213 protein-coding genes, 4 pseudogenes and 1 riboswitch (2 of these 218 cut by a window edge) are annotated in these 226931 nt (G+C 63.9%); of the genes and pseudogenes, 127 read left to right on the plus strand and 90 right to left on the minus strand.

What is annotated here, in order from left to right; genetic code table 11:
* The 5 genes from AC3ANQ_RS00510 to AC3ANQ_RS00530 all read left to right on the plus strand — a co-directional run.
* A protein-coding gene (locus AC3ANQ_RS00510; protein ID WP_488303305.1) for a hypothetical protein crosses the window boundary here: on the plus strand, positions 1-52 show its 3' portion. It extends 152 nt beyond the left edge of the window; the window shows 52 of its 204 coding nt (coding positions 153-204); its start codon lies off the left edge, out of view; the stop codon is at positions 50-52.
* Positions 53-299: 247 nt separating this feature from the next.
* The gene (locus tag AC3ANQ_RS00515) at positions 300-1490 is read left to right on the plus strand and encodes a Re/Si-specific NAD(P)(+) transhydrogenase subunit alpha (protein WP_488303306.1); all 1191 of its coding nucleotides are present in this window, start codon (positions 300-302) and stop codon (positions 1488-1490) included.
* Complete coding sequence (locus tag AC3ANQ_RS00520; RefSeq protein ID WP_268019925.1) at positions 1490-1831, plus strand: NAD(P) transhydrogenase subunit alpha part 2; 342 nt, start codon at positions 1490-1492, stop codon at positions 1829-1831. Before AC3ANQ_RS00515 ends, AC3ANQ_RS00520 begins: the two co-directional genes overlap by 1 nt.
* A complete protein-coding gene (locus tag AC3ANQ_RS00525; RefSeq protein ID WP_268019926.1) occupies positions 1828-3201 on the plus strand; it encodes an NAD(P)(+) transhydrogenase (Re/Si-specific) subunit beta in 1374 nt (457 codons plus the stop codon). The genes AC3ANQ_RS00520 and AC3ANQ_RS00525 overlap by 4 nt, the downstream gene beginning before the upstream one ends.
* A 156-nt stretch (positions 3202-3357) precedes the next feature.
* Positions 3358-6876: a fibronectin type III domain-containing protein gene (locus AC3ANQ_RS00530; protein WP_488303307.1), complete on the plus strand. Its 3519-nt coding sequence runs from the start codon at positions 3358-3360 to the stop codon at positions 6874-6876.
* A gap of 140 nt (positions 6877-7016) precedes the next feature.
* On the opposite strand, the gene AC3ANQ_RS00535 is transcribed toward AC3ANQ_RS00530, so the two are convergent.
* Positions 7017-7670, minus strand: a complete 654-nt coding sequence (locus tag AC3ANQ_RS00535) for a hypothetical protein (protein ID WP_488303308.1) — start codon at positions 7668-7670, stop codon at positions 7017-7019.
* A 555-nt stretch (positions 7671-8225) separates the two neighbouring features.
* Between AC3ANQ_RS00535 and AC3ANQ_RS00540 the strand changes: the two genes are divergently transcribed.
* Positions 8226-9284, plus strand: coding sequence for an iron ABC transporter substrate-binding protein (locus AC3ANQ_RS00540; protein WP_488303309.1), 1059 nt, complete (start codon positions 8226-8228; stop codon positions 9282-9284).
* A gap of 80 nt (positions 9285-9364) precedes the next feature.
* Here the strand turns inward: AC3ANQ_RS00540 and AC3ANQ_RS00545 are convergent, their stop codons facing one another.
* The 3 genes from AC3ANQ_RS00545 to AC3ANQ_RS00555 all read right to left on the minus strand — a co-directional run bounded on the left by AC3ANQ_RS00545 (position 9365) and on the right by AC3ANQ_RS00555 (position 12433).
* Positions 9365-10138 carry an SDR family NAD(P)-dependent oxidoreductase gene (locus AC3ANQ_RS00545; protein ID WP_488303310.1) on the minus strand — a complete coding sequence of 258 codons (774 nt, stop codon included), beginning with the start codon at positions 10136-10138 and terminating at the stop codon, positions 9365-9367.
* A 28-nt stretch (positions 10139-10166) separates the two neighbouring features.
* Complete coding sequence (locus AC3ANQ_RS00550) at positions 10167-11519, minus strand: MFS transporter (RefSeq protein WP_488303311.1); 1353 nt, start codon at positions 11517-11519, stop codon at positions 10167-10169.
* 206 nt (positions 11520-11725) lie between these two features.
* Entirely contained in the window at positions 11726-12433 is a 708-nt protein-coding gene (locus AC3ANQ_RS00555; RefSeq protein ID WP_488303312.1) for a FadR/GntR family transcriptional regulator, read from the minus strand.
* A gap of 229 nt (positions 12434-12662) precedes the next feature.
* Between AC3ANQ_RS00555 and AC3ANQ_RS00560 the strand changes: the two genes are divergently transcribed.
* Positions 12663-12866 carry a cold-shock protein gene (locus AC3ANQ_RS00560; RefSeq protein WP_035743560.1) on the plus strand — a complete coding sequence of 68 codons (204 nt, stop codon included), beginning with the start codon at positions 12663-12665 and terminating at the stop codon, positions 12864-12866.
* Positions 12867-12878: 12 nt separating this feature from the next.
* On the opposite strand, the gene AC3ANQ_RS00565 is transcribed toward AC3ANQ_RS00560, so the two are convergent.
* From AC3ANQ_RS00565 to mscL, 4 genes are all read right to left on the minus strand, one after another.
* Entirely contained in the window at positions 12879-13235 is a 357-nt protein-coding gene (locus AC3ANQ_RS00565; protein ID WP_488303313.1) for an aspartate racemase/maleate isomerase family protein, read from the minus strand.
* A 212-nt stretch (positions 13236-13447) separates the two neighbouring features.
* Positions 13448-14395: a proline dehydrogenase family protein gene (locus tag AC3ANQ_RS00570; protein WP_488303314.1), complete on the minus strand. Its 948-nt coding sequence runs from the start codon at positions 14393-14395 to the stop codon at positions 13448-13450.
* Positions 14396-14445: 50 nt separating this feature from the next.
* Positions 14446-15321, minus strand: a complete 876-nt coding sequence (locus AC3ANQ_RS00575; RefSeq protein ID WP_488303315.1) for an ACT domain-containing protein — start codon at positions 15319-15321, stop codon at positions 14446-14448.
* A gap of 117 nt (positions 15322-15438) precedes the next feature.
* Positions 15439-15864 (minus strand): large conductance mechanosensitive channel protein MscL, encoded by a 426-nt coding sequence (gene mscL / locus AC3ANQ_RS00580; RefSeq protein WP_488303316.1) that lies wholly within the window; start codon positions 15862-15864, stop codon positions 15439-15441.
* A gap of 417 nt (positions 15865-16281) precedes the next feature.
* Here mscL and AC3ANQ_RS00585 point away from each other — a divergent pair, with 417 nt between their 5' ends.
* The 3 genes from AC3ANQ_RS00585 (at position 16282) to AC3ANQ_RS00595 (ending at position 18862) form a co-directional block, all read left to right on the plus strand.
* The gene (locus AC3ANQ_RS00585) at positions 16282-16755 is read left to right on the plus strand and encodes a hypothetical protein (RefSeq protein ID WP_488303317.1); all 474 of its coding nucleotides are present in this window, start codon (positions 16282-16284) and stop codon (positions 16753-16755) included.
* Between the two features lie 52 nt (positions 16756-16807).
* Positions 16808-17560 carry an IclR family transcriptional regulator gene (locus tag AC3ANQ_RS00590; protein ID WP_488303318.1) on the plus strand — a complete coding sequence of 251 codons (753 nt, stop codon included), beginning with the start codon at positions 16808-16810 and terminating at the stop codon, positions 17558-17560.
* A gap of 114 nt (positions 17561-17674) precedes the next feature.
* Positions 17675-18862 carry a 4-hydroxybenzoate 3-monooxygenase gene (locus AC3ANQ_RS00595; RefSeq protein ID WP_488303319.1) on the plus strand — a complete coding sequence of 396 codons (1188 nt, stop codon included), beginning with the start codon at positions 17675-17677 and terminating at the stop codon, positions 18860-18862.
* Positions 18863-19005: 143 nt separating this feature from the next.
* Here the strand turns inward: AC3ANQ_RS00595 and AC3ANQ_RS00600 are convergent, their stop codons facing one another.
* From AC3ANQ_RS00600 to AC3ANQ_RS00610, 3 genes and pseudogenes are all read right to left on the minus strand, one after another.
* Positions 19006-19854, minus strand: coding sequence for a recombinase family protein (locus tag AC3ANQ_RS00600; RefSeq protein ID WP_488303320.1), 849 nt, complete (start codon positions 19852-19854; stop codon positions 19006-19008).
* A pseudogene (locus AC3ANQ_RS00605) lies at positions 19835-19963 on the minus strand (zinc finger domain-containing protein); the annotation flags it as partial. The pseudogene AC3ANQ_RS00605 and the gene AC3ANQ_RS00600, both read right to left, overlap by 20 nt.
* A 25-nt stretch (positions 19964-19988) precedes the next feature.
* Positions 19989-20558 carry a hypothetical protein gene (locus tag AC3ANQ_RS00610; protein ID WP_488305410.1) on the minus strand — a complete coding sequence of 190 codons (570 nt, stop codon included), beginning with the start codon at positions 20556-20558 and terminating at the stop codon, positions 19989-19991.
* Positions 20559-20971: 413 nt separating this feature from the next.
* Here AC3ANQ_RS00610 and AC3ANQ_RS00615 point away from each other — a divergent pair, with 413 nt between their 5' ends.
* From AC3ANQ_RS00615 to AC3ANQ_RS00650, 8 genes and pseudogenes are all read left to right on the plus strand, one after another.
* A complete protein-coding gene (locus AC3ANQ_RS00615) occupies positions 20972-22333 on the plus strand; it encodes an MFS transporter (protein ID WP_488303321.1) in 1362 nt (453 codons plus the stop codon).
* A 10-nt stretch (positions 22334-22343) separates the two neighbouring features.
* On the plus strand, positions 22344-22850 hold the full coding sequence (locus tag AC3ANQ_RS00620) for a universal stress protein (protein WP_488303322.1): 507 nt from the start codon (positions 22344-22346) through the stop codon (positions 22848-22850).
* A gap of 123 nt (positions 22851-22973) precedes the next feature.
* Positions 22974-23201, plus strand: coding sequence for a hypothetical protein (locus AC3ANQ_RS00625; protein WP_488303323.1), 228 nt, complete (start codon positions 22974-22976; stop codon positions 23199-23201).
* A pseudogene (locus AC3ANQ_RS00630) lies at positions 23188-23474 on the plus strand (NAD(P)H-quinone dehydrogenase); the annotation flags it as partial. The gene AC3ANQ_RS00625 and the pseudogene AC3ANQ_RS00630, both read left to right, overlap by 14 nt.
* An 83-nt stretch (positions 23475-23557) precedes the next feature.
* Positions 23558-23779, plus strand: coding sequence for a hypothetical protein (locus tag AC3ANQ_RS00635; protein WP_488303324.1), 222 nt, complete (start codon positions 23558-23560; stop codon positions 23777-23779).
* A gap of 150 nt (positions 23780-23929) precedes the next feature.
* On the plus strand, positions 23930-24070 hold the full coding sequence (locus tag AC3ANQ_RS00640; RefSeq protein ID WP_488303325.1) for a hypothetical protein: 141 nt from the start codon (positions 23930-23932) through the stop codon (positions 24068-24070).
* A 107-nt stretch (positions 24071-24177) separates the two neighbouring features.
* Positions 24178-24366: a hypothetical protein gene (locus AC3ANQ_RS00645; protein WP_488303326.1), complete on the plus strand. Its 189-nt coding sequence runs from the start codon at positions 24178-24180 to the stop codon at positions 24364-24366.
* 308 nt (positions 24367-24674) lie between these two features.
* Positions 24675-25301, plus strand: a complete 627-nt coding sequence (locus AC3ANQ_RS00650; RefSeq protein ID WP_488303327.1) for a TetR/AcrR family transcriptional regulator — start codon at positions 24675-24677, stop codon at positions 25299-25301.
* A 414-nt stretch (positions 25302-25715) separates the two neighbouring features.
* Here AC3ANQ_RS00650 and AC3ANQ_RS00655 read toward each other — a convergent pair whose 3' ends face one another.
* On the minus strand, positions 25716-26705 hold the full coding sequence (locus AC3ANQ_RS00655) for a GGDEF domain-containing protein (protein ID WP_488303328.1): 990 nt from the start codon (positions 26703-26705) through the stop codon (positions 25716-25718).
* A gap of 1373 nt (positions 26706-28078) precedes the next feature.
* On the opposite strand from AC3ANQ_RS00655, the gene glgP reads away from it, so the two are divergent.
* The 20 genes and pseudogenes from glgP (at position 28079) to AC3ANQ_RS00755 (ending at position 52345) form a co-directional block, all read left to right on the plus strand.
* Positions 28079-30685, plus strand: a complete 2607-nt coding sequence (gene glgP / locus AC3ANQ_RS00660) for an alpha-glucan family phosphorylase (RefSeq protein WP_488303329.1) — start codon at positions 28079-28081, stop codon at positions 30683-30685.
* Between the two features lie 140 nt (positions 30686-30825).
* Positions 30826-32169 (plus strand): glucose-1-phosphate adenylyltransferase, encoded by a 1344-nt coding sequence (glgC, locus tag AC3ANQ_RS00665; RefSeq protein WP_488303330.1) that lies wholly within the window; start codon positions 30826-30828, stop codon positions 32167-32169.
* 150 nt (positions 32170-32319) lie between these two features.
* On the plus strand, positions 32320-32595 hold the full coding sequence (locus AC3ANQ_RS00670; protein ID WP_488303331.1) for a hypothetical protein: 276 nt from the start codon (positions 32320-32322) through the stop codon (positions 32593-32595).
* A 179-nt stretch (positions 32596-32774) separates the two neighbouring features.
* On the plus strand, positions 32775-34688 hold the full coding sequence (locus AC3ANQ_RS00675; RefSeq protein WP_488303332.1) for an amylosucrase: 1914 nt from the start codon (positions 32775-32777) through the stop codon (positions 34686-34688).
* 274 nt (positions 34689-34962) lie between these two features.
* Positions 34963-35994: a LacI family DNA-binding transcriptional regulator gene (locus AC3ANQ_RS00680; protein ID WP_488305402.1), complete on the plus strand. Its 1032-nt coding sequence runs from the start codon at positions 34963-34965 to the stop codon at positions 35992-35994.
* 153 nt (positions 35995-36147) lie between these two features.
* A pseudogene (locus tag AC3ANQ_RS00685) lies at positions 36148-36372 on the plus strand (alpha-amylase family glycosyl hydrolase); the annotation flags it as partial.
* Positions 36372-36886 (plus strand): annotated as a pseudogene (locus AC3ANQ_RS00690) (extracellular solute-binding protein); the annotation flags it as partial. The pseudogenes AC3ANQ_RS00685 and AC3ANQ_RS00690, both read left to right, overlap by 1 nt.
* A 173-nt stretch (positions 36887-37059) precedes the next feature.
* Positions 37060-38385, plus strand: coding sequence for an ABC transporter substrate-binding protein (locus AC3ANQ_RS00695; RefSeq protein ID WP_488303333.1), 1326 nt, complete (start codon positions 37060-37062; stop codon positions 38383-38385).
* Between the two features lie 133 nt (positions 38386-38518).
* Entirely contained in the window at positions 38519-39514 is a 996-nt protein-coding gene (locus AC3ANQ_RS00700) for a carbohydrate ABC transporter permease (RefSeq protein ID WP_488303334.1), read from the plus strand.
* Positions 39511-40425, plus strand: coding sequence for a carbohydrate ABC transporter permease (locus AC3ANQ_RS00705; protein WP_488303335.1), 915 nt, complete (start codon positions 39511-39513; stop codon positions 40423-40425). The genes AC3ANQ_RS00700 and AC3ANQ_RS00705 overlap by 4 nt, the downstream gene beginning before the upstream one ends.
* A 300-nt stretch (positions 40426-40725) precedes the next feature.
* Positions 40726-41718 carry a carbohydrate kinase family protein gene (locus tag AC3ANQ_RS00710; RefSeq protein ID WP_488303336.1) on the plus strand — a complete coding sequence of 331 codons (993 nt, stop codon included), beginning with the start codon at positions 40726-40728 and terminating at the stop codon, positions 41716-41718.
* A gap of 37 nt (positions 41719-41755) precedes the next feature.
* Positions 41756-44128: a glycoside hydrolase family 65 protein gene (locus tag AC3ANQ_RS00715; RefSeq protein WP_488303337.1), complete on the plus strand. Its 2373-nt coding sequence runs from the start codon at positions 41756-41758 to the stop codon at positions 44126-44128.
* Between the two features lie 238 nt (positions 44129-44366).
* Entirely contained in the window at positions 44367-44729 is a 363-nt protein-coding gene (locus AC3ANQ_RS00720; protein ID WP_488303338.1) for a hypothetical protein, read from the plus strand.
* Between the two features lie 27 nt (positions 44730-44756).
* Complete coding sequence (locus AC3ANQ_RS00725) at positions 44757-45035, plus strand: hypothetical protein (RefSeq protein ID WP_488303339.1); 279 nt, start codon at positions 44757-44759, stop codon at positions 45033-45035.
* Positions 45032-46057, plus strand: a complete 1026-nt coding sequence (locus tag AC3ANQ_RS00730; RefSeq protein WP_488303340.1) for an aldo/keto reductase — start codon at positions 45032-45034, stop codon at positions 46055-46057. Before AC3ANQ_RS00725 ends, AC3ANQ_RS00730 begins: the two co-directional genes overlap by 4 nt.
* Positions 46058-46098: 41 nt before the next feature.
* Entirely contained in the window at positions 46099-46584 is a 486-nt protein-coding gene (locus tag AC3ANQ_RS00735) for a response regulator transcription factor (protein WP_488303341.1), read from the plus strand.
* A 203-nt stretch (positions 46585-46787) separates the two neighbouring features.
* Positions 46788-49532, plus strand: coding sequence for an aminotransferase class I/II-fold pyridoxal phosphate-dependent enzyme (locus tag AC3ANQ_RS00740; protein ID WP_488303342.1), 2745 nt, complete (start codon positions 46788-46790; stop codon positions 49530-49532).
* A gap of 470 nt (positions 49533-50002) precedes the next feature.
* A complete protein-coding gene (locus tag AC3ANQ_RS00745; RefSeq protein WP_488303343.1) occupies positions 50003-50263 on the plus strand; it encodes a hypothetical protein in 261 nt (86 codons plus the stop codon).
* Between the two features lie 64 nt (positions 50264-50327).
* Positions 50328-51743 carry an NAD(P)H-quinone dehydrogenase gene (locus AC3ANQ_RS00750; protein WP_488303344.1) on the plus strand — a complete coding sequence of 472 codons (1416 nt, stop codon included), beginning with the start codon at positions 50328-50330 and terminating at the stop codon, positions 51741-51743.
* 62 nt (positions 51744-51805) lie between these two features.
* Positions 51806-52345, plus strand: a complete 540-nt coding sequence (locus tag AC3ANQ_RS00755) for a recombinase family protein (protein WP_488303345.1) — start codon at positions 51806-51808, stop codon at positions 52343-52345.
* A gap of 182 nt (positions 52346-52527) precedes the next feature.
* Here the strand turns inward: AC3ANQ_RS00755 and AC3ANQ_RS00760 are convergent, their stop codons facing one another.
* The 5 genes from AC3ANQ_RS00760 to AC3ANQ_RS00780 form a co-directional block, all read right to left on the minus strand.
* The gene (locus tag AC3ANQ_RS00760) at positions 52528-52803 is read right to left on the minus strand and encodes a Tn3 family transposase (RefSeq protein ID WP_488305403.1); all 276 of its coding nucleotides are present in this window, start codon (positions 52801-52803) and stop codon (positions 52528-52530) included.
* On the minus strand, positions 52800-55472 hold the full coding sequence (locus tag AC3ANQ_RS00765; RefSeq protein ID WP_488303346.1) for a Tn3 family transposase: 2673 nt from the start codon (positions 55470-55472) through the stop codon (positions 52800-52802). Before AC3ANQ_RS00765 ends, AC3ANQ_RS00760 begins: the two co-directional genes overlap by 4 nt.
* Before the next feature lie 125 nt (positions 55473-55597).
* Positions 55598-56620, minus strand: coding sequence for an aldose 1-epimerase family protein (locus AC3ANQ_RS00770; RefSeq protein ID WP_488303347.1), 1023 nt, complete (start codon positions 56618-56620; stop codon positions 55598-55600).
* An 11-nt stretch (positions 56621-56631) separates the two neighbouring features.
* Positions 56632-57837, minus strand: coding sequence for an ROK family protein (locus AC3ANQ_RS00775; protein WP_488303348.1), 1206 nt, complete (start codon positions 57835-57837; stop codon positions 56632-56634).
* Positions 57838-57847: 10 nt separating this feature from the next.
* On the minus strand, positions 57848-59113 hold the full coding sequence (locus tag AC3ANQ_RS00780) for an FAD-binding protein (protein WP_488303349.1): 1266 nt from the start codon (positions 59111-59113) through the stop codon (positions 57848-57850).
* Positions 59114-59331: 218 nt separating this feature from the next.
* Between AC3ANQ_RS00780 and xylA the strand changes: the two genes are divergently transcribed.
* The 4 genes from xylA to AC3ANQ_RS00800 are packed head-to-tail and all read left to right on the plus strand — an operon-like array spanning position 59332 to position 63540.
* Positions 59332-60522: a xylose isomerase gene (gene xylA / locus AC3ANQ_RS00785; RefSeq protein ID WP_488303350.1), complete on the plus strand. Its 1191-nt coding sequence runs from the start codon at positions 59332-59334 to the stop codon at positions 60520-60522.
* A 4-nt stretch (positions 60523-60526) separates the two neighbouring features.
* Positions 60527-62029 (plus strand): xylulokinase, encoded by a 1503-nt coding sequence (gene xylB, locus AC3ANQ_RS00790; protein ID WP_488303351.1) that lies wholly within the window; start codon positions 60527-60529, stop codon positions 62027-62029.
* Positions 62004-62291: a hypothetical protein gene (locus AC3ANQ_RS00795; protein ID WP_488303352.1), complete on the plus strand. Its 288-nt coding sequence runs from the start codon at positions 62004-62006 to the stop codon at positions 62289-62291. The genes xylB and AC3ANQ_RS00795 overlap by 26 nt, the downstream gene beginning before the upstream one ends.
* A gap of 34 nt (positions 62292-62325) precedes the next feature.
* Positions 62326-63540: an ROK family transcriptional regulator gene (locus AC3ANQ_RS00800; protein WP_488303353.1), complete on the plus strand. Its 1215-nt coding sequence runs from the start codon at positions 62326-62328 to the stop codon at positions 63538-63540.
* Here AC3ANQ_RS00800 and AC3ANQ_RS00805 read toward each other — a convergent pair.
* The 6 genes from AC3ANQ_RS00805 to AC3ANQ_RS00830 all read right to left on the minus strand — a co-directional run bounded on the left by AC3ANQ_RS00805 (position 63522) and on the right by AC3ANQ_RS00830 (position 69779).
* A complete protein-coding gene (locus AC3ANQ_RS00805; RefSeq protein ID WP_488303354.1) occupies positions 63522-64643 on the minus strand; it encodes a Gfo/Idh/MocA family protein in 1122 nt (373 codons plus the stop codon). The genes AC3ANQ_RS00800 and AC3ANQ_RS00805 overlap by 19 nt on opposite strands.
* On the minus strand, positions 64628-65326 hold the full coding sequence (locus AC3ANQ_RS00810; RefSeq protein ID WP_488303355.1) for a ThuA domain-containing protein: 699 nt from the start codon (positions 65324-65326) through the stop codon (positions 64628-64630). Before AC3ANQ_RS00810 ends, AC3ANQ_RS00805 begins: the two co-directional genes overlap by 16 nt.
* Before the next feature lie 87 nt (positions 65327-65413).
* Positions 65414-66607, minus strand: a complete 1194-nt coding sequence (locus AC3ANQ_RS00815; RefSeq protein ID WP_488303356.1) for a Gfo/Idh/MocA family protein — start codon at positions 66605-66607, stop codon at positions 65414-65416.
* A 35-nt stretch (positions 66608-66642) separates the two neighbouring features.
* Positions 66643-67554, minus strand: a complete 912-nt coding sequence (locus AC3ANQ_RS00820) for a carbohydrate ABC transporter permease (RefSeq protein ID WP_488303357.1) — start codon at positions 67552-67554, stop codon at positions 66643-66645.
* A complete protein-coding gene (locus tag AC3ANQ_RS00825; RefSeq protein WP_488303358.1) occupies positions 67554-68456 on the minus strand; it encodes a carbohydrate ABC transporter permease in 903 nt (300 codons plus the stop codon). Before AC3ANQ_RS00825 ends, AC3ANQ_RS00820 begins: the two co-directional genes overlap by 1 nt.
* 3 nt (positions 68457-68459) lie before the next feature.
* Complete coding sequence (locus AC3ANQ_RS00830) at positions 68460-69779, minus strand: extracellular solute-binding protein (protein WP_488303359.1); 1320 nt, start codon at positions 69777-69779, stop codon at positions 68460-68462.
* Between the two features lie 291 nt (positions 69780-70070).
* On the opposite strand from AC3ANQ_RS00830, the gene AC3ANQ_RS00835 reads away from it, so the two are divergent.
* Positions 70071-71126 carry a LacI family DNA-binding transcriptional regulator gene (locus AC3ANQ_RS00835; protein WP_488303360.1) on the plus strand — a complete coding sequence of 352 codons (1056 nt, stop codon included), beginning with the start codon at positions 70071-70073 and terminating at the stop codon, positions 71124-71126.
* A 58-nt stretch (positions 71127-71184) separates the two neighbouring features.
* Here the strand turns inward: AC3ANQ_RS00835 and AC3ANQ_RS00840 are convergent, their stop codons facing one another.
* On the minus strand, positions 71185-73161 hold the full coding sequence (locus AC3ANQ_RS00840) for an APC family permease (RefSeq protein WP_488303361.1): 1977 nt from the start codon (positions 73159-73161) through the stop codon (positions 71185-71187).
* A 366-nt stretch (positions 73162-73527) separates the two neighbouring features.
* Between AC3ANQ_RS00840 and AC3ANQ_RS00845 the strand changes: the two genes are divergently transcribed.
* From AC3ANQ_RS00845 to AC3ANQ_RS00875, 7 genes are read left to right on the plus strand one after another with little or no spacing between them, the layout of a single operon-like run.
* Positions 73528-73626, plus strand: coding sequence for a potassium-transporting ATPase subunit F (locus AC3ANQ_RS00845; protein ID WP_078107172.1), 99 nt, complete (start codon positions 73528-73530; stop codon positions 73624-73626).
* A 6-nt stretch (positions 73627-73632) separates the two neighbouring features.
* A complete protein-coding gene (gene kdpA, locus AC3ANQ_RS00850; RefSeq protein ID WP_488303362.1) occupies positions 73633-75300 on the plus strand; it encodes a potassium-transporting ATPase subunit KdpA in 1668 nt (555 codons plus the stop codon).
* Positions 75297-77435 carry a potassium-transporting ATPase subunit KdpB gene (gene kdpB / locus AC3ANQ_RS00855; protein WP_488303363.1) on the plus strand — a complete coding sequence of 713 codons (2139 nt, stop codon included), beginning with the start codon at positions 75297-75299 and terminating at the stop codon, positions 77433-77435. Before kdpA ends, kdpB begins: the two co-directional genes overlap by 4 nt.
* 8 nt (positions 77436-77443) lie before the next feature.
* Complete coding sequence (gene kdpC / locus AC3ANQ_RS00860; protein WP_488303364.1) at positions 77444-78055, plus strand: K(+)-transporting ATPase subunit C; 612 nt, start codon at positions 77444-77446, stop codon at positions 78053-78055.
* A gap of 57 nt (positions 78056-78112) precedes the next feature.
* Positions 78113-80761 (plus strand): DUF4118 domain-containing protein, encoded by a 2649-nt coding sequence (locus tag AC3ANQ_RS00865; RefSeq protein WP_488303365.1) that lies wholly within the window; start codon positions 78113-78115, stop codon positions 80759-80761.
* Entirely contained in the window at positions 80758-81435 is a 678-nt protein-coding gene (locus AC3ANQ_RS00870; protein ID WP_488303366.1) for a response regulator, read from the plus strand. Before AC3ANQ_RS00865 ends, AC3ANQ_RS00870 begins: the two co-directional genes overlap by 4 nt.
* Before the next feature lie 26 nt (positions 81436-81461).
* Positions 81462-82157, plus strand: coding sequence for a maleylpyruvate isomerase family mycothiol-dependent enzyme (locus tag AC3ANQ_RS00875; protein ID WP_488303367.1), 696 nt, complete (start codon positions 81462-81464; stop codon positions 82155-82157).
* Between the two features lie 337 nt (positions 82158-82494).
* Here the strand turns inward: AC3ANQ_RS00875 and AC3ANQ_RS00880 are convergent, their stop codons facing one another.
* On the minus strand, positions 82495-82629 hold the full coding sequence (locus AC3ANQ_RS00880) for a hypothetical protein (protein ID WP_488303368.1): 135 nt from the start codon (positions 82627-82629) through the stop codon (positions 82495-82497).
* Between the two features lie 325 nt (positions 82630-82954).
* On the opposite strand from AC3ANQ_RS00880, the gene AC3ANQ_RS00885 reads away from it, so the two are divergent.
* Genes AC3ANQ_RS00885 through AC3ANQ_RS00895 form a run of 3 tightly spaced genes read left to right on the plus strand, consistent with a single transcriptional unit; the run spans position 82955 to position 84525 of the window.
* On the plus strand, positions 82955-83680 hold the full coding sequence (locus AC3ANQ_RS00885; RefSeq protein WP_488303369.1) for an SDR family oxidoreductase: 726 nt from the start codon (positions 82955-82957) through the stop codon (positions 83678-83680).
* A gap of 45 nt (positions 83681-83725) precedes the next feature.
* Positions 83726-84214, plus strand: coding sequence for an MmyB family transcriptional regulator (locus tag AC3ANQ_RS00890; protein ID WP_488303370.1), 489 nt, complete (start codon positions 83726-83728; stop codon positions 84212-84214).
* On the plus strand, positions 84211-84525 hold the full coding sequence (locus tag AC3ANQ_RS00895; protein WP_488303371.1) for a carboxymuconolactone decarboxylase family protein: 315 nt from the start codon (positions 84211-84213) through the stop codon (positions 84523-84525). Before AC3ANQ_RS00890 ends, AC3ANQ_RS00895 begins: the two co-directional genes overlap by 4 nt.
* Positions 84526-84580: 55 nt before the next feature.
* Here AC3ANQ_RS00895 and AC3ANQ_RS00900 read toward each other — a convergent pair whose 3' ends face one another.
* Both AC3ANQ_RS00900 and AC3ANQ_RS00905 read right to left on the minus strand, forming a co-directional pair.
* Positions 84581-85024, minus strand: coding sequence for a hypothetical protein (locus AC3ANQ_RS00900; RefSeq protein ID WP_488303372.1), 444 nt, complete (start codon positions 85022-85024; stop codon positions 84581-84583).
* 31 nt (positions 85025-85055) lie between these two features.
* On the minus strand, positions 85056-86150 hold the full coding sequence (locus AC3ANQ_RS00905; protein ID WP_488303373.1) for a hypothetical protein: 1095 nt from the start codon (positions 86148-86150) through the stop codon (positions 85056-85058).
* A 245-nt stretch (positions 86151-86395) separates the two neighbouring features.
* Here AC3ANQ_RS00905 and AC3ANQ_RS00910 point away from each other — a divergent pair, with 245 nt between their 5' ends.
* Complete coding sequence (locus AC3ANQ_RS00910; RefSeq protein ID WP_488303374.1) at positions 86396-87328, plus strand: NAD-dependent epimerase/dehydratase family protein; 933 nt, start codon at positions 86396-86398, stop codon at positions 87326-87328.
* Positions 87329-87373: 45 nt separating this feature from the next.
* Here the strand turns inward: AC3ANQ_RS00910 and AC3ANQ_RS00915 are convergent, their stop codons facing one another.
* A complete protein-coding gene (locus tag AC3ANQ_RS00915; protein WP_488303375.1) occupies positions 87374-88078 on the minus strand; it encodes an alpha/beta fold hydrolase in 705 nt (234 codons plus the stop codon).
* Positions 88079-88152: 74 nt separating this feature from the next.
* Positions 88153-90072 (minus strand): FAD-binding monooxygenase, encoded by a 1920-nt coding sequence (locus tag AC3ANQ_RS00920; protein ID WP_488303376.1) that lies wholly within the window; start codon positions 90070-90072, stop codon positions 88153-88155.
* Between the two features lie 223 nt (positions 90073-90295).
* On the opposite strand from AC3ANQ_RS00920, the gene AC3ANQ_RS00925 reads away from it, so the two are divergent.
* From AC3ANQ_RS00925 to AC3ANQ_RS00960, 8 genes are all read left to right on the plus strand, one after another.
* Positions 90296-91765: a fumarylacetoacetate hydrolase family protein gene (locus AC3ANQ_RS00925; RefSeq protein ID WP_488303377.1), complete on the plus strand. Its 1470-nt coding sequence runs from the start codon at positions 90296-90298 to the stop codon at positions 91763-91765.
* Positions 91758-92432, plus strand: coding sequence for a GntR family transcriptional regulator (locus tag AC3ANQ_RS00930; RefSeq protein WP_488303378.1), 675 nt, complete (start codon positions 91758-91760; stop codon positions 92430-92432). Before AC3ANQ_RS00925 ends, AC3ANQ_RS00930 begins: the two co-directional genes overlap by 8 nt.
* Before the next feature lie 54 nt (positions 92433-92486).
* Positions 92487-94001, plus strand: coding sequence for a 5-carboxymethyl-2-hydroxymuconate semialdehyde dehydrogenase (hpaE, locus tag AC3ANQ_RS00935; RefSeq protein WP_488303379.1), 1515 nt, complete (start codon positions 92487-92489; stop codon positions 93999-94001).
* A 146-nt stretch (positions 94002-94147) separates the two neighbouring features.
* Positions 94148-95224 carry a 3,4-dihydroxyphenylacetate 2,3-dioxygenase gene (gene hpaD / locus AC3ANQ_RS00940; protein ID WP_488303380.1) on the plus strand — a complete coding sequence of 359 codons (1077 nt, stop codon included), beginning with the start codon at positions 94148-94150 and terminating at the stop codon, positions 95222-95224.
* Positions 95225-95277: 53 nt separating this feature from the next.
* Positions 95278-96063, plus strand: a complete 786-nt coding sequence (gene hpaH, locus AC3ANQ_RS00945; protein WP_488303381.1) for a 2-oxo-hept-4-ene-1,7-dioate hydratase — start codon at positions 95278-95280, stop codon at positions 96061-96063.
* A complete protein-coding gene (locus tag AC3ANQ_RS00950) occupies positions 96048-96884 on the plus strand; it encodes an aldolase/citrate lyase family protein (RefSeq protein WP_488303382.1) in 837 nt (278 codons plus the stop codon). The genes hpaH and AC3ANQ_RS00950 overlap by 16 nt, the downstream gene beginning before the upstream one ends.
* A 1008-nt stretch (positions 96885-97892) precedes the next feature.
* Positions 97893-99101 (plus strand): aspartate transaminase, encoded by a 1209-nt coding sequence (locus tag AC3ANQ_RS00955; RefSeq protein WP_488303383.1) that lies wholly within the window; start codon positions 97893-97895, stop codon positions 99099-99101.
* Positions 99102-99146: 45 nt separating this feature from the next.
* Complete coding sequence (locus AC3ANQ_RS00960) at positions 99147-99821, plus strand: 4-carboxy-4-hydroxy-2-oxoadipate aldolase/oxaloacetate decarboxylase (protein WP_059388748.1); 675 nt, start codon at positions 99147-99149, stop codon at positions 99819-99821.
* Positions 99822-99987: 166 nt separating this feature from the next.
* On the opposite strand, the gene AC3ANQ_RS00965 is transcribed toward AC3ANQ_RS00960, so the two are convergent.
* Positions 99988-100209, minus strand: a complete 222-nt coding sequence (locus AC3ANQ_RS00965; RefSeq protein WP_488303384.1) for a hypothetical protein — start codon at positions 100207-100209, stop codon at positions 99988-99990.
* A 134-nt stretch (positions 100210-100343) separates the two neighbouring features.
* Positions 100344-101276 carry a LysR substrate-binding domain-containing protein gene (locus AC3ANQ_RS00970; RefSeq protein ID WP_488303385.1) on the minus strand — a complete coding sequence of 311 codons (933 nt, stop codon included), beginning with the start codon at positions 101274-101276 and terminating at the stop codon, positions 100344-100346.
* Positions 101277-101788: 512 nt separating this feature from the next.
* Between AC3ANQ_RS00970 and AC3ANQ_RS00975 the strand changes: the two genes are divergently transcribed.
* Genes AC3ANQ_RS00975 through AC3ANQ_RS00995 form a run of 5 tightly spaced genes read left to right on the plus strand, consistent with a single transcriptional unit; the run spans position 101789 to position 106519 of the window.
* On the plus strand, positions 101789-102577 hold the full coding sequence (locus tag AC3ANQ_RS00975) for a LamB/YcsF family protein (protein ID WP_488303386.1): 789 nt from the start codon (positions 101789-101791) through the stop codon (positions 102575-102577).
* A gap of 1 nt (position 102578) precedes the next feature.
* Positions 102579-103301, plus strand: a complete 723-nt coding sequence (locus AC3ANQ_RS00980; protein ID WP_488303387.1) for a 5-oxoprolinase subunit B family protein — start codon at positions 102579-102581, stop codon at positions 103299-103301.
* Positions 103298-104311, plus strand: a complete 1014-nt coding sequence (locus tag AC3ANQ_RS00985) for a 5-oxoprolinase subunit C family protein (RefSeq protein WP_488303388.1) — start codon at positions 103298-103300, stop codon at positions 104309-104311. The genes AC3ANQ_RS00980 and AC3ANQ_RS00985 overlap by 4 nt, the downstream gene beginning before the upstream one ends.
* A 57-nt stretch (positions 104312-104368) precedes the next feature.
* Entirely contained in the window at positions 104369-105709 is a 1341-nt protein-coding gene (locus AC3ANQ_RS00990; RefSeq protein ID WP_488303389.1) for an MFS transporter, read from the plus strand.
* A 60-nt stretch (positions 105710-105769) separates the two neighbouring features.
* Positions 105770-106519, plus strand: coding sequence for an SDR family oxidoreductase (locus AC3ANQ_RS00995; protein ID WP_488303390.1), 750 nt, complete (start codon positions 105770-105772; stop codon positions 106517-106519).
* A gap of 179 nt (positions 106520-106698) precedes the next feature.
* On the opposite strand, the gene AC3ANQ_RS01000 is transcribed toward AC3ANQ_RS00995, so the two are convergent.
* Positions 106699-107133 (minus strand): acyl-CoA thioesterase, encoded by a 435-nt coding sequence (locus tag AC3ANQ_RS01000; protein ID WP_488303391.1) that lies wholly within the window; start codon positions 107131-107133, stop codon positions 106699-106701.
* 226 nt (positions 107134-107359) lie between these two features.
* Between AC3ANQ_RS01000 and AC3ANQ_RS01005 the strand changes: the two genes are divergently transcribed.
* Positions 107360-108253 (plus strand): cytochrome c oxidase assembly protein, encoded by an 894-nt coding sequence (locus AC3ANQ_RS01005; protein ID WP_488303392.1) that lies wholly within the window; start codon positions 107360-107362, stop codon positions 108251-108253.
* Between the two features lie 12 nt (positions 108254-108265).
* Here AC3ANQ_RS01005 and AC3ANQ_RS01010 read toward each other — a convergent pair whose 3' ends face one another.
* From AC3ANQ_RS01010 to purB, 3 genes are all read right to left on the minus strand, one after another.
* Positions 108266-108769, minus strand: a complete 504-nt coding sequence (locus AC3ANQ_RS01010) for a GNAT family N-acetyltransferase (protein WP_265979508.1) — start codon at positions 108767-108769, stop codon at positions 108266-108268.
* Between the two features lie 124 nt (positions 108770-108893).
* Positions 108894-109553, minus strand: coding sequence for a histidine phosphatase family protein (locus tag AC3ANQ_RS01015; protein WP_488303393.1), 660 nt, complete (start codon positions 109551-109553; stop codon positions 108894-108896).
* A 251-nt stretch (positions 109554-109804) separates the two neighbouring features.
* Positions 109805-111247: an adenylosuccinate lyase gene (gene purB, locus AC3ANQ_RS01020; protein WP_488303394.1), complete on the minus strand. Its 1443-nt coding sequence runs from the start codon at positions 111245-111247 to the stop codon at positions 109805-109807.
* A 195-nt stretch (positions 111248-111442) separates the two neighbouring features.
* On the opposite strand from purB, the gene AC3ANQ_RS01025 reads away from it, so the two are divergent.
* A complete protein-coding gene (locus tag AC3ANQ_RS01025) occupies positions 111443-111751 on the plus strand; it encodes a hypothetical protein (RefSeq protein ID WP_488303395.1) in 309 nt (102 codons plus the stop codon).
* Positions 111751-113214 (plus strand): alpha/beta hydrolase family protein, encoded by a 1464-nt coding sequence (locus AC3ANQ_RS01030; RefSeq protein WP_488303396.1) that lies wholly within the window; start codon positions 111751-111753, stop codon positions 113212-113214. Before AC3ANQ_RS01025 ends, AC3ANQ_RS01030 begins: the two co-directional genes overlap by 1 nt.
* A 33-nt stretch (positions 113215-113247) precedes the next feature.
* On the opposite strand, the gene AC3ANQ_RS01035 is transcribed toward AC3ANQ_RS01030, so the two are convergent.
* Positions 113248-113676 (minus strand): phage holin family protein, encoded by a 429-nt coding sequence (locus AC3ANQ_RS01035; RefSeq protein WP_268020006.1) that lies wholly within the window; start codon positions 113674-113676, stop codon positions 113248-113250.
* 74 nt (positions 113677-113750) lie between these two features.
* Between AC3ANQ_RS01035 and AC3ANQ_RS01040 the strand changes: the two genes are divergently transcribed.
* From AC3ANQ_RS01040 to AC3ANQ_RS01060, 5 genes are all read left to right on the plus strand, one after another.
* Positions 113751-114869 carry a histidinol-phosphate transaminase gene (locus AC3ANQ_RS01040; RefSeq protein ID WP_488303397.1) on the plus strand — a complete coding sequence of 373 codons (1119 nt, stop codon included), beginning with the start codon at positions 113751-113753 and terminating at the stop codon, positions 114867-114869.
* Between the two features lie 147 nt (positions 114870-115016).
* The gene (gene pdhA / locus AC3ANQ_RS01045) at positions 115017-116222 is read left to right on the plus strand and encodes a pyruvate dehydrogenase (acetyl-transferring) E1 component subunit alpha (RefSeq protein WP_488303398.1); all 1206 of its coding nucleotides are present in this window, start codon (positions 115017-115019) and stop codon (positions 116220-116222) included.
* Between the two features lie 3 nt (positions 116223-116225).
* Positions 116226-117206 carry an alpha-ketoacid dehydrogenase subunit beta gene (locus tag AC3ANQ_RS01050; RefSeq protein WP_461838312.1) on the plus strand — a complete coding sequence of 327 codons (981 nt, stop codon included), beginning with the start codon at positions 116226-116228 and terminating at the stop codon, positions 117204-117206.
* 57 nt (positions 117207-117263) lie between these two features.
* Positions 117264-118844, plus strand: a complete 1581-nt coding sequence (locus AC3ANQ_RS01055; RefSeq protein ID WP_488303399.1) for a dihydrolipoamide acetyltransferase family protein — start codon at positions 117264-117266, stop codon at positions 118842-118844.
* A 52-nt stretch (positions 118845-118896) separates the two neighbouring features.
* On the plus strand, positions 118897-119493 hold the full coding sequence (locus AC3ANQ_RS01060; RefSeq protein ID WP_488305404.1) for a phosphatase PAP2 family protein: 597 nt from the start codon (positions 118897-118899) through the stop codon (positions 119491-119493).
* Here the strand turns inward: AC3ANQ_RS01060 and AC3ANQ_RS01065 are convergent.
* From AC3ANQ_RS01065 to AC3ANQ_RS01075, 3 genes are all read right to left on the minus strand, one after another.
* Entirely contained in the window at positions 119490-119828 is a 339-nt protein-coding gene (locus AC3ANQ_RS01065; RefSeq protein WP_488303400.1) for a hypothetical protein, read from the minus strand. The genes AC3ANQ_RS01060 and AC3ANQ_RS01065 overlap by 4 nt on opposite strands.
* Before the next feature lie 148 nt (positions 119829-119976).
* A complete protein-coding gene (locus AC3ANQ_RS01070; RefSeq protein WP_265979494.1) occupies positions 119977-120405 on the minus strand; it encodes a universal stress protein in 429 nt (142 codons plus the stop codon).
* A complete protein-coding gene (locus AC3ANQ_RS01075) occupies positions 120402-121709 on the minus strand; it encodes an aminotransferase-like domain-containing protein (RefSeq protein WP_488303401.1) in 1308 nt (435 codons plus the stop codon). Before AC3ANQ_RS01075 ends, AC3ANQ_RS01070 begins: the two co-directional genes overlap by 4 nt.
* A 114-nt stretch (positions 121710-121823) precedes the next feature.
* Between AC3ANQ_RS01075 and AC3ANQ_RS01080 the strand changes: the two genes are divergently transcribed.
* Complete coding sequence (locus tag AC3ANQ_RS01080) at positions 121824-122657, plus strand: isocitrate lyase/PEP mutase family protein (RefSeq protein WP_488303402.1); 834 nt, start codon at positions 121824-121826, stop codon at positions 122655-122657.
* 8 nt (positions 122658-122665) lie between these two features.
* On the opposite strand, the gene AC3ANQ_RS01085 is transcribed toward AC3ANQ_RS01080, so the two are convergent.
* The 3 genes from AC3ANQ_RS01085 to AC3ANQ_RS01095 form a co-directional block, all read right to left on the minus strand.
* Positions 122666-123052 carry a GerMN domain-containing protein gene (locus AC3ANQ_RS01085; protein ID WP_488303403.1) on the minus strand — a complete coding sequence of 129 codons (387 nt, stop codon included), beginning with the start codon at positions 123050-123052 and terminating at the stop codon, positions 122666-122668.
* A 577-nt stretch (positions 123053-123629) separates the two neighbouring features.
* A complete protein-coding gene (locus AC3ANQ_RS01090; protein ID WP_488303404.1) occupies positions 123630-124028 on the minus strand; it encodes a DUF1801 domain-containing protein in 399 nt (132 codons plus the stop codon).
* A gap of 103 nt (positions 124029-124131) precedes the next feature.
* Positions 124132-124695 carry an NAD(P)H-dependent oxidoreductase gene (locus tag AC3ANQ_RS01095; protein ID WP_488303405.1) on the minus strand — a complete coding sequence of 188 codons (564 nt, stop codon included), beginning with the start codon at positions 124693-124695 and terminating at the stop codon, positions 124132-124134.
* A gap of 125 nt (positions 124696-124820) precedes the next feature.
* Between AC3ANQ_RS01095 and AC3ANQ_RS01100 the strand changes: the two genes are divergently transcribed.
* The 5 genes from AC3ANQ_RS01100 to AC3ANQ_RS01120 all read left to right on the plus strand — a co-directional run bounded on the left by AC3ANQ_RS01100 (position 124821) and on the right by AC3ANQ_RS01120 (position 128664).
* Entirely contained in the window at positions 124821-125432 is a 612-nt protein-coding gene (locus AC3ANQ_RS01100; RefSeq protein ID WP_488303406.1) for a TetR/AcrR family transcriptional regulator, read from the plus strand.
* A gap of 42 nt (positions 125433-125474) precedes the next feature.
* Positions 125475-126521: a Gfo/Idh/MocA family protein gene (locus tag AC3ANQ_RS01105; protein WP_488303407.1), complete on the plus strand. Its 1047-nt coding sequence runs from the start codon at positions 125475-125477 to the stop codon at positions 126519-126521.
* Between the two features lie 136 nt (positions 126522-126657).
* Positions 126658-127305, plus strand: coding sequence for a hypothetical protein (locus AC3ANQ_RS01110; protein WP_488303408.1), 648 nt, complete (start codon positions 126658-126660; stop codon positions 127303-127305).
* A gap of 133 nt (positions 127306-127438) precedes the next feature.
* Positions 127439-127990, plus strand: a complete 552-nt coding sequence (locus AC3ANQ_RS01115; RefSeq protein WP_488303409.1) for an RNA polymerase sigma factor — start codon at positions 127439-127441, stop codon at positions 127988-127990.
* The gene (locus AC3ANQ_RS01120; RefSeq protein ID WP_488303410.1) at positions 127987-128664 is read left to right on the plus strand and encodes a hypothetical protein; all 678 of its coding nucleotides are present in this window, start codon (positions 127987-127989) and stop codon (positions 128662-128664) included. The genes AC3ANQ_RS01115 and AC3ANQ_RS01120 overlap by 4 nt, the downstream gene beginning before the upstream one ends.
* Before the next feature lie 273 nt (positions 128665-128937).
* On the opposite strand, the gene ald is transcribed toward AC3ANQ_RS01120, so the two are convergent.
* Positions 128938-130056 (minus strand): alanine dehydrogenase, encoded by a 1119-nt coding sequence (ald, locus tag AC3ANQ_RS01125; RefSeq protein WP_488303411.1) that lies wholly within the window; start codon positions 130054-130056, stop codon positions 128938-128940.
* A gap of 222 nt (positions 130057-130278) precedes the next feature.
* Between ald and AC3ANQ_RS01130 the strand changes: the two genes are divergently transcribed.
* Positions 130279-131493, plus strand: coding sequence for a PucR family transcriptional regulator (locus tag AC3ANQ_RS01130; protein ID WP_488303412.1), 1215 nt, complete (start codon positions 130279-130281; stop codon positions 131491-131493).
* A 142-nt stretch (positions 131494-131635) separates the two neighbouring features.
* On the opposite strand, the gene AC3ANQ_RS01135 is transcribed toward AC3ANQ_RS01130, so the two are convergent.
* Together AC3ANQ_RS01135 and AC3ANQ_RS01140 are read right to left on the minus strand one after the other, a co-directional pair.
* Entirely contained in the window at positions 131636-132790 is a 1155-nt protein-coding gene (locus tag AC3ANQ_RS01135) for a hypothetical protein (RefSeq protein ID WP_488303413.1), read from the minus strand.
* A gap of 2 nt (positions 132791-132792) precedes the next feature.
* Positions 132793-132943: riboswitch (cyclic di-AMP (ydaO/yuaA leader) on the minus strand.
* Between the two features lie 142 nt (positions 132944-133085).
* Positions 133086-134162 carry a flavin-containing monooxygenase gene (locus AC3ANQ_RS01140; RefSeq protein WP_488303414.1) on the minus strand — a complete coding sequence of 359 codons (1077 nt, stop codon included), beginning with the start codon at positions 134160-134162 and terminating at the stop codon, positions 133086-133088.
* A gap of 72 nt (positions 134163-134234) precedes the next feature.
* On the opposite strand from AC3ANQ_RS01140, the gene AC3ANQ_RS01145 reads away from it, so the two are divergent.
* Entirely contained in the window at positions 134235-134855 is a 621-nt protein-coding gene (locus AC3ANQ_RS01145) for a TetR/AcrR family transcriptional regulator (protein WP_488303415.1), read from the plus strand.
* 7 nt (positions 134856-134862) lie between these two features.
* Here AC3ANQ_RS01145 and AC3ANQ_RS01150 read toward each other — a convergent pair whose 3' ends face one another.
* Positions 134863-135255 carry a helix-turn-helix domain-containing protein gene (locus tag AC3ANQ_RS01150; RefSeq protein ID WP_488303416.1) on the minus strand — a complete coding sequence of 131 codons (393 nt, stop codon included), beginning with the start codon at positions 135253-135255 and terminating at the stop codon, positions 134863-134865.
* Between the two features lie 55 nt (positions 135256-135310).
* On the opposite strand from AC3ANQ_RS01150, the gene AC3ANQ_RS01155 reads away from it, so the two are divergent.
* Entirely contained in the window at positions 135311-136060 is a 750-nt protein-coding gene (locus AC3ANQ_RS01155) for a TetR/AcrR family transcriptional regulator (protein ID WP_488303417.1), read from the plus strand.
* 204 nt (positions 136061-136264) lie between these two features.
* Entirely contained in the window at positions 136265-137548 is a 1284-nt protein-coding gene (locus AC3ANQ_RS01160; protein WP_488303418.1) for an acyl-CoA dehydrogenase family protein, read from the plus strand.
* Positions 137549-137724: 176 nt separating this feature from the next.
* On the opposite strand, the gene AC3ANQ_RS01165 is transcribed toward AC3ANQ_RS01160, so the two are convergent.
* From AC3ANQ_RS01165 to ptsP, 3 genes are all read right to left on the minus strand, one after another.
* Entirely contained in the window at positions 137725-138540 is an 816-nt protein-coding gene (locus AC3ANQ_RS01165; protein ID WP_488303419.1) for a class I SAM-dependent methyltransferase, read from the minus strand.
* 729 nt (positions 138541-139269) lie between these two features.
* Positions 139270-139548 carry an HPr family phosphocarrier protein gene (locus AC3ANQ_RS01170; protein ID WP_488303420.1) on the minus strand — a complete coding sequence of 93 codons (279 nt, stop codon included), beginning with the start codon at positions 139546-139548 and terminating at the stop codon, positions 139270-139272.
* Positions 139549-139589: 41 nt separating this feature from the next.
* Positions 139590-141278 (minus strand): phosphoenolpyruvate--protein phosphotransferase, encoded by a 1689-nt coding sequence (gene ptsP, locus AC3ANQ_RS01175; protein WP_488303421.1) that lies wholly within the window; start codon positions 141276-141278, stop codon positions 139590-139592.
* A gap of 117 nt (positions 141279-141395) precedes the next feature.
* Here ptsP and AC3ANQ_RS01180 point away from each other — a divergent pair, with 117 nt between their 5' ends.
* The 3 genes from AC3ANQ_RS01180 (at position 141396) to AC3ANQ_RS01190 (ending at position 145278) form a co-directional block, all read left to right on the plus strand.
* Entirely contained in the window at positions 141396-142118 is a 723-nt protein-coding gene (locus tag AC3ANQ_RS01180; RefSeq protein ID WP_488303422.1) for a TetR/AcrR family transcriptional regulator, read from the plus strand.
* Between the two features lie 68 nt (positions 142119-142186).
* A complete protein-coding gene (locus tag AC3ANQ_RS01185) occupies positions 142187-144130 on the plus strand; it encodes a PTS mannitol transporter subunit IICBA (RefSeq protein WP_488303423.1) in 1944 nt (647 codons plus the stop codon).
* Positions 144130-145278: a mannitol-1-phosphate 5-dehydrogenase gene (locus AC3ANQ_RS01190; protein ID WP_488303424.1), complete on the plus strand. Its 1149-nt coding sequence runs from the start codon at positions 144130-144132 to the stop codon at positions 145276-145278. The genes AC3ANQ_RS01185 and AC3ANQ_RS01190 overlap by 1 nt, the downstream gene beginning before the upstream one ends.
* A 246-nt stretch (positions 145279-145524) precedes the next feature.
* Here AC3ANQ_RS01190 and AC3ANQ_RS01195 read toward each other — a convergent pair whose 3' ends face one another.
* Complete coding sequence (locus tag AC3ANQ_RS01195) at positions 145525-146013, minus strand: MarR family winged helix-turn-helix transcriptional regulator (RefSeq protein ID WP_488303425.1); 489 nt, start codon at positions 146011-146013, stop codon at positions 145525-145527.
* Positions 146014-146073: 60 nt separating this feature from the next.
* Between AC3ANQ_RS01195 and AC3ANQ_RS01200 the strand changes: the two genes are divergently transcribed.
* The 4 genes from AC3ANQ_RS01200 to AC3ANQ_RS01215 all read left to right on the plus strand — a co-directional run bounded on the left by AC3ANQ_RS01200 (position 146074) and on the right by AC3ANQ_RS01215 (position 149430).
* Positions 146074-146802 (plus strand): NAD(P)-dependent oxidoreductase, encoded by a 729-nt coding sequence (locus tag AC3ANQ_RS01200; RefSeq protein WP_488303426.1) that lies wholly within the window; start codon positions 146074-146076, stop codon positions 146800-146802.
* Between the two features lie 342 nt (positions 146803-147144).
* On the plus strand, positions 147145-147648 hold the full coding sequence (locus AC3ANQ_RS01205) for a GNAT family N-acetyltransferase (RefSeq protein WP_488303427.1): 504 nt from the start codon (positions 147145-147147) through the stop codon (positions 147646-147648).
* Positions 147649-147730: 82 nt separating this feature from the next.
* Entirely contained in the window at positions 147731-148177 is a 447-nt protein-coding gene (locus AC3ANQ_RS01210; RefSeq protein ID WP_488303428.1) for a MarR family winged helix-turn-helix transcriptional regulator, read from the plus strand.
* A gap of 26 nt (positions 148178-148203) precedes the next feature.
* Positions 148204-149430, plus strand: coding sequence for an MFS transporter (locus AC3ANQ_RS01215; RefSeq protein WP_488303429.1), 1227 nt, complete (start codon positions 148204-148206; stop codon positions 149428-149430).
* A gap of 167 nt (positions 149431-149597) precedes the next feature.
* Here the strand turns inward: AC3ANQ_RS01215 and AC3ANQ_RS01220 are convergent, their stop codons facing one another.
* The gene (locus AC3ANQ_RS01220) at positions 149598-151250 is read right to left on the minus strand and encodes an MDR family MFS transporter (RefSeq protein WP_488303430.1); all 1653 of its coding nucleotides are present in this window, start codon (positions 151248-151250) and stop codon (positions 149598-149600) included.
* A gap of 109 nt (positions 151251-151359) precedes the next feature.
* A complete protein-coding gene (rraA, locus tag AC3ANQ_RS01225; RefSeq protein ID WP_488303431.1) occupies positions 151360-151836 on the minus strand; it encodes a ribonuclease E activity regulator RraA in 477 nt (158 codons plus the stop codon).
* 170 nt (positions 151837-152006) lie between these two features.
* Here rraA and AC3ANQ_RS01230 point away from each other — a divergent pair, with 170 nt between their 5' ends.
* Positions 152007-153335 carry an MFS transporter gene (locus AC3ANQ_RS01230; protein WP_488303432.1) on the plus strand — a complete coding sequence of 443 codons (1329 nt, stop codon included), beginning with the start codon at positions 152007-152009 and terminating at the stop codon, positions 153333-153335.
* 120 nt (positions 153336-153455) lie between these two features.
* On the plus strand, positions 153456-154058 hold the full coding sequence (locus AC3ANQ_RS01235) for a TetR/AcrR family transcriptional regulator (protein WP_488303433.1): 603 nt from the start codon (positions 153456-153458) through the stop codon (positions 154056-154058).
* 67 nt (positions 154059-154125) lie between these two features.
* Here AC3ANQ_RS01235 and AC3ANQ_RS01240 read toward each other — a convergent pair whose 3' ends face one another.
* The 5 genes from AC3ANQ_RS01240 to AC3ANQ_RS01260 all read right to left on the minus strand — a co-directional run bounded on the left by AC3ANQ_RS01240 (position 154126) and on the right by AC3ANQ_RS01260 (position 160960).
* Positions 154126-154296 (minus strand): hypothetical protein, encoded by a 171-nt coding sequence (locus AC3ANQ_RS01240; protein ID WP_488303434.1) that lies wholly within the window; start codon positions 154294-154296, stop codon positions 154126-154128.
* 420 nt (positions 154297-154716) lie between these two features.
* Entirely contained in the window at positions 154717-156390 is a 1674-nt protein-coding gene (locus AC3ANQ_RS01245) for a (2,3-dihydroxybenzoyl)adenylate synthase (RefSeq protein ID WP_488303435.1), read from the minus strand.
* Entirely contained in the window at positions 156387-158426 is a 2040-nt protein-coding gene (locus AC3ANQ_RS01250; protein WP_488303436.1) for an acetate--CoA ligase family protein, read from the minus strand. Before AC3ANQ_RS01250 ends, AC3ANQ_RS01245 begins: the two co-directional genes overlap by 4 nt.
* A complete protein-coding gene (locus AC3ANQ_RS01255) occupies positions 158419-159993 on the minus strand; it encodes an FAD-dependent monooxygenase (RefSeq protein ID WP_488303437.1) in 1575 nt (524 codons plus the stop codon). Before AC3ANQ_RS01255 ends, AC3ANQ_RS01250 begins: the two co-directional genes overlap by 8 nt.
* Positions 159994-160126: 133 nt before the next feature.
* Entirely contained in the window at positions 160127-160960 is an 834-nt protein-coding gene (locus tag AC3ANQ_RS01260; RefSeq protein ID WP_488303438.1) for a PaaX family transcriptional regulator, read from the minus strand.
* A gap of 182 nt (positions 160961-161142) precedes the next feature.
* Here AC3ANQ_RS01260 and AC3ANQ_RS01265 point away from each other — a divergent pair, with 182 nt between their 5' ends.
* From AC3ANQ_RS01265 to AC3ANQ_RS01275, 3 genes are all read left to right on the plus strand, one after another.
* Positions 161143-162495 (plus strand): MFS transporter, encoded by a 1353-nt coding sequence (locus tag AC3ANQ_RS01265; protein ID WP_488303439.1) that lies wholly within the window; start codon positions 161143-161145, stop codon positions 162493-162495.
* Between the two features lie 97 nt (positions 162496-162592).
* Entirely contained in the window at positions 162593-163393 is an 801-nt protein-coding gene (locus AC3ANQ_RS01270) for an alpha/beta fold hydrolase (protein ID WP_488303440.1), read from the plus strand.
* Between the two features lie 352 nt (positions 163394-163745).
* Complete coding sequence (locus tag AC3ANQ_RS01275) at positions 163746-164939, plus strand: NAD(P)-dependent malic enzyme (protein WP_488303441.1); 1194 nt, start codon at positions 163746-163748, stop codon at positions 164937-164939.
* 104 nt (positions 164940-165043) lie between these two features.
* Here the strand turns inward: AC3ANQ_RS01275 and AC3ANQ_RS01280 are convergent, their stop codons facing one another.
* On the minus strand, positions 165044-165967 hold the full coding sequence (locus AC3ANQ_RS01280; RefSeq protein WP_488303442.1) for an AraC family transcriptional regulator: 924 nt from the start codon (positions 165965-165967) through the stop codon (positions 165044-165046).
* Between the two features lie 274 nt (positions 165968-166241).
* On the opposite strand from AC3ANQ_RS01280, the gene AC3ANQ_RS01285 reads away from it, so the two are divergent.
* The 8 genes from AC3ANQ_RS01285 (at position 166242) to AC3ANQ_RS01320 (ending at position 174496) form a co-directional block, all read left to right on the plus strand.
* Positions 166242-167591, plus strand: coding sequence for an ABC transporter substrate-binding protein (locus AC3ANQ_RS01285; RefSeq protein ID WP_488303443.1), 1350 nt, complete (start codon positions 166242-166244; stop codon positions 167589-167591).
* A gap of 65 nt (positions 167592-167656) precedes the next feature.
* A complete protein-coding gene (locus AC3ANQ_RS01290) occupies positions 167657-168625 on the plus strand; it encodes a carbohydrate ABC transporter permease (RefSeq protein ID WP_488303444.1) in 969 nt (322 codons plus the stop codon).
* On the plus strand, positions 168622-169539 hold the full coding sequence (locus AC3ANQ_RS01295; protein WP_488303445.1) for a carbohydrate ABC transporter permease: 918 nt from the start codon (positions 168622-168624) through the stop codon (positions 169537-169539). Before AC3ANQ_RS01290 ends, AC3ANQ_RS01295 begins: the two co-directional genes overlap by 4 nt.
* 37 nt (positions 169540-169576) lie before the next feature.
* The gene (locus AC3ANQ_RS01300) at positions 169577-170638 is read left to right on the plus strand and encodes an NAD(P)-dependent alcohol dehydrogenase (RefSeq protein ID WP_488303446.1); all 1062 of its coding nucleotides are present in this window, start codon (positions 169577-169579) and stop codon (positions 170636-170638) included.
* 5 nt (positions 170639-170643) lie between these two features.
* The gene (locus tag AC3ANQ_RS01305; protein ID WP_488303447.1) at positions 170644-171603 is read left to right on the plus strand and encodes a carbohydrate kinase family protein; all 960 of its coding nucleotides are present in this window, start codon (positions 170644-170646) and stop codon (positions 171601-171603) included.
* Positions 171604-171676: 73 nt separating this feature from the next.
* On the plus strand, positions 171677-172180 hold the full coding sequence (locus tag AC3ANQ_RS01310; RefSeq protein WP_488303448.1) for a DUF456 domain-containing protein: 504 nt from the start codon (positions 171677-171679) through the stop codon (positions 172178-172180).
* Between the two features lie 239 nt (positions 172181-172419).
* Positions 172420-173829 (plus strand): sensor histidine kinase, encoded by a 1410-nt coding sequence (locus AC3ANQ_RS01315; RefSeq protein ID WP_488303449.1) that lies wholly within the window; start codon positions 172420-172422, stop codon positions 173827-173829.
* A complete protein-coding gene (locus AC3ANQ_RS01320; protein WP_488303450.1) occupies positions 173822-174496 on the plus strand; it encodes a response regulator in 675 nt (224 codons plus the stop codon). Before AC3ANQ_RS01315 ends, AC3ANQ_RS01320 begins: the two co-directional genes overlap by 8 nt.
* A gap of 118 nt (positions 174497-174614) precedes the next feature.
* On the opposite strand, the gene AC3ANQ_RS01325 is transcribed toward AC3ANQ_RS01320, so the two are convergent.
* A complete protein-coding gene (locus AC3ANQ_RS01325) occupies positions 174615-175085 on the minus strand; it encodes a DUF4383 domain-containing protein (protein ID WP_488303451.1) in 471 nt (156 codons plus the stop codon).
* A 198-nt stretch (positions 175086-175283) separates the two neighbouring features.
* On the opposite strand from AC3ANQ_RS01325, the gene AC3ANQ_RS01330 reads away from it, so the two are divergent.
* Positions 175284-176273 (plus strand): hypothetical protein, encoded by a 990-nt coding sequence (locus tag AC3ANQ_RS01330; RefSeq protein ID WP_488303452.1) that lies wholly within the window; start codon positions 175284-175286, stop codon positions 176271-176273.
* Positions 176274-176292: 19 nt separating this feature from the next.
* Here the strand turns inward: AC3ANQ_RS01330 and AC3ANQ_RS01335 are convergent, their stop codons facing one another.
* The gene (locus AC3ANQ_RS01335; protein ID WP_488303453.1) at positions 176293-176616 is read right to left on the minus strand and encodes a hypothetical protein; all 324 of its coding nucleotides are present in this window, start codon (positions 176614-176616) and stop codon (positions 176293-176295) included.
* Positions 176617-176676: 60 nt separating this feature from the next.
* Positions 176677-177312: a LysE family translocator gene (locus AC3ANQ_RS01340; protein ID WP_488303454.1), complete on the minus strand. Its 636-nt coding sequence runs from the start codon at positions 177310-177312 to the stop codon at positions 176677-176679.
* Between the two features lie 103 nt (positions 177313-177415).
* Between AC3ANQ_RS01340 and AC3ANQ_RS01345 the strand changes: the two genes are divergently transcribed.
* Positions 177416-177871, plus strand: a complete 456-nt coding sequence (locus AC3ANQ_RS01345; protein ID WP_234751876.1) for an Lrp/AsnC family transcriptional regulator — start codon at positions 177416-177418, stop codon at positions 177869-177871.
* 39 nt (positions 177872-177910) lie between these two features.
* Complete coding sequence (locus AC3ANQ_RS01350; protein WP_488303455.1) at positions 177911-179917, plus strand: DUF222 domain-containing protein; 2007 nt, start codon at positions 177911-177913, stop codon at positions 179915-179917.
* Here the strand turns inward: AC3ANQ_RS01350 and AC3ANQ_RS01355 are convergent.
* Entirely contained in the window at positions 179804-180262 is a 459-nt protein-coding gene (locus AC3ANQ_RS01355; RefSeq protein WP_395799578.1) for an Lrp/AsnC family transcriptional regulator, read from the minus strand. The two genes, AC3ANQ_RS01350 and AC3ANQ_RS01355, sit on opposite strands and share 114 nt — an antisense overlap.
* Before the next feature lie 266 nt (positions 180263-180528).
* On the opposite strand from AC3ANQ_RS01355, the gene AC3ANQ_RS01360 reads away from it, so the two are divergent.
* The 12 genes from AC3ANQ_RS01360 (at position 180529) to AC3ANQ_RS01415 (ending at position 192248) form a co-directional block, all read left to right on the plus strand.
* A complete protein-coding gene (locus tag AC3ANQ_RS01360; RefSeq protein WP_184741514.1) occupies positions 180529-181161 on the plus strand; it encodes an RraA family protein in 633 nt (210 codons plus the stop codon).
* Positions 181162-181209: 48 nt separating this feature from the next.
* Positions 181210-182559 (plus strand): MFS transporter, encoded by a 1350-nt coding sequence (locus AC3ANQ_RS01365; protein WP_488303456.1) that lies wholly within the window; start codon positions 181210-181212, stop codon positions 182557-182559.
* A 101-nt stretch (positions 182560-182660) separates the two neighbouring features.
* A complete protein-coding gene (locus AC3ANQ_RS01370) occupies positions 182661-183464 on the plus strand; it encodes a LamB/YcsF family protein (RefSeq protein WP_284756054.1) in 804 nt (267 codons plus the stop codon).
* A gap of 46 nt (positions 183465-183510) precedes the next feature.
* Positions 183511-184350, plus strand: coding sequence for a carboxyltransferase domain-containing protein (locus AC3ANQ_RS01375; protein ID WP_488303457.1), 840 nt, complete (start codon positions 183511-183513; stop codon positions 184348-184350).
* Entirely contained in the window at positions 184337-185377 is a 1041-nt protein-coding gene (locus tag AC3ANQ_RS01380) for a 5-oxoprolinase subunit C family protein (protein ID WP_488303458.1), read from the plus strand. The genes AC3ANQ_RS01375 and AC3ANQ_RS01380 overlap by 14 nt, the downstream gene beginning before the upstream one ends.
* Before the next feature lie 111 nt (positions 185378-185488).
* Positions 185489-186286 carry an SDR family oxidoreductase gene (locus AC3ANQ_RS01385; protein ID WP_488303459.1) on the plus strand — a complete coding sequence of 266 codons (798 nt, stop codon included), beginning with the start codon at positions 185489-185491 and terminating at the stop codon, positions 186284-186286.
* 71 nt (positions 186287-186357) lie between these two features.
* Positions 186358-187527 carry a pyridoxal phosphate-dependent aminotransferase gene (locus AC3ANQ_RS01390; RefSeq protein WP_488303460.1) on the plus strand — a complete coding sequence of 390 codons (1170 nt, stop codon included), beginning with the start codon at positions 186358-186360 and terminating at the stop codon, positions 187525-187527.
* A 74-nt stretch (positions 187528-187601) separates the two neighbouring features.
* The gene (locus AC3ANQ_RS01395) at positions 187602-188192 is read left to right on the plus strand and encodes a TetR/AcrR family transcriptional regulator (protein ID WP_268020064.1); all 591 of its coding nucleotides are present in this window, start codon (positions 187602-187604) and stop codon (positions 188190-188192) included.
* 348 nt (positions 188193-188540) lie between these two features.
* The gene (gene gluQRS, locus AC3ANQ_RS01400) at positions 188541-189449 is read left to right on the plus strand and encodes a tRNA glutamyl-Q(34) synthetase GluQRS (protein WP_488303461.1); all 909 of its coding nucleotides are present in this window, start codon (positions 188541-188543) and stop codon (positions 189447-189449) included.
* Positions 189450-190496, plus strand: a complete 1047-nt coding sequence (locus tag AC3ANQ_RS01405; protein ID WP_488303462.1) for an NADP-dependent oxidoreductase — start codon at positions 189450-189452, stop codon at positions 190494-190496.
* A gap of 91 nt (positions 190497-190587) precedes the next feature.
* Positions 190588-191727 (plus strand): serine hydrolase domain-containing protein, encoded by a 1140-nt coding sequence (locus tag AC3ANQ_RS01410; protein ID WP_488303463.1) that lies wholly within the window; start codon positions 190588-190590, stop codon positions 191725-191727.
* Positions 191724-192248 (plus strand): HD domain-containing protein, encoded by a 525-nt coding sequence (locus tag AC3ANQ_RS01415; protein ID WP_488303464.1) that lies wholly within the window; start codon positions 191724-191726, stop codon positions 192246-192248. Before AC3ANQ_RS01410 ends, AC3ANQ_RS01415 begins: the two co-directional genes overlap by 4 nt.
* Positions 192249-192279: 31 nt before the next feature.
* Here AC3ANQ_RS01415 and AC3ANQ_RS01420 read toward each other — a convergent pair whose 3' ends face one another.
* The 22 genes from AC3ANQ_RS01420 to AC3ANQ_RS01525 all read right to left on the minus strand — a co-directional run bounded on the left by AC3ANQ_RS01420 (position 192280) and on the right by AC3ANQ_RS01525 (position 214480).
* Positions 192280-192825 (minus strand): DUF1003 domain-containing protein, encoded by a 546-nt coding sequence (locus tag AC3ANQ_RS01420; RefSeq protein ID WP_488303465.1) that lies wholly within the window; start codon positions 192823-192825, stop codon positions 192280-192282.
* Between the two features lie 328 nt (positions 192826-193153).
* A complete protein-coding gene (locus tag AC3ANQ_RS01425; protein WP_488303466.1) occupies positions 193154-194656 on the minus strand; it encodes an aldehyde dehydrogenase (NADP(+)) in 1503 nt (500 codons plus the stop codon).
* The gene (locus AC3ANQ_RS01430; RefSeq protein WP_488303467.1) at positions 194653-196173 is read right to left on the minus strand and encodes an FAD-dependent oxidoreductase; all 1521 of its coding nucleotides are present in this window, start codon (positions 196171-196173) and stop codon (positions 194653-194655) included. The genes AC3ANQ_RS01425 and AC3ANQ_RS01430 overlap by 4 nt, the downstream gene beginning before the upstream one ends.
* Positions 196170-196496 (minus strand): (2Fe-2S)-binding protein, encoded by a 327-nt coding sequence (locus tag AC3ANQ_RS01435; protein ID WP_488303468.1) that lies wholly within the window; start codon positions 196494-196496, stop codon positions 196170-196172. The genes AC3ANQ_RS01430 and AC3ANQ_RS01435 overlap by 4 nt, the downstream gene beginning before the upstream one ends.
* A complete protein-coding gene (locus tag AC3ANQ_RS01440) occupies positions 196493-197752 on the minus strand; it encodes an NAD(P)/FAD-dependent oxidoreductase (RefSeq protein WP_488303469.1) in 1260 nt (419 codons plus the stop codon). Before AC3ANQ_RS01440 ends, AC3ANQ_RS01435 begins: the two co-directional genes overlap by 4 nt.
* Entirely contained in the window at positions 197749-198477 is a 729-nt protein-coding gene (locus AC3ANQ_RS01445; protein WP_488303470.1) for a GntR family transcriptional regulator, read from the minus strand. Before AC3ANQ_RS01445 ends, AC3ANQ_RS01440 begins: the two co-directional genes overlap by 4 nt.
* Complete coding sequence (locus AC3ANQ_RS01450; RefSeq protein WP_488303471.1) at positions 198474-199418, minus strand: ornithine cyclodeaminase family protein; 945 nt, start codon at positions 199416-199418, stop codon at positions 198474-198476. Before AC3ANQ_RS01450 ends, AC3ANQ_RS01445 begins: the two co-directional genes overlap by 4 nt.
* A complete protein-coding gene (locus tag AC3ANQ_RS01455) occupies positions 199415-200416 on the minus strand; it encodes a proline racemase family protein (RefSeq protein WP_488303472.1) in 1002 nt (333 codons plus the stop codon). Before AC3ANQ_RS01455 ends, AC3ANQ_RS01450 begins: the two co-directional genes overlap by 4 nt.
* 88 nt (positions 200417-200504) lie before the next feature.
* A complete protein-coding gene (locus AC3ANQ_RS01460; protein ID WP_488303473.1) occupies positions 200505-201410 on the minus strand; it encodes a dihydrodipicolinate synthase family protein in 906 nt (301 codons plus the stop codon).
* A 167-nt stretch (positions 201411-201577) separates the two neighbouring features.
* On the minus strand, positions 201578-202450 hold the full coding sequence (locus tag AC3ANQ_RS01465; protein WP_488303474.1) for a substrate-binding periplasmic protein: 873 nt from the start codon (positions 202448-202450) through the stop codon (positions 201578-201580).
* 64 nt (positions 202451-202514) lie between these two features.
* Positions 202515-203168: an amino acid ABC transporter permease gene (locus tag AC3ANQ_RS01470; protein ID WP_488303475.1), complete on the minus strand. Its 654-nt coding sequence runs from the start codon at positions 203166-203168 to the stop codon at positions 202515-202517.
* Positions 203165-203809: an amino acid ABC transporter permease gene (locus AC3ANQ_RS01475; protein WP_488303476.1), complete on the minus strand. Its 645-nt coding sequence runs from the start codon at positions 203807-203809 to the stop codon at positions 203165-203167. The genes AC3ANQ_RS01470 and AC3ANQ_RS01475 overlap by 4 nt, the downstream gene beginning before the upstream one ends.
* 1 nt (position 203810) lies before the next feature.
* On the minus strand, positions 203811-204596 hold the full coding sequence (locus tag AC3ANQ_RS01480) for an amino acid ABC transporter ATP-binding protein (RefSeq protein WP_488303477.1): 786 nt from the start codon (positions 204594-204596) through the stop codon (positions 203811-203813).
* A gap of 139 nt (positions 204597-204735) precedes the next feature.
* Positions 204736-205950 (minus strand): type II toxin-antitoxin system HipA family toxin, encoded by a 1215-nt coding sequence (locus AC3ANQ_RS01485; protein ID WP_488303478.1) that lies wholly within the window; start codon positions 205948-205950, stop codon positions 204736-204738.
* Positions 205947-206180: a helix-turn-helix transcriptional regulator gene (locus tag AC3ANQ_RS01490; RefSeq protein ID WP_488303479.1), complete on the minus strand. Its 234-nt coding sequence runs from the start codon at positions 206178-206180 to the stop codon at positions 205947-205949. The genes AC3ANQ_RS01485 and AC3ANQ_RS01490 overlap by 4 nt, the downstream gene beginning before the upstream one ends.
* Positions 206181-206344: 164 nt before the next feature.
* Complete coding sequence (locus AC3ANQ_RS01495; protein WP_488303480.1) at positions 206345-207004, minus strand: transmembrane-type terpene cyclase; 660 nt, start codon at positions 207002-207004, stop codon at positions 206345-206347.
* Between the two features lie 83 nt (positions 207005-207087).
* Entirely contained in the window at positions 207088-208398 is a 1311-nt protein-coding gene (locus tag AC3ANQ_RS01500) for an ATP-binding protein (RefSeq protein WP_488303481.1), read from the minus strand.
* 85 nt (positions 208399-208483) lie between these two features.
* Positions 208484-209353, minus strand: a complete 870-nt coding sequence (locus AC3ANQ_RS01505) for a fumarylacetoacetate hydrolase family protein (protein WP_488303482.1) — start codon at positions 209351-209353, stop codon at positions 208484-208486.
* Between the two features lie 177 nt (positions 209354-209530).
* Positions 209531-211048: an amino acid permease gene (locus AC3ANQ_RS01510; RefSeq protein WP_488303483.1), complete on the minus strand. Its 1518-nt coding sequence runs from the start codon at positions 211046-211048 to the stop codon at positions 209531-209533.
* A gap of 124 nt (positions 211049-211172) precedes the next feature.
* Positions 211173-212588, minus strand: coding sequence for an aspartate ammonia-lyase (gene aspA, locus AC3ANQ_RS01515; protein ID WP_488303484.1), 1416 nt, complete (start codon positions 212586-212588; stop codon positions 211173-211175).
* 36 nt (positions 212589-212624) lie between these two features.
* On the minus strand, positions 212625-213653 hold the full coding sequence (locus AC3ANQ_RS01520; protein WP_488305236.1) for an asparaginase: 1029 nt from the start codon (positions 213651-213653) through the stop codon (positions 212625-212627).
* Between the two features lie 20 nt (positions 213654-213673).
* Positions 213674-214480 (minus strand): FadR/GntR family transcriptional regulator, encoded by an 807-nt coding sequence (locus tag AC3ANQ_RS01525; protein ID WP_488303485.1) that lies wholly within the window; start codon positions 214478-214480, stop codon positions 213674-213676.
* A 188-nt stretch (positions 214481-214668) separates the two neighbouring features.
* Between AC3ANQ_RS01525 and AC3ANQ_RS01530 the strand changes: the two genes are divergently transcribed.
* Both AC3ANQ_RS01530 and AC3ANQ_RS01535 read left to right on the plus strand, forming a co-directional pair.
* Positions 214669-215904, plus strand: a complete 1236-nt coding sequence (locus tag AC3ANQ_RS01530) for a Fic family protein (RefSeq protein WP_488303486.1) — start codon at positions 214669-214671, stop codon at positions 215902-215904.
* 61 nt (positions 215905-215965) lie between these two features.
* Positions 215966-216583: a hypothetical protein gene (locus AC3ANQ_RS01535; RefSeq protein ID WP_488303487.1), complete on the plus strand. Its 618-nt coding sequence runs from the start codon at positions 215966-215968 to the stop codon at positions 216581-216583.
* A 20-nt stretch (positions 216584-216603) separates the two neighbouring features.
* On the opposite strand, the gene AC3ANQ_RS01540 is transcribed toward AC3ANQ_RS01535, so the two are convergent.
* The 3 genes from AC3ANQ_RS01540 to AC3ANQ_RS01550 all read right to left on the minus strand — a co-directional run bounded on the left by AC3ANQ_RS01540 (position 216604) and on the right by AC3ANQ_RS01550 (position 218846).
* Complete coding sequence (locus AC3ANQ_RS01540; RefSeq protein WP_488303488.1) at positions 216604-217221, minus strand: uracil-DNA glycosylase family protein; 618 nt, start codon at positions 217219-217221, stop codon at positions 216604-216606.
* 155 nt (positions 217222-217376) lie between these two features.
* Positions 217377-217757, minus strand: a complete 381-nt coding sequence (locus AC3ANQ_RS01545) for an RNA-binding S4 domain-containing protein (protein ID WP_488303489.1) — start codon at positions 217755-217757, stop codon at positions 217377-217379.
* Between the two features lie 54 nt (positions 217758-217811).
* Complete coding sequence (locus tag AC3ANQ_RS01550) at positions 217812-218846, minus strand: aldo/keto reductase (RefSeq protein ID WP_488303490.1); 1035 nt, start codon at positions 218844-218846, stop codon at positions 217812-217814.
* Between the two features lie 244 nt (positions 218847-219090).
* Between AC3ANQ_RS01550 and AC3ANQ_RS01555 the strand changes: the two genes are divergently transcribed.
* Positions 219091-219582, plus strand: a complete 492-nt coding sequence (locus AC3ANQ_RS01555) for a flavin reductase family protein (protein ID WP_488303491.1) — start codon at positions 219091-219093, stop codon at positions 219580-219582.
* A 9-nt stretch (positions 219583-219591) separates the two neighbouring features.
* Here the strand turns inward: AC3ANQ_RS01555 and AC3ANQ_RS01560 are convergent, their stop codons facing one another.
* Positions 219592-220353, minus strand: coding sequence for a hypothetical protein (locus AC3ANQ_RS01560; RefSeq protein WP_488303492.1), 762 nt, complete (start codon positions 220351-220353; stop codon positions 219592-219594).
* 192 nt (positions 220354-220545) lie between these two features.
* Between AC3ANQ_RS01560 and AC3ANQ_RS01565 the strand changes: the two genes are divergently transcribed.
* On the plus strand, positions 220546-220950 hold the full coding sequence (locus AC3ANQ_RS01565; RefSeq protein ID WP_488303493.1) for a YchJ family protein: 405 nt from the start codon (positions 220546-220548) through the stop codon (positions 220948-220950).
* 31 nt (positions 220951-220981) lie between these two features.
* Here the strand turns inward: AC3ANQ_RS01565 and AC3ANQ_RS01570 are convergent, their stop codons facing one another.
* Positions 220982-222934: an acyl-CoA dehydrogenase family protein gene (locus AC3ANQ_RS01570; protein WP_488303494.1), complete on the minus strand. Its 1953-nt coding sequence runs from the start codon at positions 222932-222934 to the stop codon at positions 220982-220984.
* Positions 222935-222998: 64 nt separating this feature from the next.
* Positions 222999-223301: a hypothetical protein gene (locus AC3ANQ_RS01575; RefSeq protein WP_488303495.1), complete on the minus strand. Its 303-nt coding sequence runs from the start codon at positions 223299-223301 to the stop codon at positions 222999-223001.
* Positions 223302-223547: 246 nt separating this feature from the next.
* On the opposite strand from AC3ANQ_RS01575, the gene AC3ANQ_RS01580 reads away from it, so the two are divergent.
* The 3 genes in view from AC3ANQ_RS01580 to AC3ANQ_RS01590 are tightly spaced (each overlapping or abutting the next) and all read left to right on the plus strand, a layout consistent with a single transcriptional unit that may run on beyond the window.
* A complete protein-coding gene (locus AC3ANQ_RS01580; RefSeq protein ID WP_488303496.1) occupies positions 223548-225005 on the plus strand; it encodes a DUF3375 family protein in 1458 nt (485 codons plus the stop codon).
* The gene (locus AC3ANQ_RS01585) at positions 224998-225966 is read left to right on the plus strand and encodes a DUF4194 domain-containing protein (protein ID WP_488303497.1); all 969 of its coding nucleotides are present in this window, start codon (positions 224998-225000) and stop codon (positions 225964-225966) included. Before AC3ANQ_RS01580 ends, AC3ANQ_RS01585 begins: the two co-directional genes overlap by 8 nt.
* Positions 225963-226931, plus strand: the start of a protein-coding gene (locus AC3ANQ_RS01590) for an ATP-binding protein (RefSeq protein WP_488303498.1). Its footprint extends 2484 nt past the window's final position; the window shows 969 of its 3453 coding nt (coding positions 1-969); its start codon is at positions 225963-225965; the stop codon falls past the right edge of the window. The genes AC3ANQ_RS01585 and AC3ANQ_RS01590 overlap by 4 nt, the downstream gene beginning before the upstream one ends.

Consider the following 226931-nt stretch of genomic DNA (forward strand, 5'->3'; position numbering starts at 1 on the left):
ATCGGCTGGCCGCGGAGGGATACGGGCTGGCCGGTGGCATCGGCCCGTATGAGGGCGCCTGGCGCATGGCATACGTGTGCGGTCCAGAGGGAATCATCGCGGCCTTGGCTGAGCGGATCAACTGACGCGACCACCGCGTAGCGGCATAACCCGCGTCCGCCCCGTAATTCTATGGACTAGTGGGCAATTAGAGTGGCGCGTGGCGCCGCAAAAGGAGTCCCCCTCCCGCCCGGCCCTTCCGCGTCCTAGACTCAAGCCAACAACGCTCGGGGCAATGGGGTTTCGGGAAGGGAGCGCGAGTGAAACTTGGCATAGCGCGGGAACGGCTGGATGGTGAACGGCGGGTTGCAGCGACGCCCGAAACTGTGAAGGAGTTAGCGTGCCTCGGACTGGAGGTCTTCGTCGAAGGCGGAGCCGGAACGGCCGCAGGCCACAGCGATGACGACTACCGAAAGGCTGGCGCCCTCATCGTCCCCACCTTGGATCTCGCCGGACTGGACGTTTACGCGCATGTCCGCCCTCTCGATCCCGCGACGGCGGCCGCGCTGCGCAGGGGCGCGGTCACCGTGGGCCTGGCATCGCCGTCGTCGGAACTTCCCACCGTCCGCGCGCTCGCCGAAGCGGGCGTGACGTCCTTCGCGCTTGAGCTGGTGCCCCGCATTTCCCGGGCACAATCCATGGACGCTCTCACGTCCCAGGCCCTCGTGGCCGGGTACCGCTGCGTGCTCGAGGCGGCCATGCGCCTGCCACGCTTCTTCCCTCTGTACATGACAGCCGCCGGAACCATCCCCCCGGCCCGCGTGCTCGTGTTGGGCGCCGGTGTGGCGGGTCTGCAGGCCATCGGCACCGCGAAGAGGCTGGGTGCACGCGTTTCCGCCAACGACATCCGGCCGGCGTCGGCGGACGAGGTCGCCTCCATGGGCGGCACGTTCATCAAGCTCGACGTGGAGACAGCGGAGGCGTCCGGCGGTTACGCTCGCGAGCTCAGCGCCGATCGGGGTGCCCTGCAGCGCCAACTGCTCGCACCGCACGTCGCCCAGGCAGACGTGCTCATCACGACGGCGGCCGTCCCCGGACGGCGGGCCCCGCTTCTGGTGAGCCGCGAGATGGTTCAGCACATGCGCCCAGGCTCGGTCGTCGTCGACCTCGCCGCTGAATCCGGCGGAAACGTGGAAGGCTCGGTGCCCGGCTTGGACCTCCAGATCCCGACGGCGGACGGCCAAGGAACAGTCACCCTCGTGGGGATGAAGGATGTGGCCTCCGCGATGCCCGCGGACGCCTCGCGCCTCTACGCGAAGAACGTCGCCAACCTGCTGGCCCTCATGACTTGTGATGGGGCGGTTGTTCCGGACTTCGGCGATGAGGTGGTGGCGGGTGCGTGCCTGACGCACGACGGCGAGGTGCGGCACGGTCCGACGGCCGAGGCGCTCGCGGCGCTCTCCGCCGAGACCGCAGAATCAGTGGGCTCGGCGAACGAGGGGGTTTCGTGATGGACGGCATCGCCCTGCTCACCATCACCGTGTTGGCGGTGTTCGTCGGCTTCGAGGTGGTTTCCAAGGTCTCGAGCACACTGCACACGCCCTTGATGTCCGGCGCCAACGCCATTCACGGGATCATCCTGGTGGGGGCCATCATCGTTGCCGGGCAGGCCTCAGACCCGTGGGTTCTCGCGGTGGCCTTGCTCGCCGTCGTCCTCGCCACCGCGAACCTGGTGGGAGGCTTCGTGGTGACCGACCGCATGCTCGAGATGTTCCGCGGACGCAAACGTGAAGTGACCGCCGGCAAGAACCCCGAGGCTTTAAAGCCCGGGGCGAAGGAGGGCATGCGATGACCCTCATCAATCCAGTGTGGACCTCCCTCCTCTACCTCGCGGCCGCCGTGTGCTTCATCCTCGCGCTCAAGGGACTGAATTCTCCGCGCACTGCCCGGCGCGGCAATTTGGTGGGTGCCTTCGGTGCGGCGCTCGCGGTGGCCACGGTTTTCTTCTCGGTCAAGATGGACAACGTTCCCTGGATCCTGGCCGCGATGGTGGTCGGTTCGGGAGTGGCCGCGCCTGTAGCGCGACAGGTCAAGATGACCCAGATGCCGCAACTAGTGGCGCTGTTCAACGGCGTGGGCGGTGGTGCCGCGGCACTCGTGGCGCTCCTGGAACTCGCGCCCACGGAGGATCACTGGGTTCGTGTGGCCATTGTCTTCACGCTGCTGGTGGGGGCGGTGTCGTTCGCGGGCTCCGCCATTACGTTCTCCAAACTCCAGGAGCTAATGACCACCCGCCCGGTGGTGTTTCCCGGCCTGCCGACCCTCATGGGGGCGGTGCTGATCGCGGCCGTGGGTGCCGCCGTCGCCGTCGTCTTCAGTGGTTCCCTCGCGCTCGCGCTGGTGCTCTTGCTGCTGGGACTGGCCGCCGGCCTGCTGCTTGTGTTGCCCGTAGGCGGCGCGGATGTGCCGATCGTCATCTCGCTGCTGAACGCCTTCACCGGCCTGGCCGTGGCGGCCTCAGGCCTGGTGCTTGGCAATGTGCTCTTGGTGGTGGCGGGCACGCTGGTTGGCGCCTCGGGTACCATCCTCACGAGAGCAATGGCCGCGGCCATGGGCCGCAGCGTTGCGGGAATCCTCTTCGGTGCGTTCAAAGGAGGCTCGACGGCGGGATCGACGGCCGTGAGCGATCGTCCGGTGCGCTCGTCCAGCCCGGAAGACGTCGCGGTGCTTCTTGGTTATGCGCAACGGGTCATCATTGTTCCCGGCTATGGGCTCGCGGTGGCCCAAGGGCAGCACACGGCGGCGGAGCTGGCGCTTGCACTTGAGGCGCGGGGCATCGATGTGGATTTCGCGATCCACCCGGTGGCTGGGCGCATGCCCGGGCACATGAACGTCCTACTTGCCGAAGCGAACGTGCCCTATGAGTCCCTCAAGGAAATGGGCGAGATCAACTCGGAATTCCGCACGGCCGACGTCGCACTGGTGGTCGGCGCGAACGACGTCGTCAATCCGGCCGCGAAAACCACTGCGGGTTCACCGATCTACGGCATGCCCATCCTTGAAGTGGCCGACGCCCGCCAAGTGGTGTTTCTGAAGCGGTCCATGCGTCCGGGATTCGCGGGGATCGAGAACGAACTCATGTACGAGCCGCAGACCACGCTGCTGTTTGGCGATGCCAAGGAATCCCTGGCCAAGGTGTTGAGCGCTGTTAAGGCGCTGTAGCTCGTTAACCAACCCTAGAGTGCTCGCCTGTCAAGGGCGGCGCCCAACGGGTGAAGCACACTCGCGACTCGGCCGTATGTGGGGCCGTAAGGTCAGCGCAGGTCTTGTGGGGGAGCACTCCCATCCTTGACCGGTTGACCCGGCTTTGATTGGACGGTGAGTGTTGTGGGCAAATTCCCGACGCGAAAGAGGGCAACGACGCGAAGGCTCAGGACCCTTTGGGGTGCCCTCGGCGCGTGTGCGGCAATGGTCCTGGCACTACTCAGCGGTTTCGCTTTGCCGGCCCATGCCGCCGCAAGCACCGTCATCACGCTCACTTTCGATGACGGCAATGCCGACCAGATGACTGCCGCAGCCACCATGAAGAACCTCGGATTGCACGGTACCTTCTTCGTGCCGTCCGGGTGGGTCGATCAGCCGAGCTATTTCACGTCGGCGAACTTGCAGCAACTCTTTGCCGACGGCAACGAGATTGCCGGCCACACCGTCACCCACCCCGACCTGGTCACATTGACCTCGGATGAAGTGACGCGCCAAGTATGCAACGGCAGGGTTGCCCTGGCCAACATGGGTTTCAAGGTCACCAGTTTTGCTTACCCCTTTGCTTCCTTGGACCCCGCAGTGCAGACCATTGTGAAGAATTGCGGGTTCAACAGTGCGCGCGGGCTCGGAGACCTCTACAGCAAAGACGACACTGGGCTCCCGGCCGCGGAATCCATCCCGCCCGCCAATCCGTATGACACTAAGGCGCCGGAAGAGGTGGACAGCACGTGGACGCTGGCCAACCTCGAAGATTCCGTGACCAAAGCCCAGGCAGCTGGCGGTGGCTGGGTTCAGCTGACGTTCCACCACATCGCTGTCGGGACCGATCCGACCCTTACCATCAGCCCCGATTTGTTCAGCCAATTCACCTCCTGGCTCGCGCAGCAACAGGCGGCAGGCAGCGTTGCTGTGAAGACTGTCGACCAGGTAATCGGGGGCGCCGTCCAGCCGCTTGTCTCAGGCCCGGCCGTGCCCCCGCCGCCTCCCCCGGGGACCAACATGATCCAAAACCCGAGCTTGGAGACGCTTACCAGCGGGATTCCGCTGTGCTGGGCTGCGGGTGGGTTCGGCACGAACACGCCCAGCTACTCGGTGGTCTCGCCTGGCCACACGGGCAACAACGCAGAACAGCTGACAATGAGCGGTTATGTCAGCGGTGACGCGAAGCTCCTGCCTGCCCTGGACCTTGGCGGCTGCTCGCCTACGGGCACTCCAGGCCATGTCTATCAGCTCAGCGCCTGGTACAAATCCAACGTGATCACCCAATTCGAGGTCTACTACCGGACAGGAACGGGATACTGGACCTACTGGACGGCGAGCCCGTTGTTCAACGCAAGCAGCAACTGGACCCAAATAACCTGGACCACGCCGGCTCTTCCGGCCGGCGCCTCGGGTATCAGCTACGGACTGAACATCCAATCCAACGGTTCGATCACCACGGACGACTACTCGATGATCGATGTGACCCCCGGGGCGACGGCGCCTGCGGCTCCTTCGGGGGTGAGCGCGACGGCGGGGAACGCGTCCGCGGTGGTGTCGTGGACGGCGCCGGCTAACGGCGGTTCTCCGATCACCTCGTACGCCGTGACTCCGCATGCGGGCACCACTACCCTGGCCACGGTCACCGTGTCCGGGAATCCGCCGGCGACGACGGCGACCGTCACTGGCCTGACGAACGGCACGGCGTACACGTTCACGGTGACGGCCACGAACGCTGTCGGCACGTCGCCGGCGTCGGCCGCGTCGGCAGCGGTGACTCCGACAGGAACGACTGCGTCGACCATCGCGAACGGCGGCTTCGAATCCGGACTCACGTCCTGGTCCACCGGCGGAGTCAAAGCACCCGTGGCCTCCACCGTCGCCCACACCGGCACCGGCTCGGCGCTTCTGGGCCTGGCGTCCGGGGCGGAGCCGCTGGGCGACAGCTCTTTGTCCCAGACCATCACCGTGCCTGCCGCGGGGACGTCCACGCTGTCCTTCTGGTACCAGCCCCACACGAACGATGACACCTGCAGCGGCACCACGTGCCGGTACGACTGGATGGAAGCCCAGGTCCGGAACACCAGCGGCGCCACCCTGGCCAGCCTCTTCAAACTCAGCAGCAACTCCGGTGCCTGGACCCAGCTCAGCGCCGACCTCTCCGCCTACAACGGGCAGACCATCGTGCTCTGGTTCAACGTCCACCTGGACGGGTCCAGCCCGGCGGACGACACCTGGATGTACCTCGACGACGTCAACCTCAGCAACAGCCAGACGACCGCGACGGCGCCTGCCGCACCCGCCGGGGTGAGCGCGACGGCGGGCAACGCCTCGGCCACGGTGTCCTGGACCGCGCCGGCCAACGGCGGCTCTCCGATCACCTCCTACGCGGTCACCCCGCATGCCGGTGCCACGACCCTTGCGCCGGTGACGGTGTCCGGGAATCCGCCCGCGGCGACGGCGACTGTCACGGGTCTGACGAACGGCACCGCCTACACGTTCACGGTCACGGCCACCAACGCGATCGGCACCTCACCGGCGTCGGCGGCGTCGGCACCGGTCACCCCGACAGCGGCGGCGACGGCGCCTGCCGCACCCGCCGGGGTGAGCGCGACGGCGGGCAACGCCTCCGCCACGGTGTCCTGGACCGCCCCGGCCAACGGCGGCTCTCCGATCACCTCCTACGCGGTCACCCCGCACGCCGGTGCCACCACCCTGGCGCCGGTGACGGTGTCCGGTAACCCGCCGGCGACGACCGCGAGCATCACGGGCCTGAGCAACGGCACCGCCTACGCGTTCACGGTCACGGCCGCCAACGCGATCGGCACCTCCCCGGCGTCGGCGGCTTCGGCCCCGGTCACCCCGACAGCGGCGGCGACGGCGCCTGCCGCACCCGCCGGGGTGAGCGCGACGGCGGGGAACGCCTCGGCCACCGTGTCCTGGACCGCCCCGGCCAACGGCGGTTCTCCGATCACCTCCTACGCGGTCACCCCGCACGCCGGTGCCACGACCCTGGCGCCCGTGACGGTCACCGGAGCCCCGCCCGCGACGACCGCGAACATCACCGGCCTGAGCAACGGCACCGCCTACACCTTCACCGTCACCGCCACCAACGCAATCGGCACCTCACCGGCGTCGGCGGCGTCGGCCCCGGTCACCCCGACGGCAACAACCACGTCAGGCATCGCCAACGGCGGCTTCGAATCCGGGCTGACCTCCTGGACCACCGGCGGCGTCAGGGCACCCGTGGCCTCCACCACCGCCCACACCGGCACCGGCTCGGCGCTCCTGGGCGCGGCTTCGGGGGCCGAGCCTCTGGGTGACAGCAGCCTGTCCCAGACCATCACCGTCCCCGCCACCGGAACCACCACGCTGTCCTTCTGGTACCAGCCCCACAGCGCGGAAGACCCCTGCACCGGCAATGCCTGTCCGTACGACTGGATGGAAGCCCAAGTCCGCTCCACCAGCGGCACGGTCCTGGCCAGCCTGCTCAAGCTCTGCAACGACAACGGCACCTGGACCCAGTTCACCGCCGACCTGTCCGCGTACAAAGGGCAGACCATCACCCTCTGGTTCAACGTCCACCTCGACGGCTCCACCCCGGCGGACGACACCTGGATGTACCTCGACGACGTCACCCTCACCAACGGGTGAACGTCCCCCTAATCATGAGCTGGCCGCCGGCTTCGGTGATCTTCGCTGCGGTGGCGCGGGCGTGGTCGACGGCGAGATAGGTGTTCCACACGGAGGGCATCGCAGAACGCCTACCCGCCGGTAACCCACATTGAAGGAACTCAAGGCAAACTGTCAGAAACGTCGGGACGGTGGCCGGCCTGTTCGGGGTTGGGTTCAATCTCCACGTAGTAGATCGCCCCTGCACCAGGGGTGTGAAAGCGGTGTGTCGCGTGGCGGATTGGCCGGTAGTCGTGTCCGAAGGGGTCGCGCACAGTTGCCAGTTCAAGATGATCCAGCCCAGCGAGGAGGCCATCGACGTCCTTGAGCGTCGCCGGGTGCGTTTCTTCTCCCCCCACGTCCAATGCCCATGTTGAGTTGGCGGCTTGGATGGCGAGTTCAAGAGTTAAGGTTTCAAATATTCCAGCCACAAGGGCGTCCAAAGTGGTGGGGTAGAGGCGGAGCAATCGATGCGCCTGCGGGTCCCGGCGCCGGTCGGTCATCCATGCCTGGCGTAGCCAAGTGAATTCCACGCGGCCGAACGAGGAGCCCAGCCTGAGCTTTCGGTCCTTCTCCAACGTCAAGCGGAAGTCGTTGCCCGCGCGGTCGAGAATGCTTGCTGCTTCGTCAACGTACTCCATGTCTTCGAGCATCGTGGCCTCGGACGGGTAGTAGGTGAAATCACCCAGGTCATCGACCACGACGTAGTCTTGAGTGCGCCCGCCCGAAGGCTCGGCGTCGTGGGCCTTTCCTGTGTTGAGGTCAATCCGTTCCATGGTGAAGTCAGCTCCTACGGATGGTCGGCTCGAAGCCCGGATGGCGGGTGCTTCCGCTTTTCATCAGACCACCAAACGGGGCCGCCGTCATCGGTCTTAATGGTTTCCTTACGCCGACTGGCGGAGATTTAGCACGCCCTTAACCGGTGGAAACTGCGGTGGGACGATGGACGCATGGAGAATCGTGTCTACGGTTCCCGCGTTTACCGTGCAAGTACGCGGCTGGTGGTTATGGTGGTTCTGGGCGTGGCGGCCGGGCTTGCGGCAAGCCTTGCTGTCCTACCTTTTCGGAGTGGTAGTCCTCGCTACCACGATCAACCTTGTTTCCGGGCTGATCCACTGGCTGCCCACTGCGCTCCCTGATTGCGCGCTACCTGCACCTCTGTTGGGCAGCCATTCTGCCTGCCGTTTGTAACAGTCGACCTCAGTGCGTTCTGAATTACGCAACAATGGCATGTTGTTATTACAGTAAGGTTTGCCTTGCCTACTAAGGCGCTGCTCCCCAACTGCATCTCCTAACTGCCCCGGTCCCGGCCGGGACCTCGAAAGGCCCCCATGAAATTCGGCATCAAACCTGCTACGGCCCTTGCCGCCGCCACGGCCACGCTGCTGGCACTTTCGGCGTGCAGCGGTTCACCCACCGGTACCGCAACAGGTAGCTCCGCATCCGGTGCGGCGGGATCCGGCGACGGCATCGTCGTGTACAACGCGCAGCACGAAAACCTCACGGGCGCATGGGTGGACGCCTTCACCAAGGAAACGGGAATCAAGGTAACGCTCCGCAATGGCGACGATCTTGAAATGAGCAACCAGCTCTCCGAGGAGGGCAAGAACTCTCCTGCGGACGTCTTCCTCACGGAAAACTCCCCGGCCATGGTCCGCATCGCTAGTGCCGGCCTGCTCGCACCGGTAGATCAAGCAACCCTCAGCCAGGTCCCCTCGCAGTACCGGCCCTCCACTGGCGACTGGACGGGCATCGCCGCCCGCTCCACCGTGCTGGCATACAACAAGGGCAAGCTCACTGCAGACAAGCTCCCCAAGTCCTTGATGGACCTCGCCGACCCCGCTTGGAAGGGCCGAATCGGAGCGTCCACCGGCGGAGCGGATTTCCAGGCCATCGTCAGCGCGATGCTCGCGCTCAAGGGAGAAGACGCAACCCAGAAATGGCTGGAGGCTGCGAAAAGCAACTTCAAGTCCTACAAGGACGACACTCCGGTGCTCGCGGCTGTGAACGCCGGTGAGGTCGACGCGGGAGTCCTGTACCACTATTACTCTTTCGTGGACCAGGCCCAGACTGGAGAGAACAGCAAGAACGTTGATCTCCAATACTTCAAGAACCAGGACCCCGGCGCGTTCGTCAGCGTCTCCGGCGGCGCCGTCCTGGCTTCGAGCAAGAAGCAGGCCCAGGCCCAGCAGTTCCTGAAGTTCATCACGGGCAAAGCGGGCCAGCAGGTCCTCCAGAACGGTGACTCCTTTGAGTACACCGTTGGCTCCGACGTACCGGCCAACTCCAAGCTTGTGCCCCTCAAGGATCTCCAGGCACCTTCGGTAGACCCCGCCAAGCTCAACAGCGAGAAGGTCACCGAGCTGATGACCAAGGTGGGGCTTCTCTAGGCCCTGCGGACGCCAAGGCCATCAACTCCAGTTGGTGGCCTTGGCGTCCCTCATAGGCTTCTCTTGGGGTTTCTGAGCGGTCAGGAGACCTGGAGCCCGCCGTTGATGTCGTACGTTGCTGCGGTGATGTAGCCAGCGTCCTCGCCGAGGAGGAAGCTCATCAGCGCGGCTACCTCGTCGCGGGTGCCCACTCTGCCCATCATGATGCCTTGGGACATTTCGGCTTTGCGTTCCTCGGTGAGGGTGCCGCCCATGATGTCGGTGTCGATGGGGCCGGGCGCGACGCAGTTGACGGTGATGCCGTGTTCGCCGACTTCGCGGGCCAGGGCGCGGGTGAAGCCGATGACGCCTCCCTTGGATGCGCTGTAGGCGACCTTGGAGAATGTGCCGCCGCCGCGCTGGGCGGAGATGGAGGAGATGCTGACGATGCGCCCGACCTTGCGTTCGATCATGCCCTTGAGTACGGCCTGGCTTACCAGGAACGTGCCGCGCATATTGATGTCGAACACTCGGTCCCATCCTTCGACGGTCTCTTCCATGAACGGGGTGGGGTTGCTGATACCGGCGATGTTGGCCAGCCCGACGATCGGCGGCAGCTCCGCCTCCACCTGGGCGATTGCGGTGTCCACCGAGTTCTTGTCGGAGACGTCGGCGCCCAGGCCGATCGTCTGGACGCCGTGCTTTGCGGCGATCTCGTCGGCTGCTGCCTTGGCATCGACGCCGTTGATGTCCAGGATGGCCACGGCCCAGCCTTCGCTGGCCATGCGGTCTGCGGCGGCGCGGCCGATGCCACGGATCGATGCGGCTCCGGTGAGCACAACTGTGCGGGCAGTGGGGAAATTGGTGGAGGTCATTGCCTTTGTTTCCTTCGGTAGTGCGGGATCAGGGGGCGTCGGAAGGTTCGGTTGTTTGGGCAAGCGTGGCGTCGCCTTCGGGGCGTTTGCGTGCGTAAAGGTAGGTGGCTATGCCCGTGGCGGCCAGGCAGAGGGAGAGGAAGACGAGGCCGCTCTGGTTGTTGCCGGTGGCGTCCTTCAAGAGGCCCACCGCGTAGGGGGCCACGAAGCCGCCGAGGTTGCCCAGCGAGTTGATCAGGGCAAGGCCTGAGGCTGCCGCAGCGCCGGTGAGCGCAGCCGAGGGCATGGACAGGAAGGGTGCGATGGCCCCGTAGATGCCCATGGCCGAGGCAATGAGGCCCACCATTGCCAGGAATGGGTTGACCGGGAGCAGGAAGCCGGCTGCAAGCAGGCCCGCGCCGGCGAGAATCATGCTGACGGCGGTGTGCCATGCGCGCTTGCCGGTCTTGTCCGCGCGCTTGCTCCACCAGTACACGAACACCGCGGCGATGGCGTACGGAATGAAGACGATAAATCCGATTTCCGTCGTCGAGAACTTGCCAAGCGCCGAGACGATGGTGGGCATCCAGAGGCCCAGTCCGTAAATGCCACAGACGAGGCCAAAGTACAGGCCGGAGTACGCCAGGGTGCGCTTGTCTTTGAGTCCGGCCAGGAAGTTGTGGTGTCCGGACTTCGATTTGAGGGCAAGTTCCGCGTCCATGGTGTTGGCGAGCCATTCGCGCTCGTCGTTTTTGAGCCATTTGGCGTCGCGAGGCCGGTCTGTCATGAGAATCGGGGTAAGAAGGCCCAGCAGGACCGCGGGGACGCCCTCAAGGATGTATAGCCACTGCCAGCCGTGAAGGCCCATGACACCGTCCATTTGCAGCAGCAAGCCGGACACGGGAGCGCCGAGTGCGTTCGACAATGGCTGCGCGAGGATGAAGATCCCCAGCACGGTAACGCGCTGCGCAGCGGGGAACCATAGTGTCAGGTAGAACAAGATTGCGGGGAAGAATCCGGCCTCGGCCGCTCCAAGGAGGAAACGGAGGATGTTGTAGCTGGATTCGCCGTTCACCAGGGCCATGGCGGCGGCGAGCAGGCCCCAGGTGATGAGGATCCTGGCCAGCCATTTACGCGCTCCGAATCGGTACATGCCCGCATTGCTTGGAACTTCGAGCAGTGCGTATCCGAGGAAGAAGATACCGGCGCCGAGTCCGTAGGCGGCGGCGTTGAGGACGATGTCCGCGCTCATGGTCAGCTTGGCGAAACCTACATTGTTCCTGTCCAGGTACGCGACGAAGTACAGCAGCACGATGAGGGGCATGATGCGGCGGCGCACCTTGCGCAGCGTGTGTTCACCGAGTTCACCAAGGGCGGGGGAGCGCATCGTGAGGGAAGTCATCTTTGACCTTCTGTCTGTCGGATCCGCATCGGCAACTGCGCTCAGCGGGGAATCCAGGGGATGTGGGAGAGTCATTCGATCTATTTCAGTCAGATGTCAGACATCTGATATGGCGAAAATCATACGATGCCGCGAGCAGGGGGTCAATAGTCGGATCGAAATACAGTTTTCGCGTGGCGGCCCGGAATGCGGAGCTACTGCCCGCGTCAGAGCTTGGTGCCGTGCACGTAGCGTTCGTAGTCTTCGTACGTCTGGTCCATGTGCTCGTCCATGACGCGCCGTGAGAGTTCGGCGTCGCCGGTGAGGATGCTATCCAGCACGCGCTGGTGGTAGTCGATGGCGTGGAGCTGGATCTCAGGGACGGCGGAGGTTTCCCGTCGGGCCGCGTACAGAAGCTGGCCTAGCTGGGCGAAGAGTGCCCGGACAAAAGGATTGCCGGAAGCCTTGAGTACGGCGTCGTGGAATCCGATGTCGGCTGCCACGAAGCGGTCCAGGTCACCTGCGGCGTGGGAGGTTTTCATGTCGGCGATGCACTGCCGCATCCGGTCCGCGTCTTCCGAGGAATGTCGCGTCGCTGCGAGGCCCGCCGCGCCGGTCTCCACCATCCGGCGCACCTCGATGAGGCCCACCGACACCTGGTCCGCGCCGCTCCCGTGGGAGGCGGCCTTGAAAATCGCGCCGAGCCCCGTCCAGGCATCGGCCGGGTTCACGAACGTGCCGCGGCCGGCCTTCACGTACAGGATGTTTTGTGCCCGCAGCGCCTTGAGTGCCTCACGCACAGTGAGTCGGCTGACCCCATAGGCGGCGGCGATCTCCAGCTCGCTGGGGATCGCATCGTGGGGGCCGAGTTTCCCCTCAAGGATGTCATCGAGCAGCCCGTCGACAACATCGTCAACAAGTGTCTTGCGGCCCAATGAGCATCCCGCCTTCGTTCGGTCCCGAAGACCAACATTACAGACAAGGCCTTCTCAGCGCCGGGGGAAGGGTCAACCTCAAGATTCGGCGCGCCCGGGAATACCGAGACCCCCGAAGATCCTTGCGCCCCCGAACCCCGCACCGTAGGTTTGAGGAAGCGGACGTATGCGTCCGGGGGCATCGGGGTTGAAGCCGATGGTCAGTCAGATTCAGAGAAGGAACATGGCCGTGGCAACAGGTATTGTCAAATGGTTCAACGCCGAGAAGGGTTTCGGCTTCATTGCCCCCGACGACGGTTCGGCGGACGTCTTTGCCCACTACTCGGCGATCGCCTCGAGTGGGTACAGATCACTGGACGAGAATCAGCGGGTCCAGTTCGACGTCGTGCAGGGCCCGAAAGGCCCCCAGGCGGAGAACATTCAACCCCTGTGAAGCTAGGGCACTTTACCTAGGGAGTTCTGCCAGCAGCCGGCCCCACCTCGGCGCAAGCAAGGGGGCTCCTGCAAGCTTGAGGCAGTGCCGCAACGTTACCGCTACGGAATCCAGCACCGGCACTCCGGTGGTTTCCTCGACCTCCGCGGTGATGTTGGCTCCGTAAAGGTTTGTGCACAAGTAGATGAGCGCATCCGGGTTCGAGGCAGCAAGTTCCAAGGACCCGGGCAGCATCTCCGCGTCCGTGACCCGCGCGAAGGATTCGTTGTTGCTCAAGTCCAGGTGGCGGTGATCCACCGTCTTGATTCCTTCGCGCGCGTAGGACTCAATGGCGGCTTGATTGGCGTCCCCGGTGTAGGGCGTGAACATGCCGATCCGCACCGAGGCCTGACCGGGTGCAGGTGGGATACCGGAGCGTGCCAGGTGAGACGCGCTTGCCGACGCCCTGCCTGCCTGCCGACGCGCTGCCTGCCGACGACGCGCAAAGAGCTGTGGGATGCGGAGAAAGACCGGCGACGAGGGAATACCTGTGTCTCCCCGGAATTTCCGTCTCACCAGATCTTCGGGGCGTCGGGGAAGGCTTAGCTCGGGTTGAGGTCGGCGAGAGCCGTCAGGGCTCGTTCAGGATGTTCCGCGATGCGGTTGAGGACGTACAACCACCACTCGCCACCGAAGATGACGTACTCGCGCGTCCGGTAGCCGTCCCTGTGGAGCTGGTCGAGAAGGTCAGTCCCCAGCCCCAGGAGCATCTCGAATTCGATCGCGTCGGACTTCAGTGCCTCGCCGTGCCTGTCAATGAGCGTGTTGACGAGCGTGTCGTCGTGGGTTGCGAGGGACAGCGGCTGGCCGGAGAGGATGAGCTGGCTCGCCAGGTCCAGGTAGGCGGCAGTCAGTTCGACGCTGTTGCGGGGGTAGGCGACGGACTCGGGTTCAAGGAACGCGCCTTTGACCAGCCGAACGGTCCCCGGGTGGCGCAGGACCCGCTCGAGATCGCCGGGGGTTCGGTGCAGGCGCGCTTGGAGTGTGATGCCGACGCGAGGAATCTCAGCCGCGAGCTCGTCATACAGGTCGAGGACCAGATCGGTACGGTCTGATCCTTCGGCCGAGATCATCAATCCTGTTCCGAACGGTTCAGTTATTGTGGCGAGCCGGCGTACATGGTCCATGGCCAGATCACGGTGCACGAGTGCGCCCAAGTGGGAGAGGTCAAAAGAAATGGTGCTCGGCAGGCCGGAACTCCCGAGGGCGGCTCCCAAATCGAGGAACACCCCGGCTTCCGAGCGTGCGAGGTCAGCGTCGCGCACGCTCTCGCCAGCGTATTCGATGCTGGCGGCGTGTCCGCGGGCAACTGCCGCTGCGGCCACCTCGATGGCGTCGGCGGCAGTGTCCCCGGCCGAGTATCGCCGTGCCACGCGCGAAGCCATCGTCGCCAGGCCTGGAGAGGACATGACATGTTGCTTCAGGGCTTCATCCAATGCCCACGCCCGGAGGGTGTCGGCAGCGCGCTCGAGATCAATCTTGGTAGTCACCCGACTAATGTCTCATGTCCGCGACGCCCATCCCGGCACCGCCCCTCCAGTCAAGGTCCAGGCTCAGCCCGGTCTTTGGATTCGGTGCTCCGCGTGTGCGCCAGGATTTCCGCCAGCTCGGCCAAGCGATGGGCACGGGCCGATTCCGCCGGTGTGAACGGCTCACCCGGCCGGGAAAACAGGAGCGGTCCATGCCACGCGGTGGGAATCTTGAGGAGCGTCGTGGAAGGCCCGACGGCGGAGCCCGCCTCGGCTGCCGAACCTTCGGGTTCCGGGGTGACGATTTTCGCCGAGAGAAGTTCCGCGACCGCGAGGGACAATTCGTCCGGGTTATCGGCGATCCGGGCGGCGAGGCTCAGGGCCTTGGTCTGGCCGTCCGCCATGGCGAGTGCAGTGGTGGGCCACACGTGCGAATCCCGGCCGCCGCCGTCGTCGAGCGCTGTCAGCAGATCCTGCTCGCGGAGGTGACCCGGTGCGGAAAGTACGAATTCGTCCATGACGCCGTCGTCCACCGGGTGGACGTGGATGCTGAGGATGTTGATGTCTGTCCGGGCCAGGGACTGGGTAATCCGTTGGAGGGAGCCGGGCTGGTCACGGAGGACGGTCCTCGCCCGCCAAAGCGCCGGGGCGGAGTTGAGTTTCCGGCGGTGGCGGAGGGCCGGGGCATGGATCCAGCGCCGCAAGACCTTGGCTGCCGAGGGTTCGGCTACCCAGATCACCAGCACTGTGGCGGTAACGGTCAGGAGGAGCACCTTGGCCAGGTAAGGCAGGTGCGTTTCAACCACAATGGCGTGCACAAGAAGTTCGATCGGGAGCATCACGGCGATTTGGGCCACTGTCACCCGGGCCTTCGGAGCCTCGGGCATCTGGCCGCATACCTCGCAGGAGAGCTCTGCGGTAGCGGGAGTCCTCGTGTTGGGCTTCATGCCACCCATCGTGCCCGAACCCTGTTTCAGGCGGATTGCGCCTGCGTCACGATCTTATACAACGCTAATGCGGGCCAGTTCAGCGCGCTGGACGTGCTGAACTGACCGGTGAAGGACTTAGCGGGAGGTTTCCTTGGCGGATGCCGCAAGCTCGGTCAAGAGATCACGGATTTCAACCAGGAGGGCGGTGTCAGCCGGCAGCGGCTCGTCCTCAGGCTCTTCGATGGACGCCCGGCGCTTGGTCAGCTCGTTGATCCTATTCATGGGCGCAACGAAGATGAAGTAAACCACGGCGGCCGTGATCAGGAAGGTCACGAACGCGGTGATGACAGCGCCGAAGTTGACGAAGGTCTTCGCGTTGTCCGGCCAGATGGAGAAGCCCAGTCCCTGCGCGTTGACTCCGCCGGCCGCGGCGATGATTGGGTTGACGATGTTGGTTGTGAACGCTGCGACCAGGGCTGTGAACGCGGTGCCGATGACGACTGCAATGGACAGTTCGATGATGTTGCCGCGAAGAACGAAGTCCTTGAAACCTTTGAGCATGGAATATCCTCCGGTGAATCGGTACATGTGAATCGGTACATGTGAATCGGTACATGTGAATAGGTGCTTGTGAATCGGTACATGGGGATGCGGCCGGCGTGAGGCCTGCCCGGCAATGAACAACCGGAATGACACTATCAATCGAAGGTGGCCCGGAGTCACACCCCGCGCCCGCACTCACCGGTCAACGGTATCCAACCCGGCCGGCAAGTGCCGCCCGACGTGCGTGGTCCCGGCCCTGAAGCACACGACGGCGGGCTGGCCGCGGGGCTGCAGAATTCGCAAGGCTGATGCTGAGGAGGTCCCCTTCGAAAACAAGCCCGGTTTCAGTTAGGCGTTTCCGATTGAGCCGCCGTGTGGGACCTTAGGTAAGGGGACTTATCATTTCCACATGCCCATCAGCATCGGATCCGGCGAATGGGCATCACTTCCCACATCAGGGTGGGCTTTTCCCGCGCCGCGCTTGTGGAATCGCAGGCCTTGGCGGGACTCCGTAACGACCTCAACTCGATCGACGGCGGGGCCACGGAAGTGGGACTCGCCACCGGATCCGGAGTTTCACTGGAATTCATGGACCGGCCTGCCGCCCTTCCCGTTGAGCCCGCCGAGGGGTCGAAATTTGTCGAGATCACCGGCGAGTTCGCCGCCTCGATCGATGCCGGGGGATTCCAACCGCTGGACAAATACTCCGACGACGAACTTCTCGCCGCCAGCGATTTCGCTTTTGGGATGCTGGACCAGCCCACCACCTATGCAGGCCCGGAGTTGCTGGCGCACTACGACGCGATTGGCATGGAAATCTCGCGGCGGAAAACCCAGGATGCCGAGGCGGATCCCGTTGAGAAGACCCTTACGGAAAGCGCTCCCGCCACTCCGGCCGAGCCTGTGTAAAATGGAGCGTTGGACCATTCAATGGAATCCATAGGAAGGTGGGAAGCGTCCCGTGGCCAACTCCGCGTCCGGCGATTCCGTGGTGGACCGCATCGTCCGGATCATTGAAGCTTTCCCGGAAGGTTCCACGTCCCTGCAGCTTTCCGAACTCGCGGACACTGCCGGCTTGCCGCTCTCAACCGCCCATCGCTTGGTCCGGCAACTCGCCGATCACGGGCTCCTGGAGCTGGCCGCTGGCGGAAATGTCCGGCTGGGCCTGCGGTTGTGGGAACTCGTCAACCGCAATTCACCCACCCTGGCCCTTCGGCAAGCCGCCTTGCCGTTCATGGAGGACATCCAGCAGGTCCTGAACCAAAACGTGAACCTCGCCGTGCTGGACGGCTGGGAGGCGTTGTTCGTTGAGCGACTGTCCCGCCGGGGATCCGTGGCCAACCGCGCCCGTGTGGCAGGCCGCATGCCCGTTCACATCTCCTCGGCCGGGCTCGCGCTGATGGCGAACCAGCCACGCGAGCAACAGGCTGAGTACCTCGAACAGTTCAGCGACCCTGCCGGAAAGGTGACGGCCGACGTCGTCCGTCACCTTTTGGCCGAAACCGCCCAGCAGGGGTACGCGCAGCTCGCCGGCGTGGTGGATCCGGACACGTGGGGCATCGCGGTGCCGGTCATGGACGGTAAGCGGCGCACAGTGGCTGCGCTCGGCGTCGTGGTTCCGCTCGCTGAGGTGCGCCTGCAGGCGCTGGCCCCGGCGCTGCAGACCGCGGCTCGCGGCATCGGGCGGCAGCTCGGGGAGCAGCGAAAAGCCTAGTGAACTTCCGTTGAACGGAATTTGCCTAACACCGACCATGCGGTGGGGGTCACACTGATCAGCAGAACCCACCGCAGCCCTCCAGCAGCGGTTGCGCAATGAAGCGAGGAATACATGGCACGCAAGATCATCACCACCCAAGTGGCCATCATGGGCGCGGGCCCGGCGGGCCTCATGCTCTCCCACCTGCTGGCCAAGTCGGGGATCGAATCCACCGTCATCGAGGTCCGCAGCCACCAGCAGATCGCCGGAACAGTCCGTGCGGGCATCCTGGAACACGGCTCCGTGAACCTGCTCGTGGAAAGCGGTGCTTCCGACCGCGTGCTCCGCGACGGCGACAGGCACGACGGCATTGAACTGCGGTTCAACGGGGAAAGCCACCGCATCGACTTCAAGGAACTCGTGGGGGAATCGGTCTGGCTATACCCGCAGACCGACGTGTTTCTCGACCTCGCCGCACGGCGAAAGGACGACGGCGGCGACGTCCGCTACAGCGTCACGGACACCACCATCCACGACCTCGAAGGCAAGCCGAAAGTCTGGTTCACCGACTCAGCGGGTCAGGAATTCGAGATCCGGGCGGACTTCCTGGTGGGTGCCGATGGATCCCGAAGCCACTGCCGCTTCCAGATCCCGGAAGCGAACCGTAAGTGGTACTTCCACGAATATCCGTTCGCCTGGTTCGGCATCCTGGCCCGGGCACCGCGCAGTTCAGACGAACTGATCTACGCCAATTCCGAGAACGGCTTCGCCCTGATCAGCCAGCGCACGGAGAATCTGCAGCGCATGTACTTCCAGTGCGATCCCAAGGAAAACGTGGCCGATTGGGACGACGAGCGCATCTGGTCCGAATTCCGCAGGCGCGTCAACGGAAACGGCTTTGAGCTCAAGGAGGGGCCGGTCCTCGAAAAGATGGTCCTGCCGTTCCGCAGCTTCGTCCACACCCCCATGCGCCACGGGAACCTGTTCCTTGCCGGCGACGCCGCCCACACCGTCCCGCCGACTGGTGCCAAGGGGTTGAACCTGGCTCTCCACGACGTCAAGGTGCTCTTCGAAGGCCTGGAGTCCTTCTACTCGAACGGCTCCAACGCGCTTCTCGATTCATATAGCGACCGTGCCTTGGAACGCGTCTGGAAGGCCCAGCACTTCTCCTACTGGATGACTTCCATGCTGCACACTGTTCCCGGTTCGGACGATTTCGGCAGGGCGCGCCAGCTCGGCGAGCTCCACTCCGTGGTCTCGTCCCGGCACGGCCGGGCGTACTTGGCGGAGTCGTACACGGGCTGGCCGGGGGCGAAGTAGCCCCGTGGATCGACGTGCGGCTTGGCGACACCCCGAATGCTTGGCGCCGCGGGAATTCGGGGTCCCCGTAGCATCCGGGAAAAATCGGGCGGATATGAATGTGGCTGACCATGGCAACCAGGCCCACGCCCCGCACTGCCGCGTCAGGTGCTCGGCTGGAGCGTGGCGAAGTCGGCGTGGGCCTGGTCGACGGCTTCGGGGTGGGCCTGGCGTTTCTCGTGTTCGGTGAGCGCCCGGTAGATGCTGGCCAGGCTGGGGTTGCGGCCTTTGCGTTTGCCGGTGGGGATGATCAGGTCGGGCCGGATGTCGTGGAGGGACTCGCCGTTCTTGTGGCGGCGCAGCACGGTGTGCAGCATGTCGTTGGTGATGACCGGTGGGCGTCCGCCGTGGTTTCCCTTGCGGGCGGCTGCGTTGAGGCCTTCGAGGGTGGCTTCGCGGATGTTCTCGCGTTCGGTTTCGGCCATCGCGGCGAAGAACGCGAACAGCACCCGGCCGGTGCCGGTCGGGTCGTAGATCCCGGTGAGCGGCCCCGCGAGCATTTCCAGGGCGATGCCGTGTGCGGTGAGGTGGTCGGCCAGCGCGGTGAGCTCGGCGGAATCCCGGCCGAGCCGTTTCATCTCGTAGACGGTGAAGATGACACGGCAGTGCGGGGCGTGGGCCTTGATCTGCCGGGCTGCCTCAAGTGCGGCTTCGAACCGCGGACGGACCCGCATGCGGCTGGAGACCTTCTCGGAGAAGATCTTTTCGCGCGGGATGCCGTGCGCGGCGGGGGCGTCCAGCTGGGACTGGAGTTCCTGGGTCAGGTGGGAGCAGCGGGCGTACCCGACGCGGATGTCCGCGCTCGGCGTGTCTGCGGGGATTGGCGCCGGCGGCGGGGTGCCCGGCCGCCAGGGGGCCGGGTCCGCGGCCGGCCGGGGTCGGCACGCGCAGCTCTTTCGCCAGGCGGGGGACTTTGGTGAACCGGCCGGTGTGGTAGGTCGAGGCGACGGCACCGGAGCGGGACCGGCAGGGTGAGCCCGGCTGGACGTCGCAGCGGGGGCACGTGTTCCGCTCGACCTCATCGGCGTCGGATGGGGCGGTGGTTTCGGGCTCGCTCCTCATCCCGAAATCCTCTCACAAACATTTCTTACAAGTCGGCCCGGCCTTCTTTGAGTGAGAATGGGTTTTGAGAAGAAATCCGGCCTTCGCGGGTCCGCCGGCCCGCATCGTCGATTGCTTTCTCAAAATCGGGCGTTTGTGGGAAGGCGTCGGCGCTGTCCTCTTGCAGAAGTGCCCGCCCGCTTTGAATCGTTTCCTCGCCTACCTGATGAATCGGTGACGGAGCGCGCCTTTGCTTGGGTCCCCCGGTCGAAGTCCAGTCCTGGAGGTCCCCAATTGAGTTGGCACAATCATCGCCGTCGTTCCGGTACTGGCGTGCCGCTTCTTGATCAGTTAAGGAGAGGACAGTTCGAGTCTCTTTGGCCACGCCGACCTTGCTCTGTCCGGCAAGAAAGCGCTGCCCAGGATCGAGTTTGAACTCGAACGAGAACAAGCGCGGGGTTGGCTTGGTCACTAGCGTCGCCCCTCCGCGAACGCTCCACCGCTCATATATCCGACCGATCACTTTCGTGCGTACCCCCAGCCGCGTCGGTAAAACCTTGGCCTGGACGGCGGTGAACCTGAGCAGCAGGACGCGTTCCGGGTTGAGGATAGGCATGGGAAGCCCTACCTCTGCGAGGAAGCGGCCGCCCGCTTGGCCCTGTCTCACCGTAGTTGGCAGCGCGAGTGCCGACTCGCCTTGCGCTCACTGGCCAGACAGGCCTCGTGACCGCCGATCTGCCTACGGAATTGCCAACTCAAGTGAGCCGGCCGCGGGACGATCTGTCTCACTCGAGTTGGCAAAACCCCACGTCGGCGTTGCCAACTTCACTGAGACCGGACAGTTGCGGGACGAGCCGATTTGGGCAGGCGCTCTGCCGGCGACAATAAATGTGACCCTTGACACTCTCTCGAATTCTCCTTAGTGTGATTATCGACACGCGTCGACGAAGCGCGTCGATGATGCGGGCAACGTTGCCGCGCTGGTCCGGCGGATGGTCTCCGGCCCTTGACAGTAAGAAGGAAACGCCTATGAGTTCGGCGAAGCAGTCCAGCATGCAGCAAACGGCGGGCGTCCGGCAGAAGCCGTTGATGAACATGCGGCAGATCCTGCTGATGAATGTCGGGTTCTTCGGGATCCAGTACAGCTTCGGGATGCAACAGACCGCGATTAACCCGGTCTACGAGTTCCTCGGCGCCAATCCCAGTGACCTGCCCATCCTCAACCTTGCCGGGCCGATCACCGGCCTCCTCATCCAGCCCCTCATCGGGGCCCTCTCCGACCGCACCTGGAGCCCTCGGTGGGGCCGCCGCAAGCCGTTCTTCCTCATCGGCGCCATCGGCTGCGCCCTCTGCCTGTTCCTGTTCCCCTTCGTCACCGCGATCTGGATGGCGGTGATGTTGCTCTGGCTCCTGGATGCCAGCAACAACACGGCCATGGAGCCCTACCGCGCCTTCATCGCCGACAAACTGCCGCCGTCCCAGCTCGGTAAGGGCTTTCTCGCCCAGGCGTTCTTCACCGGCCTTGGCATCACGATCGCGAATATCTCGCTGTTCGTCTTCCAGAAGCTAATCTCCGGCGCCACGGACGCCGGTATCCCGTACTGGGTGCTCGGGTCCTTCATGCTCGGCGCTGTCTGCTCGATCGGTTCGGTCCTCGTCTCAGTCCTGACCACGAAGGAGATCCCGCCATCGCCGGAGGAGCTCGCCGTTCTCCGCGCGAAAAAGGGTGGCCTCGTCCCTGCGGTGAAGGAAATCGGCGGGGCGATCCGCGAGATGCCGCTCCAGCTGCGCAAGCTGAGCGTGGTCTACCTCTTCCAGTGGTACGGCATGGTCTGCTACTGGCAGTTCATCGCTTTGTCCATCGCGAGGTCCACGAACCAGAGCAACGAGGACGCCGTCGCCTGGACCGGCCTGGTCAACGGCTGGTACAACATCGTCACGTTCAGCGTCGCCTTCGCGCTGGTGGCCTACGCGCGCAAACGCGGCGCCAAGGTCGTCCACTGCGTTTGCCTGCTACTGGCCGCGGTCGGGTTGGCGATCTTCCCGTTCATCGGGAACAAGTACCTGCTCTTCATCCCGATCATCGGCCTCGGCATCGCTTGGGCCTCGATCATGGGCGTGCCCTACATCATGGCCGTCCGGATGATCCCCTCCACCCGGTACGGCGTCTACATGGGCATCATCAACATGATGATCGTCGTCCCGATGCTGATCCAGTCGGTGACCTTCGGCTGGATTTACGAGCATCTGTTGGGATCCAACCCCAACTACGCGATCGTGTTCGCCGGCGTGCTCCTCGGTCTGGCCGGGCTCACCATGCTCTGGATCAAGGAACCGCCGATCGTCCGCGACGTCGATGAAGTCAACTACATGCCGTCGGCCGGACACTGAGGAGATAGCCATGCCTATGAAGGACTACCACACCATCGTCGTCGGGACGGACGGATCCGGGCTCGCCGGACCCGTTGTCGCACGAGCCGCTTGGCTCGCAGTGCGAGACGACGCCGATCTCGTCATCGTCTGCGCATACGCCCGTGTGCCCCGTCGGGCGGAAGCCATGAACGTGCGCACTCTCGGCGGCGACGCACGCAGCGGGCAGGTTCTCGGCCGCGAGGCAGCCGCACTCGCCGTCGAGACCGCCATGGCCATTGCCAAGGATGAGGGCGCGACGGTCTCCGCCACTCTCCTCATCGACGGCGAGCCAGCCACCGCGCTCATGGCCACCGCTCACGAGCGATCCGCGGACCTCATCGTCCTCGGAGCCATCCATGACCGCTCGCTCGCAGATCGGCTGCTCGGGACGGTGGCCACCGAGGTAGTCAAGCGGGCGACCTGCGACGTGCTAGTGGTCCGCCCGACCGATGACGAAGGCGACCTCGAGGTGCCCGAGGACGCACCACAGGGCTGACGGAGCAGACAGTCATGGCAGGCAAGGTCGGTTGATCACCTACGCGGCCCGCCTCGGGGGAGACCTTCCCGGTGTCTCCTCCGAGGTCCTGAACGGGCCGCTGGCGGGCCTCTTCGGCGGCCGATGAGAACCATCGTCCAGGCCGAGACCAACCGGCTCCACCGCGCCAACGATGAGAACCTCGAGATCGCAGCGGCCCTGACCGGCGGCCGCGACCTCCAGCTGGCCCCAGCCAAGACGTCGGTCACACGGGGCCGTCACGGTGACATCACGGCCGCGCTGCGGCTACTACCCTGTCAACACCGGGCAGTAGCCGCAGCTTCGCCCCCGTCACCGCATGACGTGGGGTGACGACGCCGGCCCGTCGTCAGCGACCGCGTCTACCAGCTTGGCCGTCATCGAACGCGCCGGCCTGGGCGTATCCGCCGTACTCACGGACGTCGTCCCCTCAAAACGCTCGTCGCGACGGCAGACCTGATGACCTGCGTCGGAGAGGCCGAAGAGTTGGGGGTCAAGTTCGACGTCAAAGGGACCGATCACACCCCGACCATGCGCGCGGACCTCAAACACATCAACGACCGCCTCCTGGCACTCGCCCCTCAGCAGTCGGCCAACGTTCAAGAGACCCGAAAATAGGGAGCGGTCCGTCCCGGTCCATCTGAGACAAATGCCCGCGTGTACGCGCGAAAACCCCGAAAGACATGAATATGGAAACCCTCACCGAGCACGACCTGTCAATAACTGTCATTGTCACTGATCGTGACAGCCTTGAGAACCAACTAAACGCCGCCGTGTCTGCTGTCCGTGAAGGAGCAACGGGCGAACGGCGACGCGGGATTCTTGTTACCAGGCATGGTGCCGATGAATTCACTGTGGCGCTCAGCGACAGTGTCCCTTTCGGACTGACCCAGGAGAACCACGCTTGGTAGGTCCTTACGGCGCGCGCCCGTGCGCTGTTGCTCGTCCTAGTGCCCATCATTTGAGAAACGGGCTGGAACTTACCAAATCCGCAAGCGGCCATAACTGCGGACTGTGAACCCGGTAGAGTTCGCACCGCGTCCACGAGAATGGAAGTATTTATGACTACACATTCTGGTCCTGAGTTCACCCCCTATCACAATCCTCGGAAGGGGCCCGGGGGGTACGAAGCTGCCATGGTCGCTGCCTCCCTCGGCGTGGCGGTGACCGTGATCGACCGGACCGTCCACGACCGGCGATAATTTCCGTCGAGAGGGCAAGACGCGCCCAACCGGTATCTGCTCGTAAACCCCGGGACCATGCACAACAAAGGACCAGTCAGCGCCCAGCCCCATACATCAGTTGTCGGTTGAGACGAAGCGGTTTCAGCATCGATCGCATCCGCGCCGACCGCATTCTCCACGAGGCACTAACAGCAGGACCGGACCCACTGCACCTGTCGCTGGTCTTCAACATCTCCCACGATACGGCCTTCCGCTGCTCAAACGTCGCGCAACAGCTGCTCGGCGACGAGCTCGAACAACCAACCGAGCAATGAATCCGCAGACTCAGCCTGCACCCGGTCAGCAAACCCACCGTGAAGCCCGGGATCCTGGCCCGAATCGCCGTGAGCTGCCGTCCAGAACACTTCAGTCCGGCTGAACTCGCGGGAAACCCGGTACTCCTGTCGCCGTCCCTAGGTGACAAGTATTACCGGACGCTGCCACTCCTCTTACTACGCCGGTGCTGTCGCTGCCCCGATCGGCCCTTTGCTCATCATCCCGATTCGAAAAGTGGCCTGACGCCGTTGGACGCTGTACCGTCGAGCCGCGCCTGGCGAAACCGCTAGCAAGGAGAATGAGGGACATGCCCCTTTCCGCAGATGTCGTCGTGAGACGCCGCGTAAGCAAACAAGCTTTAGCCACGGCGCAACGGCGCGAGCAGATCTTGGACGCTGCAGTCGAGGCGTTCACTGCCAAAGGCTTCAACGGAACCTCCATGCGCGAGATAGCGGCGCGAGTCGGGATGTCGCACACCGGAGTACTGCATCACTTTCCCGACAAGGCAGCACTGCTCGAAGCCGTACTCGACCGCCGGGTCGAACGAGCCAATCATCACATCGACCTCGGCGCCGGGAACGGGCTGTCCTTCATACGCGGCCTCATCGCCCTCACCGCCCGCGACATCGCTTTCCCATCGGACCTGGCGATGTACTGCGTCGTCGCGGCTGAAGCCTTGGCACCGACACACCCCGCTCACGAGTATTTCGCGCGCTGGTACCGACTCGTCCGCGAATCGGTACGCACCGCCCTCGAGGACCTCGACGGCACCGGTCGATACCGCCCGAAAAGCCTTCCCATCGACATCGCCGCAGCCCAGATTGCGGGCCTGCGCGACGGCCTTAACCAGCAATGGTTGCTCGCCCCCGACGAGATAGATCTCATCGAAGCCGTCCGAACCCAGTTACAGTTCTACGTCACGGATGAACTTTAGACTTGGCTTAGGGTGGCCGGGCGAAAGCGGACGACGCCCGTACTGCGGACAACGAAGCCCCCAGTGAGGTGACAGAACGCCACGAAAACACCGGCACGTTAAGGTGCGATTCACCTTCCAAGGGGTCTTCAAAACCCCTTCAGAAAGCGTTCAAGAACATGCCGAATGCCGTTTTCTGACCTCAGCGACCAGGTTTCCGCTCTGACTGTGGCGCGGCCACCTTCGATTAGCAGTAATCGCCGGACCGCTGTCCTGGCGGGTGGTTCAGGCTCGCACGCGACGACCGTGAGGTATGACCTTTTCGGGCCTCTCTGACTGCGGAGGAGAGGGCCAGGAGGTTGATGGGACCAGAGAAGGCAACAGGGGCGTGCCTCAGGAAAGTACCGGCAATGACAGGTATCCCGTCGGGCGGGTTCAGGTGATGGTGGCCCCGATGACCGCGCGATTGCGGCCGAGGTTTTTCGCCGTGTACTGTGCCCTGTCTGCGCCGGCGATGAGTTCGTCCAGGTCTTCGGTATCCTTGCCGATGGGGATGATGCCGTAGCTGGCCGTGGGCATGGGGAACAGGACGGAGGCGCCGGCGGCCTCAAGCTCACTGCTGATCGATCCGACGATCGTCTGCGCCCGAGTTGGGCTGGCACCGGGCAGGAGAAGAATGAATTCCTCTCCGCCAAGTCGTCCCACGAGGTCAGTGGATCGGACCGAGGTCGAGCATGCACCTGCCAATGTCTTCAACACAGTATCTCCTGCGGCGTGTCCGTAGTCGTCATTGACGGCCTTGAAGCGGTCGAGATCAGCCAGAACCGGGGAGCCGTGGCCACCGCTCAGGCGCATCTTTCGGAGCTCGGTGGCCGCATCCCCAAGGAACCCGGTCCGGTTCAGAAGTCCGGTGAGTCCGTCCTGGGCGGCGGCCGCCCTGAGAACTTCGGCCTGGTATTCGCTGCTGAGCGCGTACATGCTAAATGACGCGACGGCCAGAAAGGCCATGCCGACCAGGGCAGATGCTCCGGCACCAAAGTATGTGTTGTACCAAGGTCCTTGAGGTCTGTCGACCGCGGACACGATGAAGCGGCAAAAGTAAAAGGCGGAGACCGACGCGGCGGCGATGGCCAGGGACATTCGGATCTTGGAGGCTTCCGGCCCGTCCAACCAGAGCTCGCGGGCCGCAAGCCCGATCATCACGCACATCAGGACAAGATATGCCGGGTCACCGGCCCGCATATTTGAGGCGGGATCGTCCAGCATGGCGGCTATCCCGGCGGACAGCGGCCCCGTCACGAGCGGCCATGCAGGGGTGCGGAGCGCCCTGAGGGAACGGGCACTGGCCCAAATGGCTGAAGCGCCGGCGACGAGCAAAGCATTGCCTGCAGGCTCCGCCCACCAGCGATAGAGGGTCCCGCCCAACAGAAGCGCGGCAGATCCAACCAGAAAAAAGGCCCGCGAAACACACCACCAGGCGCTGTAGGGCGAGCGTGTGGTCCGAAACTCTAAACGGTAGAACAGAATTGCAAGGGTAAACACCACCACTGCGAACGCCACCCGTAGGGCGCCGTGTAGAGGACCATTCTCTAGCTCCGCATGACCGTAAGAAAATGAACTATTTGAGTGGCGGCAGCGCTATGTAGTGCGAGTTTCCCCGTGGTTCCCCCAGGTTGTCCGAACGGCTCCTCGCTTGTCGCCGTCGACACCGTCGATGTCGTGTCAGGGGCACCTCGAAATCAATCCCGAGGAACACGAGGTGACACCCTGACGAATTCGAGACAGGAGAGCTACACGGCCCAGGTCGCTACATGGGATTGCACAATCCGCCGCTCGCAGCGGCCTGGAAACGTGTTCTGCGTGGTTTTGTGTGAACGTCCGGACCAAAGGGGCGATCCAATTCGGGCGCCGCTTTGCCTGAAGGGACTGTTTTGTGCCCGCATCAACGTACCGGTCCAATGCGGCGGTTGCGGAAGTGAATCTCGGAGCCCAGGTCCTGACACAGGCCGTTCAGGGGTCTCAGCCCTCACGCCGCCAACGTGGTCCAGGACAGTGAAGAATCCAGCCTTCTGGCTCCGGACTACGTGACGTTCAGTACGTACGGTCATCGCAACGCCCGAAAAACCCGGGTGTTGCAACTGTGAGAGTTGTTTGTAGCTGATCTGGGACTGGCTGGCAGGTTCATGGGAACGAATGGCACGGGTCACAACGCGTGTCAATAGAACCGGTTTTGTTTCGTCGCATGGGAACGCCTTCGATTTTCTCCTGCCGGATCCGACCCGTAACATCCGGTGTGACATTTGACACATTCTAAACCTGCGTTCTAATCTCGGGTATCGACTCGCGTCGACAATGCGCGTCGATCATCCTGTGACCAGAGCCCTACCGCCACAACCCCGGTGGATCGTCTCCGATTCGCGTGTGCAGTGGCAAAGGAGCAGGACATGTGGATTCGTTCATTTCCGTTGTGGGCTGCTCATCCAAACCGCAGCGGAGGCACAGGCCCCTTTGACTCAGGCCAAACAGAAGCGAGACGGCTTCTTTGGCCTGGGCGCCGCCCCGCGCGTGTGCCTACTTCCCATGCGTAATCGAAAAAAGCCGGCGCGTGCTGCGGGCTTTTTCACAAGTCCCCAATCGTCTGGCCGTTCCCAGTCGATTAGACACGCTCCGGCGGGCGGTAATCCATTCGCGTGTCCCCATGAATCACATCAACTTTCCAGAGGTATTAGCATGAAAAACCCAACAGCCCCTGCCCAATCCCAGCGCCAGCTCGCGACGTCACGCGAGGGTGGCCGGAAGTGAAGGCGATTCGACGGTTCACGGTCCGGACGGTTCTGCCGGAAGCCATCGCCCCGTTGTCACGGTTGGCGAAGAACCTGCGTTGGTCCTGGCATTTGCCGACGCGTGAACTGTTTTCCGCGCTGAATCCCGAGGCCTGGGAACAGGGCAGGCATGACCCCATGACGTTCCTGGGCCTGGTCAGCCGCGAGGAACTGCATGAGCTCGCAGCGGATGCTGCAGTTGTTGAGCGTGTCCAGCACGCGGCTGCGGACCTTGACCGGTATCTGAGCGAGCCGCGCTGGTACCAGGGTCTGGGTCCGGACGCTCCGGCATGCATTGCCTATTTCTCGCCCGAGTTCGGCATCACGGAGGTGCTTCCGCAGTATTCCGGGGGCCTGGGGATCCTGGCCGGGGACCACCTGAAGGCCGCGTCGGACCTGGGCGTGCCGTTGATCGGCGTCGGGCTGCTCTACCAGGCGGGCTATTTCAAGCAGTCCCTTTCGCGGGACGCCTGGCAGCAGGAAACCTACCCGGTGCTGGACCCGGACGGCCTGCCGCTGACGTTGCTGCGCGAGGAAGACGGTTCGCCGGCCCTGATCACGCTGCCGCTGCCCGGTGACCGGAAGTTGCGGGCGCACGTGTGGCGGGCCGACGTCGGGCGCGTTCCGCTTCTGCTGCTGGACTCGAACGTGCCCGCAAACGATGACGCCGCGCGCGGGATCACGGACCGCCTCTACGGCGGGGGCGGTGACCACCGGCTGCAGCAGGAGCTGCTGCTGGGCATGGGCGGGGTGAAGGCGCTGCGCGTCTACCAGCGCCTCACGGGCACCCCGGCTCCGGAGGTGTTCCACACCAACGAGGGCCATGCCGGGTTCCTGGGCGTCGAACGGATCCAGGAACTCATGTCCGCCGAGGCCCCGCTGACGTGGTCCGAGGCCCTGGCCGCGGGGCGTGCGTCCACGGTGTTCACCACCCACACCCCCGTGCCTGCCGGGATCGACCGGTTCGAGGCCGTGCAGATCAGGCACTTCTTCGACGCCGGCCTGGCCCCGGATGTTCCGGTGGACAAGGTCCTGGAACTGGGCCGGGAGAACTACGACGGCGGCAACCCCGCGGTGTTCAACATGGCCGTGATGGGCCTGCGCCTGGCGCAGCGGGCCAACGGCGTGGCCAAGCTCCACGGGGTGGTGTCCCGGGAGATGTTCTCCGGGCTCTGGCCGGGCTTTGACCACTCCGAAATCCCCATCACCTCGGTCACCAACGGCGTGCACGTGCCCACCTGGATCGACCCGAAGATGAGCAGGCTGGCTGCAAAGTACTTTGGCAGCAGTGATGTGGATGCCACCGGTTGGGACAAGATCTACGACGTGAGTGATGCGGAGCTGTGGACTCTGCGGCGTGAGTTGCGCTCCGCTTTGGTGGAGGATGTACGGACGCGCCTGAGGGCTTCGTGGAAGAAGCGCGGCGCCGCGGATGCGGAACTGGGCTGGACGGACACCGTGCTGGACCCGGATGTCCTGACGATCGGCTTCGCCCGGCGCGTGCCCACCTACAAGCGGCTCACCCTCATGCTCCGGGACCCCGCCCGCCTCAAGGCGCTGCTGCTGCACCCCAAGCACCCCATCCAGCTGGTCATCGCCGGCAAATCCCACCCGGCGGATGACGCGGGCAAGAAGATGATCCAGGACCTGGTGAAGTTCACCGACGATCCCGCCGTCCGGCACCGGATCGTGTTCCTGCCCAACTACGACATCGCCATGGCCCGCACCCTGTTCCCGGGCTGCGACGTGTGGCTGAACAACCCGCTGCGGCCCCTGGAGGCCTGCGGGACCTCGGGCATGAAGGCGGCCATCAACGGGTCCCTGAACCTGTCCGTCCTGGACGGCTGGTGGGATGAAATGTACGACGGCGAGAACGGCTGGGCGATCCCCACCGCCAACAACGACGCCTCCCCTTCCGAACGCGACGACATCGAGGCCGCCGCCCTCTACGAGCTCCTGGAAACCCAGGTGGCCCCGCGCTTCTACGGCTCCACGGTCTCCGCGGAAGCCGGCGCGGCCGGTCCCTCCCAGTCCAGCCCGGAAGCCGTCCCCACGCACTGGGTCTCCATGATCAAGCACACCCTGGCCCACCTCGGCCCCGCGGTCTCGGCCGACCGCATGCTCCACGACTACGTCAACACCCTCTACCGCCCGGCGGCTGTCGCCGGCAGGCAGGCGGGAACGGCCTCGTTCAAGGAAGCGAAGGAACTGGCGGCCTGGACCACCAAGGTCCGCAACGCCTGGCCGCAGCTGATCGTGGAACACGTCGACTCCGTGGGAGTCTCCGAGGAGCCGCAGATCGGCGACACCTTGCAGGTCAACGCCTACATCGCCCTGCACACCCTGACCCCCGAGGACGTGTCGGTCGAAGTGGCGTATGGCCGCGCCCAGGACGGAGACACGCTCGAGGACGTGGCACTGGTCGAGCTGACCGAAACGGAGGACCTCGGCAACGGGCGCCACTTGTTCACCGGCTCCATCCTGATCAACCGCTCCGGATCCTTCGGCTACACCGTCCGCGTGTTCCCGAAGCACCCCTCCCTGGCCTCGAAGGCCGAACTGGGCCTGATCGCCCACGCCTGACGATCTGTCATGCCACCCCCGCCGATGGATGCACCCGGCGGGGGTGGCTTCCCCGGCCCTCGCATGACCGGCGCCGGCCGGGGTCGATGAAGAAGAGCGTCACGGAATCAGCATGTTAACGCCAACACAAGGGAGCAATAATGGCTGAGAAGAAAGTCCAGAAAGTCCAGAAAGTCCTGGCCATTGTGCTGGCCGGCGGCGAGGGCAAGCGGCTCATGCCCCTGACGGAGGACCGCGCCAAACCAGCGGTTCCGTTCGCGGGCAGCTACCGGCTGATCGATTTTGCGTTGTCCAACCTGACGAACTCCGGCTATTTCAAGATCGTGGTGCTCACCCAGTACAAGTCCCACAGCCTGGACCGCCACATTTCCGAAACGTGGCGGATGCACTCGCAACTGGGCAACTACGTCGCGTCGGTGCCGGCCCAGCAGCGACTCAGCAAGAGCTGGTTCCTGGGCAGCGCCAACGCGATCTACCAGTCTTTGAACCTCATCCATGACGCCCAACCTGACATCGTCGTCGTCGTTGGCGCCGATCATGTCTACCGCATGGACTTCGAGCAGATGGTCCAAAGCCATATCGCCTCGGGAGCCAAAGCCACGGTGGCGGGCGTGCGCCAACCCCTGACCATGGCCAGCCAGTTCGGCGTGATCGAAGTCGAACGCCCTGAACACGCCGAGGGTGTTGCCTCCGGCACGCCCAAAAGGATCGCCGCCTTCGTCGAGAAACCGTCCTCAACCAAAGGACTCGCCGCCGACCCCTCTCAATTCCTGGCATCAATGGGCAACTATGTCTTCGATGCGGACGCCTTGGTCGAAGCACTCGAGCACGACGCTATGCAGCAAGACACCAAATACGACATGGGCGGTGACATCATTCCCTATTTCGTTTCACGCGGGGAAGCGTTCGTCTATGACTTTTCAGATAATCATGTCCCCGGGGCCACGGACCGCGACCGCAACTACTGGCGCGACGTCGGCACCATCGACTCCTACTACGAAGCCCACCTGGATCTCATCTCGCCAACACCGGTATTCAACCTCTACAACTCGGACTGGCCGATCTACACCCGCCAGAGCGTGTCACCGCCGGCCAAGCTGGTCCGCGGCGATGACGGCACGGATGGCACAGCCGTCGACTCCATTATTTCCAGCGGTGTCATCATCTCCGGAGGTCTAGTGGAGAACTCCGTGCTTTCACACGACGTGTTTGTTTCTACCGGCGCCAGGGTCACAGACTCCGTACTGATGGATAACGTCACCATCGGAAAAGGGGCGCTCGTCCGGCGGGCAATCCTGGACAAGAACATCAGCGTTCCACCGGGAGCAACCATCGGACTAGATCCTGACCACGACCGCTGGCGCGGCTACACAGTCACCGATTCCGGCCTGACAGTCCTGAGCAAGGACGACTTTGTCCCTGGCGCCGGTCGACACGACCACGAACTTGTCCGCATGGCAACAACGGCCGCTGGAATCCCTTAAGGGCAACACCTGGCCACTCGCTACAAAAACGGATGCCCGACACCGCACCCAGGCCCAACCGAAAAGAAGAAACCCGGGCACGGCCCGGGAGGACCCAAGACCCGGAGGACGACCATCACGACGGACACCGAGAACGTCCCAAGCGCCGAAGTGCAGATCCGCTTCGACTCCAGAGAAGTGCCCCTCGCGATCCTCTATGGTTGCATCTGGGCTATCGATCCAGGTGCCGCCGCTGGTCATTGGGACGACCGCGGCAAACAGCCGGAAAACTCCGATACCGTCGCCGGGAGCAGCGGCACCGCAGCTCTGGAGGGCTGGCATGTGCAAGCGCGCAACAGTGCAACATTTGAACTTCGCACCATGGATCTCTTCTTCGACCCCCGCTCAGGGGTGTGGCGGCTCATTCACGTCAACGAAGACAGGTAAACGCCGCCCTATATCGACGTCCGGAGACGTGAGGTCCTGGCGGGGTCGGGAATGACATTTTGGGTTCGGAGAGTGGTCCACCTGCTTACGGCGTGGACCGACCGGTATTACGGCGGACGTATACGTGCGCGTGGCGCGGCTCACATTGTTTGGAAGTTTAAGACTGAGGAGGAGGTCTTGTGCGAACCAGAATAGGCGACAGGCAGGGAACACGTCAGCGGGTCCTTGAAGCCCTCGAGGCTGCTCCCGAACTTCAACGCGACAGTTCGGCGCGGGAGGATTTCGGCAGACGGTTCGAGACATACTTCCCGGAACTTGAGAGGCTTTTCCGTACTCTTTACGGCGCGCGGGAAGACTGGACCGACCAACTTGCGTCCCTCGTCATCGCATGCGCCGTGTCTTGGCAGGACCGCCCCGCGGATCTGAAGGAGCTCGATGCCCGGCGCGAGGCGGATCCGGACTGGTTCCAGGCCCGGCAGATGCTCGGCGGTGTCTGCTACGTGGACCGCTACGCCGGGAATCTCGCCGGCCTCAGATCCCGGATCCCGTACTTCACGGAGCTCGGGCTCAGCTACCTCCACCTCATGCCGCTGTTTCTCGCCCCGGAGCCGAACTCCGACGGCGGGTACGCCGTCTCAAGCTACCGGCAGGTAAACCCCAAACTCGGAACGATGGAAGACCTCCGCGAGGTTTCGACCGAACTCCGGGCGAACGGGGTCAGCCTCGTCGTGGACTTCATCTTCAACCACACCTCGAATGAACACGAATGGGCCCGGCGTGCCGCGGCAGGCGATCCCGAGTTCGCCGACTACTACTGGATCTTCCCTGACCGCACGATGCCGGACGCCTACGAACGCACCGTCCGGGAGATCTTCCCCGACGACCACCCCGGCTCGTTCGTGCAGCAGCCAGACGGTCGCTGGGTCTGGGCCACGTTCCACACCTTTCAATGGGACCTTAACTACTCGAACCCGGCCGTGTTCCGCGCCATGGCCGGCGAGATGCTGTTCCTCGCGAACCAGGGCGTGGAGATCCTGCGTATGGATGCCGTGGCGTTCATCTGGAAGGAACTCGGCACCGCCTGCGAGAGCCTCCCCGAGGCCCACGCGCTGCTGCGGGCGTTCAATGCCGTGTGCCGTCTCGCCGCGCCGGCGCTGCTTTTCAAGTCCGAAGCCATCGTGCATCCGGACGAGATAGTCGGGTACATTGACCCGGCCGAATGCCAGCTCTCGTATAACCCGCTCGAGATGGCCCTTGGATGGGAGGCCCTTGCCACCCGCGATACGTCGCTGCTCTCGCAGGCCCTCGAGCGCCGCCACAATCTCCCGGCTGGCACCGCATGGGTGAACTACGTGCGCAGCCATGACGACATCGGCTGGACCTTCGCGGACGAGGACGCTGCAGAACTGGGCATCAACGGCTTCGACCACCGGCGCTTCCTCAACTCTTTCTACACGAACCGGCACCCGGGAAGCTTCGGCCGCGGCGTCGCGTTCCAAGACAACCCACGCACCGGGGACTGCCGGATCTCCGGCACAACGGCGTCCCTGTGCGGGCTCGAGGACGGTTCTCCCGAGGCGATCCGCCGTATCCTTCTGCTCCACTCGATCACTCTCAGCACGGGGGGCATTCCGCTCATCTACCTCGGCGACGAGGTCGGTCAACTCAACGACTACGACTATGGGTTGGAGCCCGGTCATGAGGCAGACAGCCGTTGGGTCCACCGGCCACGATACTCCGCCGAGCGCTACGAACACCGTCACGCCCGGACCTCGCCTGCAGGAAAAATCTTTGCCGGACTCACGAAGTTGCTCGAAGTACGTACGAAGACGCCCGAGTTCTCAGGGAACCGGCTCATCGGGTTCGACACGCAAAACCGGCACGTGCTCGGCTACCAGCGCCCCGGCGAAGATAGCGCCGTCCTCGCCCTCGCGAATTTCGCGGACACGCCGCAGCCCATCGCCCCCGCTACGCTCTCCGGATTCGCAAGCGACCCCGTCGACCTCCTCACGGGGCGGACGGTGCCCATCCTAGACGGGTTCACCATCCCTCCGCTGGAATTCGTATGGCTACGGAGACGCAGGGTCCACTGACAGTCAGCGGACGAACAGGACAACAAGTCGTCCTGCTGGTCCCAGTCACCGTTCAAGCGGAAAGCCGAGCCCTGAAGGCGAAGAACAGGTGTGAGACGACCGGAACTGTCCCCGAGCAGCCAGAATCGGGGAACCGGGGCAAACAGCGGCCCGGCTTGCACCAATCAAGACCGCACACGATATGCTGGCTCGGGGGATGATGAAATTCGCTCGGGGGCAGGACTCCGGTGGCCCCTGGCCCGACGCGGATCCGGAGGAGACACACTTGGCCACCATGGCGGACGTTGCCCGTGTTGCTGGTGTTTCCAGGAGCACGGTGTCTTACGTTTTGAGCGGCACACGCCCGATTTCGGATCAGACACGTCAACAGGTCCTGCGGGCGATGAAAGATCTTGATTACACTCCCAACGCCCTGGCGCAGGGGTTGGCCGGCAAACGCACGGGAATCATCGCCTTGATCTTTCCGATCGGTGAGGTTGGTTTCAACCTCACCGACTTCGAGTACATCCAAGCCGCCTCCGAGCAGGCCCGCAGCGAAGGCTACCACCTGCTGCTTTGGCCCTACAGTGCGAATGACGTCGAGGAGTTGCGGAAGGTCGTCAGCCAGGGAATCGTCGAGGGCGTGGTGCTGATGGAGGTGCGAACCGTCGACGAGCGGGTGTCGTTCCTCCTGGACGCGCATCTTCCCTTCACCACGATCGGTCGTACCGGGGGCCTCCAGTCACAGGCTTTCGTTGATGCGGACTTCGAAGCCACCGCCAACATGGCTCTCGAGTATGCCCTTGGACTGGGCCACACGGACTTGGCGTATCTGACGAGGTCACAGGAGGAACTGGATGCCGGTCACGGACCGATGGTGAGAATGCAGGACGCTGTCCTGGCGGCCGCCGAGGCAAGGGGGGTCCGGATGCCTGTGTTCACCGTGTCCCCGACGTTCAATGGCGGCTGGAACGCGTTCGACACGATCCGGGAAAAGGCACCCCGGATGACCGCTCTACTGACGTTCAATGAGCCGGCCGTTCCGGGCTTCGCAGCGGCAGCTGCTGAGCACGGGCTCCGCATCCCGCGGGACTTGTCGTTGGTAGGCCTGAACAGCAGCGAGGATGGATCGCGGACGAGCTATCCCAATTTGACCGGTTTTTCTCCGAACCACAGCGAGCTGGCCAGGCTGGCGGTCAGCTATCTGGTCCGGAGCCTTCGAGGTGAGGATCCGGCCACGTTCCAGAAGCTGGTAAAGCCTGAATTGACTGAACGGGGCAGCTCCGGCAGAGCGCCTGCCCAAACCGGTTCGTCCCGCGACAGCTGATCCCAGCACAATAAATGTGACCCTTGACACTCTCTCGTATTCTCCTTACGATTGGTTATTGACACGCGTCGACGAAGCGCGTCGACGCGCGGGCAACGTTCCCGTTTGGGTCCGGCGGATGATCTCCGGCCCTGACAGTGAGAAGGAAACGCCTTGTCCGCAACACAAGCTTTCGACAAGCTCGCCACGGTTGACGGTGCCGCCGACCCGAGCTGGTGGTGCCAGGCTGCTGTCTACCAGATCTACCCGCGCAGTTTCTCCGATGCGAACGGCGACGGCCTGGGCGACATCAAGGGCATCACCTCCAAAGTCCCGTACCTGGAGGCGCTGAGGATTGACGCCGTCTGGCTGAGCCCCTTCTACCCCTCGGCCCTGGCTACAAGGAGGAGGACAGGCGGACCGCCTTCCAGGACGGAAAGCTCCTGTTCCTCCGCAACTGGCCGTATGTCTACACATCGCGAGCAAGACCGACGGTTCCTCCAAGGTGGCCGACAAGTTCGGCATCTCCCCGCTTCCCGGCAAGTCCGGCCCTGGCGCCTCGTCCCTCGGCGGTCACAATCTGGCGATGAGCGTTTACTCCAAGAACAAGGCCACGTCGCTGGACTTCATGAAGTTCATGACGAGTGAGGAAACCGAGAAGTTCTACGCGACACAGGGCTCGCTGGCTCCTGTCCTGGGCGCCCTGTACACGGACCCGAGCCTGACGTCCAAGCTCGCCTACCTGCCGGTCCTCAAGACGTCGATCGAGAACGCCGTCCCGCGCCCGGTGACGCCGTTCTACCCGGCCGTAACCAAGGCGGTGGAGGACAACGCTTACGCCGCCCTCAAGGGGGAGAAGACGGTCGACCAGGCGGTGGCCGACATGCAGTCGGCCATCGAAGCCGCCAAGTAGCCAAGTTGTGAGCCGATGGTCCGGGCGTCGGAACGGACCCCCGGGCCATCGGCCCCCTGAACAGGAGAGACTCCATGTCTACGAAACTCCCGGAGCGCACCCAGGCCGGGGCGCCAGGGCCTGCAATAGTTGCAAATCGTTTTGGAGATTCCTCCAAACCTGAAAGGAAGAATATGAAACTGCAAACCAAGGTGGTTACCGCGAGCCTCGCTGTCGCCGCCATCGCGCTTGCCGGATGCTCTGCCGGATCCGGATCCGGTTCCGGCGAGGGCTCGGGCACCGGCAAGACGATCACGATTACGGGCGCTTTCACGGACGCCCAGGCCCAGGCCTTCCAGGCCGACCTGGACCAGTGGTCGAAGACCAGCGGGATCAAGGTCAAGTACGACGGCGCGACCGACTTCGCGACCGCGATCGTCACCAAGGTGGCGGCTGGTAATGCGCCGGATATTGCGATCTACCCGCAGCCGGGTGTGCTCAAGAGCCAGGTGAAGAACCTGTACCCTCTCGAGGACCTCGGTATCGACGTGAAGTCCGTTACTTCGGACGAGGCGAACGGTTTGGGCGACATCGCCAAGTTCGACGGAAAGACGTATGGGCTGCCGTATTCGGTCAACGTAAAGTCGCTCGTCTGGTTCAACCCGACGGCGTTCGCCAAGGCTGGACTCGCGGTCCCGAAGACGGACGCTGAGCTCAAGGCGCTTGAGCGGAAGATCAAGACCGACGGGTTGGGCTATCCGTGGTGCGCGGGCGCTGAATCGGGCGCCGCAACCGGATGGGCTGCCGCGGACTGGCTGCAGGAGTACGTGCTGCGCTTTGGTGGCCTCTCCGCCTACAACGACTGGATCGCAGGAAAGCTCAAGTTCGACAGCGACATCGTGAAGAAGTCTGGCCAGCGCTTGGCAGACGAGCTCATGACACAGGGGCAGGTCAACGGCGGCGGCGCAGCGATCGCGACCACGAGCTTCCAGACGGCCGGCAATCAGCTCTTCGTTGATGGCAAGGCCAACAGTCAGTGCTTCATGATGCGCCAGGGTTCGTTCATCGCGGACTTCTTCCCCGACGCGATCAAGGCGGAAATCAAAGCCGGCAACCTCGCCCACGTGGACTTCTTCCAGCTTCCCTCCCCGGAGGGAACGCCGGTGAGCATGCAGGGCGGCGGCGATCTCGTCGGTGCTTTCAGCAAGGACGATGCGACGAAGAAGGTCGTCGACTACCTCGTGGGCAAGGACTTCGGCACCAACGGCTACGCGGGCCAGGCCATCTTCCTCTCGCCGCACAACAACTTCGACCCCTCGAAGTACACAAGCCATCTGCAGGCGCGGGCAGCAAGCCTCATGAAGGACACGAAGGTGTTCGGCTTCAGCGCCGATGACCTGATGCCGGCAGAGGTCGGCTCGGGAACCATGTGGAAGTTCCTCACGCAGTGGTTCGCCGGGCAGACGTCGATGGACAACGCGTTCAAGCAGATCGACGCGTCCTGGCCGGCCAACAAGTGACGCATCGGCGCCCTTGAACCGCAGGGCCGCCCCGCGCGGCACCGGCACCATACCGGCGCCGGTGCCGCGCACCATCCCAAAATCACACACCCGCAAAGAGTCTCACACCTCACAACGACGTCAGGGGAATACCATGGCAATCCTCAGCGCGTTGCTTTCCGTTATCGGAGGGCTCGCCGTCACCCTTATCCTCTATTGGGCCCTAAACGCCCTGGTGGAGCGCACACGAGACCGGTGGAAGCAGCGCTTGCTGCCCTACGTCTTCATCGGCCCGGTGATCCTCCTCATCGGCGGATTCCAGCTTTACCCCGCCGTGCGGACCTTCATCCAAAGCTTCACCACTCCCGGAACCCACCGCGGTGAGGCCGACGCCTTCGTTGGCCTCACCAACTACATCTCGCTGTTCAGCAACTCGGACTTCCTCTCAATCCTGCTGAACAACCTCCTCTGGGTCGCCGTAGTCCCCGCCTTCACAGTCGCCGCCGGGCTCCTAGTCGCGGTACTCGCGGACCGCGTCGGCCCCCGTTTGGAGAAAGTCTTCAAGTCCACAGTCTTCCTGCCGATGGTCGTCAGCTCGGTCGCGGCGGCCACCATCTGGCGGTTCATCTATTTCTACGCTCCGTCCGGCCAGCCGCAGGTCTACCTGCTTAACCAGATCTGGACCTCGGTCACCAACCAGCCGCCCGTGCCGTGGCTCACGATCGACGCCGGCAGGCTCAACAGCTTCCTCCTCATGGTCATTGTCGTTTGGCTCAACGCGGGTTTCGCCATGGTCCTGCTCTCCGCCGCGATCAAGGGCGTCCCGGAGGAGACCATCGAGGCGGCCGTGCTGGACGGGGCCAGCCAGCGGCAGGCGTTCTTCCAGGTCATCGTCCCGCAGATCTGGGGATCGATCATCTCCGTCTTCGTGACCATCCTGATCACCGTCATGAAGCTCTTCGACATCGTCTACGCGATGACCGGGGGTCAATACAACACGAGCGTTCTCGCCGTCGACTTCTACAACGAGCTCTTCAGCTTCCAGAATCCCGGCAAGGCAGCCGCTGTCGTCGTCGTCCTGATGATCGCCATTAGCCCGGTCATCGTCTACCAAGTCCGCAGCTACCGGACGCAGGAGGCCAACAGATGAGCACTACAACCAGAACCCGCACCCATGGCGCGGCAACGACGTCGCCCACGCGCCCCGAGAGGGCGAAGCGCCACCTCGGGGTGAAGATCACCCTCGGAGTCCTCGCACTCATCTGGGTCTTCCCGATCATCGGGTTGCTCGTGACGAGTTTCCGGCCCAAGGACGACGCCCTCTCGAGCGGATGGTGGACCGTTTTCGGCAACCCGCTCGGCACCAACTGGACATTGGCGAACTTCGCCGACGCCTTCCAGAGCATGAACGTGGGCCAGTTCTTCTTCAACTCGCTCGCGGTCGCGGTGCCTGCGACCGTGCTGCCGATCCTGTTCGCAGCGATGGCGGCTTACGCCTTCACCTTCCTGAAGTTCAAGGGCAAGGAGGTGTACTTCGCGGCCCTGCTCGCCCTCATGGTGGTGCCTGCGCAGATCGCGTTCATTCCCATCCTGCAGATGTTCGTGTGGATCAAGCAGAACCTCGGGATTCAGATCATCGGGCAGTACCCCGCCGCGTGGATCGTGCACGTGACCTTCGCGCTTCCCCTGGCGATCTACATCATGCGGAATTTCATGTCCACGCTGCCGTACACGCTCATCGAGGCGGCACGCGTGGACGGCGCCAGCCACTACCAGATCTTCTGGCGGCTCGTCATACCGATGTCGGTTCCTGCCCTGGCGTCCTTCGCGATCTTCCAGTTCCTCTGGGTATGGAATGACTTCCTCGTCGCCTACATCTTCATCCAGTCCGGCGACAATGCAGTCCTCACACAGGGCCTCTACCTCCTGCTGGGCCAGTACGGCCAAGGGTGGCAGCGCGTGGCCGCCGGATCGTTCATCACCATGATCGTGCCGTTGATCGTCTTCTTCGCCCTCCAGCGCTTCTTCGTCCGGGGGCTGACCGCCGGATCCGTCAAGTAGCCGCTGGTCCTGCTGGTTATCACTGTGGCGGCGGAGCTCTCCGCCCAACCCGCACTGGGCTGGGCGCTGGGTCTGCTGGCAGTCATTCTGGCCCTGTGGGGGATGCTCAAGCTGCGTCGAAGGCTCCCGGCGAGGACATCCAGGCGAATCACCTGAGCTGCAATCCGACGCGTTACTGCGAATGCAGGGGCACGGCATCCCGCTGCAGCCGGCATTGGCTTGAATCAAAAGGCCTCCCTCAACCGCATTCCCAGTGGTGCGCACCCCCGCACCGCTGTCGTAGAGCACCAAGGAGCAATCATGTCTTCCCATCGCACTGTCGCGGTCCTCGGCCCGATACCTCACGACCGCATCACCACACACCGCGGAGAAATCCTGGACAAGTACGGCTGCGTTCTCTACACCGTTGCTGCGCTGTCGGCATTGATGGCGACCAGCGACCGCATCTGCCCCGTGGTCCATGTCCGGAGAGAGGACGAGGAACCCATCAAGAACCTGTTGAAGGGACTCCCGAACGTGGACCTGACGGGCCTCCGTTCCGTAACCGACAGCGGCGACATCGTTGAACTTGACTACGTCGACCAGAACGTCCGCATCGAACGGCAAACCGGATTCATGAGCCCCATCCTGCCCAAGGACGTAAGGTTTGTCCTGGATGCCGACGCCTTCGTGTGCGTGCCCATCACGGACTATGAGGTCAGCAACCAGACTCTGGCTTACATCAGGCAGAACAGCAACGGCGCGATCCTGCTCGACGGCCATGGCCCGACCAATGCTCTGAGCCTGCGCGGCGAACGCGTCCGGCGTCTCTGGGTGGACCGGGACGCCTGGTTGGGCAACGTCGACATGCTGAAGATGAACCTTGAAGAGGCCGGGTGCAGCTGGTTCGCGGCCGGGTTCGAGTCGAGCGAATCGGTCTTTGGTGCTCCTCTTCCGGTCGCGGAAATGCCACGCTTTGCCGAACACTGCCTCCGCAGGGGAGTCCAGGCCGTCTGCATCACACTCGACGAAAAGGGGTGCGTGCTCTACCGGCTGGACAGGGACGGCGCCCTCCAGGAAGACTTCGTGCCGCCCGTACCGGTCCGGGAAGTCATTGACACGACAGGATGCGGCGATTCCTTTGCCGCAGGGATGGCATTCGGCTACCTCGAACACCACGACTTCGTATCAGCAGCCCGCTATGGAAACGCGCTGGGCGCACAGCGTTGTTCCGAGCCCGGGCTGGCATACCGCGACCTGGCTGAGACCAACCGCCAGATTCTGGACACCTACGGCAGCTTGTCGCTGGCCTGACCGCATCCGCCGTACCCCCGATCCAGAGAGAAACAATATGCTGCACAATACTCTCAGCCCTGATGAATGGCTGATCAAGGAGTCGGGACTCCATCTGGCTCAATCCAACTACTACGAGACCATCTTTACCGTGGGGAACGGCAGGACCGGCACACGGGGTTCACTTGAGGAAGGCCACCTTGGCGAACTCGCCGGATCGTACCTCGGCGGCGTCTATGACAGCACCGATTCCCCGGTCACCAACCTTGTCAACGCCCCAGACTGGTTGTCCCTTTCGGTGAGCGTCGACGGTGAACGCCTTGACGTGCAGTCCAGCATCGTCCTCGGGCACGAGCGGGCGCTGGATCTGCGCCAAGGCATCCTGTGGCGCTCGACTGTCTTCCAGGATCGTGCCGGCCGCCAGACTCGGGTAGAAACAATCAGGATGGCGAGCATGGCACACCGGGAACTGTGCGCCATCCGAGCGGAGATCACGCCACTAAACCACCGCTCCCGCATCACGGTTGAGAGCGCACTTGACGGACGCCGGCGTAACTTGGAGCGCCTGCCCGCGTACCCGGAGGACACCGAATTCAGTCCCTGGGCGAAGTGGGAGAAATGGGCGCGCAGCAAGCATCTCACCGAACGCGCGAGGGTCAGGCTTGAGGAAGGCATCTACCTCGAGATGCAGACCATCCAAAGTGGCGTATCCCTAGGGTACGCAGCAGCACTGGAATCGTCACACCTTCCTGTCGAGCATCTGGTGACTCAACGCCATGAACACATTGCCGAAAACGTCAGCTTCGAAATATCCGCCGGCGAGACACTGCATGTGGACAAACTGGTCGCCATCTCTACCTCGCGGGACAACCTGGAGGGCATGACCATCCGCGGCCGCACGTCCCAGGCCCTCGACGCCCACCGGGCTGTGGGGTTCGACACTCGCCTCGCCGAAAGCGTCGAGGCCTGGGAGACGTTGTGGTCCGCCAGCGACTGCGAAATTGTCGGTGACCCCGACGCGGCAAAGGCCGTCCGCTTCAACATCTACCACCTGCTGATCACGGCCAACCCGGACGATCCGGAAACAAGCGTCGGAGCAAAATCACTTTCCGGTGAAGGCTACCGCGGGCACGTCTTCTGGGACACCGAGATCATGATGCTGCCATTCTTCACTTACACACAGCCTCAGGCGGCCCGCGCCCTGTTGACGTACAGACACCACACGCTGCCCGGCGCCCGCAACGTTTCCAGCGAGAACGGCACCAAGGGGGCTCGCTATCCCTGGGAATCAGCCGACACCGGCCGGGAAGAGTGCCCGCAATGGACTCCTGACGGGCTGAACCGATTCTGGACCCGGGACGAAGAAGTCCACGTATCCGCCGACGTAGCGTACGCTGTCCTGAGCTACGTCGCGGCGACCGGGGACAGGGACTTTCTTCTGGACTACGGTGCCGAGATCCTCTTCGAAACCAGCCGGTTCTGGACCGATCTGATGCAGCATGACCCGGCAAGCGACACCTACAGCATCAACCAGGTCATGGGACCGGACGAGTTCCATTCCCACGTGAACAACAACGCGTTCACGAATCGGATGGTCCGCTGGCACCTAGGCCAGTCAGCCCACCTTCACCATCAGCTGGCGTGCAGCCATCCCGAACGCCTGGCGGAGCTGGGCAACAGAATCGGACTCTCCGCCGAGGAGGCACTGCTCTGGGAAACCGTCGCGGCAAGGATCGTGGACGCCTCGGACACGGACGCCCCCGTGATCGAGCAATTCGACGGTTACTTTTCGTTGAAGGATGTCCCGGTCACCCAATGGGACAGCAACGACATGCCGCGATACCCCGAGGGGTACAACCACTTCAACTGCGAAGACACCATGCTGCTCAAACAGGCCGACGTCCTCATGCTCATGTATCTGCTGCCCGACGACTTCAGCCCGAACGCCAAGAAATCCAACTACGACTTCTACGAGGCGCGCACCCTGCACAAGTCCTCCCTGAGCCCGGCCATCCACGCCATCATGGGCCTGGAAGTCGGAGACTCGACCCGGGCGCTGCAGTACTTCAACCGCTCGGCCTTCGCGGACCTCCAGGACAACCAAGGCAACACAGAAGAAGGCATCCACATCGCCTCGGCAGGAGGAACCTGGCAAACAGTCGTCAGCGGCTTCGGCGGTTTCCGCGTCCTGGGAGGCCAGATGTCATTCAACCCCTCGCTGCCCGAACACTGGACCCGGATCAACTTCAGCATTCAATGGCATGGCAACACCGTACGCATCTCGCTCGAGCACCATCAAGCAACGTTCGTCCTGGAAGCCGGCCACGGCGACAGCGAACTGATCCTCGTCGCCGGAACACCCGTGGAGCTCCGGGCCGAGGAACCAGCAACCGTCATGATCGGCCGCACCGCCAGCGCCGTCACCTCATGAGGACCTAACCCGACCGTCCCAGTCCGAAAGCACCCCATGGAAACTTTTAGCCCCGACTGGTCCGATGCCCGGGCGCTGCTCTTTGACCTCGACGGTGTGCTCACACCAGCGGCGTCTGTCCACCGGGATGCCTGGAAACAAACCATGAGCGCGTACTTCGACCACCGAGGGGGAGGAAAGGAAGTAGCCGGCCGGGTCACGCCGCTCCCTCACCGAATCCTCAGAAAAGAACAGACCCATGATTCACAAATGCTTTGCGCTGATCATCCCCGCGCGGCTTAGCGAGGCGGTCACCGTTGAAAACCTCGACGCCCGGCACGGCAGCCTGGAAGTCCTCCTTTCGGGCGGTCTGGAATGCGTCGCCCGGGGCGACTGGCACGTGTACCTGAACGCTGACCACCACGCCGCGGAACCCCGGCCAAACGTCCGGGCCGCACAGCTGCTCCACGACACCGGGCTGGACCTGCCCGACGCCGCCGGAACCGCCGTGTTCCTCGGACGGGCAGAGCACGACTACGACACCGACGTCCCCGAGCACCTGATCCACCGCGCCGAAGCACTCTTCGACACCCGCCTCGGAGCAATCCAACCGGCGGCCTAACACCCACCCGAAGGGATCGTCACTCAGGTGGCGGAGAACATCCACCGCACGGAGCTGACCGAAGCGGACGAAGCCGACGCTTATCACCAGCTCCCCCTGACCGGCGGCGGCGCCCGGCAACTGAAGGCCGCCGGCGCGAGCTACGTCGTGAACGACCTCTCCGAACTCCTCCAGGCAACATCCCTCTCAACCGGCAGCCTGTGGGGAGCCTGCCGGAACCGCCGGGCCGAAGGCCTCAGCGGTTTCTGCACCCACTTACGCACGCTCCGCCTCATAGCTGGAAGCGCGTTGACAGGAGAATCATGAATGGTGAAAAAATCACGGGCTCAGGCCATGTCGTCTATGGGTGCATGGGTCTTGGCGGCGATTGGTCATCTGCACCGTACGGGCTGACCGAGATTGACGAGGCCGAAGCCGCCGTCGAGGCCGCCCTGGAAGCGGGAATCGGGATCTTCGACCAAGCGGAAGCCTACCGATTCGGCAAATCCGAAGCCGTCTTCGGAGAGGTCCTTTCCCGTTCGAGGGGCCTGCGGGAGCGCATCCAAATCAACACGCACTGCGGACTCAGCAACGCCAGTGGTGAAGTGCCGCACTATGACCTGGACGGCGCCGCGATCATTGAGAGTGTAGAGCGCAGCCTGACGCGACTGAAAACAGACTACATCGATACGCTCCTGCTCAACCGGGCTGACCCGCTCCTGGAAGCAGGACAGATCGCTTCGGCCTTCGAGTTTCTGCGGTCCTGCGGCAAGGTCCGGCATCTTGGCGTCTCCAACATGTCCGGCGCCCAGATCGCTTCGCTCCAGAAGCACCTGGACACACCCATCGTCATCAACCAGCTCGAAATGAGCCTGGGCAAGAGGGACTGGATCGAGACCGGTATCCTCGTCAACCACCCGGATGGAAGCAGGTACAGCTTCCCCGAGGGAACCATCGAATACTGCCTGGGCAACTCCGTCAGCCTCCAGGCCTGGGCCCCACTCGCCAGGGGTGTCTACTCGGGTCGTGCATCCACGGCCCACACACCGGAACAGGCGGCCACGGCCAAACTGGTCCTCTCCCTCGCCCACGGCAGAGACACCACGCCCGAAGCCATTGTCCTGGCATGGCTGATGAAACACCCCGCCGGGATCGAACCAGTCATCGGGACGAGGGACCCCACACGGATCCTGGCGAGCCGGGAAGCAGAGTATCAAGCCACCCTCATGACCAGTCACGAATGGTATGCCCTGTGGACGGCGGCCCGCGGAGCCGACCTGCCGGTCCCCGCGCCGGGCCGTGAACCAGCGAGGAGGCCGATTCCGCAAAACCGGGGCGTTAGTAGATAGCAGCGTCATGGACGCTGTGGATCGGCAGATCGGGAGCGGACATGTCTAGGGGAACCTGCCTCGTCATTGAAAAAGACGAAGACATCGCCGATCTCATCACCATGATCCTGACCCAGGAGGGATTCGACGTGCGCGCGGTGCGCACAGGTGCTGCCGCGCTCACACATGCCCGCGGACTGAACCCTGTACTGATCACCCTGGAGGCCAAACTTCCCGACACCGATGGTCTGAACATTGTGCGCGACTTGAGGAACGTCACTCGAGCGCCGCTGCTCATGCTCACGGGCCGTGCCGCAGCCGCCGATGAACTCAAAGGCCTGGCTGCCGGCGCCTCGATTTACCTGACCAAACCCTTCCGCGTCAACGACTTCAGGAACGCCGTCAACGAGCTCTGCCCAGGCGGGGTGGATTCGAGGAGCGTCATGGGTAGCTGGCGAAATGCGGAAGGCTGCCGGGCTCTGAGTCCGCCCTCCGGGGCTGTCGCCGCTGCTGCCAGCACCGCCGCTCATGCGCACTTGGGTACTTAGGACAAGCGCGAGGCACTTGATGAGAACGTCACCACCGGCGCGGTCTGCCTCGTCCACAAAAACTAGGCAAGGACGCCTGCAGTGAAGGGGCACGGGCCCGAAACGTCTGCAGGGGCTCGGCGCTGACCGGCATCCAAGCCCGGCTCGCCGCCACCACACCCATAGACCACCACACCAACAGAAGCGTCACAAAGGAGAGGCTCATGCTGAAGTTATCGGGGCAGGCATACAACGCATGGGGGCAGGCCAGGCTTGACACGTGGTCCAAGCTCGAGGAGGTGTGCGGCCGGCTCGCCACCTTGGTCTCCCGGGGGCAGCAGGCCGAGGAGCTCGTCGGGGCCGTGGCCGGGATCATGAAGGACCTGGCTCCGCTCGAACGGTTCTGGGCCTTCCCTGGTGCGGAAGGCTACGGTCGTGTGGAGGACCTGTTCACCTCGGGCCGTTACGAACACTTCGCGCGATCGGTGGCCCGGATCAACAGGAGCCTCGTCACGGAGACCTACCGCAGCGGAGCCGAGGACTCGTGGGCCGACGGCGTGCACGAGGAGAGCGCGATCGACGGTGTGTTCTCGGAGCCGGCGGCACCGGGCAGGCCCTACTTCGAGGTCCTCGTCGTCGAGACGCTCACCTCGGAGCAAGAGCGACTTCTCCGAGACGAGGTCCGCAGCTGGCGCCGACCTAATGACGAGTTCGTCTACGAGCTCGTCATCGTCGGAAGCGGCGAGGAGGCCGTGCTGGCCGCCCGTCTCAACGCCAACCTGCAAGCCTGCCTGATCCGCAGACGCTTCGCCCATGCTGCCGCCCGGGACCTATCCGCCCTCGAGGAATTCCGGGACCGCTTGGTGGCCGAGGATCTGGCCGACCATTCCCCCGACGAACGAGCCCAGATCCTCGCCCTGCGGATCGCCCGGATCCGACCCGAGATCGACCTCTACCTCATGACCGAGATCGCGGTCGAGGAGATAGCGGGCCAAGTGAGCCACCACTTCCGCAGAGTGTTCCACGCCCGGGAGGGCTACCTCGAGCTCCACCTGAGCGTCCTCGCCGGGGTCGACCACCGGTACCGGGCACCGTTCTTCGAGGCACTACGCCGTTACAGCCACCGTCCGACCGGCGTGTTCCACGCACTCCCCATCTCCCAGGGCAAGTCGATCGTTAACTCGCACTGGATCCGGGACATGGTCGACTTCTACGGCCTGGACATTTTCCTCGCCGAGACCTCGTCCACCGGCGGCGGTCTGGACTCGCTGCTCGAACCCACCGGGCCGCTGCGGGAGGCACAGCTGTTGGCGGCGGAGACCTTCGGCTCGCGGCACACGTACTTCGTCACCAACGGCACCTCGACCGCGAACAAGATCGTCGCGCAGGCGCTCCTGGGGCCTGGAGACATCGCGCTTGTGGATCGCAACTGCCACCAGTCGCACCATTACGGGCTCATGCTCTCCGGCGCGCACGTGACCTATCTCGAGGCCTACCCGCTGAACGAGTACGCGATGTATGGCGCGGTCCCGATCCGCGAGATCAAGGCCCAGCTGCTGGCCCTGCGGGCGGCGGGCAAGCTGGACCGGGTCAAGCTCATCATGCTGACGAACTGCACGTTCGACGGGATCGTCTACGACGTGGCTCGGGTCATGGAGGAGTGCCTGGCCATCAAGCCGGACCTGGTGTTCCTGTGGGACGAAGCGTGGTTCGCGTTCGCCAGGTTCCACCCTGTCTACCGCCCGCGCACGGCGATGCGCGCCGCGCGCACCCTCGCGGAAAAAATCCGGAACCCGAAGATGCGCGAGCGGTACGAGGCGCAAGCCGCCGAACTCGGCGACGACGACGAGGCGCTCCTTGAGGCCCGACTCGTCCCCGACCCGGACCGAACCAGGGTACGCGTCTACTCCACGCAATCGACCCACAAGACCCTTACCTCGCTGCGCCAAGGGTCGATGATCCACATCTGGGACCAGGACTTCAAGCACCGGGCGAAGGAGCCATTCCACGAGGCCTACATGGCACACACCTCGACGTCACCGAACTACCAGATCCTGGCGTCGTTGGACGTCGGCCGCAGGCAGGCGGCCCTAGAGGGGTACGAGCTGGTGCAAAAACAGCTCGAGTACGCCATGCGACTGCGTGACGCCATCGACCGCCATCCACTGCTGAGCAAATACATGCACTGCCTCTCGACAGCCGAGCTCATCCCGAGCCAGTTCCGCGCCTCGGGGATCGACCAGCCGCTGCGTTCAGGACTCAGCAACATGATCACAGCCTGGGACCAGGATGAGTTCGTCCTGGACCCCTCCCGGATCAGCCTCTACATCGGGCTCACCGGGATCGACGGCGCAACGTTCAAGCGCGAGCAGCTGATGGATAAGTTCGGGATCCAGGTCAACAAGACCTCCCGAAACACCGTGCTGTTCATGACGAACATCGGAACCACCCGCAGCTCGGTGGCCTACCTCATCGAGGTCCTCGTCACTATCGCCCGCGACCTCGAGACCCAATCCGGGGAGATGAGCCTGGCCGAGGAGGCGGTGCACTTGCGCGCCGTGGCCAAGCAGAGCAACCCCTCCGCGCCGCTGCCGGACTTCAGCGGCTTCCACCCGGCGTTCCTCACGCCATCGAGCCCACGGACCCCGGAAGGCGACGTCCGCCGGGCATTCTTCCTCTCCTACGAGGACGACGCCTGCGAATATGTGCCCGCCTCCGAAGTCCAGGAACGGCTCGACCGCGACCAGCAAGTCGTCTCGGCGACCTTCGTCACCCCCTACCCGCCCGGGTTCCCTGTCCTTGTCCCCGGCCAGCTCGTCAGCCAGGACACCCTCACCTTCCTGGAGAACCTGGACACTCCCGAGATCCACGGGTACCGGCCCGAGGCAGGCTACCGCATCTACACGACCAAAGCACTCGAGACGGCCGAACACGACGCACCACAGGCGTCTCCGACCACAGTTCGGTGATCCCATGAATCCTGATTATTCGCCCGGCCGTCGGTGGCGCCTCGGCACCTGCTCTCGCCCCGACCTCATCAGCGTCTACTTTCCTTCGGTCGTAGCAACCGTCGGCATCTCCACCACGTTCTTCCTGTTCGCGGGGGCGGGATCCTGGCGATCAGCGCGCAACCCAAGTCCCCGAGACCCACGGACGCTCCCTCGAAAAACTCGAGGAGGACATCTCACCCAGGCCCATCTATTTGGTCGCCAAGGCCTGGACCCACCGCCTCTGCGTCTCCAGCGGCGAGTCTCGTCTATTGAGACGGGGAGGCAGAGGACGGCGAACGCGGTCCCGGGACCCGATCTTGCCCTGCACTGCGCCGGTGCCATCCCGCACGGTCCATGCCGGACGCACAGCAGGGCCTGCAGAACGCCGCTCCTCCGCACGGGCTCAGAGTCACAGCGCACCGCTCCGTCCATCAAGAATCGAGGTACCCATGCGACTTCCCTCAATTGACCTGCGTGACTACCCCCACGACAAGGCCCTGCACGATCGGCCCCTGAACTGGCTTTCCGCCAACGGGCTCAACTCTTTCGGCATCTCGCCAAAGGAAGTGGTGATCGTCGGGGACCATCTGACCCTCCAGGTATCCGGCAGCATATGGCGGACCCTCCCCATGCAAGCAGCCGGACGAATACGGACTGACGCGCAGAACCTGAGCGTTCAGAACCCAGAACCCCTGGCCGTGGTCCGGTGAGTCGCTTAGACCCGCACGTCCCACACCACACTGCCAAGCAATCTTAGAAACGAGAACGATTTTCATGGCGCAGAATCCGATTTTCAGCTCACCCCGCATCGCAATCCTCGGCGGAGGCCCCGGCGGTTATGAAGCCGCCATGGTCGCCGCCTCCCTCGGCGCGGAGGTGACCGTCATCGAACGCGCCGGGCTCGGCGGATCGGCGGTGCTCACCGACGTCGTCCCGTCCAAGACACTGATCGCGACGGCGGACCTGATGACGCGCGTCGGTGAGGCCGGAGAGCTGGGGGTCAGGTTCGACGTCGACGGGGGCGACTGCACGCCGGCCATAGGCGCGGACCTCAAACACATCAACGACCGCCTCCTCAAGCTTGCCCGTCAGCAGTCCGCTGACATCCGGGAAAGCCTCGAAAACCTGGGTGTCCGCATTCTCATGGGCTCCGGCAAGATGCTGGACAACCACACAATCGAGGTCCTCGGCGCCGACGGCACCGAGATCGTGGAAGCCGACGCGATCCTCCTGGCAGTCGGCGCCCACCCGCGCGAATTGCCCACCGCCGTGCCCGACGGTGAGCGCATCCTGAACTGGGCCCAGATATACAACCTTGAGGAGTTGCCGGAGGAGCTCATTGTGGTGGGGTCCGGCGTGACCGGTGCCGAGTTCGCCTCCGCCTACAACGGACTGGGCTCCAAGGTGACCCTGATTTCCAGCGGAGACCGTGTCCTGCCCGGGTCCGATATTGACGCCGCGAAGGTGCTGGAGGGCGTCTTTGAACGCCGCGGGGTCAAAGTCCTCGCCCGGTCCCGTGCGGAGTCCGTGGAGCGCACGGGCGACGGAGTGGCCGTGATGCTGGGCGACGGCGTCAAAGTCACCGGCAGCCACTGCCTCGTGTGCGTCGGGTCCATCCCGAACACCGAAGGCATCGGGCTGGAGGAAGCCGGCGTGGAGCTCACCGCGAGCGGACACATAAAGGTGGACGGCGTATCCCGGACGACCGCACCAAACATCTACGCGGCGGGTGACTGCACCGGCGTTTTCGCATTGGCCTCCGTGGCCGCCATGCAGGGCCGCATAGCGATCGCCCACATCCTGGGAGACGGCGTCACCCCGCTGAAACTGCTCCAGGTGGCCTCGAATATCTTCACCTCTCCGGAGATCGCCACCGTGGGCGTGTCCGAGGAAGATGTCATATCGGACAAATACCAGGGCGATGTTGTCAAGCTCCCCCTGATCAGCAACGCGCGCGCGAAAATGCGCAACCACAAGGATGGCTTCGTCAAGATCATCGCCCGCAAGGGATCAGGCACAGTGATCGGCGGAGTCGTGGTGGGACCGAACGCCTCCGAGCTGATCTTTCCCATCGCCATCGCTGTCACGCAGAAACTGCACGTCGATGACCTCGCCAGCACCTTCGCCGTGTATCCCTCACTGACCGGGTCAATCGCCGAGGCCGCACGGCGCCTGCACGTGCACATGTAACCTTGTCCGCTGGTTGCTGCTGCTTGCCTGTGAACGGGTCGATCGGATTGTCGAGAGCGTCGGTGAACGAGGCTCTCAGTGGAGCCCTGCCGGCCTGGAGCCGTGGGTGGTGTCTTCCGTGGGGCAGAAGGCGGAGGCTCGACAAAGCCCTCGCCTCCGCCAACCGGGCCGGCGACCAGCTCGTCATCACCCGCCTGGACAGACTCGGCCGGTCGGTACTCCACCTCGTCACCCTCGGCGCAGCCCTCCGGGAACGTGGTGTGGGATTGCGCGGCCTTGAGCAAGGCATCGACACCGCGACCGCGGAAGGGCGGGCGATGTTCGGGATGCTCTCCGTCCTCGCCGAACTGCAACGAGAACTCATCATCGCCAACACCCGCGACGGCCTCGCCGCCGCCCGGGCCCGCGGACGAACCGGAGGAAGGCGCCCGAAGCTCACCCCGGACCAGGCCCACCACGCCCAACAGCTCTACGACCCAGGGGACCACACCGTCCAACGCATCGCCGACCTGCTTCAGGTTCCGCGCCCCACGATTTACGGCCACCTCAACAAATCAAGCATCGGACGACGGCCCACCGACGGCGCCCCCGGCCCGGCGTAACAGCAGCTCCGGCCAGAACCCCTGCTGTCTGGCCCCCACCCTGCTTAACGTGACTTTCCCGAGCATTGGTCCTCAAGCCCCAACACCACCACTGAGCCCTGCGCGGTCCACCCGTCAGAACAGTGTGTCGCGCACCCGCAACGGCCGGTACCCGGTGGGGCCGAGCTGCGCCAGCTCACCTTCTACGTCGACGTCGATCGATCCGAAAAAGTTATATTCTCGCTGTGTGTCGGGGAGATGTGGGCCAGCACCTCGTCATCGATTCGCCGCCCGGATCGACGCATCGATTCCACAGCGAGACCGTAGTACTCGGTAGTCCACGCCACCACAGAGTTCGTCACGAGTGTGAGGCACCATGCTTGTTCGGTCCGTTGTTCCAGGTGCCGGCCCCGGATGATGCCTTCGTGGGCGTAGAGCAGGTCCCTTTTGAGTGCGTGCGGCGACTCTCCCTTGTTCAGTGGCGGGAGATCCGGCGGCGGTACTCAGGGTCAGCCGGGTAGCGGGCCGCGTAGATGGTTCTGCGCAATGCCCCGTACTCCTTCAACGCCGCGGCCAGCGCGTTCTGCCTGCCTGAGGCGGACCGCTTGCCGACCAGCAACGACGCGGTGGCGTGCCCGAATTTCAGCGATCCTGCCAGCCGGAGCAAGTCATCGTAGTGTTCGGCGATCAGGTCCGTGTTCAGCTTGCGTGTCAACAGAGTTCCGGTGTTCGGGAAATCGGCTTCGACCTGCGCCCGTGACCCCATCCGGTTGAGGGTGATCTTGCCAAGGTCCCGGATGCGCGGGGAAAGTTGCAAGCCCAGCAGGTCGAACAAGGCGAAGTTGACCAGCGTCACCCCGTGGGTGTCGGTGGCATGTTCAGTGATGGGGAGATCGGTTGCGTTCCCGAGGATCTCGTCAAGGACGTAATGGGCCTCGCGTTTGGTCGCGACGATGATCTTCGTGCCGTACGTGGTGTGCTGGTCGGTCACGTGCGTGTACGTCGAAAGTCCTTCGTTCGCGAAGTACCGGCTCATCGCCCTGGCCGTGATGGACTTCCCCCGTGTCGGGAACCGCTGACCGTCCGATGAAGACAGTGTCCCTGTGCCGAATACGGAGGTCAGAGGCAATTTCTGGTGGTAGCTGATCAGGGCCAGGTTCGCTGCACGCAGTGTTTCCTCCCGGACGTACCATTCCGCAGTCCAGGCGAGCACGTCGTAGGAGATACCGCAGGCATCGGCCATCCGTGTCAGGCCAAGGTTGGTGGAGTGTGCCAGGAGCACCGCGATCAGGTTGCGTTTCAGTTCCGGGCTGCGGGATTGCTTGCCTCCGGCGTGGGTGAAGAAGTCCAGGTAACCTGTGCGTTTGTCCAGTTCGATCAACAGCGACACGATCGGCGCGAAAGGCAGCATCTCGGTCAGTTCCGTCTTGAGTGCCACGGACTCGGCCGGGACGTCTTCCGCCGTCAGTGCTGAAATGACCAGGCTCCCGTTCTCGTCCAGGCGCACCGGCCCGTCCCCGCGGGCAAGAACCTCTTCCAGCTCACCGAGAGCTTCGTTCAGTTCCTCCTGCGCTGCGGCCAGCGCACGTGTCGGGTCGGCTGATTTACCTACCAACCGGCAGAACTCCGCACGTTGCAATTTCCACTTCTCAGGGGTGAGCAGGTAAGCGGCCGGGTCCGAGTAGCGGCGTGAACCCGGCACGAACACGTCCCCTGTGCGCAGTCCGTCACGCAAGGCCAACAAAGTGCACAGCTCCCAGTAATGACGGTAGGCGACGGTGTTCCCGGACTCGGCTGCGGACTTCAGGTACCCGGACCATCGTGCCGGGACAAACCCTGACGGAGCGTTCACCGGGACCTTCCGGGTACCTGTTGCGTTCAGTTCCCGCAGGATCCCTACCGCCTCGAGGAGCTCGGTCGCGGCTGTGCCGCCGGAGAAAGTCACAGAAGCGAGGAACTGCGGGGTGAACTGCCTCAAGTACCCGTACGAACCATCCAAAGCCGCGAGATGCCCATGATCACGCGGCAGAGGAGGCAACCCGGCCGACTGCGCGGACCGGAGCCGTTCCCACCCGATCCTCCCGCCACGAATCAGGCCACCAACTTCCTCATCCGGCACACCTGGATCAGCGACAATGGCCAGGACAGCGTCCAGCAGCGCCTGCCGATCCTCCCCGGCCCTGGCCCGTTCAGCCAGATAGTCCCGCATCCTGTTCATGGCTCTGCTCTCCCGCGCCGAGAGGGCCTGATCGAACAACTGCACAACCTCGTCCAGAACCTCAGTCCCTGACTGCGCCAACACCGTCAACAGGATCGGGAAGCGACGCTCCGGCTCGCGCCGAGCCAACGATTGCGCGGTCATTCGACGGCCCATCGTTGCCAGAAATCGGCGCCGCTCCGCCGGCAATACCGACAAGTCCAGAGCGGGCGCGCCCAAGCCGCGCAGGAACTCCAGCTTCTCGATCTCGGCCTTCACTGCCGAAGGCGTGGCTTCCACCGGCCCCTTGCCCAGCCACCGCAGACGCGTCATGCCGATCTTCGGATCGGTCACCAGCAGAGCATCCAACCCGGCACGGCGCTCGTCACCGAGCTCGGGCGCCAACCGATCGAACGTCTCCTGCCGTGCGACCTCACGGGCATGGGCAACGGCCTTCACCACAGTCACCGGACCTGGCCGGATAACCCGTGCCGTGATCAGGTACTCACACGCCAGCCGGAACAGTAGCGTCGGCGAGTCATGCTCCAAGGCGCGCGCCAACAAGAACTCATCCAGCTCTTTGAACTCCAGCGTCGACGGCAACCGCCAACCCAAATACTTCGCGACCAATCGCAGATGATCAGTACGGGTCTTCGCCCGCCGACCATAGGACCGTAGCTCGCCCGGCTCAATACCGAGCTGATCAGCGAGCCGGGCGACCGCCACCTGCGGTGCGGACGACACCTCATCCGGCACGAACCCAAGCCACGGCAATGCACACAGCGCTACCGCGAGGCCAAGCCTGTCCGAGGCACCCCGTCCCCGGCCAGGGTCAACAAACGCAAGATCCGCCGCCGACAGGGTAAAAAACCGGAACAACTCATCCGTGCCGATCTCAGGGAACCCCCGGAGCCCCTCCAACTCATCTTCCGTGAATACCTGAACAACCACTCAGCAAGCCTCCGACCACCACCACAAATCTCTTGGTCAGGAGCATACCCAAGTGATATCCGCCCGATTTTTCCCGGATGCTACGGGGACCCCAATTCCTTGGCGTCGCGGAAATTCGGGTGTTGTCAGGCCTTCGCCGCGTCAGCCAGGGATTTGCGCGTCGCCTGGTACCGGATGCCCCAGCTGGCTTCCCAGACCTCGCCAGGTTCCAGCCAGCGCAGTCCTTCGCCGCTGTTGAAGGCATCGGCGGGTGCCGTCATCGGCTCGACGGCCACGGCGGTCACCATCCCGCCGTGGGTGGCGAACTCCGTAGTGGTGAAGGCCTGGACATAGCCGAAGGAGGCGTCCATGAACAGTTGCACTTGGCTGCCGTCGGGCGCCTCCAGATAGTGCAGGGAGCTTCCGCCGTCCTCGCGGCGGACATCGCCCCAGGCGTCGTCGAGGTCCACGGTGCCAACCACCTGGCCAGCACGGAAATCGTTCCGGGTTCCGGCCACGTCTGTGGTGATTCCGCTCGGATTCAGGCGTTCGTCCACCTCGATGTGGGTATCGGCGTTGATGTAGAGCGTGAGCTCCTCCGTCGGTACGCTGCCCAAGCGAAGGAATGGATGCGCGCCCAGCGCGACCGGCGCGGATCGGTGGCCCGTGTTTTCCAAGCGATGCGTGACAAGCAGCCCGTCCTCCATGAGCTGATACCGGACCGACGTCGCCAGTTCAAAGGCGTATCCCGGCTGCGGTGAGAGTCCGGCGTCGAGCGTGACGCTGTCCGCGGTGAGCGCACTAACTCGGTACGGGGTGCGCGTCAGTAACCCGTGCAAGGCATTGCCGTTTTCTGGTTCCGTGATGTCGAGTTGCTGGGCAACGCCGTCGTAGCTCCACGTGCCGCCGGCCACCCGGTTCGGCCACGGGACCAGGACCCAGCCAGCGCACCACGGCGGTTGGGCATCGGCAGGGTAGTCCTGAACAAGGGACACGCCGTCGACGTCGAGTTCCCGCAAGCTCGCGGCGACTTCCGTCACTACAACGCGCTGGCTGCGGCCGCCGATGCTCGCCGTGAGTTCAAAGTGCTCGCCCATGGGCGACGGTGCGCGGTGACGCGGCGCCTGATTGGGCGCTGCCTGATTAAGCGAGGGTTCCTGATTCAGCATGGTTGGCCTGACTAAGGAGTAGGAGTAGGGAAGACGCCCGCGGGGTCCGCGAGGAATTGCGTGAAGGCCAGTTCGGCGGCTCCGATCATCATCAGATCCGAGCCGAGGGCAGCTCGGTAGATCTTCACCTGGCCTGCCGGTCCGTCCATGGCCTGGGACCGGAGCAGGTTGTCCAGCGTCCCGGGAGACAGAGCGTGCAGGACACCAAGGAAGCCATCCAGGACGATCGCTTCCGGGTTGAAGGTGTTTACTGCGTTCCGCAGGGCCAGGCCCAAATACTCGAGCTGGCGTGCGACTTCCGTGGCCACTGCTTCACTGCTGCTCTCACGAAGCGCTTGCTCGAGTTGGCCCGCATCGCCACCACCTAGCCCAGCGATTTCGAAAAGCGGCGACTGGGAGACCTCGGTTTCAAGGCACCCCGTTCCGCCACAGTGGCAAGCCTTGCCGGACGAGCGGACAAAAGTGTGTCCGAGTTCCCCGGCGTAGCCCGATGCTCCGCGAAGCAATTCCCCGTCAACGATAATTCCGCCGCCGATGCCGCTGGCTCCTCCGTTGAGGTAGACCAGGTTCTTCTGCCCCGCCCCGGCGCCGAAGAGGAGCTCACCCTCCGCGCCCAGCGAAGCGTCGTTGGCCGCATGGCACGGGTAGCCTGTGGCCTCGCCGAGCATTGCGGCTACGGGTTCATTGCGCCAGCCCAGGTGCGGCGCGTGCCGCACCACGCCGTCGTCGCGGTTGACGAGCCCAGGCACGGCGATGCCCACGCCCATGACCCGATACGAAGTGTCGAGCTCGGACCGCATTCCGGCGATCACTGCGGCGGCGATGTTTACGGCTTCCTTGGCGGTCGGGATCCGCTCGGTGTCGAAACGGATCTTTTTCTGGACCTTCCCGCCGAGGCCGACAAGACCGATGGTGACAGCATCGATCTCCGGGTTGACCGCAAGGGCAGCGATGGATGGCCGCGGATGAACGATGGGGCTGGGCCTGCCCACCTGGGATTCACCCGAGGGCGCCGTCTCATACACCACCTCCAGGTTCACGAGTTGGCCTATCAATGTCCCTACCGTGGACCGATTTAGGCCGGTGCGTTTGGTCAGCTGGGCGCGGCTGAGCACCCCGTTGTGATGGACCAGGGATGTCAGCAGGGCCAGGTTGTTTCGCCGCGACGGATCGGGCTCGCTGGCGGTGGCGGGATTTCGGGTGGGGGAGGGCATCATCGCGACAATATCAGCTCCCAAACACCGTGCGGTCCAGGAAGCCGTTGCGGAACTTTCCGGAAGGATCCAGCCGGTCGGCCAGAGCGATGAAGTCGCCGAAGCGGGGGTACAAGGGCGCGACGGCGGCAGCACCGGCGTCGAACAGCTTGCCCCAGTGCGGCCTGGCGGCGAACGGGGCCAGTTCCGCTTCGAGCAGCGGAAGGATGGCCTCGACCGCCGGCTGGTCCTGGCGCCAGGTGAAGTGCAAACCGATGCCGTCGCGGCCGTAGTTGGGGCTCAGCCAGAGTTGGTCCGCAGCCACTGTGCGGATCTCGCCAATCAGGAGCAGCGGAGTCACCACGTCGGAAAGCCGGCGCATGGCGCGGAGCGCGTCCACGGCGTGCTCCCGGGGGATGAGGTACTCGCTCTGCAGCTCGTCGCCCTGGCTCGGAGTGAATTCCATCTTAAAATGGGCCAGCCTGTCGGACCAGGACCCGGGAATGCCAAGCTGCTGGGTGCAGTTGCTTCCGGAGACGCCAGGAAGGGGATGCCGGGCCTCGGTTGCCGGAGTACCGCCGAAGAAATCCGACGTTTCCGGCGCCGGATCGCCGCTGCGCCTTTTGAGCCACGCTTGGCCTACGGTCTCTCCGCTCCAATCAGTGAACAGGCTGACGCTATAGGCAGAGGAAGTTATTTGGTCGAAGTTCTCCAGGACGAGATCCCAGCGGAAGTTTTCGAAGACGCTCTGGGCGACGTCGAAACTCGGCTCGATGTCCAGGGTCAGCTTGGTGACGATGCCGAGTGCGCCGAGCCCCACCACCATGCCGTCAAAGTCGGCGTCGCCGCGGCGCACGGTGAGAATGCTGCCGTCCGCGGTGACAAGTTCAAGGCTCGCGACGGCAGTGGCCAGGTTGCCGTTGGCGTCTCCGGAGCCGTGCGTGGCAGTGGCGACGGCTCCGGCCACGGAAATGTGGGGGAGCGATGCCAGGTTGTGAAGGGCGAAACCTTGACGCTGGAGTTCCGCCGCGAGCGTCCCGTACCGCGTACCACCGCTCACCGTAACGGTCATGTTCGCCGCGTCCACGCAGATGCCCGGATCCAGCCGATCCAGCACAACAAGGGTGCCGGCTGTGTCCGCGATGGAGTTGAAAGAATGCCGGGACCCCAGCGCCCGGATCTGCTGGGCCTTTGCCACCAGCTCTTGGAGTTCCTCCACGCTCGCGGGGTGGGCGATCTGCGGTGCATGGTAGCTGTAGTTTCCTGCCCAGTTGCGCTCCGCCAACAGCTGATCAGTCAAAGTTGAATCCTTCGTTCAGGGGCCTCGGCCTTATTTGGGGTTCACAACAACATAACAGCGAGTTGGCTGCCGCGCCAGAACTTTTCGCGAATTTTCGACGCGGCCGCGTAAAGAGTTTATTGGCGCAAGTGGTTGACATCACACGAATTCGTAATATGTTGGATAGCGAAACAATTAGCCCTTGCGGGCAAACCCACCTCAACTACCCGGAGCACTCAATGACGATTCAGCCCACCCGTGAAGACAAGTTCTCGTTCGGCCTTTGGACCGTGGGATGGGAGGCGCAGGACCAGTTCGGCTCGGCCACCCGCCCGCCGCTGGACACCGTGGAAGCCATCAACCGGCTCAGCGATCTTGGTGCCTATGGCATCACTTTCCATGACAACGACCTGTTCCCCTTCGGCTGCTCGGCCGCCGACCGCCAGCGCGAAATCGACCGTCTGCAAGGGGCCCTCAAGGCCACAGGGATGATCGTTCCCATGGTCACCACCAACTTGTTCAGCCACCCCGTCTTCAAAGACGGCGGTTTCACGAGCAACGATCGCGGCGTCCGCCGCTTCGCGCTGCGCAAGGTGCTGGACAACATCGATCTCGCGGCTGAACTCGGTGCCGAAACCTTTGTCATGTGGGGTGGCCGTGAAGGCAGCGAATACGACGCCGCCAAGGACATCCGCGGCGCCCTGGAACGCTACCGCGAGGCCGTGAACCTGCTGGGCGACTACGTCACGGACAAGGGCTACAACATCCGCTTCGCCATCGAACCGAAGCCGAACGAACCCCGCGGCGACATCCTGCTCCCCACCCTGGGCCACGCCCTGGCATTCATCGAAACCCTGGAACGCCCGGAGCTCGTGGGCATCAACCCCGAAACCGGCCACGAGCAGATGGCGGGCCTGAACTTCACTCACGGCATCGCCCAGGCCCTGTACCAGGGAAAGCTCTTCCACATCGACCTCAACGGCCAGCGCAGCATCAAGTTCGACCAGGACCTGGTGTTCGGCCACGGTGACCTGCAGAACGCGTTCTCCTTGGTGGACCTGCTCGAAAACGGCGGTCCCGACGGCGGCCCGTCCTATCAGGGCCCGCGCCACTTCGACTACAAGCCCAGCCGTACGGAGGACATCGACGGCGTGTGGGACTCTGCAGCCGCGAACATGCAGACCTACCTGCTCCTCAAGGAGCGCGCCAAGGCATTCCGCGCCGACCCCGAGGTGCAGGAAGCCCTCCAGGCATCACGGGTGGCCGAAATCAACGAACCCACCCTGAACCCGGGCGAAGGCTACAAGCAGCTGCGGGCGGACAAGTCCGCCTATGAGGACTTCGACGCCGACGCCTACTTTGGCGGCAAGGGCTTCGGATTCGTCAAGCTCCAGCAGCTCTTCATCGAGCACCTCCTCGGAGCGCGCTGATCTCATGACGCTGGTTGCCGGGGTTGATTCCTCTACTCAGAGCTGCAAAGTGGTGGTCCTGGACGCGGAAAGCGGTGCGCTCGTGCGTTCGGGCCGGGCGAGCCACCCGGAGGGCACGGAAGTCCATCCGGACGAGTGGTGGCGTGCGCTTTCCGAAGCGTTCGACGACGCCGGCGGCCTCGCCGATGTCAGCGCACTGTCCGTGGGCGGGCAACAGCACGGCATGGTGCTGCTGGACCGCGAGGGCAATGTGGTGCGGCCGGCGCTGCTGTGGAACGACACGCGTTCGGCCGGATCCGCCGAGGACCTCACGGCCGAAGTGGGGGCGGAAGACTTCGCCCGGCGGACTGGGCTGGTGCCCGTGGCCTCCTTCACCATCACCAAGATCCGGTGGATCAGGGATCACGAACCGGAAAGCATGGCTAGGGTAGCCGCCGTCGCACTTCCCCATGACTGGCTCACATGGCGTCTTCGCGGTTACGGCCCGGCGGGCTCCAGCCCGTTGGGGCCGGACCTGGACGAGCTGACCACTGACCGCTCGGACGCCAGCGGCACCGGCTACTGGAGTCCGCTGAACGGACGCTACGATCTGGACCTGTTCAAACTGGCGTTTGGCCAAGACGCGCGGGAAGCGTCAGGCGGGACAGCGACGGCGGCGCCCGGCGGCGTCGTTTTTCCCCGAGTGCTGGGCCCGGGCGAAACCGCCGGCCGCGTGCACCCGGCGTGTTTCGGCGGCCCCAGCGCAAGCGATGCGTTGGGTGGCGGAATCCTGCTCGGTGTCGGGGCGGGAGACAACGCCGCCGCGGCACTGGGCCTTGGAGCCAAACCCGGCGACGTCGTCGTGTCCGTGGGCACCAGCGGCACCGTGTTCGCCGTCGACTCTTCGCCGGGGCATGATGCGAGCGGGACCGTTGCGGGCTTCGCCGATGCCAGTGGGGAGTACCTGCCGATCGCCGTGACGCTGAACGCCGCCCGCGTGCTCAGTTCGGTTGCGGCAGTGCTGGACGTCGACTTTGACGAGCTCTCCCGGCTCGCCTTGGAGGCCGAACCTGGTGCGGGAGGTGTGGTGCTGGTGCCGTACTTCGAAGGGGAACGAACGCCCAACCTGCCTCATGCGAAGGCCAGTTTCCACGGTCTCAGCATCGCCTCCACCACTCGGCCAAACATCGCGCGGGCGGCCATCGAAGGCATGCTGTGCGGGCTCGCCGGAGGCCTTGAGGCGCTGCGTAGCCAAGGTGGCCGCGCCGAGCGGTTGCTGCTGATCGGCGGTGCCGTGCAGAATCCTGCCGTGCAACGGATCGCGGCGCAGGTGTTCGACCTTCCCGTAGTGGTTCCGAGCCCGGGTGAATACGTAGCCCGCGGCGCAGCGGTCCAGGCGGCGTGGGCGCTCGCGGGGCACCGACCGGACTGGCCTGTGGCTGTGGATGCCACGCCCGAGCCGGATTTCCGGGCTTCCATCGCGCAGAACTACAGGAAGGCCAGTGCCGGCATTGATACCGGAAACTGAACCGCTGCTCGTCAGGACACCGCTTCTTGATTCCGTGAACCAGGACCCTGTGCCTGCATCAGGAAGTCCCGTCCGGTGGGGGGTCATTTCCACCGGGCGGATCGCCTCCACGGTCGTCAGTGACCTTGGGCTGCTGCACGACGCGGTTCTGCAGTCCGTCAGTTCCCGGACCCAGGATAACGCGGAGGCATTTGCCGCCGTAGCCAGCCGCGCGGCACGGTCCAAATGGCCACTAACCGCTGATCCGTCAACGATGATGTAAATCACGCCGTCAAAAACCAGATCCTGGAGGAATCATGCCCGCCACGCTGTCGCCCGGAAGAGTGGGCGATGTCCGCAGGCAAAACCTGGCCCTTGTGCTCGCCGGGATCCAGGGGCGCGGTGGGGCTACGCGCGCCCAACTTGCCGCGGAAAGCGGACTGACCAAGGCCTCGGTTTCAAGCATCGTAGCCGATCTGCTCGAGTCGGGCCTGGTGCGGGAAGCAAATGTCACGCGCGACGGCGAACGCGGACGGCCCGGAACCGGAATCGTCCTCAACCCTGCGCGCGGTGCCCTCGCCGCGGAAATCAATGTGGACTACCTCGCGGTAGGAGTCCTGGACTTCACAGGGGAACTCTTGTTCCACGAAACCCTTGAACGGCACAACCGTGGAAGCAAGCCGGCGGACATCCTCCCGCTTCTCATCGCCATGGCACAGCGGGCAGCAACAAAGGCCTCGGGCGCCGGCGTCGAACTTCTTGGCGGGGAACTGACGATTCCAGGGTTGGTGGATACGGAGCGCAACGTGGTGCTGGCCGCTCCGAACCTGGGCTGGACCGGCGTCGACCTCTCCGAGGAGCTGCCCACGCTCCTGCCGGACGCGCCTTTCGGCGTCTCCCTTTCGAACGAGGCCAACAGTGCCGCGCTCGCGGAACTCTGGTTTGGCCACGGCGCAGATCACGGCAAAAGCGACCGGTTCCGTGACTTCCTATACGTGTCCGGTGAAGTTGGCGTCGGAGGTGGGCTGGTCATCGATTCCCAGCTGTTCGCCGGTCCGCACGGCCATGCCGGTGAGATCGGACATGTGGTGGTGAATCCCGAAGGCCCGTTGTGCGCCTGCGGTGGCCGCGGCTGCCTTGAGACGTTTGCGGGTCAAGATGCCATATATTCCGCTGCCGGAATTGAGCAGGATTCGAGCATGCAGCACATGGCACATTTGCTGCAACGCGCTCACGACGGCGACAAGCTCGCGGTTTCAGCGGTGGAACAGGCCGGACGCTATCTCGGAATCGCGGTGGCCTCCACAGCGCGGGTGGCGAACGTCTCCGCCGTCGTGCTCGGCGGGCATTTTGCGGCACTGGAGGAGTGGATCGCTCCCGCATTGCGCCGGAGCCTGGACCACTATGCACCGGGACTGGTCCCGGAAGGGAACGTGGCGTTCTCCGGACTGGGGCAGACAGGGGCGCTTATCGGCGCCGCGGCCACCTCAGTCCGGAGAATATTGGGCAACCCCTACGAGCTGATTCCCTGAACCTCTGCGACAGGTGCCGCCAATGCGGTCAGTTCCACGGGGTCGGGCCGTTCGACCGTGCTTTCGATGGATACCGCGGACCCGCTGTGGGCGGATGCCAGCACGGACTCCATGACCTCGAGCGCGTGGTAGGCCAGTTGGCCGCCAGCGCGCGGTTCCGCGCCCCGAGGAGTGGCTGCGAGGTCGGCGATGCCGAAGCCGCGTCCGGAATCGATGTAGCCGGCCGAGGCCGGTAGCGTCTGCCAGGAGTCGGCGCCGAGCGTGAAGAGTTCAACGTCGCCATCGAAGTGGTTCGGGTCGGGAACAACAAGGGACCCTGTGGCGCCGTGGACCTCGATGTTGGCCGACTTCGTTTTCACGGCGTCGAAGCTCATCACCAGCGTGGACAGCGCGCCGGAGGCATGGACCAGGACGCCGGTGACGTGCGAATCGATGGTGACCGGGATCGCTTCACCTTCGCGCGGTCCTGAGCCGATGGTGCGCGAGTTCCGGGTGTGGCTTGCTGCTCCGATGACCGAGACAACGGGGCCGAGCAGCGTGACCAGGGCGCTGACGTAGTAGGGGCCCATGTCCAGCAGGGGTCCGCCGCCAGGCTGGTAGTAGAAGTCCGGGTTCGGGTGCCAACGCTCATGCCCCGGGGTGACCATGGTCGCGGTGGCTGAGATCGGCGTGCCGATCAGTCCGTCGTCGATCGCCTTGCGGGCGGTCTGGATCCCGGTACCCAGCACCGTATCCGGCGCGCAGCCAACCACGACGCCGGCCTCCCGCGCCGCGTCGAGCACTTGCCGCGCTTCGGCGGTAGTCGCAGCGAGCGGCTTTTCCCCGTACACGCTCTTGCCGGCGGCGATCGCCCTCAAAGCGATCGGCGCATGCGCGGCTGGAATGGTGAGGTTCAGGACGAGCTCGACGTCGTCCGCCGCCAGGAGTTCGTCGACGGTGACCGCGCGGACGCCGTCGTAGGAATCGGCGACCGCTTGCGCGCGTGCGGGATCGAGGTCGGCGACGGCCACCAGGTCGATGGCGTCCAGCCGGCGGAAGTTTGTGAGGTACTGGGCGATGATGGCGCCGCAGCCGATGATGCCTACTCTTAACGGCTTGCCCACAGCATGCCCCTTTCAATGATGGTGCGGACATTGCTGTCCTGGAGGATTTCCACGCGGTGGCCGGGGGTGCAGACGAAGATCCTGCCCTCGGCCCACTGCCGGGTCCAGATGGCGGGGGAGGTGACTTCCCGGTTCCACTGGTCCCAGTCGCGGACCTTCTGGGTGGTGGTGGCGAGGACATCGATGTAGTCGTCTGAGAGGACCCAGTACTGCTCGGTGACCAGCTCGAAGTCGCTCAGCCCCTGCGTGATGGGATGGCTGGCGGAGGCCGGGAGCATGTTGACGGTGTACGGCACGTAGTTGTCCGACTGCTCGCCGATGCGTTCGTCCGGGTGCTTGCCCGGGTGGCAGGCGAACTGGCCGCCGATCATGTGCAAGTAATCCGAGTTGTTCCGGTAGGAATCAGCGATGCCGCCGTGCCAGCCGGCGAGTCCGGTGCCGTTTTCGACGGCGGTGCGGAGCCCGTCGAACTCGTCCTTTTCAATCGTGGACATGGTCACGCATTGCACGATCAGGTCCACGCCAGCCATATATGCCGAATCGGCATATACCTTGGGGGATTCCTCCACCCGGACGTCGTAGCCGTTGTCCTTGAGGAACGGGACAAAGAGTTCTGTGGCCTCGAATGGCTGATGGCCATCCCAGCCGCCACGGACCACCAGGGCGGTCTTCTTGTCAGTCATGGTTTCCTTTGCTTAGAAATACGGCCGGACAGCCGAAACATACAGGTGGTCAGCGGCCTGAGAAGGCCGCGTCGAAGGGGTTCCCTCCTAGACTTTCTGCCAGCGGCTGGACTCTGCTGCGCTGCCTTCCACGGCGGCCAGCACCTTTTGCACTTGCAAGGCATCAGCGAACGACGGCGAGGGCGGCTCGCCTGCGCCGATCGCGGTCACGAGGTCCACCACTTGGTGCGTGAAACCGTGCTCGTAGCCGAGGCCGTGCCCGGTGGGCCACCAATTGCCCGCGTAGGGGTGCTCGGGTTCGGTGACGAAGATCCGGCGGAACCCGGCGTCGGGGGATTCTGCGGCGTCGTAGAAGGACAGGACGTTCATCTCTTCGAAGTCGAACGCGAGGGACGCCTTGGTGCCATTGACCTCCAGGCGCATGGCGTTCTTGCGTCCCAGGGCGAGGCGGGTCGCCTCGAAAACCCCGACGGCGCCCGGCGAAGTAGCGCCACCGTCGAACCTTGCGCTGAAAATCGCGGCGTCATCAACGGTGACTGTCCCGCGGGGCGCATCGGCGCCGACGTCGCCATGGCCGCCGAGGCCCACGAGGTCACCGGCCAGGGGGCGCTCGTGGACGAAGGTTTCCAGGAGGGCGGAGACGCCGGTGATCTGCTGCCCGGTGACCCACTGCGCGGCGTCGATGCTGTGCGCTCCAATGTCGCCCAGGGAGCCGGACCCCGACTTCGACTTGTCCAGCCGCCAGGTCATGGGAGCGTTTTCGTCACTGAGCCAGTCCTGCAGGTACTGCGCCCGCACGTGCCGGATGGTTCCCAGCCGGCCCTCTTCGACCATCCGTTTGGCCAGGGCCAAAGCTGGCGTGCGACGGTAGCTGAACCCGCACATCGATAAGACTCCGCGTTCGGCCGCGGCCTGGGCGGCTTCGGTCATGCGCTCCGCTTCCGCCACCGAATTGGCCAGCGGCTTTTCGCAGAGCACGTGCTTGCCGGCTTCAAGGGCCGCGATCGCGATCTCCGCGTGGGTGTTGCCCGGGGTGCAGATGTCGATCAGGTCGATGTCGTCCCGCTCAAGGAGTCGGCGCCAATCTGTCTCCACGGATCCCCAGCCGAGCTTGCGCGCGGCGGCCCGGACGCCGTCGTCGTTCCGACCGGAAAGGGCGGTGAGCTGGGGGTCCAGCGGGAGATCGAAGAACCTCGGCGCTGTCCGCCAGGCGTGGGAGTGGGCGGCGCCCATGAACGAGTAGCCCACCATGCCGACGCGCAAGGGTTTTGCGGTAGTCATTGTGTTTCCTTTCGTGCTATTCAAAGTGCGGACAGCTACTTGCTGAATCCGGCGGTCAGTCCGCTGAGCAGCTGGCGGCGGGCCACAACATAGATCACCAGCAGCGGCAAGGTCGCGAGCACCACCGAAGCCAGCACGGCAGGGATGTTGACGCTGAATTCGCCCTGGAAGGTCCACAAGGACAGCGGAAGTACGCGGGTGGACGGGCTTTGGGTCAGGATCAGCGGGAAGAGGAAGCCGTTCCAGACGCCGAGCGCGTTGTAAATGCCGACGGTCACGACGGCGGGCCGCGTCATGGGCAGCGCGAGTCGCCACATCATGGCCCAGTCCGAGCAGCCGTCGAGCCGCATGGACTCGAACAGCTCGTTGGGGACATCCCGCATGAAGTTGCTCAGGATGAGGACCGAAATGGGAATAGCGAACGCGATGGACGGGAGGATCAGCGCCAACAAGGTGTCGTAGAGATGCGCCTTGGTGATCATCCAGTAGATGGGGATGATCGTGGCGTGGAGGGGGATCGCCAGGCCCAGGAGGAACGTGTTGTTTGTCCAAGCCAGGAAGCGGCCCTTGCCGCGGACAATCGCGTAGGCGGCCATAAACGAGACCAAGAGCGCTGGTACAACGCTGCCCACCGTGACGATCAGGCTGTTGACGAAGTACATGGCGAAGTCGTTCTCGAGCACCAGCTTGTAGTTGTCCAGCGTCGGGTCACTTGGCGGCATCATCGGGTTCGAGGTGAAGAAGCCTGCCTGGTTCTTCAGGCTGGTGACCACCACGTAGTAGATAGGAACGATAATGACCGCCAGCCACAACCAACCGCCCAAGCCGCCCAAGTAGTTGGGACGGAAGCGTCCTGGTCCTTTGGTCCGTTTTGACCGGTGGCCATGCTTGTGGCTCGGGGCCGTGCGGGTTGCCGGAGGTACGGGAAGCTGGGTTGTGGAAGCCATCAGGCACCTTCCAATTGGCTTGCGTTGCGGTTCTTGCCACCGAGTCTTTGCAGGATGAGGGCCAGTGCAAGGCCGATCACTACGAGGATGACGCCCAGGGCGCTGGCAGCTCCCATGTCGTTGGCCTTGAAGCCCGTCAGGTACATGTGCAGCGGCAGCAGCCGCGTGGCGTACCCGGGTCCGCCGCCTGTGAGGACGAAGACGAGGTCGAAGTAGGCCAGCGAGCCGACCACCATGAGGGTGGAGGACGTGATGATGGTGTACTTCAACTGGGGCAAGGTGATGGCGAAGAACTGCTGCATGCGTCCTGCACCGTCGATTTGGGCCGCTTCGTAGAGTGACGCCGGGATCTGGCGTACGCCGCCTTGGTAGATGAGCGTGTGGAACGGGACGAACTGCCAGGCGATGACGAAGACGACTACGAACAGCACCAGATCCGAGTTGCCGAGCCAGTCCTGGGCAAGGAACGGAAGGCCCAAGCCCGGGCCAAGGCCGAAGTTCGGGTCCAACAAGGCCTTGTACGCGATGGCGACGGCAGCCGAGGAGAGCAGCAGCGGCACGAAATACAAGACCGCGAGGGCTGCGCGGTATTTTTGGGAAGCGGACGTGAACACGCCCAGCAGCAGGCTGATGGGCGCCTGGACTATGAACGAGAAGAACATGATCTTGGCGGTGACCAACAGCGCGTTACCGGTGACGGGATCGGTCAGGACCGTGGTCCAGCTCGACAATCCGTCCAGCTTGATTTCGCCCAGCCCGTCCCATTTGGTGAAGCTGAGGAAGAGCACGCCAAGGAGCGGGAGGATGGCGAACAGGAGGAAGAAAACGAGGGCTGGTGCGGCCAGCCACCCCGACGGGCCCTTTTCAAGGACCCGCCGGGAAGAACCGGAAGAGAAGGACACTGGTTACTTTCCGATCGTTGCGTTCATGGTTGTGACGAACTGATCGGGGCTGATCTTCTTCAGGAAGATCTGGTCCAGGTTCGCCAGCATGGCGTCTCCCTGTGCGGGGCTGAGAGCCTGGTCCCAAGAGAGGGTGAAGCTCGGGGCGTTCTTGGCCATGCCGTACACGTAGCTCAGAAAGTCCTTGTCCGGCGATGCTGCCAGCTTGCTTTCGATGCCCGTGGTCACGGGAACGGCTCCGGAATCGATCAGCGCCTGGGTGTCCGCGTCGGTGAACATTCCGCTCTTGACGTAGTCGAGCGCGGCCTTCTTCTGGCTGTCAGTGGCCTTGGAAGAGATCGACCAGAAGTTGGAAGGGTTGCCCACCACGTTGGCCGGATCGCCCTTGCCTCCGGAAACGGTTGGGAACGTGATGTAGCCGAGCTTGCCGCTCTTGACGAAATCCGCCGCGTCCTTCTTCATGCCTTGGTAGATCCAGCCGCCTTGCAGGATCATGGCTGCCTTGCCGGTGTAGAGGAGGGCCTGGTCGGCGTTGCTGTCGGCAGCAATGGAGGAGAAGCCGTTCACGAATCCGCCGGCGTCAACCAGTTCCTGGATCTTGGTGAGGGCTTCCTTGACGGCGGGATCGGACCACGCGCCTGGCTTGTTCGCGGCGATGTTCGCGAAGGCGTCGGGTCCGCCGATGCGCTCAACAAGGTATTCAAGCCACATCAGATCAGGCCACTTGGACTGGCCACCCAGGGAGAACGGGGCAATACCGGCTGCCTTGAACTTCGGCACCAGCGCCATCAACTCATCCCAGGTCTTGGGGGCCTGTGCGCCGATCTTGTCGAAGACATCCTTGTTGAAATACAGGACGACCGGCTGCACGTTGTTGTTCGGCAGGGCATAGGTCTTGCCGTTGATCACGCCGTTCTTGAGCACGGACGGAAGGTAGCGGCTCTTGACATCGGGGTTTGACGCGATGAAATCGGACATATCGGCCACCTGGCCGGAGTCGACGTAGGACTTCAAGACTCCGCCGCCCCACCCATAGATGAAGGTGGGTCCCTGGCCGGCGCCGACGGCGGTGCGGACCTTGGTCTTGTACGCGTCGTTCGCGAAGAAGTCGAGCTTGATGGCCTCATCCGGGTGAGCCTTGTTCCACGCATCGATGGACTTCTGGAGCACGGGTTGGTTACCGCCCGTAAGGCCCCACATAGTGGTCGAATCGGCGTTGCCTGCCGAACCCGCCGGTCCGCTGGAACCACAGGCAGCGAGGGAGAGTGACACGGCCGCAGCAGTGACGGCGATCGCTGCTGAACGCAACGTGAGTTTTACCATTTGCATTTCCATTCGTCCTCCGGGCTCAACGCTGATTGCCCGGCTATTGGTTTCGGGAGTCCGGCCTTCAGGGATGAGGCTGCACTGCCGCTGACACTGAGTACGCTTTGCGGATTCTCCGAAATATTTCGAAATTACTTTCGGCCCGTCAGGCAAATTTAGCTGTGGCCTGAGTCACCGTCAAGGACTTTCTAGCATAAAGTTCAACTCTTTTACGAAATGATGATTGACTCCGCTGGCGTTGGCACCCAGACTTGTGGGAACGAAATATTTCGAAAGAGTAGGGGAACCATGGCCAGCAACGAACGCCCGGCCAAGCTGACATTGGCCGCGATTGCGCGGGAGGCGGGCGTCTCGATGCCGACGGTGTCGAAGGTAGTCAACGGGCGCCAGGACGTTGCCGCCGCTACTCGCGCCAAGGTTCTGACTGCCTTGGAGCGGACGGGGTACAAGTCACCGCTTCAGCGAAAAAACATCGCTGGCCGGCGGCCTGTGGTGGAGGTAGTGCTGGACACCTTGAACTCGGCGTATGGAGTGGAAGTGCTCAATGGCGTGCTGGAGCACGCGGCCGCCTCCGACGTCGAAGTCCTCCTCAACATCACGGGCCAACAAGGTGCGTCGACGCTAAGCCCGGAGCAACGGGCCCAGCGGATCACCGACGAGGGGCGCAGCGGCATGATCGTGGTAACCTCGGCCTTCAGTTCGGCCCAGTTGGATCCATTTCGACGGCGGCACATACCCATCGTTGTCATCGACCCGCTCAACCCGCCGCCAGATGACGTGGTCAGCGTGGGTGCCAGCAACTGGGCGGGCGGCAAGGCTGCCACGGCCCATTTGCTGGATCTGGGTCACCGGCGAATCGCCTACCTGGGCGGGCCGGAAGCCGCGGAATGTAACCAGGCGCGGCTTCACGGCTACATGGCCGCACTGATGGCGAAGGGTGTGCCGGTCGAGGAGCGCTACATCCTGTCAGGGCCTTTCCGGTCCGAGAACGGTGTGGCGGGAATGAAGACCCTGCTTCAGCTTGAAGAGCGCCCAACTGCGATCTTCGCCGCAAGCGACAGCATCGCTTTGGGGGTGCTCGCCGAGGCGCGTCGGCAAAAGATCCGCATCCCCGAGGACATAAGCGTGGTCGGTTTTGACGGCACCTATCAGGCGGAAGAATCGGTTCCTCCCCTCACCTCTGTGTCCCAGCCGCTGCAGGAGATGGGCCGCGCCGCCTTGCGGTTCGTGCTGCGGCAAATGCGAGGCGATGCGGTGGATTCCCGCAGGGTGGAACTCGCCACGCACCTTGTGGTTCGCGAATCCACGGCGCCGCGGGTCCTCGGGAAACCGGCGACGAGGTAGCCGATGAGGCCGACGGTGATCACCACGGGGCCTAGGCGGAAAACACCCCCCGCTGAGGTCAGCCGACGTGGACCCAGGGACGCCGGGTGACATCGGGTTCGGCTTCACGCAGGACTTCGCGGGTTACCGGGGCGATCTCACCCTCGCCTAGGAACAGGAAACGCAGGAGATTGATGACCGGGTTTCCTTCGGTCCAGCGGAAGTAGATGTGCGGCATGAGGCCCGTCACGTCCCGGATGTGCAGCAGCACCGAGGCGATGGTGTTGGGCACCACGGGTCCGTGCACTTCCAGGATCTGATGTCCGTGGCGGGTGACTCCACGGACTTCAAGTGCGGTTTCGAAGTCAGAAGAATCGTCCACGATCACTTCCAGGAAGAGTGCCTGGTAGTCGACCGGGATGTGGCTGACCTCGATGGCTGAGGTGAGTTTGTCCCGGTAGGCCTCCGCGGTGAGGCGGAGGGGTTCGTGGGCGATGAGGGCAATCGGGCCGCTGAGGTTGGTGGACATGAATTCGAGCGCCTGGCGATCCAGATGGACGTGGGTGGCGTGCAGTTCAAAGGAGCGCCGGATCCGGGAGAGCAGGGAGATCACGATGATGCCCAGAATGAAGATGGCAGCGATCCTGATGCCTTCGGGACGTTCGAAGATGTTGGCGATGGTGGTGTAAATGAAGACCACCGCGATGACGCCGAATCCGATTGTGCGTTTGCGCTGTCCTGAGCGGCGGGCGGAAAGCGTCACCGCCACCGCTGCCGAGGTCATCAGCACCAGCACGCCGGTGGCGTAAGCACCGCCCTGGGCGTCGACGTCGGCGTTGAAAAGGAAGGTGATCACGAACCCGATGAGGGTAAACACCAGCACCAGGGGGCGCACTGCCCGGGCCCATCCTGGCGCCATTCCATAGCGGGGAAGGTACCGGGGAACCAGGTTCAGGAGCCCGGCCATGGCCGATGCGCCGGCGAACCAGAGGATGGCGATGGTGCTCAGGTCGTACACGGTGCCGAACCCGACGCCGAGGTATTGGTGCGCCAGGAAGGCCAGGGCACGGCCGTCTGCTTGGCCTCCGGGCTGGAATTCCTGCTCCGGGATGAGGACGACTGTGATGAAGCTGGTCGCGATCAGGAACGCACTCATGATGACGGCGGCTGTGGTCAGGAGCCGGCGGGTTCCCTTGATTCGTCCGGCGGGGTGATCTTCGGTGTCGGATCCGTGACCCCGGATTTGGGGCATCACGGCCACGCCGGTTTCGAAGCCTGAAAGGCCGAGGGCGAGTTTGGGAAAGACAAGGAGCGCGATGCCGATCACCATGAAAGGGCTGCCGTGTGAGGTGGACAATGCCTGCCACCATTCGCCGACGGCAACGGTGTGGCTGAACACCTCCGTTAGTGTCACGACGACCACCACGGCGTTCAGCGCCAGATAGAGGACCACGAGGACGACGGCGACGCCGATCGCTTCCTTGAATCCCCTCAGGAAGACCGCCGCCAGTAGTGCCAGCAGGAACAAGGTAACCAGGATGTTCTGTCCCTGCAGCCAGCTGGGTGCTATCGGGTTCTGGATCAGGTGGGCGGTCGCGTCTGCGGCGGAGAGGGTCATGGTGATCATGAAGTCCGTCGCGGCGAATCCCAGCAGGATCAAGACGAAGAGCTTGCCGCCCCAACGGGGAAGAAGGCGTTCGAGCATCGCGATGGAGCCCTCGCCCCGGTGGCTTTCCCCTGCCACCCGTCGATAAACCGGCAACGCGCCGAGCAAGGTGACGGCCACCAACACGATAGTGGCCAAGGGGGAAATCACACCGGCCGCCAAGGCCGCGATCGCTGGCTGGTAGCCCAGGGTGGAGAAGTAGTCCACACCTGTCAGGCACATGACCTGCCACCACGAATGTTTCTTCAAATGGGCGTCGCTCGCCGCGCCGGGGCCCTGGTGGATTCCTTTGGCGTCCTGCAGACCGAACAGGAGCCAGGTCCTCAAGGACGCCATGCCCCCTGGTCGCGGTGTCGATGGATCAGCCGGCGGCCTGCTCAGGGTAGTCATGGTGTCCTTTCCGCGCGACGCACAACACCGCGATCATTGCTGAAGATAGCACCGATTGCAGGTCTATTTGCTGGTTGAAACCGATCTTGATGAATCCTTAACGTCGATGTCCGGGAATCCACGCTGCACCTGTTAAGAGGCCATCAAGATTCAGGCCAGGGGTATTAAGAACTCGTCAGGACGGCCTTTTCGCCGCCTGCCAAGGAGTTGACTGGCATCAGCCCCGCAAACGGGGCGCGGATGAAAGGACGTTCCAGTGGCCGACGTGGCTGTTGTGGGGATCTTCGTGGTGTCCATGGGGATCGTGATGTGGATAGCCCACCTTTTGGGGAAAATTGTCGACAGTGATGGGCCGGTGAACGGGCAATGAGCGCGGACGCCGTGATGTGGCTGGTCCTGTTCATTGCAGGCCTGTGTTTGTTCGGCTACCTGCTGGCCGTCTTGATCCACCCGGAAAAGTGGTGATTCCGGATGGTTTTCAGCATTGCCTCGTTCGTCACCCAGGTGGCCGTCCTGCTCTTGTTGTTGGTCTTGATGCACAAGCCGCTGGGGGTCTATCTCGCCCTCGTGTTTGAAGGCAAGAAGTCGACCCGCGTGGAGCGGTTGTTCTACCGGCTGGCCGGAGTGGATGCGGGCGCCGAACAGAGCTGGTCGATTTACCTGCGCAGTGTCCTGGCCTTCTCTGCAGTGTCCATCCTGGTGGTGTTCCTGCTCCAGCGGCTCCAAGGCGTCCTGCCCGGAAACAATTCCCTGCCTGGCGTAGACCCTTGGATGGCCATGAACACGGCCATCTCCTTTACCACCAACACCAACTGGCAGACCTACGTACCTGAGTCCACGGTGGGTATCTTCGTGCAGATGTGCCTCCTGGCCGTGCAGAACTTCCTGTCGGCCGCCGTCGGAATTGTTGTAGTGGTCGCGCTGATCCGCGGCATCGTGCGAACCCGGACGGACAGGTTGGGGAACTTCTGGGTGGACCTGACCCGCACCTCGTTCCGTGTGCTGCTTCCGATGGCTGCGCTCGCGGCGATTGTGATGGTGATTGGCGGCGTCGTGCAGAATTTCTGGTCAACCGACGTCATCAACCAGGCAACAGGTGTCACCCAGACCATCCCCGGTGGGCCGGTAGCCTCCCAAGAAGCCATTAAGATCCTGGGCACGAACGGCGGCGGCTACTTCAATGCGAATTCGGCCCATCCGTTCGAGAACCCGAACGTCTTCATCAGCCTGTTCCAAGTCTTCCTGATCCTGCTCATTCCCTCTGCCCTGCCTTATGCCTATGGCCGCATGGTGGGGGACCAGCAGCAGGGGTACACGGTAGTCGGTGTCATGGGCACGCTCTGGCTGAGCTCCACCGCCCTGATGGGCTGGGCCGTCGCCTCCGCGCAAGGAACCGCGACGGCGGCTGCCGGAGGCTTGGGGGAAGGCTTCGAGCAGCGACTCGGCGCCGCCCAGAGTGCAATTTTTGCCACGGCCACCACCTTGACGTCCACGGGAGCCATCAACGTGGCCCACGATTCCCTGCCGCCCCTCGCCGGTGGAGTCGCCATGGTGAACATGATGCTCGGTGAGGTGGCTCCCGGAGGCACAGGTTCAGGGCTCTATGGCCTGCTCATCCTCGCGATTGTCTCCGTGTTCATCGCCGGGCTCATGGTTGGCCGCACCCCGGAATTCCTTGGAAAGAAGATCGGACCCCGGGAAATGAAACTCACTGCCATGTACATCCTGGTGACGCCCGTGGTGGTGTTGGCGCTCGCTGGAATCACGGTCCTGCTGCCGGACGCCATGGCCAACGCACCAGCCTCCGGACCGCACCAATTCAGCGAAGTGCTCTATGCCTTCACGTCCGGAGCCAACAACAACGGCTCGGCCTTCGGTGGAATTACCAGCTCTGGACCGTATCTGTCCACGATGATGGGACTCGCCATGCTGCTGGGCCGTTTCCTGCCCATCGTGTTGGTGCTGGCCTTGGCCGGTTCTCTTGCAAAACAATCCAAGATCCCGGCGTCGTCCGGCACGGTCCCGAGCCACGGCTGGCTCTTTGGTTCCCTCTTGCTCGGCGTCACAGTCATCATGACCGCCTTGAGCTACTTCCCTGCCCTTTCCTTGGGCCCCCTCGCAGAAGGACTCCTTAAATGACCAAGTCCGGCACGGCATTCGCCAAGGACACGGCCGCCCTGACCTACGCAGACGGCAATCCCCTAGGCACTCCGGGGGAGCACAAGCACCACACGAAGGCCCCGGCCAAGCTCGACCTTGCCAGCATGCGGTCCGCCCTGCCGGTTGCGGTGCGGAAACTGGGGCCACGCCAGATGATCCACTCTCCGGTGATGTTCACAGTGCTGGTTGGGGCCGCTCTCTGCACGGCCATATGCATCTTCAAACCGGCCGTCTTCGGCATCGCGGTGACGGCGTGGCTTTGGCTGACGGTGCTCTTCGGTACCTTGTCGGAAGCCATCGCAGAGGGCCGCGGCAAGGCCCAAGCAGACAGCCTTCGGGCCAGCAGGAAGGGCGTTGTCGCACGGCTTCGTCTGGAGGATGGCACCCTCAAGGAGGTGCCGGGAACGGAACTGCGGAAGAACGACGTCGTCATCTGCGAAGCCGGGGACGTCATCCCTTCCGACGGCGAAATCATCGAAGGCCTGGCCAGCGTGGACGAGTCCACCATCACCGGTGAATCGGCGCCCGTGATCCGTGAATCGGGCGGCGACCGTTCTTCGGTGACAGGCGGCACCAAGGTCCTCTCCGACCAGATCGCCATCCGCATCACGGCGGAAGCCGGCGAGACGTTCATCGACCGGATGATCAAGCTCGTGGAAGGCGCAGTCAGGCAGAAGACGCCCAACGAAATTGCCCTCCACGTCCTCCTTGTCTCCCTGACTATCGTGTTCCTGGCCGTCACCATGAGCCTGGCACCGTTCGCGTCCCCCGCGGGCGCAACGCCGTCGCCAATCGTGCTGGTGGCGCTCTTGGTCTGCCTGATCCCGACGACCATCGGGGCGTTGGTGCCGGCCATCGGCATCGCCGGCATGGACCGCTTGGTGCAGCACAACGTGTTGGCCACCTCCGGCCGCGCCGTGGAGACCGCCGGAGACATCACCACGCTCCTGCTCGACAAGACCGGCACCATCACATATGGCAACCGGCGCGCGGTCAATTTCTTCCCCGCCCACGACGTCGAGCGGACCGAACTCATAGAAGCAGCCCGGCTCTCCAGCCTGGCCGACGAGACGCCCGAAGGACGTTCGATCGTGGAGCTCGCTACGGAAAAGGGTGTCAGCGGCCCGGACCTCGCTGCGCTCCTCAAGGACTCGGAGGACTTCGCGGTTGTCGAGTTCAGCGCAAGCACGCGCATGAGCGGCCTGGACCTCGACGGACGGAAGATCCGCAAGGGCGCCGCAACCGCCGTCGCCAAGTTTGTCGCAGACGCCGGCGGTCAGACACCCGCCGAGGTGGACAGCAAGGTGCGGGAGATCTCGGCCCAGGGCGGCACCCCGCTGTTGGTGGCTGGCGTCGGGCACGACGGCGGAGCCCGGGTCCTGGGCACTATCCACCTTGCTGATGTGGTCAAGCCGGGAATGCACGCCCGCTTCGCCGAACTCCGGAAGATGGGCATCCGCACGGTGATGATCACGGGCGACAACCCCATCACGGCGAAGGCGATCGCCGCAGAGTCCGGCGTCGACGATTTCGTCGCCGAGGCCACTCCGGAAGACAAGCTGGCCGTCATCAAGGAGGAGCAATCGCAAGGCCGGCTGGTGGCCATGACCGGCGATGGCACCAACGATGCCCCCGCGCTCGCCGCGGCGGACGTCGGCGTCGCCATGAACTCAGGTACACCTGCTGCTAAGGAAGCCGCCAACATGGTGGATTTGGATTCGGATCCCACCAAACTCATCAACATCGTGGGGATCGGCAAACAGTTGCTCATCACCCGCGGTGCGCTGACCACCTTCTCGGTCGCGAACGACGTCGCAAAGTACTTCGCAATCGTTCCAGCACTGTTCACGGCGGCGTTTCCGGGGCTCGGCCTCTTGAACGTCATGGGCTTGTCCTCGCCGTCGTCGGCCATCCTGTCCGCGGTGATCTTCAACGCCTTGATCATCATCGCCCTGGTTCCGCTCGCCTTGCGCGGCGTCAAATACCGGGCAGTCTCGGCGACGCAAGCCTTGGCCAGGAACCTGGCGATCTATGGCCTCGGCGGCCTTGTGGCACCTTTCATCGGGATCAAGCTCATCGACCTTCTTATTTCCCTCATCCCCGGCATCAGCTAGGAGCCACCGTGAACACCTTTTCCGGCTATCTTCGGCAAGCAGGAACGGCCCTGCGGTTCCTGCTCCTCGCCACCGTTGTCCTCGGATTGATCTACCCGCTGGCGATTTTCGGCATCGGACAGGCTGTTGCGCCGTTCCAGGCCAATGGCTCCATTGTGAAAGACTCGGCCGGCCGTCCGGCCGCCTCGGTGCTGATCGCGCAGGTCGCAGCCGATGAGGCCGGCACGCAGAACCCGCTGTGGTTCCATGCCCGCCCCTCGGCGGCCAAGTGGGACCCGGGGGCGTCCACTGCCAGCAACCTGGGACCCAACGATCCCAAACTGCTCGACGCCGTCAAGGCCAATCGCGCCGCTATCGCCGCCGCCGAGGGGGTCAAGGAGTCAGACGTCCCGGCCGACGCCGTAACTGCCAGCGGTTCCGGACTGGACCCGGAGATCTCGCCCGCCTATGTTCGCCTGCAAGTACCCAGGGTGGCCAAGGCGCACGGGCTGAGTATTGAGACCGTCCAGGCAATGGTGGACCGGCGCACGGTCGCGGGACTTGAGGCCTTCCTGGGGCAGCCGTCCGTCAACGTCACGGAACTGAACCTGGACATAGCGGCGGCGGTACCGGCCAAGTGACGGTGCCAGGCCTCGCCGCGCCGTACCGCCGCGTTCAACAAGTGAAAGAATGACCACATGGCACGGGCAACGCTGCGCATTTTCCTCGGGGCAGCCCCGGGGGTCGGGAAGACCTACGCCATGCTCGAAGAGGCACATCGGCTGAGCGGACGTGGTGAGGACGTGGTGGTGGCCTTCGCCATGGACCATGGGCGCAGCGACACCCGTGCCTTGATGGACGGACTGGAAGTCATCCCGCCGCACACTATCGCGTACCGGGACACGGTGTTCGAGGAGATGGACCTCGACGCAGTTTTGGCGCGCAAGCCGCGGATCGCCGTCGTCGATGAATACGCCCACTCGAACATCCCCGGAAGCCGCAATCCCAAACGCTGGCAGGACGTCGAGGAACTGCTCGACGCCGGCATCAACGTCCTCTCCACCGTCAACGTGCAGCATCTGGCCTCCTTGGGGGACGTCGTGAGCGCCATCACCGACGTTCGGCAGGCGGAGACAGTGCCCGACGACGTCGTGCGGCGTGCCGATCAAATCCACCTTGTGGACATCTCGCCGGAGCTGTTGCGGCAACGATTGGGCGACGGCAAGATCTATTCGGCGGACAAGATCGACGCCGCGCTGTCAAACTATTTCCGGATGGGCAACCTGACGGCCCTGCGGGAACTGGCACTGCTGTGGCTCGCTGACCGTGTGGACGAAGGGCTCGCGAAATACCGCTCGGAGCAGGGGATCGAGGCGAGTTGGCCGGCCCGCGAGCGGATTGTCATTGGCCTCACGGGCGGGCCTGAAGGCGAAGTCCTCATCCGCCGGGCCGCCCGGATCCTCAAACGCGTCAACGGCGGCGACTTGCTCGCCGTGCACGTCCGCGCCGCCGACGGGGTGGCCTCCGAATCGCCGCAGGCGCTGGAAGCCCAGCGGCTATTGGTCCGGGATCTGGGCGGGAGCTACCACACGGTGGCAGGGGAGGATCCTGCGAAGGCTTTGCTTGACTTCGCCCGCAGCGTTAACGCGACGCAAATCGTCGTCGGGATTTCCCGGCGTCGGTCCCTCGTTGGCAGGCTGACCGGCCGGGGGATCGGCAACCGGGTGGTGCGGGATTCCGGTGACATCGACGTGCACATGGTGTCGCATCCCTTGGGCGGCCGGGGCGTTGACCGTCCGCGGCAGCGGGACCTTGGGCGTGCCAGGGTGACGATCGGATTTGCGATGGCGGTGGTCCTTCCAGTTCTTTTGCAGCTCCTGCTGGCCGCGAGTCCGTCGCACAACATTGCGACGGCCGTGCTCCTCCAACTGACGGGCTCGGTTGCCGTGGCGCTAGTCGGCGGGTTGTGGCCCGCCCTGCTCGGTGCCCTATGGAGCAGCCTGCTGGTGAATTACTTCTCCATACCGCCCGTGGGCACCCTGACCATCAGCGACCCCGAGAACATCCTTGCTTTGCTGGTCTTCGTGGGTGTTTCAGCCGCTGTGGCCGCCGTGGTGGACGTCTCGGCCAGGCGTTCCAAGGAGGCCGCCCGTGCTCGTGCCGAAGCCACCACCTTAGGTGACCTCACGCGTGGAGCCTCGAGCGCCGAGGACACCGTCGAAGGACTCTTGAAGCAAGCGCTGGACGTGTTCCAGATGCGCGGGGCAGCACTGTTCAGGGCAACAGGCGCGGGTTCCGCGGGCGCAGCTACCGGCGGGTGGCGCCTCGTCGCCAAAGCCGGAGAGGCCGCACCCCTTCCTCCCGACGGCGCCGACAACACCGAACAGATCGACGCCGGAACCCGCTTGGTCCTATCCGGCCGAATCCTGCCCGCCAGCGACCGCCGGCTGCTGAGCGCCTTCGGCGCGCATCTATCGGCCCAGCTCGAGCGGCGCCAATTGGCGGCCAGCCGCCGTGAGGTCATGCGCTTGGCGGAAAGCAACACCATGCGCACCTCCATCCTGCGCGCCGTCTCCCATGACCTCCGGACTCCGCTGGCCGGGATCAAATTGGCCGTGGGCGGCTTGCGGCAAAGCAACGTCCACTACACGCCCGAGGAGGAGCAGGAACTCTTGGCAACCATCGAGGAATGCTCGGACAGGCTCGACGTCCTCGTCGGGAACCTGCTGGACATGTCCCGCATTACCTCGGACTCGGTGAACGCGCTCATCCGCCCGGTGCGATGGTACGAAGTGATTCCGGCCGCCCTGCATGGCGTACCGCAGGGGAGGGTGCGCGTCGACCTGCCCGGAAACATGCCAGAGATCGACGCCGACTCCGGAATGCTGGAACGAGTCATCGCCAACATCGTGGAGAACGCCATCAAATACGCTCCGGACTCGGATGTGGTCCTGGTGGGTGCAGCAGGCGGCCTCAGCTCCTCAACCCTGGACGGGAGGCCGTCAGGAGAGCTGCGCATCATCGATCACGGCCAAGGAGTCCCCGCCGAAAGCGTCGTCAGGATGTTCCAGCCGTTCCAGCGGCTCAACGACGTTCCTTCCACCACCGGGGTTGGCCTTGGCCTCGCTGTAGCCAAGGGATTCACGGAAGCGATGGGAGGCACACTCACCGCGGAAGAGACTCCAGGTGGTGGTTTGACTATGGTCATCCGGCTGCCGTTATCTACAGGGGTCGCGTTCCCGCATGAGGAGGCGCAAGCTCCCTTGGAAGCGCAATCGGTGCTCTTGGAGCGCCGCCGCATGCCGCCGTCGGGCAGTCCCCATGACGCCTCCAGGGAGGCGAGATGAGCAACGTCCTGGTGGTGGACGACGATCCCCATATCGTCAAGGCCTTGCGGATTACGCTTCAAGCCCACGGCTACAGTGTGGCCACCGCGTCCGACGGCGAATCGGCCCTGCGCGCTGCCGCCCAGCATCCGGTGGGCGTACTGATCCTCGACCTGGGGTTGCCGGATATTGACGGAACCACGGTCATTACCCGGTTGCGTGCGTGGAGCAACGTGCCCATCCTGGTGCTCTCCGCCCGGCATGGCTCCGACGACAAAGTTGAAGCTCTGGACGCGGGCGCGGACGATTACATCACCAAGCCGTTCGGGCTCGATGAGCTGCTGGCCCGCCTCCGGGCGATCCTGCGGCGAACCGCCGATCCGGGCGAAGAGCCGCCCGTGCTGGTCACCGACTCGTTCACGGTGGACCTGGCCATGAGGCGCGTGACGCGGGACGGCGTGGACGTCCGGCTGACGCCGACCGAGTGGGGGATCCTGGATCTCTTCGTGCGGAACCCGGAGAAGCTGATCACCCAGCAACAGCTCCTCAGCGAGGTCTGGGGGCCGGCCTACGCCAAGGAGGCCAACTACCTGCGCGTGTACATGGCCCAGCTACGCCGGAAACTGGAACCGGAGCCCGGGAACCCTCGCCACCTGATCACCGAGGCAGGGATCGGCTACCGGTTCATGCCGTGAGGCCGGCGGCAGTCTATGCTCGACCCATGTGGCCCGATCTCTACCTCGCCGAGCTGTCCATCTGCGTCGATCAACTCCGCATCCTTGCCAGGCAACCTGAAGAAAAGCTTGTACATTCGGTTCCCGCCTGTCCGGGTTGGACACTCGACGGACTTTTCGGGCACCTCGGCTCGATCGAACGGTGGGCTGCGGAGATTGTTCTTGGGGGAAAGCTCGTCGAGGAACGTCCTGCCCCTTCCGTCGGCGCTGCAGGGTGGTTCCTCGAGGGGTCTAACTCCTTTCTTGACACAATGGCGAGGCTTGATCCCGAGAAAGAGTGCTGGACTTTCGGGCCCCCTCCCCGCAAGGCCGGATTCTGGCTCAGGCGCCAGGCGCACGAACACGCGATCCACCTTGTCGACGCCCGCATGGCATCAGATCTGGAGGCCCCCGCGTTCAGCGAGGACTTCATGTTCGATGGAATCGGCGAGGTCTTGGAAATGTTCACCCCTCGCCAGTTGAGGCTGGCGCGGATGCCGCAACCGGAAGCGGCGGTGACCTTCAACGTCCCGGGATCCGGCAACTGGACCATTGGTACGGGGCCCGTCGCGGCGTCGATTACTGCGCCTCTGCGCAGCATGTATCTCGGTCTCTGGGGACGTTCAGACCTCACAGGCAACGCCGTCATCGAGGGGGATGCATCCCTTGCGCTCCGTGTCCTGGAAGGGCCAATGACGCCCTGAGAATCCTCGGACGCCTAAGCGGCTGCCGATACCGCCTTGATCTTTGGTGGGCCGGTCTTGTGGCTCGGCCACGCCGGACTTATCTCCCAAGTTGCCGCTCAGTAGGTAGAGTCGAAGCCATGACTCGCCGGAAGGTTCCAGCTGCCCTTGTCGCGATTCCTTTCGCTTTGTGCCTGATCGCACTTGCACCGGCAGGGACCGCGGTGGCCGCGCCTTGCGATTCGCCGGGCCTTCTTGGACTGGTCGGCGTGTGCTCTCCCGGCGGCTCCGCAACTCCCGGGCCGTCGGGCAAACCCACCCAGCCAGTTACGCCCAGTCCGCCGGTACAACCGCAACCTCAGCCGGATCCGGGAGCCACGGTTCCGGCTGGTGGGGCCTCACCCCCGTCGCCGGTGGCGACCGTGGAGCAGGACCCGACCAAGACCGCGCCACCAGCTGCGACAGTGTCCGCGGCGCCGTCGCCGATCGCCACTAACCCTGCTCCTTCGGCTCAGAATTCAGCGTCGGCGGTGGGTCCCAGGTTTGGCCCCGGCGGCCCCGCCCCGAGCAGGCAGCCCGTGGCACCGACATTGTCTGTGGCGGGGTTGCTGTTGGCCTTTGGCGGAGCACTGATCGCCGCCGGGGGCATGGTGGGTCTCAGAAGATATCCGTCGCTTTAAGCCTGAACACCCGGCGTCCCACCGCGAACACCCGGCGTCCCGCTGCGAAACAGGTAAAGACCGGCCCTCCCTCATTGTGTTGCGCGTTCCTAGGATTGAAAGCGAAGCAGACAATCCTACTGAACGAGGGACAAAACAATGAGTAGTGGAAAAGGACGGGTAGCCGTCATCACCGGCGCGTCGTCGGGAATCGGGGCCGCAACGGCGAGGGCGCTCGCTGCGGATGGGTACCGTGTGGCGTTGCTTGCACGAAGGGTCGACCGGATCCAGGCGCTGGCGGATGAGCTCGGGGATGGCGCCATTGCCATTGAGGCGGATGTCACCGACCGCGGCTCCCTGCTTGCCGCTGCGGAACGGGTCAAGGCCGAGTTTGGCGGGACTGACGTTTTGGTAAACAACGCGGGGATCATGCTGCTCGGGCCGTTCTCTCCGGATCAGCAGGACGACTACCGCCAAATGATCGAGGTGAACCTGATCGGCGCGATCACAGCAACCGAGGTTTTCCTGGACCAGCTCCGAGATGGTGGCGGGGACCTGGTGAACATTTCTTCCGTTGCCGGCAGGACGGCCCGGCCCGGCAATGGCGTCTACGCCGCGACGAAGTGGGGTATCAACGGTTGGTCGGAATCGCTACGGCAGGAACTGCAACCAGGGGTTCGCGTGACGGTCATCGAACCGGGGGCGGTTGCCACCGAGTTGCCAAGCCACATCACGCACGAACAGACCAGGGCGGGCGCTGAGGCGATGTACAGCCAGGTGGCTGTCACGGCAGAGGACATCGCCGAAGTCATCGCGTTCGCCGTCAGCCGGCCCCGACGCCTGACCATCAACGAGATCCTGCTGCGCCCCGCAGGCCAGGCCTGAATCGGCGAACCCGTGCGTCGCCGTCGTCGAAACTGAGGCAACGAAATGGATAACAGGACCGAGGTCCGGGACTTCCTGACGTCCCGCCGTGCCGCCCGGTTCCTTTTCCTGGACCCGCGCGCGGCGGACTTCGACCCCGACTGGCCGGAGATGGCCCGCGGCATGGTCGCAACGCTGCGCGCCGAGGCCGGCAGGCACCCCTACGACAAAGGCCTGACCGACCTCATCGGCGAACTCGCGACCCACAGCGAACCCTTCCGCCAGCTCTGGGCCTCACACGAAGTCCTCACCCATCGCAACGGCACCAAGCGCCTGCGGCACCCCGTCGTCGGTGATTTGGAACTCGCGTACGAGGCCATGCAACTGGCCACGGACGAGGGCCTGACGCTGCTCATCTACGCCGCCGAACCCGGCTCCCGGTCCGAGGAAGGGCTCCGTCTGCTCAACAGCTGGACACCCGCGGAGGACGCTGAAGGCACCGAAGGCCCGCCCTTCGCCCCGGCCGGAGAATCACGAACAAGGAGAACAACATGACCGAACAATCCCGCGCCCAGCAACTCGTCGGGGACATCTCGCCCAAACTGGCCTCACTCACCGACGAGGTGCTCTTCGCCGACGTCTGGGAACGGACCGAGTTGGCCAAGCGCGACCGGAGCCTCATTACTGTTGCGAGTCTCGTCACGAGCGGCAGCACCGAACAGCTTTTTGGACACCTGCGCCTGGCGAAGGCCAACGGGCTGACCGAGGTCGAATTGAGCGAGGCAATCACGCATTTGGCGTTTTACGCGGGCTGGCCGAAGGCGATGTCCGCAATGGCGGTCGCCAAGCAGGTGTTTGCCGAGTAGCAGCGTTCACGTCCGTGGACGCCTGGTGCCTCAATCTCCGTTTACTTCCGGAAGTTCAGCCCTGAGGGGGTTGCCCTTGGAGAGAGGCGATCTGTGCACGCGCGGCCTCGATGAGCTCATTGTTGGTGTTGGCGTGGCCGTTGAGGCCCCAACCGCCGTCGGGCGCTTCTGTGAGCAGAACCCAGGTGCGTTCGGGTAGCGTCGGGTCCGCCGCGGCGGTTGCGATGAGGGCGGTGAGCTGTTCGACCAAGACGAGCTGTTTGTCGCGGTCCAATGCGCCCGCGTTCGTGAGCACCTGGACCCGCACGTAGCCGCTGTCGCCGTCGACATTCGACAGGTCCCCTTCCGGGAGTTCATGGATGAATGCTGCCGTGTTCTTTCGGAACATCGGAATGTCCGGAACCTGCTCCACCCGCATCACGGTCGATGCCAGGTCAACCGCGAGCTGGTGCTTGTCTGCAAAGGTCCCGGTGGTGGCATATACGTCGATCATCGGCATGATGCTTCTCCTTTTCTATGTCGGTCAACCTTTAGCGTGTCCTCCGCTGGCCAAGCATTTGCGGATCGTCTGGCTTTACTTCCTTTGAGGTACGGTTCTTCGGCCGGTACGGCATTGTCGGTTCTGACGGGAATCGCCGCGGGCCGCTCCACATTGAAGGCGGGGCGTCGATTGCGTAGGCGAGGGCGTACGCCACCTTTTCGTAGTTGACGCGCCAGCCCCTGAAGTGGGGCCAGGCTTGCTCGGCTGTCACTTCAACCGGGTAGTCGACGGTTCGCAGGAGCTCCACTGCTGCCTGGAAGTCTTCGAAAGTCACGTCGAGTGGGGAATCGGGATCGGGATCATCGTCCACCGGGATACGAATGGCCCGCGCCACTTGATTCAGGCAGGTAAACCCCATCCGAAGAACCAGCCGCGCCCGGGTACTCGGAGCAGACCCCGGACTCAACGAAAGCTGCAACGCAGCCGCGTCCATCACGCTGAGCAGGGAGTTGAGCCAGTTCGATTGCGGAGACGGTGAACGGAACCACACCAACGTGAGGTAAGTGCTGTGTGATTCGGCCACATCAGCGGCCCACCGCTCCCAGATGCGATAGAGATCGCTAAGTTCGCTGGTGCTGTTCTGAGCGGCCATGCCAAACCGTGTGCGCACCAAAAGCTCAGGTCCCCACGACGGCGAGCCTGCTCTGGACACCAGGAGCGTGACTTCCGCTTCACGCCTGTTGAAGGCCGCATAAAGCGTTGGCAGGTAGCCAATCTGTAAAGCGATGACTATCAACCCGGTGTACGCGGCCGCGTACACCAACACTGTGTTGCCAACGTTCGACGGCGCAGCGTAGCCGAGCGTGAACATCGCGGAGCCAGCTTCGCTAGCGGCTTGCCAGATGTCACCGTCGACGAAGGGAAGAAGCAGGAGGCTGAACGACAAGTCGAACAGGATCACCCAAACAAGCAAGCGGACGAATAGCGACATCGGAGACTGCCAGGCAAGGATCCGGTCACGAACTTCGTATGAGGTTACGTGTTTTGTGATGGCAAAGAAGATTTTCATCGTGGCCAGGGCAGTCACCCGTGAAAGGGTGCTGTTCAGCGGCCGCGGCACTATCAGCGTTCCGATGACACTCATCCAGTTCAGGAGCAATCCAACCATCCCGACCGAAAAACACGCCCACACGATTACTGTCAATACACTCTTTCGACAATGCCGGACACCAATTCAGCCACTGTCCAAGGGAAGGAGGACAAAGCTGGTGAGGCTCGTATCATTCATGCCCCCTCGAATCTTGTCAAGGGTGATGGCCTCCTTCGTGTTGTAGGGTGTGCGATGTCACCCAGCAACGGATTGGCCGGACAGCTCAGGAGATAACCATCGTGGCAAGCCAACTCATCCTCGGCGCGGGACTCGTAGGCGGGACCCTTGCGAGGCAGCTCACCGCCCGTGGAGACCAAGTCACTCTCGGCACCCGCAGCGGCACTACGGTCCCTGGTGCGGCTCCAGTGAAGCTGGACGCAGGCAACCCTGCCGCCGTCACGCAGGCCGCACGCGGAGCCGACACAATCTTCGTTTGCACCAACCCGCCGTACACCGACTGGGTAGCAGACTGGCCTCCGATCTTCGACGCCGTGATCAAGGCGGCGCGTGACTCCGGGGCAGCTCTTGTGCTCATGGGTAACCTCTATGCCTACGGCTCCCCGGACGGTCCGATGACCGAGCACTCACCGCTCGCCACGACCGAGAAAAAGGGCCTGGTGCGCAAGGCGGGCTGGGAGAAGGTGTTGGCCGCGCACGAACGCGGTGAACTCCGGGCGGCCGAGGTTCGGGCGAGCGACTACTTCGGCCCAGGGGCCGCTGGCATGTCAACGCACCTCGGTAGTGGCTTTTTCGAACCGGTGTTGGCTTCCAAAACGGCGCGCGTCGTTGGAGACCCAGCACTAGAGCACAGCTGGAGCTTTCTGCCCGATATCGCCGCGACGCTGATCGCAGCTGCAGACCACACGGGCAAATGGGGCCGTGCTTGGCATGTGCCGAGTGCGTCCGTCCCGCGCTCGGAAATCGTGCGGCAGGTGAATGAGCGCTGGGGAGTGAAGGGCCGGGTCGCCGCGATCCCGCAGTGGACACTCAGGGCCCTCGGTACGGTCATTCCCATCCTGCGCGAGATCTCAGCCTCAAGCTACCAATTCAGGACGCCCTTCGTGATTGACTCCACGGAGACTCAGAAGATCCTGGGCGTCACGGCAACACCATGGGACGAAGCGCTGGAAGTCACGGTGGACAGCTACCGCAAGCCCCCAAAGAGCAGCTAAGGCACATACGAGGCTGAGTAGAGTCGCTACGCACCCAAACAGCCCTTAACCAGTCCGCTCAACCGCGGCGAGAATGGCTTCCCCGAGTTCGGTCGGCCTGGTGAACTGGGGCCAGTGTCCGGTGGGCAGATCCATGAATTCGACATCGTTGATGCGCGCGAGCTCGGCCACGAAGGGGTGGCCGGATTCGATCCATTCGCCGAGCAGGCTGGAGGGGAACTCGCACGCGATGATGGTGGCCGGGACGTCGTAGCGGCGAACATCGTGCAGCCGCTGTTTATCGGTGGCCACGTTCATTGGTTCCGGGATGGCGCGTGCGCGGAAGGCGGCGCGCAGCTCGTCATTGAGGTCCACGAGGTCCTCATTTTCGAAAAGCTCCCATGGTGGCAAGGGCACGGCGTCGCCCTCGACCGGCAGTTCGTCGTTGATGACGCCGCCCTCGCCGAGCGGGCCGCTGTCCACATAGACCGCCCGGACCACGCGGTCCGGGCGAGCGTCGACGGCGCCGTGGATGATGGCACCTCCGCCGGAGTGGCCGACAAGAACAACAGGCTTGCCGACGGCGTCGACAGCTGCCACTACGGCGTCGATGTGATCCCTAAGACCGATGCCGGACCGTGGGGCATCAACGGCCTCCAGCCCGGGCAGGGTGAGTGGGTGGACGGTGTGTCCCGCTGCAACGAGCGGCGGCGTGACCTCCGACCATGATGAGGCGTCCAACCAGAATCCGGGAACCATGATGATGTCCATGCCGGTACCCTACGACGGGCCACCGACAGAATGAACCCTTCCGATGGTCCCGCGCGCCAGGCCGCGCCAACAGCTCAAACTGCTGCGGTCCGTCCCGATCGCAGGAGGGGCGCGAAGAACGCTGCGAGTTCCGCCGTCGCCGTGAGGGGCAGGACGTTCGCGACGTACTGGTCCGGGCGCACCACCACTACGACGCCGCCGCGGTCCAAGCCGCGCAGCTCGAAGATATCCGCCGAAGGATCTGTGCCGTAGACGTTCTCAAGGTACGTGAGCTTGAACGGGCCCACCTGCGGCTTGAACACCTCTGGCACGGCCCCGATGTCGACGCTTGTGTGCTCCTGCTGGTAGATCACCTTGACGTCGAACCACGCATCACGGTCAGCGCCCGACGGCGTTGCGGCCAGCGGCGAATCCGCCGAGTTCGCGATCCATTCGGCAAAGTCGACGACCGGCGACGGCGCGGCTTGCTCTCCCTTCTCGGGCTGTGCCGCGTCCGCGAAGACGTAGATGCGCCACCGTCCGTCCGCCTTGGCCTGGTGGCCGAGTTGTACCGGGTTGGTATCGCAGACGCGCACCACGGGCGCGGACTTGAAACGCTTGCCGATGGTAAATTCCGTGGCCAGGCCTTGGTGTATTGGCTCGGCGGCGAGCGGCGAGGGCGCGTAGTGGGTCATGAAGCCGGCGGGGAACTCTGCGGTGTTCACGTAGAAGTTCTCCAGCTCGGTGGGGTCCTGAAACTCCTCGGGCTTTTTCGCCATGAGCGTGGACCACTCTTTGTCGAAGTCGATGAGGTTCTCGGCAACGACTTGGCGCTCGGCCGAGTACGTGGACAGCAGGCTCTCCGGACTGCGGCCCTCAAGCACATGACCGAGCTTCCAGGCCAGGTTGAAGCCGTCCTGCATGGAGACGTTCATGCCCTGGCCGGCCTTCGCGCTGTGGGTGTGGCACGCATCGCCCGTAATGAAAACGCGTGGCGTGCGGGTGCCGCGTTCGTCAGGCAGGACGTCGTCGAACCGGTCTGTGAGGCGGTGGCCCACTTCGTAGACACTGTGCCAGGCGACGTTTCGCACATCGAGGGTGTAGGGGTGGAGGATGTCGTTCGCCTTGGCAATGATCTGCTCGATCGTGGTGCTGCGCACGGAGCGGTTGTCATTCCGGTCCACCTCGCCGAGGTCGACGTACATGCGGAAGAGATGGCCGCCTTCACGCGGGATCAGCAGGATGCTGCCGCCCGTGCCGGACTGGATGGCGCATTTCGTGCGGATATCGGGGAAATCCGTGACGGCAAGGACGTCCATGACGCCCCAGGCGTGGTTGGCCTGGTCGCCGGCGAGGGTGCAACCGATCGACTCCCGCACCTTGCTGCGTGCGCCGTCCGCGCCGACGACGTACTTGGCCCGGACAGTGCGCTCCTGGCCTTCGTTGGGTCCGGCGGTGTGGAGAAGGGTGACGGTGACGGGGTAGTCGCCATCGTTGGTGACCTCGAGGCCGCGGAACTCGTATCCGTAGTCGGGAGACATCCGGGTAGGGGAGTTCGCCATGAACTCGGCAAAGTAGTCCAACACGCGCGCCTGGTTGACGATGAGGTGCGGGAATTCGCTGATGTCTCCCGTCGGATCGTCGAGGGCGCGGGCGGTCCGGATGATGCGCGAGGGATCCGCGGGGTCCGGCTTCCAGAACGCCATCTCGGTGATCCGGTACGCCTCGGCGATGATCCGCTCGGCAAACCCGAAGGCCTGGAAAGTCTCGACACTGCGGGCCTGGATGCCGTCGGCCTGCCCGATCGCGAGCCTCCCGGGGCGGCGCTCCACGATCCGTGTTGTGACGCCCGGGAACTGGGACAGCTGCGCTGCGGCGAGCATGCCGGCGGGTCCGCTGCCCACGATCAGCACGTCGACCTCGTCGGGAAGGTCCGTGGGTCTGTTGATGCCGACGCCGGCGGCCGGCTGGACTCGCGGGTCACCGGATACATAACCGTGATGGTGGAACTGCACGGGCTTTCCTCACTTCGTTGTGTGGCGGTCTTAACTGTTTGAAGAGTTCGATATTAGAACTTCATGTTCAATAATCGAAACAATTGTCTGCTTCAAAACTGTACGGCAGGTATGACGAGGGTTACAAGGGCTCCTGAAAACTCCCGAAAACAAGGGGTTGACGTCGCGAAGTTCCCCGGCCATAGTTATCGTATACGATTTCGTACTCGATGAGGAGACAATCTTGGAACAGGTCACCGACCACATCCTGGCCGCGGCCCGCAAGGTCATCGCGGTGCATATCAACTACCCGAGCCGGGCCGCGCAGCGCGGCCGTACCCCGGAACAGCCGTCGTACTTCCTGAAGCCTTCGTCCTCCCTGACGGTCGGTTCGGCGGAAGCCCCTTCAACGGTGGAGCGTCCGGCGGGCTGTGAACTCCTCGGGTACGAGGGCGAGGTCGCGCTGGTCATCGGCAAGCCTGCCCGCCGGGTTGCCATCGAGGACGCCTGGGGCCACGTCGCGTGGGTCACTGCCAGCAACGACCTCGGCGTCTACGATCTCCGCTACGCGGACAAGGGCTCAAACCTCCGGTCAAAGGGCGGCGACGGTTTTACGCCGGTGGGCCCCGCGCTCATCCCGGCCGCCGACGTCGACCCCTCCCAATTGCGCATCCGCACCTGGTATAACGGCGAACTCGTCCAGGACGACACCACCGAAGACCTGCTGTTCCCCTTCGCGCGCCTCATTGCCGACCTCTCCCAGCTGCTCACCCTCGAAACCGGCGACATCATCCTCACCGGCACCCCGGCCGGCGCCTCCGTCGCCCAACCCGGCGACGTTGTCGAGGTTGAGGTCACCGGCGGCGGCTTCAGCAGCGGCCGTCTGGCCACCACAGTCGTGGAAGGTACGACGCCGTTCGCGGACTTCGGTGCCCGGCCCAAGTCCGACGACGTGCAGCGGGAGGAAGCGTACGGATCCCGCGAAGCAGCGGGCCTCACCGTCGTCGTGCCTGTCCTGAACCCGGAACTGAAGAAGAAGCTCGAAAGCGTCGCCACCGCCACGTTGTCCAGCCAGCTGCGCAAGCGCGGGCTGAACAACGTGAGCATCGACGGACTGCAGGCCACCCGCCCGGACCGCCGCGTGGTCGGACTCGCCCGGACCCTGCGCTATGTTCCCAACCGCGAGGACCTGTTCAAGACCCACGGCGGCGGATTCAACGCCCAGAAGCGGGCCATCGATTCGGTGAACGAGGGTGAAATCCTGGTGATGGAGGCCCGGGGCGAAAAAGGCACCGGGACGGTCGGGGACATCCTCGCACTCCGTGCCCAGATGCGCGGTGCCGCGGCCATCATCACCGACGGCGGCGTCCGCGACTACTCGGCGGTGGCAGGACTGGACATGCCCACCTACTTCGCAAACCCGCACCCCGCCGTGCTTGGCCGCCGCCACATCCCGTGGGACACGGACATCACCATCGCCTGCGGCGGAGCCACCGTCCAGCCAGGCGACATCATCGTGGCCGACTCGGACGGCATCCTGGTGATTCCGCCGGCCATCGCCGAAGAACTCGTGGACGAGTGCATCGAACAGGAGAAGGAAGAAGCCTTCATCTTCGAGATGGTCAAGCAGGGCAACAGCGTGGACGGTTTGTACCCGATGAACGCGCAGTGGCGTGCCCGCTACGAAGAGTGGGAAGGAGCCCAAGGTGACTGAAACCGCCGTCGGGAGCAAATCCGAGCAGGCTTATGCCGCCGTCAAGGCGCGCATCGTGGATGGCACCTACTCGCCCGGATACCGGCTAGTGCTGGCCAAGATCGCCGAGGACCTCGGCGTCAGCGTGGTTCCGGTCCGGGAGGCGATCCGCCGCCTGGAGGCAGAGGGGCTCGTGAAGTTCGAGCGCAATGTGGGCGCCACGGTCTCGGGGATCGATCCCACCGAGTACCTCTACACGATGCAGACCCTGAGCATCATCGAAGGAGCGGCCACGGCGTTGTCCGCGCCGCTGATCGGGGCCGCGGATATCGCCAGGGCCCGTGCGGTCAATGCGGAGATGCGGGACTGCCTGGAGCATTTCGATCCCGTCCGCTTCACGGCGCTGAACCAGGAATTCCACAGCGTGCTATTTGAACATTGCCCCAATCCGCACATCCTGGACCTCGTGCACCGGGGCTGGAACCGGCTCGCCTCGATCAGGGCCTCGACGTTCCGCTTCGTCCCCGGGCGCGCGCATGAATCCGTGGACGAACACGAGGCGCTGCTCCAACTCATCGAAAGCAACACCGACGCTGACACCATCGAGCAAGCCGCCCGCCGGCACCGCAGCGCCACCCTCGACGCGTACCTCGCACAAGCCAACGCGGGGTCACTTAGCGCCCATTAAGCGGGCCAACATGGGCCATAAGTGACCCCGCGTTGCACTAGTAAAGGAAAAGTAATGACGTTCACTGCACCAGAAACCACCACCCACTACGTGCCGAAGGACCTTCCCACCCACATCCAGCACTTCATCAACGGCCAGTTCGTTGACTCGGTCAGCGGGAAGACCTTCGATGTCCTGGATCCGGTATCCAACGGCAACTACGCCACCGCCGCGGCCGGGCAGAAGGAAGACATCGACCTCGCCGTCGCCGCGGCCCGCGAAGCTTTCGTGAATGGCCCGTGGCCGAAGATGAAGCCCCGCGAACGCGCCCGCGTCCTGAACAGGATCGCCGACGCCGTCGAAGCCCAGGAAGACCGCCTCGCCGAGCTGGAGACCTTCGACACCGGCCTGCCGATCACCCAGGCCAAGGGCCAGGCATTGCGAGCGGCGGAGAACTTCCGTTTCTTCGCGGACCTGATCGTGGCCCAGTTCGACGACGCCATGAAGGTCCCCGGCGCGCAGATCAACTACGTGAACCGCAAGCCGATCGGCGTCGCGGGCTTGATCACCCCGTGGAACACCCCGTTCATGCTCGAATCCTGGAAGCTCGCCCCGGCCCTGGCCACCGGCAACACCGTGGTGCTGAAGCCAGCCGAGTTCACCCCGCTCTCGGCCTCCCTCTGGGCGCAGATCTTCAAGGACGCAGGCCTGCCGGACGGCGTGTTCAACCTGGTCAACGGCCTCGGCGAAGAAGCCGGCGACGCCCTCGTGAAGCACCCGGACGTGCCGCTGATCTCCTTCACCGGGGAGACCACCACGGGACAGACGATCTTCCGCAACGCCGCGGCCAACCTCAAGGGCCTCTCCATGGAGCTCGGCGGCAAGTCCCCGTGCGTGGTGTTCGCCGACGCCGACCTGAACGCCGCGATCGATTCGGCCCTGTTCGGGGTCTTCTCCCTCAACGGGGAACGCTGCACCGCCGGCTCCCGCATCCTCGTCGAACGAGCCGTCTATGACGAGTTCTGCGAAAAGTACGCCGCCCGCGCGAAGAACATCGTGGTCGGGGACCCGCACGACCCCAAGACCCAGGTGGGCGCCCTCGTCCACCCTGAGCACTACGCAAAGGTGGCATCCTACGTGAAGATCGGTAAGACCGAAGGCCGGCTGCTGGCTGGCGGCGGACGCCCGGAACACCTGCCGGAAGGCAACTACATCGCGCCCACTGTGTTCGCCGACGTCGCGCCCGACGCCCGGATCTTCCAGGAGGAAATCTTCGGACCCGTCGTCGCGATCACCCCCTTCGAGAACGACGACGAAGCCCTCGCCCTGGCGAACAACACCAAATACGGCCTGGCGGCCTATATCTGGACCCAGAACCTGACCCGCGCCCACAACTTCGCGCAGAACGTAGAGGCCGGCATGGTGTGGCTCAACAGCCACAACGTCCGCGATCTGCGCACCCCCTTCGGCGGCGTGAAGGCTTCCGGCCTGGGCCACGAGGGCGGCTACCGCTCAATCGATTTCTACACCGACCAGCAGGCCGTGCACATCACCCTCGGCGCTGTGCACACCCCCAAATTCGGCGCCTAACGCGGGGTAGCCCAACTGACTCGCACTTGTCGTCGTTATGAGGCTCCAAAACGACACCTACTGCGAGTCAGTTGGGTCGCCCCGGCACTCAAGGCGGTTTCCCGCCGTCGAACCCTAAAGACCCCTTTCAAAGAAGAGAGACAACAATGACCAACTTCGTCCCCACCCCCACCGCTCCGGCACCGGACATCGTCCGCTGCGCCTACCTGGAACTCGTCGTCACGGACCTCGCCAAGTCCCGCGAGTTCTATGTGGACCTCCTGGGCCTGCACGTCACTGAGGAAGACGAAAACACCATCTACCTGCGCTCCTTCGAGGAGTTCATCCACCACAACCTGGTGCTCCGCAAAGGACCTGTCGCCGCGGCCGCCGCGTTCGCCTACCGGGTGAAGTCCCCGGCCGAGGTGGACGCGGCCGAGGCCTACTACCGCGAGTTGGGCTGCCGGGTTGAGCGCCGCAAGGAGGGCTTCACCAAGGGCGTCGGCGACTCCGTCCGCGTCGAGGATCCGCTGGGTTTCCCCTACGAATTCTTCTACGAGGTGGAGCACGTCGAACGCCTCACCCAGCGCTACGACCTCTACTCAGCCGGCGAGCTGGTCCGCCTGGACCACTTCAACCAGGTCACCCCCGATGTTCCCCGGGGCCGGAAGTACCTTGAGGACCTGGGCTTCCGTGTCTCGGAGGACATCAAGGACTCCGACGGCGTCACGTACGCCGCGTGGATGCACCGCAAACAGACCGTGCACGACACCGCCCTGACAGGTGGCAACGGGCCGCGCCTGCACCACATCGCCTTCTCCACGCACGAGAAGCACAACATCATCCAGATCTGCGACAAGATGGGCGCCCTGCGCATCAGCGACCGGATCGAACGCGGCCCCGGCCGGCACGGCGTCTCCAATGCCTTCTACCTGTACATCCTGGACCCGGACGGGCACCGCATCGAGATCTACACCCAGGACTACTACACCGGGGACCCGGACAACCCCACCGTCACCTGGGACGTCCACGACAACCAGCGCCGCGACTGGTGGGGCAACCCCGTCGTCCCGTCCTGGTACACCGAGGCCTCGCTTGTCCTGGACCTGGACGGCAACCCCCAGCCAGTCATCATCCGCGAGGAAAAGAGCGAAATGGCGGTCACCGTCGGCGCCGACGGCTTCTCCTACACCCGCCAACCTGACGGCGACACTGCAGGCTTCAAAGTCGGCTCCCAGCTCTAGGCTCGCAACGCTGAACGTATGCTGACCGCAGGATGCCCGAACGGAGTGTGGAGATGCTTGACCCGAAGACGATAGAAACCATTGCGGACGAACTGCTGGAAGCCGGCCGGTCCCGGACCCCGGTTCCGCGCCTGACTGCCCGCTACCCGGACATGACGGTGGAGGATTCCTACGCCGTGCAGCAGTTGTGGCGCCGTCGCAACGAGGAAGCCGGACGCACGTTGGTGGGCCGCAAGATCGGGCTGACGTCCAAGGCCATGCAGGCCGCCACAGGCATCACCGAACCCGACTATGGCGCCATCTTTGACGACATGGTCCTCGAAACCGGCTGCTCCGTGGCATGGGACCAGTACACCCACCCAAGGGTGGAGGTGGAGCTGGCCTTCGTGCTCAAGGACGGGCTCAAAGGCCCGGGGTGTACCATCTTCGACGTCCTCAACGCCACCGACTACGTGGTTCCGGCCCTCGAGATCCTGGATTCCAGGATTGAGATGGAGGGCCGGACCATCGTGGACACCATCTCGGACAACGCGGCCATGGGCGCCATGGTGGTGGGCGGACGCCCCGTCCGCCCGGACGCCGTCGACCTCCGCTGGGTATCGGCGATCCTCTACAAGAACCAGACCGTGGAGGAAACCGGCGTGGCCGCCGGCGTCCTGGACCATCCCGCGAACGGCGTGCACTGGCTTGCCAACAAGATCGCCCCCCACGGCGACGGGCTGAAGGCCGGGGAGATCATCCTCGCCGGCTCCTTCACCCGCCCGCTCTGGGTGTACAAAGGGGATACCGTCCACGCCGACTACGGACCCTTGGGAGTTGTCACATGCCGGTTCGAGTAGAACCAGACCGCACGTTCCGCGAAGCCTTGGCCGCCGCGGACCGGCCACTCGCCGGGATGTGGGTATGCTCCGGCAGCCCGCTCATCGCCGAACTGTGCGCCGGGGCCGGCCTGGACTGGCTCCTGATCGACGCCGAACACAGTCCCAACGGCCTTGAATCCATCCTCGCCCAGCTGCAGGCAGTCCGCGGCTACCCCGTCCAAGCCGTGGTCCGCCCCCCGATCAACGACACCGTGCTGCTCAAGCAATACCTGGATCTGGGCGTGCAGGACCTGCTCATCCCCATGGTCAACTCCGCCGCGGAAGCCAAGGCCGCCGTCGCTGCGGTACGCTACCCGCCCCACGGCGTCCGGGGCGTCGGCTCGGCCCTGGCCCGCGCCTCGCGCTGGAACCGCATCCCGGACTACCTCGCCCGGGCCTCGGAGACGGTCAGCGTCACGGTCCAGATCGAAACCGAGGCCGCCGTCGCCGCCGTCGAAGAGATCCTGGCGGTCGACGGTGTTGACGCCATCTTCGTCGGGCCCTCCGACCTCGCGGCGTCCATGGGCCTGCTCGGACAGCAGGAACACCCCAAGGTGCGCGCCGCCGTCGAGCACTGCCTTTCCGCGGCGAAGGCCGCGGGCAAACCGGCCGGCGTCAACGCCTTCAACGAAGCCACAGCGCGTGCATATATGGACGCCGGTGCGTCGTTCGTGCTGGTCGGCGCGGACGTCGCGCTGCTGGCGCGCGGCACGGAAGCCCTCGCGGACAGGTTCATTCCGGCAACGCCCGACGTCGGAGCGCCCTTTGGCGGGACAGGTGACACGCCGTCGAGCTACTGAACTAAGTAGGTAGTCGGCACTCTTCCGGAGGTCCTTGGACGGAGCTACATTGGATATCCCGAGGCCGTTCGGAGGGCGGCCGAGGAGGGGCCGTCCGCAATTTCAATGGAGCATGCCGTGGTCGCGCAACCAGATGTCAATCCTCAACAAGCTGCAGCCCCTGCCCAACCGCCGGCTGCAAGGCGTTCAGGCCTCCCGGAGTACGATCTTCGGGCGGTTTACGTCCCGCAGTCCGGGCTGTTCCGAGATGATGAGGGGCGCGAATTCTTCGTGACTGCCGTGGAATTCTGGGAGCACGCGACTGTAGTCAGTCTGTGTTGGAAACGCAGGCCCGTGGCAGGGCAGGGAAGTCCGCCCTTGGTAGCCACGGATGAGCATGACCGTGTGCTGGGCTTGAAGCGCATCTGGAACGTTGGTGCACGATCGATCCAACATTTTGAACCGATTTCAACGTCAGCCCGCGCATTGACGGTGCTCATCGCCAGGAAAACAGGAACGCAGGAACTGTTTAGCTGCAGGACGCCTCCGGCAAAGAAAGAGGCAATGACGAGCTAGAGGCGCGGTCTGGGCTGGCCCGCGGAAACTAGGCAGTCCGTGCGATTCCCCGTGTTGACCTGCGGATATGGTCGGGCGTGAGGCCGGTCAGCGAGGCAAGCTCAAGGTCGTCGCAGGCTTGGGTGCGGAGCGCCATGACGATCAATGCCTCCCTGCGTTCTGTGATCTGGTCGCGGTGCCTTTCGGCTGCGCTCTTCTGATCTATGAAATCTATGCGGTGTTCGCAGAGCTGCGGAAATACCAATACCGGGTGAACCCATAAGAAATGTGCATGGGAACAACCTGTATGGGCTGGGAAGGAGGCGAAACAACGTCAGATCGCACAAGCGTCATAAGTGCCCCTTATTGATCCACGCACATTATGTCTTATCCACGGCGCCCTGCAGTGCCTAGTCTCGAAATTGGGGATTCGCGAATCCGCGGGTCCTGAGTTTTACGATTCTGGAGGAGACAATGTCCGACTACCTGCCGGCGTCGAGGGTCACCCGCATCAAGTCCTCAGCGAGCGTTGCGGCCGCTGCCCGCGTCCGCGAACTGCGAGCTGAAGGTATCCCGATCATCGACCTGACCGTCGGCGAACCGGACTTCGACACCCCCGACCACATCAAGGCGGCCGCCATCGAGGCAATCAAGGCAGGCGAGACCAAATACACCTCGGTGACCGGTACGCCCGAGCTGCAGACCGCCATCCTCCGCCGGATCGAAAGCCACACCGGCGCACACTACGATCCGAACCAGCTGACCATCGGCGGCGGCGCCAAGCAGGTCCTTTACGTAGCCCTCATGGCATCGCTCAACGTGGGCGACGAAGTGATCGTCCCCGCACCGTACTGGGTGTCCTACCCGGACATGGTCCTCGCCAACGACGGCACTCCGGTGATCGTCGCCTGCGGAGAAGACACCGGCTTCAAGCTGACTCCGGCCGCCCTGAAGGAAGCCATAACGCCCAAGACCAAGTGGCTCATCCTCAACGCACCGTCTAACCCGACCGGCGCCGTGTACTCGCGCGAAGAACTGCAGGCGCTGGGTGCCGTCCTTGAGGAATTCCCGCACGTCTATATCCTCACCGACGAGATCTATGACGAAATCCATTTCGGCGACGGCCGGGTGACCAGCCTCGTCACGGCGGTTCCGTCCCTGCGCGACCGTATCCTGCTGGTCAACGGTGTCTCCAAGGCCTACGCAATGACCGGCTGGCGCCTTGGCTTCGGGGTGGGCCCGGTACCCTTGATCGCTGCCATGAACAAGCTGCAGTCGCAGACGTCCTCATGCCCGTCCTCCATCAGCCAGGCAGCCGCGGCAGCTGCGCTGAACGGCGATCAGTCGTTCGTCCGGGACAGCGTGGAGGTATACCGCAAGCGCCGGGATGTCGCCGTCGAAGGCCTCAACGCCATCGACGGGCTGTCCGTCGCCCCCGCCGTGGGCGCCTTCTACGCCTACGTGAACTGCAGCGGCGTCATTGGCAAGACCACTCCGGACGGCACCGTCATCGAAAACGACCAGGACTTCACGCTGTACCTCCTCAACGCGGCCGCGGTCGCCGTCATCCAGGGCTCGGCCTATGGACTCGGCCCCTACTTCCGGATCTCCTTCGCGACCTCGCTGGAGACCATCAACGCTGGCGTGGACTCGATCCGCAAGGCAGTCAGCGCCCTCAACTAAGCCCCACGGGCACCACAGAAGTCAGCCAATAGAAAGATGCAGGAAATGATCCACGTAAAGACCAAATTCCAGAGGCCCGACGCCGACGTCGTCAGCCGCCTCGCAGCGTTCTCCTCGGCAACCATCCACGAAGCACAGGGCCGCCGCGGCGCCCTGAGCTCGAAGATCAAGCCGATCGACCGCTCGATGTCCTTCTGCGGCCCGGCCGTCACCGTGGCCTGTGCCCCGCAGGACAACCTCATGCTGCAGGTTGCCATCCACTATGCTCAGGCCGGCGACGTCGTCCTGGTGGGCGCCCAGGAATTCTCCGATGCAGGGACCTTCGGCGACGTCCTGGGCAACGCCATGAAGGCCAAGGGCATTGCGGCCATGGTGACGGATTCCGGTGTGCGTGACACCCAGGACCTTATCGAGCTGGGCCTGCCCGTTTTCTCCGGCAGCGTCTGCATCAAGGGCACGGTCAAGGAAACTCTTGGGCCGATCAACCACCCGCTCGTCTTCGGCGATGAGATTATCTACCCCGGCGACATCCTCCGCGGTGACGCCGACGGCGTCGTGGTAGTGCGCCGTGAGGAAGCTGAGGAGGTCATCGCACTCTCCCAGGCCCGCGACGACGCCGAACGCGAGCTCATCAAGGCTTACCACGCAGGCGGCACCACCATCGAGTTGTGCGGCCTGACGGAGAAGCTGAAGGCCAAGGGGCTCCTGGTCGAAGACTGAATGTCTCGCTGGGGCCGGCCGGTCACCGAATGTGGTGGCCGGCCTTTTGCGCGTCCGGCGTGCCGGGTTTCCGACCCGCCGCGGTGCCCGTTTCCGGGCACGAAGAAGGCGCCTTGCCAGTGGCAGCGCGCCTTGAGTCGTGCGAGGGGGTTGAGGAAACCCCGAATCAGTCCAGCCCGGGGTGTCCTGGCCGGGCGTCAACCAGATACCACTCGATGCTGTGTCCAGCGTGCGGCGGCATGAGGCTCCCTTCGAAGACAAAGAGAGGTTCGCCCACGCCGCCCAAAGGACGCCAGAAACCATTCCTTGGGCAGTGGAATCCGGTCCGTGCACTGATCGTTCCGAGGGTTGGATTCGAAACCCAGCTGGTCTGGCTGATCCTTTTCACCGTTGTTCCTTTGATTGGGTTCACGGAATCCGTGAGCCGCTTTCGAATTACTTACTAATTCGATAATAGGAAATTAAGACGCCAGTGAATAAGACCAAAGATGTCTGTCCGGATAAGGCAATGTTATGGATGGATCAGGCCTCGGATGGATCGGCCGCGTACTTGCTGATCAACTGTTGCTGCAGCATCTCCTTGACCAGGATGAGCACGGCCGAGGCGGCCTCGGACAGAGGCTCATGGTCAGGGGTGCACAGGGCAATCTTGCTCTGCAGGGCCGGTTCGACGATCCGCAATACCTTGAAGGTCTCATCGGGGAAGAGCGCATCAGCGGCGGATTTAGGTAGGACGGTGGCCCCGAGGTTCGCGCGAATGAGCCGAACAAGCGACGGAACGGATTCCACTTCTCCTACGAGCCGCAGGGGCAACCCTCGGTCGGCCAGCCCCTTCTCGATGATTTGGCGCAGGGTGTGGTTCTTTTCCGGGAGGAACAGTCCAAGGCCGCTGGCCTCTTCAAGGGTGACTGTTGTTCGGCCCTGGGCCACATCGACGTCCTCATGGGTCACCAAGTGCAGGTCTTCCACAATCATGGTGGTGAACTGCACTCCGCGGATCTTCCCCGGTTCGTAGATCAGGGCCATGTCGAGGCGGCCATTCTTGATTGCCTCGCTCAGCACGCCGCCGAAGATCTCCGTCAGGTGCACCACAATGTCCGGGTAACGCCGGCCAACCTCGCGGATGATCTGCGGCGTAAGGCTGGAGGCCATGCTGTACGGTGCGATCGCGATGGACACCCTGCCCGACGGTGCCGCCCCGGACGTCGCCACGTCCTGCCGTGCTTGTTCCACGAGCCGCAGGATGGTCTGGGCGTGGCGATACAGGGTGTGTCCTGCCGCCGTTGGCTCGACCCCTTGCTTGCTGCGGATCAGCAGGCGTTGCTTAAGGTCGCTTTCCAGCGCCGACACCTGCTGGCTGAGGGCAGGTTGGGCGACGTGGAGCGCCGCGGCGGCCTTGGTGATGCTCCCCGAATCGACGATCTTTACAAAGTATGAGAGCTTCCGGGTGTCCATGGGTCAGCCTTCCTCTAGGCCCTCATCGGGGCATAGATGCCATAAGGAAATTCTATGTGGGGACACACAATCCGTCTTTGTGTGACCTGTCTCTCAACGACTAATTTGAGATCCACATCCCCATGGTGGCGTTTCCCAATCATTACTGACGGTTCGTTGACTCCCCATCAACCAAATTGTCCCGATACCCAAATATAGACGCATTTGGTGACCCGCCGTCGTCGACCTTCAGCAAGGAGGTCGACGACGGCGGTCCGGCGCCATGCGGTCCCCGCCAGGGCGGCAGATGTGCCGTAGGTCATAACCGGGAGCTATCCCGTGATAGCGAATAGGTCTTTGTGCCGGAAGTTCGTCGGTGCGAGACTTCTATCACCAAAGAATTATCGACGGTGCATCTGATTGAAGAATTTTAGCTAAACAATTTCAATCGAACAGGCAACCGAATTCACCGGATATTCCGCCGGACGTATGGAATTACCGGCCCCAATGCAGAACCACGGAAAGAGAACCACGTGAACCCGACAATTGATCTTGTAGCGGATCTTGGAGAGGGATTCGGTGCCTACACCACAGGCAGCGACTCCGATCTTCTGGAGATCGTTTCAAGCGCCAATATCGCTTGCGGGTTCCATGCAGGCGATCCCGACATCATGGACGCCACCGTTGCTGAATGTGTTCGCCGCGGAGTCGGAATCGGAGCCCATCCGAGCTTCCCCGACCTCCGCGGCTTTGGCCGCCGGGACATGGGCCTCAGTGCTGACGAAGTACGTTCCGATGTTTTGTACCAACTCGGAGCCCTGTCCGGATTCGCAGCTTTCCACGGGACCAAGGTCACCCACATTGCGCCGCACGGCCGGCTGGGAAACCTCGTAGCCGTGCGTGCGGACTACGCCGCCGCCGTGGCTGAGGCCGCCGCCCGCGTAGACAACGAACTCATCGTCGTCGCCCAGGAGGGCGAACTGGCCAAGGCGGCACGTTCCGCTGGTCTGGCCGTGGCCATTGTGGGCATTGTGGACCGCGCGTACCAGGAAGACGGCACGCTGGTTCCGCGCAGCCAGCCCGGCGCCGTCCTGCACGATCCCTCGGCGATTGTGGAGCGAACCGTCCGCATGGTGTGCGAAGGCAAGATCCGCTGCGCCAACGGCGCCGACATCGACATTTCCACGGACACCGTCCTGCTTCATGGGGACAATCCAGGCGCCGTCGAACTTGCCCGGCTCATCCGCTCGGAGCTCATCTCGGCCGGCGTCCGGATCGCCCCGTTGGCAGAAGTCATGGATGCCAAGAGGACGGCGGCCTGACATGTCCGTTCTCACTGCGGCTCCCACCGAGATCTACGAATCCGGAGACTCCGCACTGCGCGTCGTCGCACTTGCTGAAGCAAGCGAGGACAACTGGCTGACAGTCCACCGTCTTGCGGACTGGCTGGAGAGCTGTGGTGCCGAGGGCCTTCACGGTGCGGTACCCACCTACGATTCCGTGCTGGTGGAATTCGACCCCGTCCTGGTGTCGGCACGCCAGGTGCGCGCGTTCGTCAAGCTGGGACTCCTCGAAATGGGCCGTTCCGCCGGGGCCGCAACGGCTCCCCGTGAGTTTGATGTCCCTGTGGTGTACGGGGGCGAATATGGTCCCGATCTGGAGAAAGTAGCCGAATACCAGGGCATCGACAGGGAGGAAGTCATCCGCCTCCACACCGAAAAGACGTACACCGTCCGATGCCTCGGTGCTCCTGCCGGCTCGCCAATGATGGACGGCCCCGCGTTCCCCAAGCCCGTGCCGCGCCTCAAGGATCCGCGGCTTAGCGTCCCGGCAGGGGCAGTGGCGGTGGCAGGACGCCAAGCCGTCATCGCTCCCGCGGCTGCACCGGGTGGTTGGTGCGTCATCGGTCAGACCCCTTTGACCGTCCTGAACATTCGCCGTGAACCACTGGTCCCCTACAAGCCCGGAGATATTCTCCGGTTCCGTCGTATCGAGGCCGGAGATTTCGACTCGTACGTCGGCAGGGAATTGGAACCACGGCCATGAGCGGACACATTCTCATCCAGCAACCCGGCAACGCCGTGGTCACGGACCTTGGCCGGTTCCGCGGACCCCGCTTTGGACTGCCGGTCAACGGCGCCCTGGACCAGTATTCGGCCCGGGCCGCCAACATTCTGGCAGGCAACCTGGACAACGATCCCCTGGTGGAAATCACGGCCCTCGACTTCAGGATGAAGGCCCACTCCGACATCCTGATCGCTGTTACGGGGGCTCCGCTGACACTCACGGTCGGAGGGCGTCCGTGCAGCCAGTGGGAGCCGGTTTCGGTCCGTTCCGGCGAGACGGTGTCCATCCGGGGAATCAACCGGGGCCTCCGTGCATACCTGGCCATCCACGGCTCGGTGGAGGTACCGACTTTGTTGGGCAGTTGTGCTCCGGACACGGTTGTGGGCTTCGGCCTGCAGCTCAAGGAAGGAGCCACGCTCCTCACCCGCCGCAGCGTGGGCCCTGTTCGCCAGCCTTACTTCGACCTTCCACTCTTCCGCCTTGGCCTTGAACGGCCGAATATGGGGTCGGAACTGCTGGTCGACGTGACCGACGGACCGGATGTCGCCGACTTCGGTGATTCCGGCGAGTTGCTCTTCACATCGGAGTACGCCGTGAGTGGCCGGAGCAATCACATCGGCCTGAGGCTCGGCGGCGAACTTCCGGAAAGAACCTCAAGTGGTGAAGTGCTTTCACGCGGGGTGCCGGTGGGAGCCGTCGAGGTTCCCTCCCGGGAAGAGTTACTGGTACTGCATCGGGGACGCGGCGTCACTGCCGGATATCCGGTCCTCGCTGTGGTCACCAGTAATGGCCTGGATGTCCTTGCTCAAGCCCGCCCGGGCGACAAGGTCCACTTCAGGAAAACAACGGTGGCGGAGGCAACTTCCGCCCACCGGCGCTCGCGGGCGCAGCTTGAAACCCTCCGCGAATCCGTCAACACAGTCTTCGGACTACTTGGCATTGGATGCCGACCCCAGTGGCAGGACCTCCCGGTTGCGGCATGCAGCTAAAAACCTGTCGTCAATACCAATAGTCGTTGCTACGCTCAACATCAAGAAGGAAATGTCATGACCGCAAACACCAACGCTGCGCCAGTGCAGCATGAACGGCTCACGGGCCGTCAAACGCGCAAGGTTGTCACCGCAGGCTGCGTTGGCATCTTCGTGGAACTCTATGACAACGGCATCTTCGCCTTCATGGCCGGAACACTTGCCCTGGTGTTCCTCGCCCCGGGCAACCCGGACAACGCCCTGTTGTTCGTCTTTGCCGGCTACGCAGTATCGTTCTTCGTCCGGCCCCTCGGCGCAGTAGTTTGTGGCTATTTGGGCGACCGGATCGGCAGGCAGAAGCTACTGGTCTTCGTCATTCTGCTGATCAGCGTGGCCACCGCCGGTATCGGAATCTTGCCCACTTACGCGGCCATCGGCATCGCGGCGCCGGTACTGCTCGTCCTCCTGCGGCTCCTGCAGGGCTTCTCGGTTGGTGGCGAAGCCGCCGGCGCTATGACCTTCCTGGCTGAGCACGCCCCAGAGGGCAAGCGCGGCATCATCACCTCCTACGCACAGATCGCTTCGTTCGCAGCACTGCTCACGGGTACCCTTGTGGCGTTCTCCATGTCTCCTTGGCTCACCCAGGCTGCCATCGACGGCGGCGGCTTCGGCTCCTTCGCCTGGCGCGTTCCGTTCCTGATCGCCATTCCGATGGGCGTCATCGGCTTCTACATCCGCAAGGCCATCAGCGACACCCCCAACTTCACAAAGCTCAAGGAAGAGGGCGGCCTTTCCAAGAACCCGCTCAAGGAAGCCTTCAAATCCGCTGAGCACCGCCGGGCGATGGTTCTGGCCCTCTTCATCCCGCTCATGAACGGCTCTGGCTACTACGTCCTGTTCTCTTACATGCCCACGTTCCTCAAGGGCAAGCAGCTGAACTTCACCACTGGCGAGGCGCTGTTCATCACCGCCTGCAGCCTGGTTGTCATCTGCATCGCCATTCCTTTCATGGGTGCCCTGTCCGACCGCATCGGCCGCAAGAAGGTCATCGCCGGCTCCGCCATCGCCATGACCATCCTGGGCATTCCGTCCTACGCCCTCATCGCAACGGGAAACATGGGCCTGGCTATCCTTGGCGCCTCCATCATGGCCGTTGTCTTCGCTGGCCACACGGCAGTTATCCACATCCTGATCGTTGAGTTGTTCCCCACCAGGGTCCGGTATTCCGCCTACGGCCTTGGCTACAACATCTCCTCCGCGCTCTTCGGCGGAACGGCCCCCCTCCTGATGACCTGGCTCATCAGCAGCACCGGCAACATCTATATGCCCGCCTTCTACGCAGTCATCACGGCCCTGGGCACGCTTGCAGCCGTGAGCACGGTCAAAGACCGGGCCCACGAACCCCTGCGCGACGCTTAGCTGCCACTGTGACCTCCGGGCACACTTCGTGCCCTCAATTCCCCACCTTTTGGAGAAGTAATGTCTTTTTCCGACTACAACACCGCCCTCGTCACCGGAGCCTCAACCGGTATGGGTGCCGCGATTACTGAGCGCCTGGCCAAAAGGGGCCTGACCGTTCACGCCGTGGCCCGCAACGAGGAACGCCTCAGCGAATTGGCTGATCGCACGGGAGCCATCCCCCACGTAGTGGACCTGACCGACACAGCGGCCCTGACCGCCGTCGTGAGTGGCCTGAAGGTCGACGTCCTGGTCAACTGTGCTGGCGTTTCGCGGCCCGGCAACCTCCTGGACTCATCCGAGCAGGACATCGACGAGCTCATCGACGTCAACCTTCGCGGCTTGCTTCAGCTCACGCGGGTTGTCCTGCCGGGGATGGTGGAGCGCGACCTCGGCCACATCATCAACATCAGTTCCATCGCGGGCGTCTACAACTTCTACGGCCACACGGTCTACCACGCCACCAAGGCAGCGGTGCACCAAATCTCCCGGCAGCTCAGGAATGACACGGTTGGCAAGCGCATCCGCGTGACGGAGATCTGCCCCGGTCGGGTGGAAACCGAGATCTTCGGCCGGAACATGGGTGGCACGCCTGAAGCCATGGAAGAAGCTTGGAAGACGTACTACGAAGGCTACGAGTCGCTGACCACCGACGACATCGTCAACGCCCTCGACTACGCCATCGAAACCCCGCGCCACGTCAACGTCGGCATGCTTGAGCTCATGCCCACGTTCCAGGTCCCCGGTGGTCTCACCTTCGACCGGCGCTAACCGCCGCCTCGCCTGAGGCGACCCAAAGGTTCCGGTGACATCACTCCCGTCACTGGAAATACAAGCTGGCGGCCGCGAATTTCGCGGCCGCCAGCACCCGTTTCCCGGGAGTGTCAGTGAGAAGGGCGATGCGCGCCCTGGTTTCTGGCAAGCTTTTTGGAGGGCCCGACGTCGGGCGCTCAGTCCTCGTGGAGCGATTGAGTGAGGTGGTGCGTGGGGATGCGGTCGCGGTCGTAGGTGATTTCCGTGTAGCCGTGCGGTTCCGGCCGGCCGTCGTGCCCGAGGTTGACGAAGACGATTTCCTCGATGGTCAGGATGCTCTCGCGAGTGATCATGTTGCGGACCTCCGCCCGCATGGTCAGTGAGGTCCGGCCGAAGCGGACCGCCGTCAGGCCCATTTCCACCAGATCGCCCTGGACGGCCGAACTCACGAAGTTGATTTCGGAGATGTACTTGGTGACGGCGCGGCCGTTTCCAAGCTGGAGGATCGCGTAGATTGCCGCTTCCTCGTCGATCCATTTCAGCAGGCTTCCACCGAACAGAGTGCCGTTGGCGTTGAGGTCCTCCGGACGTATCCATTTGCGGGTCCGGAACGTGATGTCAGCCTTTTCCATAATGCGAGATTAGCCGAGGCCGGGCCCCCGCGTCTTGTACGGCGTGCCATGCTTCGCGGGACTCCGTAACATGGATAGGGTGCACCCGGTTCAGGGCACAACACAACACGCCGATTCGCGCACCATGCGGCACACCGGGGACGCGCTGGAGGAACACCATGAAGATTGACAAGACCCACCGTAGTGCCGGGCTCACCGCCCGGCCTTCCGGCTGGAACCGCTGACCATGCCACCGGTGAACGTTGTGCTGGGCGCCTGGTCAATGAATTGGCCTGCCTTGGTCATTCTTGTTGCGGCCCTCATCCTGTATTCAAAGGGCTTGGTTGCCGCCAAGCGCCGGGAGATCCGCTGGCCTTTGTGGAACTCCTTTGCCTTCTTTGCCCTTGGCCTCGGTAGCTTCGCTGCCCTCAGCTTTGGATTCCCGGGCACGCACAGCCACGACCTGCGGTGGGCTTTCACCCTCAAAGTGACGTCTTACCTGTTTGTGGTCCCATTGTTGATCGGCCTGGGAAAGCCGCTGACGCTGGCAAGGCAGACCCTGGGCCCAGTGGGTGCAGAACGGGTGGAAGCGATTCTCCGGCACAGGCTGGTCCGGATGCTCAGCAACACACTTGTGGCGGCGCTCCTGGGGCTCGCCATGTTCACGGTGTTCTTGACCCCGCTGTTCTATGTGCTCCGGACCAACCCGGCCGCCGACATCATCTTGACTTTGCTGGTGCCTGTCATGGGCCTCCTCATGACGGTTCCGATCATGGAAGACGGCGCAGGACGCACTGGATCGCTCATTGTGGTCGAGTTCATTTTCGTATTCATCGAGCTGCTCGCCGACGCCGTGCCGGGTGTCTTGATGCGGCTCAGCCCGGGAATTCTCGACGGCGCCACCTCAGTTTTGGGCAATCAACCAGGCTGGTTCCCCTCACCGCTGCGCGACCAGCAACTCGCCGGGGACCTGATGTGGTTCCTCGCGGAGATCGTGGACCTTCCCCTCATCATCCTGATGTTTGTCCGCTTCTCCCGCAGCGACAAACACGAGGCCAAGAGCTTCGACGACCTGAGCGATGAAGAAATCGAAGCCCTGAATCGCGCACATCTGGGCCAGGGCGGACGCAGCTTGGATTGATCCGGGCGGCTCTTAGGCCATCGCGGTGTGCGATGCGCTATGCGAATCGATCGGCTTCGCGTAGCACTGCGAGTGGCTGACACCGATATACGGACCGAAGTTGGGCACTGCGGCGAAGCCGGCGCTTTCGTAGAAGCTGCGACCATCCGATTGGGCCGATCCCGCTTCCGCTGTGATCACGCTGAAGCCGTGGGAGTGAGCTTGCGCTTCCAGCGCGGCCAGGATGGAGCTCGCCACTCCCGAACCCCTGGCGTAAGGGACAACGTAGAGGCGTTTGATTTCTGCAGTCTCGGCGTCCAAGATCCGCAGACCGCCGCAACCCAGGGGCTGTCCAGAGCACTTTTCGTAAGCCACGACGAAAACGGCAGTATCAGCTTCCGATGGTGCGGGTCCGGGCTCGTGGTCTGAGTTGCCGAATCGCGAGTCCAGTTCCGCTTGCTGGGCGGCGCGGAGGTCTGCACCCACCGGGTTCGCCCAGGTGACCTGTTTGATGTTGAGCCGCGGATTGGTCTGCATCGGAACCTCTTTCGCCGGAGGGGGTTATGCAAAACAAGCCTAAGAAGCGGGGGTTACCGCGGTGTTTCCTCCGCGTAAGCGTCCGGAGAAATACCGACGCGTTGGGCTGATCTTCAGACAGGCGTCATTCGAGGGCGTCGCCCGTGGGATCCTCTGCTGTCCGGTCGGCAAAGGCAAGTCCGCCCACAGGGCTTTGGTCCCAATGCAGCAGGCGCCAGCCACTATCCGGGTCGCCTTCGAGCACCACGATTCCGGTGTTCTGCAGCTGGTGGGTGGCGGCGAACTCGCGGCCGACATCGACTGCACGGCGCCCGGCCCAGCAACGGATCGCAGCACCGTGGCTGACCACGACGGCGGTCTCGTCGCCCGCCGCCGCCACCTTGGCGATGGCTGCGTCATAGCGGGCGAAGAACTCGTGACCGTCACCTGCTCCTGGCATGCGGACATCCAATTCGCCGTCGGTCCAGGCAAAAACCGTGCTCATGTACCGGTGGTGCGATTCGTGGTCGGTGAGCTTCTCCAAGGCACCCGCCTCGATCTCCTGCAGACCCTCCAACACGGTGGCCTCGAGTCCCAGGGCTTTGGCGAGTGGAGCCGCGGTCAGTTGGGTGCGGATCAGGGTGGACGCATAGATGGCCGTGATGTCTTCGTTGGCAAGGGATGCAGGGAGTGCGGCGGCTTGACGTTCGCCGAGTTCAGTCAGCCCCGGACCGGGAAACGCTGTGTCCAATTGGCCCAAGACGTTTCCGGGGGTTTGCCCGTGGCGGATAAGCAAGAGCCTCATGCTGACACAGTCCTAACAGTCGATTCGGAAATGCCGGGTCCACGCGGCGTTGCGACCCGGTGACTTTCAGCCAATCAGGCCCGGCACCTAGGCGCCGGGCCGACACGCCGTTCGGTCGGCAGCGCAGCCAGCGAGCGACCGGAGCAGGCGTCCGGAGCCGCGAGCGACCGGAGTCGGCGCTGACGGTGGGCAAGAGCTCCGTGCCCTGGCCCGCCGTCGAACGGTTGCCACCTTTTCCGCAGTGCTGCGTCCTACTTCAGGTGGTCCACAAGCTGATTGGCGATACCGGTGTACTTTCCCGGAGTCAGGGCCAGCAGCCGCGCCTCAGCCTCGGGGGAGAGCCCCAAACCGGAGACGAACTCCTGCATACGGGCGGCGTCGACGCGCTGGCCGCGGGTGAGATCCTTGAGACGCTCGTACGGGTTCTCCATGCCCTCAACGCCGGCGATAGCCTCCGCCCGCATGACCATCTGGATGGCTTCGCCCAGGACTTCCCAGTTGGTGTCGAGATCGGCCGCCAGTACCTCCTCGGCAACGTCCAGGGCCTTCAGTCCCTTGGCGACGTTTGAGATTGCAAGCAGCGAGTGCCCGAATGCGACGCCGATGTTGCGCTGCGAGGAAGAGTCCGTGAGGTCTCGCTGCCACCGGGAAGTAACCAGGGTGGCGCCCAGAGTGTCCAGCAGCCCGTTGGAGATCTCAAGGTTGGCCTCGGCGTTTTCGAAGCGGATCGGGTTGACTTTGTGCGGCATGGTGGAGGACCCGGTGGCGCCTGCCACCGGGATCTGGCGGAAGTATCCGATGGAGATGTAGCTCCAGATGTCCGTGCAGACGTTGTGGAGGATGCGGTTGAAGCGCGCAACGTCGGCGTAGAGTTCAGCCTGCCAATCGTGGCTCTCGATCTGGGTGGTCAGCGGGTTCCAGGTCAGGCCCAAGCCCTCAACGAAGGACTGGGCTACGGCCTGCCAGTCGGCGCCCGGAACGGAAGCGACGTGTGCCGCGTACGTACCGGTGGCCCCGTTGATCTTGCCCAGGTATTGGGTCTTGGAAACGCGGTCCAACTGGCGGTTCAGGCGATGCGCGATGACTGCCAGTTCCTTGCCCAGGGTGGTGGGTGTGGCGGGCTGGCCGTGCGTGCGGGAAAGCATGGGGACGGCGCGGTTTTCCTCGGCCATCGCTTCGATCTGCTTCACCAAGGCGCTCGCCGCAGGGAGCCAGACATCCTCCACGGCGCCCTTGACACCCAAGGCGTAGGAGAGGTTGTTGATGTCCTCCGAGGTGCAGCCAAAATGCACCATTGCGGTCAGGTTCTCGATACCGATCGCGGGAAGGCGACGGCCGATGTAGTACTCAACAGCCTTGACGTCGTGGACCGTGACTGCTTCGATTTCGGCGAGTTCCACGACCGAAGTGGCATCGAACTCGGTGACGATGCCGCGCAGCTTCTCCTGCTGTTCGGGGGTCAAGGGGCCGGCGCCAGGGAGGACATTGTTGCTGGTCAGATGGATGAGCCACTCGACCTCGACGGCCACACGGTCGCGGTTGAGGGCGGCCTCGGAAAGGTAGTCGACCAAGGGAGCGACTGCGGACTGGTACCGGCCGTCCAACGGGCCAAGGGCGATCGGCTCCGGCGACGCGGCGAGGGCCAGGCGTCCAGAGGGCGTACGGGTGACAGCGGCGGCGACGGTTTCAGGCATGAGGCAATTCTTTCATGAACTCGCTCAGCGTCATTAAGCGGTACTTCTCTATGTGCAAAACCACTCGGCTTCCCCTCCACAGCCATGTTTCCGGCAGTTTGTCCACATAGCCCACCAAGGCGGTTCCGCACTCAGCGGAGCTCAACGTAAGGTCGATGCCACCACATCAATTTGTACCTACAGGAGGACTACGTCATGAGCGTCATTCAGGTGGCGGCTGGGGGACCGGATCTGGATTTCCAGCGATGTGTTTCGCGCGGAGCGGAGGTCCAGCAGCTCGGATGGCGGATGACCGCCTGTGCAGACCGGGCCGACGCCGTGCTTGCCCGGCTGGCGCAGCTGCAACTGGACCGCTGGGAGTCGCCCGCGGGCCGTGCCTACAGGACGACTGTCGCTTTGCAGGCTGCGTCCCTCCGAAGGGGGCGTGATGCCTTGCGCGAGGCAGCTGCGGTGACTCTTCGGCATTCCCGGAATGTGGCATCGAGCGGCCAGCCGGGCTTCTGATGGTCGAGATCGTTCCCGTCGGCGGGGGTGAGTCGCCCCGCCCCAAAGCACCCGAGCCGGACGGCCCACTGCGTATTCGCGGCGGTGTCGGCGGAATCAACTTCCAATTCGAGGAGCTCCTTGCTGGCGCAACCGCGCTGGACGGGCTCGTGCACCAACTGGAGGCCATTGAAGTAGAGGCCGAGGCAGTGCGGGTGGCTCTCTTTCCACATCAAGCCTCCTCTTACACAAGCGGAAGCAACGCCATCATTGCCGTCGGGGAAAGTGGCCGGGACATCGGGCGGGTCCGTGAGCAGCTTCAGCGGATTGGCAACGATGTCAGGGCAAGCCACCGTGAATATGAGTTTGCGGAATCACATGCGGCGATCCGCCTTCGAATGGGCCTGGGAATGCCAGTCCTCGGGACCGGTCCCGGCCCCCTTGACCTTGGCTGGCGGGGCGCAACGGAAGGAGTCGTCCGGGATTTGACCCGGATATTGGAACTGATGATGGGGTTGCCCCCGATGGTGGCCAACCTTGCAGGGGCCATGGCTGGCCCCACCGACGTCGGCGCCGTTTTGAGAGCTATCGTAGCTGCCCCTGGGTTGGCGTTCCTGAGGCCACGGCCCATCAACGTCAGTCGAGGCGAGACCACCACGAAAAGCATGGACCTGTCGGCTTCAGGATTGCTCCGGGAGCTAGACCACGTCTCAACTAGTTCGGAGGGCGAAATTGAAGTAGCGCAGGTAGATAAGGACGGAGAACGGGCATGGGTGGTGTTGATTCCGGGTACTCAACCGGGCAATCCGCCAGGGGGTAGCAATCCACTGGATGAAGCCGGTATTGCCGAAGCGCTGGGCTACGAGTCGGCGGAAACCAGCAAGGCCATCCGTCAGGCGTTGCGCGAGGCAGGTGCGGTTGCCGGCGAGCCGGTGGTGGCGGTGGGCCACAGCCAGGGCGGGATCCATGCAATGAACCTGAGCAAGGACAAGGCGTTCCTCGCCGAGTACGACCTCAAGTTTGTCGTGACGGCAGGATCGCCTGTCGGGGGAATCACGCCGCAAGCGGGTACCGGCAGCTTGCACTTGGAGCACAAAGACGATTGGGTGCCAGGCGTTGACGGCAAAGCCAATGCTGACACCAAGGACAGGGTCACGGTCACCATGACCAATCCGCCGAGCCTGGCCCCAGGGGAAGACCCAGGCCGCCTGGGTCCCGCACACAAGCTCTCGCACTACGAGGAAGGGGCGAAGCTGGTGCAGCTTAGTTCCGATCCTTCCCTAGCGGCGTCCACAGCCACTCTGGGCGGGATACTGGGCGCTGGCGGCATGGCCAAGGTCAGCAGGTTCAAATTGGGTCGTGAAGCTCCCCAGCCTGCACGGGTTCCGGTTCCCCAGGTGCCTGTGCCCTCCCCCTCGATGCCCCCTCCGAAGGTCCAACAGCCCGTCCCGTCAGACTTCCGCTCCGGATCGGGAGTACGGTGAGGAAGCTGTGCGAGCATGCTGCCTCCAGTCTTCCTAGCGCCTGTTAGCGCCCGGAATCCAGCTAGCCACGACCGAGATCAGGCTGATGATGATAGCGGCGAGAACTGCGGTCCAGAAGAAGCGATCGATGGTGAGGTGTACCGGCGTGTAGCTGCTCAGCCAAGCTGTCAGCGACAGCATGGCGGCGTTGATGACAATCGTGAACAAGCCGAGAGTCAGGATTGTGATTGGAAGGGAGAGTAGCTTGACCAATGGCCGCACAAAGGCATTCACGATGCCAAAAATGAGCCCTATGAAGAGATAGGCAAGAACCACGCCCAAGGTATCGCTGCCTTGTGTGACCCCCGCGTTGTTGACTGCGTTGGTGGTTGCCGAGGTGGAGATATCCATCCCGGGCAGAATCCAGCTGGCAACCCAGAGGGCCAGCCCGTTGATCAGGACACGCACAATGAATGAACCCATGCGCCCATGCTTTCACATGCGACGACCGGAAAGCCCACCCTCACGTCCCGAATGCCTACAAGTAGGCTGGTGCCATGAATTCTTCTGACAACGCACCGGAGGGCGTGCGTCCCCGCCCGGTTGTGGACAGGCTCCCCAAATATGCGGCAGGCAAGCCTCCTGCAGCCATTGAAGGCCTGACCAGTTACAAACTGTCTTCCAACGAAAACCCGTTGCCCCCGATCCCAGCGGTGCTGCAGGCCATTGCCGATCAGTCTGACATCAACCGGTACCCGGACCCTCTCTCCACCAAGCTGCGCACGGCGCTCGCTGAATTTCTAGGAATCCCCGCGGACGACGTCGTCACGGGAGCCGGAAGCCTCGGGGCCCTGAACCAGATTCTTTCCACGTTTGCAGGACAGAACCACGACGGCAAAGCCGATGAGGTCATCTACGCCTGGCGTTCCTTCGAGGCCTACCCCATCTGCGTGGGATTGGCCGGTGCTGAGAGTGTCCAGATCCCTTTGCTTCCCGACGGACGCCACGATCTCGAGGCCATGGCAGCTGCTGTCACCGTCCGCACCAAGGTGATTTTGCTTTGCACGCCCAACAACCCCACGGGCCCCATCCTCACCGCGGAGGAAACGGAGCGGTTCATCCAATCGGTGCCTGCTGGCGTGGTTGTCGTCATCGACGAGGCCTACCAGGAGTTCGTTCGGGACCAGAACGCAGTGGACGGCATCAAGCTGTACCGCAAGTACCCCAATGTGGTTGTCCTCCGCACGTTCTCCAAGGCTCACGGCCTTGCAGGGCTGCGGGTTGGATACAGCGTTGCCGGTCCGGATCTCACCCAGTACCTGCGAGTCGCGGCCACGCCCTTTGCGGTGTCACAGATAGCTGAACGCGCCGCTATTACCTCCTTGCAGAATTTCGACCAGGTTGTTGAAAGGGTACAAAGCCTGGTTGATGAGCGGGACCGGGTGACCGCCGGGCTCCGGGAGTTGGGATGGTTCGTCCCTGAGGCCCAGGGCAACTTCGTCTGGTTGAATCTGGGAGAGAACAGCGGCGAATTCGCCGCCCTGGCAGGCGAACGGGCGTTGTCCGTGCGTGCTTTCGGCAACGAAGGTGTCCGGGTCAGCATCGGAGAGGTTGAGGCCAACACCCGATTCCTGGAGCTCTGTGCGTCCTATACAAAAGCGCCGCAGGCTTCCTAGCGGTTAACAAATGCCCCTGCGTCCCTTACTGCGGATAAAGTAAGGGACGAAAGCCAAGATATGCCGATTCCGGAATGCATTCCGGAATCGGCATGTATCAGCGAAAATATTTGCTCAGCGTCGGGCTGAAGCAGGCAAGGAGACGGAATGGGCGCAACTCAATTGCCCACCCCCGGGATCAACGGAACGGGACTGGACTTGCAGTCTCCTGCGGGAGGCGCTTCCAGTGATCCCGCAGCCGAGATGATCCAGCTGCTGGGGCCGGACGGCAAGCTAGGGACCGATCCTATCTTCTCGGACTATGCCAAACGCCTTGAGCCCGAGCAGTTGCGCGGTTTCTACGCCGACATGGCCAAGGTCCGCCGTTTCGACCAGGAGGCCACCGCACTCCAGCGGCAAGGCGAGCTGGCTCTTTGGGTCCCCTTGACCGGCCAGGAAGCCGCCCAGATCGGCTCCGGACGGGCCACCCAGCGGCAGGACTACATCTTCCCCACGTACCGTGAGCATGGCGTTGCGTTGACCCGCGACGTGGATCTGGCCGAGCTCCTGAAGCTATTCCGCGGAATTTCCAATGGCGGCTGGGATCCCACTGAGAACAACTTCCACCTCTATACCCTGGTGCTGGCGGCCCAGACGCTGCACTCAGTTGGCTACGCCATGGGAATCCAGCGGGACCAGAAGTTCGCAGAAGCCAACGGTTCCAACGACCCGAAAGCTGCTGTCGTGGCCTACTTCGGCGACGGCGCAAGCTCCGAAGGCGACGTCCACGAATCCATGGTCTTCGCGGCGTCCTACAACGCTCCGGTGGTGTTCTTCTGCCAGAACAACCACTGGGCCATCTCGGTCCCCACTGAGGTCCAGACCAAGGTTCCCCTTTTCAATCGGGCCAAGGGATACGGCTTCCCGGGCATCCGAGTGGACGGCAACGACGTCATCGCAGTCCATGCAGTCACCGAATGGGCCCTTGAGCATGCACGCGAAGGCCGCGGTCCTGTGCTCATTGAGGCATATACATATCGCGTCGGCGCGCACACAACGGCGGACGACCCTACGAAGTACCGCGAATCCGCCGAAGAACAGGCCTGGCGCGGCAAGGATCCACTGGATCGCCTGGAGAAGTACCTTCGCAACGAGGGCCTGGCTGACGAAGCTTTCTTTGAGCAAGTCAGGGTTGACGGAGACAAACTCGCAGCCCACGTCCGCAGCACCACCCAAAACTTGAAGGGCCCTAACTTCCGCGAGTCATTCGCCGGAGTCTATGCCGAGCCGCACCCGCTGGTGGCCGAGGAACTTGCCTGGTTCGAGGAATACTCCGCCGGATTCGAAGGCGACTACGAAGACGGAGGCAAGTAACTGATGACCACCATGACCATTGCCAAGGCCATCAACGAAGGCCTGCGTGCCTCGCTCACCAACAACCCGAAGTCCCTGCTCATGGGCGAAGACATCGGGCCGCTGGGAGGCGTCTATCGCGTGACTGACGGACTCATCAGGGACTTCGGCGCAGACCGGGTAGTTGATACCCCCTTGGCAGAGTCCGGCATCGTCGGCACCGCGATTGGCCTTGCCCTGCGCGGCTATCGTCCCATCTGCGAAATCCAGTTCGATGGTTTCGTTTTCCCCGGCTTCAACCAGATCACCACCCAGCTGGCCAAGATGCACTCGCGTAGCGGTGGCAAACTGACCGTTCCCGTGGTCATCCGCATCCCCTACGGCGGCGGCATTGGCTCGATCGAACATCACTCAGAATCGCCGGAGGCCCTGTTCGCCCACACTGCGGGTCTGCGCATCATCACCCCATCCAACGCACACGACGCCTACTGGATGATCCAGCAAGCCGTCGACTGCACGGACCCGGTGATCTTCTTCGAACCCAAGCGCCGCTATTGGCTCAAAGGCGAGGTTGACACGGAAAACCCCGGACCGGCGTCGGACCCGTTCCAGGCGCACGTCCTGCGCGAAGGTTCCGACGCCACCATCGTGGCGTACGGTCCGCTTGTTCCCGTTGCGCTAGCCGCCGCAGCAGCTGCGGAAGAGGACGGGCACAGCGTTGAAGTGATTGATCTCCGGTCGATTTCCCCCATCGACTTCGACACCGTCACGGCTTCCGTCAAGAAGACCGGCCGCCTAATCGTTGCGCACGAGGCGCCGACGTTCGGTGGTATCGGTGGCGAGATCGCTGCGCGGATCAGTGAGCGTGCGTTCCTGCACCTTGAAGCCCCGGTCATCCGGGTGGGCGGTTTCCACATGCCGTATCCCGTGGCCAAGGTTGAAGAGGACTACTTGCCGGACATCGACAAGATCCTTGAAGCCTTGGACCGTTCCCTGGCCTACTAGCCGCCCCTGATTGCACCCTCCGCCACGCGGACGGGCCAGCCGAAATCGAGGACCTAAGTGACTGTTAAGAAATTCAACCTGCCGGATGTCGGCGAAGGCCTGACCGAGGCAGAAATTGTCTCCTGGAAGGTCAAACCCGGGGACACCGTGGCTATCAACGACGTCATCTGCGAGATCGAGACCGCCAAGTCCCTGGTGGAATTGCCGTCCCCATACGCAGGCACGGTGGCGGAATTGCTCGTCCCTGAGGGGATCACGGTTGAAGTAGGAACCGCGATTATCGGCATCTCGGACAATGCCCCGGATGAGGCAGCGCCCGCAGCGGCACCTGCCGTGCCGCTCGCCGCGCAGACCACCGCGGCTCCAGCCACTCCTGCCGCCGAACAAGTCTTCGAGGCCTCGATGTACGGCAAGCTGCCCGAAGACCCCGGAACGTCCGACGGCGGTCCGGCGGGCGGTCCGCTAGTGGGCTCCGGTCCCAAGGCCGACGCCGTCAAGCGCCGCCCGCGTAAGCGCCCGGAAGTGGTCGCCTCCGTTGCTGCGGCCGCCTCGGCTGCGCCCGCCGCCTCCGCGACACTGCTAGCCGAGCAGTCGGCGCCGGTCCGCACCATCGGGTCCGCAGCGCCGGCGCCCGCCGTCGAGCAGTCCGCGGCCGCGACCCCGGGAGCAACGACCCAGGAAGCCGCGACCCAGGCGCCGGGCCTCACGGGCCTTGGTGCAACCGTCAGCGGCATCGTCAACCGCGTCTTGGCCAAGCCTCCGGTGCGCAAGATCGCCCGCGAACTGGGCATTGACTTGGCCGATGTCGTTCCCACGGGGGCCCGCGGTGAAGTGACTCGCGAGGATTTGGTCAGCTATCAGTCGCAGCGCGATGCTGAGGTGGACCAAGCCGACAAGTTCTGGGGTGCGTCCAAGAAACCGCAGGATCAGCGTGTGGAACGGATTCCCGTCAAGGGCGTCCGTAAGGCCACAGCCAAGGCCATGGTGGAGTCGGCCTTCACGGCGCCGCACGTGAGTATCTTCGTGGACGTCGATGCCAGCCGCACCATGGAATTCGTTAAGCGCCTCAAGGCCTCCAGGGACTTTGAGGGCATCAAGGTGTCGCCGCTGTTGATCCTCTCCAAGGCTGTCATCTGGGCCGCGGCCCGCAACCCGAGCGTCAACGCGACCTGGGTGGAGAATGCCGACGGCAAGGGCAACGCCGAGATCCACGTCAAGCACTACATGAACCTCGGTATTGCGGCCGCCACCCCGCGCGGGCTCATGGTGCCGAACATCAAGGATGCGCAGGATCTTTCCCTCAAGGAACTGGCCCTCGCGCTCAACGAGCTAGCCAGTACGGCGCGCGCGGGCAAGACCCAGCCTGCGCAGATGCAGGGTGGCTCACTGACTATTACCAACGTCGGCGCCTTGGGTATCGACACGGGAACGCCCATCATCAACCCGGGCGAGGTAGCGATCGTCGCGTTCGGCACCATCAAGCAAAAGCCTTGGGTGCTGGATGGCGAAGTCATCCCTCGCTGGATCACCACACTGGGTGGCTCGTTCGACCACCGGGTGGTGGACGGGGACCTCTCCGCCCGCTTCATGGCGGATGTCGCATCCATCCTCGAAGAGCCGGCGCTGCTGCTTGACTGAGCAGCGCGGCATTGGAGGACAGCAGCGCGGCATTGCAGGACGGCAGCGCGGCATTGGCGGAGGCCGGCACCGTGTTGCGCGGATCCTGACCGAGGTCTTCCAGCCACCTGCCGTGGTGTCCATCCTGCTGCTCATCAGCCCTGCCGTGGAACCGGGTTTCCCGGGGACAATTTGGTTCGGGGTCCTTGGGGCGCTCTTTGTGTGCGTACTGCCGCTGGCCTATGTGTTGGTCCTGGTGAGGCTCGGCAAACTGAGTGACCACCACGTCAGCGACCGCGAGGAGCGTACTCGCTTGCTGATGCTTGCGCTCGTGTCGGTGGTCCTCGGACTGCTTGTACTCAACCTCATCCACGCCCCGGCCAGCGTCTCAGTGATGATCCTTGCCCTGATTGGCGGGATCGCTGTGTTGGCCGCGGTCAGCCTCGTGTGGAAGATGAGCGGCCATGCCTCGGCAATCTCCGCTGCCGCAGTCATTGCGGCGCTGATGTTCGGACCGGCGTGGCTGCCGCTACTGCTTCTGGTGCCCGCCGTCGGCTGGTCCCGGGTGGTGCTGCGGGACCATACTCGCGGCCAGGTCATCGCCGGTTCGTTGTTCGGCGGTGTGGTCATCGCGGGCCTTTGGTGGGTCCTGCGGGGTTGGCTGATCTAGTAAGACGTGTAGCTAACTGCGAGATCGCGCAATTGCTGGTCGCTCATGCCGCCGATCATTCCAAACGACAGCACCATGGCCAGGGCACCAACGGCCAACATGGCGGAACTAACCACAAGCAACAACTTCCAGTCGGAACGCATGATGCTGCGGAACGTCTCCGGCATCTGCAGCAGCGGGGAAATCATGTTCGGAGCGCTGTCTACGGAGCCGTCATCGAGAAGCGCCACGATGCGATCATTCGCGCGGTCGAAGCGCATGGAGCTGATGTGGTTGCCGTGGCGGGCTAGCAGGATGTCGTGTCCGACGCGCTGGCGCGGCTGCAGAGTAAGCAAAAGGGATCCCCTACGGGTTGTTGTGATGGGCGGCTCGCGCCCTTGGGGGCCACTCCAATTTTACCGGCGGCAACCCGGCCGCACGGCCGAAATCGGGGTGAGACCGCCCACCACAACGCGTGATCCCCGTCTAACGCCCGGCCGCGGCTTAGGGCTCGTCCGTCTTGGCGATGTAGACGTCGCACGGAGCATTGTGGGCCACCGTGTTGGCAACGCTGCCAAGTACGCGCGCCAGTCCTTGCATGCGACGGTTGCCGACGACGATCAAGCGCGCCCCGACGCGTTCGGCCTCGCGGATCAAGGCTTCTCCAGGCTTGCCGCGTGCTGCTGTGTAGGTGATTTCAAGCTGGTCACTGTTGAGCTTGCCGGCAACTCCGCGGGCAACCTTCTCGGCGTCGTCTGCATCCGAGACGATCCATCGGTCGCTGCCGCTTTCAAAGACCTCCGTGCGGTCGCTGTCGAATGCTGTCAAGACGCGAAGGCTGGCTCCCAAAGCGACCGCGAGGTCCCTTGCTGCCTCGGCCGCCCGCATCGCGGTCTCACTGCCGTCTACGCCGACCACTACGATTCCGCTCATGATGTAACTCCTTTGTTGATGGTGTCGATCGCCCCGCGCAGTACTGGTGCCAAACGGCGGACGCCTTCGGCAATCGACTCAGGTGGCACTGCGCTGAAGGCCAATCTCAGTTTGTTGGACGGCTCGTCCGAGTGCGTGAACGCCGCGCCGGGGATGAACACGACCCCCGCCTCGATCGCCTTCTTGAGTAGGGGGTACGTGTCCACGCCGTCTGGCAAGGTTACCCAGACAAAAAAACCGCCCTCGGGCCTGGTCCAGCTGAGGCCGGAAGGCATGTGCTCTTCCAACGCTACGAGCAGGGCATTGCAGCGTTCCTCGTACAGGGCCCGGTAAGTCTCAATCTGCCCGCGCCAGTCGTAGTCCCGAAGATATGCCGAGATGATCATCTGATTCAGGGTGGGAGGGCACAAAGTCACCGCTTCCGAAGCCAGGTAAAAGCGCCGCTGCAAGTGTTCGGGAACAAGCGCCCAACCGATCCGGAGTCCCGGGGCAAAGATCTTGGAGAATGACCCCATATAGATGACGTCGTGCGCATTCGCTGCCCGCATCGGCGCCAAGGGGTGGCCGTCGAAACGCAAAAGACCGTACGGGTTGTCCTCGAGGATCAAGATATTCGCATTACGGCATATATCGACGATCCGCTGGCGGCGCCCGGGAGCAAGGGTGATGCCGGAAGGATTGTTGAAGTTGGGGATCGTATAGAGGAACTTGATGCTCTTGCCCTCAGCCTGAAGCTCCGCGATCTTGGCTTCGAGCAGCTCCGGGACCAGGCCGTCGTCGTCCATGTCAACTGTCTCAACCTGGACCTGGTAGGCCTCGAAGGTGTTCAGGGCGCCCACATAGGTGGGGTTTTCCACGAGCACGACGTCGCCCGGATTGCAGAAGACCTTGGTGGCAACGTCCTGGGCCGATTGGGAACCTGCGGTGATCACGACGTTTTCCGGCCGGGCGTCGGTGATTCCTTCGGCGGCCATGATTTCGCAGATCTGGGTACGAAGTTCCTCGGTGCCCTGCCCGCCGCCGTACTGCAACGCCGTCATGCCTTCTTCGGCGATGATGCGCGCGGCCGTCTGGCCGAGTTTCTCGAGTGGGAGGGACTGCAGGTAGGGGTTTCCGCCAGCGAGGGAGACGAGTCCCGGGCGCATTGAAATGTCGAAGACATCACGCACGGCGGACTGCTTGATGTTGGCGGCGCGCTCCGAGAAGAGTTCCTCGTGGCGGTGGGCGGCAGTTGCTGCTCGCTCGATTGCGTCAATTGCTTCAGCGGGCAACTCCGGCCCGATATCCAATGTTTCGTGGGTCACATTGACAGGATACCCCCGGGAGTTGCCAGCAAGGCAACAGATGTTTCATCCCATTTTCACGATTCGGGGTGCGATTCGCTTTACGTCCGGCTGCCGGGAGGCTGGAATAGAGCAATGATGATGCATCCCGAACTCGAATCCAAGGCCCTCCGCTTCCACGAGCTCCACGCCGTGCCACAGGCGCCCTTGGTTCTGGTGAATGCGTGGGATGCCGCATCTGCGCGGATGGTCGAGGAAGCAGGCGCGACGGCGGTGGCCACCTCCAGCTCGGCAATCTCGTGGAGCTTGGGGTACCAGGACGGAGACCACCTGCCGCGGCAGCTCGCGATGGAGGTGCTGACGCGGATCGCAAAGGCCACCCGCTTACCGGTGACCGCCGACATCGAGACGGGCTACGGACGCACTGACGAAGAGCTCCGGACCACGGTCCGAGCGGTGCTGGACGCAGGCGCCGTCGGGATCAATATCGAGGATTCAGCGGAACAGCCTCTCAGCGATATTGCGGAACAGTCCAGGCGCATCACCCTGATCAGGCAGGCAGCCGATGACGCCGGCGTCGGACTGTTCATCAATGCGCGAACCGACACCTATTGGTCTGGAAAGTTTCCGGACACCGCATATGAGGAAACGCTTCGCCGGGCGGACGCCTACCAGCAGGCCGGGGCGGACGGAATTTTCGTGCCAGGGTTGGCGGATCTCCATATTCTTCACGAACTTTCCCGACGGATCAGCGTGCCGTTGAATGCGCTGGCCGGCCTGGGTTCGCCGTCGCCCGGAGAATTGCACGACGCCGGCGTGCGGCGAATCAGCATCGGCGGCAGCACTGCCAGGGCCGCTTACGCGACGGTCTCCCGGCTCGCAATGGAAGTTCTTGGCGACGGCAACTGGTCCGGCCTCGCCGGAACCCTGAGCTACGCAGACATGGACGCGCTCTTCGGCGGGAGGTAATGCCGGCCTCAGCGCAAGCTCAGGACTTCCGCCAGGGGGCGCCCGTCAATATAGATCGCGGCCTGGGATGCTCCCGTAGCCGCCACTGCGGTCTGCGTCAGCTGTGTTTCGATCCGCGGGTGGTCGCACACGCCCCCGGGACGGAGGGAGCCGCTCAGGTTCACGACGGCGGTGGGTCCGTCGAGGTAGCCCGAAACATAGCGCAGCGCGGAGCCCGAGAGTGCGTTGTACAGGCCTGCCCGGGTTGCAGTGTCATCAGGCGCGAGCAATTGCCCCATCGCCGCGGCCAGCGGGTCGCCGCCTGCAGGGACACTGAATCGCACAGCCACCAGGCTGTCGTCGCAGCCGAACCGCACGCCGCGGCTGCCGCCGTCGCCGATTGCCACGAAATACACGGCGGTCCCAGTCGAATCGACGGCGGCTGGGAAGGGCGCCGGGACCCGCGGACTCGGGCTTCCTGACGCCGTAGAAGACGCGCCCGGGGGCGAAGAAGCCAGGTTGGGTGTCTTTGCGGTTCCTGGGGTCTGGCTTTGCGCCGCTGATGGTCTGGGGGTGCCGCTTGCTGGGCCGGACGTGGCTAGGGGAGTCACGGGAGGCCCGTTGACGGGCGGAGGAGGCGCAGGGCGTGGCATCGGAACCGGCCCGGCCACGGGCGCCTGGGTCGCCGGAATGTAGACCTGCGAAGCGGAGGGTGAACTGGCCGGAGGGCCGCCGCCGGGGGAAGCGCAGCCAGCCAGGCAGAGCGCGAGCGGCAGGCACAATGCGGCGATCGCCGTCGTCGTGCATTCCACGCCGCGCCTGACCCGCATGACAGTCCCCGCTCCTGCCCTGATCACCTCTGTGCCTGTAACTCAACGTTACGGCTGGCCGCCCGCGTGTAGGCCGCCCCGCCCATGACGGTTCGGCCTCAGCTCAGTCACGGAATGGTAGCGGTGCGGGGACGCGACGCTACAATTTCCTAGCCCGTTCCGGCTAACCCGCTCCTTTGATCTTTCGCCAGCCGCCTGCGCGGTTGTTGGCCGCGATCTGCTTCAGCGTGGTGACGAGCGGAGCACTCGGGATTACGTCGTGCTGGTGGAAGGTGATCGTACGGGCGGTTTTGTTGTCGTGCCCGGAGGTGATGATGTTGTCCGGGTCGGGAACAATGGCGCCGTCGTAGAGGAACAAATTGACGTGGTCCTTGGCCGCGAGCAGTGCGCAGACGTTCCCGTCGAGAACGAAGTAAGGCTGCGTGCGGCGCTTGATCGTTTCGACGATTTCGGGTTCGGCCTGGTGGATGAGGTCGCGCAGTTGCTCGCCGATGGCGCGTTGCCAGCCGGGGAGGACCTCGAGGTAGGCGTCGACTTCGGGGTGGCGGTTGTAGTCGGCCATGCCGCCATCGTATCGACAAAGAATGCCCCCGCCCACGCCTCGACGGCGGGACGGGGGCATTTCCTCGCGGGCGCGCGGAGCGCCGTCCGGCGAACTTTGAGAACTAGGCTGCGGCTTCTTCCTGGACGGCCGTCAGGGGCTCGAAGATGGCCTTGATCTGCTCAACCACCTCGGCGTCGTCCTTCGGGTGCAGTTCGGCGAAACGGATCATGGAGCCCGGAACGGCAAGCTTGACGTCCTCGAGAACCTTGGCGCCGGCGATGCCAGCGGCCTTGCGGGCCTCGTCCTGTGCCCAGACTCCACCGAACTGGCCAAAAGCGGTACCGACGACGGCGGTCGGCTTACCTGCCAGCGCACCGGCGCCGAACGGACGGGACAGCCAGTCGATGGCGTTCTTGAGGGACGCCGGCATGGTGCCGTTGTGCTCCGGGGTGACCAGCAGGATGGCGTCGGCTTCGGCGGCGGCAGCGCGGAGGGCTGCGGCTTCGGCCGGGACCTGGCCCTCGACGTCGATGTCTTCGTTGTAGAACGGGATGTTGCCGAGGGAGCCGTGGATCTGCACGTCAACGTTTTCCGGGGCGTTGAGCTGGATGGCTTCGGCGAGTTTGCGGTTGTGGGAATCGGCGCGGAGGCTGCCAACAAGGGCGAGAACGGTGTTCTTGGACATGGGAACTCCTTGGGTCTGGCCGCGGACGGGGTGCCGCGGGCTCTCGGTTTCTGAGGCGTTGCTGCCTTCGTAGATTCTAAACGGACTACGGTCCGCTTAATATTCCCGAGGCTAGAATGTTTTTTGTGAGCCTCATTCCCATCCGGCCCGAGTTGCCTTTAGGGGCATCTCCGGAGCGTAGCGACGCCGCGCGCAACCGCGAACGGCTCCTCCAGGCTGCCAGAGAGCTTGTGGCGGAACACGGAGTGGATGCCATTACGATGGACATGCTCGCCTGCCGGGCCGACGTCGGGAAAGGGACAGTTTTCCGCCGCTTTGGCAGCAGGGCAGGGCTCATGATGACCCTCCTGAGTGACGCCGAATCGGACTTCCAACGCCAGTTCATCTTCGGTCCGCCACCGCTTGGCCCGGGCGCGCCTCCACTTGAACGCCTCATTGCCTTCGGCGAAGCGCGCATCAAGTACGTCGAGGAGTACGGTGAACTGGCCCGTGCCGCGGCCGAGCATTCCCCGCAAAACCGGCACGACGCCCCACCGGTCGTGTTGTGGCACCGGCACCTTGAGATGCTGCTGCGGGAAGCGGGCCTGGACCGCGATCCTTGGCTTCTGGCTCTTTCCCTCGGCGCCGCCCTGGACCCCGAGCGCGTGCTGCATTCCCTGCGGATGCACGGCGTCGCGCCGGAGCGCCTGGCCGAGTCGTGGCGCGAGCTCGTCACCCGCCTGCTGAAAGACGCCTGACAAAACCTTCGCCGGGCTGCCTTGGCCCGGTAGCGTAGCGGCATGACCCACACCCCGATCCGCACCGCCGTCGTCGGCTATGGCCTTTCCGGCAGCGTCTTTCACGCGCCGTTCATCGCAGCCCATCCCGCGTATTCCCTTGACGTGATCGCTACTTCGGATGCGGGCCGCAAGGCCAAAGCGCAAGAACGGTATCCCGGCACGAGGATTGTGGATAGTCCGGATGACGCCCTCGCGCTTGCCGGAGAGTTGGACCTCGTAGTGCTCGGAACGCCGCCGGTTACGCACCACCCGCTCGCGAAGGCTGCGCTGGAAGCCGGGCTCGACGTCGTCGTCGACAAACCGTTCGCCGTGACCAGCGCACAGGGACAGGAACTGATCGAACTGGCGGCGAGGCTGGGCCGCGTCCTCACGGTCTACCAAAACCGCCGCTGGGACGGCGACGCGCTGACCGTGAAGAAGCTGCTCGACGCCGGGACGCTGGGTGAAGTAATGCGCTGCGAGGCGTCGATGGAGCGCTGGGCGCCCGAAATCAGCAAGGCGTGGAAGGCAAGTGCAACAGCCGACGACGGCGGCGGGCTGCTTTTCGATCTTGGCACCCATTTGCTGGACCTCGCTGTGCAGATGTTCGGTCCTGCGGAGGTCATCCACGCCGAAATCATGGCGCGCCGGCCGCAAGAAAAGGCAGATGACGACGTCTTCCTGGCCCTGAAGCATGCGTCCGGCGTGATCAGCCATGTCGCCATGAACGTCAACAGCCAGCTCCACGCTCCACGCTTCCGCATTTTGGGCAGCAAGGGCGGCTTCGTGAAATACGGAATCGATCCCCAGGAGCCGTTCATCCTCGCGGGCGGGCTACCCACGGATGGCGGCTACGGCGTCGACGATCCGCAGTACTACGGCACCCTGGAAATCGATGGCGCGCGGACCACGGTTCCCACCGAACGCGGCGCCTACCAGGAGTTCTACCGGATCCTGGCGGCGAAGATCGACGACGGCGGTGCCGCCTCCGCTTTGCCGCTCCCGGTGGATCCGGCCGGCCCAGTCGAGGTACTCAAGCTGATTGAGCAGGCCAGGGCGCTCGCCTGAAAGTTGTTTTGGATCGGGCGTAACTTCTCCGGGGCCCCCAGCGATGTAAGGGGAGTGTGGGCAACGTCCGCACTGATCATCCGGTAGCGACAAAGCCGCTGCCGGAGCAGTCCAAAAATGTTTGTCGGAGGGTTCCATGTCCTTGTTCACTGTCCTTGCCACCAGCAAAATCGCCGCTAGCGCCCTGGCAGCCGGAGCTGTCGCGGTTGGCGGAACCGGCGTCGCAGCCTTCAGCGGAGCGCTTCCCACCGAAATCCAGCAGAGCGCCCACGAGCTGGTCGGAGCACCGGCTCCCATCGCCTCCAACGCAGCCGAGAGCGCCAAGTCCAAGGCGGCTGACGCGTCCGGGACCGCCAAGTCAAAGGCGGCCGACGCAGTGGACGCCGCGAAGTCCGAGGCTACTGACTCCGTGGACAGCGCAAAGTCCAAGGCCGCAGCAGCAGCCTCTTCCGCCAAAGCCACCGCGCCTGAGGCATTCGGCCTTTGCACGGCGCTGCTCAACGGTGGCTTGAAGGGTGACGCCAAGGTACCCGGTTATTCCTCCTTGGCTGTTGCCGCCGGCGGCGAGGCCAACGTCAAGGCACACTGCGCAACAGTAGTGACCGAAGGCAAGGCTGCCGGACTGGACGCCGACGGTTCTGCGTCCGCGAAGGCTGACGCTGAAGGCACCGCTACGTTGCCTGCTACGCCCGCCGTGCCGTCCGCACCGGCCATCCCTGCTGTACCGGCTGTTCCCGCCGTGCCGTCCCACGTGGACGTACCGGCCGATTCTGTCCGCCCGTAACGCGACAGCTACGCTTGAACGGCGGGGCTCCTTGGCAAAATGACAAGGAGCCCCGCGACGCAACAGACGGCGGCAGTGGTCATTTCCCAGGCCAGGGACGATGACCGTGCTGCGTGGGATGGAGGGGTCGCGGGTGCTTGACCCTTTGGCTGACGAATATTTGCAGGCGGACGAGGACGATCCCGCACTGCTCTTCACGGCTGCCTACAACAACTTTTCAGGACCGGTCTTTGGATACCTGCGCGCCCGCGGCGTAGACGACCCGGAAGCAGTCACGCAGGACGTGTTCCTGGCCCTCTACCCCAAACTGGCTTCCCTCCGCGGGGGCCTCCAGGGGGCAAAGACCTTGCTCTTTTCCATCGCGCACGCCCGAATGGTGGATCACTACCGCAAGCGGGAGCGCACTCCAGATGCTGCGCCCTATGAACCCGATCTAGACGCGCGGCGTACACCATCGGCGGAGGACCAGGCGTTTGGGCACGGGGAAGGGCTGGGCGTGACGGAGCTACTGGCTGACCTCAACTCCGACTACCGCGAGGTCTTGGCTTTACGGGTCGTGGCGGACCTGTCTTTGGAAGAAACAGCGGACATCATGGGCAAGTCCCAAGGAGCCGTGAAGCAGTTGCAGCGCAGGGCATTGAGTGCACTGAGAGAAAGTGCACTACTAAGGAACGGCACATCATGAGCGAAAAATCCCCATCCTGCGGCGAGCAGGGCATCGACCGCCTGCTTGCTGAGGCCGGGCTCGACGAAGCTTACGAGATCCGGACCGAGCTGCTGGAACTGCGCGCCCTTGCAAACAACCGGCCGCAGCCGTCAGCCGAAGTGCAGGCCTTGATGACGCCTACCCGCGTCTCGGCCGTCCCCGTGGCGGCTGCACCCATTGACGAATTGGCCGCCCGTCGCCGCAAGAAGAGCCGCATGGCCTTCGCCGCTGTTGCTGTGGCGGCTTCCCTCGCCGCTGGCGCTACCGCCGCGGCTGCCTCCGACGGCGGCATTCCGGGCACGATTGAACACTTGGGTGCCGTGGTGGGATCGGTCGTCTCCCAGCTCGCAACCGGATCGGGCGGCAACGCTCCGCAACAGCAGGGGACGCGTTCAGAGCCGATGCCCACTCGCGAGGCAAGTGTTCCCGTGACGCCGGCACCCACTAGCCCCGGCGCTCCAAGCAGCACCGCGCATCCAACCCCACGCGCCACTCCCTCCGCCGGGTTCCCGTCGGATCCGCGTGAGGGACTTCGAGACATTGCCAAGGGCGGTCCGGATCCTGTCACGATCCCGACGCCGGGTATCACCGGTCCGACGCTGCCGTTGCCTGAGCCCTCCGAGATTCTCCCGGGCAATCCCGTCAAGCCGTAGCGGTCTTAAACCCCTGCGGGCGTACTCCACCAGACGCTCCTGCAGATTTGACCCGTTTTCGCCCGACGCTCGATCAGGAATACGCCCGATTCCTGCAACCCTCCTGCACTTGATGTGACGGAGCGTTCGGCCAACATGCCTTAAAAGTGAGCGAGGGTCGCCAAGAACCACGACGGCGGGGTGCAGCTTCCCATGGAAGCCGCACCCCGCCGTCGGGCTCATTAAACCGTGTCGCGTTAAACCGTGTCGCGCTCGTTAGAAGCGGAGAGAAGGCTAGGCCGAGACTAGGTTGTGCCAGTCGGCGACGAGGGGCAGGTTGTGCGCCTCGGAAACCGAGTGGTGAGCCACGTGGCCTCCGGCGATGTTGAGGCCGGCAGCCAGTGCGGGGTCGCGGTCGAAGGCAGCCTTGATGCCTAGGTTGGCAAGTGCCACTCCATAACGCAGGGTGACGTTGGTCAGTGCGTAGGTGGAGGTGTTCGGAACGGCGCCGGGCATGTTGGCGACGCAGTAGAAGATCGAGTTGTGGACCTTGTACGTGGGTTCCTGATGGGTGGTGGGGTGGGTGTCCTCGAAGCAGCCGCCCTGGTCCACGGCGATGTCCACGAGCACGGAGCCGGGCTTCATGCGGGAGACCAGTTCGTTGGTGACCAGCTTGGGCGCCTTGGCGCCCGGGATCAGCACGGAGCCAATGACGAGATCTGCGTCGATGACTGACTTCTCGATCTCGTACGCGTTGGAGGCGACGGTCTTCAGGCGGCCCTGGTAGAGGGCGTCCAGTTCGCGCAGGCGGTTGATGTTGATGTCCATGATGGTGACATCGGCACCGAGGCCCAGGGCCATTGCGGCAGCGTTGGTTCCGGCAACACCGGCGCCGAGGACAACAACCTTAGCCGGGCGGACACCCGGAACGCCGCCCAGCAGCACACCCTTGCCGCCGGCAGGCGCCATGAGGGAAGAGGCTCCCACGACGACCGACAGCCGCCCAGCGACCTCAGACATGGGTGCCAGCAGGGGCAGGGTGCGGCCGTCCTGGACGGTTTCGTAGGCGATGGCCGTGACGCCGGAATTGATGAGCTCCTGGGTCAGTTCAGGCTCAGCGGCCAGGTGCAGGTAGGTGAAGAGGATGAGGCCCTTGCGGAAGCGGTGGTACTCGGCCTTGATGGGTTCCTTGACCTTCATGACCATGTCAGCGCGCGCCCAGACGTCGTCGGCTTCGGCCACGATCTCAGCACCGGCAACCGCGTATTCCTCGTCCGTGATGCCTGAGCCCAGGCCCGCGCCGCGCTCCACCAGGACGGTGTGTCCATGGGTGCGGAACTCGTGAACCCCCGCGGCGGTGATGGCAACGCGGAATTCGTTGTTCTTGATCTCTTTGGGGACACCGATAATCATTTTGGGCTCCATGTTCGAAAGGCTTCGACGGCCTTTTTCTCTGCGGGGGGGACTGTGATTCCAGAATAAATCCGCTGTGAGCCAAGCGACACGAAAGGCAACGGCCGCCGTCACGAACTTCCTTGGATTTCCGGGGTTTTTGTCTCCCCGGGCTCGACATTCGTCGAAGCTGAGAGCGTCAGGTGTCGCCTGATGTTCGTTGGGCAAAGTAGTGTTTTCTCCATGCAGCAAGACGTGGAAAAGATCGTCGAGGACGTCGCACTCAAGTTGGGCCGCGGACTCTCCCTGGAAGACCTCGACGGCGTCCTGCTCGCCTACAGTTCCAACCAGTCCCATGCGGACCGCGTGCGCGTGAATTTCCTCCTGAGCAAACGGGTTCCGGTGGACGTCAGTGCGTGGCAGCTTTCGCATGGCATCTCTACCGCGGTGCGTCCCGTCGTCGTACCCGCCAATGAAGAGCTCGGCATGGTGGGGCGCGTCTGCGTCCCGCTGCTGGTGCGCGGTTTCCGCGTGGGTTACCTCTGGGTCCAGCAGGACCTTGACGAGCAGACCGCGACGGCGATCCTCGCCGAGTTGCCGGGCGTCCGGGACGAGCTGGACCTCCTGGCAGGACTGCTGCTCGATTCCAATACGGCCGAGTCGGAGTTCCGGCGCCGCCGAGAGCAGGAATTCCTGGCCGCGTGCCAAGGAGAATCCAACGCGGTGGCGGCCGTGGCCGGATGGAAGGAAATCCAAGGCCGGGGCCCGTGGCAGGTGGTTACCGTGCTCGACGCAGAGGACAGCCGCGGCGTCGCCGATCCCATCGCGGCCACCCTGACGCACCGTTCCGCGGCGCTGCAGGCAACCATCGGCGTCGATTCCGTACTTTTCAGCGCCGGCACCGAGACGCATTCGGTCCTGTTGTTCCGCGAAACCGGCGGCCGGGCGGAACACGCCCAAGTCCTGGTCCACTATCAGCTGGAGCTCGCCAAGCGTGCCGGCCGGAAGGTGGACCGGATCATCCTGGGCATCAGCGAGCCGTTTTCAGTGATCCGCCAACTGGGGCGGGCCTACCGGCAATCGAAGCTCGCGGCCCAGGCTGCCGCCGTCGATCCTCCACTCGGCGAGCTCGTGGACAGCCGCTCGGCGGGCATCTACCAGTTGTTTGAACGGCTACAGGCGCCTGGCGGCTGGGACGATTCGGGCTCTTCACATTTCCAGGCGATCGAGGACGCAGACCGCAACGGCGAGCTCCTGCCCGTGCTCGAACTGCTTTACGACAGCGACGGTTCGGTCCAGGACGTGGCCACGAAGCTGCACTTGCACCGCAGCAGCATCTACAACCGGTTGGCCAGGGTCCGCCAGCTCATCGGCGCTGATCCGATGAATGGCGCTATCCGGCTCGAACTCCATGCAACGCTCAAAGCGCGCCGCTGGGCGGGGCGCCCGCGGATTTGAGGTTGCGCCGGTTACCGCTTGAACGGCCTCAGCTGAAGGCTGCAGCGCCAGCGGTCCGGGCGTCGTTGGACTGATGCGGTCCGGGTGCTCCTGCAGCACCGCCCGTGCCACACGACGGAAGAGGTTCGATGCTGTCCCATCCTCACTGCAGGACCCCGCTTGCAGCGTCCAAAACCGAACCGAGATCCACGCCTGGTTGGGTGGGCTGCGGGGAAGCCGTCGGTGCGCTGCTCGGCTTCACTGGCGGCTTCGGCTTCGATTGACCAGGTGGCGTGTGCGAGTACGGGTCGGTCGGGGTGGGCGTCGGTGAGGGCGGGTCGGTGGGGGTCGGTGAGGACGGGTCGGTTGGGGCCGGGGTCGGGGTGACCGTGACCGGCGGAGCCGGGCTGGGAACCGGAGCAGGTTGAGCCGGCGTGGGAGCGGCCGGCACCGGAGCAAGGCTTGGGGGCAGCGCTGATGGGACTACAGAGGGAACCCGAATGGAGATTGATGGTGCCCCCGCGCTCGACGGCTTGACGGCGACGGGCGCTTGCTGCGGCCCTTGCGCTGGATCCGCCGTGGTCTGACCGGCCTTTGCGGCCGGGGCGTTTGCCGAGGGTGAAGCTGTTGCGTCGGGGGAGACGCTCGCCACAGTGGAAGGGACGTCGGGCTGTACGGAGCTTTGGCTGTCCGCGTCCTTGGCGCGGGTTTCCTGGCCGAAGAAGGGCAACTCAAGGGCATGGCCCAAGGATCCGGCGGTCAACAAGATGCCGAGGGCTCCGGCCACTACTGCCATTCGGTTGCTCATGGTCCGGATGGTCGCAGCCTTCTTCAGGACGGCATGGGGTTCGCGGTTGAACGACGATCCGGCGAAGGACGCCGGAGCGAAGCCTGCACGGGTAGCCGTTGGAAGGGCGGTTGTGGGTGCCTTCTGGGTTTCGGCGGGGGGTGCAACGGTCGGGATGGCCGTGGTGGCGGGTTCCGGTTCGGCGGGGGCCGCCGTCGTTGTTGCCACTATCGGGATGGCTGCGGTGGCTGGTTCCGGGGCGGTGGCGGGTTCCACCGTTGCGGGTGCCGCGGCCGGAAGGTTCGCGGTCTCGCTGGCTTGGGCTGCCCGCTTCCGCTCGGCCGCGCGGGCGGCCGCTCGCGTGGTGGGCGTCGTCGTCGGGTTCGTCGGGGTGGTGGGTGCCGGCGTCGAAATTTCGGAAGCCGGTTCAGGGACGAACGGTCCGCTGTCTTGGGCCCGACGGCGTCCGGTCGGTTTGGTGCGCTCGCGCGCCACTTGGGCACGGCGAGGCTGATCCATGGTTGGGGACATGGTGATTGCCTCTCAACGCCTCCGAGGTTAGCTGTCGGGTTCGGACGAGGCCGTCCGGCCGCGCATGGCGGCTTCACCCCAAGGACCTGTGGAGAAGTAGGCCCGGAGACTCTGGGTCCCCCGTCTCTGCCGCTAATCTAGCGGAATCCGGGTTGCGGCAGAGCTCGGCGTCAGCCCGGAAGCGACCCAGCTGGGGATTGGGTCGCCCCTCGACCGTACAACAGCCGGCCAGAAATGTCACATTTAGATAACGGGCCGGGCGACCGGTATTCCGCTGGGATTTTCGCCCAGCGATCTAGTCCCGCGACGCTCCAGCCTGCCCGGCGATGAGTCCGGCGACGTGTTCGGCGTCCCGGCCGACCCCACCCACGAGGCCCGAGGTCAGTCCGTATTGGAATGGCATGCCCACGAAGAACAGCCCCGGCAGTTGCTCCACGGCTCCCCGGCAGGTAAGCGGCCAGCCGTCCTCGTCCGCCGGAAGTCCTTGGATCCAGGCAAAGTGCGGTTGATAGCCGGTAGCCCAGATCACGGTGGAGACAGGGAGTGTTTGGCCATCGTCCAGGAGCGGCTGGCCCCCACGGGTGCCCGTCAGGCGTGGCAGGCGGGTGACTCCCGCGGCGTCGAGCTCTTTCGTGGACGCCCGGATCAGCGGCGCGCCGTGCTTGGTGAAGCCGACCGCAACTTTGCGGCCGATAGGAGTGGATCGGTTCATCACGTTGTGGATGAAGAGCCACCAAAGCCCCCCGGCGTATCGCGTCACAGGACCCGGAACGTGGAACGGGGGAGTTCCGGCGACGTAGGTGCGGTGGCTGGATGCGAGCTCCAGGGCAATTTCGACGCCGGATGTGCCGGAGCCGACCACCAGGACATCTCCGGGCGGAACCGAGTCCGGGTTGGCGTACCCCGCGCCGTGCAGTTGGTGAATGCCCGGGTCCAAGGCCTCTGCGAAGGCTGGAATCCTTGGGCGGGCATTCGGGCCTGTTGCAACAACCACGTTCTTGGCCAGGATCGGTCCGGAGCTTGACTGGACTCGGTATCGCCCGTCGTCGCGCTCGATTCCGGTCACCTGGACGCCATGACGCACCGGGAGGTTCCAGTTACCGGCGTACGCCTCGAGGTATTCGGCCATGGCGTCTTTGCTGGGAAAGGTGCCCCGGTTGGCGGGGAAGGGCAGGCCGGGCAGGGAGTCGTGCTGCGCAGGGGTGAAGAGCCGCAAGGAATCCCAGCGGTTCCGCCACACATCGCCTGTGCGGGCATGTGAATCCAGGATGAGGAAGTCTTGCCCTTGTTTCTTCAGATGGAATCCGGTGGCGAGCCCGGCCTGTCCGGCGCCGATAACCGCGGTGTCTACTTGCTCAACGTTCATGTCCATCGCGAAGCCTCCTGAGGTGTGCCAGCTTGACTAGAATAGCATTCTAGTCATTGGAATGCTATTCTTTTTTTCGTGGAGATTCGGCATAACGACAGGCGGGTGGCTCAAGCTGTCGCCACCAAAGCTGCGGTGGTCGAGGCCGCCAAGGAACTGTTTCTGAGCAGGGGATACGTGGCCACCACTATCGGGGCAGTTGCCGAGCAGGCTGGCGTGGCTATCCAGACCATTTACAACTCGGTGGGCAACAAGGCGGCGCTACTCTCGGCCGTGGTCGACGCTACGGCTGCCGGTCCGGAGGCGCCCCGCTCCGTTCCGGAAACCATGCGCGAGCGGACAGCCGCAGCCGTCGACGCAGGCGCGGTCATTGAATTGTTGGCTGACTGGTTCTCCGAAGTGCACCCACGGAGCAGCGAATTGTTCAGCGTCATGAGGCAGGCATCCGCCGTCGACGCTGAAGCGGCCAAAGTGCTGAGGGACCGGGCAGAGCTCCGGCTACGGAACTACGCCGAAGCGGCTGACGCGCTCCGGCAACGCGGGGCGCTGACCTCCGGCATGAGCGATGAGCAAGCAGCGGCCGTTATCTGGTCGGTGGGGCACCCTGACACCTATCGATCACTGGTACTGGATTTCGGCTGGGAACCGGAGCGGTACCGGGATTGGGTCCACGCGGCGCTGAAGGCGGCCCTCGCCTAGCTTTTCGCTACGTGCTTTCCTTGTCTGCCGCGGCCTTCTTCTTCTGGGTCTCCAGCCACGCCATGATGTCCGCGAGGCGGATACGGCGGTGTGTGCCACGGTATTCGACAGGGATTTCGCCACGGTCGGTCATGTTGCGCAGGTAGGTGTGCGAGATTCCGGCGAGTTCGGCCGCCCGCGACGTCGTGAGCATTTCCTCCACGCTGCTGACGGTCACAGCTTCGCCGCGGCCCAGCCGGCCGAGGAGATCGACGACGGCGTCCCTCGCCTCATCGGGCAGCCGGTGGACGGTGCCGTCGACGAAAACGGTGATGTCGTTGCTGTCCTGGAGTGAGCGCGCCAGGTTCCGGGCGTCGTCTGCCGGCAGGCCGGGCGTCACGCGGGGAGCTATCAATGCCATGGCAGAAGCCTAGCCGCATCGATTTGTTGGGCGGAACTGCGCTAGATTCACGCCTATGGTCAACTACCCCGCGAATCCGGATCCGGGCCCCGCCGTGGCCGTGGCAATCGAGCTGCTGGTGCGGCAAGGCTACGACGCTACCTCCGTAGACGACCTAGCCGATGCCGCAGGAATCAGCCGCAGCACGTTCTTCCGCAAGTTCGGTTCCAAAGAGGACATCGTTTTCGCTGATCACGACCGCATTCTGGCGCGGGTTCAGGAGCTGCTTTCGCGCACGACGACGGCTCCGTTGCGTTCGGTTGTGGATGCCGCGCTCTTGGTCTTTGACCACCACGTAGGCAACCGCGAAACCTCCTTGGCGCGCTACGAGCTCCTGCGCCGCGTGCCCGCCCTTCGTGATCGTGAACTGGTCATGACGCATCGCTATCAGCGGGCCTTTCGAAGCCATCTCCAGGCTGCACTTCCCGAGGACGGGAACCGGGAACTTACTGCCGTGGCCTTTGCTGCGGCGGTAGTCGCGGTGCACAACAGCATTCTGCGCCAATGGCTGCGGGCGGCTGTTGACCGCGAGCACATCGAGGGCGAGGCGCGGCAAGCTGAAGCCCGAGGGTTGGCCGCCGGGCTCGCGCGGGATTTGGAGGCTCTGGCTGACACTTTCGCCGGGGGTCCTGCCCGGGTTCCAGCAAGCCAGGCGGCCGGTGCGCCGTCCGCGGAAAGTGGCCGTCCCGCCGTCGTGGTTGCTGTCCTGGATCCAGCCGCAGGCACGGAACAAATCCTCCAAGCGGTCCGCGAGGCCCTGACATAGCTCGTTTTCGTCGCGGGCGTCGGATTCTGCTGGATCAGTCGGGTGTCCAATCAAAACAACCCCGTGGTTTCGCGGCTCCGTCTTTGGGCGCGGCGGAGTGATCCAGCAGAAACTCCCTCACTGGAACTGGGTTCCTTGACATGAAACTGAGTGTCAGCGCATGCTGGGAGTCGCAGATCGCAACCCCAGAGCGAGGATTCCCCCATGACGACGACGTCCGACGACACTTCCGCAGAACTGAATGCCGTTTTCCCGGTTGGCGCTGTTTTCCCGGATGGCGCTGTTTTTCCGGTTGGCACAATGGAGCCCGAATATGTCCTGAACGAAGCGCTGGACCCGGATCCGGCCTCCGTTTTCAAGGACATCAGCAACGAGGACCGCGCCTACTGGGATCGCGCCCGGGCCTTTGTCCAAGATGAAGTCCTTCCAGTCATCGCGGGCTACTGGGAGCGCGCGGAGTACCCGCTGCACCTCGTGAAGCGTCTGGGCGAACTCGACCTGCTGCGCGACGGGATCGACGTCGACGGGTTCCCTGCCATGAGCAAGACCGCTGCCGGGCTGGTCACCATGGAGCTGAGCCGCGGAGACGGCTCCATCGGCACCGTGGTGGCGGTACAAGGTGGTTTGGCATTGCGTTCCGTGGCCGAATGCGGTTCTCCCGAACAGCAGGCCCGCTGGCTTCCAGCGCTTTCCCGGGCCGAGGAGTATGGGGCCTTCGCGTTGACCGAACCGGCGCACGGCTCCGACTCGGTAGGGCTCGAAACCACTGCAACAGCCGTCGAGGGCGGTTATGTCCTCAATGGCGAAAAGAAGTGGATCGGCAACGGCTCGATCGGCGGCGTGACGGTGGTCTGGGCCCGGGGAGGCGACGGGCAGGTCCATGGCTACCTTGTCCCGCAGGATTCCCCCGGCTACTCCGCCACCACCATTGAGGGCAAGCTCTCGCTGCGGGCCATCTTTCAGGCACACATCCGATTGGAAAACGTCTTCGTGCCGGCGGAAAACGTCCTTCCGGACGCCCGGAGTTTCAAGGACACCGCCCGCGTCCTTTTGGCGACCCGGCTGGGAGTGGCCTGGTCCGCCGTCGGGCATGCCACTGCCTGCTACGAGACTGCGGTGCAGTACGCCGTCCAGCGCCGGCAGTTTGGCCGCCCGCTGGCAGCTTCGCAGATTGTGCAGGAGCGTCTTGCCCGCATGCACTCCGAGCTCGCCACCATGCAGCTCATGGTCATGCAGATGACCAGGCTGGACGAAGAAGGCGTCCTGACCCCCGCGCAGGCGGCGCTCGCGAAGTTCACTTGTACCCGCACCGCCCGCAGCATCGCCTCGAACGCGCGTGACCTGCTGGGCGGCAACGGAATCCTGTTGGTCAACCGCGTGGCGCGGCACTTCGCCGATATCGAAGGCATCCATACATATGAGGGCACGGAAACCGTCCAGGCCCTGATCATAGGACGCTCCATTACGGGCATCTCCGCCTTCGCCTGAGCGGCTTGCCTCTTGCTCCTTGCCCCTCGTGACGTCCGCTCACTCTGTGACGCCCGCTCACCTTTACGGCCTTTTGACAGAACCCTCCTGCAGATTTGAGCCCATTCGACAGAACCCTCCTGCAGATCTGCAGGCCCTATTTCCCTCATCCCGGTGCGGTCGCTGGAGCCATGGCGTCACTCCACCACGGCAATCGCGAAGCCACCCCACGCGCGCTTCTTGTTGGTCTCACGACCGAGCACATGCAGTTCGAGTAGCGCCAATCCACGGGATCGGAGAAGTTCGGATAGACGCTCTCCCGACGGTGGTGCACTGTCCACGCCGAACTTCAACTGTTCTCCCACTGCTTTGGCCGCAGCCCTCCCGTACCGCCAGTACGGCGTGTTCGACTCGAGGGTCTCGGTCGTGAAGTAGTCGAACGCGAGCAGGCTGCCCTTGGCGCAACTCGCAACTTTGCTCAGTGTGTCCTCGATCGCTCCCCGGTCGAGGTACATCGTCACGCCCTCCCAGAGGAATAGAGCTGGGCGCCGGGGGTCGAACCCTGCGTCCACGAGTTTGGCGAGCCAGTCGTCCTTCTCGAAGTCCGCTGTCACGAACGTGACCCTGCGTGCGTCGATTCCTGCCTTGATCAGTATCTCGCGCTTGACTGCCTGCGTCTTCGGGGCATCAACCTCGAAGGAAGTGACCTGCGTGTCCTGCGGGAGGCGGTATGGGCGGGTGTCGAAGCCGGCTCCGAGGATGACCAACTGGTCGATCCCCGGAAGGAAGCGGTCCAGGGACCCGTCGAAGAATGTGACCCTGGCCGACGCCTCGGCTTGTGGAGGTATCTCGCCCTCGAAGGGGTACCGGAAGGTCTTTGGGACGAAGCCTGTGACGCGGTGCGCGAAGACCGTCGGCCAGAATGCCAACCGCATGCCCAGCCAAGGCACGCCGGGCAGGATGGGCAACAGCCGGTTCGCGGCCTGGTCTTCGCGTAGGCGGAAATTGTGCATCGCCCACCTGACGGACGGAGAGCGGTGCTTGCGCGCTTGTCGACACGCCGGAAGGCTTCGCGGCCAGGAGCTTCCATACCCAGATCGCATAGCCGAGCAGCGAGACCGGGAGCAGTACAGTACTGAGCGCATAGAAGGCGACGGCGGCACTGGGCTTGCGCATTCCCGGCCCCTTTCGGCTGGTGGTGCCCATGGGCGACTGCGCGGTCCGGACAATCGCCTATGAGCAGTTTGGGGTCCTGAGCAACGCTTGTCACCCGGTCAGCGCTGCCGGAACGACGCTAATTACCGCTGTGAGTATCTGCAGGAGCGTTGGGCAGGACGCTGCCATATGTGAGTGAGCGTCGGGTTGGAGGCCGTCATATCTGGAGGAGGGTCGGGAAAGGAGCCTTCATATGTGAGTGAGCGTCGGGTTGGAGGAATTGATGAGGGCCGTTAAAGAAGATTCCAATTTCCGCGTCATGATTCGGCGCCTGGTCCCACAAACAGACAGCGCGCCATCGCGGTCCCCCCGTACTTGGTGGCGCGTATTCCGGTAGAGACCCCCGGAAGCTGTGGCCGGCCCTTGCGGCCGGCCACAGTCCCCACCGGCTCCCAGCCTTCGCAAGCTCAGGCCGGGGCCCTCGCCGGTGTGGGCCCACCCACCGGCTCCCAGCCTTCGCAAGCTCAGGCCGGGGCCCTCGCCGGTGTGGGCCCACCCACCGGCTCCCAGCCTTCGCAAGCTCAGCACTAAACGGCGTCGAGGTCTGTTTCCAACAGGGTTACCAGGGAATCCAAAGCAGCGCCGGCGCCGTCGCCCTCTGCCCGCAGCACCACGACGTCGCCCTTCGCCGCGCCGAGCGTCATGAGCGAAAGGATGCTGGCGGCGTCGAGCGCGTCATCGGCGGGGGCTCCGGCCATCGCGATGGTCACTTCAACCGGGGATTCCCCTGCGGCTTCCGCGAAGATCGCCGCGGGGCGGGCGTGCAGTCCGGAGCGGCTGGCGATGGTGGCGGTGCGTTCGGGCATGGTTTCTCCTTGTGTTCAGATACGGGTTGGTGCGGCGGGGCTCAGAGCCCGAGTTCCTCAAGGATCGGCAGCTTGGCACGGACCCAGGCCTTGGCATCGAGGGCGTCCGAAGCGCTGAGCGCCAAGCGGGCCAGCTCCCGCGCCTGTTCCAGAGTCACCGTTTTGAGCACGGTTCCGACGGCGGCCAGGGACCGGGCGGTCATGGATAGCGTGGACACGCCCAGGCCAACAAGTACGACGGCGAGGGCCGGGTCTGCGGCCGCTTCACCGCAGACGCCAACGGGTTTGTTGTTGCCCTCTTCCGCAGAGCCCGCGACGGTCAGCTGCACCAAGCGCAGGACCGCAGGCTGCCACGGGGTGTTGAGCTCGGCAAGGGGGCCGAGTTGCCGGTCGGCGGCCATGGCGTACTGCGTGAGGTCGTTGGTGCCCAGTGACGCGAAGCCTACGTGGCGCAGGACCGAGGCCGAGGTCAGAGCCGCAGACGGAACTTCCACCATGACGCCGGGAGTCTTGATCCCGGCGGCGTCACACAGCGAGGCGAAACGGGAGGCTTCGGCGGGCGTCGAGATCATGGGCGCCATGACCCACACATCGGCTTCTGATTCCTCGGCCGCTATGGCGATTGCCTCGAGTTGGCGTTCCAAAACGCCGGGCGTGGTGAAGTCGGTGCGGTAGCCGCGGACACCGAGGGCCGGATTGGGTTCGGTGGCATCGGTGAGGAAGGGAAGGGGCTTGTCGGCGCCGGCGTCGAGGGTCCGGAGCACCACTTTCTTGCCCGGGAAGGCATCGAACACACCCCGGTACGCCGCGGCTTGTTCCAGCACAGTCGGCTCGGTATCACGTTCCAGGAAGCAGAATTCGGTGCGGAAAAGGCCAACGCCCTGGGCGCCCAACGCGGCGGCCGCGGCAGCGTCCTTGGCCCCGCCCACGTTGGCGAGAAGCGGAACCAAGTGGCCGTCCGCCGTCGTGCCGTTTCCATCAAAAACCGCCAGCGTGGCGGCGTTTTCCACCCACGCGAGGGCGGCGGCGCGCTGCTCCTCGGACGGTTCGAGGGAAAGTGAGCCGGCTGCGCCATCTACAAAGACCTCGGTGCCGTCCGGGATCTCGTCCACCCCGCGGGCAGCGACGACGGCGGGCAGGCCGAGCGAGCGCGCGATGATCGCCGTATGGGACTGCGGTCCGCCGCCCGAAGTAACCAGTGCTGTCACAGTGGCGGGGTCCAGCGTTGCGGTGTCTGCCGGGGCCAGGTCTTCGGCCACCAAGATGAACGGAGTGTCCGACGCCGGGATCCCCGGGGCGGGGACGCCGCGGAGTTCGGCGACGATCCGGGCGCGGACGTCCAAGACGTCAGTGGCACGCTCGGCCATGTACCCGCCCAGGTTGTGGAGCATTTCCGATACCGAGGCGCCGGCTTCCCAGATGGCGCGTTCCGCGGAGCTGCCGTTGTTGTTGATGAGCTTGGTGGCCGATTTCAGGAGCATGGTGTCCTTGGCCATCAGCGCGGTGGCTTCCAGCACGGCCTTACCGTCTCCGCTGGCCTTGTCCGCGCGCGCCTTGAGTTCGTCGTGGACCGATTGGGCCGCCGCTTTCAGTCCGGCGACGGCTTCTTCCGCCGTGGTGGACACGGCTAGCTGCTCGCCCGACGGCGGTTCGCTGACTGGTTTGGGCATCTGACGGATAGTGCCAATGACGCGGCCCGGGCTGACGCCTACTCCTTGGAAATTCTGCACTGAAATCCTCTGTTCCTGCTCTCGGATCGGACCCGCCGGCTGCGGCGCCTCGGGGTCCGAAAAAATCTCGTGTGACTCACTTCATATAGCGTTGCTATAGGTGCTAGGGTAGCGGCTATGAGTTTCGATGACCAGCTTCCGCCTAAAACTCGGCTGCTCCGTGCAGCTGCCGAGTTGCTGGCGAATTCGGACGGGTCGCCGGTCTCTACGCGCCAAATCACCAAACTTGCCGGCGTCACGGCGCCCACCCTTTACCACCACTTCGGCGACAAGGAGGGGCTGTTCGACGCCGTCGTTGCTGCCGGCTTCGAGGAGTACGTGGCGGGAGAGCGGGACTTCGCACCTTCTGGGGAACCCCTGGAAGACGTCCGGCGGATGTGGGACAACCACGTCCAGTTCGGACTTACCCAACCGCACCTTTACCTGGTGATGTTCGGCAATATCCGTCCCGAAAGCAGGCCGGCCATCGTGGCTGATGCCGAGTCGCTTCTGGAGGAAATGCTGAGCAAGGCGGCCATTGCCGGGCAGATCAACGTACCCCCGCGCGAGGCTGCAAGGAGCATCCTGGCAGCCAACGTTGGTGTCACGCTCATGCTCATTGCAGAGCCATTGGAAGACCGGAGCCTCGAGCTCTCCACCATGACCCGGGATTCCATGATTTTCGCCGTGTCCACGGAAACAGCCCGTGGCGCCGCAGTAGACGACTCCGGCAAGTCGTCCGTTGTTGTTGCGGCAATCGCGCTGAATGCGGCACTTCAAGCCTCGCATTCAGACCAGCTATCCAGTTCGGAGCTGAAGCTCTTCCTTGAATGGCTTCACCGAATCTCCAGCAGCTCCTAGAGCTGTCCTCCTTCGATAGATATCGACTGATCCCGCACTGCTGCGGGACTCACGTTAGGAATTCACACATGGCAACAGTGACCGTTGCGAAGCCGCGCACCAGCCTGCGCGTTGGTGTCCAAAAGTTCGGAACTTTCCTCTCCGGCATGATCATGCCCAACATCGGGGCCTTCATTGCATGGGGCATCATTACCGCCCTGTTCATTCCGGCCGGGTTCTTTCCCAATGCGGACCTAGCCAAGCTGGTGGGCCCGATGATCACATACCTGCTGCCCCTCCTGATCGGTTACACCGGCGGTCGGGCGGTCCATGGGATCCGCGGCGGCGTGGTTGGAGCCGCAGCCACCATGGGTGTGATTGTTGGTACGGACATCCCGATGTTCATCGGTGCCATGCTTATGGGTCCGCTCACGGCCTGGATCATGAAGAAGCTCGACAAGGTTTGGGAAGGCCGGGTCAAGCCGGGCTTCGAGATGCTGATCGACAACTTCTCCGCCGGCATCGTCGGTGCCGCCCTGGCCATCTTCGGCATGTTGGTGATTGGCCCTGTGGTGAAGGCCTTCAGCGATGGTGCCAGCGCCGTCGTCGAATTCCTCGTCCACAACGGCCTGCTGCCGCTCACCAGCATCTTCATCGAACCGGCCAAGGTTCTGTTCCTCAACAACGCTGTCAACCACGGCATCCTTACGCCACTGGGCACTGAACAGGCGCTGCAAAACGGCAAGTCCATCCTGTTCCTGCTTGAAGCCAACCCCGGTCCGGGCGTCGGCGTCTTGCTCGCATACATGTTCTTCGGCAAGGGTTTGGCACGCGCTTCCGCTCCCGGCGCCGCGCTCATCCAGTTCGTTGGCGGCATCCACGAGATCTACTTCCCGTACATTCTCATGAAGCCGATCCTCATCCTCGCCACGATCGGCGGCGGCATGACCGGCATCTTCACCCTGGTGGTCACCGGCGCAGGCTTGCGTTCGCCGGCAGCCCCGGGCAGTATCATCGCGGTCTTTGCCGCGACCGCGAAAGACAGCTACATCGGCGTGGGACTCTCTGTGCTCCTCGCAGCCACAGTGTCCTTCCTCATCGCCTCCGTGATCCTGCGGACCAGCAAAACCACCGATGTGGACGCGCTGGGCCAGGCAACGTCCAGGATGGAAGAGCTCAAGGGCAAGAAGAGCTCTGTTTCCTCCGCCCTCCTGGGCGCCGGTGGCGGTACCGCCGTCCTGACCCGTCCTATCGAGAACATCGTGTTTGCGTGCGACGCCGGCATGGGCTCGAGCGCCATGGGCGCCTCGGTGCTGCGAAACAAGATCAAGGCAGCCGGTTTCCCGGACGTCAAGGTCACCAATTCTGCCATTGCCAACCTCAGCGACACCTACGACGTCGTGGTCACGCACCAGGACCTGACCGAGCGCGCCCGCCCGGTTACCTCCAGCGCCGTGCACGTCTCCGTGGACAACTTCATGAACAGTCCCCGGTACGAAGAGATCGTGGAACTGGTCAAGAGCAGCAATTCCGGTACCGCTGCCGAGGAGACCACGACGGCGGCCGAGCCTGCCGCCCAGCCGGCCACCGCCGTCGAGGGCAAGGACGTCCTGCTCGCCGAAAGCGTGGTCCTCAACGGCACCGCGACGGACCGTGACTCGGCCATCGACGAGGCAGGCAAGCTCCTGCTGGACCGCGGCTCCGTAGACATGGGCTACATTCAAGCCATGCATGAGCGCGAGGAATCCGTGTCCACGTACATGGGCAGCTTCCTTGCCATCCCGCACGGCACCAACGCCGCAAAGAACCACATCCTGCACTCCGGTGTGTCGATCGTCCGCTACCCCGAAGGCATCGACTGGGGCGGCAAGCAGGTCAAGTTCGTCGTCGGCGTCGCCGGCATCGACAACGAGCACCTCCACATCCTGTCCTCCATCGCCAAGATCTTCACGGACAAGGCGCAAGTGGCCCAGCTTGAGCAGGCCGGGTCGGTACAGGAACTGCTGGATCTGTTCGGAAAGGTCAACGCGTAGTGAAGGCAGTCCATTTTGGGGCCGGGAACATCGGACGGGGATTCGTCGGCTTGCTGCTGCACGAGGCTGGATATGAGGTGGTCTTCGCCGACGTCGCGGACGCCTTGATCAGCCAGCTCGCCTCCGCATCCTCCTACGAGGTCCACGAGGTTGGCGAAAATGCGGCGGTCAAGACCGTGTCCGGTTTCCGGGCCCTGAATTCGGGCTCCGAGGAGGCTGCCGTCGTCGCGGAAATCGCGACGGCGGACCTCGTCACCACAGCGGTGGGGCCGCACATCCTCAAGTTCGTGGCGCCGGTGATCGCGCGCGGCCTGGCTGGCCGGTCGCCGTCGTTGGCTCCGCTCCAGGTCATGGCCTGCGAGAACGCGATCAACGCGACGGACCTGCTGCATTCGGAAGTGCAGGCCGCGTGGGACGGTGCCGCGGGTGACCTTTCCACCGTGGCGGTGTTTGCCAATACCGCGGTGGACAGGATTGTCCCCAACCAGGCGCCCGGCCAGGGCCTGGACGTCACCGTGGAGACCTTCTACGAGTGGGTGATCGACCGGACCCCGTTCGCGGGTACGCCCCCGGTGATTCCGGGAGCGACCTTCGTTGACGAGCTTGGTCCGTACATCGAGCGCAAGCTGTTCACGGTCAACACTGGCCACGCCTCGGCAGCGTACTTCGGCTATGGCGCCGGCTTGGAGAAGATCTCCGAAGCCATGGCTGATGCCTCGGTGGCCGCACGAGTACGGGCCGTGTTGGAGGAAACCAAGCAGCTTCTCGTGGCCAAGCACGGCTTCATCGAGGCCGAGCAGGAAGCGTACGTGCAGAAGATCCTGTCCCGCTTCACCAACCCGTACCTTCCGGACACAGTGAATCGTGTGGGCCGTGCTCCGTTGCGCAAACTGGGCCGGCACGAACGGTTCATCGGCCCGGCCGCGGAGCTCGCCGAGCGGGGAGTCACTCCCGTTGCCTTGCTCGACGCGATGTCCGCTGCCCTGCGTTTCGACGACGGAGCAGACGACGAAGCCGTGGAGCTCACCCGGATGCTCGCCGAAATGGACGCCGCCGAGGCGGTTGAGCGCATTACCGAACTGCCGCCGACGCACCCGCTGTTCCCGCAGGTGCAGAAGCTGATCGAAGACCGCAAGGCCGAGGCCTAAACCCCGCCCTGGACTCTTCGGCTCTGGCCGCCGGGGCTCTGGTCGCCGAGCGACGCTCCTGCAGTTCTGACGGCTTTTTCCCGAACGCTCCTGCAGATCTGCGGGCTTTTTCCCGAACGCTCGCTCACCTTTGGGCCGCTTTCGGGCGATCCTCCTGCAGATCTGACGGCCAAAACGCTCACCCTCCTTCACTTTTGATGTGCAGGAGGGTGAGCGTTTTGGGCCCCAAAGGTGAGCGAGCGTCGATTAGCTGCCGAGCTCTTCCGACGCCGTTCGTCCGGCGGCCTGGACGCGCCGCAGGAAGTCGGTAATGACGGCGATTTCAGCGTCGTCGTAGTCTGCACAGACGGTGTCCATGAGGCTGTTCATTCCCGAGTAGAGGCGGAACATCTCGGCGTTTCTGTCCGGAAGAACCCGGATTACCACGGCGCGCCGGTCGGAGGGATCGCGGTCCCGTGCAATCCAGCCTCCGCGTTCAAGCCGGTCGAGGATGCCGGTCATGGTGGCTGGGTGCAGGCCGGCGTGTTTGGCCAGTACGCTCGGGCTGAGCGGCCCCCGGTTCGAGATCAGGTCAAGGCAATCAAGGTCAACGTCCTTCAGCTCGGCTTGAGTGCCGACCTGGTGATTGAGCACCGATAGTTGCACGCGTACGCCGCGAAGCTCCGCCTTGAGCTCAGCAACAGCACGCCGCCGAAGACGAGGTGTTGCGGCTTCTTGATTTGATATGGAACTCATATGATATCGTTTCTGTATTGTATGGTTTTCCTAGGACAAGAATACCGGAGGCCGCATCACATGAAGATTGCAGTATTCGGGGCAAACGGCCCCACCGGAAGGATTCTCACCGCACAAGCGCTCGACGCCGGACATGTCGTCACCGCTGCCACGCGCAGGCCGCACGATTTCCCGCTTTCCGCTCCCGGCTTACGCGTGGTCGGCGCCGATGTGTACAACCTCGAGGACGTGAGCGCCGTCGTCGAAGGAAATGATGCTGTTCTCTCAACCCTCGGTGTTCCATACAGCCGCCAGCCGATCACGGTTTATTCAGTGGGCACCTGCAACATCATCTGGGCAATGGGCAACCACGGCGTCCGTCGATTGGTCTGCGTGAGCTCAAGCGCCACCGACACGACGGCCGGCCCGCATGGCGGGTTCCTTTTCGACAAAGTGCTGCAGCCTCTCGTTACCAAGCTGCTCGGGAAGACTCTGTACGAGGACATGCGACGAATGGAAACGGCCGTCGCCGCCAGTGGTTTGGACTGGACAATAATGCGGCCCTCCGGCCTTTTCGAGACCGAATCCATCACGGACTACAAGATGGCCGTCGGCTATATCAATGGCATTTTCACGTCACGGACCGACCTTGCGGACTCCATGCTGCAGCAGCTCACCTCGGATGAGTTCGTGCGCAAAACCGTGGCTGTTGCCACATTCGCCCAAAAGCCGAGCCTTGTCCAGCTGCTTTTCCGTGAGGCCAGCAGCAAGAAGGCCGCACCGGATAGCGTGCCCACGGGGAAACTGTAATAACGGCCATGCGTTCCAGTCCGCGGCTCGTATTGCGGCGTTTCTTTTCGTCGGGCTGTTCGCTGGATTCGTGATCGGATTGCTCGTCCTGGAGGGTCACGCCCACCTTTGGCGGGTAGTACGAAGCCCTCTTTCACATGATGTGAAGGAGGGTTTCGGATTGGACCCCCAAAAGTGCAGGAGGGTTTCGGTTTGGACCCCTAAAGTGCAGGAGGGTTTCGGTTTGGACCCCCAAAAGTGCAGGAGGGTCGTGAAAATAGCCGTGGACCATCCAAGAAGTTGCGATTGAACGTTTCACTCAAAATTCGTGCAACAAGTCCCGGGCTGTGTCAGGCTAGTCTTATGAGTCACGCAAATCCAGGAGTAAAGCCGCTGTTGAGCATGGTTCTGGACGAAGGAGTCTTCACGCTCCGCCGGGCCCACTGGGAGGACCTCCCTGCCATTCTGAGATTGCTCGCAGCTGATCAATTGGGCAGTTCCCGCGAAAACGCCGAGGACGTTGGCCCCTATTTGCAGGCATTCCAACAGATTAACGAGGATCCCGCCCAATTGTTGGTGGTAGGCCACTTGAACGGCGCCTGCGTGGCAACCTTCCAGCTGAGTTTCATCCCGGGCTTGGCGCGGAAGGGCTCGCTCCGCTGCCAGATCGAGGCCGTGCGTGTCGCTGCCGAGCTGCGGGACCATGGCGTTGGTGCCGCAATGATGCAGTGGGCCATCGAAGAGGCCAGGCGCCGTGGTTGCACCATGGTCCAGCTCACCAGCGACAAATCCCGCAAGGACGCCCATCGCTTCTATGAACGTCTGGGCTTTGTGGCCAGTCACGAGGGATTGAAGCTGGCGCTGTAGCAAGGAAGCCGAAAAGGGCCCTTGTTAAATGAGGCGCGCATCCCTTGATATTTAGGCATCCTAACTGTTAGGATGCCTAAATATGAGTATCAATCAAGCTGACGATTCGCTCCTCGCCCTCGCCCAATCATTCCGGGAAGCCCTGCGGCAGAGCGTCTACGTAATGCGTCGCCTCGATTCCGAGGAGCAACTCAGTTCGGCTCAGCTTGGCGTCCTCAAGATGGCGCTCGACGGCGGTGCACGCGTCGGGGGGATCGCCCGGAACCTTGGGGTCAAGGTCCCTAGCGCCACGGAGCAGATCATCAAGCTTGAGCGCGCCGGCCTGGTCAAGCGCGAAGCAGACCCGGACGATTCCCGCGCCGTCCGCGTCGCCGCGACGCCGGCGGGGCGTGCCGCCGTCGAGAATGCAGACCGCCGGCGCAACGAATTCATCGCCGGGATTCTCGGGACCCTGAGCCAAGCGGAGCGCGACGCCGTCGAGGCCGCACTTCCGGTGTTCGACAAAATCAACAATTCAGTCCAGAACTAAGACGAGCCAAACTAGGAGAGCAGTCCATGAAAGGCCAGCTCGCAGACCAACTGCAGCCAGCGGAAGAAACCCTCGAGGCCGAGAAAGCCTCGTTCCTCAAGCAGCCCAAGGCTGTGTGGGCCACGGCGATTGCCGCCGTCTTCGCCTTCATGGGCATCGGCTTGGTGGATCCGATCCTGCCGGCCATCGCCAAGAACCTCCAGGCCAGCCCCAGCCAGGTGTCCTTGCTCTTCACGAGTTACTTCCTGGTCACTGCCGTCGCGATGCTCGTGACGGGATTCGTCTCTTCCCGGATCGGCGGCAAGAAGACCCTCATGATCGGCCTGGCCCTGATTGTCGTGTTCGCCTCACTGTCCGGTCTTTCCGGCAGCGTGGGTGAGCTCGTCGGATTCCGCGCCGGCTGGGGACTCGGTAACGCCCTCTTTGTGGCCACCGCGCTTGCCGTGATTGTCGGCGTCGCGAGCGGCGGAACCGGAACCGCCATCATTCTGTACGAGGCCGCCCTCGGCCTGGGCATTTCCCTCGGCCCTCTGCTCGGCGCACTCCTGGGCGGATGGCAGTGGCGCGCACCGTTCTTCGGCACAGCGGTCCTCATGGCGGTTTCCTTCATCGCCCTGATGGTGCTCCTGCCCAAGACTCCGGCCCCGGCAGCGAAGGCTCGCCTCCGTGACCCGCTCCTTGCCTTGGGCCACAAGGGCCTTCGCACCACGGCAGCCAGCGCCCTGTTCTACAACTACGGCTTCTTCACCATCCTGGCCTTCACCCCGTTCATCCTGGGCATGGATGCCTACGGTATCGGCGCAGTGTTCTTCGGCTGGGGCGTGGCCGTGGCTGTGTTCTCAGTCTTCGTGGCGCCCGTGCTGCAGCGGCGCTTCGGCACCACCAACGTCCTGGTCGGCACCCTCGGTGCCCTCTTGCTCGACCTCGCCGGGCTGGGACTGGCCGCGGGGCACTCGGTGACCGCCGTCGTCGTACTGGTCATTGTGGCCGGAGCCCTGCTGGGCATCAACAACACGCTCTACACCGAACTGGCCATGGAAGTTTCCGATTCGCCGCGTCCGGTGGCCTCGGCCGGCTACAACTTTGTGCGCTGGATGGGCGGGGCGCTGGCTCCGTTTGCCGCAGCCCAGCTAGGTGAGCACTTCGGCCCGCAGGTTCCGTTCTTTGCCGCGGCGGTTGCCCTGGCATTCGCGATCCTGGTGGCCGTGGGCGGCCGCCGGTTCCTGAAGTCGCACGAACCGCATCTCGTGTAAGGAGCCCGACGTCGGGCCAAGACAGAGAGCGTCACGCCCCCGGACGTGTCACGCCACGCAAACTCTTGCGTCGCCGTCGGGCACTCCACAGCACGAACGCTGGAAACGGCAACGGCAGGCAGCCCAAAAGACTGCCTGCCGTGACGCGGTTTGGTGCCTAGCGGAACCTAGTGGGCCGAGACCGATTCCTTCGCTGCCGCCTTCGGGTCCGTCAGCTTCTTGTTCGGCAGGGCGAAGCTGATCAGGAACGCGAGGCCGGTCAGCGCCGCTGCGGTCAGCATGACGGCGTCGATCGACTGCGCGAAACCCTCGGTGATAGGCCGGGTGAGTACCGGGTTGGCGTGGTGCAGCCAGCTGGTGTCGTTCAGCGAATCGTTGCTGGCGCCGTTCTTGAAGAAGTCGTACAGCTTGGCGTTGGCGGGATCGGCGGCAACCGCAGGATCCTTGAGCACCTTGAGGTAGTCCGCGTTCCCGATGGCGTCCTTCATGCCCGAGGCGATCTTGTCGGCCGCCAGGCTGAAGAGCATCGAGATGAACACTGCGGTACCCACGGCGCCGCCCATGGAACGGAAGAACGCCGCGGTGGAGGTGCCCACGCCCATATCCTTCGGCGGTACGGACACCTGCATGGCGAGGGTGAGTGGCTGCATGCAGAAGCCCAGGCCCATGCCAAAGAACACGGCGATCAGGCCGGGAACCCACAAGCCGGTGTCCACGCCAAGGGACAGGCCCATGACAACGGCAGCCGCCGTCAGGATGGCCGTGCCGAGAATCGGAAAGATCCGGAAAACGCCCGACGCCGAGATGGTCCGTCCCGCTGTAATGGAACCGAAGAGGATGCCCACCGTGAAGGTGATCATCATGAGGCCGGCTTCGGTGGGGGTGAGGCCCTTGACCAGCTGCAGGTACATCGGGAGCATCGCGATGGCCCCGAACATGCCGATGCCGATGATGAAGTTCAGCAGGGAGGACAGGCCGAAGGTGATGTTCTTGAAGAGCCGCAGGGGAATCAGTGCGTAGTCGCCGGCGCGCTTCTCAACCAGCAGGAACGCGACGATGCCAACGAAGCCCAGCGCGTAGCAGATCCATGAATTGACGGAGGTCCAGCCCCAGCTGCGTCCCTGTTCGGCCACCAGCAGCAGCGGAACGATCGCCAAGGTGATGGCCGCCGCGCCCCAGTAGTCGATCTTCTGCTTGACGTGTTTCGCGGGCAGGTGCAAGTAAAGGAACACCACGGCCAACGCGGCCAGGCCTATGGGCAGGTTGATGAAGAAGACCCAGCGCCAGCCGTAGAAGCCGAGGATGTTGGACGAGCCAGCGAAAGCGCCGCCGATTACGGGACCGAGGACCGAGGAAACGCCAAAGACGGACATGAAATAGCCCTGGTACTTTGCGCGGTCCTTGAGGGCAACGATGTCGCCGATGATGGTTAGGGCGAGCGCCAGCAGACCGCCGGCGCCCATGCCTTGGATCCCGCGGGCAACGGCGAGCTCGGTCATGGAGTGCACCGAACCGGCGTACAAGGAGCCGGCCAGGAAGATCAGGATCGCGGCCAGGTAGAGCGGGCGGCGGCCGAAGATGTCGCTGAGCTTGCCGTACAGCGGGGTGCTCACCGTGGACGTGATGAGGTACGCCGTGGTGGCCCATGCCTGCAAGGACAGGCCATCGAGGTCGTTGGCGATCGTGTAAATGGACGTGGACACGATGGTCTGATCCAGGGAGGACAGGAACATGCCGAGCATGAGGCCCACCATGACGGTCAGCGTCTGACGGTGCGTCAGGACTTCACCGGCGGCCCGGACGGGCGTGGCTTTGGACATTGCTTCTCCAAGGGGTCGAAGAAAAGGGGAATTAAGCAGGATAGTTGCTTTCAGTAACTATCCTAATCGCTCCCGTATTCCCTGTCTTACCCGAATGGGGAGAAAATTGTCACCGCTCTACAAGAATCCCGTCGGGATCGCAGTAGATCAGGTTGCCGGGCTCGATGTGCACTCCGTCGATCACCAAGGCGATGTCCACTTCTCCACGGCCCACTTTGGAGCTCTTCTTGGGATTGCTTCCGAGGGCTTTGACGCCTAAAGGCAGCTTCGCGATCGCCACGCGATCGCGAATGGCCCCATTGATCACGACGCCGGCCCAGCCGTTCGCGACTGCGCTCTCCGCGATCATGTCCCCCATCAGGGCAGTGCGCAGCGAGCCGTAGCCGTCTACGACCAGCACTGCTCCGTCGCCAGGGGTTGCCAGAACGGTCTTTACCAGGGCATTGTCCTCGAAGCACTTGATGGTGCGCGCGGGGCCGTTGAAATGGGAGACCCCGCCAAGGTCCTGGAACTGCAGTGATATTGACTCAACATCTTCGCCGCGCTCGTCGTAAAGATCGGCGGTGTTGATTGGGTTCGCTGGCATGTTCATCGTTGATCCTCCTCGGTCCGTTGGAGTTACCCTAACGGGTGCGGACTCACCCTAGCGCGTCCGGGACGGTCCGCTTGTCCACATAGGTGCCTTCATGACAACGCATCGTACCCCCACAGCGCTAGGCTGAAATCCACACGTCAAGCCGCTAGGGGAGCACCGTCATGAGCCTGTCCGATCTGCCCGGTTCATTGCCTGAAAGGCCCGTGACAGATCCTGCCCACAATCCTGCTCAAACACAAGGTTCGACGACGGCGCTCGCCGAGCCTGTAGAGCGCGTCCGTTCGCTCTGGGTCACCGGAGTGGTGCTTGTCAATGTGGGCATCAACGCTGCCTTCTTCGGCCCCATCCAGGTGTTGCTTGGGCAGCAGGCCATCCACTTTGACGAAGGCCAGAAGGAAGCCATCCTTGCGCTTGTTACGGGGTGCGGCGCCGCTGTGTCGCTGGTGGCGAACCCCTTGTTCGGTGCTTTCAGCGACCGCACCACGTCACGCTTCGGACGGCGCGTACCGTGGGTGCTCCTCGGTGCTATCCTCGGCGCGGCAGCCCTGTTGGCCCTCGCTGGTGCTCCGAACGTGGCCGTCATGACTATTCTGTGGTGCCTTGTCCAGGCCGGCTGCAATGGAGCTTATGCGGCCATCACAGCGGCTATTCCGGACCGGGTGCCGGTGCAACAGCGGGGCGCGGTCGGAGGCCTTGCTGCCTTGGGCCAAACCGTGGGGATCCTGGCGGGCGCGGTGATCGCGTCCGTGGTTTCGGGGAACTTTGCCCTCGGTTATGTCGTGTGCGCCGCTGCGCTGCTGGCTGGCGTCGTGCTCTATCTTTTCAAGAACGACGACGTCCGGCTCCCGGCGGGGGACCGCTCACCCTTCAGGCTGTGGAACTTTCTCAAGGGGTTCTGGGTCTCGCCGGTCAAGTATCCGGATTTCGCGTGGGCCTGGCTGACGAGATTCCTGGTCAATGTCGGCAACCACATGGTCACGTTGTACTTGCTCTTCTTCCTCAAGGATGCCGTGCATCTTGAGGAAATGCAGGGCATCAAGCCTGAGTTCGGGGTTCTCATCCTCACTGGCCTCTATGCCGTCATGGTGATTGTCACAAGCGTGGTGGGTGGTGCCATCAGCGACCGCATGGGCAAACGGAAACCCCTCGTGATTATCTCCTCCATCGTCATTTCGCTAGCTGCCTTGATCCTTGGGTTCGACCCCACCTGGACAGGAGCCATTGCTGGCGCGGTAGTGCTCGGTATCGGCTTTGGTGCCTACCTGGCGGTCGACTTCGCCCTCATTACCCAAGTGCTGCCCACTGCGCTGGACCGGGGCCGGGACCTTGGTGTTATCAATGTGGCCAACTCCTTGCCACAGGTGATTGCGCCGGCGATTGCCCCTTTTTTCGTTGTGTTCTGGGGTGGCTATGTCTCGCTGTACGTGGCCGCAGCTGTTATCGGTCTGCTGGGGGCGGTATTCGTGGTGAAGATCAAGGGCGTCGCATAGCCTGCGAATCCGTTCTCAGGGAACTGACAACTTGCTGCCGTATCATTGTCAGGACGCACCCGGCCTTTGGGGGGCCGCGCTATCTCCCAGAACGAAGCCCAAACCAACAGAACGCCGGAAATGTCCGAACCGAACTCCTTGGAACCGTATTCGCTGGATCTGGCCGCGGGGTTGCCCCAAATGGCGGCCGCTCCCACCACGCCGAGACAGCAACTGCGCTACGCCCGGATACTGAAGACTGCCGCAGGATTCGCCCAGCGGCAGTTCGATACCGTGAGCCTTTCGGACGTATCCACCAGGGCCCACGTTCCGCTGGGGACGCTCTACCGCTACTTTCCGTCCACGGTCCATCTGATGCTTGCGGTCTACCGGCAGCAGCTACGGGAACTCAATGATGCCAAGCCAGCGTCTTCGCGGTGCAGCCAGCAGGAGCTCACCGGACTCGGGATGGAGATTTTCCATATGCGGGTCATGCAGCCCGCCGTCGAACACTGTCTTTCCCGCACGTGGGATACCCGCGATGGTGACATCCCTGTGCTTTTGAGAGACATCGAAGTGCTCTCTGCCGAGATGGTCACAGCGGCGATCGGCGACGCTGGCAGGGCGCGGATTCTGTTGCACGTGATAAGTGGTCTGGTCCAGTCGGTCAACTGCCGTCGGATCTCGCTTTTCGATGCCGAGAAGGACCTGAAAAATGCCTGCAAGTTGATTGCGGACGCGTAGGGCGAGGACGCCAGTCGTCCGGTGCTGCGTGACGGCAGGATCGCGGGTATATCGCTTAGTGGCCTAGCTAATCCAACTCCGGGGGTCTGGTGCGGTCCGTCATTTGAAGGCGTGGATATTCCTCAGCGCCTGTGCACGTCGCCGACAATCTTACGAGGTGAAGCCGGTGCTCGCCCTCGATGGAGACTGCGGCGTGTGCCGTTCCGTGCGTGGCGCCAGCGGTCGCGAGGAGATTCATGGACGCGCCTTCCTCAATTCCGAGAGCAGGAGCCAGTCGGTGCGCTTTTGAAACCGCTGCGCCAGGTTCCAGTCCACCTCCTCGACGGCCCAGCCCCGACCGCACCACCATGCACCCCCTGACCGTTCGGACCTTCGCGGGGCATTTCACCACTGCCGTCCGGGTCGATCATCCGCTGTCGGACTCTGGACACTTCGAGCCAGACCTGTTTGCGGCGACCAACCACCCCAACGTCAAGCGGGCCCGCGAGCCCAACGCTTAAGGCCTAGGGCCTCAAGCCGGCCGACGTCGGAAAGGTCATCGGGGCCAGCCGCGCCACTGTCTACCGGCACCTGAGCCCAGACGCCAAATGACGGCAGCACTGCGCGGCCCGGACGCCCGTGAAACGTGGATTCGTGCGTTGTGCCATCCTGACAATCCTCATTTTCCGTGGGCGCTAGCGGAAGCCAGACGTTCTGCGATGTCGGCTCGGAGGTCTTTCTTGTTGATCTTGCCCACTTTTGTGGTGGGCAGTTCGTCGAGGACCACGAGTCGTTCGGGGATTTTGAACGCGGCAACTCCGGTCTGGCGCAGCATCTCCTGGATCTGTTGAAGGGTGACGTCGTGTCCGGGCCTGACGGTGATGTAGAGGCACAGCCGTTCGCCGAGCAGTGGGTCGGGCATCGCGACGGCGGCTGCCATGGTGACATCTTCGATGCGGTAGACGAGGCTTTCGATTTCCTCGGCGGAGATCTTTTCGCCGCCCCGGTTGATCATGTCCTTGTCGCGGCCTTGAACGATGAGGTTACCGTCGGGCCGCCGCTCGACGATGTCACCGCTGGCGTACCAGCCATCGGGGGTGAAAGCCCGGGCATTGGCCTCGGGTGCGCGGTAGTAGCCCCTGGGGGTGTAGGGGCCTCTTGTCAGGATGGATCCAGCCACACCATCAGGAAGGTCGTTGCCGGCCTCATCCACGATGCGGATTTCATCGGCTTCGGACACGGGGCGTCCCTGGGTGGTGCAGATGACGTCTTCGGGGTCGTCCAGGCGAGTGGTGTTGATGAGTCCTTCTGCCATGCCGAAGACCTGTTGCAGGGTCGCGCCCAGTACGGGCTTCACCTTCCGCGCGATTTCATCGGGCAGCCGGGAGCCGCCGACCTGAAGCACTTCGAGGCTGGTCAGTTGGCTGGTTCCTGTTTCTTGCTGGTACTCGATCCATCGCTGGGCCACAGCGGGCACCGCCGTTGACAGTGTCACCTTTTCGCGTTCGATGGCGGCGAAGGCCTTGCGGGGTTCCGGGCTGGGCAGCATGACCACGCGGCCCCCGGCGAAGAGGATGCCGAGAATTCCGGGGCAGGCCAGGGGGAAGTTGTGGCTAGCCGGTAGGGTACCCAGGTAGACAGTGTGTTCGGTGACTCCTGTGGCACCTGACGTGGCTTTGATGTTGTAGGCATAGTCGTTGTGGGTCCGGGCGATGAGTTTGGGCAGCCCGGTGGTTCCCCCTGAGAGCAGAAACAGGGCCGGCGAATCCGGTGATGGAGCAGAGGCATCCAGGCGCGCGCGGGCGCCCGAGACGTCTTTGCCGGGCGCCAGGATTTCTTCGAGACGAACGTTCGGCAGCTTCGCTGCGCCGGAGACGAGGATGATTTCCAAAGACGGAATGGTTGAGGCGAGGTCTTCGGCCATCGACTGGTGGTCAAAGTCTTTGATGACGTCCGGTACGGCGATGGCTCGGGATTCGGAGAGTCCCGTGAGGAAGGACAGCTCATATTGCCGGTGTGCCGGCAGCGCCATCACGGGGATGATGCCGGCGCGGAAACACGCCAGGGTCAGCACCGCGAACTGCCAGCCGTTTGGCAATTGGACCATGATGCGGTCATCTGCCTTGAGCCCTAGCTGCAGCAGGCGTTCCGCAGCTGCGTCCGTTCGGTTGGCAAGCTCGGCGTAGCTGAGCCGTACGTCACCGTCCACGATCGCGACCTTGTCCGGCAGCCGGTCGGCCGTTTCGACAACGTAGCTGCCCAGGCTGCGGTCCTCCCAGTAGCCCTTTCCGCGAAACTCCGCGGCAAGGTCCGCTGGCCAGGGGATGGTGCCCTCGCTGGTGTGGCTAGTCATTTAATGTCCTCCTCGACATTGATAACTACGGCATCCAGCGCCAGGAGCCCGTCACGGGTCAGGCGCAGGGGATTGATTTCGATCTCGGCAATTTCGTCATTGGAAAGGAGCGCATCGCCGAGCTTGACCAGTAGTCCTGCCAGTTCCGTTGTGTCCAGCATCGGCCCGGAGCGGAAGCCATACAAGAGTTCACGGGCCTGCAGGTCACCGGGCATGCTCTCAGCGGCCCGGACTGCTAGCGGCACGGAACGGATGGAGATATCGGCGTAGACCTCGGCTGCGGTGCCGCCGAGACCCAGGACAACGATGGGTCCGAAAACGGGATCTCGGCGAACGCCGACCACCAGATCGACGCCGGAGGGTGCCATTGCTTCGATCAGGAATTCGCGGGCTCCGGCGGCCTCGAGGCCGACCAGTGCCCGGTCCATGGTTTCGGGGGAGTCCACCCCCAGGTGCACGCCGCCGATTTCGGTTTTATGCAGGACGGCGGCATCGAGCAGCTTGACAGCGACCGGACCGCCCAGCTCGGCGAGTGCCTCGTGGGCGGCGGCGCGGGTGCTGCAACTGCGCCGTGCAGGTGTGGCGATACCGAGTGCGCCGAGGAGTTCCTTGGCGCGGTTCTCATCCCAAGGTCCTTCGAGATCCGGCCAGGTGAGTAATCCGGCGGCAGGAGCTTGTGCACGTTGGAACTGCCCCCGGGCGTCGTTGACCAAAGCAGTGATCCCGTGTGCCAGCGATGTCGGTCCGCAGATGAGCGGCAGCTCATGCTGCTGGGCGGATTTCCGGGTACGCTCCACGTCTCCGTCGGGGCCGTCCACGCCGATCACGAACGGCATCGTGTTAGCCAGCCCGGAATTGGCGACGGCGAGTGGCAGGTCGGCAACGGGTTCGGTCAGTCCGTACAGCGCGACGACATCGATGGCCGGGTCCTCGGCCACTGCCGCGACGATTTTCTCGTAGCCGGGCCCGGGCCGGCCGGTGTCCACCGGGTTGGCCTGGAACGTCAACGGCGGCAGCAATGTGCCGATGGTGTCCTGGCTGTGCTGTGCCAAGCGGGGCAGCGACACGCCGGCACTGTGGAGGGCATCGGCGATCAACAGCCCCGGGCCGGCCTGCCCTGTGATGAGTCCGACGCCGGGTTCTGCGGCTGGCGCAAGCCGGCGCCCCGCCAGAGCGGTGACGGCGGCAACCAGCTGGTTTTCGTCGTCGACGATCACGGCGCCGGCCTGCTTCAGGACGGCTCGCGTGGTGCGCCAGGATGTGGCCAACGCCCCGGTGTGGGACTGGGCAAATTCGGAAACATCGTTGCGGCCGACCACCAGTGCGACCACTGGCTTGACCGCGCTGAGGCGTGAGACGGCGTCGATGAGGGCCGGTCCGTCGGCGACGGTTTCCAAGTGCAGTGCAACTGCCTTCGTTTGCCCGTCGGTGATCAGGTAATCCAGGACGTCGGGCGCGGTGATGCCGGTACCTGCGCCGATGCCGACAGCCAGGCTGACACCGGCACCGGAGCGCTGAAGGTGGAAGGCCAGGACGTGGTTGACCCCGCCACTGGCGGCTACAACAGCTACCGAACCCGGTTCCAGTTCCGCGACCCCGGGTACGAAGCTGGCCCGCAGCTTGCGGTGGGGAACGAAGAAGCCGGACGTGTTCGGGCCGAGAAGTCGGATTCCGGTCTCCCGGACAGCGGTCTGAACCTGGTGGGCGAATTCGACGCCGGGTCCGCCGGCTTCAGCGAAACCTCCGGCGCAGACCAAGGCCGCTTTGACGCCGTTCGCTGCACTTTCGCGTAGCGCCTGCGCGGTGGCGGCGGCAGGCACGCAGAGCACTGCCAGATCCGGGCCGCCAGGGATGGCCGCGGCGGCTTCAGCGATGCTGGTGTGCATCCCGTCCTCACCGCGGCTGTTCACGAGTTCCACGGGAGCCGGGTAATTGGACAGTGATTGCGCCATGACGGCGCCGAGCTTATCGGGGTTGGAGGAAGCGCCAACGACGATGATGCCCCGTGGAGCAAACAGGGGAGCCAGCTTATGCATCGATTGCTTCCTTGTCCGAGGTGGCGATGGCGTCGGCCCGACCGGAGAGGACCAGCGTCAAGGCTGACACCGGGCCCCGGTCATCGACGATGACGCTTGTCAGGCCGCGGCCGAGCCGAGCCTCCTCGGAGAGGAGGATCCGGGTGAACGGGTTGCCGCCCTGGACAACAATGGCTGCAGCCTGGGCTGGCAGTTGCCCGAAGGCAGCGGCCAAACCCTCTTCGGTATCCGGTGCGGTGAGCAGCAGTCCTGTGTCGGCGTCGGCGTCGGCGGGGTCGGTGACCAGGGGAATCCGGCCGCCTGGCCCCGTCAAGGCGGCCTGGCCGGCGTCGTGAATAAGGGAAAGCAGACGCCCGCCGAACTGGACATGCCCGACGTCGAGCGTTGTTTCCAGAGGCGTGTTCCCGTGCCTGGCCAGCCAGTCCTGTTCCGTCGATTCAACAAGCCCCGGGTCGCGCTGGCGGATCTTGTCGATGTCGATGCTGCGGGAGAAGAAGTGGAACGTGAACTGGGTGGGGTCGAAAGCGGTGTAGTACCGGGCGAAGTGTTCCCACCAGCTGAGTCCGCCGCGTGCCTGGTTCTGGATCTTGGCGACCGGTGGCTGGCGCTCGGCCTCATAGTTGGTGAAGGCCAGTTCGAGGTCGTCCTGGTGGGCTGCTACTTCACGGACGAGGGCGATGGCGTCTTCTATGGCCATCTTGGTGCCGGAACCGACGGAGAAGTGCGCGGTGTGCACGGCGTCGCCGAGCAGGACCACGTTTCCCTTGTGCCAGGAGCGGGTCCTGCGGGTGCGGAAATTTGCCCAGCGGGAGTTGTTGGCCACCAGCGGCTCACCGGCGATGTCTTCGGCGAACAGTTTCTCCAGGAACCGCTGGGTCTTCAGATCGGAAGGGCCCGGGGGCTGGCTGGCATCGAATTCGTCAAGGCCGGCCCTCCGCCACGTCGCCTCGTCCGTTTCCACGATGAAGGTACTCAAGTCCTCGCTGATCGGGTAGCCGTGAACGGCGAAGTTCCCGAACTCGCTCTGCCGGTGGACGAAGGTGAGCCCGCTGAATTTGTAAGTGGTGCCGAACCAGATGAACTTGGCCGTTGCAGTCTCAGCGGTGTGGCCCAGGCTCTCGCCCAGCTGTTCGCGGGTCGATGAGTTGGCGCCGTCGGCACCGACGATCAAGTCGAAATCGTCGAGCTGGGAAAGCTCGGGCACGTACTGGCCAAAACGCATATCGACGCCGACCCCTGCCGCACGCTCCTGCATGAGCTTTAGGAGTGTCTTGCGGTAGATCGCGGCCATGCCGTTGCCGGTGAAAGACTTCTGTTCGCCCTTGAGCCGGACCTCGATGTCCTCCCAGTGGGTGCCGAAGTCCCGCAGCCCGTCCCGCACAACAGGGTCCGCATCGTTGATCCGATTCAGGGTTGCGTCCGAGAAAACCACGCCGAAGCCGAAGGCATCCGAGGCCTGGTTACGTTCAAAGAGCACCACCTCTGCGTCGGGGACGGTCTGCTTGAACAGGGTTGAGAAGAACAGTCCGCCGGGACCGCCGCCAATGCAGGCTACGCGAAGTGCCATCGATGCCACCTTCTAGGTTTGGGAGGGAAAAAGAGGGGTCTTCCCAAATTATGTAACCAATTTATGCTGAACGTCAATAACTTGTTACATGTCGAGGCGGTCGCGAAAGAAGGAGGTCGCGGCAGTGCTGCATTCAGGCCACGACTTCGCGCCCCTGTCCGACGGGCTGGCCGATGATGTCGGCCACAAATTCAGTAGCTGCGGGACCAAGCTGACGATGTGCGGCGCCGAAGAGGTTGTACGCGTGGATGCTCGGCCAATCCTGGGGCTGCAACTCCCGGGGGAGGTAGGGATCCCGGAAGAGGAAGCGGCGATAGTCGCCGATGATGCGCATCCGTTCGACAAGCGCCGTTCGTCCATCCTTGCCCGCGTTAGCCACCTCGTCGTTCAGTGCGGCATAGGTGCGGATGAAGTCTTCGTAGTCCTTCCCCAGCTGCTCCAGATCCCAGCACCGCGCCGCAAGATCCCTGTCCTCTTGGGGATCGTCGGTCCCGCACCAGAGGGCGTCGACTTTTGCGAGGGGGTTTTCGGCGGCAATTTCGCGGACCTCGGACATCAAGTCGTGCGGGCTCAGCCAGGTGGATGGCGACAATTGGCCGAACCCATGCCACGCGAGCTGCTTCCGCAACTGTTCGCGGACGGCACGCTCGGATTCGGGAACCTGGTAGATGGCCATGGTCCACCGGCCTTTCCAGTTCTCATCACGACGCCGAAAAATTCGTTCGCGTCCCTCGTCGAGGATCTCCAGCATGTGGGGTGTGAGTGAATAGACCGTCTCCCTCCCGATGCGCCGGGTAGTGAACCAGCCCTCCTTGCGAAGTCGCGACAGGTTGACGCGGACCGTTGCGGCCTCGACGTCGAAGACGGCGAGAAGTTCCGTGATGTCAGCAAGCCTGACTTCGCCCCCGGCGTAGCGGAGGTAGTCCCCGAAGAGGTCCAGAATCACGGCTCTGGGTTTCCAATCCATCTGGTTCCTCCATACTTCCGGCGCCTCTGAGCGCATGTGACGCGAATATACGTGCAACAAATATCTTGACGAACAACACGTATATGTTACATTCAGTTGTGGGTCAGGTCACAAACGCCCCCCGAGCGACCCCATCATCTCTGGCACAGCCACAACGTCGTGTATATCACCTGGAGTCCCCAATGGCTTTTCAATCGCCTTCCTCAATTCCGGTTCGCCCTGGCAAGTCGGCGGCCGTTGTCATCTTTCTTTGCTTCCTGGCCATCGTCTTCGACGGCTACGATCTGGTCGTTTACGGTGCAATCGTTCCCAAACTCCTGGCGTACAAGCCCTGGGGCCTGACTCCGGTACAGACCGGCGCCATTGGCAGCTACGCACTGGCCGGAATGTTCATCGGGGCGATCCTCATCGGATACCTCACCGACGTGGTCGGACGCAGGACGGTCATGATGGTTTCCATCGCGTCCTTCTCGCTGTTGATGCTGCTGACCGCCTGGGCGCCGACGCCCGAACTTTTCGTTTTGTTCCGGTTTTTCGCCGGCCTTGGGCTGGGCGGGGTGATTCCGACGGCGATCGCCTTGACCGTGGAGTTCTCCAAATCGAACCGCCGCAACTTCAACAACGCCCTCATGTTCTCCGGGTACGCCGTCGGTGGGATCCTCGCCGCGCTCCTTGCACTCTCATTCCTTCCCGCGCTGGGATTCCAAGGCATGCTGGCTCTGGGAGGCATTCCCCTCATCGCCGTCGCGCCTTTGCTGTTCAGGTTTCTTCCCGAGTCCCCTGCGTACCTCGCAGCAAAAGGGGACCGTGCCCACGCCGAGCGCATTATCTCGGACTATGGACTGGACCAACTGCCGTCGGCGCGGGTTCAAGGCGACGCCCCCGAAAAGGGCCGTTTCCGCACCCTGCTGACCGGTCGGCTCCTTGGTGCGATGATCCTCTTCTGCCTTGCCGGAATCTGCGGCCAGACTCTGGTTTACGGCCTGAACACCTGGCTTCCCCAGCTCATGGTCATCGCCAAGTACTCCCTCACGTCGTCCCTGTCCTTTCTCTTGACGGTCAACATCGGAGCCGTCGTGGGTGTGCTTGTATCCTCGCGCCTGGCAGACAGGTTCGGTCCGCGTATGGTCACTGCCACGTCGTTCGCCAGCTCCGGACTCGCGCTGGTGCTCATGGGCACCGGAACCATGCCCCTGGTGGCCATGTACGCACTAGTAGCGGTAGTCGGCTTTGGCTCAGTCGGAGCACAGATCCTCGTCAACGGTTTCGTTGCTACCTACTTCTCAGGCGCGACCCGGGCCACCGCCCTTGGGATCACCTTGGGCGTGGGACGGATCGGGGCCGTACTGGCAATCTCAGGAGGCGGGGTCCTCGTCGCCGCGGCACTCGGGAACTTCATTAACTTCTCCGTATGGGCCATAGCAGCAGCCGTAGGTGTGGCCGCGGTCCTGTCCGTGCCAACGCCGAAGGCCTCTGCCGGGACACAGGATGAAGAAGCTGCCGAAAGCGTCTCTGCGGACGCAATCGCTCACTGAGGTCATCCCTCTTTGACCCGCCCAGGCTCATTGCCGCCGATATTTTGGGTGCCCGTAGAGCGGAATGTTCGATTCAACCTAGACAAAGGAGTTCCCCATGAACACTCAATCCCTGAGTAACCACACCGTGGAATCGGCTGACGGTACCTTGATTGGATATCGCAAGTTGGGCACGGGCGCGCCGATAGTCCTTGTCCATGGAAGCATCTCCACCGGAGAACAATGGCTCGCCGTGGCAGAACAACTGGCCGACAACAACACGGTCTACATCATGGACCGCCGCGGGCGCGGACTCAGCTCCGACGCCAACGAGTACTCGCTGCGGACCGAATCCGACGACATCAAAGCGGTGCTCGAAGTTGCCGGCGTGGGGTCGGCCCTGCTCGGGCACTCGTACGGAGCAATCTGCGCACTGGAAGCCGTTCGTACCGGGGCCGAGGTCTCCTCCTTGGTGCTCTACGAACCTCCGCTGCCTGTCGATGCGCCCACCGCCGGACAGGCACTGGCGGACTATGCTGCAGCAATTGAAGAAGGAAACGGCGACAAAGCCATGCGCGTAGCGGCAGCTCATTTTCTGCGTATATCCCCGGAAGAAACCGAGGCCTTGGCCTCGTCCCCTTTGTGGGCAGGCATGGTTGAACTCAGTCCCACATGGACACGTGAACTCAGCGAGATCGACCATACGGATGTCCTCATTGGGCAGTACATCGAAACTGACGTCCCGACCCTGCTTCTCGTCGGTGAAGCGAGCCCGGCACACCTGGTTGGTGCCTCGCGACACCTTCGGCAGGGTCTGCCGGACGTGACCGAGACACTACTGCCCGGACAAAACCACTTCGCCCACGTTATGGATCCAGCCGGCACCGCTGACGCCATCAAGACGTTCATCCGGCCATAGCCAGCGCACATCAGGGCGACCTCCGCGGGCAGTCATTCGGTGGGATACTGACTCGCTCCTGGAGGGCCCTTGCGCCGGCTTCGATCACCACCGGATCGCTGCGGCCATGCAGCCTTTTCCGGCAACTGGCGTAATTGGTCTAGACCACTAAGACCAAAAGTATGTGTTTATGGCTGGATGTCTCTAGTCTTCCTATCAAGGACCTGCCTACGAAGACAGGACCCAAGCGGCTAGCAGCCCATATCCGCAGGAGTTTCACAGCACGGACCACCCACCCTTGGTTCGGCACCGAAGCCTCTACACCTGCCCGAATTGTGCCGTGGGTTCACGGCTAGCCTGAGGAGACAACGACGTGTCCGTCGAGACCATCACCCCTGAACAGAACCTGACTGCCCTGGCGCTGAGCGAAGAGGAAATCTTCACCGCCCACGAAGGCGGTAAGCTCTCCGTTTCCAGCACCGTGCCGCTTTTGAACAAGCGTGACCTTTCCATTGCCTACACCCCCGGCGTCGCTGAGGTGAGCAGGGCGATTCACGCCAATCCAGAGCTTGCCCGCACGCACACCTGGGCCGAGCGCCTCGTGGTGGTTGTCAGCGATGGCACCGCGGTCCTGGGTCTTGGCAACATCGGCCCCAGCGCCTCCCTCCCGGTCATGGAAGGAAAGTCGGCGCTCTTCAAGGCTTTCGGTGACCTGGACTCGATTCCGCTGGTCCTCAACACCACCAACGTGGATGAAATCATCGAGACCCTGGTTCGCCTGCGCCCAAGCTTCGGTGCTGTGAACCTCGAAGACATCTCGGCACCGCGCTGCTTCGAACTCGAAGAGCGTCTCATCGAAGCCCTCGACTGCCCAGTCATGCACGATGACCAGCACGGCACCGCCGTCGTGGTTTTCGCCGCGCTGACGAACGCCGCCAAGGTGACCGGCCGCGAACTTGAAGGACTGAAGGTTGTGGTTTCCGGTGCGGGCGCCGCGGGGATCGCCGTATCTGAGATCCTGCTGACCGCGGGTGTCAAGGACGTCGTCCTGCTGGATTCCAAGGGCATCATCAACGCTGAGCGGGCCGATCTGGTGGCTGATTCTGGCAGTGTCAAGGCCCGCTTCGCCCAGCGGACCAACCCCCGCGGCCTTTCCGGCGGACCCGCCGAAGCCCTCACGGGCGCAGACGTGTTCATCGGCGTTTCCTCCTCGAAGTTGGCCGAGGAACACCTGAAGCTCATGAACCAGGATTCGATCGTGTTCGCGCTGTCCAACCCGGACCCGGAAGTCCTGCCCGAGGTCGCCGTCAAGTACGCGGCCGTCGTGGCTACGGGCCGGAGCGACTTCCCGAACCAGATCAACAACGTACTGGCCTTTCCGGGGATTTTCCGCGGAGCTTTGGACGCCGGCGCGCGCCGGATCACCCCCGCCATGAAGATCGCCGCGGCCCGCGCCATCGCCGCGCTGGCCGAGGAAGGCCTCTCCGCCGACTACATCGTGCCCAGTCCGCTGGATCCCCGCGTTGCGCCTGCGGTCACGGCGGCTGTTGCCGCAGCGGCTGAATAGCCCGCGCTTTCAACCCCAAGAGCCGACGACGGCGACTCTCCCGTGCTGGGGAGGGTCGCCGTCGTTCTTTGCTTAGGTCGCTCTGGCCGGCAGCCGGAAAACCGTCAGGCCTGCAACCGCTGGCGGTAGCGCCGGGGTGTTTCCCCGGCGTCGTTGAGGAAGTGCCGGTTGAAATTTGACAGGTTGGAGAAGCCTACTTCGTAGCAAATGTCGGAGATGGCTTTGTCGCTGCGCTCCAGCAGGCGTCGGGCGTGGGCCAGCCGGAGTTTGCGTACGAGGTCGCTGAAGTTCTGGCCGGTGGAGCGTTTGAAGTATTTGGAGAATGTCGGCTCGGGCATTCCTACCAGCGCCGCAGCTTCGGACATCTTGACGTTGCCGGCGTGATTGCTGAACACGTACTCGAGGACGATGTCCACCACGGCGGCGGCCTGGCCGTCCAATTGGGGCCTGAACCATTCGTCGGCAAGGTAGCGGCGCTCCTCCTGGGGGGCGTGGGCAAGGATCGCAAACAGTTCGAAGAGGTGGTATAGCCGCTCCAATCCGGTGGAGGTGCCCATCGCCTCGATCGCTTCGGCGGCCTTCCGGGCTGACGTTCCCAGGAATTCGATTCCACGTGCGGATTGTTCCAACAGGGGGTTCACCTCGGCCATTTCCGGAATCGTGGCTGCTGCCTGCCGGACCCATTTTCCATCGAACTGGATCACCGCGTCCCGCCGCTCCAACACTTCCCCGGGCTCAAGGTCGCTGACCCAGTCATGCGGCAGGCCGGAACCTACCAGGGACACCTGGCCGGCCTCGAAGGTGCCGATGTGGTCCCCCACAATGAATTTTCCCGTGCCTTTCCGGATCAGGTGGATCTCGTATTCGGGGTGGTAGTTCCAGCGTGCCAGCGGGCTGGGGTAATCGTGTTCGTGCCACCGGACCGAGTGGTTCGGGTCGGCGGGGATGACCTCACGGTTGGCTCGCATGCCGAGGAGCCGTTCTGCAAGCCTCGCTGCTGCGTCATCGACCGGTTCCACCGCGCTCATAGTGTTTCTCCATGCGTTCGACTTTTATGAAATCTGGACAGCGCCTTGGGATGTCTTCCTCCAGATTAGCGCCTGCGCGGGCACTATTCTGGAAAATTAGTATCAGAAATTGGCAACGGAGGCGCTAGTTGTGCCCTATCCCACACGCCTACTGTTGAGGAACCAAGCGCGGCACATCGGATTCCCGATCTCAGGCCTCGCTCCAGTCCAGTACCTCGACACGGCAGTCGAGGTGCAGAGACTGGCACCCCCTTGAAGAACAAAGGAGTCCTTAATGCGCCCGAAAATACGTGTGGCCTCACTCGCCGCCGGCGCCCTGTGCATCGCACTATCCGCCTCGGCCTGCTCCGGCGCCGGTGGCGGCACCTCTGCCGGCGACCAGAACAGCATCAACGTCTTGATGGTCAACAATCCGCAGATGGAGGATCTGCAGAAGCTGACGGCGGATAACTTCACCAAGGACACCGGCATCAAGGTGAACTACACGGTCCTGCCCGAGAATGACGTCCGGGCCAAGATCAGCCAGGAGTTCTCCAGCCAGGCAGGACAGTACGACGTTGCGTCGCTGTCGAATTACGAGATCCCGTTCTACTCGGCGAACGGCTGGCTGGCGCCGTTGGACAACGTAGCCAAGGACGCGTCGTTCAATCAATCAGACATTTTGCCGGCCTACACTGCTTCCCTCACGGGCAAGGACGGCAAGCTGTACGGCGAACCGTTCTACGGCGAGTCTTCCTTCCTGATGTACCGCAAGGACATCCTTGACGCCAAGGGCCTGACGATGCCGGAGAAGCCCACCTGGGACCAGGTGGCCGATCTCGCAGCCAAGGTTGATGGTGCGGCTCCGGGGATGAAGGGCATCTGCCTGCGCGGCCAGCCGGGCTGGGGCCAGGTCTTCGCGCCTCTGACCACCGTGGTTAACACCTTCGGTGGGACGTGGTTCGACAAGGACTGGAACGCGAAGGTCAACGCCGCCGAGTTCACCGCAGCCACCAAGTTCTACGTGGACCTGGTCCGCGCTCATGGCGAAGCAGGGGCTGCGCAGGCGGGGTTCACCGAGTGCCTGAACAACATGAGCCAGAGCAAAACCGCCATGTGGTACGACGCCACCTCCGCGGCAGGTTCACTGGAAGCTGCCGACTCGCCGGTCAAGGGCAAGATCGGCTACGTCCAGGCACCGGTGAAGGAAACCAAATCCTCGGGCTGGCTGTGGACCTGGTCCTGGGGCGTGCAGGCAGCGTCGAAGAAGCAGGATCCCGCGGGCAAGTTCATCGCCTGGGCCAGCTCGAAGAAGTATGAGGAACTCGTAGCGTCCAAGCTCGGCTGGGCCAAGGTCCCGTCCGGCAAGCGCATCTCCACCTACGAGAACGCAGATTTCCAGAAGGCCGCACCGTTCTTCCAAGCCGAACGGACCGCCATTGAAAACGCAGACCCGAAGAATCCCGGTGTCCAGGCGCGCCCTGTGGTCGGTATTCAGTTCGTCGGCATCCCTGAGTTCGCCGACCTCGGCACCACGGTCTCCCAAGGGGTCAGTTCCGCCATCGCCGGCCAGGGCTCTGTAGCTGACGCGCTGGCCAAGGGCCAAGACGCCGCGCAGAAAATCGGCGACAAGTACAAGAAGTAACCACCCACCAACCGGTTCCGGGGCCCGCCGCAAAGTGCCGGCCCCGGAACCGCAGGAGACCCACCATGACTACCGCAACAGCGCGCATTCCCCGGCCCGGGCACAGCGCCCCCAAACCTTCCAAGACCGCCAGGTCCCGTGAACGCGCCCTGGCCTGGGCACGGCGTGCGCCGCTGCTGCCAGCCCTGATCTTCCTCATCATCGTCACCCAGCTTCCGTTCGTGGTGACCCTGATCATTTCGTTCCTGAACTGGAACAGCCTGCGCCCGGACCAGACCGGATTCGCCGGGCTCGGCAACTACGTCCAGGTCCTCACCGACCCGGACCTCCGCCAAGCCATCTTCACCACCATCATCCTCACCGTCTCCGTTGTCCTGGCCAGTCTGGTTATCGGCCTGGGCCTGGCCCTGCTGCTGGATAAGAAGTTCATCGGACGCGGACTGGCCCGGACCCTGCTCATCGCACCCTTCCTCGTGGTGCCGGTTGCCGCAGCCCTGATCTGGAAGCACGCCCTCCTCAATCCGACGTATGGGCTGATCAACGGCGCCCTGACCTGGATCTGGTCCCTCTTCGGCAGCGACAACCCGCCCCAGCCGGACCTGCTCTCCCAGGCACCCCTGGCCGCCGTCATCGTCTCCCTGGTCTGGCAGTGGACCCCGTTCATGATGCTCATCCTGCTGGCAGGGTTGCAGTCCCGGCCCATGGATACAGTCGAAGCAGCCCAGATGGACGGGGCCAGCCCGTGGGACATCTTCCGCCACCTGACACTGCCCCACCTGCGCCAGTACCTCGAGCTCGGCGGTTTGCTCGGAGCCATCTACATCGTGCAGAACTTCGACGCCGTCTTCACCCTCACCTCGGGAGGACTCGGCACGGCCAACCTGCCCTACGCCGTCTACCAGACGTTCTACTTCGCCAACGAATACGGCCTGGCGTCCGCCGCCGGCGTCGTGGTGGTCATCGGCACCATCATCGTGGCCACCTTCGCCCTCCGCACCGTATTCTCGCTCTTCAAGAAGGAGGCAGCACGATGAGCACCCTCACCCCTGCCGCACGCCGCAACTCAGTCCCTGGCCAGGCCGCCCCCGGCGCCGGCTCCCGCCGCCGCGGCAAGACCCGCATGGACCCCACCCGCAACAACACCGCCGCCGGCATCGCGGCCTGGCTCCTCGCCCTGCTGTTCGCAACGCCGGTCCTGTGGATGATCCTGACGTCGTTCCACTCCGAAACGGATGCCGCAACGAACCCGCCCTCCATCGCAGCCAACCTCACCCTGGACGCCTACAAGGAATTCTTCGGGGCAAGCTCCGGCGTCAGCCCCTGGCCGCCGCTGATCAACTCCGCCACAGCCTCCATCCTCTCGACCGTCCTGGTCCTGGTCCTGGCAATCCCCGCCGCCTACGCGCTGTCCATCCGGCCGGTGAAGAAGTGGACCGATGTCATGTTCTTCTTCCTGTCCACGAAGATGATGCCGGTGGTGGCCGCGATCCTTCCACTGTTCCTCTTCGCCAAGACGGCCGGTGCGCTGGACAACATCTGGTTCCTGATCCTGATGTACACCTCCATGAACCTCCCCATCGCGGTCTGGATGATGCGCTCCTTCCTGGCAGAAGTACCGGTGGAGATGCTCGAAGCCGCCGAGATCGACGGAGCGGGCCTGTTGTTGATTCTCCGCACGATCATCGCCCCCGTCGCCATGCCCGGCATCGCCGCGACCGCGCTGATCTGCTTCATTTTCAGCTGGAACGAACTGCTCCTGGCCCGGGTCCTCACCGGCGTCATGGCCGGCACCGCGCCGGTGTTCCTTACCGGCTTCATCTCGAGCCAGGGCCTGTTCCTCGCCAAAGTCTGCGCGGCCGCCGTCGTGATCTCCCTGCCGGTGCTGTTCGCCGGATTCGCCGCCCAGGACAAACTCGTCCAAGGCCTCTCGCTCGGCGCCGTCAAATAGACCGCCCTCCCTCTTCGATTTCCCAAGGATTACTCCGATGACAACACCAACCGCACAGTCCCACACCCTCGCACAGTCCGAACTGCCGGCCACCATGCGCGCCTCCATCCTGAAGCGCCAGGGCGAGATGGCCCTGGAAACGCTTTCCATGCCGGAGCTGGAACCAGACCAGGTCCTGGTCCAGGTGGCCGCCGTCGGCGTCTGCGGCAGCGATGTCCACTACTACGAGCACGGCCGGATCGGCGATTACGTCGTTGACCACCCGCTGATCCTGGGCCACGAACTCTCCGGCCGGATCGCCGCCGTCGGAAGCGCCGTGGACCCTGCCCGCATAGGCAACCGTGTCGCCGTCGAACCCCAGCGGCCCTGCCGCAAGTGCAGGCAGTGCAAAGCCGGACGCTACAACCTGTGCCCCGACATCGAGTTCTACGCCACCCCGCCGATCGACGGAGCCTTCGCCGAATACGTCACCATCCAGGCGGACTTCGCCTACGACATCCCCCACAACGTGAGCGACGAGGCAGCAGCCCTCATCGAACCCCTCTCGGTCGGACTGTGGGCCTGCGAACGCGCCGACATCAAGCCCGGCAGCAGGGTCCTGATCGCCGGGGCGGGCCCCATTGGCATCATCGCCGCCCAGGCCGCCCGCGCCTTCGGGGCCACCGACATCTACATCACGGACATCGCCGAGGACCGTCTGGCGTTCGCCTTGGAGCACGGCGCCACGCATGCGCTCAACGCCAAGACGGAGAGTGTGGAGGGGCTCGACGTCGATGCCTTCATTGACGCTTCCGGCGCACCGCAGGCTGTCCGTTCTGGGATCAAAGCCGTGGGACCGGCCGGCCGGGTGATTCTGGTCGGGTTGGGGGCGGACGACGTCGAACTCCCCGTCTCGTACATCCAGAACCGTGAGATCTGGCTCTCCGGGGTGTTCCGCTACACCAACACGTGGCCCCTCGCGATCCAGCTGATCGCCGACGGCAAGGTGGACCTGGATGTCTTGGTCACCGGCCGCTTCGTGCTGGCCGAGGCAGAAGAAGCACTCAAGGCCGGTAAGCAGCCAGGACAGCTCAAAGCCGTCGTTTACCCGGGCCGCTGAGAAGAATGGCACAAGAAACCACGGTGACCGTCATCGGCGAATCCCTCGTCGATATCATCCGGGACCCTCACGCGCGGACCGAAAGCCAGGCCCACCCGGGTGGCAGCCCGCTCAACGTGGCCGTCGGGGCCGCCCGCCTGGGCCTGAGGACCAACCTTGTGACGCACTACTCCGATGACCCGTATGGGCTCATGATCGAAGAGCACCTGCAGTCCAACGGTGTGGACGTCATCAACGGTGGAACCGCGCCGACGTCGACAGCGCTCGCCGCGCTGGGGCCCGACGGTGGCGCCGAGTACACTTTCTCCGTCACGTGGGACATCAACGGGGCATCCTTGGCCGCCCTCGCCGCGGTCGAGGGTTCAACCCACGTCCACACAGGTTCGATCGCTACTGTGCTCCCCCCGGGCGATCAGGCGACCTTGGCCCTCGTGGAATCCGCCCGGGAGCACGCGACCATCAGTTTTGATCCCAACTGCCGGCCAGCGATCAGCCACGATGCGGCCACGGCACGCGAGCAGGCTGAACTGTTCGTGGCGGCCAGCGACGTCGTCAAAGCCAGCGACGAAGACCTCCGCTGGCTCTATCCTGACTGGACCCCGGACGAAACCCTCAAGGCCTGGCTGGCACTCGGCCCGGCAATCGTCGCCCTGACCCGTGGAGCCTCCGGTCCTGTCATCCTGTCCCGCAACGGACGGGTGGACACGGCAGCCGAAACCATCGACGTCGCCGACACCGTGGGAGCCGGCGACTCCTTCATGGCAGGGCTCATTTCCGGACTCGCTCAACTGGATGCCCTCGGGGCCGGGGGCAGAACGCGGCTGGACAGCCTGACGCCCGACGAATTGCACGCCTTGGCCGCCTACGCCAACCGCGCCGCAGCGATCACCTGCTCGCGGCAAGGAGCAAATCCACCTGGGAAAGACGAACTCGGTCCGTTGCTCGACGCATCAAAGGCCCTATAACTTTCACCCCGAAGAACCCAAGGTCATGCTCGCCGCGGACCGGCGGTGGCGGCCCGCACCTAGACTGGGCTCCATGAACGCCGAAACGATAGTGACCGTTCTCTGCGGCGTGGCCATAGCGGTAGGCGTCGTCGGCACCATCATCCCGGTACTGCCGGGGAGCATCCTGATTGGACTGAGCCTGTTGGCATGGGCCATCTGGGGCGGAGCGGGAGCGATCGGCTGGGTGATCTTCGGGATCGGCACGGCATGTGTCCTGGCAGGCATGGCGTCGAGCGCCGTGCTCACCGGACGGAAGCTCAAGCAGCACAGCATCCCCAACAGATCGGTGCTGGCAGGAATTGTGCTGGGAATCGTGGGGATGTTCGTTCTTCCGGTGGTGGGGCTGTTTGTGGGATTCGCCGTCGGACTCCTCGTGAGCGAACTCCTGCGGACCAAGGATGTCAAGAAGGCGTTGGTCTCCAGTGGCGCCGCGCTCAAAGCGACTGGTTTGGGGATGTTGGCGGAATTCGGCCTGGCATGCCTGGCTGCCAGCACTTGGGTGGTCGGGGTGTGGGTAGCCGCGGTGGCCGGTTAGGGCCCGCCCGATCGAGCTCACGGCCCGATATGTGATGGAGCGTTTGGGGTTTGGGCCCGATATGTGATGGAACGTTGGCCTCGACAAACCCTCGCTCACCTTTAGCGGCATTTAGGCCGACGCTCGCTCACGTCTCGCGTTGGCTCCTAGGATGAATCCGCTGGCTTCCGGGTTGAGATCGGACGCAGGAGGGCGAAATCGGCGTCGATGTGTCCCGGGCCGTGGATAGGGTGGCTGACATGGAACAGACACTGAAAGTTGCACGGCAATGGGGCGCCCCCGCGGCGGCCGTCATCTTTTTCGCCCTGTGGTGCGTGGCGGACGCGGGATTCATGGCTCCGTGGATTCCCCATTGGCCTGAATTGTGGACGCTCATCCTGTCAAGATTCGCGATACTAATCCTGACTGCATTCGCCATTGCCGTCTCGGCATGGCGGCCTGTCCTCTCTCTGGGGTTCACGGCCGTTTTGCTGACGGGGCAGTTGGTGTACTTTATCCCGCAGCCATATTCCCAAGATTGGCCCATCTATTTGGGTTCCTTCGTTGGCTTGGGGTTCTCCATGTGGACCGCGAGAGGTCGTCTGCAATTTGTTGTAGCCGGGAGCAACGTCGTTTTCGCCGGTGTGATGACGTTCATCATGCTTTCGTGGCGATACGGGGGCGGCGTTGGATGGTTTAGGCAGTTGTTCATGGGCGACAGGTACGCGTTGGCCAACTACGGTTGGCAACTGTTTTCCATCCTTCTTCTGATCGCCGCAGGCTGTGCCGCCGTCGGGATCGCCCTGCGCCTCTACGAAGAACGCGGAAGCCTCTTCAAAGCCCGGAACCTCGTCCAGGCCAATCTCAAGGAGACCGAGGTCGAACTCGTCGTGGAGCAGGAACGCACCCGGATCGCCCGCGATCTCCACGACGTCTTGGCCCACTCGCTCGCTGTCATTGCCGCGCAAGCCGACGGCACACGCTACCTAAGCCAGGACCAACCGAAAGCAGTGCTCGACGCCTTGGAGAACATCGCGGTGTCGGCCCGCCACGCACTGGTGGACGCACAGCGCGTCATTGAAGGAGTGCGCGACGACGGCTTGGTCACCCCGCAGCCCCGGCTCACCGATGTGGGGCCTCTTGTGGAGCGAATGCGCCAAGGAAGCCTCAAGGTCCAACAGAGCGAGACCGGTGTCCCGGTTGAGCTTGGCGCTGGCCAGCAACTCGCCGTCTTCCGCATTGTCCAGGAATGCCTCACGAACGCGCTCAAACACGGCGGGCGCGGCACCGCCGTGCGGCTTCACTTCGACTGGAGCGGCCCTGGGCTGACCATGCACGTTGCTTCCGAACTGCCGGCGTCCGTTTCGATTGGGGGGACGGACGACGGCGATGAGGTGGCGCGTGTGGGGCGCGGCATCCCCGGAATGCGGGAGCGTGCACACTTGGCCGGCGGTTGGCTCAGCTCCGGGCCCGATGGCGAGCAGTTCCGTGTGACGGTCTTCATCCCCTACGGTTCACGCCCGGCACCTCTCCCCTCGGAAGAAGGCCTGGAAGGCGCTGCGGACCAGGAAACCGTGTCCCCAAAGGGCTTTGAGCAGGAGCGGGCGCTTGCACTCAAGGGCGCTTCGCCGTCGTCGTCCATTGAGCGGGAAAGCGCCGGACGTGGCTGAAGCGCAGATCACGGTTGCCTTGGTAGACGACCAGCCCCTCTTCCGCGCCGGCATCCGCATGCTGGTGCAGAGCCAATCAGACATGGACATGGCGTGGGAGGCCGACGACGGCGAACAGGCCGTGGCGCTTGCGGCCAAGCTGCGGCCGGACGTCATGCTGATGGACCTTCGGATGCCGGTGCTGGACGGAGTCGGGGCCACGCGTCGTATCACAGAGGAAGCCGATGCGGCAGGAGTGGACAAGCCCAAGATCATTGCCCTGACCACGTTCAACAGGGACCAGGCCGTGGTTGAGGCGGTGCAGGCGGGCGCCAGCGGATACCTGCTCAAGAGTGCGGAGCCGGAGTTCCTACTGGCCGCGATCCGGACGGTCTATTCGGGATACTCGGTGATCGCGCCCGGTTCGGTGCACGAGCTCTTCCAACACGCAGCCAGGACGGTGCCGGTGGCAAGGCCGGACCTCGCCGTAATGGACGAGCTCTCGCCGCGCGAGCGTGACGTGTTCCTGCTGGCGGCCAAAGGCTTGGGGAACGCGGTGATGGCGGAGAGCCTGTTTGTCTCTGAGGCCACAGTGAAATCCCATTTGCGCAGTGTGCTCAGCAAGCTCGGGTTGCGTACCAGGCTTCAACTGGTGGCGTTCGCCTATGAGCACCGGCTGCTCGGCTAGGCAACCTGGAACACTAGGCAACCCCGGAACGGCTGGGCGCCCAGAACACAAGGCGACGGCCGCCCCGGTGGGGACGGCCGCCGTCGTGCAACTGCAGGTGCTGCAGAGTCAGGGTGCGCTACATGGCGCGGCCCTTCGTCTCCTCTCTTGCGTCCCGCCCAAGCCACAGGCCAAGGGCGACCATGACAACGCCGAGAACCAGGTGCAGCCAGTCGTCCGCGGCGTTCATGGGCACGAAGTCAGCGCTCATGTTCGACATGGTGATGAGACCGTAGATCCAAAGGACGAGGTAGATTGCGCCGCCACCAATGAGGTAACCACGCGCCATCCTGCCGGTTCTGGCCAGGTAAAGGCCTGCCGCGCCGAACAGCAGATGGACAACGTTGTGTAGGACGGATACTTGGAAGACTCCAAGAAGCATGGCGCCCGAATCATGTCCTGCAAAGGTCATGGCGCCATAGTTGCTGGTGATGCCTGGAATAAATCCCAAGACGCCAACAGCCAGGAAAACCCAGCCCAAACCCAGTACTGTGTTGTGCAGCGTCAGCCCCATCACGTGGTGCTGCGCGGGGTGTGAAGCAGTGGTCATAGCTCCTCCCGATCACGATTTCGATCGGCCCTTCAAATGGAGGGCCGCATCGCGGCAAGGAGTCGGAACCCTGCCGACGAGGATATCTTACTCCCGAAAACCCGGGAAATAGAGGGGATGGCGTGGGACATAGCCCAGCTAGCATGGTTCTGTGATGCCCAATTCTGCAATGGATTATCCTGCGACGGCAGGGCAACCGTGAGTGAGCCATCGGTTCCCGGTAATCAAGGAGCGATTTTCGGCGACCCGAGGGACATCACACCGTTCCGTGACGGACACGTCCGCACCTCGGTGAGTGGACTTGCGGAGGGCCTGAGCGGTGCGATTACCGGCGTCCTGAAGGGTAAGTCCGCTGGCCGGATCGACGTCGACGGGGACGTCCCCAAGCTCAAGCGGCTGGCCGGCAAGACCGCCAAATCGGTGTACGACGCCATTTTCACCAGCACGGAACCGGACCGCCTCATCACCCTGGCCCGTGCCTACCCCGGCTGGGCCGGGCTTTGCTACGTGATTGCCGGGCTGCTTGCGTACAAGCACGGCGGGTATCTGCGCGCCTCGGAACTGCTGCAGCGGGGCTTGTCCATACGGATCGACGACGCCGCCAGCCAGTTCTCCGGCAGTTGCCTTGGCAGGGTGGTTACGCGGGTTGAGGTTGCGGAGCGGATTGATGTTCCGGTCCTGTTCAGCGAGGAATCGGTGTTCCTTGCCCTCTCGCACTGCTTTCGGGAGACGGGCCAGACGGCGGAGGCCCTCGACATCCTGGCTAGCCTGCCGCCGTCGTTGCCCACGGCGCTGGCCCGCTGCACCGCGGCGGCGGCACTTGAGCGGCACGCCGACGTCGTCAGATGGACGGACGGGCTCCGCAACGCGGACGACCTCTCTGCGGCGCTCTTGCTGATACGGGCGCAGTCACTCAGGGCGTTGGGGGAGCGGGCGGCGGCCCAAGCCGCACTCGCCGAGGTACTCCGCAGGAAAAAGACCAGCCTCGCCTTGCGCAACGACGCACTCACGGACCGGGCTCTGTCGATGCTTGAGGTCAGGCGTAGGCCCAACTCGCGGCCACTTGTCGTTAATCGAGTCCGGCGCAGCAAGTCGGAAGAGACCGAGCTTGAGGTCGTCGATGGGATCCGCAGGGACGTCGAGGTGCGCCGGTTGTGGAACAAAGACTTCGGCGAACCTGGCGGTTAGCGCGGCGTAACGCCGGCGTTTACGACCGAAACGCGCGAAGGACTCCTCGAACGGCAACGCCCACGGCACCGACAAGTGGCAGCAACATGGCCATCACAACCACGGTGTTCGGCTGGAATGTCACGCGCCCATTCGCATTGCGGCCATAGACCCCGACCGGGAGCACAAAGCCGCCCCCGCCACCGCCAGCAGCATTGGTTCCATCGCCGCCCCCTCCGAATCCGAATGACACCAGGGCCACCGGGATCAGTTCTTCTCCGCCGATCTGGAGGGGAGGGCCGTAGGCCCTTGATACGCCGACCTTCTTGAAGGCCTCCACGAGGGCTGAAAATTCATCGGACATGAAGCCGACGATAGGCCGCGCCGCCGAAGAACGCCAGAGCGATCTAGACTGACGCTCGCGTCACCGGAGCAGCGGAAGCAGTTGTTCGCCCAACAGAACAGCACCGAGCCCCATCATGATGATGCCGCTCGCAAGGGTCACCACGCGAGCGGCGGAAGGCCGGGATTGAAGCAATTTTCGTGAAGTCATCGCCACCGCCGTGTAGATGATGCCCGCGAACAAGACGAACGTGAGGCCCAGCACCCCAGACTGCACCGGCACGGGCAACGACGCTTCCGGGCTCACGAACTGCGGCACCAGTGCCAGGAAGAACAGCAGGCCCTTGGGGTTGATGCCACTGGTGCCCATGCCTTGCAGGAAGGTGCGCAACTGGTTTCGGGACTGCCCGACGGCGTCATCCGCACTGAAGCTTGCGCCGCGCCACGATCGCATGGTGCTCACGCCGAGCCAGAGCAAATAGGCGGCGCCCGCGATCGTCAGCCAGCCAAGGAGCCCCGGAACGCCCGTCAAGAGGGCCGCGAGTCCGGCCACCAGGAGGGCCGTGTGCAGCACGTAGCCGCTGCACAGGCCGGCGACGGCAGGGAGGAAGCTGCGCTGCCGTAGGCCTGCGGCAATCGAATATGCCCAATCGACGCCCGGGGTGCACGCCAAGGTGACGGCGACAATGACGAAGGCGAGGAAAAGCTGAGGATTCATGGTGGCTCCTGGCTGGCGGTTACACCATGAACTTTATGGAAAATCGGCCCATAAGTGTTCCCATTTTTAGCCAGACTTGCCGCTGTCTCGGTAATATATTTGCGTGATTGATGGAATAGACAGAACTATTTTGCGCCACCTCAAAGAGGATGGTCGAATGACTGCCACCGCGCTCGCAGCCAAGGTGGGATTGACCGTGGCTCCGTGCCATCGGAGGCTGCGGGATCTCGAGGCCTCCGGCGTCATTCGGGGGTACAGGGCAGACATCGATCCGGGTGCGATTGGCTTGGGATTCGAGGCGATAGTCTTTGTGACCCTGCGTCAGGCCGACCGCGCCACGATGTCGGAGTTCGAAGACCGGGTGGCAGCCATTCCGAACATCGTCGAGGCCCAGCGACTCTTCGGCTCGCCGGACTACCTCCTCCGCGTGATCGCCGCCGATCTCCCGGCCTACCAGCGCTTCTACGACGACCAGCTCTCGGCACTTCCCGCCGTCGAGCGCCTCAATTCGACGTTGGTGATGAAGAACCTGAAGCCGAACGCGGGGCCGCCGGTCTGAGTTCGGTTAAATGTCGTAGCCTCCTGGCAGAGTGTTTCCATGGAAGCGATCGGATACTTCGACACCCGGCCGGGCCTTGCGGACCGCGGGTATTTCGGGGTGTCCCGCCATACCCGTGGTCCGCGCTTTGCCGGGCTTCCGGGCGGGCTGGCGGTGGTGGATCCGCGCGGCGGGGGCGGCCGGCAGGCCGCCCTGGACGGGGCCGTGGCCGCCGTGAGGTCGCTGGCCGAAAAGGCGGCCGACGACGTCGGAGTCTTGGGTTTCCAGGAGACTGTCGCGTTCGCGTCCGGCGTGGAGGAACTCTCCCGCGCCTTGGATTATCTCCAGGTGGTCGCCGCTTCGGGGCTGGACAGGGCCCGGAGGGATGAACCCACTACCCGGCCGGGCTGGACAACGGGCTGGGCCTCTGATGCGGATACGGGCCCTGGCGTGGGCTGGACGTCCGAGACCACAGCAGACCGAGCGGACGCGCAGGGCGATGCCTCCGGCTCGGTGCAGGGCGCTGGCGCGTCCGGCGCGGGAATCGCAAGTTTTGAGGCCGCTGCGGCGTCTTCCATGCGGGGAACGGGGGGCGCCCGGGGCGGGGAGTTCAGGTCCACGGCCGAGCATCTGCGTTCGTTGCTGCGCATCAGTGCCGCCGAGGCCAGACGCCGGCTCGCCGCGGCCCGGGAGCTGCTACCGAGCCGCGGCCTCACCGGACAAACGGTCCCTCCCCGGCACGAGGAAACGGCCGCCGCGCTGGCGTCCGGGGTGATCGGGTCCCGCTCGGCCGGGATCATCACGATGGCCTTGGAGAAGGTGCGTCCGCTGTGCAGCCCGGAGAAGGCCGCGGAGATGGAACACGCTCTAGCCCGCACCGCGGAGGAAAACGATCAGGACTTCCTGGCCAGGGTTGCCCGGCGTTGGGTCGATGCGATTGACCAGGACGGCCCGGAACCGTCCGAAGAATCCCTCCGCCACCTTCAAGGGGCGTTCCTGCGCCGTCCCAAGCACGGGCTCCAGCACGTGGAGATCTTCGCCACCACCGAGCAATACGAACACCTGCTCACGGTCATGAACACCGCCGCCAACCCCCGAACCCGCACACCCCAGGGCACCGTACTCCGCGGCGCAGTTCCTGCCTCTGCGGAACCATCAGGCGATTCGTCCGGCGAGGCATCGGACAATGCTGAGCCGCTGGACCGGCGTTCGAGGGCGCAGAAGCTCCTGGACGGCTTGGTCGGCGCCTGCCGGCTCGCCCTGGCCGCAGGGTCCCTGCCCGCCGCGGGCGGCCACCGCCCGCAGATCCTGGCCACCATCGACCACCGCGAACTCTTCGCGCAATACGGTCGGCATTCGCAGCCCGGGCAAGCTTCGCAGTCCGGGCAACCTTCGCACTCTGGGCAACCTTCGCAGTCCGGTCAGCCCGCCCTGTTCAACCGCCCCGGGCAGGGCAAGGGCACCGGGTCCTTCATGTTCACCGGGCCCGTCCCGGCAGCGACGTTGCGCAAACTCGCGTGCGACGCGGATATCATCCCCGTGGTCCTGGGCGGCGAGGGCCAGGTCCTGGACATCGGCCGGGCCTCAAGGATCTTCCCGCCGCATATCCGCAAAGCCATCACGGCGCGGGACAAAGGCTGCGCTTTCCCCGGTTGCACCATGCCGGCACCGTGGTGCGAGGCTCACCACATCGCGTACTGGTCCCGTGGTGGACCCACCAGCACCGCCAACGGGACGTTGCTCTGCAGCCATCACCATCACCTGATCCACAAAGGAAGACTGGCGCATCCAGGTCCGCAACGGGATCCCATGGTTCATCCCGCCACCCCACACCGACCCCCATCGGAAACCCCGAAGAAACCACTACTTCCAGGTGTGACCCCGAAATGGGCCGTGTCCCGCATGTCGGGAGTGCGCAACGCCGGAGACGGGTGCCCAGTTGGGCGAGGTGCCTCAGCCCCCCAGCAACCCCGTGGTCCGGTACGGAATCACCTCGCGCAGGAACATGCTGGTGGACGTGCGCACGATTCCCGGGCACAGCCTGATCTCTTCGGACACGCGGTATAGATCGTCCGGGCTTGTGGCGACCACGCGGATGATGAGGTCGGTGTCGCCAGCCGGAGCATGGCATTCGAGGACCTCGGGGATGTTGCGCAGAGCCGCGATCGCCTCGTTCAGCCGGCTCTGATCCAGCTCCGCGCTCACCGCCGCCGCAACGCCCCGGCCCAATGCTGAAGGCAGCACGCGGCTGCTGTTAGGACGCAAAGCGCCCGACGCCGTCATGCGCTCCAGGCGCGACTGGACTGTCCCGCGCGCCAAGCCCAAGCGCTGGGCGAGGACCATGATCGGTACCCGAGGGTCGTCGTCGAGCGCGGCAAGGATGCGCTTGTCCGTTGAGTCCAATTCCTGCATGGCTGCCGCTTTCTGCCTAGTCGCCAAAGGTTCAGCTGGTCAGAATGTCCAACCGAATCCCATTCTCCCGCACAATGCCTGCCTCTAGGCTCGCCAGCGGAAGCCAGCCCCACGGAACCATGGTTGCGAATCATTTACATGCCCGTAACGAGAAACCCTTGACGGCATGAACTTAAAACGCGAAACTCTTCTCATATGTGATTGACGTCTCAAGACGATCGGCGCTCCCCGCGCCGGTTCTTGGGAAGAAACCAAAGGCGAAGAAAATGGCAACAACACTCGAACTCACCGTCCGCACCGCATCCTGGACCCGGCCGCCCCGCGAACTGGTCCGCGCGTTCGAAGCGTTCCCCGTGGCAAACATCGGTGATGCGATGGAGCGGCTGGGGATCGTCGACGGCGGAATCAGCCCGGTCTGGGAAGGGGCCCGTTGCGTCGGCTCGGCCCTCCCCGTCCTGGGCGCCGCGGGAGACAACGCCGCCGTCATCGAAGCGCTGAACTATATCCAGCCCGGCGACGTGGTGGTGATCAACGGCTTCGGCCACGAACACCGCGCCCTCGTGGGCGAGCAGCTGTCCCAGCGTTTCGAGGCCGCCGGTGCCACCGGCGCGGTTATTGACGGCTACATCCGCGACCGCGCCACCATCACCGAAATCAAGTTCCCCGTCTTTGCCCGCGGTGTCACCCCTGCCGGTCCGTTCAAGAACGGCCCCGGAGTCATTGGCGAACCCGTAGCAATCGGCGGAATCGTCTGCTCGGCAGGCGACATTGTCGCCGCCGATGACGACGGAGTGGTCATCATCCCCCAGGCCCGTGCAGCGGAAATCCTGGAACGAGTCATCGCAGTGGCCGCGCACGAGGCCGAGATGACAGCGGAAATCACCCGCGAATACAGCTAACAACGCTTTCTCCCACCCCAGCCCCCTCATAGACTGAAAGCACCCACCATGACAAAGCAATCGACGGACTCAGTGGAACTGAACACCGCTCAAATCAAAGTCGTCACCGCGGACGGCAGGATGGTGCGCAAGGCAACCTTTGCCGGCACCATGGGTTCCTTCGTGGAATGGTACGACTACGGCATCTACGGCCTGCTGACCACGTACCTGGCCATCAACATCATGGGTTCCAAGGACACAGGCTCCTTGCTCCTGACCAACGTCGGCTTCCTGGTGAGCTTCCTCGCCCGCCCGTTCGGCAGCGTCATCTGCGGATTCCTGGGTGACAAGCTGGGCCGGAAGAATCTGCTCGCCGTTCTCCTACTCCTGATCTCCGGGGCGACGGCCTGCATCGGCCTCATCCCGTCGTACTCGGTCATCTTCTGGGCCGCACCCGCATTGCTGATCCTGTTCCGCATCCTTCAGGGTTTCTCTGCCGGCGGCGAAGTGGCAGGCGCCATGGCATTCGTGGGCGAGTACGCGCACAACAAGCACCGCAACTACTCCATGAGCTTCATCGCTGTCGGTTCCTTCTGTGCCCTGCTCTTCGGCAGTGCCATCTCTGCCGGCCTGATCACCGCCCTCGGAGATTCCACCATGGAGGCCTGGGCCTGGCGCATCCCGTTCCTCTTCGCCCTGCCTTTGGGCTACGTCGGCTTCTACATCCGCTCCAAGATGGAAGACACTCCGCATTTCGCCGCACTGCGTGAGCGCAACGAGGTGGAACGCAACCCGCTGCGCACCGTCTTCACCTCCAAGCGCCACCTCAAGGCGATCGCCCTGACTATCTTCCTCCCGGCGCTCAACGGCCCCGGCTACTACCTGCTGTTTGCCTACATGCCCACGTACCTGAAGACCCAGCTGGGCAGCGGACACAACTTCACCATGCTCCAGGCACTCCTTGTGACTGCCGTCAGCCTGGTGGCCATCATCATTGCGATCCCGCTTATGGCTCGCCTGTCCGACCGGATCGGCCGCAAGCCGGTCCTGGCTCTCTCCGCCGTGCTCATGGCCGTGGTTTCCTACCCGATGTTTGCCATGATCACCACCGGCAACATGCCGCTGGCCTGCGTTGCCACCGTCGTGATGGCCATCGCGTTCTCCGGCCACGCCGCCGTCGTCCACACGGTCCTGACCGAAATGTTCCCCACCACCGTCCGCTACAGCGCGTACAGCATCGGCTTCAGCATCAGCACCATCATCTTCGGCGGTAGCGCACCGCTGGTCATGACTGAGCTCATCAAGGCCACCGGCAACAGCATGGTTCCCGCCTACGCCTCGATCGGCACTGCCATCATCACGCTCGCCTCGGTCTACTTCCTGAAGGAAACCAAGGGCCAGCCCCTCCAGACGCATTAGTAACGGGCCACCAGAACCCCGACGGCGGCGGCCGCCCGCACCGAAACGGCAGCCGCCGCCGTCGAACCCTTAGCAAAACAAGAGAACCACAGGGAGTCACCTTGAGCATCAATTCAGTCGCCGTCGTCGCAGACCTCGGCGAAAGCTACGGCAACTACACGATCGGCGACGACGACGCTCTGCTGGGTCTCGTCACAGCCTCCAACATCGCCTGCGGTTTCCACGCCGGCGATCCGCGGGTCATGGATGCCACCGTCAAGGCCTGCGTGGAGCGCGGCATCGAGCTCGGCGCCCACCCCGGATATCCGGACCTGGTTGGCTTCGGCCGCCGCCTCATCGAAGCCAGCGAAGAAGAAATCCGCACGGACGTCCTCTACCAAATCGGCGCCCTGGACGCATTCGCCCGCATCCACGGCGGCAAGATCAGCCACGTGGCACCGCACGGACGCATGGGCAGCATTGCCCAGACCGACGCCAAGCACGCCCGGGCCATCACGGACGCTATCAAGGCCTACGACCCCTCCTACATTGTGATCTGCCAGAACGGCCTCCTGGCCGATGAATCCCGCAAGCGCGGCCTTCAGGTCGGCTACGTCTTCCTCGCAGACCGCGGCTACGGCGAAGACGGCATGCCCGTCTCCCGCAACAGCGAAGGCGCACTCCTGCACGACCCCGAGGAAATCGGCCGCCGCGTGGTCCAGGTAGTGACCGAAGGAACTGTCCGCGCCGTCACCGGCAAGGTGGTCCCGCTCGGTCACGATGCCGACGTCGTCCTCCTCCACGGCGACCACCCGCAAGTCCTGCAGAACGGCACCGCCCTCCGTGCGGCCTTGGATAAGGCAGGGATCAAAGCCGCCGGACTCCAGGAAGTCCTCGCGGAAAAGGCCCGGCTCGCCACGGTCTGAAGCTGAGCACAACCGGATCTATCACCCGTACCACCGAGCAGGACTCATGACCACGCACACAGCACCCGCGGAGCGGCTGCACCACCGGCCCGAACTGGAAGCCGAGCCGTTCGGCGACTCAGCCCTCATGCTCCGGGTCAAGAACGACGACGCCGACTTCCGCCGGGCTGCGGGCAGCCGGCTCCGCGACGTGCTGCTGGAGGTGCGGCCGTACGGGGTGTTGGACATCGTGGCCGGCGTCGAGTCCTTGTTGGTCGAGTTCGACTGCCTGGCCGTGACCCACGAACAATTGGCCCAGACCATTCGCTTGGCGGTTGCCGGCAACGGACTGGAACCGGGCGCCCCTAGCGCCTCGCAATCACTTTTTGTCATCCCGATGGTGGTGAGCGAGGAATTCTCCCCGGACCTTCCGGGTGTTGCCGAAGAGTTGGGCCTAAGCCCTGAGGCCGTGCTGCAGCAGTTCCAGTCCTCGGTTCTGACCATCAACCTGTTGGCCGCGGCCATGGCCCCCATGATGGGCGGCGTCCGATTCCCGGGCCAGGTCAGCCGCTGCGTGGAGCCGCGGACCAACGTGGAACCCGGGTCTGTCATGGTGGCCGGTACCAACGCCATCATCCAACCGTTCCCCGGGCCGAGCGGCTGGAAGGTGATCGGCCGGACTCCGCTCACCATCTGCGACATCCGCGAAAACCCCGCCACCTCCTACAAGCCGGGAGACTTGGTCCGTTTCGAGGTTGTTCCGGAGAGCGAATGGGCGCGGCTTGAAGGCCGCTTCCTGCGGGCCTCGGACGGCAGCGCCAGCTCAGGCGGCGCTAGCTCGAGCGCCGGCACCAGCGCAGACACCAGCGCAGGCAGCGCGGAAGGAGGTCATAGTGACCTTCCCTGAACGGGCAATCGGCATCAAAGTGAGCGAGGCTGGCTGGCTGTCCACCTTCCAGGACCTAGGCCGCGAGAATTCCGAGTTCATGGGCGTTCCCTGTGGAGGCGCAGCGGACCAGCACTCTGCTGCGGTCGCCAACGTCCTGGTCGGAAACAGCCGTAAGGCCACGTGCCTGGAAATCATGGGCGGACGTTTCGCATTCACCGCCACGCATGACGTGATGTGCGCCGTGACCGGGGTCCCGGCTGAGGTCACCGTTAACGGCGATCCTGTCGCCATGTGGGAGCCTCTTTGTCTTCCAGCGGGTGCCCGTGTTGTGCTTTCCAAGGCCCGCGGTGGCATGCGGAACTACTTGGCCTTCAGCGGCGAACTGGAAACTGCCCGCTTCATGGGCAGCGCCGCGCCCGAATCGCGCATGGGCTTTCCCCAACAGCTCACCCCAGGTCAGACGCTTACCCTTCACAGCCGGTACCGCGGATTCACACACCCGTTCCTGACCCAGCCGCTGTTCCGGCTGCCTGTTCCCGTGCCGGACTTCAGCCCGGACGTGTGGACCATCGACGTCGTCGACGGCCCCGAAACCGACCGGACCCCCGGAATCCGGAAGCTGCTCAGCTCCAGCCACTACACGGTGGGCGCCAAATCCAACCACGTGGGCCTGCGTTTGGACGGGCCGGTGGTGCATCCCGAGGGGCTCGGGGAAATCGTGTCCCATGGGGTGCCGATCGGCGCGTTTGAAATCCCGCATGGCGATGAGCTCATCATCCTGGGCCGTTCGCGAACCCTCACGGCCGGCTATCCGATCGTCGCTGTAGCCGCCAAAGCCTCCTTGTCCATGCTGGGCCAAGCCAGCCCCGGCCGAAAGATGACCTTCCGCTGGATCAGCAACGCTGAGGCGGTGGAGCAATACCGTGAGCAGCAGCGCCTCGTGGCGCATCTGGAAGATCGCGTGCACTCCCTTTTTGCCGCCGTCGGGCTCCCGGTCTCAGCAAGCTCCACAGTGGCCTCCGCGCCGACTCCCGCCGCGGCGTGACGCTCCGGCCCCAAGAAAACACTTGACCATCAACTTCTAAAATGAGAAACTCTTCTCATATGTGATGGGCATCTCAAATGATTCACGCAAAGAACACAAGGAACTGAAACCATGGGACTTCTGGACGGCAAGCTCGCGATCATCACCGGGGCCGGTACCGGCATGGGACGCTCGACGGCGGCTCTGCTGGCCGCGGAGGGCGCCGCGGTGGTGCTGGTGGGGCGTCGTGAGGACGTCCTGCAGGATCTCGCCACGGAGATCGTCGCCGACGGCGGCCGTGCGTTCGCCCGCGCTGCGGACATCACCTCGAAAGAAGACGTTGAGGCGCTGCTCGAGTGGATCCATGGGAATCTCGGCCAGGTGGACATCTTGGTCAACAATGCCGGAAGCGCCAGCAAGGTCCTCAACGTCCGCTGGATCAGCCAAGAAGAGTGGAACGAGGTCCTGGACGTCAACCTCAACGCCGTCTACCTGCTCAGCCAGGCGGTCCTTCCGGACATGCTGGACCGCAAGACCGGAACCATCATTACCGTCTCCTCGCTCGCAGCCGTGAACCCCAACTTGCTCGGCGGCGCCGCGTATGGCGCAGCGAAGGCCGCGGTCCGGAACTTCATGACCTACCTCCACAACACCTTCCGTAACGACGGACTGCGGGCAGTGACCATCCTGCCCGGTGAAACGGCGACTCCTATCCTGGACAACCGCGCCCGGCCGCCCCGCGCAGAGGAGCGCGACGCCATGGTGCAGCCCGAGGACGTGGCCCGAGCCATCCACCTCGTGGCCACGCTGCCCCAGCGCACCGTGGTCCAGGAATTGGTCATTGCCCCGACCATCCAGCGGGACACGTCCGGTGACATCGAGATCAGCCGCTGGGCCGGAGCCCCCGCCGACGAAGCGCCCGAGCGATGAAACCCCGCAGACGGTACGCGCCCTCACCCGGAATTGCCACCACTACAACCACCACCCAGATCAGGACCCTCATGACACTCGAGCCAGCCACCGCCGTCGCCGATTTCCAGCCCTCCGAGGCGGTTCAGCGTATCCAGCGCACATCGCTGCGCGTGCAGCAGCCCCAATCCAAAGGTGACCTCGTCTCCTTGGCCATGGGCGAGCCGGATTTCGATACCCCGGCCCAGGTTCGAGCAGCAGCCGCTCGCGCCCTCGAGGACGGCTTCACCCACTACTCGCCGTTGCTTGGCGAGCTGGTGCTTCGCGAGGAGCTGGCTGCCCGTATCGGCCAGCTCCTCGGCGGAGTGGCCAGCCCCGGCGACGTGCTCATCACCCAGGGCGGCACGGCCGGCCTGTCCGCGGCGATCCTTGGCGTCGTCAACCCCGGCGACAAAGTGGTCATCCCGGACCCCACTTACTCCCTGTACGCGGACCTCGTCAGCATGGCAGGAGGAATCACCGTACCCGTGCCGCTGGCCGATGACCTGCACTGGGATCTCGAGGCGCTGGCCACCGCGCTTGAGGGTGCCAAAATGTTCGTCTTCTGCAACCCGTCCAACCCGACCGGCATCGTGCACTCCCGCCGCGAACTCGAAGCCCTCGCAGACATGGTGGCCGGAACCGACACTCTGGTCCTCTCCGACGAGGCCTACAGCGATCTCGTCTACACACCCGAACCCTTCACCTCGGCACTGGAAATCGAAGCCCTGGCCGGCCGGACCATCTACTGCCAGACCTTCTCCAAGAGCTACGCCATGACCGGCTGGAGGGTGGGTTACCTCTGGGGCCCGTCCGATGTCATCGCCTCAGCTGCCCGGGTCCACAACACCTTCAACGGCTCCATGAACCAGGCCGTGCAATATGCGGCGCTCACCGCCCTGAAGACGTGCGGACCGGACATCGAACGCATGCATGCTTCCTATGCCTTGCGCAGGGAGCTGATGGCCAACGGGCTCCAGCAGATTCCGGGTCTTACGGTCAGCTCGCCGGAAGGAGCGTTCTACCTTTTCCCGAAGTACGACGTCGAGCTCCCGGCCGCCGCGATGGTGGCTCACCTTCGCAACCACGGCGTGGCCGTCCGCCCCGGCAGCGAGTTCGGCCGAAACGGCGAGTTCCACTTGCGCCTGTCCTATGCCGCCAGCTCGGTGGCGATCACCACCGGTGTGGAGCGGCTGGCGGCCGGACTGGCAGAGCTCCGGTGAGTGCCGCGGACGTGGCCAGCGTAGCGCCTGCCGCTCAGGCGCTACGCTGGAATCTGACACGGAAGGGGGCGCCCATGCGCAGCGACACCCAACGCAACCGCCGCCAGCTGGTTCGGGCCGCAGGGAAGCTCTTCGCCAAGGCCAAGGGCCCGGTGAGCATGACGGACATCGCCCGTGAAGCCGAAATCTCCCCGGCAACGGCTTACCGCCATTTCGCCTCGGTGGAGGACGTGCTGGCCGCGTTCCGCTTTGGTGTTGGCGAGAAGCTGCGCGATTTCAGCGTTGCCCAGACTACGTCCGGAGTGGAACTGCTGGAGAGCGTCAGCCGGCATTGGGTGGGACTGGTCATCAAGCACGGCGGTTCCATGGTCCACACCCGCTCCGGCGAAGGGTATCTGGCCCGTCTTCGCTCCGGTGCGTACTACCTGACCATCCAGGCCGAGGCTTTGGAGCGGCCACTCCGCGAGGCCTGTGAGGAACTCGGCCTCCCGCCCCTGGGGGACGAGGCCATGTTCCTGTGGAACATCCTCTTTGACCCCCGTGAAATTTTCGATCTGCTCAACACTGTCGGCCTGGACAAGGACCAAGTGTCCACCAAACTCTGCGCTGCGCTTCGGGGAGCCATGGCGGCCTGGGCCGCTGCGGAGCCAACTTCGGCAAAGTGACCATCGCCTGTTCATCTTCTGGCCAGGAATTGGTCAGATTGACCAGACTCAATTGAGTCTGTTGCACCACCTGCAGTGTTCCTGTTGAAATTGTGACAATGAAGGGAATGGCGACCGCCGGACCTCGCAGGCTACGGATCCCCCGGTACACCACCCGGCCACCCGAAACACCGTCCCGCAAAGACGCAGCCGCTGATTGACTCTTGTTCACGCATCGTCTTTCCGCACCCCGCTGGCCCAGTGCCGGCACCACAATAAGAGCCCCTGAGCCACCGAACGCGTTGCGGTAGCTGAGGGGCTCTTGTGCTGGATCCTGCAGGCACGCCCGGCGCCGCATAGTCTTGTGCCATGACTTCCGCTGGCCGCTTCGCCCCGAGCCCCTCCGGCGAGCTTCACGTAGGCAATCTGCGCACCGCCATGCTCGCGTGGCTCTTCGCCCGCTCCACGGGCCGCGACTTCCTGCTGCGCGTCGAGGACCTCGACCGTGCGCGGGCCGGTGCCGAGGAAGTCCAGCTCAGGGACCTGGAAGCCGTAGGCGTGACATGGGACGGCGCCGTCGTTCGCCAGACAGACCGTGCCGGGCTCTACAACACCGCGATCGAACGGCTCAACGACGCCGGGCTGACGTACGAATGCTTCTGCACGCGGCGCGAGATCCAGGAAGCCCCGTCCGCCCCGCACACTCCGCAGGGCGCCTATCCAGGGACGTGCAGGAACCTTTCGACGGCGGAACTTGAGATCCGCCGGGCCTCGCGTCAGGCTGCCATCCGGCTCCGATCCGAAGCCCAAGAATGGACTGTGGAGGACAAGCTACACGGGCCCTATACGGGCATCGTGGATGACTTTGTGCTCCGACGGAACGATGGCGTCACCGCCTACAATTTGGCGGTGGTGGTGGATGACGCAGAGCAAGGCGTGGACCAGGTGGTCCGCGGCGACGACCTCTTGTCCTCCACACCCCGCCAGGCCTATCTGGCCTCGTTGCTGGGGTTGTCTGTTCCGGAATATGCGCACGTTCCCCTCGTGCTGAACCGCGACGGCGCTCGGCTGGCCAAGCGCGACGGCGCGGTGACGCTGGGCGACCTTGCCGCCGTCGGATTGTCAGCCGGGGAGGTGCGGGACGTGATCCTGGAATCGCTCGGGCTGCCGGAAGGTCCGCTGGATGACGCCTTGGATAGATTTGACCCGGCCAGTTTGCCCCGCAAGCCGTGGGTGTGGAACGGCCATCAGCAGTCGACCCTCCGGAAAGGAGCCTAAGTGCTCGCCTATGTGCTGACTCGCTACGGCGGTGCCGACGCAATGGAACTACAGAACGTCCCCAAGCCGATTGCCGGTCCGGGCGAGGTCCTGGTCAGGGTGTTCGCCGCGGGCCTCAACCCTGTGGACTACAAGCAGCGCGAAGGTGCCGTGCGGGTGATCACCCGGCCGAGGCTTCCCTTGGTGGCCGGCAGTGAGTTGGCCGGGATCGTGGAAGCCGTGGGACCCGGCGTCACGCGTTTTTCCACGGGGGACCGGGTGTTTGCCCGGGTGGACAAAGCCTTGCTGGGTGCCTTTGCCGAGCACGCCGCGGTCCATGAGGATCTTGTGGCTCTTATGCCGAGGTCGCTCAGCTACGCCGAGGCCGCGAGCCTTCCACTGGCCGGCCTCACTGCCCTGCAGGCACTGCGCGACGAGCTAAAGGTCAAACCGGGAACCAAGCTCTTCATCTCCGGAGGGGCAGGCGGTGTGGGAACCCTTGCCATTCAACTGGCCAAGTACTTCGGCGCCGAGGTGACCACCACTGCGTCTCCCCGTGGAGAAGAGCTGGTGCGGCGGCTCGGGGCGGACGCCGTCGTCGACTACACGAAGGAAAGCCTCGCCGAAGTCCTGAGTGGCTTCGACTCCGCCCTGGACCTTGTGGGCGGGGAAACACTGGAGCAGACGTTCAAGATCCTCAAGCCGGGCGGCAAAGTGGTCAGCATCGCGGGCATGCCTGAACCGCAGACAGCTTTGAAGGATCTCGACGCCCCGGCCTGGATGACTGTGCTGTTCTGGGCCATCAGCCTAGGGATCCGTGGCCGCGCCCGCGACGCGAAGGTCCGGTACCGCTACCTGTTCATGCACCCCAGCGGCGAGGACCTGAAATTCCTGGCACGCCTGGTGACCGACGGGAAGCTGAAAGCCGTGGTGGACAGCAGCTACCCGCTCGAAAAGATCGCGGACGCCTTCGCCGCACTGGAGCAGGGACGCGCCAAGGGCAAGATCGTGGTGACCATGGACGCCCGCGGCTGGGCCCATTCTGCCGGGTTCCCTGGCCGAGCGTAGCGAGGTTAGGGGGCAGAAGGTGGGCCCATTCTGCCGGGTTCCCTGGCCGAGCGTAGCGAGGTTAGGGGGCAGAAGGGACTAGGCTGTCCGGGTGGATGCAAAGACGCTTGCCCCCGGATTCGAACAAGTCGCCGAACTCTTTGGCGGGTACCTCAGCGAGGACCCGGAATATTCAGCCCAACTCGCGGCCTACCATCGCGGCGTGAAAGTTTTGGATATCAGCGGCGGACCCCACCGCCGCCCGGATTCGGTAACCGGTGTCTTCTCATGCTCCAAGGGCGTGTCCGGGCTGGTCATTGCGCTGCTGGTCCAGGAAGGCCGCCTGGACCTCGACGCCGAGGTGGTCAAGTACTGGCCGGAATTCGGAGTCGAAGGAAAAGCCACGATTACCGTGGCCCAACTGCTTTCCCACCAGGCAGGACTGCTGGGTGTTGAAGGCGGCCTTACTATGGCGGAATACAACAACTCCGAACTGGCCGCCGCCAAACTCGCGCAGATGCGGCCACTTTGGAAGCCTGGGACCGCGTTTGGATACCACGCGCTGACCATCGGCGTCTTCATGGAGGAGCTGTGCCGCCGGATCACGGGGTCGACGCTCCAGGAAATCTACGAGCAGCGGATCCGCTCCGTGACGGGCGCCCACTTCTTCCTGGGGCTTCCTGATTCCGAGGAGCCCCGCTATGCCACGCTCCGCTGGGTTGCAGACCCGTCCGCTCCGTGGACTGATCCCGCCAGCCATTTCGGCCTGTCGGCCAACTCGGTGGTGGATGACATCCTGGACCTCCCCAACATCCGCGAGGTCCGGGCAGCGGGCCTGAGTTCCGTCGCCGGCGTTGCCAGCGCCGAAGGCATGGCCCGCGTCTACGCCGCAGTACTCACCGGACTTGCCCCCGACGGCGACCGTCCCGCCGTCGCGCCCCTCCTCAGCGAAGAGACCATCCAGACCGTCACCGCCGAACAGGTCTTCGGCATCGACCGGGTTTTCGGCGAGACCAGCTGTTTCGCGACAGTGTTCATGAAATCGCATGCACGCTCGCCGTACGGCAGCTACCGGGCGTTCGGGCACGACGGCGCCAGCGCATCTTTGGGGTTCGCCGACCCCGTGTATGAACTCGCTTTCGGGTACGTGCCGCAGCAGGCCGAGCCCAGCGGGGCTGGTTGCCGTAACCTTGAGCTGAGCGCCGCCGTCCGGAAGGCAGTCGCCGAACTCGCCCAGAAGGATGAAAAATGACCTTCACCGTTGAAACAGCCATGGTCCTTGCCGAAGTGGCGCACAACCGCCAGAAGGACAAACTGAAGCGGCCCCACCGTGAGCACGTGTTGACCGTAGGAGATGCGCTCGCCGATTTCGACGACGACATCCGGATTGCAGGCTACCTGCACGACATCGCCAAGGACACACCCATAACCAAACAGGCGTTGCTTGAGATGGGTGTTTCCGAGCGTGCCGTGGGCATCATCGAGAGGGTAACCCGCCGTTTCCAGGATGACCCGGACAGTGATGAGGCGGTCATTCTGCACATCGCGGAGGATCACGACGCTACCTTGGTCAAGATCGCCTGCAACGCCCACAACTCCTTGCCGGAGCGGGTGCGGGCGCTCGCAGAGAAGTGGCCTGACAAGACCCGCAATACGCGCTACGCGGACGCGCGGAAAGTGCTCTACAAGGCCGTGCCGCGGGGAGAAATCCATCTGATCCTCCAACGCATCAACTCGGATCTTCTGCCCGAGTTGGATCAGCTGGGGAACTAGCACCTCGGCTCGTCTGGCACGCCTCGGCTGTCTACGGCTTTGCCGGGTCATCCTGCGTCCGCTTGGCTGCGGCCGCAGCGTCCCGGGTAACGGATGCGGTGACTTCCGCGAGAATCCGCTCGTGGATTTGGCCCGTGAGTTCGTGAATCGCACGCGTGAGATCGGTGTTCTCCTCAAGCAGCTGCTCCTGGGCGTTGTAGTCATGGTCTGCCTTCACCTGCTGGAAAACCGCTTGACGGTTCTGGCCGATCATGACGAACGTTGAGAGGAAGATCGCTTCGAGCGAGACGATCAGTGTCAACGTCGGCCACGGACTCTGTTCGAACACGAGCATCCACACGGCGAAAAGCAGGATATGCAAGTAGACGAAGTTCATCGATCCGGCGAAGGCTGTGATTGCATCCGCGGCTCGAAGCTGAATGCTTGCGGCCCGGCGCTCGGCCTCCGCCAGGACCGACGGATGCAGCTTCGACCGTTCGCTTTGAGAGAGCAACCGCGTAGGTCTCAGATACGAGCGCGAATGCGGAGCGGCGCCCGTCGTGGACATCGATGGGGTTCCGGCCTGTTGCTGTGTCATGCGTTCAATCCCTTGGCCCGCGGCGAGCCGATCTCGCCTCTGGGAGCGAGCCTAGCGTCGCCACACGCGTGAACCTAGGATTGAACGGCGATTCGACTCGGGATCCGAGTTACCCGCCCATGAACCTTCGCCGATGCTTGAGTTCTTTGACCCAGTCCCTGGTCTGGATCGGCCCGAAGGGTGAGGCGGGGCGGTCTCATTGTGGCTGCCGTAGCGAAGCGCGGTTGTCGGTACCCATGACCAAACAGGGGTTGCCCGATGTGGGTGTTTCTGAGCGTGCCGTGGGCATCATCGAAAGGTCACGCGCCGTTTCCAGGACTTTGCGCTCCTACTCCTCCCGCCGTCCGTCCACGAGCCGCGGCATTCCTAGCGGGTTCCCCTCGCGTAGGGCCTCAGGCAGCAAGTGCTGCGGGAAGCCCTGAAACGCGACCGGCCGAAGGAACCGCTCGATCGCCGCCGTGCCCACCGAGGTGCTGCCGGCAGCCGTCGTCGCAGGGTAAGGGCCGCCGTGCTGCTGGGCATAGGTGACCGAGACGCCGGTAGACCACTGGTTCCAGATCACCCGTCCTGCCTTGCGTGCGAGGATTTCCACGAGCCCGTCCACGCGGCAGGAATCCGTGCCGTGGATTGTCGCGGTCAGTTGGCCTTCGAAAGTCTCCGCGATCAGCGGAAGCTGGGACTCGTCGTCGTACGCCACCACTACGGCAGTGGGGCCGAAGCACTCGGCCTGGAGCGCGCCCGGTTCGGCAAGCATGTCCGTGGCGGTGGTCAGCAGGAGGGTGGGGCTCGGCGGGTCCGCCAGGGGATCGGTGCCCTGGGCCAGGACTTCCAGCCGGGGGTTGGACTGCAAGTCCTGCAGTCCCTCGACGTAGCCGGACTGGATCCGATCGTTGAGGAGAGGCGCGGGCGGCGGAAGGACAGCGCGGCGCAATGCATCCACGAGGTCGGAACCAGCCGGGACGAACAGCGTGCCGGGCTTGGTGCAGAACTGTCCCGCCCCAAGCGTGAAGGATCCGACGAAACCTTCGGCAATCTCCTTGCCGCGCTCGGCGGCCGCAGCCTCGGTGACGAAGACGGGGTTGTTGCTGCCCAGTTCGCCGAAGAAAGGGATGGGTTCCGGGCGTGAGCTTGCGATGTCGAAGAGTGCGCGTCCGCCCGGAATGGAACCGGTGAAGGCGCCGGCTTGGATTCGCGGATCGCGCAGGGCGGCGGCTCCGGCGGCCGTGCCGGTGATGAGCGCGAAAGTGCCCTCCGGAGCGCCGGCGGCGGCAAGGGCGGAGGCGACAACTTCGGCGGTGAGCAAGGAAAGCCCAGGGTGGCCGGAATGGGCTTTGAGCAGCACGGGGCTTCCGGCCGCAAGTGCCGAGGCAGTGTCTCCACCCGCCACGGAAAACGCAAAGGGGAAGTTGCTGGCCGCGAACACAACCACCGGCCCCAAGGGTGCCAGTACACGGCGAATATCCGGCCGAGGGGCGCCCATGGGCCAGTCGGGGTCGGCGTGGTCGATCCGGGCGTCAAGGTAACCGCCGTCGCGCAACAGTTCCCCGAAAAGGCGCAGTTGGAAGGTGGTCCGCTTGAGCTCACCGCGGAGGCGGCTCTCGGCCAGGCGGGTCTCGAGTTGTGCCACGGGGAGTAACTGGTCTGCGGCGGCGTCGAGGGCGTCGGCGACGGCGTCGAGCAGCTTTGCGCGTTCGGCAGGCCGCAAGGCGGCGAGCGGCGCCGCGGCTGACTGGGCAGCGGCGAGGAACGATTCCAGCTCGGCGTCAGTCGTGGGCGTTACGGCTCTGGAAGCGGATTGCTTGCCGGGCGTGTTTTGGGCGACGGTGGTCATGCTCGGTCTCCTTTCAGGAGGGGGTTCGTGGGGTCGTCGAAGTCAGCGTCCAACGCGGCGAGTTCGCCGATGCCCACGGGCGCTGCGAGCGGCCGTTTGGCGACGCTGGAGAGGGACTCGGCAGTTGGAGAAGTGCCCGATCCTGCGCCAAGGCAGGCCGACGCGAAGCCGCACACGCGGCCTTGGCACCAACCCATTCCGGCGCGGGTAAAGGACTTGAGGCTCCTCGCATCGCGGGCACCGAGGCTTTCCCGGGCTTCAGTGATCTGGCCGGCGGTGACTTCTTCGCAGCGGCATACGGTGGTCTCCGGAGTGAGCCAGTTCTGCCAAGCGGCGGGAACCGGGTGCGCCCCGTGCATTGCTTCTGCGAAACGGCGATGCCGCGCGGCGGTTTTCTCCGGTACAGCGGAGCCGCCCGCTGCGGCAGTGCCGGCCGCGATGCCCTCAAGGACGGCCAATGTTGCCCCACCGACGCCGGTGACCTCACCCGCGAGATATAGGCCCGGGACGCTGGACTGCTGGCGCTCATCGACCACTCCGACCAGCGAGCCGTCGGCGTCGAGCCGGGTTTCGACGCCGAAGGACAGGGGCAGTTCCATTTGTGGCGTGAAACCCCAGCCGAAGCCCACCACGTCTACATCCTCGTAGATGCGCTCTGTTCCGGGTCTGACTCTGCCCTCAGCATCGACCTTGGCCGTGCTTACGCCGGACACGCGATCTGTACCGAGGGCCCCGGATCCACTGGCCCGGGATCCGAGGACTTCGGTGACGATGCTGCGTGTGCGGTACGGAATCCGGTGCCGGGCGAAGACTGCAGCGTATTCCACTCCTTCAAGTGCCTTCTCCGGCACTCCCGCGGCAGCCCGCAGATGCGGCAGCCAAGCGGTCGGGGAGGAGGATTCGAGCACGGCGAGGACCTTGCCACCAGCCTCGGCGATATTCGCAGCAACCGGGAGCAGGAAAGGACCGGTCCCTGCGATCGCGAAGCGCTTCCCGGGCAGCATTCCGTTGGCCTTGATGAAGGCCTGGATGCCACCGGCGGCCATCACGCCGGGGAGATCCCAGCCGGGAACCGGAAGCTGGCGATCGTAGCCGCCCGGGCAGAGGACAAGGCGGCGCGCGACGACGGTTTGGGGACCGGCGGTGCCTGCATCCGGGGCGGCCTCCGCGACGGTGGGCGTCGTGCGCAAAGTGAAGCCGGCGTCGTCGCCTTGAGCTGGCTGGTTTTGCTGCCCCATCCAGACTTGGAGCCCGGGAAGGTACGTGATGAGCCCTCGGTGGCGAGCGGCGTCGAACCTCGTACGGAGGTCAAGGTAAGTCTTCCACCCGTGGTGGCCGCGGCCATCCGGCTCTGGCAGCACGGTTTCGGGCCGGTGTCGCCAGAACTGGCCGCCCGGCTGGGCGCCCGCGTCCACGAGTACCACGGCGGCTCCGGTTTCGGCGGCCGAAACGGCTGCGGCAAGACCGGCGGGACCCGCACCCACGACGGCGACGTCGGCGGTGACGATGGGCGTCATGCTCGTCCTCCGGGTTCTTCCGAGGGATCCTCTGGGCATGAGCCTTCAATTGCCATGCCCTCGCGAACCTCAACGAGGCACGCGCGTTGGTTGGTGGCGCCGTCGACCGTCAACAGGCAGTCGAAACACACGCCGATGCCGCAGAACAGCCCGCGCGGCCTCGCCCCTTTGCGTGTGGCGCGCCAGGCGGTGATGCCTCGCGCGGTCAAAGCGGCGCCGACACTCTGGCCCGGAGCTGCCTCAAGCGGGCGCCCATCAAAGCTCACGCGGACGACGGCGGCGCTTGGGGGCGTCTCTGCTGCGCCTCGTGTTGGGGTACTCATGCGCTGGCCTCCTCACGGGGTTCTGCGGACTGGTGTTCTGGGGACTGGCGTTCTGCGGGCGGGGGCGAAGTGGGGTGCTGCGAACTGGAGTGGCGGACTGGTTCGCCGGGAAGGAGTTCGCCGAAGCGCGCCGGAGCGAAGGGTGAAAGGTCGAGGTCCGGGGCTTGGCCAACCAGCGCTTGGGCAAGGAGCTTGCCCGTCCCCACAGAGAGGCCGATACCGGCGCCCTCGTGTCCAGCAGCATGCCATAGCCCGGGAGCGCGCTCGTCGTGCCCGATCACCGGCAGGTGGTCCGGGCAGTACGGGCGGAATCCGTGATAGTGCCGGATGGCTTTGACATGCTCCAAGAAGGGGAACAACGCAGTGGCGTTTCGGGCCAGCAGGCTCAGTGCGTTCGTGCTCCCGGTGCGGTCGAAGCCCACACGTTCACGTGTGGAGCCAATCAGGATGGTGCCGCTGGGGGTGCCTTCAACCACCGGCGATGCCTGCAGGCCGGCATCGGAACTGCCGACATTGTCGATGTACTCGGCGGCGTAGACCTTGTGATGGACCATCGGCGGGAGAGGCTCGGTGACCATGATAAAGCCGCGACGGGGGAGGACCGGCACGCTTACCCCGGCCATTGCGGCGAGCTCCCCCGCCCAAGTGCCCGTACAGTTCACCACAGCGTCCGCGGAGAAGTCCCCGCGAGGGGTCTTGACGCCGGTCACACGGTTGCTGCTACGCAGGAAGCCGGTCACGGGAGTGTCCGCCAGGAATCGTGCTCCGGCCTCGGTTGCAAGCCGGACCAGGTGGGCCGCGACGAGCATCGGCTGGACTTGGCAGTCCTCGGAGTAGCTTGCGCCGCCCAGAGCATCGCGGGAAATATGCGGTTCCGCTTCGCGCAGCGCATCTTGGTCCAGCTCCTCAACCGCCACTCCATAGCCCGTCTGCACGGCCATGACGCGGTTCAAAGAAGCGAGGCTGCTCTCGCGCGAGGCCACGATGATCCCGCCCTTGGATTCGAATTCCCAGAGCTTCTTGTGTTCGCCAAGGTCTCCGTGCCAGACCCCCAGGGAGTAGCGCGTGAGCTCAAGCTCGGGGCCGAGTTCCTTGTCCGAGACGAGGATGTTCCCCTCGCAAGCGGAGGAGGTTCCGCTCGCAGGCAGGCCTTTGTCGATGACCGTGACCGAGAGGCCCTGCCGCGCGGCGAAGTAGGCGGTGGCCGCCCCGATGACCCCGGCACCGATGACGAGGACGTCGCTGCCTTGGTTCATGTCTGTTGCTCCTCGGGTGGTGTCTCGGCCTCGCCGGTGGCCCAGAGTCCCCGGGCGTGGCCGATGTGGCGGCGCATGAATTCCTGTGCGGCAGCCCCTTCGCCGGCTTCCACGAGGTCAAGCAGTTCATGGTGTTCCTGGGCCGAGTCGGCCAGGCGGTTGCTCTCGCTCAAAGTCTTGAGTCCGTACATGCGGGTTCGGGTGCGCAAGCTGGTGGCGAGTTCAACGAGCTGGTTGTTGCCCGAATAGCGGAGCAACTCGGCGTGGAAGTCTCGGTCGGCGGCAAGGTATCCGGCCAGGTCTCCTTCGCGCGCCGACTCGACGATGTTGTCAGCCAATGAGCGCAGCACGGCCATGCCTGACGGTGGGACCGTTCCGGCGACGTCGGCCATGACCGGCGGCTCAATCAGCAGTCGGATCTGGGTGATTTCGTCGAGTTCACGGTCGCTCATGCTGGTGACGCGGAAGCCCTTGTTCTTCACTGTTTCCACCAAGCCTTCGCGAGTGAGGTCCATCATCGCCTCGCGCACCGGAGTGGCCGAGACGCCGAACGCCGCGCCGAGAGCCGGCGCCGAGTACATGGTGCCTTCCTCGAGGGTGCCGGCGATGATTGCCGCGCGAAGCGATTCGGTGACGGATTCGCGGAGGCTTCGCTGGCGACCCAAAGGCGCGATGGGAAGCTTGTTGTTGGCTGGCACGGTGGGCACTCCTTGTGCAGGCGTCATGGTCTAGTGCCTCCTTCATACACCAAGGCCGCTGTCACGAGGTCCTCCCATGCCATACCCACACCCGCGTACAGGCAGGGCCGGCCCGGAGTCCGTTGGAACTCGCCGTTGACCAGCTCCCGCAGATTGGCCGGGCGGATCGCCTTCCATTCCTCGACGCTTCGGGCCGGAATGAGGTCTCCGGCTTCTCGCCATGCCGAGGCCCGCCCCTCCACCACGACGTCGCTGCGGAGCACGAGGGAAGCATCCACCTCGCGTGCGTCCAGCCCGTGTTGGCCCACCGCGGCGACGACCGCACCAGGAGCTACCAGACCGCCGTCGAACAGCGGAGTACGCGACGACGTCGTGCAGAGCACCACATCGGCACTGGATACCTCTGCCGCGCTTGCCGGACGGACCTCGATTCCCTCGGACGCAAGCTTGTCGACTAGAACCTTCACGCGCTCGGGGCGCCGGCCGACGACGGCGAAGCTCGCCGCCGGGAGCACGGCGCTCGCCGCCCGCAGGTGGTTGAGGGCTTGGATGCCCGCCCCGAAGACGAGCACGCGCGGCGTCTCCGGGGCACCCCCGGCGGCCGCTGCGAGAATATGTTTCACGGCAAGGAGGGTGGTGGCAGGGGTGCGGATGGCCGTGAGCTCGTTGCCATCCATCACGGCGAGAGGAGCCAGGGTGTCCGAGTCGAGCAGCAGGTAGATGCCTTGGATCTTCTCAAGTCCCCGCGCCGGGTTCCCGGGGGCCACGGTGAGGGCCTTGACCCCACTGTACTGTTGGCCGATTGCGGGCATGAGCAGGAACTCCCCGCCCGGAGCAGGACTGAAGATCCGGGGGCTGTCCTCCTCCGGGTCTACGCCATCCAGGAGCGCCCGCTCGAGGGCGGCGATCGCCGTCGTCCACGGGGCCGCCGCCCGCACCGCCGCAGCATCAAAGTAAGGGAGTGTCACAGCAGGAACCCTTCCGGGAAGGGATCGGTGGGATCGAGGAAGTACTGTGCAGTTCCGGTCAGCCAAGCCCGTCCAGTCACGGTGGGGACCACCGCGGAGCGCCCTGCTACCTCGGTCTCTTCCACCAGCCGACCGATGAAGCGCGAACCAATAAAGGACTCGTTGATGAAGTCTGTGTCCAAGGCGAGTTCGCCGCGCGCGTGCAGTTGCGCCATCCTTGCGCTGGTGCCGGTGCCGCAAGGGGAGCGGTCGAACCAACCAGGGTAGATGGCCATGGCATGACGGGAATGCTCCGCCGTCGAACCAGGGGCCTTGAGGTAGACGTGGTGGCAACCGCGGATGTCTTCCCGCGTGGGGTGGACAGGCTCGTCGTTGGCGTTGATGGCGTCCATGATGGCGAGACCGGCCTTGAGGAGGTCATCCTTTCGGGAGCGCTCGAAGGGCAATCCGAGGCTGTCCAAGTCCACGATCGCGTAGAAATTGCCGCCGAAAGCCAGATCGTAAGCAATGGTGCCGTAGCCAGGGACCTCAACAACCGCGTCGAGGCGGTCCACGAAGGAGGGCACATTGCGGATGGTCACCGACTCGGCATGCCCGTCCTTGACCGCCACCTCGGCGATCACCAGCCCGGCCGGGGTGTCGAGCCGCACGGTGGTGACCGGCTCGACCACCTCGACCATTCCTGTTTCCACCAGCACTGTTGCGACGCCGATGGTGCCGTGCCCGCACATCGGCAAGAGTCCGGAAACCTCGATGAAGAGCACCCCGAAGTCCGCGTCCGGCCGCGTCGGTGGCTGGAGGATTGCCCCGCTCATGGACGCGTGGCCTCGAGGCTCGGTCATGAGGAGAGTGCGGATCCAATCGCTGTTCTCCATGAACCACAGCCTGCGCTCGGCCATCGTGGCGCCGGGAATCGCGCCGATGCCACCCGTAATGACGCGCGTGGGCATGCCCTCGGTGTGGGAGTCGACGGCGTGGAAGATGCGCGTGGTTCTCATCGAGTGCTCCTTCTTTTCATCGATTGCTCCGCAACTGTCGTTTTGGGGGCCGATAACGACAGTTACGGGGCAATCGATGGTTGGTGGGTTATTTGTAACCCTTGGCGAGGGCTGTTTCTGTGTCGCGGATGACGGCTTCGCGCACTGCGGGGGCGAGCGGGCCCCGGGGTGGGCGGCAGGCGCCTCCGCGGAGGCCAACGATATCCATGGACAGTTTGATGGACTGGACGAACTCTGTCTTGCTGTCCCAACGCAGCAGGGAGTGCAAATCGCGGTAAATCTCGCGGGCGCGTTCCAGGTCAGAGAGGTCGCCTGAGGTTGAGAGCCGGTAGAGCTCCAACGTGGATTCCGGAATCGCGTTGGGGTACCCGGCTACCCAGCCGACGGCACCGGCCAGGCCCATCTCGACGACGGTGTCGTCGGTGCCGATGAGAAGGTCCACTTCGGGGGCGAGTTCCTTGATTTCGTAGGCGCGGCGCACGTCGCCGGTGAATTCCTTCACGCCGACAATGAGCCCCTCGCCGTGGAGGCGGGCGATGAGCTGCGGAGTCAGGTCCACTTTGGTGTCGATGGGGTTGTTGTAAGCCACGATCGGCAGACCGACGGCCGCGGCGCGGCGATAGTGGTCAACTACCTCTTCGTCGTTGGCGCGGTAGGCATTCGGAGGGAGCAACATGAGCGCCTTCGCGCCGGCCTCGGCGGCCTGCTCGGCCCACTTCTGCGTTTGCAGCCCGCCGTAGGCGCCGATGCCGGACATCACGGTGAAGCCATCGGGCGCGGCCTCGACCGCAGTCGTGATGACGCGGGCGCGCTCTTCATCGCTCAGCGTTTGGTACTCGCCCAGTGATCCGTTGGGGGCTACGCCGTCGCAGCCTGCGTTTGCCAAGAAGCGGACGTGCTCAGCGTAGGCGTCGTAGTCGATGCTGAGATCGTCCTTGAACGGCAGTGCGGTGGCAACGAGTACCCCGTGCCAAGGCTTGCGGGTTTCAGTCATGGTTGGTCCTTTCGGTGGGGCACGCGCGGCGCCGTCATTGTGCTGCCGTGAGGTACCTCACAGCCTAATCTACCATGTGACATTGCACAGGTGGTCTAAGTGGGTGCCGGGCCGAAACCCGGCGCCCGGGTTTGCTGAATTTCGTCAGCTGGAGGGAGTGGGAAGGGTTAGCTTGCAGGAACTACGTACTGCTTTTCGGCGACTTTCCCAAGTCCTTCGGACAAGCCCGCGTCGGTGAGGAGCTTGGTGATAGTGCCGTCCGCGCGCTGTGCGGTGATGCCGGAGCTGAGTGCGTCCTGGAGGCTCTTGTTGCCTTTGGTCATCGGGAACGCGGCTTCAGGTGCGTGAGCGATTGCCCCGACGCGCGGGTCCGGCTTCTCGTTCGCGAGAGCGACCTTGACCCCGGAGAGGCCCTTGAACTGAAGCACCTGCACGCCGTATGCGTCGACGTCGGCGTCCAGGCGGCCGGCGTCGAAATCCGCCTTGAGCTCGACGCTGCTGGGGTAGGTGACCAGTTTGTCGCCCAGGATCTTCTTGAGGTCCTCAACCCAGAGATAACCGTCGATCGTGCCGACCTTGTTCATCTTCTCTAGGTCCGAGACGGTGGTGGCGCCCGACTTGGAAACGATGCCCATGCCATCGAGGTAGGTAGACGCGGAGAAGTCGACTGCCTTGAGGCGTTTCTCGGTTGCGTCGATGGTACCCACGGCGAGGTCGATGTTGCCGCCGGAAATGGATTGCACGGCATCTGCGTAGGTGGCCTGCTGGTAGGCGGGTTCAAGGCACTCGTCCTTCGCAATCTTGCTGACGATCGCGATGTCGATGCCGTTGGGCTTGCCGCTGTTGTAGCTGCTGAACGGCGGGATGTCGATGACACCGACCGTCAGCTTCCCCGGTGCGACGGTCTGGATGCCCTGGTGCTTTGGCGTGCACGAAGCTGTGGTTGCGCCCGAGGATCCGCCGCAGGCTGTGAGGCCGAGGCTGAGGGCGATCGCGCTGGCAGTCAGGATGCCGGCGCCTTTGAGACGATGGGTATTCATGGTTCCTCCTGTTGGTGTTGGGGTGCTGCGGGATGTCGGTGGAGCGGTCAGTTGCGGGGGATTATCACGCGTGGCGGGCCATGCGCTTCTCAAAGAAGACGGTGATCCACGTGGCCGGCATGGAGATGGCGGCGTAGCAGAGGCCCGCGAGGGTGAAGATCTGCAGGTAGTTGAAGTCCTGGCTGCCGATGTTGTACGCGGACTTCATGAGCTCCGGGACCGCGATCGCGTACGCCAGGGACGTCCCTTGGAACATCTGGATCGCGACTCCCATCAGCCCGGGGATTGCCGAGCGCATGCCTTGCGGCATGATGACCCGGAAGAATGTGTCGCGTTGCGACAAGCCAAGGGCGTTGGAAGCCTCAAGCTGTCCGCGGGCCACCGACTGGAGGCCTGCCCGCATGATCTCGCTTGAGTACGCCGCCGAGTTCCACGTGAGGGCGAGGCAAGCGGCCGTGATGCTTTCGAACGCGATCCCGAACTTGGGCAAGCCGTAGTAGAAGAGGTAGAGGATCACCAGGGCCGGCGCGCCTCGGCCGATTTCGACGACGGCGAGTCCCGCGGTGCGGACGGCCAGGTTCTTGGCGGTCACCATGAGGCTGAGTGCCAGCCCCAATGGATAGCCGAAGAAGATCGAAATGCCGGCGATCAGGAGACTGATGCCGAGGCCGGACATCATCTGAGGGAGGTAGCCCGCCCATTCTGTTAGCCAGGTCATGCGTAGATGGCCTTCCTCATGCGGGAATCGAGTCGACGGGACAAGTAGGCGACTGGCAGGCTCAGCACGATGTAGAGAATGCCCACGATGATGTAGGGCAGGATTCCTTCCACGCTGGGATGCTGCCGGGCGAAGGCCTGGGACTGAAAGACCATTTCAGTGACGATGATCGTCGAAGCGATCGAGGAGTCCTTCAGCAGGCCCGTCAGGTAGGTCGCGATGGACGGGGAGACGATTCGGAAGGCCTGCGGGACCATCACACGGTAGAACGTGGTCCCGCGGGTCAAGCCGAGGGCATTCGCTGCCTCGCCCTGGCCGCGCGGCACCCCCTGTAGCCCGCCTCGGTAGATCTCGGCAAGGTACGCAATGGAGACGACGCCGAGGCCCACCACCGCTGCGCCCACCGGGTTGAACTTGAAAGTGCCGATCTGGATGCCGAACTTCAGGAGGAATAGCCACACGATGATCGGCACTCCGCGGACGAGGTCCACAAAGAGCCGCGACGCCAGCCGAACCAGAACGTTCGACGACGACAAGCCCACCGCGAGTGGAACGGCACCGACGATGCCAATCATGAACGCGGACAGTGTCAGCATGATCGTCATGGGCAGCCCCTGAAGGACCGCGGAAAGTGCGTCCATGTCAGCGCTCCAGCACTGCGCGCAGGAAGCGTCGGGTGCGGGCCTCCTGCGGATCGCTCATGATGGCCCGGGGATCACCTTGCTCGATGATCTTGCAATCGGCCATGACCACGAGCGTGTCGGAGACGTCTCGGGCGAACTGCATCTCGTGGGTCACCACGATCATCGTCATGCCGTCCGCCGCAAGCTCACGCATGACGGCCAGGACCTCAAGCCCTACCTCCGGATCGAGCGCCGACGTCGGCTCGTCGAAGAGCATGATGCCCGGATCCAGGGCCAGGGCGCGGGCAATCGCAATGCGCTGCTGCTGGCCGCCGGAGCATCGCCCGGGGTGCTGCGAGGCCTTCTCTTTGAGGCCCACCCGCTCAAGCAACTGCATGGAGCGCTCGTCGGCCTCTTCCTTGCTGCGTCCAAGGACCTTCTGCTGCGGAAAGCTGATGTTCTTCAGTGCGGACATGTGAGGGAAGAGATTGAAGGACTGGAACACCATGCCCACCGTGCGCCGAAGGGCAGCGAGATCCCGGCTGTTAACGTCCTTGCCCGGCTCAATGGTGTGCTGGGCAACCCGGATGGTGCCGGAATCGGGCCGCTCCAGGAGGTTGATGCACCGCAAGAAGGTGCTCTTGCCTGCACCGGAGGGGCCGATAAGGGCGGTGACAGTTCCCGGCTGGACATGCAGGGAAACATCATCAAGTACGACGTGGTCGCCGAAGTGCTTCGAAATGTTGTCTAGCTTGATGCCGAGACGGGGAGCGATCCTACCGTCAGCGATTTCTGAAAGGGTCATAGCGATCTTCCATGTGAGAGCAAGTGAAACATCGACGATGTGTTCTATGTCACGTGATATGTGCAATGGTACATGACACTGCGCGGGCGATGGAAGAGTTATTTTTGATCATCTGGCCGGCGGCTTGAGGAGACGCGGACTAGTCCCCGCCCATCAACCTTCGCCGATGCTTGAGTTCTTTGACCCAGTCCCTGGTCTGGATCGGCCCGAAGGGTGAGGCGCCGGCGTCGAGGTCGGTGATCAGCGGGCCCGACGCTTTGAGCGCGAGCTCCAGGACTCCCTCCGCCGCGCGCCCTGTCAGCCCTAGTTTTCCGGCCCAGGCGAGGAAATGTTTGCGGGAGATGCCGATCTTTTTCCCGCCGATGCCTAGCGCGAGGGTCTTGTCCCCGTAGACCACGGTGGAGGGGATGTCGTAGACCGGGGCGATGGTGTACTCGCCCAGCGGTGACTGCACCCCTGACTGTGACTGAACTATGGACACATTCTTGGCATGGAGATCGCCGTTGCCGCTGAGCCAAGCGAACGCGAGCTGGAGGGCGAGGTTCCGCAAGGCCGGCAGGGGCGCGGAACAATGGGCTGCCAACGCGGCGCACACCTCGCCAAAAGGCACGCTGTACTTGTCCGCCGGATACAGTCCCAGCACTTGTGCCCCGTCCTCGACGGCGAGGCGCACCGGAGTGCCGTCAGTTCCGGTGAGGCGATCGAAACGCTCCACGAGCAGCCCGGCCCGCCCGCCGACGTCGTGCACTAACTGGACGTTGCTCACCGGAATCCGCAGCTTGCGCGCATAGCGGAACATGAGGAACTCGTTTTCCACGACGAACGGGAACTCGGGTGCGTTGAGTTTGAGGATGAAGCGCTTGCCCGCTTGTGCCACCGGGAGCGAAATCATCCCGGCCGACAACTTGTCCTGCACACCGGCCAACGCTACCGGATCGATAAGCCCCGAATCGCCGAGCAGCGCGTCGAAGTCGAGGGGCAGCTTTGAATCGAGCACGACGGCGGAGCCTCCTTCCGTGGGCGGCTCGCCGTGGGGGACGGTCTGGACATCGCCGACGGCGTCTCCTCCCGCGCCCATCAGGAGCGCGAGCTCGTCGTCGGCGCTGGCTTTGACCGCCCTGCGCAGCGAATTCAGGCGGCGGCCCTCCGGGAGGAGCCCGGTGAAATAGGGCGGAACGGCGCCGCTCGGCGTGAACACGGCCTGGTTCGTCAGCGGGAGCGTTGTGGCAACAGCAGGGCCGCCCGATTCGAGGTACCGCGGCAAGTAGCTGAACTTGGTGCCGCCCTCACGCCGCTCGATCCGGGCGGCCAGGACGCCTTGCTTATAGACGTCGGCGATGCGGTGGAAGGTCATGGTCGAGTGGACTGGCTGCTCGCGGCCTTCACTGTGAGTTCAAGGCCCAGTGTGCCAAGCACAGCCAAGAGTGGTTCCAACTGGACAGTGGCCTTCCCTTGCTCCACGAAACGGACGAAACGCTCCGAGACGCCGGCGAGGTCAGCGAGATCGGACTGGCTCAGGCTGAGCGATGCACGGCGGGCACGGACCTTGGCGCCCAGGGACTTGGTGAATTCCTTGGGGGACATGTCCACCCTCCCTCGCGTTATGTGGGCATGCGCGTGCACGCGTCCGGTACGTTCGTGCCGGTTTCTCCATTTTCCGCCTCCATGGAAGGCGAATCAAGGCCCTTTCGATAGGAATCGGCACGTTCGTGCCGGTGTTTCGCCTAGTCTGCCGGACGCACCTTGAGTCAGGGTACCGCCGGGAGGCCTTCCGGGTCCCTGGCCCGGGCGAGAGCCCCAGGGTTCCTCTTGGCCCACCACAGCAGCCCAATGTACGTGAGGTCGAAGACGCTGCAGAGGGCGCCAATGCCCAGAATGAACAGTGAATTCTCGAGGACGCCGAAGGTGATGGTGGGCGCGAGCGTCCCGATCCACTTCGCCACGGCGATCAGCATGGATTGGCCTCGCAGGCTGCGGCGGGCGACGAACATGGCAATGAACAGGCCGGACATCAGGAGATTCTGCAGGAAAGCGGCGTACCGGGATGCGGGATCCCAATCGAACTCGGCGATGAACAGCCACTGCACGGCGAAAGCTGCAAGGCCCAGCAGGACCGCCCATCCGATGAACAGTGGCCGCGTGACAAACCCGGGAAGTTCCCGCCTGCCGAACCGAAGGAACGTGTACACAATCACGACGTCGGCAAGCGCCCAGGCAATGTTGATGACTCCCTGAACGGAGAGTCTCGTGCTGAGCGAATGCACCGCGTAGATGGCCTCCCACGCGATGTTCAGCCCCAGGGCTGCCGCCGGGATCGCGTAGCTCTTGTCGCGAAATCCGACCAGGATCGCACAAATGTAGACCGCGGTCCACGCGACGCCGCTCAGGATCGTCAGAAACAGGGTCATCGCTCCTCCTTCAGCAACACGGGGTCACTTAGCGCCCGTTCCGGGCCCGAATATGGGCCGTAAGTGACCCCGCGTTGCATTGACTACACGCGACCCAGCACGTCGATGTCCTCGAGGAAGTCCTGGTGGACCTCGTCGCTGACCGTGGTGCGGGTATCGGCGATTGCGTCGAGATAGTCCTGCGTGATCGGTCCCTTGCGACCGTTCGACGCCGGTGCGGGGCCCCCGGCGGAGGCGCCGTCGTCGTACACGGCTTTTTCCAAAGCGCGCTGGGAGGCGCTGCGCGCTGCGTACTCAATGTCCGCGGGGGAGAAGCCTTCGGTACGGTCCACCAGCAACGCGACATCCACGGAATCCACCACCGTGGCCGGGATGAATCGCTGCCACATGGCCTCGCGGGCGTGGACGTCGGGCAGGCCGATGGGGATCACGTAGTCGAAGCGGCCGTGGCGCAAGAAGGCAGTGTCCAAGGCGCGGATGAAGTTGGTGGCGCATACAAGCAGGCGGCCGGGCTGTTCGCGGAAGGCCGGAATGATCTTGAGGAGCTCGTTGGTGACACCCTGCAGCGGCGACGGCGGCTCGCCGGACCGCTGGGACGCGATTTCCTCCACCTCGTCGATGAAGACGACGGCGTGCTCCAGTTCGGCGATTTCCAGGAACGTCTCGCGCAACGCGCCCGCCAAGCCCTTGGGATCGGCGGCAAGGCGCGAGGGGAAGACTTCCACGAAAGGCCACTCAAGGCGCGACGCGATGGCTTTGGCGAACGTCGTCTTGCCGGTCCCCGGAGGACCGAAGAGTACGACGGCGCGTGGCGGCACCACGCCGTACTCGTCCGCGAGATCGGCCTCGGCCAGCGGCAGGACAAGCCGGCGTTCCAGCAGTTCCTTTTCGCGCCGCATGCCGGCGACGTTTTCCCAGAGGTCGCGGGCCAGGATCCGACCACCCAGCAGGCTCAGCGGCTCGAGCTCCTGGCGCTGCACCGGAATGGTGCGCTCGAAGTAGCGCAGGTTTTTCTTCACAACGAAGCCGCGGCCTAGGAACGCTTCCACGCGGGTTTCGCTTTCCGGCATCAGGGCTGAGAGCTTGTTGAGGCCATGCGGAGCCATCCGATTCTCGACGGCGGCCAGCAGGGAAGTACCGATCCCGCGGCCGCGGAACTCGGGCAGCGTGGCCAAGAAGACGATCCAGCCTTGGTCATGGGCAGCACGTCCGACGGCGGCGCCCACCACCTGGTCGCCCTGCACGGCCACGACGGCGTGGTCCTTCTCGCAAGACGCCAGCACCTCTGAGAGCGCATAGACCGGCTCAACATTGTCTGCTTTGAGCGACTCCCAAAGGTGCAGGATGCCGTCCATATCCGACGAGTGGAAGTCCCTGATGCGCCAATTGCTCATGCCTGCTCCTTGGTGGATCGCCATCGATTGCCTGCTGTTGAGCATAGGCGAACACGTGGCGGCGCGGGGTTGCGGGGGCGTTGCGTTACGTGGCCAGGTGGAACTCTTTGCGCTGGCGGCCGAGCCCTTCTATTTCAATCTCAACAACGTCGCCTGACCGGATATACGGGAAACGGCCGGACAAAGCCACACCTTCCGGCGTGCCCGTGATGATGACGTCTCCCGGCTCCAGCACCATGTGCTGGCTCACGTGGTGGACAAGGGTGGCAGGATCGAAAATCAGGTCCGCGGTGGTGGAGTCCTGGCGAGCCTCGCCATTCACCCAGGTGCGCAGGCGCAATGCAGCTGCGTCGATCTCGCCAGCAGGAACCAGCCACGGCCCCAGTGGAGTGGATTGCGGGAGAGTCTTGCCCTTGGTCCATTGCCCGGCGGCGCCGGGGAGCTGCAGTTCACGTTCGGACAGGTCGTTTGCAAGAACGTAGCCAGCGATGCACACCGACGCTTCGTCCAGGTCAGCCAGGTAGGTGGCTTCCCGTCCGATGACGATTCCGAGTTCCACTTCCCAGTCGTACTTTTCCGACGAAGGCGGAATGGGGGCCGCGTCGAATGGTCCGGTCACTGTGTTGGAGGGCTTCAGGAAGACGACTGGCACTTCGGGCGGTGTGGCTCCGGACTCCGCGGCGTGTGCAGCGTAGTTTAGGCCGATCCCGACGACGGCACCTGGCCGGGCAATCGGGGCGCCGACTCGCAGCCCTTCAGCTTGAACGGCGGGCAACCGTCCGGCGTCGAGCGCTTCCTGCGTACTGGCGATACCGCCGGCGGCGAGGAAAGCGCCGTCGATGTCAGCAGTCAGTGGGCGCAGATCGAAGTACCGTTCCGTGCCTTCAGCGTCTGTGGCGAAGACCACCGGCTGCTCGTGGCCGGACGGTCCTAAACGGGCAAATTTCACGTGCATTCTCTCCTTTGAGCTGCGGGGTGTCCTTTCTTCCATAGTGCCACCGGAATTCAAATTGGCCTGGTCACATTTCGCGGGATATGGGGGCTCGCCGCACGTTGGGGACTTAACGGACGACGGCGGCCGGCACCTTCGCGGGAAGGCGCCGGCCGCCGTCGGGCACTGAGTGCTGGAACCCTAGATCCTGTTCTCCGAACCGGCAACCGGCAAGTTGGCGACCACGGGCGAGCTGCCGGTGAAACCGTCGCGGGCTGCGGCGAGCTCGTGGATTTGCTTGCGGCACAGGTACCAGCCGACCACCATGAGGGCGCAGGCAATTGCCGTGACCAACATGGTGAGCGGGGAGTCGATGAACACCATGACCAGTACGCCCACCAGGAACAGCAGCGAAAGGTAGCCAGTGTAGGGGGCGCCGAACATCCGGAAGGACGGACGCTTCAGCCAACCCTTGTCCGCCCATCGTTTGAGTTGCATCTGGCACAGGACGATGGTTGCCCAGGTGACGATGATGCCCACCGACGCGACGTTCAGGACGATCTCGAAGGCATCGGCCGGGACCAGGTAGTTCAGCGGGACGCCGAGGAGGGAGACCCCGGCGGTGATGGCGATGCCGCCGTAAGGGACACCGGCCTTGTTCATGCGCTGGGCGAACCTCGGAGCCGAACCGGCTACGGACATGGAGCGCAGGATGCGGCCGGTGGAGTACAGCCCGGCATTCAGGGACGACAGCGCGGCTGTGAGGACCACGAGGTTCATGATCACGTCCACGCCCTGGATGCCGATGTGGCCGAAGAACGTGACGAACGGGCTGACACCCTTGACATACGAGGTGTACGGCAGCAGCAACGCAAGCAGGATGACCGATCCGACGTAGAACACGCCGATGCGGAAGACGACGGAGTTGATGGCCTTGGGCATGATCTTCTCGGGGTTTTCTGTCTCACCGGCCGCCGTGCCCACGAGCTCGATCGAAGCGTAGGCGAACAGCACACCCTGCATGAGGATGATCATCGGCAGCAGGCCGTTGGGGAAGATGCCGCCGTGGTCCGTGAGGAGGCTGAAGCCGACCTCTTGGCCCGGTACCGGGGTGCCGAAGATGACGAAGAAGGTGCCGACCAAGAGGAAGGCCACCAGCGCGGCCACCTTGATGAGCGCGAAGTAGAACTCCATTTCGCCGAACACCTTGACGGAAACCAGGTTCAGGCTCAGGACAACAACCAGCGCGATCAAGGCCCATGCCCACTGCGGAACAACGCCCATCCACGGGACGTATTTGCCGAAGAAGTTCATGTAGAGGGCCGCGGCGGTGATGTCCACGATGGTGGTGGTGGCCCAGTTGATCCAGTAGAACCAGCCGGAGACAAATGCAGCCTTCTCGCCGAAGAACTCGCGGGCGTAGGAGACGAAGGAGCCCGACGACGGGCGGTGCAGCACGAGTTCGCCGAGGGCGCGCAGGATCAGGAAGGCAAAGAATCCGCAGACCGCGTACGCGATGACGAGGGAGGGGCCCGCAGCGTTGAGGCGGCCGCCGGCACCCAGGAATAGGCCGGTGCCGATGGCACCGCCGATCGCGATCATCTGGATCTGACGCGGCTTCAGGCTTTTGTGATAGCCCGTGTCCTCGGCGTGGAGGAGCTTTTCAGTGGCGTGCGCCTGTGGCGGGACCGTGTGGTCCGTGATGGGTGCATTGGTCATGGGAATCCTTAGGGGGTGTCCTGTTGGGGGTCCGGATCTTGCCGTCCGGCCTGTTTCTTCGCGCGTTCAGGCCCGACGGCGGCTGGTGAGTGCCGCCGTCGTCGGACGTTCTGCGCGGCTCAGGCTAGTTGCTGAGGTTGGCCAGGCGTTCGGGGCGGAGGAGCTCATCGAGCTGCTCCGAGGTCAGCAAGCCGTGTTCGAGAACGAGCTCGGCGACGCCCTTGCCGCTTGCCAGCGCTTCTTGGGCAATGGCGGTGGCGGAGGCGTAGCCGATGTGCGGATTGAGTGCCGTGACGAGTCCGATCGACTGCTCTACCGTGAGGCGCAGGTGTTCGGTATTCGCGGTGATGCCCCGGATGCAGCGCGACGTGAGTGTGCGGCACGCGGCTTCCAGGTGGGAGATGCTCTTGTGGAGGCTGTGGACAATAATCGGCTCGAAGGCGTTCAGCTGGAGCTGTCCGGCTTCGGCTGCCATGGTGACAGTGACATCGTTGCCGATGACTTCATAGGCCACTTGGCTGACCACTTCCGGGATCACCGGATTGATCTTGCCTGGCATGATGGACGAGCCCGACTGCACAGCCGGGAGGTTGATCTCGCCCAGTCCCGCCCGCGGTCCGGAGGACAGCAAGCGGAGATCGTTGCAAATCTTGGAAAGCTTGACGGCGACGCGCTTGAGAACGCCCGACAGGTGGACGAACGCGCCCACGTCCTGGGTGGCCTCGATGAGGTCGACCGACGTGACCAGCGGCAGGCCGGTGATCTCGGCAAGGTGCCGGCAGGCTGCCTCGGCGTAGCCAACAGGGGCGTTCAGGCCGGTGCCGATGGCGGTGGCGCCAAGGTTGATCTCGTGGATCAGCAGCTGGGATTCGGCCAGGCGTGCCCGGTCCTCGCCGACAGTCACGGCATAGCCGCCGAATTCCTGACCGAGCGTCATGGGGACGGCGTCCTGCAGCTGAGTGCGGCCCATCTTGACCACCGTGCGGAATTCCTCGCCCTTCTCCGCGAAGGCGACCTGGAGTTCCTGAAGTGCCGCAAGCAGGCCTTGGACCGAGAAAATGGTGGCCAGGTTGACGGCCGTGGGATACACGTCGTTGGTGGACTGGCTCAGGTTGACGTGGTCGTTCGGGTGCAGTCTGGCGTAGTCGCCCTTGGGGTGGCCGAGGATTTCGAGGGCGCGGTTGGCGATGACCTCGTTCGCGTTCATGTTGGAGCTGGTACCGGCGCCGCCCTGGATGACGTCCACCATGAACTGCTCGTGGAGCTTACCGTCCATGACGTCCTGGCAGGCTTGCTCGATAGCGTCAGCCCGCCCGTCATCCAGGAGGCCAAGTTCGCGGTTGGTGCGCGCAGCGGCGAGCTTCACCGCTGCGAGGCTCTTGACGAGGTTGGGGTTGCTGGCCAGCGGCTGGCCGGTGATGGGGAAGTTCTCGATGGCACGCAGCGTGTGCACGCCCCAGTAGGCATCAGCAGGGACGTCGCGGTCGCCGAGGAGATCGTGTTCCGAGCGGAACGGGCGTGCGTGATTGACTGTTGTCATTGCGGTCCTTTGGTCTTCTGTGCTTGTTTGACTGCGTCAGTAGGATGCGAGGAAGTTCGCGGCACGCAAGACGCCCACCGGGTGGCCGCCGCCCAACACGGGTGGGCTTGCAAGCGCAGCGAGCTGGCCGCCGTCGAGCCCCAAGGCTTCGAGGACGCGCAGGGTGACGGGCATGCGGGCGCGGTCGCCGCCGTCGGAGATCTTGATGGCGACGCCGGTGCCGTTCCGCAAGCCGATCACCTGGAGGCCTTCGAAGCCGTCCTTGGCGAGCAAGCCGGGAACGGTGCGCATGATCGCCGTGACGTCGCGACCCTCTCCGGCCACCATCTCGGGGTATGTCCGCATGGCGTGGGCTACTTGGCCTTCTGCTCCGTCGTCGTCCGCCGCCGCCAACCGGCTGTACGCCCGGGCCATGCCGTGCAGGCTGTGGGCGAAGAGCGGGGTGCCGCAGCCGTCCGTGCTGACGGCGGCCGCATCTTCGCCGGTGAGCTCGGTGATGGTGTCCTTCACGAGCATCTGGAGGGGATGCCCGGGGTGCAGGTAGCCCTGGACAGGCCAGCCGTTGATCACGCAGGTGGCGGCCATGGAGGCGTGTTTGCCGGAACAGTTCTGTGCGAGTTGCGTGGGTTTGCTACCGGCCCGGAGCCATTCTTCGCGTTCGGCGGTGCCGTACGGGAGGTCGGTGCTGTTTTCCAACGCGCCCTTGTCCAGGCCGTGCATTTCAAGGATTCTTGCGGCGCCGTCGAGGTGCATTGCAGCGCCGGAGTGGCTTGCCGCGGTGAGGGCAAGGAGGTTCTCCGGAAGCCTGAGCCCGGCGCGGACCATGGCGACTGCCTGCAGCGGTTTGAGGGAGGACCGTGGGTAGAACGCGGCGTCGGGCTCGCCCGCCTCAAGCAGCGTCTCGCCGTCGGGTCCGACGGCGATGAGGGATCCGTAGTGGATGCTCTCGACCAGGCCGTCCCGGGTCTGTTCCACCAGCGGGACATGGCGCGGGGTTGCTGGAATTGCGGGTTTAGGCTCTGTGTTTTGTGGCACAGTGGTGCGCGTTGCATGCGGGGTGGGCATGGCTTCCTTCAGTTGGTGGATCATTTGCTGAGGATGGTGTCCAAGGCAACGCTGACGGCGCTGAGATGGTCGGCCATCGCTGCTTCGGCGGCTGCGAAGTCGCCGGATTCGATGGCTTCGACAATGCGGAGGTGCTCATCGTCTGAAACATGCTGGCGGTCGGCCACTATGTTCAGGGTTTCGGATTGGTGGGCCAATGCGTCGCGAATGTCCGCGACGACGCTTTCAAAGACCTTGTTGCCGCTGGCGCGGGCGATGGCGGAATGGAAACTGGCGTCAAGGCTGACCCAAGTCTCGGGGTCGGTCTCGGAGAGCATTGACGCCACGATTTCCTTGAGGTGTTCAAGATCTTCCGGGCTACGGCGTTTTGCAGCCAAGCCGGCTGCGGGGACTTCGATGTGCGGGCGGGCCTCGTTCAGGTCCCGCGCTGAATACTGGCCGAGCGTGAGGTCGTTTGCCACCCGGTCTGCGACAACGAACGTGCCTTTGCCTGTCTTCGTGACCGTCAGTCCGAGCGCATTGCAGGAACGGAGGGCTTCACGAATGACCGAGCGACTTACCCCGTATTGTGCGGCCAAGGTGGCCTCGGAGTTGAGCTTGGCGCCCACTTCCACATTTCCGTCTTCGATGTCCTGGCGAATGGCACTGAAGACGGACTCCGCGGCACTGAATCGGGCGAGGGGTCGAGGGCTTGATGGCCTGGGTGCTTGGGCCGACCGGGGGACGGCGCCGCTTGTGGCGGTGCGCTGGCCGGCCGCAGCTTTCTGGCTGGTGGCTGGCTGTCCAGTGGCGGCCTGTCCGGCTGTCCGGCTGTCTGACAGGTTCACGATTAAGAATATGGCACAGGTCACAGGGCGGTGTCAACGTGGGACTGGGATTGTGAAGGTGGGGCTGGTGGGGTCAATTAACTCGGCAGTCACGCGTCTCAGTTAGAGCTTCCGCGAGGGCGCGAGGGCAGGGGGGTGACCTTCGGCTTAAATGCTGAATGTCCCGGATTTAATTGTCTGATGCTCTCATGATGTCCAGTGGGTTGATTTCTAGGGGCAAAGGCGGGCATAGACTTAATTGTTATGACTACCCTGGCGAAAATCCTGATGCGATGAAGCCCATCGAGTTTCCCGACTTCCTGTTCAGTTCTCCGTTGGCCAAGGCCATCATTGAGCTTGAACGGATACGTAGTGACATGAGCGACGGAACGACTCATCCTGCGATTTTTTCGCAGTTGAAGGACCTCTTCCAGCTGATGTCGAACATCATGAGTGCGCGTATCGAAGGAAACCGCACATCGATTGTCGACGCCGTGGCGGGTGTGGAACGAGCCGATCGCTATGGCGACGTGCAGCAAAATGATGGTGTTCAAGAGATCGTCCAGCTGCAACAAGCAACGGCCTTCGTCGATGCAACGGTGAGCCCGGGAACCACGCTGACACACGGACTCGTTCGGGAAATCCATCGAATATCGGTTGCAGGGCTGGAGCGTGAGGGCGATCGTACGCCTGGCGCCTACCGGCTGAGCGATGTCACCATCAGCGGATCCGCCCATCGCCCGCCCGCTCCGGGTGATGTCCACAGTGAAATGACTTCACTCCTGGATTTCATCAACGCAGATGTCGAGCAGAACTTTGAACTGCTGAAGATTGCTTTGGCCCACCACCGCTTTGTGTGGATTCATCCATTTGGCAACGGGAACGGGCGCGTTGGAAGACTCCTCACGTATGCGGCGATGAGGCGACACGGGTTCTCGGACGCCGTCGGCTACCGCGGGCTGAACCCTACTGCCGTGTTTGGCCAGAACAGAAGTCTCTACTACGAACGTCTCGAGGATGCGGATTCCCTAGAGCCTGCGGCGCTCGTCCGGTGGTCCACATATGTTTTGGAGGGACTCCTGGCTGACATGAGGAAACTTTCGATGCTGGGGACCCAGGGTTTCGTAACGGAAGAACTTCTACTGCCCGCTTTGCGAAGAGGACTGCAGTCCGCGCGGTTTACGGCGAATGAGGCAAGGGCCCTGTTCATCGTCGCGGAGAAGGGGGAGGCCAAAGCCGCGGACCTTGAATCCGCTTTCCCGGGTTCGGCTGCGACACGTAGCCAGAACATCCGGAAGCTCCTTGATCGAGGTGTCATCGAGCCGATTGGCGATGGTAGGAGGATTTACCGCCTCCGCCTGGTGCCGAGTGAGTTGACACCGTTGCTGACATGGCGTCTCGATCAGATGGGATTCCTGCCTCAGATACTGAGAGACACTCAATAGGCCAGCCGGTCGAACCCGCATTCGTGGGCGAACGAACTGTTGCCGGAGCATAATTGCATCCATGGCCAACCGTCCGCGCGGGCGATGGGATTCAACGACGCAGACAGCACCGCCTATCACGGTGGAGGTGCCGGTCCTCGGCATTGGCTCGGGTCCATCCGCCTACGAAGAACTGGGCAGCTACGTCTGGGCACTGCGTAGGCCCCGCGGGCTCCATATGACACTGCTGCACCTTGGCGTCGCGGAGGACTTTTGCAGGGATGTGGCTGTTTGGACCAAGGGCAACACCAGCCCTGAGTCGGCCATGGGCCGGACAGTTTCCTGGTTGGAAAGGTTGCCTGTGCTCGAAGCCTTTTCCGGGAGCGCCGAAAGGCTGATCGTATTGGGCTCAGGCGGGGTGGCCGGGCTGGAGATAGACCTACCCGCTTCGGTGCATGAATTTCAGGTCTCCCTGGTGCACGCCCTTCACGAACTTTTGGACGAACTGCTGGTGGACAACATCGACGACTTCATCCTCAGCTCCCCGGCCCTTGGATTCCGCTCACCCCGATGGGTACCCCATGTAGCTGTGGGCAGGCCAAAGTATCATGGCCGCGGGCCTTGGGAGATCGCTCGGGTCGGACTCGATTTCGGGGAATCGCGGATCAGGAACCGCCAATTCCTTCCTCAATTGCCGTAGTGGTATCTCCGCCCCGCTTCTTATAGGTGCTGGATCCCCGCGCGCTGCATGGCATCGCGGTAGATCTCAATGTTCTTGGCCAGAAGTTCCTGCTGCTTCGCCTCGGACAGGGCAAACGCCCGTCCGCCAAGCGCGCTTGCCCTGTAGACCTTGATTCCGTGCTGCCGGAGCGGCGAATGGTAGGTCTTCTCATAGAGGGCTAGGAATGCCGCGGCCTCTGCGCCATGCGCGACGATCGCGGAGACCCTCTTGTTGATCTTGAGGAACTGGCGGAACGGGCGCAGTCCGTCAGTCTTCTCCTGCGCGCTCAGTGCTGGCGGCAGGTCGGGGTCGCGGACCCACGGGTAGGAGTTCCACGGCATGACGTAACGCACGTCCAATTCTGCCGAGTCATAGATCAGCTGAGCGCGGCGGGCGGCATCGTCGTCGTTGAGGTGCGAAACGAATCCCGAGGCAGTGCCTTTGCCCGGGCTCGTATGGAGGGTCACGATCCGGCACTCATCTTCGTCATGCACAGGATCGATGTAAGGCACGGAGGAACCTGGCCTTTTGGCCATCAGTTCGTCGCACAGCTGCGTCACGGCAGCAATATTGGGCTCCTGTAGCAAGGCCCTTTTTTCGTCCCAGTCAATGGTCACGTTCTCTCCTTCGGCAGCGCGGCGTCCAGAATCGGCGTCTCTTGCCACTTTACGCGGTCGCTTTGCGCGTCGCTCACGCTCCTGCAGAGCCGAGGGGCCAAACCGCACGACGCCGGACCGCACAGCGGGCACCTGAACCGCCCCGTTGAGCGGGGCTACTGTCCCTTCAGCTTCTGCATATCGCGCCGGTCCTTCTTGGTGGGCCGCCCTGCGCCGCGGTCGCGCTGGGGAAGTCCGAGGGCCGGCGCCACGGGACGCTCCGGGGTGTGGTCAGTGAAGCAGTGGGACGCTGCTTCGGCACCCACCCTTTTGGCAATGAGCCGGCCGACCTCAAGGATGCGCTCGAAGCCGGACTGGCGGACCCGGATGGTGTCGCCGACAATCACTGATTGCGATGCCTTCACCGGGTTCCCGTTGATTCGCACGTGCCCTGCCCGGCAGGCGGTTGTGGCCGCGGAATGGGTCTTGTAGGCGCGGATAGCCCAGAGCCAGGCGTCAATGCGCACGTTGCTCGGGGAAGACGGAAGGCTAGTCATGATTGCGAACGAGTATAGTCGGCGCGCGGCCTGACCCGTCGTTCGCAAAGCTGATTACCGGCGTCGTAGCTCCGCGTATTCAAGGTGCGGGACGACGGTCCCCGCGTCCCGCTCCAGGAAGTTGGTTCCGGGCGCCACGATGTCGTCAATGGCATCCAGGACGGCTTCGTTGAGGATAACGTCCGCGGCCTTGAGGTAATCGGTCAGATGGTCCTCTGTTCGTGGACCGATAACCACGCTGCTGACTGCGGGATGGTTCAACGCGAAGCCGACAGCTAGCTGGATGAGGGTGAGTCCATGCCGTTCGGCGACGCGGGCGAAGGCATCTGCTGCCAGGAGCTTATTTCTGTTGAACGGTGCCGAGACGTCGAAGCGCCCGGGAACCGCCGAAGCGCGGGAGCTGGCCGGCTGGCGAGCTCCTACGCGGTAGTTCCCGGAGAGCCAGCCGCCGTCGAGCGGTCCATAACTAAGCACGCCGAGGTTGTACTGCTGCGTGATCGCGAAGACGTCGCGCTCATTCGCGCGAACCAGCAAGGAATAGGGGACCTGATCCACAACCGGCGGTATGAGGTGGTTCGTAGTGGCAATCCACTGTGCCTCCACAAGCTGCGACGGTGTGAATACCGACGTTCCGTAGTAGAGGATCTTGCCCTGCCGGATGAGGTCGTTGAGTGCCGTGATGGTTTCCAGGACGTCCGTGTTGTAGTCCGGACGATGTGCTTGGTAGAGGTCGATCCTGTCCGTTTGCAGGCGGTTAAGGCTGCCCTCCACCGCTTTCATGATCCAGCGCCTGGAATTCCCGGCGTGCGTGGGATTCGGTCCCATTTGTCCATGGAACTTGGTGGAAAGGAAAACGTCATCCCGCCTGCCTTGGAGGGCCCGGCCCACAATGGCCTCCGCCTCGCCCTGTGAATAGATGTCCGCGGTGTCGATGCTGGTGATACCGGCGTCGAGGGCCGCATGGACAATACGGAGGCTTTCTTCCGCGCCCGTGGGCGCCGAGCCTGTCCCAAGGTTAAGGGTGCCCAGGGTAAGTGGGCTGATCAGGGCGCCTGTGCGTCCCAGGGTTCGAAGCTCGCTGAGGCTCATCTCCGGCTTCCTCGGTGAAGAATCAAGCTGTGCAATGGATTGACACGACGCTACACATGTCGCGCCCGAGGCACTCGAAAAAACGTACAAATTCTTCGCTTTTCGTATTGCGGGGTAATGAAAACAGCGCGTGACGAATTGTGAATTGACTCGAATCGACATGCGAATACACAAATATTGCCGTTATCGGCGTCGAATGAATTAGTAGAAAGGCAGGTACGAAACTACAGAGAAAGGAACCGCCATGATCCAGGCTACGGTGGATGGAGCCGCTTCGATCAAGCAGGCGTTCGCCCAATTTCCCTCAGGCGTGGCAGCGTTCAGTGCCATGGTCGGTTTCGCACCGGAGGCCCTCGTGGCATCCAGCTTCACTGTGGGTGTCTCACTGGAACCACCGCTGGTCATGTTCGCTGTGCAGAACTCCTCCACCACGTGGCCCAAGCTCCGGCGGGCTCCGCGGCTGGGCGTTTCCGTGCTGGCCCAGGGCCAGGAAGCCGTGTGCCTGCAGCTTTCCTCCCGGACGCAGGACCGTTTCGCGGGCCTTGCGACGTCCACGAGCGACGCCGGTGCGGTGCTGATCGACGGCGCGGCACTGCTGCTTGAATGCGAAGTGGTCTCCGAGACCCCTGCCGGCGACCACGCGATCGTCGTCCTCGAGGTGAAGTCCGTGGGGGTCAACCACGACGCCGAGCCGCTCATCTACCACGGGGCCGGTTTCAGGCAACTGGTCGCCTGAGACTGGACTCTACGCCCGAGGGCGGGCTCCTGCGGAGGCTGTCACGCGTCCGGATGAGACCGGCTTGCCTCCGTGTGGGTCTCCTTGGCGTTCGCGAACCGGCGTGGCATTCTCGGCCGACACGGCGACGTTCCCTTCGGCGGGTTCCTTGCCAGGGGCCGGTGGTTCTTCACGGGCTGGCGCTTCTTGTGCCCGTTCAGCCTCCCGAGCCGCGGCCCGGGCGTCAGCCTCGGCAACGGCAGCCGCCCATTGACTGTTCAGGACCGGCGGATCCGGCTTTACCGCAACCACGAAGGGATGTTCCTTGGCCTGGGTTGTGGCCACGGCCGTGGCAGCGGTTGCGATTCCGGCCTTGACTTGCGCGGGCTGGGGCCACGTCCGTGGATTCACGAGCGACTTCCAAGGGACGGTCCGGAAAGCAGTCCACCCGGCGGACCACAGCAACCTGGTGGTCTTCAGGACGCCAAGACGCGATTTCTCGGGGGCAACCGCATCCATCCCCAAAGAGCCGGCTTCCGCGGTCGTGGATTCCCCAGACTCCACCAGGGTGGGGACGCGCCGAGGCCTCGGCGGCAGGTGCACAACGGGGACCGTATCGCGCTTTGGAAAGACTCCCACCATGGCGAGAAGGATGATCGAGAGCAACTTCACGACGCCGGCCAGCACCAAGGTGATAACCATCAGGAAGCCCAAAGCAAGGAACATGATCGAGGCGAGTCCGAGCGTGCCGAAAAAGGTCAGATTAAGGGCCAGTGTTGTTGGATCATCCACGTAGCCTCCCCGAGCCAGAGTTGTGAGGTGAATGCCGCAACCGTCGGTCCGCGGGCATGTCTCCTAGCCTACGGGCGAAATCTGGATCAATCATCCGTCAAACTCCGCCTCGCCTAGGTTGTATCGAAGCTGTTATCTGGTGTGACAAGATTTGTTGCCTAGCTCTCACCATTCAGTCCAGATAGGGCATCAATGCCACTCGATTCCGCTCACCTCCGCCACGGCGCCTGCCCTTGCCTGTCCGGGGAGCAGTACACCGAGTGTTGCGGACGTTTCCATCGCGGGGAGGCCGACCCGCCAACGGCCGAGCAGCTCATGCGCGCCCGCTACTCGGCCTTCGTGGTCCTTGACAGGGACTACCTTCTGCGCACGTGGCACCCGGACACCCGCCCGGTGGCACTGGACTTGGACCTGGATATTGAGTGGCGGCGGCTAGACATCCTGGCAACGCGCCGCGGCGGTCCCTTGGACCTTGAAGGTTCGGTCGAGTTCGCGGCGTACTACCGTTCCGACGGCGAACGCGGGGTCCAGCGCGAAAATAGCCGCTTCGTGCGGATTGACCGCCGCTGGTACTACCTCGACGGCGACGTCGGCTAGCTCTTTCCGCGCTGCCTGTCAGCAGCTGGCCTCAGCGGTACTTCCGGTGCAGGCTCTCCTTCGAAGACGCTCCAGGAGAGGCGTCGGCGATCCATGGGCCTGTACCTTCGGACTGGTCCAGGATTCCGGCCTCGAGCCAGGCGTAGTCGCCAGCCAGGACATTCGAGGACAACTCGTGATCGACGTCGTCGGTGTTCCGCCACAACTGCTCGAAGTATCCGTCCACGCGTATCCGGGCCTGCTCGCAGAAAGCCTCGGCAAGTTCGTAGGCAGCCGCGCCCTGTTCCGGTGCCGTCTGCAACAGCATTTCGGCACGTGAGCAGCACGCCGCCATGGCGAACAACTCTGCTCCGATATCCACAATCCTGCCGAGGAAGGCTTGCTTGTACTCGAGCCTCGCCTGCCAGCGGCCCATCCCGTAGAACGTCTGCCGGGCGAGCCTTCGGGAAGCCCGCTCCACATACCGCAATTGCTTGGCCAAGCGCCCAAACTCACCATAGGAGCGGGGGTCCATTCCGGCTCCGGCCACGAGCTTGGGGAGCCACTTTGCGTAAAAACCGGAGGCGCCGACGGCGGCACGCGCCTTCTCCTGCAGGGTCGCGTCCGCGGAGGCGAGCTCGCCCGCTGCCGAAAGATGGGCGTCGACGGCCTCGCGGGCGATGAGCAGGCGCATGATCTCGGACGAGCCTTCGAAGATCCGGTTGATGCGCATATCCCGGAGCAGTTGCTCAGCCGCCACCGCGCGTTCCCCCCGGGCTTCCAGGGAATCCGCGGTCTCAAAGCCACGACCACCACGGATCTGGACCAGCTCGTCAGCCACCGTGTAGCTCAGCTCAGTGGACCAAAGCTTGGCCAGGGCGGCCTCGATCCGTACATCCTTCTGCCCGGCGTCGGCCATTTCGGCGGAGAGCTCAAAGACGGCTTCGAGGGCAAAAGTGGTGGCGGCGATAAAGGCGATTTTCTTGCCGACGGCCTCATGTTTTCCAACCGGACGTCCCCATTGGGTGCGCGCGTTGGACCATTCACGGGCGATCTTCAGCGACCACTTACCCGCGGCCACGCATAGTCCGGGGATGGAGAGACGGCCCGTGTTGAGCGTCGTGAGCGCGATCTTGAGCCCTTGGCCCTCCCGGCCGAGCCTGTTGGCTGCAGGTACACGAACTTGGTGGAATCGGGTCACCCCGTTCTCGATGCCGCGCAGGCCCATGAAGGAATTGCGGTTCTCGACGGTGATGCCGGGGGAGTCCATTTCCACCACGAACGCCGTGATGCCGCCTTTCAGGAGCGTGCCGTCCGGGCCTGTGCGGGCCGGAACAACCGCCATGACCACCACCAGCTCGGCAATGACGCCGTTGGTGGTCCAAAGTTTCACGCCGTCCAAAACGTAGGACTCGCCGTCGTCGCTTGGCACTGCGGTGCAGCCCATCCGGGCGGGGTCGCTGCCGACGTCGGGCTCTGTTAGCAGGAAAGCCGTGATGGCGCCGGTGGCGCAACGCGGCAGGTACTCCTGCTTTTGTTCGGGCGTGCCGAAGACCTTGACCGGCTCCGGGACGCCGATGGATTGGTGGGCTGAAAGCAGCGCGCCGAGGCTCGGGTGGACCGATCCCAGAAGAGCCAAGGCTCTTCCGTAGTAGACCAGAGACAGGCCCAAGCCGCCGTACTCGCGCGGAATCTTCATGCCGAAGACGCCCAGCTCGGTGAGGCCCGCGAGATATTCGTCCGGGATCTTGGCATCGCGCTCGATCATGCGGCCGGACATGGTGCCGCAGAACTCCGTCAACTTCGCCATGAACTCTTCGCCGCGCTCGACGTCTTCGGCTCTTGCTTGTGGCCAAGGGTGGATTAGTCCAAGATCGAAATCGCCCAGATACAGCCCCTTGGCAAAACTTGGGCGGTTCCATTCTGTTTCGCGAGCGGCTTCGGCGACGGCGCGGGCTTCTGCCGCTGTGACGTCGGTGCTCTTGTTGTCAGTGGCGGAGGTCATAGGAAGGCTCCTCTTGCCGGTTGTGCCGGTTCGAGCCCAGGATCCGCCTCGGGTGGGGGACCCTTCAGCTGTCCCTCAATGCTACCCGCGGGTAGGTACCTGTGCTAGGGGAGGGTTGCGATGGGAATTCCACTGGCAGCTCGACCTTGCCGGCTTGATGGACCAGTTGATCCCACGCGAAATTGATGCCGTGGACCAGGCCACCCAGCACGTTCTTCACGGTGAACCAGGCCAGGCTCGCCGCTCCGACCAACGCAAGAGTGGCCATGGCGGCTACGGCAATGAAAGCCGCCAGAACCAGGCCTAGGATCAGTGTGCCGCCGAAAACGTAGGTGCTGGTGTCCATGGTCATAAGGTCGAACTGCATTGGGTCCCCTCCGCAACGCTGCCAAAGCCGACGTCGGAATGTCGAAGTCGTTGGTGACGACACTAGGGGCGATATCGGCAGTTCAGCTAGCAACAACACCGGCCGCCATGCGTGTTGATACGCGATCGAAACCCTACCGCTAGGTAGGTCACGGAAGGGTTGCGGCGCACACTGCGTTAACCTTGTACGGGGCAGTTTTCGGGATTTCCGCTGCCAACAGGTTCCGCGGCAGCTGAAGGAGAGTAAGTGTCCCGCTCAGCAATGTCCTCAGCCGATGCCATTAGCGCACGGCTCAGGGACCTCGAGCTTCTCACCAAGGGCCCCGCATGGGCCCTCACACGCTCCGCCCCGTGGGTCATCGCGGTGCTCCAAGCGTCCTTCACCCGCACAAGACCGCAGCTTCCGCTTGAAGAGTTCCACGCCGACGTCGACGCCTTCCTTGAGCAGCTCCGGCGGCAGGATCCCGGGCTGGGAGGGCAGGCGAGCGGCAAGGCGTTTGCCGACGAATGGACCCGCAAGCAGTTCCTGACCCGTCGTAGCCAGTCCGGCCAGATCGTCTACGAAATCACCGAGGCTGCCGCACGCGTCCTTGCTTTCCTCGATAGTCTCTCCAGCGAACGCTCCACCCTCAATGGTTCCCGGCTCGGAACGCTGTTGGGCGACGTCGAAAAGCTCGCCAACGAGACCAATCCGGACCAAAGCGCCCGCCTGGAGTCCCTCTCGGAGGAGATTCAAGAGCGTCAGCAGCTGATCGAGGACATTAGCTCCGGCGACTTCGACGGCCTCCTGGATGACGAAGAAGCCGTTGAAGCGGCAGGGAACATCCTGGACCTGGCGGCAAGCCTGCCCGCGGACTACAAGAAGATGCGCGACCGCATCGAGGAACTGGTCGGTGAGATTCGCAACCAGATCATCGAGGAATCCCTCAGCAAAGGTGCCACCATGGCGCAGGTGCTGGAGGCGGACAAGCGCTTGCGGCAGAGTCCCGAAGGCCGCACTTTCCGCTCCTTCACTGCGTTCCTTGAGGATCCGCAGCAACAGTTGCGCTTCCGTTCGGCGATCGGTGACGTGTTGAGCCGTCAGTTTGCCGACGACCTCAGCCATGAGGACCGGGAAACCCTCAAGAACCTCGTGGCGGAACTTCGTGCGCAGCACAGCCAGATCCAGCGCATCTACGGCCGGCTTTCGGAGAGCTTGAACAACTACATCCAAAGCGATGACATCCGTCAGTCGGTCCGGCTCAGGCAGGTCTTGCGCGAGGCCGAGCAAGCGATCCGCTCCATGCCCTACGAACGCGACCGTCCCGGCCTGGTCCGGGGACCGGTGTTGTTCAACGCGGGATTCGAATCGCTCGCCATGGTCAAGCTCTTCGATCCGGATGAGTTCGCGGCGCCTCCCAAGCTCGCCGATCCCATTGCCTTCAGCGATTCGGACCGCGTCAGGTCGCTGCGCTCCGCGAAGGCGAGGCCCGCCGTCGTCCGCGCCGCCATGGCAGGCGCCGCTACGCTGGCGGAGGCTTGGACCAACCTCCCGGAGGAAGAACGGCACATCAACACTGTCCGCGCCCTCCTGTCCGAAGCGCTGCACAGGGGTGCGTCGTTTGACCGGGCTGCGTGGGAAGACATCGACTTTGAACAAATCGACGGCAGCACGCGCACCGCGTACCTGCCCCTCGTGACCCTGACTAAGGATTCCGATGACTGACGCCCACCCCACCGAGCATGCCCTCTCTTCGGAGCAAGGAGTGGACATAACGCAGCATGTCCAGTCCGAGGCTTCGCAGGATGGACATGCGCATTCCTGGACGGCGGGTTCGGCGGCGGAGGATGGACATGTCCACTCGGATCCTTTCCGCGTTACGCCTCGCGACACGTTTGTTGACGGCGCGGCGCTGTTCCCGGGCGATACCGGCGTGCTGCCCATGAAGGTCCGTCAAGCCCTCGTGCGCCTGCTCAAGGGTCCGTACATCGACGGCGGCCGCGACGAAAAGCTCTGGACCACCCTTCTGGACAACCAGGTGATCCTCCGCAGCAGGCTCTCGGAGCTCTTCCTGAACCTTCAGCTTGACCACGAACGGAAGATCGCGGTGCTCCGGCCTGTTGATCCGGAAGCCATCGGAGGCAGCGCCCGCTCGAGCATCCTTCGCCAACAGCGTGCGTTGAGCCGTGTCGAGACCATCGTGCTGCTGCGACTGAGGCTCCTCCTGGACCGCCACGCCACGGCCCAGACCGATCCCGTCATCACCCGCGAAGAAATCGCCGAACTCGTGGCGCACTACCAGCCATCCGGCCAACAAGACGCCCTCCGCGACACCGACGTCGTCAACCGCACCGTCACCAAGCTCCTGGCCCGCCAACTTCTCCTGGCGACGGGCATCGAAGACACCTTCGCCATCTCCAAGGCCCTCCCACTAGCCCTCCCCTTCGAAAACATCGGTGACATCCCGGCCCAAATCGAAGCACTGATTGCCGTAGCAGCCGACGAATCAGGCACCGAACCCCTGATCGAACTGACAGAAACGGACGACGACGGCGAGTCACCCGAGGCGCCCGATGACGACGTCGACCCTGTCTCCGACGTCGAGGTGGCTGAGACCAATGGTGAGGAACACGCCGCGGAGGCAAACGCAGCCACAACTGACGAAACCGAGGAGGCAGCCAAGTGACTATCGCAACCATGCTTCCGATCGGCGAACTCACCAACCCGGGCCAGATGCGCCTTGCCTTGGTCCAGGTGGTCAACTGGGGCACTTTCCATGGCGCCCACACCATGCACGTGGACCGCAACGGCACGCTCCTCACGGGCAATTCTGGGGTCGGGAAGTCGACGTCGTTCGATGCCATGCTCCGCGTCTTCGATGCCCGGCCGCGCTCCAACGAGGCTGCCGCGCAACGGGCTGGCGGGGCTGTGGAGGACAAGAGGACCACGTTCACGTACATGCGTGGAAAAGTGGGCGACAAGGCCGTGGGCGAGGGCTCGGCGAGTGCTTTCCAGCGCCCTGGTGCCACGTGGTCCGCCGTCGCACTGACCTTCGACAACGCGGCCGGCACCAAGATCACCATCTCGGCGCTGTTCGACCTGCCCAAGAACGGTACGGAATCCAGCGTCGGCCGGTTCTACGTGATTGACAACAAGCCCCTGGACCTCGGGGCGATCGAGGGCATCGCCGAGAAGCGCTTCACCAAGGGCGCGCTGGAGACCATTTTCCCGGATGCCCAGATCTTCGATGTGCACAAGGCCTTTGCGGAGCGTTTCCGCCGGCTTCTGGGTATCAACTCGGACCAAGCCCTTCCCCTTCTCCGCGTGATCCAGGCGGGCAAGGGCCTCGGCGGCAGCGTCAACACGTTCTTCCGCGACCAGGTGCTCGACGCACCCGCGACGCTGACTGCCGCGGACGACGTCGTCGAGGAATTCAGCAACCTCATGTCCATCAGGCAGCGGCTGGAGGACGTTCGCCAGCAGCGCGATCAGCTCGCCCCCGTGCCGGGAATGAACAAGGAGTATGCCCAGTCGTTGCTGGAGGCCAACCGGCTCCGGGAGCTCAGTGGCGAGGAATTCGACGCTTACAAGCAGCAGCTTTCCGTCACTGTCCACGCCAAGACTTTGGCTCGTTTCAAGGACCTTGCCCAG

It is taken from the genome of Arthrobacter sp. DMZ02-1R (assembly GCF_057747935.1).

Coding starts and splice junctions, on each gene's coding strand:
- AC3ANQ_RS00520 (WP_268019925.1), top strand. CDS start 1,490: ATGGACGGCATCGCCCTGCTCACCATCACCGTGTTGGCGGTGTTCGTC.
- AC3ANQ_RS00525 (WP_268019926.1), top strand. CDS start 1,828: ATGACCCTCATCAATCCAGTGTGGACCTCCCTCCTCTACCTCGCGGCC.
- AC3ANQ_RS00535 (WP_488303308.1), bottom strand. CDS start 7,670: ATGGAACGGATTGACCTCAACACAGGAAAGGCCCACGACGCCGAGCCT.
- AC3ANQ_RS00540 (WP_488303309.1), top strand. CDS start 8,226: ATGAAATTCGGCATCAAACCTGCTACGGCCCTTGCCGCCGCCACGGCC.
- AC3ANQ_RS00545 (WP_488303310.1), bottom strand. CDS start 10,138: ATGACCTCCACCAATTTCCCCACTGCCCGCACAGTTGTGCTCACCGGA.
- AC3ANQ_RS00550 (WP_488303311.1), bottom strand. CDS start 11,519: ATGACTTCCCTCACGATGCGCTCCCCCGCCCTTGGTGAACTCGGTGAA.
- AC3ANQ_RS00565 (WP_488303313.1), bottom strand. CDS start 13,235: ATGTTCACGCCCTACACCGGGGACGCCAATCAAGCCGCCATTGAGTCC.
- AC3ANQ_RS00575 (WP_488303315.1), bottom strand. CDS start 15,321: ATGAAGCCCAACACGAGGACTCCCGCTACCGCAGAGCTCTCCTGCGAG.
- mscL (WP_488303316.1), bottom strand. CDS start 15,864: ATGCTCAAAGGTTTCAAGGACTTCGTTCTTCGCGGCAACATCATCGAA.
- AC3ANQ_RS00585 (WP_488303317.1), top strand. CDS start 16,282: ATGGGCATCACTTCCCACATCAGGGTGGGCTTTTCCCGCGCCGCGCTT.
- AC3ANQ_RS00595 (WP_488303319.1), top strand. CDS start 17,675: ATGGCACGCAAGATCATCACCACCCAAGTGGCCATCATGGGCGCGGGC.
- AC3ANQ_RS00610 (WP_488305410.1), bottom strand. CDS start 20,558: ATGCCTATCCTCAACCCGGAACGCGTCCTGCTGCTCAGGTTCACCGCC.
- AC3ANQ_RS00615 (WP_488303321.1), top strand. CDS start 20,972: ATGAGTTCGGCGAAGCAGTCCAGCATGCAGCAAACGGCGGGCGTCCGG.
- AC3ANQ_RS00620 (WP_488303322.1), top strand. CDS start 22,344: ATGCCTATGAAGGACTACCACACCATCGTCGTCGGGACGGACGGATCC.
- AC3ANQ_RS00625 (WP_488303323.1), top strand. CDS start 22,974: ATGAGAACCATCGTCCAGGCCGAGACCAACCGGCTCCACCGCGCCAAC.
- AC3ANQ_RS00635 (WP_488303324.1), top strand. CDS start 23,558: ATGGAAACCCTCACCGAGCACGACCTGTCAATAACTGTCATTGTCACT.
- AC3ANQ_RS00640 (WP_488303325.1), top strand. CDS start 23,930: ATGACTACACATTCTGGTCCTGAGTTCACCCCCTATCACAATCCTCGG.
- AC3ANQ_RS00650 (WP_488303327.1), top strand. CDS start 24,675: ATGCCCCTTTCCGCAGATGTCGTCGTGAGACGCCGCGTAAGCAAACAA.
- glgC (WP_488303330.1), top strand. CDS start 30,826: ATGGCTGAGAAGAAAGTCCAGAAAGTCCAGAAAGTCCTGGCCATTGTG.
- AC3ANQ_RS00680 (WP_488305402.1), top strand. CDS start 34,963: ATGGCGGACGTTGCCCGTGTTGCTGGTGTTTCCAGGAGCACGGTGTCT.
- AC3ANQ_RS00695 (WP_488303333.1), top strand. CDS start 37,060: ATGAAACTGCAAACCAAGGTGGTTACCGCGAGCCTCGCTGTCGCCGCC.
- AC3ANQ_RS00700 (WP_488303334.1), top strand. CDS start 38,519: ATGGCAATCCTCAGCGCGTTGCTTTCCGTTATCGGAGGGCTCGCCGTC.
- AC3ANQ_RS00705 (WP_488303335.1), top strand. CDS start 39,511: ATGAGCACTACAACCAGAACCCGCACCCATGGCGCGGCAACGACGTCG.
- AC3ANQ_RS00710 (WP_488303336.1), top strand. CDS start 40,726: ATGTCTTCCCATCGCACTGTCGCGGTCCTCGGCCCGATACCTCACGAC.
- AC3ANQ_RS00715 (WP_488303337.1), top strand. CDS start 41,756: ATGCTGCACAATACTCTCAGCCCTGATGAATGGCTGATCAAGGAGTCG.
- AC3ANQ_RS00720 (WP_488303338.1), top strand. CDS start 44,367: ATGATTCACAAATGCTTTGCGCTGATCATCCCCGCGCGGCTTAGCGAG.
- AC3ANQ_RS00730 (WP_488303340.1), top strand. CDS start 45,032: ATGAATGGTGAAAAAATCACGGGCTCAGGCCATGTCGTCTATGGGTGC.
- AC3ANQ_RS00735 (WP_488303341.1), top strand. CDS start 46,099: ATGTCTAGGGGAACCTGCCTCGTCATTGAAAAAGACGAAGACATCGCC.
- AC3ANQ_RS00740 (WP_488303342.1), top strand. CDS start 46,788: ATGCTGAAGTTATCGGGGCAGGCATACAACGCATGGGGGCAGGCCAGG.
- AC3ANQ_RS00745 (WP_488303343.1), top strand. CDS start 50,003: ATGCGACTTCCCTCAATTGACCTGCGTGACTACCCCCACGACAAGGCC.
- AC3ANQ_RS00750 (WP_488303344.1), top strand. CDS start 50,328: ATGGCGCAGAATCCGATTTTCAGCTCACCCCGCATCGCAATCCTCGGC.
- AC3ANQ_RS00770 (WP_488303347.1), bottom strand. CDS start 56,620: ATGCTGAATCAGGAACCCTCGCTTAATCAGGCAGCGCCCAATCAGGCG.
- AC3ANQ_RS00775 (WP_488303348.1), bottom strand. CDS start 57,837: ATGATGCCCTCCCCCACCCGAAATCCCGCCACCGCCAGCGAGCCCGAT.
- xylA (WP_488303350.1), top strand. CDS start 59,332: ATGACGATTCAGCCCACCCGTGAAGACAAGTTCTCGTTCGGCCTTTGG.
- xylB (WP_488303351.1), top strand. CDS start 60,527: ATGACGCTGGTTGCCGGGGTTGATTCCTCTACTCAGAGCTGCAAAGTG.
- AC3ANQ_RS00800 (WP_488303353.1), top strand. CDS start 62,326: ATGCCCGCCACGCTGTCGCCCGGAAGAGTGGGCGATGTCCGCAGGCAA.
- AC3ANQ_RS00810 (WP_488303355.1), bottom strand. CDS start 65,326: ATGACTGACAAGAAGACCGCCCTGGTGGTCCGTGGCGGCTGGGATGGC.
- AC3ANQ_RS00815 (WP_488303356.1), bottom strand. CDS start 66,607: ATGACTACCGCAAAACCCTTGCGCGTCGGCATGGTGGGCTACTCGTTC.
- AC3ANQ_RS00820 (WP_488303357.1), bottom strand. CDS start 67,554: ATGGCTTCCACAACCCAGCTTCCCGTACCTCCGGCAACCCGCACGGCC.
- AC3ANQ_RS00830 (WP_488303359.1), bottom strand. CDS start 69,779: ATGGTAAAACTCACGTTGCGTTCAGCAGCGATCGCCGTCACTGCTGCG.
- AC3ANQ_RS00835 (WP_488303360.1), top strand. CDS start 70,071: ATGGCCAGCAACGAACGCCCGGCCAAGCTGACATTGGCCGCGATTGCG.
- AC3ANQ_RS00840 (WP_488303361.1), bottom strand. CDS start 73,161: ATGACTACCCTGAGCAGGCCGCCGGCTGATCCATCGACACCGCGACCA.
- AC3ANQ_RS00845 (WP_078107172.1), top strand. CDS start 73,528: ATGAGCGCGGACGCCGTGATGTGGCTGGTCCTGTTCATTGCAGGCCTG.
- kdpA (WP_488303362.1), top strand. CDS start 73,633: ATGGTTTTCAGCATTGCCTCGTTCGTCACCCAGGTGGCCGTCCTGCTC.
- kdpB (WP_488303363.1), top strand. CDS start 75,297: ATGACCAAGTCCGGCACGGCATTCGCCAAGGACACGGCCGCCCTGACC.
- AC3ANQ_RS00865 (WP_488303365.1), top strand. CDS start 78,113: ATGGCACGGGCAACGCTGCGCATTTTCCTCGGGGCAGCCCCGGGGGTC.
- AC3ANQ_RS00870 (WP_488303366.1), top strand. CDS start 80,758: ATGAGCAACGTCCTGGTGGTGGACGACGATCCCCATATCGTCAAGGCC.
- AC3ANQ_RS00875 (WP_488303367.1), top strand. CDS start 81,462: ATGTGGCCCGATCTCTACCTCGCCGAGCTGTCCATCTGCGTCGATCAA.
- AC3ANQ_RS00885 (WP_488303369.1), top strand. CDS start 82,955: ATGAGTAGTGGAAAAGGACGGGTAGCCGTCATCACCGGCGCGTCGTCG.
- AC3ANQ_RS00890 (WP_488303370.1), top strand. CDS start 83,726: ATGGATAACAGGACCGAGGTCCGGGACTTCCTGACGTCCCGCCGTGCC.
- AC3ANQ_RS00895 (WP_488303371.1), top strand. CDS start 84,211: ATGACCGAACAATCCCGCGCCCAGCAACTCGTCGGGGACATCTCGCCC.
- AC3ANQ_RS00900 (WP_488303372.1), bottom strand. CDS start 85,024: ATGCCGATGATCGACGTATATGCCACCACCGGGACCTTTGCAGACAAG.
- AC3ANQ_RS00905 (WP_488303373.1), bottom strand. CDS start 86,150: ATGAGTGTCATCGGAACGCTGATAGTGCCGCGGCCGCTGAACAGCACC.
- AC3ANQ_RS00915 (WP_488303375.1), bottom strand. CDS start 88,078: ATGGACATCATCATGGTTCCCGGATTCTGGTTGGACGCCTCATCATGG.
- hpaE (WP_488303379.1), top strand. CDS start 92,487: ATGACGTTCACTGCACCAGAAACCACCACCCACTACGTGCCGAAGGAC.
- hpaD (WP_488303380.1), top strand. CDS start 94,148: ATGACCAACTTCGTCCCCACCCCCACCGCTCCGGCACCGGACATCGTC.
- hpaH (WP_488303381.1), top strand. CDS start 95,278: ATGCTTGACCCGAAGACGATAGAAACCATTGCGGACGAACTGCTGGAA.
- AC3ANQ_RS00950 (WP_488303382.1), top strand. CDS start 96,048: ATGCCGGTTCGAGTAGAACCAGACCGCACGTTCCGCGAAGCCTTGGCC.
- AC3ANQ_RS00955 (WP_488303383.1), top strand. CDS start 97,893: ATGTCCGACTACCTGCCGGCGTCGAGGGTCACCCGCATCAAGTCCTCA.
- AC3ANQ_RS00960 (WP_059388748.1), top strand. CDS start 99,147: ATGATCCACGTAAAGACCAAATTCCAGAGGCCCGACGCCGACGTCGTC.
- AC3ANQ_RS00970 (WP_488303385.1), bottom strand. CDS start 101,276: ATGGACACCCGGAAGCTCTCATACTTTGTAAAGATCGTCGATTCGGGG.
- AC3ANQ_RS00980 (WP_488303387.1), top strand. CDS start 102,579: ATGTCCGTTCTCACTGCGGCTCCCACCGAGATCTACGAATCCGGAGAC.
- AC3ANQ_RS00985 (WP_488303388.1), top strand. CDS start 103,298: ATGAGCGGACACATTCTCATCCAGCAACCCGGCAACGCCGTGGTCACG.
- AC3ANQ_RS00990 (WP_488303389.1), top strand. CDS start 104,369: ATGACCGCAAACACCAACGCTGCGCCAGTGCAGCATGAACGGCTCACG.
- AC3ANQ_RS00995 (WP_488303390.1), top strand. CDS start 105,770: ATGTCTTTTTCCGACTACAACACCGCCCTCGTCACCGGAGCCTCAACC.
- AC3ANQ_RS01000 (WP_488303391.1), bottom strand. CDS start 107,133: ATGGAAAAGGCTGACATCACGTTCCGGACCCGCAAATGGATACGTCCG.
- AC3ANQ_RS01005 (WP_488303392.1), top strand. CDS start 107,360: ATGCCACCGGTGAACGTTGTGCTGGGCGCCTGGTCAATGAATTGGCCT.
- AC3ANQ_RS01010 (WP_265979508.1), bottom strand. CDS start 108,769: ATGCAGACCAATCCGCGGCTCAACATCAAACAGGTCACCTGGGCGAAC.
- AC3ANQ_RS01015 (WP_488303393.1), bottom strand. CDS start 109,553: ATGAGGCTCTTGCTTATCCGCCACGGGCAAACCCCCGGAAACGTCTTG.
- purB (WP_488303394.1), bottom strand. CDS start 111,247: ATGCCTGAAACCGTCGCCGCCGCTGTCACCCGTACGCCCTCTGGACGC.
- AC3ANQ_RS01025 (WP_488303395.1), top strand. CDS start 111,443: ATGAGCGTCATTCAGGTGGCGGCTGGGGGACCGGATCTGGATTTCCAG.
- AC3ANQ_RS01030 (WP_488303396.1), top strand. CDS start 111,751: ATGGTCGAGATCGTTCCCGTCGGCGGGGGTGAGTCGCCCCGCCCCAAA.
- AC3ANQ_RS01035 (WP_268020006.1), bottom strand. CDS start 113,676: ATGGGTTCATTCATTGTGCGTGTCCTGATCAACGGGCTGGCCCTCTGG.
- AC3ANQ_RS01040 (WP_488303397.1), top strand. CDS start 113,751: ATGAATTCTTCTGACAACGCACCGGAGGGCGTGCGTCCCCGCCCGGTT.
- pdhA (WP_488303398.1), top strand. CDS start 115,017: ATGGGCGCAACTCAATTGCCCACCCCCGGGATCAACGGAACGGGACTG.
- AC3ANQ_RS01050 (WP_461838312.1), top strand. CDS start 116,226: ATGACCACCATGACCATTGCCAAGGCCATCAACGAAGGCCTGCGTGCC.
- AC3ANQ_RS01070 (WP_265979494.1), bottom strand. CDS start 120,405: ATGAGCGGAATCGTAGTGGTCGGCGTAGACGGCAGTGAGACCGCGATG.
- AC3ANQ_RS01080 (WP_488303402.1), top strand. CDS start 121,824: ATGATGATGCATCCCGAACTCGAATCCAAGGCCCTCCGCTTCCACGAG.
- AC3ANQ_RS01090 (WP_488303404.1), bottom strand. CDS start 124,028: ATGGCCGACTACAACCGCCACCCCGAAGTCGACGCCTACCTCGAGGTC.
- AC3ANQ_RS01095 (WP_488303405.1), bottom strand. CDS start 124,695: ATGTCCAAGAACACCGTTCTCGCCCTTGTTGGCAGCCTCCGCGCCGAT.
- AC3ANQ_RS01105 (WP_488303407.1), top strand. CDS start 125,475: ATGACCCACACCCCGATCCGCACCGCCGTCGTCGGCTATGGCCTTTCC.
- AC3ANQ_RS01110 (WP_488303408.1), top strand. CDS start 126,658: ATGTCCTTGTTCACTGTCCTTGCCACCAGCAAAATCGCCGCTAGCGCC.
- AC3ANQ_RS01120 (WP_488303410.1), top strand. CDS start 127,987: ATGAGCGAAAAATCCCCATCCTGCGGCGAGCAGGGCATCGACCGCCTG.
- ald (WP_488303411.1), bottom strand. CDS start 130,056: ATGATTATCGGTGTCCCCAAAGAGATCAAGAACAACGAATTCCGCGTT.
- AC3ANQ_RS01130 (WP_488303412.1), top strand. CDS start 130,279: ATGCAGCAAGACGTGGAAAAGATCGTCGAGGACGTCGCACTCAAGTTG.
- AC3ANQ_RS01135 (WP_488303413.1), bottom strand. CDS start 132,790: ATGTCCCCAACCATGGATCAGCCTCGCCGTGCCCAAGTGGCGCGCGAG.
- AC3ANQ_RS01140 (WP_488303414.1), bottom strand. CDS start 134,162: ATGGACATGAACGTTGAGCAAGTAGACACCGCGGTTATCGGCGCCGGA.
- AC3ANQ_RS01150 (WP_488303416.1), bottom strand. CDS start 135,255: ATGGCATTGATAGCTCCCCGCGTGACGCCCGGCCTGCCGGCAGACGAC.
- AC3ANQ_RS01155 (WP_488303417.1), top strand. CDS start 135,311: ATGGTCAACTACCCCGCGAATCCGGATCCGGGCCCCGCCGTGGCCGTG.
- AC3ANQ_RS01160 (WP_488303418.1), top strand. CDS start 136,265: ATGACGACGACGTCCGACGACACTTCCGCAGAACTGAATGCCGTTTTC.
- AC3ANQ_RS01165 (WP_488303419.1), bottom strand. CDS start 138,540: ATGCACAATTTCCGCCTACGCGAAGACCAGGCCGCGAACCGGCTGTTG.
- AC3ANQ_RS01170 (WP_488303420.1), bottom strand. CDS start 139,548: ATGCCCGAACGCACCGCCACCATCGCCAGCCGCTCCGGACTGCACGCC.
- AC3ANQ_RS01180 (WP_488303422.1), top strand. CDS start 141,396: ATGAGTTTCGATGACCAGCTTCCGCCTAAAACTCGGCTGCTCCGTGCA.
- AC3ANQ_RS01185 (WP_488303423.1), top strand. CDS start 142,187: ATGGCAACAGTGACCGTTGCGAAGCCGCGCACCAGCCTGCGCGTTGGT.
- AC3ANQ_RS01195 (WP_488303425.1), bottom strand. CDS start 146,013: ATGAGTTCCATATCAAATCAAGAAGCCGCAACACCTCGTCTTCGGCGG.
- AC3ANQ_RS01200 (WP_488303426.1), top strand. CDS start 146,074: ATGAAGATTGCAGTATTCGGGGCAAACGGCCCCACCGGAAGGATTCTC.
- AC3ANQ_RS01205 (WP_488303427.1), top strand. CDS start 147,145: ATGAGTCACGCAAATCCAGGAGTAAAGCCGCTGTTGAGCATGGTTCTG.
- AC3ANQ_RS01210 (WP_488303428.1), top strand. CDS start 147,731: ATGAGTATCAATCAAGCTGACGATTCGCTCCTCGCCCTCGCCCAATCA.
- AC3ANQ_RS01215 (WP_488303429.1), top strand. CDS start 148,204: ATGAAAGGCCAGCTCGCAGACCAACTGCAGCCAGCGGAAGAAACCCTC.
- AC3ANQ_RS01220 (WP_488303430.1), bottom strand. CDS start 151,250: ATGTCCAAAGCCACGCCCGTCCGGGCCGCCGGTGAAGTCCTGACGCAC.
- rraA (WP_488303431.1), bottom strand. CDS start 151,836: ATGCCAGCGAACCCAATCAACACCGCCGATCTTTACGACGAGCGCGGC.
- AC3ANQ_RS01230 (WP_488303432.1), top strand. CDS start 152,007: ATGAGCCTGTCCGATCTGCCCGGTTCATTGCCTGAAAGGCCCGTGACA.
- AC3ANQ_RS01235 (WP_488303433.1), top strand. CDS start 153,456: ATGTCCGAACCGAACTCCTTGGAACCGTATTCGCTGGATCTGGCCGCG.
- AC3ANQ_RS01240 (WP_488303434.1), bottom strand. CDS start 154,296: ATGAATCTCCTCGCGACCGCTGGCGCCACGCACGGAACGGCACACGCC.
- AC3ANQ_RS01245 (WP_488303435.1), bottom strand. CDS start 156,390: ATGACTAGCCACACCAGCGAGGGCACCATCCCCTGGCCAGCGGACCTT.
- AC3ANQ_RS01250 (WP_488303436.1), bottom strand. CDS start 158,426: ATGCATAAGCTGGCTCCCCTGTTTGCTCCACGGGGCATCATCGTCGTT.
- AC3ANQ_RS01255 (WP_488303437.1), bottom strand. CDS start 159,993: ATGGCACTTCGCGTAGCCTGCATTGGCGGCGGTCCCGGCGGACTGTTC.
- AC3ANQ_RS01260 (WP_488303438.1), bottom strand. CDS start 160,960: ATGGATTGGAAACCCAGAGCCGTGATTCTGGACCTCTTCGGGGACTAC.
- AC3ANQ_RS01265 (WP_488303439.1), top strand. CDS start 161,143: ATGGCTTTTCAATCGCCTTCCTCAATTCCGGTTCGCCCTGGCAAGTCG.
- AC3ANQ_RS01270 (WP_488303440.1), top strand. CDS start 162,593: ATGAACACTCAATCCCTGAGTAACCACACCGTGGAATCGGCTGACGGT.
- AC3ANQ_RS01280 (WP_488303442.1), bottom strand. CDS start 165,967: ATGAGCGCGGTGGAACCGGTCGATGACGCAGCAGCGAGGCTTGCAGAA.
- AC3ANQ_RS01285 (WP_488303443.1), top strand. CDS start 166,242: ATGCGCCCGAAAATACGTGTGGCCTCACTCGCCGCCGGCGCCCTGTGC.
- AC3ANQ_RS01290 (WP_488303444.1), top strand. CDS start 167,657: ATGACTACCGCAACAGCGCGCATTCCCCGGCCCGGGCACAGCGCCCCC.
- AC3ANQ_RS01295 (WP_488303445.1), top strand. CDS start 168,622: ATGAGCACCCTCACCCCTGCCGCACGCCGCAACTCAGTCCCTGGCCAG.
- AC3ANQ_RS01300 (WP_488303446.1), top strand. CDS start 169,577: ATGACAACACCAACCGCACAGTCCCACACCCTCGCACAGTCCGAACTG.
- AC3ANQ_RS01305 (WP_488303447.1), top strand. CDS start 170,644: ATGGCACAAGAAACCACGGTGACCGTCATCGGCGAATCCCTCGTCGAT.
- AC3ANQ_RS01310 (WP_488303448.1), top strand. CDS start 171,677: ATGAACGCCGAAACGATAGTGACCGTTCTCTGCGGCGTGGCCATAGCG.
- AC3ANQ_RS01315 (WP_488303449.1), top strand. CDS start 172,420: ATGGAACAGACACTGAAAGTTGCACGGCAATGGGGCGCCCCCGCGGCG.
- AC3ANQ_RS01325 (WP_488303451.1), bottom strand. CDS start 175,085: ATGACCACTGCTTCACACCCCGCGCAGCACCACGTGATGGGGCTGACG.
- AC3ANQ_RS01335 (WP_488303453.1), bottom strand. CDS start 176,616: ATGTCCGATGAATTTTCAGCCCTCGTGGAGGCCTTCAAGAAGGTCGGC.
- AC3ANQ_RS01340 (WP_488303454.1), bottom strand. CDS start 177,312: ATGAATCCTCAGCTTTTCCTCGCCTTCGTCATTGTCGCCGTCACCTTG.
- AC3ANQ_RS01350 (WP_488303455.1), top strand. CDS start 177,911: ATGGAAGCGATCGGATACTTCGACACCCGGCCGGGCCTTGCGGACCGC.
- AC3ANQ_RS01355 (WP_395799578.1), bottom strand. CDS start 180,262: ATGCAGGAATTGGACTCAACGGACAAGCGCATCCTTGCCGCGCTCGAC.
- AC3ANQ_RS01360 (WP_184741514.1), top strand. CDS start 180,529: ATGGCAACAACACTCGAACTCACCGTCCGCACCGCATCCTGGACCCGG.
- AC3ANQ_RS01365 (WP_488303456.1), top strand. CDS start 181,210: ATGACAAAGCAATCGACGGACTCAGTGGAACTGAACACCGCTCAAATC.
- AC3ANQ_RS01375 (WP_488303457.1), top strand. CDS start 183,511: ATGACCACGCACACAGCACCCGCGGAGCGGCTGCACCACCGGCCCGAA.
- AC3ANQ_RS01385 (WP_488303459.1), top strand. CDS start 185,489: ATGGGACTTCTGGACGGCAAGCTCGCGATCATCACCGGGGCCGGTACC.
- AC3ANQ_RS01390 (WP_488303460.1), top strand. CDS start 186,358: ATGACACTCGAGCCAGCCACCGCCGTCGCCGATTTCCAGCCCTCCGAG.
- AC3ANQ_RS01395 (WP_268020064.1), top strand. CDS start 187,602: ATGCGCAGCGACACCCAACGCAACCGCCGCCAGCTGGTTCGGGCCGCA.
- gluQRS (WP_488303461.1), top strand. CDS start 188,541: ATGACTTCCGCTGGCCGCTTCGCCCCGAGCCCCTCCGGCGAGCTTCAC.
- AC3ANQ_RS01415 (WP_488303464.1), top strand. CDS start 191,724: ATGACCTTCACCGTTGAAACAGCCATGGTCCTTGCCGAAGTGGCGCAC.
- AC3ANQ_RS01420 (WP_488303465.1), bottom strand. CDS start 192,825: ATGACACAGCAACAGGCCGGAACCCCATCGATGTCCACGACGGGCGCC.
- AC3ANQ_RS01425 (WP_488303466.1), bottom strand. CDS start 194,656: ATGACCACCGTCGCCCAAAACACGCCCGGCAAGCAATCCGCTTCCAGA.
- AC3ANQ_RS01430 (WP_488303467.1), bottom strand. CDS start 196,173: ATGACGCCCATCGTCACCGCCGACGTCGCCGTCGTGGGTGCGGGTCCC.
- AC3ANQ_RS01435 (WP_488303468.1), bottom strand. CDS start 196,496: ATGAGTACCCCAACACGAGGCGCAGCAGAGACGCCCCCAAGCGCCGCC.
- AC3ANQ_RS01440 (WP_488303469.1), bottom strand. CDS start 197,752: ATGAACCAAGGCAGCGACGTCCTCGTCATCGGTGCCGGGGTCATCGGG.
- AC3ANQ_RS01445 (WP_488303470.1), bottom strand. CDS start 198,477: ATGACGCCTGCACAAGGAGTGCCCACCGTGCCAGCCAACAACAAGCTT.
- AC3ANQ_RS01455 (WP_488303472.1), bottom strand. CDS start 200,416: ATGAGAACCACGCGCATCTTCCACGCCGTCGACTCCCACACCGAGGGC.
- AC3ANQ_RS01460 (WP_488303473.1), bottom strand. CDS start 201,410: ATGACTGAAACCCGCAAGCCTTGGCACGGGGTACTCGTTGCCACCGCA.
- AC3ANQ_RS01465 (WP_488303474.1), bottom strand. CDS start 202,450: ATGAATACCCATCGTCTCAAAGGCGCCGGCATCCTGACTGCCAGCGCG.
- AC3ANQ_RS01470 (WP_488303475.1), bottom strand. CDS start 203,168: ATGACCTGGCTAACAGAATGGGCGGGCTACCTCCCTCAGATGATGTCC.
- AC3ANQ_RS01475 (WP_488303476.1), bottom strand. CDS start 203,809: ATGGACGCACTTTCCGCGGTCCTTCAGGGGCTGCCCATGACGATCATG.
- AC3ANQ_RS01480 (WP_488303477.1), bottom strand. CDS start 204,596: ATGACCCTTTCAGAAATCGCTGACGGTAGGATCGCTCCCCGTCTCGGC.
- AC3ANQ_RS01485 (WP_488303478.1), bottom strand. CDS start 205,950: ATGACCTTCCACCGCATCGCCGACGTCTATAAGCAAGGCGTCCTGGCC.
- AC3ANQ_RS01490 (WP_488303479.1), bottom strand. CDS start 206,180: ATGTCCCCCAAGGAATTCACCAAGTCCCTGGGCGCCAAGGTCCGTGCC.
- AC3ANQ_RS01495 (WP_488303480.1), bottom strand. CDS start 207,004: ATGACCCTGTTTCTGACGATCCTGAGCGGCGTCGCGTGGACCGCGGTC.
- AC3ANQ_RS01500 (WP_488303481.1), bottom strand. CDS start 208,398: ATGAGCAATTGGCGCATCAGGGACTTCCACTCGTCGGATATGGACGGC.
- AC3ANQ_RS01505 (WP_488303482.1), bottom strand. CDS start 209,353: ATGCACGTGAAATTTGCCCGTTTAGGACCGTCCGGCCACGAGCAGCCG.
- AC3ANQ_RS01510 (WP_488303483.1), bottom strand. CDS start 211,048: ATGACCAATGCACCCATCACGGACCACACGGTCCCGCCACAGGCGCAC.
- aspA (WP_488303484.1), bottom strand. CDS start 212,588: ATGACAACAGTCAATCACGCACGCCCGTTCCGCTCGGAACACGATCTC.
- AC3ANQ_RS01520 (WP_488305236.1), bottom strand. CDS start 213,653: ATGCCCACCCCGCATGCAACGCGCACCACTGTGCCACAAAACACAGAG.
- AC3ANQ_RS01530 (WP_488303486.1), top strand. CDS start 214,669: ATGATGTCCAGTGGGTTGATTTCTAGGGGCAAAGGCGGGCATAGACTT.
- AC3ANQ_RS01535 (WP_488303487.1), top strand. CDS start 215,966: ATGGCCAACCGTCCGCGCGGGCGATGGGATTCAACGACGCAGACAGCA.
- AC3ANQ_RS01545 (WP_488303489.1), bottom strand. CDS start 217,757: ATGACTAGCCTTCCGTCTTCCCCGAGCAACGTGCGCATTGACGCCTGG.
- AC3ANQ_RS01550 (WP_488303490.1), bottom strand. CDS start 218,846: ATGAGCCTCAGCGAGCTTCGAACCCTGGGACGCACAGGCGCCCTGATC.
- AC3ANQ_RS01555 (WP_488303491.1), top strand. CDS start 219,091: ATGATCCAGGCTACGGTGGATGGAGCCGCTTCGATCAAGCAGGCGTTC.
- AC3ANQ_RS01565 (WP_488303493.1), top strand. CDS start 220,546: ATGCCACTCGATTCCGCTCACCTCCGCCACGGCGCCTGCCCTTGCCTG.
- AC3ANQ_RS01570 (WP_488303494.1), bottom strand. CDS start 222,934: ATGACCTCCGCCACTGACAACAAGAGCACCGACGTCACAGCGGCAGAA.
- AC3ANQ_RS01575 (WP_488303495.1), bottom strand. CDS start 223,301: ATGCAGTTCGACCTTATGACCATGGACACCAGCACCTACGTTTTCGGC.
- AC3ANQ_RS01585 (WP_488303497.1), top strand. CDS start 224,998: ATGACTGACGCCCACCCCACCGAGCATGCCCTCTCTTCGGAGCAAGGA.